The 230,686-nt window shown below is 39.4% G+C and carries 225 protein-coding genes, 10 tRNA genes and 2 pseudogenes (1 of these 237 cut by a window edge); 152 read left to right on the top strand and 85 right to left on the bottom strand.

Going from position 1 to position 230,686, the window contains the following annotated elements; all coding sequences use genetic code 11:
• Positions 1–528: the 5' portion of an imidazole glycerol phosphate synthase subunit HisF gene (gene hisF, locus RFX69_RS10300; protein WP_000880078.1), read on the bottom strand. Its footprint begins 231 nt before the window's first position; the window shows 528 of its 759 coding nt (coding positions 1–528); the start codon lies at positions 526–528; the stop codon falls past the left edge of the window.
• A 112-nt stretch (positions 529–640) separates the two neighbouring features.
• Between hisF and RFX69_RS10295 the strand changes: the two genes are divergently transcribed.
• From RFX69_RS10295 to RFX69_RS10285, 3 genes are read left to right on the top strand one after another with little or no spacing between them, the layout of a single operon-like run.
• On the top strand, positions 641–1,591 hold the full coding sequence (locus RFX69_RS10295; protein ID WP_289332469.1) for a homoserine kinase: 951 nt from the start codon (positions 641–643) through the stop codon (positions 1,589–1,591).
• Between the two features lie 12 nt (positions 1,592–1,603).
• A complete protein-coding gene (locus RFX69_RS10290; RefSeq protein WP_289332468.1) occupies positions 1,604–2,233 on the top strand; it encodes a DUF1294 domain-containing protein in 630 nt (209 codons plus the stop codon).
• Positions 2,234–2,269: 36 nt separating this feature from the next.
• On the top strand, positions 2,270–2,665 hold the full coding sequence (locus RFX69_RS10285) for a membrane protein (RefSeq protein ID WP_001088855.1): 396 nt from the start codon (positions 2,270–2,272) through the stop codon (positions 2,663–2,665).
• A 32-nt stretch (positions 2,666–2,697) separates the two neighbouring features.
• On the opposite strand, the gene RFX69_RS10280 is transcribed toward RFX69_RS10285, so the two are convergent.
• Complete coding sequence (locus tag RFX69_RS10280; RefSeq protein ID WP_261490400.1) at positions 2,698–3,600, bottom strand: DMT family transporter; 903 nt, start codon at positions 3,598–3,600, stop codon at positions 2,698–2,700.
• Between the two features lie 98 nt (positions 3,601–3,698).
• Between RFX69_RS10280 and RFX69_RS10275 the strand changes: the two genes are divergently transcribed.
• Positions 3,699–4,250: a helix-turn-helix domain-containing protein gene (locus RFX69_RS10275; RefSeq protein ID WP_000083600.1), complete on the top strand. Its 552-nt coding sequence runs from the start codon at positions 3,699–3,701 to the stop codon at positions 4,248–4,250.
• A gap of 204 nt (positions 4,251–4,454) precedes the next feature.
• Entirely contained in the window at positions 4,455–6,146 is a 1,692-nt protein-coding gene (locus RFX69_RS10270) for an ABC transporter ATP-binding protein (RefSeq protein WP_096640165.1), read from the top strand.
• Positions 6,147–6,202: 56 nt separating this feature from the next.
• Here RFX69_RS10270 and hisA read toward each other — a convergent pair whose 3' ends face one another.
• The 5 genes from hisA to hisB all read right to left on the bottom strand — a co-directional run bounded on the left by hisA (position 6,203) and on the right by hisB (position 9,669).
• Positions 6,203–6,934: a 1-(5-phosphoribosyl)-5-[(5-phosphoribosylamino)methylideneamino]imidazole-4-carboxamide isomerase gene (hisA, locus tag RFX69_RS10265; protein ID WP_000905538.1), complete on the bottom strand. Its 732-nt coding sequence runs from the start codon at positions 6,932–6,934 to the stop codon at positions 6,203–6,205.
• Between the two features lie 94 nt (positions 6,935–7,028).
• Positions 7,029–7,670, bottom strand: coding sequence for a 3'-5' exonuclease (locus RFX69_RS10260; protein WP_289332467.1), 642 nt, complete (start codon positions 7,668–7,670; stop codon positions 7,029–7,031).
• Between the two features lie 86 nt (positions 7,671–7,756).
• Positions 7,757–8,305: a DUF805 domain-containing protein gene (locus RFX69_RS10255; protein ID WP_001087823.1), complete on the bottom strand. Its 549-nt coding sequence runs from the start codon at positions 8,303–8,305 to the stop codon at positions 7,757–7,759.
• A 153-nt stretch (positions 8,306–8,458) separates the two neighbouring features.
• Entirely contained in the window at positions 8,459–9,076 is a 618-nt protein-coding gene (gene hisH, locus RFX69_RS10250) for an imidazole glycerol phosphate synthase subunit HisH (protein WP_000196732.1), read from the bottom strand.
• Positions 9,076–9,669, bottom strand: a complete 594-nt coding sequence (hisB, locus tag RFX69_RS10245) for an imidazoleglycerol-phosphate dehydratase HisB (RefSeq protein ID WP_000194096.1) — start codon at positions 9,667–9,669, stop codon at positions 9,076–9,078. The genes hisH and hisB overlap by 1 nt, the downstream gene beginning before the upstream one ends.
• Before the next feature lie 102 nt (positions 9,670–9,771).
• Here hisB and RFX69_RS10240 point away from each other — a divergent pair, with 102 nt between their 5' ends.
• The 3 genes from RFX69_RS10240 to RFX69_RS10230 all read left to right on the top strand — a co-directional run bounded on the left by RFX69_RS10240 (position 9,772) and on the right by RFX69_RS10230 (position 10,539).
• Positions 9,772–10,155, top strand: coding sequence for a GNAT family N-acetyltransferase (locus RFX69_RS10240; protein WP_001123235.1), 384 nt, complete (start codon positions 9,772–9,774; stop codon positions 10,153–10,155).
• A gap of 105 nt (positions 10,156–10,260) precedes the next feature.
• A tRNA-Phe gene (locus RFX69_RS10235) sits at positions 10,261–10,336 on the top strand.
• A gap of 127 nt (positions 10,337–10,463) precedes the next feature.
• A tRNA-Phe gene (locus RFX69_RS10230) sits at positions 10,464–10,539 on the top strand.
• Between the two features lie 170 nt (positions 10,540–10,709).
• On the opposite strand, the gene RFX69_RS10225 is transcribed toward RFX69_RS10230, so the two are convergent.
• From RFX69_RS10225 to ompR, 5 genes are all read right to left on the bottom strand, one after another.
• On the bottom strand, positions 10,710–11,141 hold the full coding sequence (locus tag RFX69_RS10225) for a GNAT family acetyltransferase (RefSeq protein ID WP_005130673.1): 432 nt from the start codon (positions 11,139–11,141) through the stop codon (positions 10,710–10,712).
• A 130-nt stretch (positions 11,142–11,271) separates the two neighbouring features.
• Positions 11,272–12,786 (bottom strand): acetyl-CoA hydrolase/transferase family protein, encoded by a 1,515-nt coding sequence (locus RFX69_RS10220; protein ID WP_005130676.1) that lies wholly within the window; start codon positions 12,784–12,786, stop codon positions 11,272–11,274.
• Positions 12,787–12,821: 35 nt separating this feature from the next.
• Positions 12,822–12,950 carry a hypothetical protein gene (locus RFX69_RS10215; protein WP_086374664.1) on the bottom strand — a complete coding sequence of 43 codons (129 nt, stop codon included), beginning with the start codon at positions 12,948–12,950 and terminating at the stop codon, positions 12,822–12,824.
• A gap of 27 nt (positions 12,951–12,977) precedes the next feature.
• Positions 12,978–14,435: an ATP-binding protein gene (locus tag RFX69_RS10210; protein WP_000051217.1), complete on the bottom strand. Its 1,458-nt coding sequence runs from the start codon at positions 14,433–14,435 to the stop codon at positions 12,978–12,980.
• Positions 14,436–14,452: 17 nt separating this feature from the next.
• Complete coding sequence (gene ompR / locus RFX69_RS10205; RefSeq protein ID WP_000060753.1) at positions 14,453–15,217, bottom strand: two-component system response regulator OmpR; 765 nt, start codon at positions 15,215–15,217, stop codon at positions 14,453–14,455.
• A gap of 655 nt (positions 15,218–15,872) precedes the next feature.
• On the opposite strand from ompR, the gene RFX69_RS10200 reads away from it, so the two are divergent.
• The gene (locus tag RFX69_RS10200) at positions 15,873–18,221 is read left to right on the top strand and encodes a Tex family protein (RefSeq protein WP_000131196.1); all 2,349 of its coding nucleotides are present in this window, start codon (positions 15,873–15,875) and stop codon (positions 18,219–18,221) included.
• Positions 18,222–18,523: 302 nt separating this feature from the next.
• Positions 18,524–20,713 (top strand): bifunctional SulP family inorganic anion transporter/carbonic anhydrase, encoded by a 2,190-nt coding sequence (locus RFX69_RS10195; protein ID WP_289332466.1) that lies wholly within the window; start codon positions 18,524–18,526, stop codon positions 20,711–20,713.
• A 67-nt stretch (positions 20,714–20,780) separates the two neighbouring features.
• Here RFX69_RS10195 and RFX69_RS10190 read toward each other — a convergent pair whose 3' ends face one another.
• Together RFX69_RS10190 and RFX69_RS10185 are read right to left on the bottom strand one after the other, a co-directional pair.
• Positions 20,781–21,671 carry an SDR family NAD(P)-dependent oxidoreductase gene (locus RFX69_RS10190; protein ID WP_001035486.1) on the bottom strand — a complete coding sequence of 297 codons (891 nt, stop codon included), beginning with the start codon at positions 21,669–21,671 and terminating at the stop codon, positions 20,781–20,783.
• 273 nt (positions 21,672–21,944) lie between these two features.
• Positions 21,945–23,222, bottom strand: coding sequence for an O-acetylhomoserine aminocarboxypropyltransferase/cysteine synthase family protein (locus tag RFX69_RS10185; protein WP_000221160.1), 1,278 nt, complete (start codon positions 23,220–23,222; stop codon positions 21,945–21,947).
• Between the two features lie 297 nt (positions 23,223–23,519).
• Here RFX69_RS10185 and ettA point away from each other — a divergent pair, with 297 nt between their 5' ends.
• Positions 23,520–25,181 carry an energy-dependent translational throttle protein EttA gene (gene ettA / locus RFX69_RS10180; RefSeq protein WP_000090021.1) on the top strand — a complete coding sequence of 554 codons (1,662 nt, stop codon included), beginning with the start codon at positions 23,520–23,522 and terminating at the stop codon, positions 25,179–25,181.
• 42 nt (positions 25,182–25,223) lie between these two features.
• On the opposite strand, the gene RFX69_RS10175 is transcribed toward ettA, so the two are convergent.
• Together RFX69_RS10175 and RFX69_RS10170 are read right to left on the bottom strand one after the other, a co-directional pair.
• Complete coding sequence (locus RFX69_RS10175; protein WP_001056509.1) at positions 25,224–25,604, bottom strand: tetratricopeptide repeat protein; 381 nt, start codon at positions 25,602–25,604, stop codon at positions 25,224–25,226.
• 342 nt (positions 25,605–25,946) lie between these two features.
• Complete coding sequence (locus RFX69_RS10170; RefSeq protein ID WP_000277241.1) at positions 25,947–26,639, bottom strand: hypothetical protein; 693 nt, start codon at positions 26,637–26,639, stop codon at positions 25,947–25,949.
• 147 nt (positions 26,640–26,786) lie between these two features.
• Here RFX69_RS10170 and RFX69_RS10165 point away from each other — a divergent pair, with 147 nt between their 5' ends.
• The 9 genes from RFX69_RS10165 (at position 26,787) to RFX69_RS10125 (ending at position 35,870) form a co-directional block, all read left to right on the top strand.
• Positions 26,787–27,185, top strand: a complete 399-nt coding sequence (locus RFX69_RS10165) for a cation efflux protein, CzcI-like (RefSeq protein ID WP_002060055.1) — start codon at positions 26,787–26,789, stop codon at positions 27,183–27,185.
• 56 nt (positions 27,186–27,241) lie between these two features.
• Positions 27,242–27,436: a hypothetical protein gene (locus tag RFX69_RS10160; protein WP_000935947.1), complete on the top strand. Its 195-nt coding sequence runs from the start codon at positions 27,242–27,244 to the stop codon at positions 27,434–27,436.
• A complete protein-coding gene (locus RFX69_RS10155; RefSeq protein ID WP_271055999.1) occupies positions 27,427–28,044 on the top strand; it encodes an isoprenylcysteine carboxylmethyltransferase family protein in 618 nt (205 codons plus the stop codon). Before RFX69_RS10160 ends, RFX69_RS10155 begins: the two co-directional genes overlap by 10 nt.
• A 144-nt stretch (positions 28,045–28,188) precedes the next feature.
• Complete coding sequence (locus RFX69_RS10150) at positions 28,189–28,362, top strand: hypothetical protein (protein ID WP_000023573.1); 174 nt, start codon at positions 28,189–28,191, stop codon at positions 28,360–28,362.
• 197 nt (positions 28,363–28,559) lie between these two features.
• Positions 28,560–28,952, top strand: coding sequence for a cation efflux protein, CzcI-like (locus tag RFX69_RS10145; RefSeq protein WP_002017259.1), 393 nt, complete (start codon positions 28,560–28,562; stop codon positions 28,950–28,952).
• 57 nt (positions 28,953–29,009) lie between these two features.
• Entirely contained in the window at positions 29,010–30,419 is a 1,410-nt protein-coding gene (locus RFX69_RS10140; RefSeq protein ID WP_000021709.1) for a TolC family protein, read from the top strand.
• Positions 30,419–31,627: an efflux RND transporter periplasmic adaptor subunit gene (locus RFX69_RS10135; RefSeq protein ID WP_000111949.1), complete on the top strand. Its 1,209-nt coding sequence runs from the start codon at positions 30,419–30,421 to the stop codon at positions 31,625–31,627. The genes RFX69_RS10140 and RFX69_RS10135 overlap by 1 nt, the downstream gene beginning before the upstream one ends.
• Positions 31,617–34,775 carry an efflux RND transporter permease subunit gene (locus RFX69_RS10130; RefSeq protein ID WP_271056000.1) on the top strand — a complete coding sequence of 1,053 codons (3,159 nt, stop codon included), beginning with the start codon at positions 31,617–31,619 and terminating at the stop codon, positions 34,773–34,775. The genes RFX69_RS10135 and RFX69_RS10130 overlap by 11 nt, the downstream gene beginning before the upstream one ends.
• 138 nt (positions 34,776–34,913) lie before the next feature.
• A complete protein-coding gene (locus RFX69_RS10125) occupies positions 34,914–35,870 on the top strand; it encodes a cation diffusion facilitator family transporter (RefSeq protein WP_000508762.1) in 957 nt (318 codons plus the stop codon).
• An 18-nt stretch (positions 35,871–35,888) separates the two neighbouring features.
• Here RFX69_RS10125 and RFX69_RS10120 read toward each other — a convergent pair whose 3' ends face one another.
• On the bottom strand, positions 35,889–36,227 hold the full coding sequence (locus tag RFX69_RS10120; RefSeq protein WP_001200011.1) for a hypothetical protein: 339 nt from the start codon (positions 36,225–36,227) through the stop codon (positions 35,889–35,891).
• 273 nt (positions 36,228–36,500) lie between these two features.
• On the opposite strand from RFX69_RS10120, the gene RFX69_RS10115 reads away from it, so the two are divergent.
• A complete protein-coding gene (locus RFX69_RS10115) occupies positions 36,501–37,448 on the top strand; it encodes a hypothetical protein (RefSeq protein ID WP_000529525.1) in 948 nt (315 codons plus the stop codon).
• A 92-nt stretch (positions 37,449–37,540) separates the two neighbouring features.
• Here the strand turns inward: RFX69_RS10115 and RFX69_RS10110 are convergent.
• The 8 genes from RFX69_RS10110 to RFX69_RS10075 all read right to left on the bottom strand — a co-directional run bounded on the left by RFX69_RS10110 (position 37,541) and on the right by RFX69_RS10075 (position 42,566).
• Positions 37,541–37,616, bottom strand: a tRNA-Glu gene (locus tag RFX69_RS10110).
• Between the two features lie 28 nt (positions 37,617–37,644).
• A tRNA-Glu gene (locus RFX69_RS10105) sits at positions 37,645–37,720 on the bottom strand.
• 134 nt (positions 37,721–37,854) lie between these two features.
• Positions 37,855–38,739 (bottom strand): hypothetical protein, encoded by an 885-nt coding sequence (locus RFX69_RS10100; RefSeq protein ID WP_001986587.1) that lies wholly within the window; start codon positions 38,737–38,739, stop codon positions 37,855–37,857.
• Positions 38,740–38,857: 118 nt separating this feature from the next.
• Positions 38,858–40,276, bottom strand: a complete 1,419-nt coding sequence (locus RFX69_RS10095) for an amino acid permease (protein WP_001183124.1) — start codon at positions 40,274–40,276, stop codon at positions 38,858–38,860.
• Positions 40,277–40,407: 131 nt separating this feature from the next.
• Positions 40,408–40,483: transfer RNA gene (locus RFX69_RS10090), tRNA-Glu, on the bottom strand.
• 25 nt (positions 40,484–40,508) lie between these two features.
• Positions 40,509–40,584 (bottom strand) — tRNA-Ala (locus RFX69_RS10085).
• A gap of 57 nt (positions 40,585–40,641) precedes the next feature.
• Positions 40,642–42,150: a glutamate--tRNA ligase gene (gene gltX, locus RFX69_RS10080; RefSeq protein WP_000868422.1), complete on the bottom strand. Its 1,509-nt coding sequence runs from the start codon at positions 42,148–42,150 to the stop codon at positions 40,642–40,644.
• Between the two features lie 116 nt (positions 42,151–42,266).
• Positions 42,267–42,566: a hypothetical protein gene (locus RFX69_RS10075; RefSeq protein ID WP_000690903.1), complete on the bottom strand. Its 300-nt coding sequence runs from the start codon at positions 42,564–42,566 to the stop codon at positions 42,267–42,269.
• A gap of 395 nt (positions 42,567–42,961) precedes the next feature.
• On the opposite strand from RFX69_RS10075, the gene RFX69_RS10070 reads away from it, so the two are divergent.
• The 9 genes from RFX69_RS10070 to RFX69_RS10030 all read left to right on the top strand — a co-directional run bounded on the left by RFX69_RS10070 (position 42,962) and on the right by RFX69_RS10030 (position 52,536).
• A complete protein-coding gene (locus RFX69_RS10070) occupies positions 42,962–43,963 on the top strand; it encodes a sulfate ABC transporter substrate-binding protein (RefSeq protein ID WP_289332465.1) in 1,002 nt (333 codons plus the stop codon).
• 222 nt (positions 43,964–44,185) lie between these two features.
• Positions 44,186–45,109 carry a 16S rRNA (cytosine(1402)-N(4))-methyltransferase RsmH gene (gene rsmH, locus RFX69_RS10065; protein WP_000018347.1) on the top strand — a complete coding sequence of 308 codons (924 nt, stop codon included), beginning with the start codon at positions 44,186–44,188 and terminating at the stop codon, positions 45,107–45,109.
• Complete coding sequence (ftsL, locus tag RFX69_RS10060) at positions 45,109–45,441, top strand: cell division protein FtsL (RefSeq protein ID WP_289332464.1); 333 nt, start codon at positions 45,109–45,111, stop codon at positions 45,439–45,441. Before rsmH ends, ftsL begins: the two co-directional genes overlap by 1 nt.
• Positions 45,442–45,452: 11 nt before the next feature.
• A complete protein-coding gene (gene ftsI, locus RFX69_RS10055; RefSeq protein ID WP_000227936.1) occupies positions 45,453–47,285 on the top strand; it encodes a penicillin-binding protein PBP3 in 1,833 nt (610 codons plus the stop codon).
• Positions 47,286–47,288: 3 nt separating this feature from the next.
• Complete coding sequence (locus RFX69_RS10050) at positions 47,289–48,788, top strand: UDP-N-acetylmuramoyl-L-alanyl-D-glutamate--2,6-diaminopimelate ligase (protein ID WP_049081702.1); 1,500 nt, start codon at positions 47,289–47,291, stop codon at positions 48,786–48,788.
• A gap of 8 nt (positions 48,789–48,796) precedes the next feature.
• Positions 48,797–50,197: a UDP-N-acetylmuramoyl-tripeptide--D-alanyl-D-alanine ligase gene (gene murF, locus RFX69_RS10045; protein ID WP_033851722.1), complete on the top strand. Its 1,401-nt coding sequence runs from the start codon at positions 48,797–48,799 to the stop codon at positions 50,195–50,197.
• Complete coding sequence (mraY, locus tag RFX69_RS10040; RefSeq protein ID WP_000928089.1) at positions 50,198–51,316, top strand: phospho-N-acetylmuramoyl-pentapeptide-transferase; 1,119 nt, start codon at positions 50,198–50,200, stop codon at positions 51,314–51,316.
• 60 nt (positions 51,317–51,376) lie between these two features.
• A complete protein-coding gene (locus tag RFX69_RS10035) occupies positions 51,377–51,709 on the top strand; it encodes a hypothetical protein (RefSeq protein ID WP_000169598.1) in 333 nt (110 codons plus the stop codon).
• 2 nt (positions 51,710–51,711) lie between these two features.
• Positions 51,712–52,536 carry a putative RNA methyltransferase gene (locus tag RFX69_RS10030; RefSeq protein WP_289332463.1) on the top strand — a complete coding sequence of 275 codons (825 nt, stop codon included), beginning with the start codon at positions 51,712–51,714 and terminating at the stop codon, positions 52,534–52,536.
• 17 nt (positions 52,537–52,553) lie between these two features.
• Here RFX69_RS10030 and ponA read toward each other — a convergent pair whose 3' ends face one another.
• A complete protein-coding gene (ponA, locus tag RFX69_RS10025; RefSeq protein ID WP_000736677.1) occupies positions 52,554–55,109 on the bottom strand; it encodes a penicillin-binding protein PBP1a in 2,556 nt (851 codons plus the stop codon).
• 161 nt (positions 55,110–55,270) lie between these two features.
• Here ponA and RFX69_RS10020 point away from each other — a divergent pair, with 161 nt between their 5' ends.
• The 17 genes from RFX69_RS10020 to RFX69_RS09940 all read left to right on the top strand — a co-directional run bounded on the left by RFX69_RS10020 (position 55,271) and on the right by RFX69_RS09940 (position 76,815).
• Complete coding sequence (locus tag RFX69_RS10020) at positions 55,271–56,329, top strand: pilus assembly protein PilM (protein ID WP_002014066.1); 1,059 nt, start codon at positions 55,271–55,273, stop codon at positions 56,327–56,329.
• Positions 56,329–56,970, top strand: a complete 642-nt coding sequence (locus RFX69_RS10015; protein ID WP_000201227.1) for a PilN domain-containing protein — start codon at positions 56,329–56,331, stop codon at positions 56,968–56,970. The genes RFX69_RS10020 and RFX69_RS10015 overlap by 1 nt, the downstream gene beginning before the upstream one ends.
• Positions 56,967–57,707, top strand: a complete 741-nt coding sequence (locus tag RFX69_RS10010; protein WP_000076101.1) for a type 4a pilus biogenesis protein PilO — start codon at positions 56,967–56,969, stop codon at positions 57,705–57,707. The genes RFX69_RS10015 and RFX69_RS10010 overlap by 4 nt, the downstream gene beginning before the upstream one ends.
• Before the next feature lie 10 nt (positions 57,708–57,717).
• On the top strand, positions 57,718–58,245 hold the full coding sequence (locus RFX69_RS10005) for a pilus assembly protein PilP (protein WP_289332474.1): 528 nt from the start codon (positions 57,718–57,720) through the stop codon (positions 58,243–58,245).
• 62 nt (positions 58,246–58,307) lie between these two features.
• The gene (pilQ, locus tag RFX69_RS10000) at positions 58,308–60,473 is read left to right on the top strand and encodes a type IV pilus secretin PilQ family protein (RefSeq protein ID WP_289332462.1); all 2,166 of its coding nucleotides are present in this window, start codon (positions 58,308–58,310) and stop codon (positions 60,471–60,473) included.
• Between the two features lie 11 nt (positions 60,474–60,484).
• On the top strand, positions 60,485–61,054 hold the full coding sequence (gene aroK / locus RFX69_RS09995; protein ID WP_000643712.1) for a shikimate kinase AroK: 570 nt from the start codon (positions 60,485–60,487) through the stop codon (positions 61,052–61,054).
• A gap of 28 nt (positions 61,055–61,082) precedes the next feature.
• Positions 61,083–62,165: a 3-dehydroquinate synthase gene (aroB, locus tag RFX69_RS09990; RefSeq protein ID WP_001193998.1), complete on the top strand. Its 1,083-nt coding sequence runs from the start codon at positions 61,083–61,085 to the stop codon at positions 62,163–62,165.
• A 15-nt stretch (positions 62,166–62,180) separates the two neighbouring features.
• Positions 62,181–63,056, top strand: a complete 876-nt coding sequence (locus RFX69_RS09985; protein WP_289332461.1) for a hypothetical protein — start codon at positions 62,181–62,183, stop codon at positions 63,054–63,056.
• Positions 63,057–63,516: 460 nt separating this feature from the next.
• Positions 63,517–67,992: a glutamate synthase large subunit gene (gltB, locus tag RFX69_RS09980; protein WP_001139944.1), complete on the top strand. Its 4,476-nt coding sequence runs from the start codon at positions 63,517–63,519 to the stop codon at positions 67,990–67,992.
• A gap of 70 nt (positions 67,993–68,062) precedes the next feature.
• On the top strand, positions 68,063–69,484 hold the full coding sequence (locus RFX69_RS09975; RefSeq protein ID WP_000840834.1) for an FAD-dependent oxidoreductase: 1,422 nt from the start codon (positions 68,063–68,065) through the stop codon (positions 69,482–69,484).
• A 175-nt stretch (positions 69,485–69,659) separates the two neighbouring features.
• Positions 69,660–70,547, top strand: coding sequence for a metal-dependent hydrolase (locus RFX69_RS09970; protein WP_005130727.1), 888 nt, complete (start codon positions 69,660–69,662; stop codon positions 70,545–70,547).
• 130 nt (positions 70,548–70,677) lie between these two features.
• Positions 70,678–71,268 carry a LemA family protein gene (locus tag RFX69_RS09965; RefSeq protein WP_000846931.1) on the top strand — a complete coding sequence of 197 codons (591 nt, stop codon included), beginning with the start codon at positions 70,678–70,680 and terminating at the stop codon, positions 71,266–71,268.
• Between the two features lie 21 nt (positions 71,269–71,289).
• Positions 71,290–72,372, top strand: coding sequence for a YgcG family protein (locus RFX69_RS09960; RefSeq protein WP_001246387.1), 1,083 nt, complete (start codon positions 71,290–71,292; stop codon positions 72,370–72,372).
• Entirely contained in the window at positions 72,366–72,926 is a 561-nt protein-coding gene (locus tag RFX69_RS09955; protein ID WP_032008742.1) for a TPM domain-containing protein, read from the top strand. The genes RFX69_RS09960 and RFX69_RS09955 overlap by 7 nt, the downstream gene beginning before the upstream one ends.
• A 342-nt stretch (positions 72,927–73,268) precedes the next feature.
• Positions 73,269–73,712 carry a pilin gene (locus RFX69_RS09950; protein WP_032008740.1) on the top strand — a complete coding sequence of 148 codons (444 nt, stop codon included), beginning with the start codon at positions 73,269–73,271 and terminating at the stop codon, positions 73,710–73,712.
• A 56-nt stretch (positions 73,713–73,768) separates the two neighbouring features.
• Positions 73,769–75,079 (top strand): O-antigen ligase, encoded by a 1,311-nt coding sequence (locus RFX69_RS09945; RefSeq protein WP_270900984.1) that lies wholly within the window; start codon positions 73,769–73,771, stop codon positions 75,077–75,079.
• A gap of 107 nt (positions 75,080–75,186) precedes the next feature.
• Positions 75,187–76,815 (top strand): PglL family O-oligosaccharyltransferase, encoded by a 1,629-nt coding sequence (locus RFX69_RS09940; protein WP_032008738.1) that lies wholly within the window; start codon positions 75,187–75,189, stop codon positions 76,813–76,815.
• 39 nt (positions 76,816–76,854) lie between these two features.
• Here the strand turns inward: RFX69_RS09940 and bfr are convergent, their stop codons facing one another.
• From bfr to gmk, 7 genes and pseudogenes are all read right to left on the bottom strand, one after another.
• Entirely contained in the window at positions 76,855–77,319 is a 465-nt protein-coding gene (gene bfr, locus RFX69_RS09935; RefSeq protein WP_000678123.1) for a bacterioferritin, read from the bottom strand.
• 244 nt (positions 77,320–77,563) lie between these two features.
• Positions 77,564–77,758, bottom strand: a complete 195-nt coding sequence (locus RFX69_RS09930; protein WP_000289091.1) for a bacterioferritin-associated ferredoxin — start codon at positions 77,756–77,758, stop codon at positions 77,564–77,566.
• Between the two features lie 209 nt (positions 77,759–77,967).
• A complete protein-coding gene (locus RFX69_RS09925) occupies positions 77,968–78,351 on the bottom strand; it encodes a RidA family protein (RefSeq protein ID WP_000090000.1) in 384 nt (127 codons plus the stop codon).
• Positions 78,352–78,471: 120 nt separating this feature from the next.
• Positions 78,472–80,577, bottom strand: coding sequence for a bifunctional (p)ppGpp synthetase/guanosine-3',5'-bis(diphosphate) 3'-pyrophosphohydrolase (locus RFX69_RS09920; protein WP_001117590.1), 2,106 nt, complete (start codon positions 80,575–80,577; stop codon positions 78,472–78,474).
• Positions 80,578–80,616: 39 nt separating this feature from the next.
• Positions 80,617–80,747, bottom strand: a pseudogene (locus tag RFX69_RS09915) (hypothetical protein).
• Positions 80,748–80,785: 38 nt separating this feature from the next.
• Positions 80,786–81,064, bottom strand: coding sequence for a DNA-directed RNA polymerase subunit omega (gene rpoZ, locus RFX69_RS09910; RefSeq protein WP_000135049.1), 279 nt, complete (start codon positions 81,062–81,064; stop codon positions 80,786–80,788).
• A gap of 72 nt (positions 81,065–81,136) precedes the next feature.
• On the bottom strand, positions 81,137–81,766 hold the full coding sequence (gene gmk, locus RFX69_RS09905; protein WP_000015937.1) for a guanylate kinase: 630 nt from the start codon (positions 81,764–81,766) through the stop codon (positions 81,137–81,139).
• 122 nt (positions 81,767–81,888) lie between these two features.
• On the opposite strand from gmk, the gene ispH reads away from it, so the two are divergent.
• The 12 genes from ispH to rplS all read left to right on the top strand — a co-directional run bounded on the left by ispH (position 81,889) and on the right by rplS (position 92,964).
• Positions 81,889–82,839: a 4-hydroxy-3-methylbut-2-enyl diphosphate reductase gene (gene ispH / locus RFX69_RS09900; protein WP_000407064.1), complete on the top strand. Its 951-nt coding sequence runs from the start codon at positions 81,889–81,891 to the stop codon at positions 82,837–82,839.
• A gap of 169 nt (positions 82,840–83,008) precedes the next feature.
• Complete coding sequence (locus tag RFX69_RS09895) at positions 83,009–83,482, top strand: Tfp pilus assembly protein FimT/FimU (RefSeq protein WP_001214065.1); 474 nt, start codon at positions 83,009–83,011, stop codon at positions 83,480–83,482.
• Positions 83,476–84,036 carry a type IV pilus modification protein PilV gene (gene pilV, locus RFX69_RS09890; RefSeq protein ID WP_002194578.1) on the top strand — a complete coding sequence of 187 codons (561 nt, stop codon included), beginning with the start codon at positions 83,476–83,478 and terminating at the stop codon, positions 84,034–84,036. Before RFX69_RS09895 ends, pilV begins: the two co-directional genes overlap by 7 nt.
• Positions 84,037–85,038, top strand: coding sequence for a PilW family protein (locus tag RFX69_RS09885; RefSeq protein ID WP_000079197.1), 1,002 nt, complete (start codon positions 84,037–84,039; stop codon positions 85,036–85,038).
• Positions 85,035–85,853, top strand: a complete 819-nt coding sequence (locus RFX69_RS09880) for a PilX N-terminal domain-containing pilus assembly protein (protein WP_000149374.1) — start codon at positions 85,035–85,037, stop codon at positions 85,851–85,853. The genes RFX69_RS09885 and RFX69_RS09880 overlap by 4 nt, the downstream gene beginning before the upstream one ends.
• An 11-nt stretch (positions 85,854–85,864) precedes the next feature.
• Complete coding sequence (locus RFX69_RS09875; protein WP_272407595.1) at positions 85,865–89,719, top strand: PilC/PilY family type IV pilus protein; 3,855 nt, start codon at positions 85,865–85,867, stop codon at positions 89,717–89,719.
• A gap of 12 nt (positions 89,720–89,731) precedes the next feature.
• Complete coding sequence (locus RFX69_RS09870) at positions 89,732–90,214, top strand: type IV pilin protein (RefSeq protein ID WP_001046418.1); 483 nt, start codon at positions 89,732–89,734, stop codon at positions 90,212–90,214.
• The gene (locus tag RFX69_RS09865) at positions 90,211–90,636 is read left to right on the top strand and encodes a type IV pilin protein (protein ID WP_000788339.1); all 426 of its coding nucleotides are present in this window, start codon (positions 90,211–90,213) and stop codon (positions 90,634–90,636) included. Before RFX69_RS09870 ends, RFX69_RS09865 begins: the two co-directional genes overlap by 4 nt.
• Positions 90,637–90,782: 146 nt before the next feature.
• A complete protein-coding gene (rpsP, locus tag RFX69_RS09860) occupies positions 90,783–91,034 on the top strand; it encodes a 30S ribosomal protein S16 (protein ID WP_000260334.1) in 252 nt (83 codons plus the stop codon).
• Between the two features lie 19 nt (positions 91,035–91,053).
• Complete coding sequence (gene rimM, locus RFX69_RS09855; RefSeq protein WP_000189236.1) at positions 91,054–91,602, top strand: ribosome maturation factor RimM; 549 nt, start codon at positions 91,054–91,056, stop codon at positions 91,600–91,602.
• A gap of 45 nt (positions 91,603–91,647) precedes the next feature.
• Positions 91,648–92,388 carry a tRNA (guanosine(37)-N1)-methyltransferase TrmD gene (trmD, locus tag RFX69_RS09850; protein ID WP_005109350.1) on the top strand — a complete coding sequence of 247 codons (741 nt, stop codon included), beginning with the start codon at positions 91,648–91,650 and terminating at the stop codon, positions 92,386–92,388.
• A gap of 207 nt (positions 92,389–92,595) precedes the next feature.
• On the top strand, positions 92,596–92,964 hold the full coding sequence (gene rplS / locus RFX69_RS09845) for a 50S ribosomal protein L19 (protein ID WP_000014562.1): 369 nt from the start codon (positions 92,596–92,598) through the stop codon (positions 92,962–92,964).
• Positions 92,965–93,015: 51 nt separating this feature from the next.
• Here the strand turns inward: rplS and RFX69_RS09840 are convergent, their stop codons facing one another.
• Positions 93,016–93,957, bottom strand: coding sequence for a triacylglycerol lipase (locus tag RFX69_RS09840; RefSeq protein ID WP_085943440.1), 942 nt, complete (start codon positions 93,955–93,957; stop codon positions 93,016–93,018).
• Positions 93,958–94,071: 114 nt separating this feature from the next.
• A complete protein-coding gene (locus RFX69_RS09835) occupies positions 94,072–95,103 on the bottom strand; it encodes a lipase secretion chaperone (RefSeq protein WP_001189457.1) in 1,032 nt (343 codons plus the stop codon).
• A 153-nt stretch (positions 95,104–95,256) separates the two neighbouring features.
• On the opposite strand from RFX69_RS09835, the gene truB reads away from it, so the two are divergent.
• From truB to RFX69_RS09820, 3 genes are all read left to right on the top strand, one after another.
• Positions 95,257–96,162, top strand: a complete 906-nt coding sequence (gene truB, locus RFX69_RS09830) for a tRNA pseudouridine(55) synthase TruB (RefSeq protein ID WP_272407594.1) — start codon at positions 95,257–95,259, stop codon at positions 96,160–96,162.
• A gap of 19 nt (positions 96,163–96,181) precedes the next feature.
• Positions 96,182–96,958, top strand: coding sequence for a TSUP family transporter (locus RFX69_RS09825; RefSeq protein WP_000525222.1), 777 nt, complete (start codon positions 96,182–96,184; stop codon positions 96,956–96,958).
• Between the two features lie 209 nt (positions 96,959–97,167).
• Positions 97,168–97,611, top strand: coding sequence for a hemerythrin domain-containing protein (locus RFX69_RS09820; RefSeq protein WP_001019905.1), 444 nt, complete (start codon positions 97,168–97,170; stop codon positions 97,609–97,611).
• Between the two features lie 7 nt (positions 97,612–97,618).
• Here the strand turns inward: RFX69_RS09820 and RFX69_RS09815 are convergent, their stop codons facing one another.
• The 3 genes from RFX69_RS09815 to serA form a co-directional block, all read right to left on the bottom strand.
• Positions 97,619–98,479, bottom strand: a complete 861-nt coding sequence (locus tag RFX69_RS09815) for a DMT family transporter (RefSeq protein WP_001180515.1) — start codon at positions 98,477–98,479, stop codon at positions 97,619–97,621.
• Between the two features lie 89 nt (positions 98,480–98,568).
• Positions 98,569–99,453: a DMT family transporter gene (locus RFX69_RS09810; RefSeq protein ID WP_000098159.1), complete on the bottom strand. Its 885-nt coding sequence runs from the start codon at positions 99,451–99,453 to the stop codon at positions 98,569–98,571.
• Between the two features lie 98 nt (positions 99,454–99,551).
• On the bottom strand, positions 99,552–100,784 hold the full coding sequence (gene serA / locus RFX69_RS09805) for a phosphoglycerate dehydrogenase (protein ID WP_000077814.1): 1,233 nt from the start codon (positions 100,782–100,784) through the stop codon (positions 99,552–99,554).
• 379 nt (positions 100,785–101,163) lie between these two features.
• Here serA and RFX69_RS09800 point away from each other — a divergent pair, with 379 nt between their 5' ends.
• Together RFX69_RS09800 and RFX69_RS09795 are read left to right on the top strand one after the other, a co-directional pair.
• A complete protein-coding gene (locus RFX69_RS09800) occupies positions 101,164–102,573 on the top strand; it encodes an FAD-binding oxidoreductase (RefSeq protein WP_000993504.1) in 1,410 nt (469 codons plus the stop codon).
• Between the two features lie 95 nt (positions 102,574–102,668).
• The gene (locus tag RFX69_RS09795) at positions 102,669–103,037 is read left to right on the top strand and encodes a hypothetical protein (protein ID WP_001189305.1); all 369 of its coding nucleotides are present in this window, start codon (positions 102,669–102,671) and stop codon (positions 103,035–103,037) included.
• Positions 103,038–103,081: 44 nt separating this feature from the next.
• Here the strand turns inward: RFX69_RS09795 and RFX69_RS09790 are convergent, their stop codons facing one another.
• Together RFX69_RS09790 and RFX69_RS09785 are read right to left on the bottom strand one after the other, a co-directional pair.
• On the bottom strand, positions 103,082–103,396 hold the full coding sequence (locus tag RFX69_RS09790) for a putative quinol monooxygenase (RefSeq protein WP_000955560.1): 315 nt from the start codon (positions 103,394–103,396) through the stop codon (positions 103,082–103,084).
• 13 nt (positions 103,397–103,409) lie between these two features.
• The gene (locus RFX69_RS09785) at positions 103,410–103,997 is read right to left on the bottom strand and encodes an NAD(P)H-dependent oxidoreductase (protein ID WP_250176287.1); all 588 of its coding nucleotides are present in this window, start codon (positions 103,995–103,997) and stop codon (positions 103,410–103,412) included.
• Between the two features lie 224 nt (positions 103,998–104,221).
• Here RFX69_RS09785 and RFX69_RS09780 point away from each other — a divergent pair, with 224 nt between their 5' ends.
• Positions 104,222–104,587 carry a hypothetical protein gene (locus tag RFX69_RS09780; protein WP_000719494.1) on the top strand — a complete coding sequence of 122 codons (366 nt, stop codon included), beginning with the start codon at positions 104,222–104,224 and terminating at the stop codon, positions 104,585–104,587.
• Positions 104,588–104,956: 369 nt separating this feature from the next.
• A complete protein-coding gene (locus tag RFX69_RS09775) occupies positions 104,957–106,186 on the top strand; it encodes an MFS transporter (RefSeq protein ID WP_000790118.1) in 1,230 nt (409 codons plus the stop codon).
• A gap of 36 nt (positions 106,187–106,222) precedes the next feature.
• Here RFX69_RS09775 and yccS read toward each other — a convergent pair whose 3' ends face one another.
• The 4 genes from yccS to RFX69_RS09755 form a co-directional block, all read right to left on the bottom strand.
• On the bottom strand, positions 106,223–108,373 hold the full coding sequence (gene yccS, locus RFX69_RS09770; RefSeq protein ID WP_250176286.1) for a YccS family putative transporter: 2,151 nt from the start codon (positions 108,371–108,373) through the stop codon (positions 106,223–106,225).
• Positions 108,374–108,565: 192 nt separating this feature from the next.
• Positions 108,566–109,141, bottom strand: coding sequence for a superoxide dismutase family protein (gene sodC, locus RFX69_RS09765; RefSeq protein ID WP_114155208.1), 576 nt, complete (start codon positions 109,139–109,141; stop codon positions 108,566–108,568).
• Between the two features lie 115 nt (positions 109,142–109,256).
• A complete protein-coding gene (locus tag RFX69_RS09760) occupies positions 109,257–110,375 on the bottom strand; it encodes an AI-2E family transporter (RefSeq protein ID WP_000553809.1) in 1,119 nt (372 codons plus the stop codon).
• A 122-nt stretch (positions 110,376–110,497) separates the two neighbouring features.
• Positions 110,498–111,142: a ParA family protein gene (locus RFX69_RS09755; RefSeq protein ID WP_057051761.1), complete on the bottom strand. Its 645-nt coding sequence runs from the start codon at positions 111,140–111,142 to the stop codon at positions 110,498–110,500.
• 158 nt (positions 111,143–111,300) lie between these two features.
• Here RFX69_RS09755 and RFX69_RS09750 point away from each other — a divergent pair, with 158 nt between their 5' ends.
• Both RFX69_RS09750 and RFX69_RS09745 read left to right on the top strand, forming a co-directional pair.
• A complete protein-coding gene (locus tag RFX69_RS09750) occupies positions 111,301–111,768 on the top strand; it encodes a Holliday junction resolvase-like protein (protein ID WP_000118035.1) in 468 nt (155 codons plus the stop codon).
• 139 nt (positions 111,769–111,907) lie between these two features.
• The gene (locus RFX69_RS09745; protein WP_000744752.1) at positions 111,908–112,471 is read left to right on the top strand and encodes a hypothetical protein; all 564 of its coding nucleotides are present in this window, start codon (positions 111,908–111,910) and stop codon (positions 112,469–112,471) included.
• A gap of 49 nt (positions 112,472–112,520) precedes the next feature.
• Here RFX69_RS09745 and RFX69_RS09740 read toward each other — a convergent pair whose 3' ends face one another.
• Positions 112,521–113,054 carry a hypothetical protein gene (locus RFX69_RS09740; RefSeq protein WP_250176285.1) on the bottom strand — a complete coding sequence of 178 codons (534 nt, stop codon included), beginning with the start codon at positions 113,052–113,054 and terminating at the stop codon, positions 112,521–112,523.
• Between the two features lie 15 nt (positions 113,055–113,069).
• Complete coding sequence (locus tag RFX69_RS09735) at positions 113,070–113,864, bottom strand: class I SAM-dependent methyltransferase (protein WP_250176284.1); 795 nt, start codon at positions 113,862–113,864, stop codon at positions 113,070–113,072.
• Between the two features lie 127 nt (positions 113,865–113,991).
• Here RFX69_RS09735 and RFX69_RS09730 point away from each other — a divergent pair, with 127 nt between their 5' ends.
• From RFX69_RS09730 to astE, 8 genes are all read left to right on the top strand, one after another.
• The gene (locus tag RFX69_RS09730) at positions 113,992–115,269 is read left to right on the top strand and encodes a hypothetical protein (protein WP_250176283.1); all 1,278 of its coding nucleotides are present in this window, start codon (positions 113,992–113,994) and stop codon (positions 115,267–115,269) included.
• Between the two features lie 413 nt (positions 115,270–115,682).
• A complete protein-coding gene (locus tag RFX69_RS09725) occupies positions 115,683–117,116 on the top strand; it encodes an amino acid permease (protein WP_001191140.1) in 1,434 nt (477 codons plus the stop codon).
• Positions 117,117–118,151: 1,035 nt separating this feature from the next.
• On the top strand, positions 118,152–119,423 hold the full coding sequence (locus tag RFX69_RS09720) for a Glu/Leu/Phe/Val dehydrogenase (RefSeq protein WP_001281781.1): 1,272 nt from the start codon (positions 118,152–118,154) through the stop codon (positions 119,421–119,423).
• Positions 119,424–119,567: 144 nt separating this feature from the next.
• A complete protein-coding gene (locus tag RFX69_RS09715; RefSeq protein ID WP_000437489.1) occupies positions 119,568–120,782 on the top strand; it encodes an aspartate aminotransferase family protein in 1,215 nt (404 codons plus the stop codon).
• Between the two features lie 18 nt (positions 120,783–120,800).
• Positions 120,801–121,832 (top strand): arginine N-succinyltransferase, encoded by a 1,032-nt coding sequence (astA, locus tag RFX69_RS09710; protein WP_000973732.1) that lies wholly within the window; start codon positions 120,801–120,803, stop codon positions 121,830–121,832.
• Entirely contained in the window at positions 121,832–123,301 is a 1,470-nt protein-coding gene (gene astD, locus RFX69_RS09705) for a succinylglutamate-semialdehyde dehydrogenase (RefSeq protein ID WP_000071645.1), read from the top strand. The genes astA and astD overlap by 1 nt, the downstream gene beginning before the upstream one ends.
• Before the next feature lie 17 nt (positions 123,302–123,318).
• Positions 123,319–124,662: an N-succinylarginine dihydrolase gene (gene astB / locus RFX69_RS09700; protein ID WP_272388299.1), complete on the top strand. Its 1,344-nt coding sequence runs from the start codon at positions 123,319–123,321 to the stop codon at positions 124,660–124,662.
• 12 nt (positions 124,663–124,674) lie between these two features.
• The gene (gene astE, locus RFX69_RS09695; protein ID WP_001150819.1) at positions 124,675–125,649 is read left to right on the top strand and encodes a succinylglutamate desuccinylase; all 975 of its coding nucleotides are present in this window, start codon (positions 124,675–124,677) and stop codon (positions 125,647–125,649) included.
• A gap of 62 nt (positions 125,650–125,711) precedes the next feature.
• Here astE and RFX69_RS09690 read toward each other — a convergent pair whose 3' ends face one another.
• The gene (locus RFX69_RS09690) at positions 125,712–126,473 is read right to left on the bottom strand and encodes a hypothetical protein (protein ID WP_000783286.1); all 762 of its coding nucleotides are present in this window, start codon (positions 126,471–126,473) and stop codon (positions 125,712–125,714) included.
• A gap of 593 nt (positions 126,474–127,066) precedes the next feature.
• On the opposite strand from RFX69_RS09690, the gene RFX69_RS09685 reads away from it, so the two are divergent.
• Both RFX69_RS09685 and RFX69_RS09680 read left to right on the top strand, forming a co-directional pair.
• Complete coding sequence (locus RFX69_RS09685) at positions 127,067–127,375, top strand: hypothetical protein (RefSeq protein ID WP_032028228.1); 309 nt, start codon at positions 127,067–127,069, stop codon at positions 127,373–127,375.
• A gap of 35 nt (positions 127,376–127,410) precedes the next feature.
• Entirely contained in the window at positions 127,411–128,766 is a 1,356-nt protein-coding gene (locus RFX69_RS09680) for a S8 family serine peptidase (protein WP_001190943.1), read from the top strand.
• Between the two features lie 98 nt (positions 128,767–128,864).
• On the opposite strand, the gene RFX69_RS09675 is transcribed toward RFX69_RS09680, so the two are convergent.
• The 3 genes from RFX69_RS09675 to RFX69_RS09665 form a co-directional block, all read right to left on the bottom strand.
• Positions 128,865–129,296 carry a hypothetical protein gene (locus RFX69_RS09675; protein WP_001088069.1) on the bottom strand — a complete coding sequence of 144 codons (432 nt, stop codon included), beginning with the start codon at positions 129,294–129,296 and terminating at the stop codon, positions 128,865–128,867.
• 94 nt (positions 129,297–129,390) lie between these two features.
• Positions 129,391–129,810, bottom strand: coding sequence for a hypothetical protein (locus RFX69_RS09670; RefSeq protein ID WP_000644154.1), 420 nt, complete (start codon positions 129,808–129,810; stop codon positions 129,391–129,393).
• Between the two features lie 148 nt (positions 129,811–129,958).
• The gene (locus RFX69_RS09665; protein ID WP_000355656.1) at positions 129,959–130,825 is read right to left on the bottom strand and encodes a LysR family transcriptional regulator; all 867 of its coding nucleotides are present in this window, start codon (positions 130,823–130,825) and stop codon (positions 129,959–129,961) included.
• 108 nt (positions 130,826–130,933) lie between these two features.
• On the opposite strand from RFX69_RS09665, the gene RFX69_RS09660 reads away from it, so the two are divergent.
• On the top strand, positions 130,934–131,836 hold the full coding sequence (locus tag RFX69_RS09660) for a DMT family transporter (protein WP_272294122.1): 903 nt from the start codon (positions 130,934–130,936) through the stop codon (positions 131,834–131,836).
• A gap of 35 nt (positions 131,837–131,871) precedes the next feature.
• A complete protein-coding gene (locus tag RFX69_RS09655; protein WP_271056313.1) occupies positions 131,872–132,156 on the top strand; it encodes a YciI family protein in 285 nt (94 codons plus the stop codon).
• Positions 132,157–132,208: 52 nt separating this feature from the next.
• Here RFX69_RS09655 and glyS read toward each other — a convergent pair whose 3' ends face one another.
• The 3 genes from glyS to RFX69_RS09640 all read right to left on the bottom strand — a co-directional run bounded on the left by glyS (position 132,209) and on the right by RFX69_RS09640 (position 136,951).
• Positions 132,209–134,278 carry a glycine--tRNA ligase subunit beta gene (gene glyS, locus RFX69_RS09650; RefSeq protein ID WP_272294123.1) on the bottom strand — a complete coding sequence of 690 codons (2,070 nt, stop codon included), beginning with the start codon at positions 134,276–134,278 and terminating at the stop codon, positions 132,209–132,211.
• Entirely contained in the window at positions 134,278–135,255 is a 978-nt protein-coding gene (glyQ, locus tag RFX69_RS09645; protein WP_000085212.1) for a glycine--tRNA ligase subunit alpha, read from the bottom strand. Before glyQ ends, glyS begins: the two co-directional genes overlap by 1 nt.
• Positions 135,256–135,325: 70 nt before the next feature.
• Positions 135,326–136,951, bottom strand: coding sequence for a hypothetical protein (locus tag RFX69_RS09640; RefSeq protein ID WP_130037037.1), 1,626 nt, complete (start codon positions 136,949–136,951; stop codon positions 135,326–135,328).
• Positions 136,952–137,122: 171 nt separating this feature from the next.
• Here RFX69_RS09640 and RFX69_RS09635 point away from each other — a divergent pair, with 171 nt between their 5' ends.
• From RFX69_RS09635 to RFX69_RS09625, 3 genes are all read left to right on the top strand, one after another.
• Positions 137,123–138,385 (top strand): putative DNA modification/repair radical SAM protein, encoded by a 1,263-nt coding sequence (locus RFX69_RS09635; protein ID WP_017815942.1) that lies wholly within the window; start codon positions 137,123–137,125, stop codon positions 138,383–138,385.
• Between the two features lie 2 nt (positions 138,386–138,387).
• Entirely contained in the window at positions 138,388–139,185 is a 798-nt protein-coding gene (locus tag RFX69_RS09630; protein ID WP_017815941.1) for a TIGR03915 family putative DNA repair protein, read from the top strand.
• Between the two features lie 132 nt (positions 139,186–139,317).
• Complete coding sequence (locus RFX69_RS09625; protein ID WP_000111462.1) at positions 139,318–140,418, top strand: HPP family protein; 1,101 nt, start codon at positions 139,318–139,320, stop codon at positions 140,416–140,418.
• A 69-nt stretch (positions 140,419–140,487) separates the two neighbouring features.
• Here the strand turns inward: RFX69_RS09625 and RFX69_RS09620 are convergent, their stop codons facing one another.
• Positions 140,488–140,742 carry a PspC domain-containing protein gene (locus tag RFX69_RS09620; RefSeq protein WP_000013717.1) on the bottom strand — a complete coding sequence of 85 codons (255 nt, stop codon included), beginning with the start codon at positions 140,740–140,742 and terminating at the stop codon, positions 140,488–140,490.
• A gap of 253 nt (positions 140,743–140,995) precedes the next feature.
• Between RFX69_RS09620 and RFX69_RS09615 the strand changes: the two genes are divergently transcribed.
• On the top strand, positions 140,996–141,643 hold the full coding sequence (locus tag RFX69_RS09615; RefSeq protein ID WP_000054175.1) for a hypothetical protein: 648 nt from the start codon (positions 140,996–140,998) through the stop codon (positions 141,641–141,643).
• 71 nt (positions 141,644–141,714) lie between these two features.
• Here RFX69_RS09615 and RFX69_RS09610 read toward each other — a convergent pair whose 3' ends face one another.
• Positions 141,715–143,538, bottom strand: a complete 1,824-nt coding sequence (locus tag RFX69_RS09610) for an acyl-CoA dehydrogenase C-terminal domain-containing protein (protein WP_001112080.1) — start codon at positions 143,536–143,538, stop codon at positions 141,715–141,717.
• Between the two features lie 258 nt (positions 143,539–143,796).
• On the opposite strand from RFX69_RS09610, the gene RFX69_RS09605 reads away from it, so the two are divergent.
• Entirely contained in the window at positions 143,797–146,100 is a 2,304-nt protein-coding gene (locus RFX69_RS09605) for a hypothetical protein (protein ID WP_272294124.1), read from the top strand.
• A 46-nt stretch (positions 146,101–146,146) separates the two neighbouring features.
• Here the strand turns inward: RFX69_RS09605 and aroE are convergent, their stop codons facing one another.
• From aroE to ribA, 3 genes are all read right to left on the bottom strand, one after another.
• Positions 146,147–146,935, bottom strand: coding sequence for a shikimate dehydrogenase (gene aroE / locus RFX69_RS09600; RefSeq protein WP_272294125.1), 789 nt, complete (start codon positions 146,933–146,935; stop codon positions 146,147–146,149).
• 173 nt (positions 146,936–147,108) lie between these two features.
• Positions 147,109–148,059 carry an oxygen-dependent coproporphyrinogen oxidase gene (gene hemF / locus RFX69_RS09595; protein ID WP_001164616.1) on the bottom strand — a complete coding sequence of 317 codons (951 nt, stop codon included), beginning with the start codon at positions 148,057–148,059 and terminating at the stop codon, positions 147,109–147,111.
• A gap of 127 nt (positions 148,060–148,186) precedes the next feature.
• Positions 148,187–148,789, bottom strand: a complete 603-nt coding sequence (gene ribA, locus RFX69_RS09590) for a GTP cyclohydrolase II (RefSeq protein ID WP_078202483.1) — start codon at positions 148,787–148,789, stop codon at positions 148,187–148,189.
• A gap of 303 nt (positions 148,790–149,092) precedes the next feature.
• On the opposite strand from ribA, the gene dxs reads away from it, so the two are divergent.
• The 9 genes from dxs to RFX69_RS09545 all read left to right on the top strand — a co-directional run bounded on the left by dxs (position 149,093) and on the right by RFX69_RS09545 (position 157,850).
• The gene (gene dxs / locus RFX69_RS09585; RefSeq protein ID WP_000967375.1) at positions 149,093–150,997 is read left to right on the top strand and encodes a 1-deoxy-D-xylulose-5-phosphate synthase; all 1,905 of its coding nucleotides are present in this window, start codon (positions 149,093–149,095) and stop codon (positions 150,995–150,997) included.
• Positions 150,998–151,119: 122 nt separating this feature from the next.
• Positions 151,120–151,950: an inositol monophosphatase family protein gene (locus RFX69_RS09580; RefSeq protein WP_000433617.1), complete on the top strand. Its 831-nt coding sequence runs from the start codon at positions 151,120–151,122 to the stop codon at positions 151,948–151,950.
• 410 nt (positions 151,951–152,360) lie between these two features.
• Positions 152,361–154,208: a DEAD/DEAH box helicase gene (locus RFX69_RS09575; RefSeq protein WP_000047395.1), complete on the top strand. Its 1,848-nt coding sequence runs from the start codon at positions 152,361–152,363 to the stop codon at positions 154,206–154,208.
• Between the two features lie 91 nt (positions 154,209–154,299).
• The gene (locus RFX69_RS09570; protein WP_000471151.1) at positions 154,300–154,485 is read left to right on the top strand and encodes a hypothetical protein; all 186 of its coding nucleotides are present in this window, start codon (positions 154,300–154,302) and stop codon (positions 154,483–154,485) included.
• Between the two features lie 126 nt (positions 154,486–154,611).
• Positions 154,612–155,430, top strand: a complete 819-nt coding sequence (locus RFX69_RS09565; RefSeq protein WP_002019647.1) for an ABC transporter ATP-binding protein — start codon at positions 154,612–154,614, stop codon at positions 155,428–155,430.
• The gene (mlaE, locus tag RFX69_RS09560; protein WP_001091949.1) at positions 155,427–156,203 is read left to right on the top strand and encodes a lipid asymmetry maintenance ABC transporter permease subunit MlaE; all 777 of its coding nucleotides are present in this window, start codon (positions 155,427–155,429) and stop codon (positions 156,201–156,203) included. Before RFX69_RS09565 ends, mlaE begins: the two co-directional genes overlap by 4 nt.
• Positions 156,203–156,883, top strand: coding sequence for an outer membrane lipid asymmetry maintenance protein MlaD (locus RFX69_RS09555; RefSeq protein ID WP_000842362.1), 681 nt, complete (start codon positions 156,203–156,205; stop codon positions 156,881–156,883). The genes mlaE and RFX69_RS09555 overlap by 1 nt, the downstream gene beginning before the upstream one ends.
• Positions 156,884–156,909: 26 nt before the next feature.
• Complete coding sequence (locus tag RFX69_RS09550; protein WP_001093907.1) at positions 156,910–157,551, top strand: phospholipid-binding protein MlaC; 642 nt, start codon at positions 156,910–156,912, stop codon at positions 157,549–157,551.
• Between the two features lie 11 nt (positions 157,552–157,562).
• A complete protein-coding gene (locus RFX69_RS09545; RefSeq protein ID WP_000250997.1) occupies positions 157,563–157,850 on the top strand; it encodes a lipid asymmetry maintenance protein MlaB in 288 nt (95 codons plus the stop codon).
• Between the two features lie 68 nt (positions 157,851–157,918).
• Here the strand turns inward: RFX69_RS09545 and RFX69_RS09540 are convergent, their stop codons facing one another.
• Complete coding sequence (locus RFX69_RS09540) at positions 157,919–158,932, bottom strand: CorA family divalent cation transporter (protein WP_000888321.1); 1,014 nt, start codon at positions 158,930–158,932, stop codon at positions 157,919–157,921.
• A 157-nt stretch (positions 158,933–159,089) separates the two neighbouring features.
• Between RFX69_RS09540 and RFX69_RS09535 the strand changes: the two genes are divergently transcribed.
• Complete coding sequence (locus RFX69_RS09535; RefSeq protein ID WP_001084310.1) at positions 159,090–159,671, top strand: TIGR00730 family Rossman fold protein; 582 nt, start codon at positions 159,090–159,092, stop codon at positions 159,669–159,671.
• Positions 159,672–159,685: 14 nt separating this feature from the next.
• The gene (locus tag RFX69_RS09530; protein ID WP_000849705.1) at positions 159,686–160,087 is read left to right on the top strand and encodes an NUDIX domain-containing protein; all 402 of its coding nucleotides are present in this window, start codon (positions 159,686–159,688) and stop codon (positions 160,085–160,087) included.
• A 2-nt stretch (positions 160,088–160,089) separates the two neighbouring features.
• On the opposite strand, the gene RFX69_RS09525 is transcribed toward RFX69_RS09530, so the two are convergent.
• Both RFX69_RS09525 and recG read right to left on the bottom strand, forming a co-directional pair.
• Positions 160,090–160,725, bottom strand: coding sequence for a ComF family protein (locus RFX69_RS09525; RefSeq protein WP_000472270.1), 636 nt, complete (start codon positions 160,723–160,725; stop codon positions 160,090–160,092).
• Positions 160,718–162,763: an ATP-dependent DNA helicase RecG gene (gene recG / locus RFX69_RS09520; RefSeq protein ID WP_000204953.1), complete on the bottom strand. Its 2,046-nt coding sequence runs from the start codon at positions 162,761–162,763 to the stop codon at positions 160,718–160,720. The genes RFX69_RS09525 and recG overlap by 8 nt, the downstream gene beginning before the upstream one ends.
• A 20-nt stretch (positions 162,764–162,783) precedes the next feature.
• Between recG and RFX69_RS09515 the strand changes: the two genes are divergently transcribed.
• Together RFX69_RS09515 and adeT2 are read left to right on the top strand one after the other, a co-directional pair.
• Positions 162,784–163,599, top strand: a complete 816-nt coding sequence (locus RFX69_RS09515; protein ID WP_000547774.1) for an NAD-dependent epimerase/dehydratase family protein — start codon at positions 162,784–162,786, stop codon at positions 163,597–163,599.
• 79 nt (positions 163,600–163,678) lie between these two features.
• Positions 163,679–164,665, top strand: coding sequence for a putative multidrug efflux protein AdeT2 (adeT2, locus tag RFX69_RS09510; protein ID WP_000712907.1), 987 nt, complete (start codon positions 163,679–163,681; stop codon positions 164,663–164,665).
• Between the two features lie 43 nt (positions 164,666–164,708).
• Here adeT2 and plsB read toward each other — a convergent pair whose 3' ends face one another.
• Positions 164,709–167,282: a glycerol-3-phosphate 1-O-acyltransferase PlsB gene (gene plsB, locus RFX69_RS09505; RefSeq protein WP_000045398.1), complete on the bottom strand. Its 2,574-nt coding sequence runs from the start codon at positions 167,280–167,282 to the stop codon at positions 164,709–164,711.
• 275 nt (positions 167,283–167,557) lie between these two features.
• Between plsB and RFX69_RS09500 the strand changes: the two genes are divergently transcribed.
• Positions 167,558–168,430, top strand: coding sequence for an acyl-CoA thioesterase II (locus tag RFX69_RS09500; RefSeq protein ID WP_289333017.1), 873 nt, complete (start codon positions 167,558–167,560; stop codon positions 168,428–168,430).
• Positions 168,431–168,536: 106 nt separating this feature from the next.
• Positions 168,537–169,802 carry a dicarboxylate/amino acid:cation symporter gene (locus tag RFX69_RS09495; RefSeq protein ID WP_002000599.1) on the top strand — a complete coding sequence of 422 codons (1,266 nt, stop codon included), beginning with the start codon at positions 168,537–168,539 and terminating at the stop codon, positions 169,800–169,802.
• A 42-nt stretch (positions 169,803–169,844) separates the two neighbouring features.
• Here RFX69_RS09495 and RFX69_RS09490 read toward each other — a convergent pair whose 3' ends face one another.
• From RFX69_RS09490 to RFX69_RS09465, 6 genes are all read right to left on the bottom strand, one after another.
• Entirely contained in the window at positions 169,845–170,795 is a 951-nt protein-coding gene (locus RFX69_RS09490; RefSeq protein ID WP_016653507.1) for a metal-dependent hydrolase, read from the bottom strand.
• A gap of 123 nt (positions 170,796–170,918) precedes the next feature.
• Complete coding sequence (gene yihA, locus RFX69_RS09485; RefSeq protein ID WP_001254457.1) at positions 170,919–171,695, bottom strand: ribosome biogenesis GTP-binding protein YihA/YsxC; 777 nt, start codon at positions 171,693–171,695, stop codon at positions 170,919–170,921.
• A 108-nt stretch (positions 171,696–171,803) separates the two neighbouring features.
• Positions 171,804–172,241: an Rrf2 family transcriptional regulator gene (locus RFX69_RS09480; protein ID WP_001176605.1), complete on the bottom strand. Its 438-nt coding sequence runs from the start codon at positions 172,239–172,241 to the stop codon at positions 171,804–171,806.
• 85 nt (positions 172,242–172,326) lie between these two features.
• Positions 172,327–173,091, bottom strand: a complete 765-nt coding sequence (locus RFX69_RS09475) for a globin domain-containing protein (protein ID WP_000188888.1) — start codon at positions 173,089–173,091, stop codon at positions 172,327–172,329.
• 145 nt (positions 173,092–173,236) lie between these two features.
• Positions 173,237–174,784: a helicase HerA-like domain-containing protein gene (locus RFX69_RS09470; RefSeq protein ID WP_000537113.1), complete on the bottom strand. Its 1,548-nt coding sequence runs from the start codon at positions 174,782–174,784 to the stop codon at positions 173,237–173,239.
• Positions 174,785–174,827: 43 nt separating this feature from the next.
• The gene (locus tag RFX69_RS09465) at positions 174,828–176,018 is read right to left on the bottom strand and encodes a PLP-dependent transferase (RefSeq protein WP_000716510.1); all 1,191 of its coding nucleotides are present in this window, start codon (positions 176,016–176,018) and stop codon (positions 174,828–174,830) included.
• Between the two features lie 167 nt (positions 176,019–176,185).
• Here RFX69_RS09465 and RFX69_RS09460 point away from each other — a divergent pair, with 167 nt between their 5' ends.
• The 30 genes from RFX69_RS09460 to RFX69_RS09315 all read left to right on the top strand — a co-directional run bounded on the left by RFX69_RS09460 (position 176,186) and on the right by RFX69_RS09315 (position 192,397).
• Positions 176,186–176,914, top strand: a complete 729-nt coding sequence (locus tag RFX69_RS09460) for a type 1 glutamine amidotransferase (protein WP_000835293.1) — start codon at positions 176,186–176,188, stop codon at positions 176,912–176,914.
• 251 nt (positions 176,915–177,165) lie between these two features.
• Positions 177,166–177,477 carry a 30S ribosomal protein S10 gene (rpsJ, locus tag RFX69_RS09455; protein WP_000070912.1) on the top strand — a complete coding sequence of 104 codons (312 nt, stop codon included), beginning with the start codon at positions 177,166–177,168 and terminating at the stop codon, positions 177,475–177,477.
• A 57-nt stretch (positions 177,478–177,534) separates the two neighbouring features.
• Positions 177,535–178,173, top strand: a complete 639-nt coding sequence (gene rplC / locus RFX69_RS09450) for a 50S ribosomal protein L3 (protein ID WP_001982642.1) — start codon at positions 177,535–177,537, stop codon at positions 178,171–178,173.
• An 11-nt stretch (positions 178,174–178,184) separates the two neighbouring features.
• Complete coding sequence (gene rplD, locus RFX69_RS09445) at positions 178,185–178,787, top strand: 50S ribosomal protein L4 (protein WP_001050255.1); 603 nt, start codon at positions 178,185–178,187, stop codon at positions 178,785–178,787.
• Positions 178,784–179,104 (top strand): 50S ribosomal protein L23, encoded by a 321-nt coding sequence (gene rplW / locus RFX69_RS09440; RefSeq protein ID WP_001058538.1) that lies wholly within the window; start codon positions 178,784–178,786, stop codon positions 179,102–179,104. Before rplD ends, rplW begins: the two co-directional genes overlap by 4 nt.
• A gap of 11 nt (positions 179,105–179,115) precedes the next feature.
• Entirely contained in the window at positions 179,116–179,940 is an 825-nt protein-coding gene (rplB, locus tag RFX69_RS09435; RefSeq protein WP_001122317.1) for a 50S ribosomal protein L2, read from the top strand.
• A gap of 13 nt (positions 179,941–179,953) precedes the next feature.
• Positions 179,954–180,229, top strand: coding sequence for a 30S ribosomal protein S19 (gene rpsS / locus RFX69_RS09430; RefSeq protein WP_001138119.1), 276 nt, complete (start codon positions 179,954–179,956; stop codon positions 180,227–180,229).
• A gap of 11 nt (positions 180,230–180,240) precedes the next feature.
• A complete protein-coding gene (rplV, locus tag RFX69_RS09425) occupies positions 180,241–180,570 on the top strand; it encodes a 50S ribosomal protein L22 (protein WP_289333018.1) in 330 nt (109 codons plus the stop codon).
• A gap of 1 nt (position 180,571) precedes the next feature.
• A complete protein-coding gene (gene rpsC / locus RFX69_RS09420) occupies positions 180,572–181,324 on the top strand; it encodes a 30S ribosomal protein S3 (RefSeq protein ID WP_000529922.1) in 753 nt (250 codons plus the stop codon).
• Between the two features lie 3 nt (positions 181,325–181,327).
• The gene (gene rplP / locus RFX69_RS09415; protein ID WP_000941215.1) at positions 181,328–181,741 is read left to right on the top strand and encodes a 50S ribosomal protein L16; all 414 of its coding nucleotides are present in this window, start codon (positions 181,328–181,330) and stop codon (positions 181,739–181,741) included.
• On the top strand, positions 181,741–181,938 hold the full coding sequence (gene rpmC, locus RFX69_RS09410; RefSeq protein ID WP_000849928.1) for a 50S ribosomal protein L29: 198 nt from the start codon (positions 181,741–181,743) through the stop codon (positions 181,936–181,938). Before rplP ends, rpmC begins: the two co-directional genes overlap by 1 nt.
• Complete coding sequence (gene rpsQ, locus RFX69_RS09405) at positions 181,935–182,192, top strand: 30S ribosomal protein S17 (protein ID WP_001291845.1); 258 nt, start codon at positions 181,935–181,937, stop codon at positions 182,190–182,192. Before rpmC ends, rpsQ begins: the two co-directional genes overlap by 4 nt.
• A 92-nt stretch (positions 182,193–182,284) precedes the next feature.
• Complete coding sequence (gene rplN / locus RFX69_RS09400) at positions 182,285–182,653, top strand: 50S ribosomal protein L14 (protein WP_001982634.1); 369 nt, start codon at positions 182,285–182,287, stop codon at positions 182,651–182,653.
• A gap of 9 nt (positions 182,654–182,662) precedes the next feature.
• Positions 182,663–182,980, top strand: a complete 318-nt coding sequence (gene rplX, locus RFX69_RS09395) for a 50S ribosomal protein L24 (protein ID WP_001062685.1) — start codon at positions 182,663–182,665, stop codon at positions 182,978–182,980.
• 15 nt (positions 182,981–182,995) lie between these two features.
• Positions 182,996–183,532 (top strand): 50S ribosomal protein L5, encoded by a 537-nt coding sequence (rplE, locus tag RFX69_RS09390; protein ID WP_000113197.1) that lies wholly within the window; start codon positions 182,996–182,998, stop codon positions 183,530–183,532.
• A 9-nt stretch (positions 183,533–183,541) separates the two neighbouring features.
• A complete protein-coding gene (rpsN, locus tag RFX69_RS09385; protein WP_001074624.1) occupies positions 183,542–183,847 on the top strand; it encodes a 30S ribosomal protein S14 in 306 nt (101 codons plus the stop codon).
• An 11-nt stretch (positions 183,848–183,858) separates the two neighbouring features.
• Positions 183,859–184,254 (top strand): 30S ribosomal protein S8, encoded by a 396-nt coding sequence (rpsH, locus tag RFX69_RS09380; protein WP_000062616.1) that lies wholly within the window; start codon positions 183,859–183,861, stop codon positions 184,252–184,254.
• A 13-nt stretch (positions 184,255–184,267) separates the two neighbouring features.
• The gene (gene rplF / locus RFX69_RS09375) at positions 184,268–184,801 is read left to right on the top strand and encodes a 50S ribosomal protein L6 (RefSeq protein ID WP_000091932.1); all 534 of its coding nucleotides are present in this window, start codon (positions 184,268–184,270) and stop codon (positions 184,799–184,801) included.
• Positions 184,802–184,815: 14 nt separating this feature from the next.
• Positions 184,816–185,166: a 50S ribosomal protein L18 gene (gene rplR / locus RFX69_RS09370; protein WP_001003194.1), complete on the top strand. Its 351-nt coding sequence runs from the start codon at positions 184,816–184,818 to the stop codon at positions 185,164–185,166.
• 2 nt (positions 185,167–185,168) lie between these two features.
• The gene (gene rpsE, locus RFX69_RS09365) at positions 185,169–185,666 is read left to right on the top strand and encodes a 30S ribosomal protein S5 (protein ID WP_001141025.1); all 498 of its coding nucleotides are present in this window, start codon (positions 185,169–185,171) and stop codon (positions 185,664–185,666) included.
• Between the two features lie 6 nt (positions 185,667–185,672).
• The gene (rpmD, locus tag RFX69_RS09360; RefSeq protein WP_000849088.1) at positions 185,673–185,849 is read left to right on the top strand and encodes a 50S ribosomal protein L30; all 177 of its coding nucleotides are present in this window, start codon (positions 185,673–185,675) and stop codon (positions 185,847–185,849) included.
• Positions 185,850–185,852: 3 nt separating this feature from the next.
• Entirely contained in the window at positions 185,853–186,293 is a 441-nt protein-coding gene (rplO, locus tag RFX69_RS09355; protein ID WP_000175340.1) for a 50S ribosomal protein L15, read from the top strand.
• A gap of 45 nt (positions 186,294–186,338) precedes the next feature.
• Positions 186,339–187,658, top strand: a complete 1,320-nt coding sequence (gene secY / locus RFX69_RS09350; protein WP_002000592.1) for a preprotein translocase subunit SecY — start codon at positions 186,339–186,341, stop codon at positions 187,656–187,658.
• A gap of 20 nt (positions 187,659–187,678) precedes the next feature.
• Positions 187,679–187,795: a 50S ribosomal protein L36 gene (gene rpmJ / locus RFX69_RS09345; RefSeq protein ID WP_000867907.1), complete on the top strand. Its 117-nt coding sequence runs from the start codon at positions 187,679–187,681 to the stop codon at positions 187,793–187,795.
• Positions 187,796–187,902: 107 nt separating this feature from the next.
• Complete coding sequence (gene rpsM / locus RFX69_RS09340; RefSeq protein ID WP_000090815.1) at positions 187,903–188,259, top strand: 30S ribosomal protein S13; 357 nt, start codon at positions 187,903–187,905, stop codon at positions 188,257–188,259.
• Between the two features lie 19 nt (positions 188,260–188,278).
• On the top strand, positions 188,279–188,665 hold the full coding sequence (rpsK, locus tag RFX69_RS09335) for a 30S ribosomal protein S11 (RefSeq protein ID WP_001040166.1): 387 nt from the start codon (positions 188,279–188,281) through the stop codon (positions 188,663–188,665).
• 12 nt (positions 188,666–188,677) lie between these two features.
• On the top strand, positions 188,678–189,304 hold the full coding sequence (rpsD, locus tag RFX69_RS09330; protein WP_000135204.1) for a 30S ribosomal protein S4: 627 nt from the start codon (positions 188,678–188,680) through the stop codon (positions 189,302–189,304).
• A 17-nt stretch (positions 189,305–189,321) separates the two neighbouring features.
• On the top strand, positions 189,322–190,329 hold the full coding sequence (locus RFX69_RS09325) for a DNA-directed RNA polymerase subunit alpha (protein ID WP_000198631.1): 1,008 nt from the start codon (positions 189,322–189,324) through the stop codon (positions 190,327–190,329).
• Between the two features lie 18 nt (positions 190,330–190,347).
• Positions 190,348–190,725: a 50S ribosomal protein L17 gene (gene rplQ, locus RFX69_RS09320; protein WP_001216380.1), complete on the top strand. Its 378-nt coding sequence runs from the start codon at positions 190,348–190,350 to the stop codon at positions 190,723–190,725.
• Between the two features lie 181 nt (positions 190,726–190,906).
• On the top strand, positions 190,907–192,397 hold the full coding sequence (locus tag RFX69_RS09315) for an NAD(P)/FAD-dependent oxidoreductase (RefSeq protein WP_000415133.1): 1,491 nt from the start codon (positions 190,907–190,909) through the stop codon (positions 192,395–192,397).
• A gap of 48 nt (positions 192,398–192,445) precedes the next feature.
• Here the strand turns inward: RFX69_RS09315 and RFX69_RS09310 are convergent, their stop codons facing one another.
• Positions 192,446–193,618 carry an acyl-CoA dehydrogenase family protein gene (locus RFX69_RS09310; RefSeq protein ID WP_001190555.1) on the bottom strand — a complete coding sequence of 391 codons (1,173 nt, stop codon included), beginning with the start codon at positions 193,616–193,618 and terminating at the stop codon, positions 192,446–192,448.
• Between the two features lie 187 nt (positions 193,619–193,805).
• Between RFX69_RS09310 and RFX69_RS09305 the strand changes: the two genes are divergently transcribed.
• From RFX69_RS09305 to RFX69_RS09285, 5 genes are all read left to right on the top strand, one after another.
• Complete coding sequence (locus RFX69_RS09305) at positions 193,806–194,063, top strand: succinate dehydrogenase assembly factor 2 (RefSeq protein WP_001288210.1); 258 nt, start codon at positions 193,806–193,808, stop codon at positions 194,061–194,063.
• Positions 194,064–194,069: 6 nt separating this feature from the next.
• Positions 194,070–194,459, top strand: a complete 390-nt coding sequence (locus RFX69_RS09300) for a hypothetical protein (protein ID WP_270901074.1) — start codon at positions 194,070–194,072, stop codon at positions 194,457–194,459.
• 769 nt (positions 194,460–195,228) lie between these two features.
• On the top strand, positions 195,229–196,314 hold the full coding sequence (locus tag RFX69_RS09295) for a hypothetical protein (RefSeq protein ID WP_000049106.1): 1,086 nt from the start codon (positions 195,229–195,231) through the stop codon (positions 196,312–196,314).
• A gap of 77 nt (positions 196,315–196,391) precedes the next feature.
• Complete coding sequence (rrtA, locus tag RFX69_RS09290; protein ID WP_000651536.1) at positions 196,392–196,958, top strand: rhombosortase; 567 nt, start codon at positions 196,392–196,394, stop codon at positions 196,956–196,958.
• A 187-nt stretch (positions 196,959–197,145) separates the two neighbouring features.
• The gene (locus tag RFX69_RS09285; RefSeq protein ID WP_001158905.1) at positions 197,146–199,341 is read left to right on the top strand and encodes a TRAP transporter large permease subunit; all 2,196 of its coding nucleotides are present in this window, start codon (positions 197,146–197,148) and stop codon (positions 199,339–199,341) included.
• A 148-nt stretch (positions 199,342–199,489) separates the two neighbouring features.
• Here RFX69_RS09285 and RFX69_RS09280 read toward each other — a convergent pair whose 3' ends face one another.
• From RFX69_RS09280 to rnr, 4 genes are all read right to left on the bottom strand, one after another.
• Positions 199,490–199,921, bottom strand: coding sequence for a hypothetical protein (locus RFX69_RS09280; protein WP_001130988.1), 432 nt, complete (start codon positions 199,919–199,921; stop codon positions 199,490–199,492).
• 11 nt (positions 199,922–199,932) lie between these two features.
• Positions 199,933–200,142, bottom strand: a complete 210-nt coding sequence (locus tag RFX69_RS09275; RefSeq protein ID WP_000745518.1) for a YheV family putative zinc ribbon protein — start codon at positions 200,140–200,142, stop codon at positions 199,933–199,935.
• Between the two features lie 40 nt (positions 200,143–200,182).
• Positions 200,183–202,237 carry a M3 family metallopeptidase gene (locus RFX69_RS09270; RefSeq protein WP_309169232.1) on the bottom strand — a complete coding sequence of 685 codons (2,055 nt, stop codon included), beginning with the start codon at positions 202,235–202,237 and terminating at the stop codon, positions 200,183–200,185.
• Between the two features lie 133 nt (positions 202,238–202,370).
• A complete protein-coding gene (rnr, locus tag RFX69_RS09265; RefSeq protein ID WP_289333016.1) occupies positions 202,371–204,788 on the bottom strand; it encodes a ribonuclease R in 2,418 nt (805 codons plus the stop codon).
• Positions 204,789–205,049: 261 nt separating this feature from the next.
• Here rnr and RFX69_RS09260 point away from each other — a divergent pair.
• From RFX69_RS09260 to RFX69_RS09245, 4 genes are all read left to right on the top strand, one after another.
• Positions 205,050–205,140, top strand: a tRNA-Ser gene (locus RFX69_RS09260).
• Positions 205,141–205,150: 10 nt separating this feature from the next.
• Positions 205,151–205,227, top strand: a tRNA-Arg gene (locus RFX69_RS09255).
• Between the two features lie 39 nt (positions 205,228–205,266).
• A tRNA-Arg gene (locus tag RFX69_RS09250) sits at positions 205,267–205,343 on the top strand.
• Between the two features lie 107 nt (positions 205,344–205,450).
• On the top strand, positions 205,451–206,044 hold the full coding sequence (locus RFX69_RS09245) for an HAD-IB family hydrolase (protein WP_001046674.1): 594 nt from the start codon (positions 205,451–205,453) through the stop codon (positions 206,042–206,044).
• Positions 206,045–206,103: 59 nt separating this feature from the next.
• On the opposite strand, the gene RFX69_RS09240 is transcribed toward RFX69_RS09245, so the two are convergent.
• Positions 206,104–208,467, bottom strand: a complete 2,364-nt coding sequence (locus RFX69_RS09240; RefSeq protein WP_309169231.1) for a hypothetical protein — start codon at positions 208,465–208,467, stop codon at positions 206,104–206,106.
• Between the two features lie 591 nt (positions 208,468–209,058).
• Here RFX69_RS09240 and RFX69_RS09235 point away from each other — a divergent pair.
• Positions 209,059–209,135 (top strand) — tRNA-Arg (locus RFX69_RS09235).
• A gap of 121 nt (positions 209,136–209,256) precedes the next feature.
• Here the strand turns inward: RFX69_RS09235 and RFX69_RS09230 are convergent.
• Positions 209,257–209,949 carry a nitroreductase family protein gene (locus tag RFX69_RS09230; RefSeq protein ID WP_000007411.1) on the bottom strand — a complete coding sequence of 231 codons (693 nt, stop codon included), beginning with the start codon at positions 209,947–209,949 and terminating at the stop codon, positions 209,257–209,259.
• A gap of 224 nt (positions 209,950–210,173) precedes the next feature.
• Here RFX69_RS09230 and RFX69_RS09225 point away from each other — a divergent pair, with 224 nt between their 5' ends.
• Both RFX69_RS09225 and RFX69_RS09220 read left to right on the top strand, forming a co-directional pair.
• On the top strand, positions 210,174–210,671 hold the full coding sequence (locus tag RFX69_RS09225) for a YcxB family protein (protein WP_000139385.1): 498 nt from the start codon (positions 210,174–210,176) through the stop codon (positions 210,669–210,671).
• Positions 210,672–210,710: 39 nt separating this feature from the next.
• Positions 210,711–211,352, top strand: a complete 642-nt coding sequence (locus RFX69_RS09220; protein ID WP_000857685.1) for a fumarylacetoacetate hydrolase family protein — start codon at positions 210,711–210,713, stop codon at positions 211,350–211,352.
• A 75-nt stretch (positions 211,353–211,427) separates the two neighbouring features.
• Here RFX69_RS09220 and RFX69_RS09215 read toward each other — a convergent pair whose 3' ends face one another.
• Positions 211,428–212,222, bottom strand: a complete 795-nt coding sequence (locus tag RFX69_RS09215) for an AraC family transcriptional regulator (protein WP_000747859.1) — start codon at positions 212,220–212,222, stop codon at positions 211,428–211,430.
• Between the two features lie 105 nt (positions 212,223–212,327).
• Between RFX69_RS09215 and RFX69_RS09210 the strand changes: the two genes are divergently transcribed.
• Positions 212,328–213,242: a DMT family transporter gene (locus tag RFX69_RS09210; RefSeq protein ID WP_284625862.1), complete on the top strand. Its 915-nt coding sequence runs from the start codon at positions 212,328–212,330 to the stop codon at positions 213,240–213,242.
• A 20-nt stretch (positions 213,243–213,262) separates the two neighbouring features.
• On the opposite strand, the gene RFX69_RS09205 is transcribed toward RFX69_RS09210, so the two are convergent.
• Positions 213,263–214,510, bottom strand: a complete 1,248-nt coding sequence (locus tag RFX69_RS09205; protein WP_000893466.1) for a YihY family inner membrane protein — start codon at positions 214,508–214,510, stop codon at positions 213,263–213,265.
• 287 nt (positions 214,511–214,797) lie between these two features.
• On the opposite strand from RFX69_RS09205, the gene wrbA reads away from it, so the two are divergent.
• Positions 214,798–215,391 (top strand): NAD(P)H:quinone oxidoreductase, encoded by a 594-nt coding sequence (gene wrbA / locus RFX69_RS09200; protein WP_271056423.1) that lies wholly within the window; start codon positions 214,798–214,800, stop codon positions 215,389–215,391.
• A gap of 51 nt (positions 215,392–215,442) precedes the next feature.
• Here wrbA and RFX69_RS09195 read toward each other — a convergent pair whose 3' ends face one another.
• The 3 genes from RFX69_RS09195 to RFX69_RS09185 all read right to left on the bottom strand — a co-directional run bounded on the left by RFX69_RS09195 (position 215,443) and on the right by RFX69_RS09185 (position 217,633).
• Positions 215,443–216,018: a xanthine phosphoribosyltransferase gene (locus tag RFX69_RS09195; RefSeq protein ID WP_000543071.1), complete on the bottom strand. Its 576-nt coding sequence runs from the start codon at positions 216,016–216,018 to the stop codon at positions 215,443–215,445.
• Positions 216,019–216,090: 72 nt separating this feature from the next.
• Entirely contained in the window at positions 216,091–216,804 is a 714-nt protein-coding gene (locus RFX69_RS09190) for a DUF3108 domain-containing protein (protein WP_000201548.1), read from the bottom strand.
• A 157-nt stretch (positions 216,805–216,961) separates the two neighbouring features.
• On the bottom strand, positions 216,962–217,633 hold the full coding sequence (locus RFX69_RS09185) for a hypothetical protein (protein WP_001193957.1): 672 nt from the start codon (positions 217,631–217,633) through the stop codon (positions 216,962–216,964).
• A gap of 230 nt (positions 217,634–217,863) precedes the next feature.
• On the opposite strand from RFX69_RS09185, the gene RFX69_RS09180 reads away from it, so the two are divergent.
• Entirely contained in the window at positions 217,864–218,748 is an 885-nt protein-coding gene (locus RFX69_RS09180; RefSeq protein ID WP_000914774.1) for an energy transducer TonB, read from the top strand.
• Between the two features lie 89 nt (positions 218,749–218,837).
• Here the strand turns inward: RFX69_RS09180 and ybeY are convergent, their stop codons facing one another.
• From ybeY to miaB, 3 genes are read right to left on the bottom strand one after another with little or no spacing between them, the layout of a single operon-like run.
• Positions 218,838–219,314 (bottom strand): rRNA maturation RNase YbeY, encoded by a 477-nt coding sequence (gene ybeY / locus RFX69_RS09175; protein ID WP_000703571.1) that lies wholly within the window; start codon positions 219,312–219,314, stop codon positions 218,838–218,840.
• 9 nt (positions 219,315–219,323) lie between these two features.
• Positions 219,324–220,412, bottom strand: coding sequence for a PhoH family protein (locus RFX69_RS09170; RefSeq protein WP_000122983.1), 1,089 nt, complete (start codon positions 220,410–220,412; stop codon positions 219,324–219,326).
• A 37-nt stretch (positions 220,413–220,449) separates the two neighbouring features.
• Positions 220,450–221,901: a tRNA (N6-isopentenyl adenosine(37)-C2)-methylthiotransferase MiaB gene (miaB, locus tag RFX69_RS09165; RefSeq protein WP_000218141.1), complete on the bottom strand. Its 1,452-nt coding sequence runs from the start codon at positions 221,899–221,901 to the stop codon at positions 220,450–220,452.
• A 288-nt stretch (positions 221,902–222,189) separates the two neighbouring features.
• Between miaB and RFX69_RS09160 the strand changes: the two genes are divergently transcribed.
• From RFX69_RS09160 to RFX69_RS09145, 4 genes are all read left to right on the top strand, one after another.
• Positions 222,190–224,133, top strand: coding sequence for a lytic transglycosylase domain-containing protein (locus RFX69_RS09160; protein WP_289333074.1), 1,944 nt, complete (start codon positions 222,190–222,192; stop codon positions 224,131–224,133).
• A 57-nt stretch (positions 224,134–224,190) separates the two neighbouring features.
• Positions 224,191–224,853, top strand: a complete 663-nt coding sequence (locus tag RFX69_RS09155) for a hypothetical protein (protein ID WP_000877281.1) — start codon at positions 224,191–224,193, stop codon at positions 224,851–224,853.
• A 211-nt stretch (positions 224,854–225,064) separates the two neighbouring features.
• Entirely contained in the window at positions 225,065–226,051 is a 987-nt protein-coding gene (locus RFX69_RS09150) for a malate dehydrogenase (protein ID WP_000813006.1), read from the top strand.
• 163 nt (positions 226,052–226,214) lie between these two features.
• A complete protein-coding gene (locus RFX69_RS09145; protein WP_000462898.1) occupies positions 226,215–226,460 on the top strand; it encodes a DUF2789 domain-containing protein in 246 nt (81 codons plus the stop codon).
• Between the two features lie 48 nt (positions 226,461–226,508).
• On the opposite strand, the gene RFX69_RS09140 is transcribed toward RFX69_RS09145, so the two are convergent.
• Positions 226,509–227,036, bottom strand: a complete 528-nt coding sequence (locus RFX69_RS09140) for a hypothetical protein (RefSeq protein ID WP_289333073.1) — start codon at positions 227,034–227,036, stop codon at positions 226,509–226,511.
• Positions 227,037–227,103: 67 nt separating this feature from the next.
• The gene (locus RFX69_RS09135; RefSeq protein ID WP_000556106.1) at positions 227,104–227,709 is read right to left on the bottom strand and encodes a 2OG-Fe(II) oxygenase; all 606 of its coding nucleotides are present in this window, start codon (positions 227,707–227,709) and stop codon (positions 227,104–227,106) included.
• A 117-nt stretch (positions 227,710–227,826) separates the two neighbouring features.
• On the opposite strand from RFX69_RS09135, the gene RFX69_RS09130 reads away from it, so the two are divergent.
• The 3 genes and pseudogenes from RFX69_RS09130 to RFX69_RS09120 form a co-directional block, all read left to right on the top strand.
• Positions 227,827–228,684 (top strand): 23S rRNA (adenine(2030)-N(6))-methyltransferase RlmJ, encoded by an 858-nt coding sequence (locus RFX69_RS09130; RefSeq protein WP_289333072.1) that lies wholly within the window; start codon positions 227,827–227,829, stop codon positions 228,682–228,684.
• Between the two features lie 41 nt (positions 228,685–228,725).
• Positions 228,726–229,559: a CDP-diacylglycerol--serine O-phosphatidyltransferase gene (gene pssA / locus RFX69_RS09125; RefSeq protein ID WP_000180205.1), complete on the top strand. Its 834-nt coding sequence runs from the start codon at positions 228,726–228,728 to the stop codon at positions 229,557–229,559.
• A gap of 18 nt (positions 229,560–229,577) precedes the next feature.
• Positions 229,578–230,686 (top strand): annotated as a pseudogene (locus tag RFX69_RS09120) (DUF6670 family protein); the annotation flags it as partial.

Here is a 230,686-nt window from a genome sequence, read left to right as displayed (position 1 = left end):
GGCATCCATACTGGTAATGAGTAACTCACCCGCACCGTAGTCAGCCATTTTTACAGCCCATTCAATGGCATCAATACCCGTTGGTTTACGGCCACCGTGAGTAAAGATTTCCCATTTATTGTCGCCAGTTTTTTTGGCATCGATCGCAACCACAATACATTGCGCGCCAAAGTGCTGAGAAGCTTCTTGAACAAATTCAGGGTTAAATACGGCAGCCGAGTTAATACTCACTTTGTCTGCACCTGCATTTAATAACGCACGAATATCTTCAACCTTACGTACACCACCACCGACAGTTAATGGCACAAATACAGTCTCGGCCATACGTTCAACAGTACGGTAAGTGGTATCGCGTCCATGATGTGTAGCGGTAATGTCTAAGAAAGTAATTTCGTCTGCACCTTGTTCGTTATAGCGACGTGCCACTTCAACTGGGTCGCCCGCATCACGAATATCGAGGAATTGAACGCCTTTAACTACGCGTCCGTTATCAACGTCTAGGCAAGGAATAATACGTTTAGCAAGCATAGCTTTTTCCAAAAATAATCGCCGTTGGTGAAAGTTCCTACACAGGCGCTACACCTTCATGGAGGGAAGAGGTATTCTATCAAACTTCACAGATGTTTTTTGCAGGTTTTCCATGTCGGTTTATACCCCGTTGAGTTTAGATGAAGTTCGCACCTTTGCTGCACCTTATGGATTAGAGGTGTTGGAGCTGAACCCAATTCAGGGAGGTATTCAAAACACCAATTATTTTCTGGTTGATGTAAACCGCAAACAATATGTACTCACCGTATTTGAAGAGTTAGATGCACAAGGTGCAGGCGAACTTATTCCTGTACTTGAGCAGTTAGGTACTCATGATGTACCCGTTGCCGTGCCATTAAAGCACAGCGGCCAAGCGGTTCACTTTATTGCGGGTAAGCCTGCACAAATTGCACCACGTTTAATGGGACACCATCCCATGCAAACTACAGTAGCCCAAGTTGCTGCAATTGCAGATGCACAGGCGAAGCTACATGTAGCTTTACAAGATTTTCCGCTTGAACGCGAATATCGCCGTGATCATCAATATTGGACAGATGTTGCAGAGCAGCTTAAACCAAATATGACTCAAGATGACCAAACGTTACTTGAGCAGGTTTATCAAGCCTTTAATGCGAAAACAGCGCAGTATTCAAATCGACCGACAGGTTTTATTCACTCAGATTTGTTCCGTGACAATACTTTGTTTGAAGGCGAGCAACTACAAGGTATTTTAGATTTTTACGAGTTAAATCAAGATGAGTTGCTGTTTGATATTGCGATTACCATTAATGATTTTTGTACCGAATATCCAGCAGCGTATTTAAATTCAGACAAAGTCGACGCTTATTTAGAGGCATACCAAAAAGTTCGTGCGCTGACTTCAGATGAACTTGAATGTTTAGATGTATTCTTGGCAATGGCGGCTTGCCGTTTTTGGTCAATGCGTTTGCAAGTTGCTCAAAAAAATAAAGAAGAAGGACGTACCGGCGATGACATCTTGCAAAAAGACCCGCAAGAAATGCGAGCAATGATGCAAGACCGTTTAAGCCATGTAAAAGCATAAAAGGGAATAAAGATGCGAGATCAGGGGCGTTTAGTCGAATGGTTCGACGAAAAGGGTTATGGCTTTATTCAGCCGGAAGATGCTGAAAAAGAGCGAGTCTTTTTGCATATCAAAGATTTTGCACGCCCTGGACCTCGGCCAATTATTGGCTGTGCACTGGAATATCTGGTAATCCTTGATGAAAGAGGCCGTTTTCGTGCTCAGCAGGTCACTTATTTAAAGGCATCTCAAACCCGTAAGGCTTTAAAACCTGCAAAAACACAATCTTCTTTTCAGGCCAGCCCATGGTCTGCTATGCAAATGGGGATTGTGTTTTATTTCGTTTTAATGGGCATTATGAGTTTTATTCATATTTTGCCGGCTTATACCTTATTGTTTGTCTTAATGATGAATGTGTTGAGTTACTGGCTATATTCACAAGATAAAGAAGCAGCACAATTGGGCAATCGCCGTGTTCCTGAGCAGACTTTGCACATTGTCAGTTTCTTAGGGGGCTGGCCAGCTGCGTGGTGGGCACAGCAAAAACTGAGACATAAAACACAAAAACAACCATTTCGTAAGATTTATTTTTGTACCATATTCTTTCATTTACTTTTGATTTTGTGGCTAATTTCTCCTTTAAACGTTTTGCGGGGATCATAAAAGTAAATTGTTTTATTAAACTTGAGAGGTATAAAAATGAATAGTTCTATCGACCAAGATCCAAATCGCACTTTAACACTTATTTTATATGTACTTTATATTGTTGCCATTTTTACAGGCGGCTTACTTGCGATTATTGCTTTAATTATTAACTATGTAAAACGCTCTGATGTGCAAGGTTCAATTTTTGCGAGCCACTTTACATGGCAAATCAGAACATTCTGGTGGTACTTGGCTTGGAATATTATTGCCTTTTTGCCGTTTATTTTCTTGTTCTTTACGGGTGAAAATACCGATCTATTTGCGGGTGTTGCTATTTCATCGACTGTATTCTGTGTGGGTGTTATCGCGGCAGCATGGATCTGGATTGTATATCGTGCCATTCGCGGTTTGATTGCGTTAAATGATAACCGACCGATGTATCAACCTTAATAAATAAAAAAGAGAGCGTTAAGCTCTCTTTTTTATTCTCGAACTCTTTTGTTTTTCTTAATCGGCAGCTTAATTTTTAACTCACTGACTAAAACACCTAACACCACTAAAGCACCCCCAAAAAGGGCAATAACTGGTAAACGCTCACCTGCAATTCGACCAATAATGCCTGCCCAAACAGGTTCTCCTGCATAGATAATTGCAGCACGCGAAGGGTCAACCACACGTTGAGCCCAGTTCATTACAAATTGAATGAGTGCACTTGCTAAGCCTAATGCGACAGCAATGAGTACTAGGGGCCATGAAAATGCTGGAATTGTATGTTCACCTACTATAGGCATAATGGCAAAAGAAAGTAGAGAGGCGACACCAAGTTGAATAATGGTGACGCGACGCAAATTTACCTTTCCAGCAAAGTAGCTAATAAAAATAATTTCTAAGGCAATCGCAAAGGCGCCGAGCACTGTTAAAAGTTGTCCAAAACTTAAGGAAATTTGCTTAAAACCATTACCCGTCAATAAAACAAGGCCAGTAAAAGCAAGAGCTGCTCCCACCCAAGTCATGATATGTGGAGTTTTTCTAAAAATGAACCACATTAAAATAGGAACAAGCGGAACATACAGCGCCGTTAAAAAAGCTGATTCACTACTCGGAATAGTTTGCAGGCCGATTGTCTGCGTGCCATAGCCAGCTGCAATGACAAGGCCAATTACACTGCCAGCGCCTAAGTCTTTTAATGTAACGCCTTTCATGCTCTTTAATGAAATAAGTAATAGCGTTAAGGCAGCTACGGCAAAACGGCAGCCGACAAAAAACATAGGTGATGAAAAATTCAGTGCGTACTGCACAGTAAGAAATGTTCCACCCCAAATGACCGTAATCAAAATGAGAGCTAATTGAGGAACTTTGCTTGAACTCAGATAAGTTGGTGACATACTCAAACTAAAGGGAATTGTGCAATATATTGCACATATTGCGCTATTCTTCTGTTTTGTGCAATATATTGCTCAAATTTTCTTTATTCATCTATTTTATGAGCCAGTCGAGTAGCGTTTTACAACATGTAGGCACAAATATCCGTTCATTAAGAGATGAGCGCAGTTTAAGCCAACAGGACTTGGCTGATCGGGCAGGTGTAAGTAGACGTACCATCGCTGCTCTGGAAACAGGCCAAGTCAACATTAGCTTAGCTAAACTCGATGCGATTGCGGCAGTGTTGGGAGTAGATTTTAGAACAATTGTGAGTGCGCCTGAGCTAAAAGAACATGCCCTAGTAAATGCACTCGCTTGGCAAGGTGAAAAGGAAGAAAGCAAGGCAACTTTTCTTGCTTCAGTTCCTTCCCGTTCTCAAGTTGAACTTTGGACATGGTCTTTGGCTGTTGGGGAGTCTTATGTTGCTGAAGCCGATGCCGAAGGATGGCAAGAACTGATTTATGTGTTAGAAGGCGAATTGACCATACAATTTACAGACAGCTCAAAAACCATTGCTGCTGGTTCATCTTTTATTTTTGCTAGTTCAGTGACTTATACTTATATCAATAGCGGTAGCCAAGTACTTAAATTTATTCGTAATGTGGTGTATTGATTAAAAATTTAATTTTTAAATAAACACCAAATATTTAAAAATAATGCAGTTTATAGAAGCTTATATGACAAATATGTTCGGTTTTAGAAATCTATAAATCTAATTTTAAATAAAAAACACGAATAAAAATAAATAAGGAAGTTATGATATTTCTTGTGTAGAGGAATTATTTTTAACTCGTTTTTATAGAAAAAAGATACAGAAATGAAGTTTTTATTAAGTTCGCAAGATATTCAAAACTATAAATTTATATGGAATATTTCTAAAGAAAACTATGTGAAACAAAAGAGTAGTATGCTTCTCATGTTTTTATTAGTGTTGTTTTCAGCATTTTTTACAACATTATTACCTTACTTGCTGAAAATTATTATCGATTATTCTGCACATGAATATAACTTTCTGCTCGATATTCAGTTTCCATTTAATTTCTTATACCTCATCGTATTTGCCTACGCTATAGCATGGTTAGCGAATGAGTTGTGTAACTGGACCAAAAATATTTTTAGCGCTTATTTGATGGTCGATTTCAAAGGAGCATTAATTTTTGCGGGCTTAAAAAATTATTTAAATCTTAAAAAAGAAGAACAAGATCAAATTGAGGCAGGAGCAGTAATTAGTGATCTTACAAGAGGGAGTTCTGCTTTTGGTGAGGTTAACCTCACATTGCTTCTTCATGTGGGGCCAATTATTTTTCAATTGGTTATGATTTTCGCAGTTTTATTCACGACCATTAGTTTACTTTTTAGTATTAGCTTTTTAGTGGTAGCTATTATTATTTTTCTAGTTTCATTTCATATAAATAAAAAAAGTAGTTCACTATTTGATGCTATGTATCAAAAAAATAATCAGGTAAATAGCCATTTGATACATCAGATCTCGAATTCCTATGAAATTAAAGTAAAAAATGCAGTACCGTTTCAATTATCAAAGTTTAATGAAACATTAAATTTGTATATCACCACAGCCAAAGATAGGAATAAGAAAATAGGACTATTGATGATTTCTCAATTATTCATGATCTTCTTATTCTTACTCATGTTTATGTTGTTTACAGTATTTCTTTCCACTGAAAAGCAATTGACCCCTGGTTCTTTTGTGTTGATAAGTACCTATATTATTCAACTCACCAATCCGTTTCTGGCGGTTTCCCAAAGTTTGATGCGCTTAAATGGAAATTTTGTTGCTCTAGCAAAATATCGGCAGTACTTTAATTTGAATAAAGAGCAATATACACACTCCACTGTTAAAGATACGGAAATTCTCTACCAATTTATAAATGCTAAATTTTCATTAGGAAAAAGAAACGTAGATCATTTTAATTTAACAATATCAACCAATAAAACGTATGTCGTGATTGGACAAACAGGGCTAGGTAAAACTTCTCTGATGAATTATTTAATGGGGGTATATCAGATTCAGTCAGGCCAGCTTTTGTATAAAAATATTGATATTAGTCATAATTTTTCTAAACATATTTTTAATGAAGTGGTCTATGTTGCCCAGCAACCTATAATTTTCCCTTATTCTTTAAGAGAGAATCTAGTCTATAACTCTCAACATATATACGAAGACTCTTATTTACTACAGATGCTTGAGCAGTTTAACTTATCGCATATTTTGAAAAAGCATCAACTCACACTCGATGATGATCTAACTGAAATTTATAAGAATTTTTCAGGAGGAGAAAAACAAAGAATTTGTATTCTTCGAGGTCTTTTAGCTCGTCCACAACTCATCATATTAGATGAACCGACAGCAGCTTTAGATGTAGATACTGCCAAAAATATACTTGAATATATTCAGCAAGTTGTTCCGTCCATAATTATGATTACACATTCACCTTATGCAATGGAGCTTGCAGATGAGGTGATTGATTTAGAAAAATTATTAAACTAAAGATCATCAAAAAATAAAAAAGAGCCTAAAGCGGCTCTTTTTTTACATCTTAAAAATTAAAGACGGTTTTCATCTAACAAAAGCTGAGCTTCACGAAGGTTTAAAGTACCTTCATAAATTGCACGGCCTGTGATCGCGCCTAAAATGCCCGGTTGGCCTTTTAAGTTACGAACGTCATCAAGGTTGGTTACACCACCAGAAGCGATGACTGGTAAACCTGAGTATTGAGCTAAGTTTACAGTTTGCTCAACGTTTACACCTTGCATCATGCCGTCACGTGCAATGTCTGTATAAACAATGCTAGACACACCTGCATCTGCAAAGCGTTTTGCTAAATCAGTTGCTTTCACGTCGGTAACGTTTGCCCAACCGTCAGTTGCAACCATACCATTCATGGCATCAATACCAACAATGATGTGGCCTGCAAAACGTTTACAAGCTTCTTCTACAAATTCAGGCTCTTGAACGGCTTTAGTACCGATAATGACAAACGTCACGCCAGCTTCTAAATAGTGTTCAATCGTTTCTAATGAGCGGATACCGCCACCAATTTGAATTGGTAATTCTGGCTGAGCTTTTGCAATCGCTTCAACAACAGGTTTATGAATAGGCGTACCTGCGAAAGCACCATTCAAATCGACCAAATGCAAACGTCGTGCGCCTTCATTTACCCAATGCTGGGCAGTTGCAACCGGATCGTCAGAGAAAACGGTATCGTCTTCCATACGCCCTTGTTTTAAACGCACACATTTACCATCTTTCAGGTCAATTGCTGGAATGATTAGCATGCTTTCGCTCCTTGCTTCATCATGTTTATGAAATTGTGCACATCTTAGCAAAGTATTGATCAATCGCTAAGCCTTAGAAAAGACTTTTATAACTTTACCCTTGAAGTGCGGTTTGAATCTTTTCAGAAATATGTATTGGTAATACCTTTCGTTTTTTAAGCTCGAGAAATACCAATAGGGCAGCATAGGCGTCAGCAGCTGCATAACTGATTTGTTGTGAAGTAAGCGGTTTTAGCGCCCAATTTGAAGTTCCGACTTTCTTCGACTTGGCAAGATACTGAGCAAGTAATAGTGCTACGGCTTTTTGTACACCCATTTGTTGTTTAAAACCAAAGTGGCTAAAACCTTTAGCAAGGTCAACGCAGCTTTCAAGCTCTATGCCTTTTTTGTGAAAAATATGCTTATCATTTTTAAGGCCAAAGCCGACTTTAATTTGTTTTGGATTAGACAAAATGGGCTTTAAAAATTTTAAAGTCGATGAATTGACATGAAATAAATAGGCTTTGTGTTCTGTAGCCAGCTGAATCAAATGTGGGCCAGTTGATACTTCACCTACCTGAAAAGTAGGTTTAGATTCAGAATCAAATCCTAAAAAGGTCGCTGCTTTTAATTCTTCTTCAATAGTTTTGCATTGCTCGCTATTTTCAATCACCACAATATTTTGATAGTTAAGATTTTCAAAAGGAGGGAGCTGCTGAATAGAAGTTTTATCAAGAAGGGCAGAGGCTTCAGACATATTTAACAGCGTACAAATGAATAGGGCTATTCACTTTATATATGAATAAAGCCTAGAGAACTAGGCTTTATGTACATCTTTAAAAATTATTCAGACTGAGATGGGCTACCAATTACAATACTTTCGCTTTTCTCGACATAACCTTCATAGGTTGGAGCCATAATTACGGCAATAACACCAAAAATTAATGCAAGGGGAATAAGCACAATATAAATCCAGCCTAAAACACGCTCCCAGCTTGGCGTTGGACGCTTAGGTCCATAATCATTAGGACCTTCAGTTCCTTTTGCACAGAATAAATAAATGGCAAGGCCAATATTCACGACCGGTACTAGCATCAGTAAAGAGAGCCACCCTGTATTATTGCGGTCATGCAAACGGCGGATGGTAAATACGAAGTTAATATAAATACCGACTATATAAAGAATTGCTATACAGATTAAGCCAGGTGTAGAAAAGTCTGGGGTACCTTCAGGGTTTGTAAAACCAAAAGTAAACATAATAAGTAGAATGGCGGTAACAAGGACTAGCGTAAATAAGAATGTCCAAGCTGCATAAGAGAGTCGTCCAAAACGACCATTTGCCTTAAACGGTGAATCTTGTTGAAGTGGTTGATTTTCAAAAGGTGAATTCATTGTGTTTATCCTAATCATTTGATTTTATTTAAAAGTATGAATATTCAATATTTTGTTGAATAAAATATCATTCTATAAATGATTGGTTATTATTATAAATAAAAAAACAGATCAGGCTATCTTGACCTGATCTGTTTTAGTTTTTGAATTGAATTAAATATTCCATTCCACAAAGTTTTTCAGTAACTGCAAACCAGCAGTGTGACTTTTCTCTGGGTGGAATTGAGTCGCGAATAAATTATCTTTGTGAATTGCTGTGCAGAAGTTCACGCCATACTCACATGTGGCAGCCACAAGATTTTCATCTTTAGGTTCAACATAGTAGCTGTGTACAAAGTAGAAGCGAGCATCTTGTTCAATGTTGTTCCACATCGGGTGACTTGGGTCCATTTGGTGAACCTGATTCCAACCCATGTGTGGGACTTTTAAACCTTCCATTTGAGGAAAGTGTTTTACTACCCCGTCAAAAATACCTAAGGCATCTACACCGCCGTTTTCTTCTGAGCTTTGTAGTAGTGCCTGCATGCCTACGCAAATTGCAAGAACAGGCTTATTAAAAGCTGCTTTACGTACAACTTCATCAATACCTGCTTCACGCATGCCTTGCATACAGTCACGCATTGCCCCAACACCCGGGAAAACAATTTTGTCGGCTTGTGCAATTAATTTTGGATCATTTGTCACATCGACGGTTGCACCTACATATTCAAGTGCTTTAGCGGCTGAGTGCAGATTACCCATGCCATAATCAAGCAATGCGATACGTGTCATTAGAGGCTACCTTTTGTCGATGCAATCGTGTTTTCAGCACGTGGATCAATTTCACATGCCATACGTAAAGCACGAGCTAGTGCTTTAAATACACTCTCGATTTGATGGTGGCTATTTTTACCTTTCAAGTTATCGATGTGTAAGGTCATAAGCGCATGGTTTACGAAACCTTGGAAAAACTCGGAAAATAAATCTACGTCAAAGGTACCGATGCGCGCGCGAGTAAATGGAATATCCATAAATAAACCCGGACGACCAGACAAATCTACAACCACACGAGATAAAGCTTCGTCTAATGGTGCGTAAAAATGCCCATAACGACGTAAACCTTTTTTATCACCTAAAGCTTGTGCAAAAGCTTGTCCAAGCGTGATACCGCAGTCTTCTACGGTATGGTGATCGTCAATCTCTAAGTCTCCATCACAATGAATATCGATATCAAATAAGCCATGTCGCTTGATTTGATCAATCATATGGTCTAAAAATGGAACTCCGGTGTTTAGTGTGCCTTGACCAGTACCATCGAGATTTAAACGAACTCGAATTTTGGTTTCATTGGTATTTCTAACCACTTCACTGATACGTTGCGTCATGGACACGTTCCTCAAAAAACGTCAAAAATGATTGGATGTTAACGACAATTTCGCTGTGACGAATTCGTGACAGCATCATAGTTTGCTCAGGAGGGTTAATCAATGCCTATTACCGTACATGCTTATAGTTCTCTAGATAATTCAGAGATCCGCGATCAGCTTGAGCGACTGTATGACACAAGTCCGGAGTTTGGTGACGGGCACGATGCGATTGAACAACTTGAACAAGATTTACAACAGTATACCACGCTATACACTGCTGAATTTAACACCAAAATTATAGGTGCAATCTGGTGTTCAGGACAAGGTGAAAGCAAGGTACTTGAATATATAGTTGTACATCCTGCAAATCGTGGACGTGGAGTAGCAGAGCGTCTAGTTGAAGAAGCTTGTCGTATAGAAGAAGCAAAAGGCGTTAAAATTTTTGAGCCAGGTTGTGGTGCAATTCATCGCTGCTTAGCTCATATTGGTAAATTGCATAGCTAAAAACCTATTTTTACGACACTTGTGATTTAAAATTAAACACTTGTTACAAAAAATGCGGAAGTTGCTTGACGTCCTCCTATAAACATTGTTTAATACGCCCACTTCGGCGTGATAGCTCAGTTGGTAGAGCAACGGATTGAAAATCCGTGTGTCCCCAGTTCGATCCTGGGTCTCGCCACCATTATTTGTGTTTTCAATCCCTGATCCCATCAGGGATTTTTTTTTGAGTATAAAAAATACTCATTTAAATCAAAAACTCAGGATAATTGTTGACTATTGTTCTGAGATACGGCTTAATACAGGCCATCGGCGTGATAGCTCAGTTGGTAGAGCAACGGATTGAAAATCCGTGTGTCCCCAGTTCGATCCTGGGTCTCGCCACCATATTCGAAAAAGCCCCATACTTTAAGTATGGGGCTTTTTTCATGTCTATTTATTTGATTCGTGAGTAGAATGACTTCACCTGTGTATAACTCTCATTTTATCCACAAGTAAAGTGAGTTATCCCAAAGTCTGGCTTTATTTCCTAAAGCTCTTCATTTGAAGAGGCGCCTTTAGTCATGAGGGTTATCACTAATAAGGCGTTTTCCTAAACATACTGCTTCTACTTCGTCATAGCCGAGCTGCTCGTAAAAGTTCAGTACATTTAAATTGTCTTTGCGGACGAGTAATTGTAGTTTTGGACAACCGCGGGCGATCAATCGCTTTTCAAGCTGTTGAACAAGCGCTGTGGCTATTCCTAAGCGTTGTTGGTGGGGGTGAACAGCCAGATAATTAATCCAGCCTCTATGGCCGTCGTAGCCGCCCATAAGCGTGCCAATCAGTTGCTCATCCTTAATAGCAACGAGGAATAAATCATCCTGCTGCGAAACTTTCCTGAAAATATCCGTTTCAGGGTTATTCCAAGGGCGAGTTAGGCCACAGCTTTCCCATAAATTGACCACATCATCCAGATCTGCATTTGTAAATTGGCGAATAATGAACATATGGATTTCTACTTTTTGTTTTGATGTATTGAAAAGATAAAATAAAAATTCGAACTTGAGCAGTAGTTTGTGAATAATTTACACAAATAAAAAAGCACCCCCGTAGGAGTGCTTAAATTAAAAGTATGACTTAAGCTGATTTTGCAACCGGTGTTGGTTGAAGCATTTGGCCTGTTTCTTCGAAGTTTGCATGCCAAGACAATGCTTCACGAAGTAAGTGAGGTGTATGTCCGCCTTTAGCACATGCACGATCAAAGTAGTCATTTAATGCATCACGGTAAAGCGGGTGTACGCAGTTGTCGATAATAGCGCGAGCGCGTTCACGAGGTGCTAAACCACGTAAGTCTGCTAAACCTTGCTCTGTCACTAAAATATCAACGTCGTGTTCACTATGATCAACGTGACTCACCATTGGCACGATAGAAGAAATATCGCCGCCTTTAGCAATAGATTTGGTTACAAAGATTGCCAAGTGCGCATTACGAGCGAAGTCACCTGAACCACCAATACCGTTCATCATTTTAGTACCACACACGTGAGTTGAGTTCACGTTACCGTAAATATCAAACTCAAGCGCAGTATTAATACCGATAATACCTAAACGACGTACAAGCTCAGGGTGATTAGAAATTTCTTGTGGACGAAGCACTAATTTGTCTTTGTAAGCTTCGATATTGCCAAAAACTTTTTCACCACATTTTGCTGAAAGCGTAATTGAACTACCAGAAGCAAATTTCATTTTGCCTGCATCAATTAGTTCAAAAGTACAGTCTTGTAGTACTTCTGAGTACATGATGAGGTCTTCAAAATTAGAATCTTTTAAACCTGTTAGTACAGCGTTTGCAATTGAACCGATCCCTGCTTGGAGTGGACCAAGGTTCTTCGGTAAACGACCTTCAGCTACTTCTTTTTCAAAGAATGCGATAAGGTGATTGGCAATGCCTTGAGTCTCATCATCCGGTGGAGTGACTGTCGATGGAGAGTCATTTGTATCGTTAAAGACAATACCAACAATTTTCGAAGGATCGATTTGGATAGCTGTTGTACCAATACGTTCATCCACTTTTGTTAATGGAATTGGCGTACGTGTTGGACGATAAGTTGGAATATAGATATCGTGCAAACCTTCAAAGCTTTCGCTTAAAGAAGTGTTGATTTCAACAATTACTTTTTCGGCAAAAATTGCAAAACTTGCAGAGTTACCAACAGAAGTTGTTGGAATAATGCCACCATCTTCAGTAATCGCAATTGCTTCAATTACCGCAACATCTGGACGTTTAAGTTGCTGGTTACGCATTTGCTCAACAGTTTCTGACAAGTGTTGGTCAATAAACATGACTTCGCCGTTGTTAATTGCGCGGCGTAAAGTGTTATCCACTTGGAATGGCATGCGACGAGATAAAACACCTGCTTCCGTGAGTTGTTTGTCTAAGTCATTACCTAAGCTAGCACCCGTAATTAACGTGATTTTTAACGGATTCTTTTTTGCAAGCTCTACAAGTGCTTGTGGAACAGCTTTAGCTTCACCGGCACGAGTAAAACCACTCATACCAACGGTCATTCCATTTTCGATGAATTGCGCAGCTTGTTCAGCACTGATGACCTTGTCATGAAGAGAAGCTAGGCGAATACGACTTAAAGACATTGGACATCCTCAATATTGTCAAAACATACCGGATTTTAGCTATGAAAAAATGAAAAGTGCATAGGTGTTAGGCTAAGGTCTAATTTTTTAAATAAATGCGGGTATAAATTATTTTTATGATTTTTAATATATTGATTATTATTGGCTTTTTTGAGGTTTAAAATAGCGCTTTAAATGTTCAATTGCTCAAATTAAAAGCGCTCACTTAAAGTTTGTTTGATTTTTTCTAAAGGATTGTGCGTTGTATTTTCTTCAGGGGCGGGTTTTGGAATTGGTAAAGAAATAATAACCTCTAAACCGCCTTGTTCACGATTGTGAATCTGTATTTCACCTTGGTGAATATCGACAATACGTTTAACAATGGCAAGACCCAAACCGCTTCCCTGAATCGTTCTAGCCGAGTTGCCTCTTACAAAAGGCTGCATTAATTCTTCAATTTGATCTTCTGGAATGCCTTCACCATGGTCTGCAACCGTAATTAAAATATGTTCATTTTCAACCTTTGCACTGAGTTCGATCGGTTCAGCACCATAACGCTTTGCGTTATTAATGAGGTTGGCAATAAGTCGTTTTAAAGAGAGGCTGCGTGCAGGAATAATGGGAACATCCTGCATGTTAAAGCGAATATCAAGGGGTTTAAACTGAACCACTAATTCTTGCAAAAGAATATTGATATTGGTGTCTTTTAATTCCTCATCTGAACCATCGCGCATATATGAGATGAACTGATTTAGAATCGCATCCATATCATCTACGTCATAAACCAGACCTTCACGTAGAAATTCATCAGGTAGCATCTCTGCAGTTAAACGAATACGTGTAAGGGGAGTCCTTAAATCATGTGAAATTCCCGCTAGCATGATTCGTCTTTCACGCTCCGTTTGTTCAAGCGTATATACCATACGGTTAAATGCTTGGTTTACTTGGCGAATTTCTAAAGGGCCATGGTTAGTATCTAAATAAGGTGCAGTTCCAGACTTACTGTATTCGTTGGCAGCATTTTGCAAACGACGTAATGGTCGGTTCATTTGTCGAACCAAAATTAAAATAATGATGGCCGAAACTAATGGGACACCCACAACCCAGCCTACCAGTAGCTCGGGGCTATAGTTGGCATAGGTTTTTAAAGGTTCACGAACCCAGTTACCATGCATTTCTGGCGTTTGAATCCAGATACGTGGGCTAGGTTTAAATTGGAAATAGACAGTAACGTCTTTTGCGCCAATTTCATTTGCCAGTTTTTGCTCAACTTGGTTGGTAAAAAACTCGGCAATAATTTTATCGCGTACACTTGGATATTCTTTGGGGTTCGTGACATATTCAATGCCAACCCGATTGCGTAACCATGTGTCGACGTCAACTTCGCTATCGCGATGAAAAATACGAATATTAGGGTTATTTACCAGTTCTAGTTCAACTGCTAGATAGCGCGCATGTTGCTGAATTTCAGGTAAATAGAGGGTTCGCCAAAAAAACCACAATGACATAAATAAGCTAAAGAGTACCACCAGCAGTACCAAAATTGTGGTACGCATGGCCGCAGAACGTGGCTTAATCTTGTCGAGAAAACGTTCCCATCGGGTCCGTTTACGCTCTGAGTACGCAACGTAGTCGGTAAAGGTTTGCGGTGGTATTGGCTCTAAACTCACTCTATTTTATCTCAAGCTTATTCAGCACCATCCGGAACAAACACATAACCTACGCCCCATACAGTTTGAATGTAACGTGCGCGTGCCGGGTTATCTTCAATTAAGCGGCGTAGACGAGACACTTGAACATCAATAGAACGTTCCATTGCACCCCATTCACGGCCACGAGCCAAGTTCATGAGCTTGTCGCGTGTTAAAGGTTCACGTGGATGCTGTACCAAAGCTTTTAATACGGCAAATTCACCTGTAGTCAATGTAACGATTTGTCCTTCACGAGTTAGTGTACGTGTAGATAAATCTAGAGACCATGGACCGAAGCTAACCACTTCAACTTGTTGGCTTGGCGCACCCGGAACTTCACGTACCTGACGACGCAATACTGCGCGAATACGTGCTAAAAGTTCATTTGGGTTAAATGGTTTCGGTAAATAGTCATCTGCGCCGGCTTCAAGACCAGCAATACGGTCAGAGTCACTACCACGTGCAGTTAACATGATAATTGGAGTATCAATATTTGACTGACGTAAACGACGACAAATACTTAAACCATCTTCAACGGGCAACATAAAGTCGAGCACGATAAGTGAAAATAACTCACGTTGTAATAAACGATCCATTTGTGAGGCATCATGGGCAGTTTTTACAACAAAGCCTTTATCTTCCAAAAAACGTTGCAAGAGGGTACGTAAACGCACATCGTCATCGACCACTAAAATGCGCTCGACACGATCCGTTTCGTTATGTACGGTTTCAGGATGTTCAGCAGGTACAACTAAACTCATGATGTACTCCCTTTTAAAGTCATAATTTATATATTATTGGATCGGTTAGGCTTATTGCCAACAAGCCCTCAGTATAATGCCGATGTTCTTGTTAAGACTATGTATCAATTTGCTCAAAATTACAATTTTCGTAGGGGCTTGAAACCAAAAAACAACATCTTATGCCCATAATTTAGCAAAGCCTTAAAGAAAAACTCAAATATTTGGCTATTTACCTCTTTCACATCGATTAAATTCTAATAAATATTTGTTTCAAATAAATTATTTTAAAAATGGGTTTTGGTTCTTAAGTTCTAACTTTTAATTTATTCATTTGTGGTTTAAGTATGAGAACTTAATAATTTATTTGGAAAGATAAGAAAAACTATATTTTGAACGTCCTGGCAATGTATCAATATGTTCTTTTTCTCATAATTTATATTAAAAATTTTCTTTAATTAAAGAAGTATCTATAAATTTCATATTTTTTAAAAGGTAAAAGGCTAGCTTAAAGGCCCAAATGAGTCACAGAAAAAACTTTTTTACGGCCATAAGAATGTGAAAAATTCATAGTCAATACAAAAAAACGTTTTGAATACGCAAACAAGTGTGGATTTTATGGTCTTGGTCTTTATAATCAGTGCTTTTAAACTTTATCCTTGTGGGATCAAACACGATGACTGACTTAGTTCAGCAGTTGGCAAGTGAGCTTGCCGTACGTCCAAACCAAGTAGAAGCTGCCATCCGCTTAATTGATGAAGGTGCCAGTGTTCCATTCATTGCCCGTTACCGTAAAGAAGTAACACAAGGTTTAGATGATACGCAGTTACGCCAATTAGATACTCGTTTAGCGTATTTACGTGATTTATATGAGCGCCGTGAAAAGGTCATTCAGTCATTGCAAGAACAGAATAAATTGAATGATGACTTGTTGGCGCGGGTGAATGCAGCCGAAACAAAAAATGCTTTAGAAGAAATTTATGCGCCGTACCGTCCTAAACGTACGAGCAAATCTTTCAAGGCGAAAGAAGCGGGCCTTGGACCAATTGCCGAAAAAATTATTTCAGAACAAATTGATCCGACAGAAGCATTGGCTGGTTTTAGTCATGAAGACTATCCGGACGTTGAAAGTCAGTTAGACGCAATCCAGCATATTCTGATTGATGACTGGGCACAAAACATTCCTCTTACTACAGAATTAAAAGCGACTTTCGCAAAAACAGCAGTGTTAAAAAGTACTGTTGCATCTGAAGAGAAGAAAGAAGTGGGCAAAAAGTTCCGTGATTACTTTGAATTCTCTGAAGGCCTAAACAAATTACCATCACATCGTTTATTGGCGATGTTACGTGGCCGCCAAGAAAATGTACTCGGTTTAAAAGTTGATGGCGAAGATGATGCACCATTGGCTCGTATTGAAACTGAATACAACCTTGATCAGGTTCAGCCACAAACACGTCAAGATTTTTTAAAACAAACTGCAAAATTATTCTGGTTAGGTAAAGTTCGTCCTCAAATCGAGCATTCATTACTTACAGAAAAACGTCTTGCTGCTGAAGCAGAAGCAATGCAGGTGTTTGCTGAAAATCTTCGTCACTTATTGTTATCAGCGCCAGCTGGTAGCCGTACGACTTTGGGTGTCGACCCTGGTATTCGTACTGGTGTGAAACTAGCTGTGGTAAGCGAAGCTGGTGATGTACTTGCACATAGCACGATTTATCCATTTGCGCCTAAAGAAGATAAAGAAGGCTCAATTGCTGAGCTTGCACGTCTATGTCGTGAATACAATGTCGAGCTTATTGCTATTGGCAATGGTACTGCGAGCCGTGAAACAGAAGCTGTTGTAGCTGAAATGATGGCTGCAAATACAGATCTTAAATTAACTCGCGTAACCGTAAGTGAAGCAGGCGCCTCTGTTTACTCTGCAAGTGAACTTGCTGCGGCGGAACTGCCAGAGCTTGATGTTTCAATCCGTGGTGCAGTTTCTATTGCGCGCCGTTTACAAGACCCGCTTGCTGAGCTTGTTAAAATTGATCCGAAGTCGATTGGCGTAGGTCAATATCAACATGATGTGAACCAAACTGGTTTAGCAAAAACACTTGATGCAGTTGTAGAAGACTGTGTGAACGCTGTTGGGGTAGATGTAAATACTGCTTCACCAGCAATCTTGGCTTATATTGCAGGTTTGAATAAAGCAATTGCACAGCAAATTGTTGAATACCGTAAAGAGCATGGCCGTTTTGACACACGTCAGGCACTTAAAAATGTACCGCGTCTTGGCGAACGTACTTTTGAACAGGCTGCTGGTTTCTTACGTATCCAAAATGGTTCAGAGCCATTAGATGCATCTGCTGTTCACCCTGAAAGTTATGGTCTTGTTGAGAAAATTGTTGCAGCAAAAGCTACAACGGTAAAAGACATTATTGGTAATACCGAAATTATTCGTCAGGTTAAAGCAGAAGAGTTTGTTGATGACAAATTCGGTTTGCCAACTATTCAAGACGTTTTAGCAGAACTTGAAAAACCGGGCCGTGACCCTCGTCCAGAATTCCGCACAGCTAAATTCCGTGAAGACATTACTGAAGTTGCTCAGTTGACTGAAGGTATGCAGCTTGAAGGTGTTGTAACGAATGTGACGAATTTTGGTGCTTTTGTTGATATTGGTGTGCATCAAGATGGTTTGGTTCATATCTCTGAATTAGCCAATGAGTTCGTTTCTGACCCGCATAAAGTGGTAAAACCAGGTCAGATCGTACAAGTGCGTGTTATGCAAGTTGATGTTGAACGTAACCGTGTAAACTTAAGTATGCGTGCAGAAGGTGCGGCACCTGTGAAAGCACAGCGTCCACCACGTCGTGAACAAAATAACGAACAGCGTTCTGAGCGTAAACCACAAGGTAAACGTCCACAACCGCGTAAAGATCAAGTTGAACGTCCGCAGCGTAGTAAGCAAGAAAAACCACAAGAGCAAAAAATTGGTGGTTTTGGTGCATTATTATTACAAGCAGGAATTAAGGGTTCTAAATAAGAGCCTTTAGAGAACTTAAAAAAGCCTCCTAAACGGGAGGCTTTTTTATTGTTTCTAAATCGTCTTCCAAATGGCTAGTGCTATGTTTTATTAAAACATCACGCTCATAAAGATGAGGTGAATCTTAAGATCAACAAAAACGTCGTGAAATCTACAATCAACTATACAACGTTATAGCATAACTCAACTTTAACCCGATTCAGTTGTCAGACAATATCGATAAAGCCTTGAAGTAAGTTCCTCACTTTCAGGCAGTTACATTAAAAATTGATTGTTTTTTTATATTATAAATGGTTGTTTTTATGCCGGCTTTAGAACTGAAAAATAGATTTCACGTAAACGACCTCCTTTCGGGAGTGGTCGTATTTCTCGTGGCCTTACCCTTATGTTTGGGTATTGCCTTAGCCTCAGGTGCTCCAATTATTTCTGGCATTATTGCTGGAATAGTGGGTGGAATTATTGTTGGCCTGCTGAGTGGCTCTCATATCAGCGTTTCTGGCCCAGCAGCAGGGTTGACTGCGGTCATCCTTGTACAACTCGATCAATTAGGCGGCAATTATGCCGCCTTTTTATTGTGTATTGTATTTGCAGGAATTTTACAAATTCTGTTTGGTGTATTTAAGTTGGGTTTCTTTGCTAACTTTATTCCAAACAATGTCATTTTAGGATTATTGGCAGCCATTGGTGCCATTCTGATTGTGACACAGTTACCTTATTTATTTGGGTTGACTGATTTTTCATGGAAAGAAGTTTGGACTGCTACATCGGATACGTTTATCCAAAAATTTGATGCTGGAGCAGCATTGATTGGACTATTGAGCTTATTTTTAATTTTAGCTTGGGACAGTAGCCCACTTAAAAAGTTAGCGTTGCCTTCTGCCTTAATTGCCGTGGTACTCGCAGCAGTTTTTAACTTTGTTTTAATAAGTATCGGTTCTTCATGGGCTGTGCAAAGTAATAATTTGATTCAACTACCAAATATATTGCAAGCACCAGAAGAGGTATTGGTTTTTCCTGACTTTAGCTATTTAGCTGAACCATTAATTTATACCGGAGCCATTACACTTGCGATCGTGGCATCTTTAGAAACATTACTAAATTTAGAAGCAGCAGATAAACTTGATCCTCAAAAGCGTTCATCTCCACCTAATCGTGAGTTATGGGCGCAAGGAGCAGGTAATATTGTGTCGGGTTTAATTGGTGGAATGCCAGTGACCTCAGTGATTGTCCGTAGTTCTGTAAATGCCAATACAGGTGCACGTAGTAAATGCTCAACCATTATTCACGGTGTGTTGTTACTGCTTGCCATTCTATTTTTTGTCTCACTCATGAACATGATTCCTTTGTCTGCACTTGCAGCAATTTTGATCGTGACTGGTTTTAAACTGACTCATCCAAAGTTATTCAAACAGCTTTACCAAAAAGGTTGGAGACAGTTTTTACCATTCATTATTACCTTGGTTGCAATCTTGCTGACAGATTTATTAACCGGAATCTTGGTGGGGCTATTTACCAGTAGTGCATTTATTTTATATGGCAACTTCAATAAAGGCGTTCGTGTTTATAAAGAAAAGCATTTACATGGAATCGTGACGCGTATTGAACTTCCTTCACAAGTGACTTTTCTGAATCGTTCCGCACTCATTTCTGCCTTGGAACATGTTCATAAAGATCAACAGTTGATTATTGATGCCACTCAATGTGATTCGATTGATCCGGATATTTATCAAGTCATTCAAGACTATCAAAATGAGACGGCAGTTAAACGCCAAGTCGACCTTAAGCTTATTGGATTTAAGCAGCACTATGAGGAGGTAGATGATGCAGTACTGGATATCTACATTAGTACGAGAGATCTACAACGTAAACTAAGTCCACAGCAAGTCATTACTTTACTTAAAGAAGGAAATGAACGTTTCGTTAAGAATGAGCGCTTGCAACGTGATATTTATCGCCAAATTCGTGTTACTGCAGATGAAGGCCAGCACCCAATTGCTGCTGTTTTGGGATGTATGGACTCACGTGCTCCAACTGAAATGATTTTTGACGTGGGTATTGGTGATCTATTTAGTTTAAGGATTGCAGGTAATATTGCAGGTCAAAAGGTATTAGGCTCGCTTGAGTTTGCTTGTCAGGCCAAAGGCTCAAAAGTCATTTTAGTTTTAGGCCATACTGACTGTGGTGCAGTGACTAGTGCATGTCAGTTACGCTTACAGCAAAAACAAATCTCCGATGTCAAAGAGATGCCGCATATTCAATATGTGCTTGGTCCGCTCATGCATTCGGTAGAAAGTGTATATGACATTATGCAACCCCGTGAATTAAACAAGACCTTCGTAAATCAGGTAACTGCTATGAATGTTCACTACAATATCCAATATATTATTAATAACAGTAGGGTACTTAAAGACTTACTGGATCGTGGTGAAATAGCGATTGTTGGCGCGATTTACGATGTCAAAACAGGGCATGTCGAGTTTTTAGATGCGTAAATAGAACCAAATAAAAAAGCGCCTTTCATGAGGCGCTTTTTTATTTAAGCTTGCTGAATATTTTAAATTACCAATGCTCACCAGGGAAAATGCGTGCATATGCTTTTTGCACCCAGTTAAGTTTTTCAGCTTTTTTGCCTTTTGCGGCGTCTGAACTTGGAAACAGACGGAAACCAATCGACATAAACATATTGTTAATGCCAGGGGCCACTGAATAGGTCATAGAAGCCAAACGGCCTAGGTTAGTTGCAATACGTTTTGGACGTTTCACAATCGCATAAGCAATTAAATCGGCTGCTTGCTCAGGTGAGAGAGTCGGTACATATTTATAAATCTTGGTTGGCGCAATCATTGGTGTACGCACTAAAGGCATGTAAATTGAAGTAATTGCAATTTTATGTGCATGAACTTCTGCCGATAGACAACGGCTAAATGCATCAAGCGCAGCTTTAGAAGCAACATAAGCCGAGAAGCGGGTTGCATTTGCTAATACACCAATCGAACTAATATTGATAATTTGCCCATCTTTGCGTTGAATCATGTGAGGCAAAATATTGAGTACTAAACGTACAGCGCCAAAGTAGTTTAATTGCATAGTACGTTCAAAGTCGTGGAAACGATCATAAGACTCATGAACAGCACGACGAATAGAGCGACCTGCGTTATTAATTAAAATATCAATATGGTCAACAGAAGCTAAAATCTCTTTAGAAACCTGATCAATCATTTCCATGTCGTTCAGATCACATGGGAAAATTGATGCCTGACCGCCACGGCTTTCAATATCTGCTTTGACTTCTTCTAATGTTTCTTGAGTACGGGCAACCAGTAAAACATGCGCACCAGCGTCAGCAAGTTTATTGGAAATCGTTAAACCGATTCCACTTGAGGCGCCTGTCACTAAGATGACTTTACCTTGTACCTTTTCCTGGAACAGAGCTTCTAATTTTTTATTCACAGCATTTTACCTAAGTAGGGGCAGGGGCTATTTATTCCGGTATGTAATTTTTATTTTTACAACCGTTGGTTCATCCTGATGAACTCCTAAATATTGCCTTATCTTAATAGATGTTTAAAAATTGTCTAGTATGTAAATATATGAAATTTAACAATTTATTTAGAGTAAAAACTCTAAATTATTACCCTAATCCATTAATTATTCTTAATAGTTAAATCACTTAAAAATAAAAAAGCCTCTATATTCCAGAGGCTTGTTAGATGAGTTTAAAATTTATACAGATGAAAGTGCTTGTTCTAAATCGGCAATGAGGTCATCAACATGCTCGATACCAATTGAAAGACGTACCATATCTTCACTTACACCAGCAGCTTTTAGTTCTTGTTCGTTGAGTTGGCGGTGAGTTGTGGTTGCAGGGTGACACGCCAGACTTTTCGCATCACCAATATTCACAAGACGGGTAAATAGCTGGAGGGCATCAATGAAGCGAGTACCGCCTTCACGGCCATCTTGAACCCCAAAAGATAAAATTGCAGAAGGTTTACCTTTTACATATTTTTGCGCAAGTTGGTGTTGTGGATGATCTTTTAAGCCTGCGTAATTGACCCATTTTACTTTCGGATGATTTTGCAAATATTCCGCAATTCTTTGTGCATTTTCAGTATGGCGTTCCATCCGTAAATTAAGCGTTTCTAGACCCTGTAAAATTAAGAAAACACTGAGTGGGCTAATAGCTGCGCCTGTATTACGTAATGGTACAACCCGAGCCCTTGCTATATAGGCAGCTTCACCTAATGCCTCGACATAGTTCACACCATGATAGCTTGGGTCTGGCGTGTTCAATACTTTAAAACGCTCCGGATATTTACCCCAAGGAAACTTACCGCTATCGATAATTGCACCACCAATGCTATTACCATGACCACCAATATATTTCGTAAGCGAATGGATAACGATATCGGCGCCATATTGGAATGGTTTTAATAAAGCAGGAGTAGCGACTGTATTATCAACAACGACAGGTACGCCATATTCGTGGGCGATTTTCGAAATTTCTTCTAGATCGATGATATTTCCGAGCGGATTACCGATTGACTCAACAAAAACAAGTTTAGTTTTATCATCAATTAAGTTACGTAAGCTTTCAGGCTTTTGATAATCAAAAAAGCGAACTTCAATACCTTGTTTTGGTAAGGTGTGGGCAAATAAATTATAAGTTCCACCATATAAAGTTGAGACTGAGGCAATATTATCTCCCGCTTCTGTAATCGTTTGGACAGCATAGGTAATCGCTGCCATTCCAGAAGCCAAGGCTAAAGCACCAATACCGCCTTCTAACGCAGCAAGGCGCTGCTCAAGTACGGCTGTGGTTGGATTCATAATACGGGTATAGATATTGCCTTGAACTTTTAAATCGAAAAGGTCGGCACCGTGTTGTGTGTTATCAAATGCATACGAAGTTGTTTGATAGATAGGGACTGCAACAGCTTTAGTGGTTGCTTCTGGAGTGTAGCCTGCGTGAATGGCTAAGGTTTCATCTTTATAAGTCATGATTACTTCATCTTCGTGAGTTAAATATTGAGCGAGTCTAGCTTAAAATTTATATAGAAAATTGCAGAAATTCTGGTTTGTTATCCAATTTTAGGAATATAGATAGAAAAATATACGCTGAAACGTTGTATAAATCTTATACATAAACATTTTGCAACTTATTGAAAAAGAAAATTGTTTGATAAATCCGTACGATGGAAATCATAACTTCAAGTCATTAGTGTTTTCATCGTATAATACGCGCGATTATTTTGTCGCGTCTTGCGATGTATTGGTTTTTCAATTGAGGAGTCCTGCGTGGCCCAATATATTTATACGATGAACCGAGTGTCTAAGATGGTTCCGCCAAAGCGCGAAATCTTAAAAGACATCTCTTTATCATTTTTCCCGGGTGCCAAAATTGGTGTTCTCGGTTTGAACGGTGCGGGTAAGTCTACCTTGCTTCGTATTATGGCTGGCGTAGATAAAGATTTCTCTGGTGAAGCTCGTGCACAACCTGGAATTAAAATCGGCTATTTAGAGCAAGAACCGCCACTTGATCCGACTAAAGACGTTCGTGGTAACGTTGAAGATGGTGTGCGTGAAGCTTTAGATGCTTTAGAGCGTCTTGATCAGGTATTTGCAGAATATGCAGACCCAGATGCTGATTTTGATGCGCTTGCGAAAGAGCAGGAAAAATTAGAATCAATTATCCATGCTTGGGATGCACATAACCTAAATAACCAGCTTGAAATCGCGGCAGATGCCTTGAACCTTCCAGCTTGGGATGCAGATGTAACTAAGCTTTCTGGTGGTGAACGCCGTCGTGTAGCACTTTGCCGTTTATTGCTCTCTAAACCAGATATGTTGCTTCTTGACGAACCAACGAACCATTTGGATGCAGAGTCTGTATCTTGGTTAGAGCGATTCTTAAAAGATTTCCCTGGCACAATCGTGGCGATTACGCACGACCGTTATTTCTTAGATAACGTTGCCGAGTGGATCTTGGAGCTTGACCGTGGACACGGTATTCCTTACCAAGGTAACTATACTTCTTGGTTGGAGCAAAAAAATGCTCGTTTAGAACAAGAGCAGAAACAAGAAGAATCTTTTGCTAAAGCATTGAAAAAAGAACTTGAATGGGTTCGTCAAAATGCGAAAGGTCAGCAAAAGAAAAACAAAGCGCGTATGGAGCGTTTTGAAGAGCTTAACTCACGCGAATTCCAACAGCGTAATGAGACCTCTGAAATCTATATTCCACCTGGTCCACGTTTAGGTAACAAGGTTGTTGAAGTAGAAAATATCAGCAAGTCATTTGGTGATCGTTTACTTTACGAAAACTTGTCATTTACCGTACCACCAGCAGCAATTGTAGGTATTGTTGGTCCTAACGGTGCCGGTAAAACGACTTTATTCCGTATGATGACAGGTGAGCAAAAACCTGACACCGGTACTGTAACACTTGGTGATTCAGTTAAAGTTGCTTATGTTGGTCAGATTCGTGACACTTTAGATGATAACAAAACGGTTTGGGAAGAAGTTTCTGGCGGTTTAGACATCTTGAAAGTGGGCGATTATGAAATTGCATCACGTGCTTATATTGGTCGTTTTAACTTTAAAGGCCAAGATCAGCAAAAACGCGTAGGTGAATTGTCAGGTGGTGAGCGTAACCGTTTACAACTTGCGAAAATTTTACAGCAAGGTGCAAACGTTATCTTACTGGATGAGCCATCAAACGACTTGGACGTAGAAACTTTACGTGCACTTGAAGATGCAATTTTGGTATTCCCGGGTACAGTCATGGTTGTATCGCATGACCGTTGGTTCCTTGACCGTATTGCGACTCATATCTTGTCATTTGAAGATGAACAACCAGAGTTCTATACAGGTAACTATACCGAGTTTGAAGCTTATCGCCGTGCTAAGCTAGGTGATGACGCTCAGCCTCATCGCAAGAAATACAAAAAAATTAGCGGTTAATTACTGCTAAATTTAAAAACCAGCCTAAGGGCTGGTTTTTTGTTAGAAGGCAAGTTTACTAAAAGCTTCTTGTAAGCAACGTTCAGCATCAGGATGTCCCTGACTTGCTGCTTTGTTTAACCACTTTTCAGCTTCAGTGTAGTTTTTATCTAAACCAAATTGACCATTTAAATAGCCAATACCAAGTTTAAAGGAAGCGTCAGCATTACCTCTTAAAGCTGCACGGAGGTAGCACCACATCGCATTGCGGTCATTTGGGGTAATATCTAACCAATTCTGCATACGTTCATGATCTTGTATGGCTAACTCTTCAAAGCGTAAGCCTTGTTCAATTTCATCCTCAGCTTGTGAATGCATATCGGCTGGTAAGTTTTCAAAGGCAAACAAGTGATTAAGCCCATGCTTGATTGTTTTCATATTCATGACAGTCTCCCCTTGTTCCTCAATTTGATTGAATTGACTCACACTTTTAAGCTAGTCCCTTATATGAAAATCTTATGTTATTTTTTGTAAATCTGATATAGCGCATTTGGATGAAAAATGATGAAGTTTTAGCTTACATAAAAGTTACACGTGTTTTTACGCTTAGCGAAATTTCTATAAAAGTATTGGTATACAAACATGAAAATAGAATTTAAAAAGTTTAAGAACAAATGGTTATTCAAAATAAAAAAATTGAGAAAATTTATAAATATCAAACAAAAGAAATTTTCTTAAACAAAACCAGCCTAAGGGCTGGTTTTGTTTTTAGAATGGTAAGGGTGCTTATTTAGTAAAGTCACCTCGTAAATCTGACAAGATGAGAGAAGGAGCTACCGTCACTATATCAAATGCCATCGCTAAAGGATAAAGCGCCATACGAGTTACACGTTTAAACGGATGTTTCTTGGTTATTTCATCTTTTTGTTGTAAGGCAATTGGATATGGAGTTGGAATCGTTTGTTGGACTTTTAAAGTAGGACTGGTTTGATAAATTTGGCCTTTAAAACGAATAATAGCGTAGGGATATAAAAGCTGTGTTTGGTTCTCCATAACCATAAAATGATTTTTAAACCCTAAATTTTTTAAATTTTCTTTCTGTTGATCAGAGAGTTTTGAAGTGGGAATATTGTATTGAAACTTGAGTTCGCCATGAAAATGCGTAGGATCATCCATTTCGAGTAGCAGAGGAGAGGGAATAATTAAAGTTCTTTGATTTACAGGAATATTTTTAATGATATTTAAAAATTCCGAACTTCCTTCGGTCATTAAATAATTAAAGTCTTGACCTATAAATACGACGCCTTGTTCTTGCTGGTTTTTAACGGCTTGCCCAAGTGCAATAATTTGATCTTTTGCTAAAATGATTTTCTCGGTTTTTGTGGTTTCGTTAGGTAAAGCTTCTGAAAGTAATGTCGTGGCACAAGCACTCAAATTTAAACAGACGACAACGAGTAGGGTAGAAAATAGTTTATACATTGAAGGAACTCAAACAGGAAATTAATTTTTCTAAAGAAAAAACTTTTTTAAAACAGCGATAAATTAACCAAAAATCATTTTGTAATTTTATTACATTGGTATCGCTTGCTATAGTGACTTTGTGCAATTTACTGTCATGGTGTACCGTTGCCACGTTCTACAGTTTTTATGTCCGTCTTGTTTAGTTTGCTTATATTCCAAAGCTTATGGAATGTGGCAGCGGCATTTTGCGTGCATAAAAATCAGGAAAAGGCATTACAACATTTCGGTCATCATGCAGATTTAAATGTATATCAATCTTCAGACCATATGCAGACTGAACATGTTGGTATTGTAGAAAATTCTGAGAATGCTCCATTAAGCTGGCAAGATCATCACGATCATTTACCTTCATGTTTTCATGTAGTGATGACTGAAAATGCACAACAAGCTCAAGAACCTTTTGTGCGTGTACATGAGCTTTCACAAATCTATTACTGGTCTAATTCTTATCAGTCCCCGTATCTTGGCTCTTTAAATCCCCCTCCTGTCTTAACCCTGCTATAGGTGGGGTAGCCGAAAAATAACCCACCAGAAATTTATTTATTTCAAAGGGTTATTTTATGCTTAATTATATGTGCAAACAAAGCGCAGCAATCTTCTATGTAGATTACTCGCTTAAACATTCACGTCTTTATGTTAATGACAAGGCGGGATATAAGGTTCTGTCAAATTTTTCCGGAACACAAAAATATCATTTTAATGAATCGGTTATCTTATCTCTGATGATTCACAGCGATGGAGGTTTATGGAAATGAATATTTTATTTACCCCCCGTGTTAGAACTGTGAGCTCCCGAGTGATTGGGCTGATTTTAGCTATTATTCTTGCTTTAAGTTTTAGTAAATGGCATTTCCAGGCGGCATTTATAGAACATATTTTATGGTTCTTTGGATGGTTTTTTGTGGGCATAGGAGTAATGGGAAGAATATGGTGCAGTTTTTACATTTCCGGATTTAAGAATGCTAAGTTGGTGACAGACGGTCCCTATTCTTTATGTAGAAATCCACTCTATCTGTTTAGTTATCTGGGTGGAGTCGGGATCATGTTGATTACAGAGACGTTTATCTTTCCAATAGTATTCACGCTTTATTTTCTCTGTTACTACCATTTTGTTATACGCCAAGAAGAAGCATTCCTGAGTGAAAAATATGGAACTGCATATTCAGATTATATAAAGACAATTCCACGCTTTTTACCAAGTTTCAAAAATTTTAAAGAGCCTGAGTTCTATCAGGTTTCACCGAAGCATTTCCGTATTTTTTTGACGCAGGTGGTGTGGTTTATCTGGGTTGCGGCCTTAGTCCAACTTTTTGATGAGTTGCGACTGCACGGTGTTCTCCCTTCATTGTTTAGTTGGTTCTAAAAATGAAATGAAAGTATATCCGCATGCTTCTTAGAGACTCAGAAGATTTGTCCTGAATTGATTAACTAAGGTATGCGAAAAATTAATTTTATTTCTGGGATAAGTCCTTAAATAAATTAGGAATATTTAGATCTGGTGATTATTATGTCTATTAAACTAAATACAAAATCGGCTTTGATGGTTTTACTTCTTTCAACAAGTTTGGCTCATGCTGATGGAGGGTTAATATTCCTCGAAAAGAATCTTAAGTCTCAGCAAGAAACAAAAGCTAAAGCTGAAGAAGGTAAGAAGCCTCATTTAACTTGTAAGCATAAATAATTTTTTTTGTAGGAAACTAATTACTTAATAATTAGTTTCCTATGAGTAAAGATAAAGATTCTTAATGATTTATTCTTATCTTTACTCAGGCGAGATTAGAATCGCTTCTATACTGCTACTTATTAGATGTAATTTTATTACATGCCCACGGCCTGCTATAGTGGCTTTGCTCAACTTCTTAGTTTAATGGTGTGCTGTTGCCACGTTCTGCACTTTTCATGTCCGTCTTATTCTGTTTGCTTATATTCCAAAGTTTATGGAATGTGGCAGCGGCATTTTGCGCCCATGAAAATCAGGAAAAGGCATTACATCATTTTGGTCATCATGCAGCGTTGAGTTATGAAGCTTCACAGCATAGCCATACGGAAAAGACAGATATCGCGGGGACTCATAAAGCTCCGTTAAACTTGTCCGATCATCATGACCATTTACCCTCATGTTTTCATGTTGTGATTGTAGAAGCACAAGAAAAAATTGTTTCACCGTTAATACAGTCATCTGAGCCAAAACAACAATATTATTGGTCTAATTCTTATAAGTCCCCTCATATCTCTAAACAAGACCCGCCTCCTGTTTTAACCCTGCTATAGGTGGGGTAGCCGAAAAATAACCCACCAGAAATATTATTTATTTCATAGGGTTATTTTATGTCTATTTTTTTATACAAAAAAAGTTTCGTTAGTCTGAGTACGTCTTGGGTACTTAAATCATTAGTTGTTGCTGTTGCACTTTCAACTGGTGTCGTAACAAACGCAGCCAGTTCAAATCAGAACCTTGCTGAGAATACACAACTACAGCGTGTACAGAATGTTTTAACTTTTGAACAGGTGCTCGATCAGGTTAAGCAGTTTCAGACTCAAACAGGAATTTGGCAAACTCAACAAGATATCGCCGAGAGCAATATCAAACAGAGCCAGCTATGGGAAAATCCGACGGTTTCTGTACAGCAAACGGGTTTTAAATCTGGAAAAGATCAGGAATTAGAACTTGGGATCTCGCAAAAACTAGATATTTTTGGTGTACGTTCCGCAGCAAAAAAACTAGCAAGTGTTCAGCAAAATCAAGTTGAGTTAAATCAGGTTTTATATGAGGCTCAACTGAAGCTGGCGGTAAAATATTTATGGTCACAAGTATCTATTTTAGAGCTTGAACATGAAGTTGCTAAAGCCCAGTTAAGAACGAGTAAGAACCTTTTAGATGCTACCCGCTTACGCTTTCAGGCAGGCAGTATTGCTCAGGTTGATTTAGATCGAACTCTCATGACGCATGTTGAAAATCAGCGTTTATATCAGGAAGTTGAATTATCACTGAGTAGTGCTAAAAGAAAATTGGCTAACTTATGGGGTGAGACAGAAGATAACTTCACGTTACGTCCAGATATAAAAAGTACGTGGCCTTTAAAAAATGAAAGTGATATCGACCAATATTTGAAACAGAATTTGTTAGAACAGTCCCTACGGCTTCAAGCAATACAACAAAATTCTGAAATTAATTATTTAAAGGCAAAAAATCGGCCTACGCCTACTGTAAATATGGGCGTGGTTCGTAGTAAAACCGCAGAAACGAGCAGTACCGAAAATCAGATCCGAGTAGGTATAGCGGTTCCTTTAAACATTTTTAATCGCCAGCAATATGCCCTAAAAGTTGCTCAAAGCAAACTCGATTTAATTGACCAGCAGCAAAGCTTTTATAAAAAGCAAAGCGAGAATTCTATTCGTACTCTACAGTACGAGTTAGCGGGTTTAAAGCAGCAATATAATTTAATGAATGAGCAGCAAATCCCTTTATCAGAGACGGTACAAGAGAAAATGCTGCTTGGCTTTAAAGTCGGTAAATTTGCAATTACCGATGTTCAGCAATCTACCCTTCAATTACAAGAACAACGCTTGAAAAAAGTTCAACTTCTTAAATCTGCTTGGCAAAAAGCAATTGAGGCAGAAAGTTTAGCTCTCGGGATCGATCCAAATATGGTGATGTCTGGAGATGCATTAAATCAAATTAATCAAAATTTATGGCAAGACACCTATCAGTTGCCGACAGTTGGAGGGGCAGAGTAATGTCAGTTAAAAAAATGAAAAACCAATGGCTTATTGCTATTTTGCTGCTGATTGTCTGCCTTGCTTTAAGTGCTTGGTTATTTTTCTCTGGAAAAAAACAGCCTAATACTGAGAAAAGTGAAGAAGCGCATGCAGAGGGTGAAGCTGGTCATGAAGAATCTGAAAAAGAGGAAGGCAGTTTAAACTTAACTTCTAAGCAACTGGTTGAATATGGAGTGAAGTTAGAGCAAGTAGGACGTGGAGAAGTTGAGCAGAATCTCTCGTATCCTGCCAAACTTGTTGTAAATACAGACCAGCAAGCACATGTCTCTTCAACTTTTTCTGCGCGTGTAGATAGTGTAAATGTTGCGTTGGGACAACAAGTTGAAAAGGGTCAGGCGCTTGCGACTTTATTTGTACCTGATTTAGTCGATCAACAAGCTAACTTAAGCATGGCACAAGAAGCACTGACATTAGCCCAGCAAGATTATCAACGTGAAAAACAATTGTGGGAACAAGGGGTTTCAGCACGTCAAGATTACCAGCGCGCTTACAATGCTTATCGGCAGGCGCAGATTCAAGTGCAGGCTGCAAATAGCCGTTTATCTGCATTGGGAGCAAATCGCTCAAGTAAAGGTCGATATGTTTTAACTGCACCTTTAAGTGGTGTAATCAGTAGTAAAGATATTGTCATTGGTGAGCAAATTGGTCCTGAAAAACAGTTATTTGTTATTGATCGCCTAGATCAGTTATGGATTGAATTTGTGCTACCAAGTGCAAATACTAATATTCAGCCTAATCAGGAAATTGAATTTAAATCACTGCAAACGAATAATATTTTTAAAGCACAGGTACAAAGTTTAACTTCAGAAGCAGATACTCAAACTGGTCGTCTACAGGTTCGTGCCAAGGTACTCACACCTTCAAAAGAATTACGCCCTAACTTAATGGTCAATGTGTTACTGAAACAAAATAATGCAGCGACTGTATTACGAGTTAATAAGACAGCGATACAACAGATTGATGGAAAGAATGTCGTCTTTATTGCAAAACAGGAGAAGGACAAAATTCATTTTGCTCCTGTTGCGGTAGAGTTAGGCAATTATTCTTCAGATGCACAATGGGTAGAGGTTAAATCTGGAATTACTGAAAAGCAGCAATATGTGACTCAAGGTAGTTTCTTGCTCAAGTCCGAACTTGAAAAAGGGGAGGCAGAGCATGGACATTAATAAACCTGATTTGCCAAAGGCTGAAGGTTTGTTTGATCGAATTATTCAGTTTTCAATTAACAACGCCATTTGGGTCATGATGTTTGTTATTGCTTGGATTGGTGTCGGAATTTATAGCTATCAAAAACTTTCAATTGATGCTGTGCCTGATATCACCAATGTACAGGTACAAATCAATAGTCAGGCCAATGGTTTTACAGCACCAGAAGTTGAGCAAAGGATTACTTATCCGATTGAAAATGCCATGTCTGGTATTCCAAATCTGGAACAGACTCGTTCAATTTCCAGATATGGTCTTTCTCAGGTCACGATTATCTTTAAAGATGGTACTGACATTTACTGGGCAAGACAGCTGATTAACCAACGTTTACAAGAAGCTAAGAGTGCTTTACCAGATAGCATTGATCCGCAAATGTCTCCAATTTCGACTGGACTCGGTGAGATTTATCAATGGGTGGTAAAAGCAGAGCCAAATGCTAAAAAAGCAGATGGTTCAGCTTATAGCGCGATGGACCTGCGTGAAATTCAAGACTGGATTATTCGGCCCCAGTTACAACGTGTACAAGGGGTAGCCGAGGTTAATAGCATTGGTGGATATAATAAAACCTATGTGGTCTCTCCAGATCTGACACGGTTACAGCAGTTGCAGATTCCACTTACCGACTTACAGGATGCGCTTCAAAATAATAATGAAAACCGTGGTGCCGGATTTATTGAAGAGAACGGCCAGCAACTCACCGTTCGTGTTCCCGGCATGCTGATGTCAATACAAGATATCCAGAATGTTACGGTCGCCACTAAAAACGGTTTACCTATACGGGTTGCCGATGTAGCGTCAGTATCGATTGGTCATGATTTGCGTACAGGTGGTGCTACCTATAATGGACAGGAAACTGTTTTAGGTATCGCCATGATGATGATGGGTGAAAACAGTAAAACTATTGCTAAGGCGATTGACGATAAAGTTCAGGAAATTCAAAGATCACTCCCTCAGGGCGTGGTGATTGAAACAGTCTATGATCGTAGTAGCCTCGTAGATAAAGCGATTAAAACAGTAGCTAAAAATTTGATTGAAGGGGCGATTTTAGTCATCGTTATCCTTTTTATTTTTTTAGGAAACTTTCGCGCCGCTTTAATCACTGCTTGTATTATCCCATTGGCAATGCTTTTTACCTTAACAGGTATGGCGGAACAAAAAATCAGTGCCAACCTGATGAGTCTGGGCGCTTTGGACTTCGGGATCATTGTTGATGGGGCCGTTGTTATTGTTGAAAACTGTATTCGGCGTTTAGCTGAAGCGCAGCATTTAAAAGGTCGTTTATTAACACGTTCAGAGCGTTTCACAGAGGTTTTTCTCGCAGCTAAACAGGCACGACGCCCATTAATCTTTGGTCAGATCATCATTATGGTCGTGTACCTACCAATTTTTGCTTTAGCAGGCGTTGAAGCAAAGATGTTTCATCCTATGGCAATGACCGTTGTCCTAGCATTATTGGGAGCAATTATTTTATCTGTGACCTTTGTTCCGGCAGCAGTAGCTCTGTTTATTACGGGTGAAGTGAAGGAAAAAGAAAGCCGCTGGATGATGACGCTGAAAAAAGGTTATGCAGGCTTACTCGATAAAGCATATGCCTTTCGATATGTTGTTGTCACAGCAGCGGTCAGCATCTTAATTTTGACAAGTGCTATTGCAACAAGAGTGGGGAGTGAGTTCGCCCCTCAACTCAGTGAGGGTGATTTTGCATTACAACTCATGCGTGCACCGAGCACAGGCATAGAAGAGTCGCTTAAGATTCAAGAGAATGTAGAAAAGCAGTTACTGAAAGCTTTCCCTGAAATTAAAGCCATTTTTGCAAGAACAGGAACAGCCGAGGTTGCTACCGATGTCATGCCTCCAAATATTTCCGATGGTATTGTTCTATTAAAACCACATGATCAATGGCCAAACCCTAAAGAAACGATAGATGAATTGCGTACCAGAACGCTGCAATTCGTGAATCAGATTCCTGGTAATAACAGTGAATTCTCGCAACCGATTGAACTACGTTTTAATGAACTCATTTCAGGCGTTCGTAGTGATATCGGGGTGAAAGTTTTTGGGGATGATATGCAAGTCCTCAATCAGGAAGCGGAAAAAATAGCCCAACAGCTACGTAGTATTCCAGGTGCCAGTGAAGTCAAAGTCGAACAGACTGATGGTTTGCCATTACTTAATGTAGATGTTAATCATGCACTAGCTGCTCAATATGGATTATCAGTCAAGTCTATTCAGGATATTGTCGCTGCGAGTATTGGAGGACAGAGTGTAGGGCAAATTTTACAGGGCGATAGACGTTTCGATTTCGTGATTCGCTTACAGGAAAACATGCGTACGCCTCAGCAGCTAGCACAATTACCGATTCGCTTACCAAACGGCGGTCTGATCCAGTTACAAGACGTTGCCAAGGTTGAGAATATTCTGGGCCTTGCTCAAGTGAGCCGTGAAAATGGCAAACGCCGAGTGATTGTGACGGCAAATGTGCGTGATCGTGACCTTGGGTCTTTTGTACAAGAGATGCAAAGCAAACTGGCGCAGCAAAAGCTACCTAGCGGTTATTGGTTAGGCTATGGAGGGCAATTTGAGAATCTTGCTTCTGCCACTGCAAGAATGCAAATCGTTGTGCCGATGGCGCTCATCATGATCTTTGTATTGCTGATGGCGGTATTTAGTAACTTTAAAGACAGTTTACTTGTATTTAGCGGGGTTCCTTTCGCTTTGTCTGGCGGATTAGTGGCTTTGTGGCTGAGAGATATTCCGCTTTCTATGTCTGCTGGAGTCGGGTTTATCGCTTTATCAGGTGTTGCGGTATTGAATGGTTTGGTCATGCTCACATTCATTAAAGAGCTAAGAGCAACCCTAGATGTTCATGCTGCAACTTGGAAAGGTGCTGTACTGCGACTACGCCCTGTATTAATGACGGCATTTGTTGCTTCACTTGGTTTTATTCCAATGGCTTTGGCAACTGGAACTGGTGCAGAGGTACAACGACCTTTGGCAACGGTAGTAATTGGTGGCATTATTTCATCTACGATATTAACTTTGGTTTTATTACCGGTCATTTATCGATGGATGAATGAAGGCAAGACGAAAAGTGTTGAGCATTCATAATGTCATCGATTTGAGATATCTTTTTTGATTACAAAATTTAAGTCGAAAAAGTGTTTGTAAGAGTTAAAGGTAAAGGTAAAGGTGTCTTCATCGTTACTTTTAACTCACCATAAAGATAAATAAAAAGGAGTCCGCAAAATGGGTGGACATCATGGTCATGATCATAGTCATGCTGTAGTGACTGAGGGTAATGCTAAAAAATTAACGATTGCCTTGGCGCTTACCACGACATTCTTAATTGTTGAGGTGATTGCAGGTTTAATCACACAAAGTTTGGCATTGCTCTCTGACGCTGCACATATGTTTACAGATGCAGCTGCTTTAGCAATTGCTTTGGTTGCCATACAGATTTCTAAACGTCCTGCCGATAATAAACGTACTTTCGGTTATCAGCGCTTTGAAATTCTGGCCGCTTTATTTAATGCACTTATGCTTTTTGTGGTGGCAATTTATATTTTATATGAAGCCTATATCCGCTTTTCGCAGCCACCTGAAATTCAAAGTGTAGGTATGCTCATTGTGGCGACCATTGGTTTGGTAATAAACCTCATCTCAATGAAAATTCTTATGTCGAGTGCCAATAACAGCTTAAATGTGAAAGGTGCTTATCTAGAAGTATTGAGTGATGCACTAGGCTCAGTTGGCGTTATTATTGGTGCAATTATTATTTACTTCACTAATTGGTATTGGATTGACACGCTTATTGCGGTACTGATTGGATTTTGGGTATTGCCAAGAACATGGGTTTTACTTAAACAAAGTATTAATATTTTGCTCGAAGGTGTACCCGAAGAAGTCGATATTGAAAAGCTACGTGCAGATTTACTTTCATTAAATGGTGTGGAGAGTATTCACCAACTCAAAGTATGGGCAATTACGTCTAAAAATATCCATTTAACCGTGCACTTATTTGCGCCTGAAGCTGACCGTAATAAGCTCTATCAAGATGCAGTTGAAATGCTTTCTCATGAGCATGGTATTGGTGAAGTGACATTGCAAATTGAAGATGATGCTGAGATCAACTGTCAGCATATTGCTCAACATGCTTCACACGAGCATAACGATAATGACAAGACGCATTCACATCAGCATTAAGCTGATGTGAATATAGTTTTAAATTTCCCACTCATGATTGCAGTCACGACATTTCCAATGTTTTTGTGACTGCATAAATGCTTGCATAGACAATTTAAAATCAGGCAAATCGCGCCAGAACATAAAACCTGCGCCTACAGTAACCACAAATGCAACTACTGTTGCAATTTGAAGAGAGCTGCCTGCACCATTGCCAAAAATCCACATAAAAATACTAATAACAACCAAGAGTAAAAGTACAAAAATGGCAGGAACTAAAATCACTAAGCTTTTAGGCACAACAGGTTTAGCACTATTAACACCTTGGCTCACCGGCATAATTTTAACACTTTGACATTGAGGGCAACGATATTGCATGACAGCTCCACATTAAATTTGAATCTATTCTAACGGAAATGCAAAGAAAGAAAAAAATTTGTAGCTGATTAAAAAGTTGAGGTGAATATCCAATATAAAATACTTTTTTGAAACAAGGATATATAAAAAAACGATGATTTATGCGTACATATAAAAATTAAAATAATGCTGTAGAGCATGCTAATCTAGATAAAAACCAAGTGTGTCCAACACTGGAAATGAGCTGAAATGCTCATCAATAGGATGTGAAAGAAATATAAAAAGGAGAGGGACTTGGGTCAAGAAGATGACAATAAGTCGAAGCCTACAACGACATCAACAGTTTCAGGGAACCCTGACCCTATAAAACTGTCATTCTCACGCCGTTTGCTGCATAAAACATTACAGCATGCGCAAGACGCCGTCGGGTTTGCTAGTGATACTACACGTAATCTTGCTGAAGTTGCTGATGCAGCCTTAGATGCTTTAGATCAAGTGACATCTCATACAAAGCGTGGAGTGGTGGGCATGACCAACCTGGCAGCAGGGACTGTCAGAGATATGGTGTCTGAAACAAGTGAAACTGCAAGACAGGTTGCCTTAATCATGGCACGTACTTTTCTAGGTAAAAGTACCTTGAATTTGTATTTGCCTGAAATGCTATTAAACAGTCAAATTCGTAAACGCATAGATCGTTCGGAAATTGATGATATTAAAGTTCAATGTGGCAATGATCGGTTTCAGGTTGAAATCGATGGGCACTATCACCGTTTCCTATATCGCCTAAGTTTAGATTTTCGAGTATTGGAATGCCGCATTGGACAAGAAAAGTTCTTACGCTTACGCCAAATGGATGAAAGTCTGGATGTGCAAATACGTCATGGTGGAACATTATCGAATTGGGCTGTTCGCCGTATTGGTCGAGTAGGTTTTGAAGTGATTAATATGTTGCCTATTCCATCGCTGATTAATCATTTGATTCGTGATATTCCGGGTATTCAGCGTGATGGTCATCGCATGTGGTTCATTGACCTTGAGCAAGCAGGTTTTATTGATTTCATTAATAACCGCTCATGGATGGTAGAAAAACTTTTAAATTTAACCGACTTTAGTATTCTACCGGGACTTAATATTTTAAGAGAAAGTCGTGAGCTTGTGCAGCAACTGGTAGATCAGTTCGAAATAAAAGGGCTACGTGTTCAATCAGGCCGTTTGGAAGTTCAAGTTGGAATCGCAAATTAAATAAGTGTGACGGGAAGCTGGTTTATGATCAGATTTTTTATTGTCTAGATAAGAAAAAAGCCACTGTCGTTATGCAGTGGCTTTTTAGAATTTGGCGTCCCTACGGGGATTCGAACCCCGGTTACCGCCGTGAAAGGGCGATGTCCTAGGCCTCTAGACGATAGGGACTTATATGAGGCATACATCTGAAAAATATTGGCGTCCCTACGGGGATTCGAACCCCGGTTACCGCCGTGAAAGGGCGATGTCCTAGGCCTCTAGACGATAGGGACGTTTCAGAGGTGGGCGTATATTAGGTCGATTTAATAAAAGTGTCAAATAGTTTTCTGAAGAAATATTAAAAAAATCAGTTAAGCGCTTAAAAATAACTCAAATTGTAGAAAATATATACGTTTATAGATATTTTTTATTGGAAAGGCTCAATAATTGTTTTTACCACAGCATGATGTTGTAAGTAGCCGACAATTTCATGAGGTTGGTTGGCAAAAGTAAAAATCTCTTGATTAATAATGGGGGGAGTAAAATTAAAAGGTGCTTCACTTAATGGAAAAGCGGTTAAAAAGTCATCTTTAGAATAAAAGTTATACCAGTCGCCCTTTAAACATTTAGGACGTTCAATGGGAGTGGGAAGTTTGCTTTGTATGACGCGGAAAGAAAGAGGGGATGCTAAGGTAATAAAGCGCTGTACTGAAAACTGATAAGAAGGATCTGATAATAAATGATAGGCAATCACGGAACCCAAAGAGTGGGCGACTACAATACAATCTTCATCATCATGCATTTGTTTTAAAATTCTTTGATGAACCTCATACATAAAATCAGGATTAGATAAGTACATATAAGTTTCAATCAAGAATTGCTGAATTAAGCTTTCATGTAATTTTGGAAAATTATTTAAAAGAACCACCATTTCCTTAAGAACCCGATCTTTCACCAACTGTGAAGTTAAATATAAACGCTCTGATAAGCTTTGCGCTGGTTGATCGGGTGAAAGAGGGAGGTGGGGTATAAAAGGAGTATGTTCCTTAGGTGTTGATGGCTGATGATGTAAATGGATGGGTAAATGAAAATTAAAAGTTTTTGGAAGTAAAGTATTAAGATCAAGTTGATTGGATAATTGATACTTCGTCATTAAATCGCCATAAAATGGCATATGTATATGTAGATCTCTTAAATTAACTCTACAGTGCAATTGTTTTAAGCCCAGTTTAAATACTTTTAGCCAGTGCTCTTTTAAACGATGTGCTGTGTAATTCTGCTGATTCATCCCATGGATAAATATAATTTTCATTGTATACAAGGAATTGTTTTTTAATATAAATTTAAATCTACAACGGTAGATTATATAAAGCCAGTCTCTAAGCAAAAAAAAGTGTAGCTTTTTGCTACACTTTTTAAATTACAAACACTTAAGCTTTATTTCGATAGAAAATAAAGTAGCTGAGATAGCACAAGGCAGTAAAAATTAAGCAACCTATAAAGCCAGCACGCATTTCAGGATCTGCTGCCATACTTAAACATGTAATAAAGCAGAAAAGAAAACCTAAAATTGGAACGATAGGGAATAACGGTGCTGCATATTTTAAATCGCTAATTGTATGCCCGGAACGGTACCATTGACGACGGAAATTGAACTGGCTTAAACAAATACTCATCCAGACAATAACCATGGTAAAAGCTGCAACACCTAACAAGTTTTTAAAGATGGTTTCAGGAGCAAATTGTTCTGATAATAAGCCTGGAATTGCGCCGAACATCGTTACAACTAAAGCAACAATAGGTGTTCCGCTTTTTGAAAGTGTTGCAAATACACCCGGAAGGAGTTTTTGCTCCGATAAAGACCACATCATACGTGAAGCTGCATATAATCCCGAGTTTGCGGCTGAGAGTAGTGCAGTAATAATAACAAAACGGATGATGTCATCTGCATATGGAATACCGATGTAATTAAATACGGTAACGAAAGGACTATTACTTACGTTGTCACCACCTAAACCAGCAAGTTGGAAAGGAAGTAATGCACTAATTACAATAATGGTGCCTACAAAGAAGATAAGAAGACGCCAGATTGCAGCATTAATCGCTTTAGGGACATTCTGAGCCGGATCTTTAGTTTCGCCAGCAGCTACACCAATTAACTCTGTTCCAGAGAAAGCAAAGTTAACAATGAGCATAGTGGTGAAAATAGGAAGAAAACCGTGTGGGAACCAACCTTGGGCAGTTAAATTACTAAACAATGGAGCAGTTTGAGCGCCGTGGAAAGGAATTAAACCAAAAATTGCTAATAATCCAAGCACAATAAAAGCAATGACGGTAATGACCTTAACCAGCGCTAGCCAGAACTCTGACTCGGCAAATACTCGGGTTGAGCTGATATTTAACCCGAAAATAGTTACTGCAAAAATAAGTGTCCAGATCCACATTGAAATTTGTGGAAACCATTCCTGCATAAGTAGAGCAGCGGCGGTAAACTCGGTTCCTAGCGTTGCTGTCCATGTTAGCCAGTACATCCATGAAATCATGTAGCCTGTACTTGGACTAATGTACTTTCGAGCGTATGCACCGAAAGAACCCGAAACGGGCATATGTACAGCCAGCTCGCCTAAACAGAGCATGACCATGTAAGCAATTGCACCCCCAAGAATATAGGCAATAATTGCGCCAATAGGTCCAGTTTGTGAAATGACTTCCCCTGAACCCAAAAATAAACCAGTACCGATTGCTCCACCTAGCGATAACATGACAAGGTGGCGGGTACTCATGGCTCTTTTTAAAGGTGCAGTACTGTTCTGATGCTGAGCATCTAGTTGTTTGTCAGATGGCTGCATATTACACATTGAGAGAATTTGAGAAAGACGCTATTTTAGATAAAATAGACAAATGTGCAATCAAGAAGCAGTCAAAGAATAGACAGGAAGGTGACGATAGAGTCTTTAAAAGGAATTTTTAAAATAGAAAATGGCGTCCCTACGGGGATTCGAACCCCGGTTACCGCCGTGAAAGGGCGATGTCCTAGGCCTCTAGACGATAGGGACTTGATGAGGCAAACACAAAGGAGCTTGGTGGAGCCAAGCGGGATCGAACCGCTGACCTCTACAATGCCATTGTAGCGCTCTACCAACTGAGCTATGACCCCAGTTTGTGTGAGCGCAATATTAGGGTGAATGCGCTCACACGTCAATAAAAAAATGAATTAAGCTTCGCTAGTTGCTTCATTTTTCGGCAATTTTAAACTTTCATTAAGCTTTTCCCAGTTTTTTACCTCTTTTTTACTCGGTGCACCTACAATTTCTAGCGCATGTCGTAAGCGAGCAAAGGTTAAGTCAGGGCCAAGCGTAACCATTGACTGCATAACTGGTGTTGAACTTGTTGAGCCAGCAATTGCAATAAAGAACGTTGGCATGAAGTCACGTAATTTAATGCCCATCTGATTTGCCAAATCCATTAAAGTTTGACTAACTGTGTCGTTATTCCAAGTAAACTGACTTTCAAGACGCCAAATTGCGAATTGTAAACTTTGACGAACTTGCTCTTGAGTCAATTTTTTACTTTCAAACATTTCAGCCGTAATTTGTGGCATATGGTTAAAGTAGAAACCAGCCCAATTTACAGCTTCAGAAAGTAAATTAATACGTGGTTGAATAGCGGCAGCAATGTCTTCTAAAGTGCTGCGATCACTTTTCCATGTCAATAAACGGTCTAATAGTTGTCCTGGGGTTAACCCTTTAATCCATTGACCATTTAACCAATTGAGTTTTTCAACGTCAAAAATTGGCCCACCTAGTGATACGCGTTGAATATCAAAGTTATCCATCATGTCTTGTAATGTGAAAACTTCTCTTTCATCCGGCATTGACCAACCCATACGGCCTAAATAGTTGAGTAAGGCTTCTGGTAAAACGCCGATATCACGGTAGTAGTTAATTGAGGTCGGGTTTTTACGTTTAGATAACTTCGATTTATCCGGATTACGAAGCAATGGCATATGGCAAAGCGTTGGCATTTCCCAACCAAAGTATTGGTAAAGCAATTGATGCTTCGGTGCAGATGGAAGCCATTCTTCTCCACGCAATACATGAGTGATTTCCATTAAATGGTCATCAACAACGTTAGCTAAATGGTAGGTTGGTAAACCATCTGTTTTAAGAAGCACTTGCATATCGACTTGTGCCCAAGGAATTTCAACTTCCCCACGGAGTAAGTCGTTAAATTTACACACGCCTTCTTCAGGCACTTTCATACGGATAACATGAGGTTCACCCGCTTCAAGACGTCGAGCTACTTCTTCTTGAGACAGCTTTAAACCACGACCATCGTATTTTGGTGTTTCGCCACGAGCTTGCTGCTCGGCACGCATTTGGTCAAGTTCTTCTGCTGTAGCAAAACAATAAAAAGCATGACCTTTTTCAACAAGTTCTAACGCGTATTGCTTATAAATTCCCATGCGCTCTGATTGGCGGTAAGGAGCGTGAGGACCACCTACATCCGGACCTTCAGACCAATTTAAGCCTAACCAGCGTAGAGAGTCTAAAATCATTTTTTCAGATTCTGGCGTAGAGCGAAGCTGGTCTGTATCTTCAATTCTTAAAATAAATTCCCCGCCATGCTGTTTCGCAAAACACATATTAAATAGGGCGATATAGGCAGTACCAACATGTGGGAAACCGGTAGGAGAAGGTGCAATACGAGTACGAACTTTCATAGTTAATGGGTCAAAATAAAAATTGGAACTATTATAACGAAAAAGCCCAGTATTCTGACGTTTTATTTAACGACAGTCTGGGCTGAAATTGAAACGATGAGGGGTCGTTTCAAATATTAAGAAGTGTGTGGCTGGAAGATTGCCTGAACAAAACGTGAAAAACGTTCATGCTGTGCTGCAAGAAAGTTTTGAGTTGGTGTAACACGGATAGTATTAAGTACTTTTAACTCATCATCTGTTGATGGAAGTACAATAGTGTTACGTTTTTGCTGATCTAAAGCTTTTTCAATAAGTGAAGACTGTTTATCTGAAAGACTTTTACTTGGTGTATCTTTCAGTACGGCTGCTGTAGATAGTTGCGATGCAAAACTAAGCACCAAACCCAAGCCTAAAGCTTTTCCATAATGAATTTTCATTTTCTGTTCATCCCCTCAGTACATTTCGTCTATTTTTTGAGTTTAACCAAATGTAAAATTACGGTAACGCTACGATTCAAACATAAATTTTAATAAAAAAGTAGAACTATGTCACACTTTTTACAAAAAATACCTTTATTTTACGCTGGTACCTTTAAATGTAGCCTATGTGTATCCATTACGTCTCATTATTTAACAAATTAATGTGTAGATAAAGTGAAGACTATAAATAAACTATAAGAATAATTACAAAACTTTTCAAAAAGGAGAAGGAAAAATTAGAGTTAACTATATCTTTTAAAGTGATTAGTAAAACATTTATTTATATAACTATTTGATTGAAAACTAAAAAATAAAAATATAGTAGACGTTAAAAGTAAAAGTGGTTTTTATAAATGAAAAGAATAGCAAGAATTGCAGTCGCTACGTATATGGGGTTGGTAGTAAGTGCTGTGCAGGCGGCGACTACATTTTTAAATGTTTCTTATGACCCAACTCGAGAGTTTTATCAGGAATATAATCAGGCATTTGGAAAGTTCTGGAAACAACGTACCGGACAGGACGTGGATTTTAAACAATCCCATGGAGGCTCAGGTAAACAGGCTCGCGCTGTAGCAACTGGTCTTGAGGCAGATGTGGTGACCTTAGCCTTAGCCAATGATATTGATGAAATTGTAAAAGCAGGCTTTATCCAGCCAAACTGGCAAAAAGAATTCCCTAATAATTCTGCACCGTATACCTCTACAGTTGTGTTTTTAGTAAGAAAAGGCAATCCAAAAAATATTCGTGATTGGAATGATTTAACCAAACCTGGTGTCGAAATTATTACGCCTAATCCAAAAACGGGTGGGGCACCGCGTTGGATTTATCTTTCTGCATGGGGATATGCTTTAAAGCAGTCGGGTGGAAATGATGCTAAAGCCAAAGAGCTGGTTAAAAAACTTTATCACAACGTTAAGGTGTTAGATTCGGGAGCACGAGGCTCGCTTACTACATTTGCTGAGCGTGGAATTGGAGATGTTCTACTTTCTTGGGAGAATGAAGCACTATTGGCAACGAAAGGTCTCGATAAAGATAAATATGAAATTGTTTACCCATCAATTTCAATTTTGGCAGAACCATCTGTTGCTATTGTTGACAAAACAGTCGACAAAGACGGTAACCGTACTTTGGCAAAAGGTTATCTCAACTTTTTATACTCACCTTTAGGTCAAGAGTTGGCTGCTAAACACTATTTCCGTCCTCGCAATCCTCAAGTTGCTGCTAGATATGCAGCACAATTCCCAAAAATTAAATTATTTACGATCAATGATGTTTTTGGCGGTTGGGCAAAAGCCCAGAAAACCCATTTTGCCAATGGAGCCATCTTTGATCAGATTTATGATGGAAAGCAGTAGATAAAATATTGGTAGAGTAGAAGTTTAAAAATTAGTTTACTTTTTTATAGTGAAGCAAGTGAGCCTGAAAAGGTGAGCTTGCTTTTTTGTTTTGCTTAAAAAATGAAAAGAAAACGGTTTTCTCTATGAAAAATTAATATTTTCCTACAAAAAGCCGTTTGGTGTTAGCCATAAACAAGGTGATAATGTGCAGTTACATTTTTACGCTATGATTTAACTCCTATGTCGCATATTTCTGTCTTACTTTTTGAGACCGTTGAAAGCTTATTGGCAGATCGCACAACTGGGGTGTATATCGATGCAACCTTTGGACGAGGTGGGCATACGCGCTTATTATTGTCGAAACTCGATGAAAACGCCCGAGTATATGCTTTTGATAAAGACCCTCAAGCTCTGGAAGTTGCGGCTGCTTTAGCACAAGAAGATCCAAGATTTACGATTATTCATGCAAGTTTTGCTGATATTAAGGAAAAAATGCAGGAAATTGGGGTGCAAAGTGTCGATGGAATTATGGCAGACTTAGGTGTGTCCTCTCCTCAACTCGACCAGGCTGAACGCGGCTTTAGCTTTATGCAAGATGGCCCGTTAGATATGCGTATGGATAACTCTAAGGGGTTGACTGCTGCCGAATGGTTACTTGAGGTAGAAGAGGAAGAGTTGGCAAATATCATTTATCAATATGGTGAAGAACGATATAGTCGCCGTATTGCTAGAGCAATTAAACAGGCCGGAAAATTGGATACTACGGCGCAATTGGCTGAAATAGTAAAAACAGCCCATCCAAAATGGGAAAAGCATAAACATCCGGCGACACGTACGTTTCAGGCAATCCGTATTGCTATTAACAAAGAACTAGATGATATTGAAGTATTTTTACCGCAAGCTGTAGACTTGCTTAAGCCAAAAGGGCGTTTGTCTGTGATCAGCTTCCATTCGCTTGAAGATCGGTTGATCAAACAGTTTATTCAAAAAGAATCAACTCTAGCAGAAGATTCTGGTTGGGGGATGCCTCAACAGCAGGTTGATACGAGAAGATTAAAGAAAATTTCACGGGTTCGTGCGAGTGAAGAAGAAGTAAAAGCGAATCCACGTTCACGTAGTGCATGGCTTCGGGTTGCTGAACGCTTGGAACAAAAAGGCGCGTAATGAAAAGTAGTGATGAAATCGAAACCACAGAAAATAAAGTGGTCAAAAAAGCTGTGGTATATGCAGTCATGGTGGCATTGGTTTTTATCAGTGCCATGATGGTGGTATTTCAAGTATTTGAATACCGTCATGATTATAGAGAGTTAAGCTCTTATATGCGTGAACGTGATGACCTCAATGCTGAATGGGGGCGTTTATTGATTGAGCAACAAACATTTGGTGCGACTGCTCAAATTGGTACACGTGCTGTGACACAATTACGAATGTTTTCGCCACCTGCTGCAGAAACGGTGGTAATTTCTTTACCGATGACCTCAGAGCAAAATAAGTAAGGCCTTGCTGTATGGTAGATAAGCGAACAAAGCAAACACGAAAAAAACAGCAGTCTATTTCGGAAAAACCAAGTCTTGCCTTTGATATGTGGCGGTTTTATCTGCTCTGGGCGGTAGTGCTACTGTGTTTTGTGGTATTAATTGCACGTGCATTTTATGTTCAAGTCATTAATAAAGACTTTTTGCAAAATAAGGCCAATGCCAATATTTTGCGTACTGAACGTATAGAGGCTATGCGTGGAGTGATTAGTGATCGCCACGGTGTACCTTTAGCGATTAGTAGTCCAATCATGAAAATTGTGATTGATCCGCGTGATTATTTTGAGACCAAGCATTTATATGATCAAATTACGGCTGAACTAAAACAAGATCCAAACAACCGTAAATTAAAACGCCAATTGCCAGATAAAAATTTAAATCTTGATGAACTTGCCGACGTGGTGGGTGTTGATCGTGCTGATCTTAAAAAACAGATGAATGCGCGTCCGCGTTCTCGCTATCTGGTTTTGAAAAAAGAAGTACCTCCTCAGCAAGCTGACCTCATTATGAAAGGTAATTTCCAAGGGGTGTATGCAGAAAAAACTTATAAACGTTATTACCCGCAACCTCAGCCAAATGCCCAAATTATTGGTTTGACCAATAGTGAAGGTCAAGGTATCGAAGGCTTGGAAATGCAGTTGAATAAGCAACTGTCAGGTGTAGACGGTGAGCAAAAAATTATTCGCGATAAGCGTGGTAACCGTTTAAAAGTTTCTGAGGTAATTCGTGAGGGCGAACCTGGTGAAAATATCACTTTAAGTATCGACTCACGTTTGCAGTACATTATGTACCGTGAATTAACGGCTGCAGGTGTGGCTAACAATGCGCGTTCAGCAACGGCGATTGCAGTTGATGTTAAAACGGGTGAAATTCTGGCAATGACCAGTTGGCCATCTTATAACCCGAATGATAAGAATGGCTTATCAAATAAAGATGCTATGCGTAACCGTGGTGCGATCGATATGTTCGAGCCCGGTTCAACCATGAAACCTTTTACTATTTCTGCAGCTTTAGAAACTGGTCAATATACGCCAAATACGATTGTAAATACCTCTCCTGGCTCAATGCGTTTAGGCTGGCATACTATTCGTGATACCCATAACTATGGGGCTTTGACCGTAAGTGGTGTCATTATTAAGTCTTCAAACGTGGGTTCTGCAAAAATTGCATTATCACTTCCGAAAGAAACTTTGCCGAGCTTCTTTAATCGTGTTGGTTTTGGTAAGCGTTCTGCAGTAAGGTTCCCTGGGGAAAGTTCAGGTCTGGTTTTACCTGTTAATAAATTAAACTCTTCTCAAATCGGGACCATGGCATATGGTTATGGCTTAAACGCGACAATCCTTCAATTGGCTCAAGGTTATGCCATGCTTGCAAATCATGGTGTCAAAATGCCATTAAGCTTGCATAAACTAGATCAGCCACCTAAAGGTGAGCAAGTTTTAAATCCGAAAATTGCCGATCAAGTTTTGTTAATGCTTGAGCAAGTGACTATGCCGGGTGGTACTGCAAAACAAGCCAATATTCCTGGTTATAGGGTAGGTGGTAAAACAGGTACTGCACATAAATTGCGTGCAGATGGTAAAGGATATTCAAATAATGAGTATCGTGCTTTATTTGCGGGTGTTGCACCAATTAGTGATCCACGTTTAGCCGTTATTGTAGTGGTGGAAAACCCACAAGGTCGCTATTACGGTGGTTTGGTTGCCGCTCCAGTTTTTGCTCGTATTATGCAAGAGTCGTTGCGCTTAATGAATGTGCCGCTTGATAAGCCACTTAATACTCCAGAAAATCCTATTCGCAGGTAAGCTATGACTGTTTCTTTTCAAGAAATTCATCCAATCGAAATTGATGCTCAATGGCCTCAACAGCCATTTCACGGCTTTAGTTTAGATAGTCGTAAAGTTGAAACGGGCCAAATTTTTATTGCTTTGACAAGTTATAGCCAGCCTGAAAAAACGCGTACATTTGCTGAAGCGGCTTTAGCAAATGGAGCGTTGGCTGTCATTAGCGAAACCGAATTAGGTGTAGCAAATGAATGGGTATGCCCTGATGTGCGTCAGCGCATGGGAGAGTGGCTAAAACGTTATTTGCAACAGGCTGATGGAGTAAAACCTCTACGGATTATTGCTGTAACAGGCACAAATGGTAAAACAACAATTTCTCGTTTAATTGCTGAGTTAATTAGTTCACAACAGCAGCGCTGTGCAGTGATGGGGACAACAGGGAATGGTATTTTACCTAACTTAACGCCTTCTACGCATACTACTCTCGACGCTCTACAGTTACAAAATGCACTACATGATTATGCTAAACAGGGAGCAACTTTTGCTTCTTTAGAAGCAAGTTCACATGGTCTTGAACAGGGTCGATTAAATGGTTGCGATATTGAAATTGCTGTTTATAGCAACTTAAGTCGTGATCATCTGGATTATCACGGCACTTTAGAAGCTTATGCAGAAGCGAAGGCGCGTTTATTTCAGTTTAATTCGTTAAAAGTCGCTGTTATTAATTTAGATGATGCACATGCTGACTTGATGATTAAGTCTGCCCAAAATAATCCAGCACAACCTAAAATCTTGACTTACTCACTAACTCAAAATACAGCTGATTATTACATTACCGATTTAAGCTATAGCTTGGCGGGCGCAACTTTTAATTTAGTAAGTCAGCAAGGTTCATTTGCGGTAGAAAGCCCATTATTAGGTCATTTCAATGTTGAAAATTTAATTGCCGCACTCATCGCTGCTGAGCAAGCTAGTTTCGATTTACAGGCATTGGTTAATTTTGTTCCTAAACTAATTGGTGCGCCAGGCCGAATGCAAGTTATTCGTGATGATGAGCGATTATTTGTAGTGGATTATGCGCATACACCAGATGCATTGATTCAAGTGCTTAAAACATTAAAGCGTCATGTTTCGAATCAGCTTTGGGCGGTGTTTGGATGTGGTGGTGACCGTGACCGTGGTAAGCGTCCACTCATGACTCAAGCAGCTTTGGATGGCGCAAATCCTGTTATTCTGACTTCAGATAATCCAAGAACAGAAGACCCTGAACAAATTTTTGCTGACATGAAGCAAGGAATCGATTTTTCAGGGCATCGTATGCATGAAATTCATGACCGCCGTGAAGCAATTAAATTTGTTGCAGAGCAAGCTCAAGCTGGTGACATTGTAGTGATTGCCGGCAAAGGACATGAAAATTATCAAGAAATTAATGGTGTGCGTCACTGGTTTGATGATGTGGTTGAAGTGCGTTCCGCGATTGATGCCCAACATCATACGGTAGATGCTGCTTACCCTGCACAATAGGAAAAATTATGCATACTTCAACCACCAGTACCGTGCCTTTGGAACCGTGGACAGCTCAACAATTACAACAGGCAACACAGGGTTACTGGCATAAAGACCAGATCCCTCAAAGTGAAATTAAACGTATTTTGACTGACTCGCGTCATGCAGAAAGTGGGGATGCCTTTTTAGCACTAAAAGGTGAACGTTTCGACGCGCATAATTTTGTCGCGCAAGTGGCTGCAAATGGCTGCCAAGTCGCTATTGTCGAGCGACCTATAGATGCAGAAATTGCTCAGCTTGTAGTTGCCGATACCCGTTTGGCTTTAGGGCAGCTTGGTGCGTATCGTCGTGAACAAAATGCTCAATTGAAAGTAATTGCTTTAACGGGCAGTAGTGGTAAAACCACCACCAAAGAAATGCTAGGAAGTATTTTGTCTCGTTTAGCACCTACATTGATTACCCGAGGCAATTTAAATAATGACCTTGGTGTGCCGATGATGTTGCTTGAGCTTCGAAAGGAGCATCAATATGCGGTGATGGAACTTGGTGCAAATCATCAAGGTGAAATTGATTACACATCAAAAATTGTTCAACCGCATGTTGCTGGCATTTTAAATATTGGAACTGCTCATTTGGGTGAGTTCGGCGGGCGTGATGGCATTTGCCGCGCTAAATCAGAAATCTATCGTCATATTTTACCTCAGGGCGTTGCTATTGTTCCGCAACAAGATGACTTTACCGCTGAGATTCGTGAAGCAGCCAAAAGCCATCAAATCATGAGCTTTGGTGAGGGTGGGGATGTCTTTGCTACAGAGATTGAATTGTTGCCACAATCTGCCAATTTCCAGTTACATACGCCTCAAGATTCAAGTTTTGTAAGACTGCCGTTTGCGGGTGAACACAATGTGCAAAACGCAACTGCAGCAGTAGCATTTGCTTTGGCGTTAGGTGTTAGCTTGGAAGATATCGTAAAAGGTCTAGAGCAAGCACAAGGTGCAAAAGGTCGTTTGAATTTTATTCAAAAAGCGCCTCATTTATTTATTGATGATACTTATAACGCCAATCCAACATCTATGCGTGCTGCGGCACAAGTATTACTTCAGCAAAATGGCATTAAAGTCATGGTGATGGGGGATATTGGGGAGTTAGGTGATAGCAGTTGGCAAGAACATCACGATTTAGGTCGCGATCTTGCTGAGCTTCCTTTAGACCATATTGTTGCAGTTGGGCAGTTTGCCTCAGCAGCTCTCGAAGGCGCAGGTCTTCATTCTACTAAATTGAAAGCATTTCAGACTCAAGCTGAGGCGCTTCCATTTTTAATCAATCTAATCCAAACACATCAACCCCAGTCCATGAGTTTCCTGTTTAAAGGTTCTCGCTTTACTCATATGGAAACGTTGATGGCTGATTTGATGGAGAAACTTTAAATGCTGTTATGGTTGTTTGAACAACTTGCGGGCTATCACAGTTCGTTTCAGGTTGTTCGTTATTTAACATTACGTTCTTTACTCAGTGTATTAACGTCACTGACCATTGGTTTGGTTCTCGGACCAATCATGATTCGTAAATTACAAGCGTTAAAATACGGTCAGGCAGTAAGTTCGTTTGCTCCTGAAAATCATGCTAAGAAGATGGGTACACCGACCATGGGTGGGATTTTAATTCTGCTCTCAATTGGTATTAGTACTTTATTGTGGGCTGATTTATCTAACCCTTATGTTTGGATTGTACTTGGTGTAATGGTTGTGTTCGGTGCGGTTGGCTGGGCAGATGACTGGATTAAAATTCGCTATAAAGATAATGCAGGTCTACCTGCCCGTAAGAAGTTTTTCTGGACTTCTGTCGCATCGCTGGGTGCTGGTATTGCATTATATTTAATTGCTACCCAACAATCTAATGCAGAATACACAGCAAATATGCTGGATTTATTGATTCCTTTCTTTAAGAATCTTTCAATTCCGCTTTCTATTGTTCCTTTAGGTTTAGCATTTATTGTATTTACCTATTTAGTAATTAATGGTGCCTCTAATGCGGTTAACCTAACTGATGGTTTAGATGGTTTAGCCATTATGCCAGTGGTTATGGTAGCGACGGGCTTAGGCGTATTTGCTTATTTATCTGGTGATATTCGTTTTGCCAACTATTTGCATATTCCTTATGTGAAATATACCTCTGAACTTGTGGTGATCTGTTCTGCCATGATTGGTGCAGGTTTGGCATTTCTTTGGTATAACGCACATCCGGCGCAAGTCTTTATGGGTGATGTGGGCGCTTTAGCTCTAGGTGCAATGCTTGGAACCATTGCCGTTATGGTTCGCCAAGAAATTGTATTCGCAATTATGGGCGGTGTTTTCGTTATGGAAGCGGTATCGGTATTCCTGCAAATCGGCTCATTACGAATGCGGAATAAACGCGTATTTTTGATGGCACCTTTGCACCATCACTATGAAAAACAAGGCTGGAAAGAAACCCAAGTAGTCATCCGTTTCTGGATTATTACGATTATGCTGGTTGTTTTAGGCCTAATGACCTTAAAATTGCGCTAGAACTTATTTTGGTGTCAATATAAAGCCAGTTTCTACTGGCTTTTTTTATTGGAGAGGTAAATGACAAAAGTTGCTGGTCTAGACCAATTATCTGTAATTAATCAAAAAGTAGTTGGAGAGGGCGAAGTCTTACCTCAAGTTGTGCTTAAAGATGGAAGTCAGGTGCAAACGGGAACTGTCGCGACGATGCTGCATAATATTGAACTCTATAATGCAGGGCAAAGAGGGCAAATTGAAGAAGAGTTGAAGATCGCAATTCCAACTTTAATTAAAGTGGGCTTATTTGATTTGTTTGAAGTAGATGAATGGATTAAGGGAACAAATGCAGGCCGTACATTTGTTGGAATGCACGCTAAGGCTTATTTACAACAAAAAGAACAAGAGAATAATTAAACGTGACTACGCAAAATTTAATGTGCCCTGTATGTCGTCAACGACTTGAGCTGGTAAGCAAAACATGGCGGTGTGAACAGGGCCATAGCTATGACATTGCAAAGCAAGGTTATGTGAACTTACATGTTGTACAACACAAACATAGTAAAAATCCGGGAGATACTCCTGAGTCTGTAGATGCGCGCCGTGCTTTTTTACAAGGTGGCTATTATCAACCTTTACAGCAAGCAGTAGTTCATTTGCTGAAACAGCTTAAAGCTAAAACGGTACTTGATATTGGCTGTGGCGAGGGCTATTACACCAGCGCAATGCAACAGGTCGTTGAACAGTGTATAGGTGTAGATATTGCAAAAAATGCAGTACAACGCGCAGCAAAGTTAAATGACAAAGTGACATGGGTGGTTGGTACAGGAGCAACTTTACCTGTCATCGATCAAAGCATGGATGTGTGTACGAGCCTTTTTAGCCCGATTCCCCAAACGGAAATTCTGCGCGTTTTAAAAGATGATAGTTATTTAATTGTTGTGACTCCGGCAACCGATCATTTGTATGCGATGCGTGAGGCATTGTTTGAACAGGTTAATCCTCACACACCACAGAAATTTGTTGAACAACTACAAGATTTATTTGAGTTGAAAGAACAGCAAGTTATTGATGCTCCTTTAGTACTTGACCAGCAAGCTTTAAAAAATCTTATTGCTATGACTCCCTATGCTTATAAGGCATCTCCAGAACGTCGTATGCAACTAGAACAGAAAGCACACTTACAAGTGACCGCATCTTTTCAAATTTATCTTTTTCAAAAGCGTAATAAAAAAGCCATCTAACGATGGCTTTTTTATTTTTACTCAATTTGATTAATCAAGTTTTCTAATTCATCTTTTTCACGCTTCGGTGCTGCCCCTTGCGAAGGTTTCATCGCTGGAGGTGTTGTCTTGGAAGGAATCACAATTTCCTCACCAGGTAAGTCATCGAAGTCATTATTGGTGGTTTTAGGTTGCGGTGGTGCAGGACGATAGAGTGGACGTGCTAATGGAGGGGCAGCACGATATGTTTTCTTATCGCCTACTTCAGTTGTGACTTCTTGCTTATCGCGAGAAATAGGTGCCTGAGCATCTTTTTCTAAACGAACCCAAGCAGCTGGTGTACCTTGCAATGCTTGACCCATAAAGTTAATCCAGATTGGTAATGCAGCAATACCACCATACTCACGGCGACCAAGTGTAGTCGGCTGGTCAAAACCAACCCATGTTACAGTTACTAACTTGCCATTAAAACCTGCAAACCATGCATCTTTTGCATCGTTAGTCGTACCTGTTTTACCTCCTAAATCACTACGGCCAATCTTGAGTGCAGCACGACCTGTACCATGCTCAATTACGTCACGTAAGATATTTGCCATATCATAAGCAGAGCTTGATTTTAAAATGCGCTGAGCTTGACGATATTGACTGTTATTTTTGTCCGTCTGTTTAAGGTTAAGTTGTTTGGTTGTCTTTTCTTTCTGCTCTAGCTCTTTATTTGTGACTTCAACAACTTGATCATCTGGAGTAGTTACCTGTGCATCGTCAGTTGTCTCAGGAGCGTTAATACATGGAATACATGCATATTCTGGTTTGGCTTCGTAAATGACTTTACCGTATGCATCTTCAATACGCTGAATAAAATGCGGTTGAACACGGTAACCACCGTTTGCGAATGTTGCATAACCAGTTGCCATTTGAATTGGTAATACTTGAGGCGTACCTAAAGCAATGGTGTAGTTACGTGGAATTTGATCCTCTTGTAAACCAAAATCCATGAATAATTGGCGAGTACGTTCAATTCCTACAGTTTGTAAGAGTCTTACTGAAACCGTATTACGAGACAAATACAAAGCACGGCGTAACGGGATCATGCCTAGGTAGCGACCATCAGAGTTCTTCGGTGTCCACTTGCCAATCGTAATAGGGCTATCATTCACCATACTATAAGGTGTCATGCCACGTTCTAATGCTAAAGCATAGAGGAATGGTTTGATGGTAGAACCTGGCTGGCGCCAGCCTTGTAAAGCACGGTTAAATTTTGATTGATAGAAATTATAACCACCTACAATTGCTTCAATTGAGCCATCGTTTGGGTTAATTGCAATGAGCTGACCTTGAACTTTTGGTACTTGAACTAGTGACCACGCAGTTTTAGCTTCATTTGGACGTAAACGAACAATATCTTTAACTTTAACAATTTGAGATGCACGAGAAGGCGCTGCCCCTACGCTATTTGCATTGCGATAGGGACGGGCCCATGACATGCCGGACCATTGCACGGTTACTGTTGAGCCATCTTGCATTAATGCTTCAAAAGAGCTGCTATTTACCTTGGTGACTTGCGCCGGATAAGTGTTGGCATATGCTCTAAATTCGCTTAATGGCTTATCATGTGCTTCTGCACCACGCCAGCCATGACGACGGTCATAAGCTTCAAGACCGTCCTGCACAGCTTTTTCCGCAATCGCTTGGCGTTTCGCATTAATTGTTGTGTAGACTTTATAACCAGAATCAATTGCTTGTTCACCAAAATGTTTTACAAGCTCTGAGCGGACCATTTCACCTGCGTAGGGGTGAATATTATTTAAGTCACGGTTGGGCATATTCAAATTGATTGGCTCTGCAACGGCCTTTTGATATTCCGCTTGAGAAATATAACCAAGTTGAAGCATTCGGCCTAAAATCCAGTTGCGACGTTCAAGTGCACGCTCAGGGTTAACAACTGGATTATATTTAGATGGTGCTTTAGGCAAGCCGGCAATCATGGCCATTTGGGCAATGCTGAGCTCATTAATGCTTTTGTTGTAGTAAATCTTTGCAGCCGCTGCGATACCGTAAGCGTTTTTACCTAAGAAAATCTTATTTACATAGAGGCTTAAGATGTCTTCTTTAGATAAGTTTTGCTCAATTTTTCGAGCCAAAAAGATTTCTGTTAGTTTGCGTTTTAATGTTCTTTCTGGACTTAAATAATAGTTCTTTGCGACCTGCATCGTGATGGTTGAACCACCAGTTTGTACATCAGAACCCGTAACACTTTCACTCAAAGCACGGCCTAAACCTTTAAAACTAATGCCGCTATGTTCAAAGAAAGAAGAATCTTCTGCTGCTAGAAATGCATGAATAAAATTAGGAGGAATTTGTTTGTATTCAACCGGAATAGAAAGTTTGCCACCGTATTCAGCAATGAGTTGATTGTCGGCTGTATAGACTTGCAATGGTTTTAAAAGCGGTGCTTTTTTTAGTGAACTCATTTCCGGAAGCGTTGGGGCAATATAGAGATACATGCCATAGAATCCCATCGGAAGTGAGACTAAGATAATAATAATGATCAAAAAAATTGGACGCACGAAGCCCAAACTGGATAGCTTTTTCATGATAAGTAAGCTTTAATAAGATCGAATACAAACTAATTGTGGTCAGTATAGCCTTTAGACATGCGGATTGTTAGATGAGATATTGTATCCGTGTAAAAATAAAGACCGAGATTATTGGTTTGTAATTTTTTTTGGGGATAAAAAAATAATAGGACAATAGTGTGCTCAGGTTATATCGTAAACCTAATAAGGGGTTAATGGGTGTCGATATTAGTTCGACTTCTGTTAAGTTGTTAGAGCTCTCTGTCAAGAACGGTAAATATTGGGTAGAAAGCTATGCTTTGATGCCTTTACCCGAAAACAGTGTAGTTGAAAAAAATATCTTAAATCCAGAAGCAGTTGCAGAGGCTTTGGAACGGGCGATGAATTTAGCAAATCCCCAAACCACTCATGCTGCAATTGCTGTTCCGACATCGACGGTTATTCATAAAACTATCGAAATGGATGCAGATATGAGCGATGACGAACGCGAAGTTCAGATTCGTGTAGATGCGGAGCAGTATATACCGTTCCCTTTAGATGAGGTGAGCCTTGATTTTGAGGTTTTGCCGGATCGTCTTGCGAATCCAAATCGTGTAAATGTGCTCTTGGTCGCCACAAGAACAGAAAACGTTGAAACACGCGTTGAAGTGCTTGAATTGGCAGATTTAAATCCTAAATTGGCTGATGTCGAAAGTTATGCGGTTGAGCGCGCTTTTAGCGTGTTTGCTGATAGCTTACCGATGGGTGCAAATACCATAGGGATTTTAGATATCGGCCATACCATGACGACATTATCTGTCATGCAAAATGGCAAGATTATTTATACACGAGAGCAGGTTTTCGGCGGAAAACAACTTACGCTTGAAATTCAAAGTCGTTATGGTTTGTCTTTAGAAGAAGCAAGCAGAGCGAAAAAAGATCGTTCTTTACCAGATGATTATGAAATTGAAGTGCTAGACCCATTTCTAGATGCGGTAGTTCAGCAGGCGGCCCGCTCACTACAATTTTTCTTTTCTTCATCCCAATTTAACGAAATAGACCATATTTTGCTCGCTGGTGGAAATGCAAATATTCCAGGCCTTGCCAAGCTTTTGCAGCAAAAATTAGGTTATCGTGTCACGATTGCCAACCCGTTTTTACAAATGGGCTTTTCTCCTCAAGTCGACGTTCAAAAAATTGAAAATGATGCTTCATCTTTAATGGTGGCATGTGGCTTGGCTTTAAGGAGTTTTGATTAATGGCAACAATTAATTTACTGCCTTGGCGCGAAGAGCTGAGGGAGCAACGAAAAAAACAATTTATAACGTTATGTTTTGGGGTGGTTGTTTTGGGGATTACAACCGTATTTGGGGGATGGTTTTATTTTGACCATAAATTAGATGATCAAGAGCAAGCGAATCAGCTCATTATGAGCACAAATCAGAACCTTGATCAGCAATTAAAAACATTAAACGGCTTACAGGAACAGCGTGATGCCATTATTGAACGCATGAAGTTGATTCAAGGTTTGCAGAGTCAACGTCCAGTAGTGGTAAGACTTGTTGATGAGTTAGTTCGAGTCACACCATCAGCTATGTATTTAACGAAATTTAGCCGAACCGGAGATAAGTTTACGATTGAAGGTAAAGCTGAAAGTCCAAATACAGTAGCCGAACTACTCCGTAATCTTGAAGCATCTCCTTGGTATCGTAATGCTTTTATGAACTCTTTCTTGGCTAATGAAGAGAAAAAAGATAAGGCTGCAAGTTCTCTTCTTCCTAGGGTGGAAGACCACTATGGTAGTTTTGTTGTGACTGTCGATTTGGGGGAAATGGGCGTGACCACAACGGATGATTCTGCTAAGCCATCTACAGGTGAAAGTGTGGGGGCTGCTAAATGAGTCAAGACGAACTTCAAGAATTGTCATTAGAACAATTATCTGCAAAGAAAAAGAAATTTAATCTCGATAAATTCCTTCAGCAATTTAATACGCTGGATATGAACAACTATGGTAGTTGGCCAATATCTGTAAAAATTACGTGTTGGATTTTTATTTTCTTTGCTGTGTTAGCTTTGGGGTATTTCATTGTTATTCAACCGAAATTACAAGCTATTGATAATGCTCAAGCTCAGGAAAGCAATTTATTAAACGAATTTCGTGAAAAAGACTCGAAATTACGTAACCTGCAACAGTATCAGGTGCAACTTCAAGAGATGCAGGCAAATTTCAACCAGCAACTAGAGCAGTTACCAAAAGAAACTGAGATTCCGAGTTTAGTTGAAGATATCAACTTAACAGGAGTGAACTCTGGATTGAAATTTAAAAATATTCGCTTGGAAGATGAAGTAAAGCAGGAAATTTTTATTGAGCAACCAATTGCCATAGAAGCGACCGGGGACTATCACGCATTTGGAGCTTTTGTAAGTAGTATCGCTGCTTTGCCTCGTATTGTAACCATGCACGATTTTACTGTTGATGTATCGCCAGCTAAAGATAACAAGTCTGATATTCCTGTGCTGAACTATTCCATTAAAGCAAAAACATACCGATACGTAGGGGCAACAGATACATCGGAGCAAACAGGCAAAGCTCCAGCAGCATCTGCTTCAACGAACACTACTGTTCAGCCGAAATAGGAGAGTTATGATGAAAATTAAGCAAATTACTCTTTATATTTTGGCGTGTGCTGTGCTTGTTGGTTGTGATTCAAGAATTGATGCAGTAAATCAGGAAATGGCCAATATTCGTAATCAGCCGCCAATCTCTATTGAACCAGCACCGATTTTTACTCCTGTACCACAATTTAATTACGCTGCTCATCAATTAAAAAGCCCATTTATGCCAAGTTCTCTAGCTGCCGAGCTCAAGATTATGGCGGGGAAACGGGTTTATCCGAATTTCTCACGTGCGCCGCAACCACTCGAAAGTTATGCTCTTGAAGCTTTAAATATGAAAGGGAGCATGCGTAATAATCGAGGGCAGATATTGGCCCTGATCCAGACACCGGATCAGCAGATTGAACGGGTACAAGTGGGTAACTATATGGGTATGAATCAGGGCCGTATCACCCATATTAGTCCAACCCAGATTGATCTGGTTGAAATCGTACCGGATGGTCGAGAAGGCTATGTCGAAAGACCGAGAACCTTGGTCTTGATTGGGCCTGCACCCTAAAATTTAGGGAATAACAACGAAAAAATATTTTTAAAGATTATTTAATTGGGGATGGTCAGACAATGAATCACGTATTCCGTCAGTTTTCTATGGGGGCTGTAGCTATTGCGATTATGCAGGCTGCATCTGCACAGGTCAGCATGACCAATATTGTACCAATGCAAATTGCAGGTCAGGGCACAGAAATTAGAGTCATGTTTAATGGCTTGCCACCACAACCACAAGCTTACCAACTTGAAAATCCTTCACGTTTAATACTTGATTTTGATAAGGCACAGCAAGGTTTAAAACAGACTAAAATTAGTGTTGCAACTAATGAGGCAAGTTCTGTAGATGTTACTTCAGATGACCAGCGCTCACGTTTAACTGTAAACCTAAAAGATGCTGGAGCATTTACAACACGAGTCGAAGGCAATACTTTCATTTTAAAAATTAATTCTGCTCAAACAAGTAATAAGCCGCTACCTGTGGTCTCAGCACAACCACAGGGAGTTTCAAATATTGGCTTTCAGCGTGGTAGTCAGGGAGAAGGCCTAGTTGTTGTAGATCTTTTAGGAAGTAATACACCTGTAGATGTTCAGCAGCAGGGTAGTAAAGTCGTTATAAGAACAATAGGTACAAAAATCCCGACACATTTAGCACGTCGCTTAAATGTAAATGATTTTGCAACCCCCGTTTCAAGTATTGATGCTTATAATGATAAAGGGGTTGGTGTAATAACTATCCAGTCTTCTGGTAGCTATGAATATATGGCCTATCAGGCAGAGAATAAGCTCACGATCAGTTTGAAACGTCCCCAAGATAAAAATGTTACCTCTTTATATAAAACGCCAAATTATTCAGGAAATAAACTTTCATTAGACTTCCAAGATATTGAAGTACGCCGTGTGTTGCAATTACTTGCTGATTTTACAGGCATCAATATGGTAGCTGCCGATAGTGTACAAGGTAATATCACACTACGTTTAAAAGATGTACCTTGGGATCAGGCGCTTGATATTATTTTAAAAACTAAAAATCTTGATAAACGCCGTAATGGCAATGTGATTTGGATTGCTCCAGTTGCAGAATTGATTAAAGCGGAAGAAGAAGAAGCGAAAGCTGTTGCACAAAGTGTCAAACTTGCACCCTTACAGACTGAGTATATTCAACTGAAGTATGCTAAAGCTGGCGATATTATGGGTCTCATTACACAAGGCTCAAATAATAGTAATGGCTTACAACATACTTCTGGTGGAGGGACTTCAACTTCAACCAATTTAAATACTGGAGTTGATAGTCTAGGCAATAATGTGGGTAGTTTGCTTAGCCCGCGTGGCACTATTACTCAAGATGACCGAACCAATACTCTTATTATTAATGATACTGCTCAGTCAATTGATCAAATTCGGAAAATGATTGACCTACTTGATGTGCAAGTTAAACAGGTTATGGTTGAAGCACGTATTGTGAGAGCCTCTACGTCATTTACCAAAGAACTTGGTGTGAAGTGGGGCATTCTGTCGCAAGGTATTACCAATAACAACAATTTGCTGGTTGGCGGTAGTGAAACAACTTTATGGAATTTACGTGAACCTAAAAAAGATGAAACTACAGGTGGGTATAAATATACGATTGAGCGCCCAGATAACTTAAACGTGGATTTAGGAGTTTCTAATCCTGCAGGAAGTATTGCTTTTGGCTTGATTAGTATGTCTGACTTTATGTTAGATCTTGAATTGTCTGCTTTACAAGCGGATGGTTATGGTGAGGTTATTTCTACCCCTAAAGTCATGACTGCCGATAAACAAACAGCGAAAGTTGCAACTGGTCAACAAGTTCCATATCAATCTACAACTAACTCTGCAGCAGGTTCAACTGCTACAACATCTTTTAAAGATGCTTTGCTGAGTTTAAATGTGACACCAAGTATTACACCTGATGGTAAGATTCAAATGAAGTTGGATATTTCTAAGGATTCTGTAGCGGGTGCGGCCCCAAATGGAGAGTTGATTTTAAATAAAAATAATATCAACACCAATGTATTGGTAGATAATGGCGAAACTGTCATTTTGGGTGGTGTTTTTGAGCAAACAACTATGAATTCACAAACCAAAGTTCCTTTCTTTGGTGATATTCCTGTTGTTGGGCGTTTATTTAGAAAAGATGTAAAGTCTGATGATAAACAAGAGTTGCTGATTTTCGTTACACCACGAATTGTTAATGACACTTTAGCGAGAAATCATTAATATATTTTTTAATGAAAGCAATTGAAATAGGTGGCGCCTTGCCAAGCAAAGCGTTTGAAACCCTACCAAATATTTATTTGGTAGGGCCCATGGGGGCAGGAAAAACAACCGTTGGACGTCATTTAGCAGAACTATTAGGGCGTGAATTTTTAGATAGTGATCATGAAATTGAGCGCAAGACAGGGGCTACTATTCCCTGGATTTTTGAAAAAGAAGGAGAAGTCGGCTTCCGTACGCGTGAAACTGTCGTTTTAAATGAGCTTACTTCACGTAAGGCATTAGTGCTTGCCACAGGTGGCGGTGCTATTACTCAGGCGCCTAATCGGGAGTTTTTAAAGCAACGTGGAATCGTTGTTTATCTATATACTCCTGTCGAATTACAACTACAAAGAACCTATCGCGATAAAAATAGACCTTTATTACAAGTTGAAAATCCTGAACAAAAATTGCGGGATTTATTAAAGATCAGAGATCCTCTGTATCGTGAAGTTGCACACTATACGATTGAAACGAATCAAGGTGCTGCACGTGATCTTGCCCAAAAGATTTTGCAACTTATTCTATCGAACAAGTTAAAATAGACGAACTGACTAGTGGTTTTATAAATTCATGCAAACTTTACATGTTGAATTAGGCGAACGCCGTTATCCTATTTTCATTGGTAGCCAACTTGACCCGAAACAATTACTAGAGCCTTATATTCATGGTCAACAGGTCATGATTGTGAGTAATGTTACGGTTGCGCCTTTATATTTAAGCCACTATCAGGAAGCTTTGGAAAGTCTAGGTAAAACGGTTGCGACCTGTATTTTACCTGATGGCGAAAAGTATAAAGATATTCAGCACTTAAACTTAATTTTTGATGCATTGCTTGAAGCTGGTTTTAACCGCGATTGTACGGTTTTAGCTTTAGGTGGTGGCGTCATTGGTGATATGGCTGGTTTTGCTTCTGCTTGTTTCCAACGTGGCGTTTACTTTGTACAGGTTCCTACGACCTTACTTTCACAAGTAGATTCAAGTGTTGGTGGAAAAACAGGAATTAATCATCCGCTTGGCAAGAATATGTTAGGTGCTTTTCAGCAACCACAAGTTGTTTTAGCTGACATGGCACAATTGAATACATTGCCAGAACGTGAGCTCTCGGCCGGTTTAGCCGAAGTAATTAAATATGCACTTTTGGGTGATGAAGATTTCCTGGTTTGGCTTGAAGAAAATATGGATGGCCTGGTTGCAAGAGATGCTGACCTTTTAGCAGAGGCTGTTTATCGTTCATGTGCTCATAAAGCCCGCATTGTTGCCAACGATGAGAAAGAGCAAGGTGAACGTGCTTTACTTAACTTAGGTCATACTTTTGGCCATGCGATTGAGTCGTATCTAGGTTATGGAACTTGGTTGCATGGTGAAGCTGTTGCAACTGGAATGGTTATGGCGGCAGATTTATCACAACGTTTGGGCTGGATCTCAAATGAAGATGTGGCACGTACAAAAAAAATCATTCAACGTGCGAATTTGCCGATATCATGTCCACAAATTCCATTGGATGATTTCCTTGGATATATGGCTCATGACAAAAAAGTTCTTAATGGGCAATTACGTTTGGTGTTGTTAAAACAACTTGGGCAAGCTGTAATTACCAAAAACTTTGATGTTGAACTTATGAAACAAGCTATTTTGGCGAATCAACACGGATAACAAATAAGGTAAAGCATGACTGTATCACGTACACTTTGGCAGAATGTTCAACAATATATCTGGTTGGTTGGTGGTATTGTCTGCTTATTCCTTGCTTTTATTTTTTGGGTCATAACTGATAATAAAAAACTGGTTGAGGTTGAAAAGTCGGCTGATTCCGATGCACCCGTACAAATTCAACCAGAGAAAGTTGCAACCACTCCTAACTTAGGTGCTTTAGCTGACGAGGTTCGTCCACTGGATTTAACAACACGAACTGTGGCGTCAGGTGAACATGAGCCTGAGTTTCGTGGTACAAAATTTATTAATGAAAATAAAAAACAATGGACGCTTGAGTTATTCAGAGCTTCTGATGAAGACATCATTAAAAACTTTTTAAAAAGTCGTACTGATCGTAATAAGTTTATTTATTTCCGCTTAAGCGGAGAACAACAAGCAGAACAGTATGTGTTGGCTTACGGAACATTCAAACGTTCAGAAGATGCGGTTCAGCAATTAACACAGATTAATTTGCAGTTACCTGATTCGGTTAAACCTCAGCCACAGCAGTTCTCAAGTTATGCCCCACTGGTAAATGATTTGGGGGCAGATGAGATGAAAGGTGGCAATAATCAGTTATATGAAGTTAGATTGCGTCCAGCGGCTTTGCCTAGAATTGATGAATCTTTATTAATGTTAGCTCCAGCGAGTAGTACCCTAAACACTCAACCAAAACCTGCTAGTACTAACTCGGCTACAAAAACTACTATTGTGCGTCGTGATGCGGCAGGAAATGTGGTTGATGTACAACAATCGAATTCTAATATTGATCAGCCAAATAAACCTGCACAGACACGGGTTAATGAGAATCAACCCAAAAATGCTACAAATGAGGGCACAAGAGGGAACTAAATCACTTTAAGTTGTGCTCTAAAATAGTGCAAATATATGGTGTATTAATATTTTTTGACCAGATGTGGTGCATATTTAGTCATTTTTTAACATGATAACGTGAATAAAATAATTATATTTATAATAAATATAAAGATTTAGGCCTACTTTTCTATTTTGGCACACTTTTTGCTTTATTGTTGTGCTTATTAATGTGCTGCAAACTATTTTAGCCTCTAAGAAGTGAATTCTATGCAGAGTCGTGGGGTCGAACTGCTTTAAAAGAGTGCGAAATAAGTCAAAACATTTTTCTAGCAAAAACCAGTGTACGTAAAAATGGAACAGCGTATATTGGCTTATCCGCCCAAAATTTTTTTTTGCGAAACATTGAGCTAACTATCGTCCATAGGCACTATCGCAAAAAGAAGTTGTTTGTTTGACGCTCGAAAGAGCCTTATTGAAAGAAGGGTACGCTATGCACATGCCATCGCCTAATACTGTAGCTCCCGCTCAAGGTTTATATCAGCCTGATGAGTTTAAGGATAACTGTGGTTTTGGACTGATTGCCCATATGAAGGGTGAATCAAGTCATCATCTAGTAGAAACCGCGATTCACAGTTTAAGTTGCATGACGCACCGTGGTGGTATTGCCGCAGATGGCAAGACGGGAGATGGTTGCGGCTTATTATTGGCGATGCCAAAGCAATTTTTCCGTGATGAAGCAAAAAAACTGAGTGATATTACACTGAGTGAAATTTTTGCTGTGGGTACGGTATTTTTAAATATTGATCCAGCATTAGCACAGCACTCTAAAAATATTTTAACGAAAGAAATTGAGTCAGAAGGTTTACGTGTACTTGCTTGGCGTATCGTTCCAACAAACAACGATGCATTGGGTGAAATCGCGCTTCAATCTTTACCTGCTTTTGAGCAAGTCATTGTGAACTGTCCAATGGGCGTAACTGAGGTTGAATTTAACCGTAAGTTATTCTTGGCGCGTCGCCGTGCGGAACAACAACTCCAAAATGATCCATTATTTTACGTGACTACGCTTTGCTCAACAGTTATTAGCTATAAAGGCTTAATGATGCCTGCGGCGATTGCCGAGTTTTATACAGACTTGGCAGATGAGCGTTTAAAATCACATATCGTGGTATTCCACCAACGTTTCTCTACAAATACATTACCGCGTTGGCCATTAGCTCAGCCATTCCGTTATCTTGCACATAATGGTGAAATCAACACAATTACAGCAAACCGTAACTGGGCATTAGCGCGTACTCCTAAATTTGAAAACCCATTATTACCAGGTTTGACTGAGCTTAACCCGATTGTAAACCGTACAGGTTCGGACTCTTCAAGTTTAGATAATATGCTTGAGATTCTGGTGGGCGGTGGTATGGATTTATTCCGTGCTTTACGTATGCTCGTGCCACCAGCTTGGCAGAACGTTGAAACTTTAGATGCAGACTTGCGTGCATTCTATGAGTTCAACTCTAAACATATGGAAGCTTGGGATGGTCCGGCAGGCCTCGTTATTCAAGATGGTCGTCATGCGATTTGTATGCTTGACCGTAATGGTTTACGTCCAGCGCGTTGGGTTATTACCAAAAATGATTATATTACCTTGGCATCTGAAATTGGTGTTTGGGGCTATGAGCCAGAAGATGTGGTATCAAAAGGTCGTGTAGGTCCTGGTCAAATCTTGGTTGTAGACACCCTTACAGGTAAAGTGCTTGATACTAAAGATGTTAGCAATCACTTGAAAAACATGCGTCCGTACCGTGAGTGGTTACGTGACCATGCGATTCGCTTAAATGCAAACCCGGAACTTGAAGAACAACTTGTTGATAAAGGTTTAACTGGCGATGCATTAAAAGCGGCTCAAAAAATGTTTATGGTGACATTTGAAGAGCGCGATCAGTTATTACGTCCAATCGCTGAGAGCGGCCAGGAAGCTGTTGGTTCTATGGGTGACGATACACCAATGGCTGTATTGTCTCGTCAAGTACGTCATGTGACCGATTACTTCCGTCAACAGTTTGCACAGGTGACAAACCCGCCAATCGACCCATTACGTGAGTCAATTGTTATGTCACTTGAAACCTGTTTGGGCCGTGAGCAGAACGTATTCGAACAAGGTCCTGAGCATGCTGATCGTATCATTATCTCTAGCCCGGTTTTATCAAATTCAAAAATGCAGCAAATTCGTAGCATTGAACGTGCGGGTTATGAGGCGGTTGATATTGATCTGAACTATGCTGAAACCGAAGGTTTACAAGCTGCGATTACTCGTATTTGTGAAGAATCTGCACAAGCTGTTCGTGATGGTAAGACCTTAATTGTTTTAACTGATAAAAACATTCGTCAAGGTTATTTACCTGCAAATGCTGCGCTTGCAACAGGTGCGGTACACCATCACCTTATAAAAACTGGTTTGCGTACTGATGCAAACATTATGGTTGAAACCGGTTTTGCACGTGATCCACATCAATTTGCGGTGTTACTTGGTTTTGGTGCTACTGCCATTTACCCATACCTTGCATATGATGTAATCAATGATTTGATTGCTAAAGGTGAGCTTTTAGGTGATCCAATCCATGCACAGGCAAACTTCCGTAAAGGTATCGAGAAAGGCTTATTAAAAGTTCTTTCAAAAATGGGTATCTCGACAGTAGCTTCTTACCGTGGTGGTCAGTTATTTGAAGCAGTTGGTTTATCTTCTGAAGTTGTAGATCAATGTTTCTTAGGTGTTCCTAGTCGTATCCAAGGTGCAACATTTGTTGATCTTGAAAATGACCAGAAAAAGTTAGCGGCTACAGCTTGGTCTAACCGTAAACCAATTGATCAAGGTGGTTTGCTGAAATTCGTATTTGGTAAAGAATACCACGCGTTTAACCCAGACGTGATTAACTCGCTACATAAGGCAGTTCGTTCTGGCAAATACGAAGACTTTAAAGAATATGCCGAGTTAGTGAATAACCGTCCGATCGCGACTATTCGTGACCTGTTTAAGTTAAAAACAACCAATCCAATTCCGGTTGAGCAAGTTGAATCGGTTGAAGCTATCTTACCTCGTTTCGACTCGGCAGGGATGTCATTAGGCGCGCTTTCTCCAGAAGCCCATGAAGCAATTGCAATTGCCATGAATACTATTGGTGGTCGTTCAAACTCTGGTGAGGGTGGTGAAGATCCTGCGCGTTACGGCACAATTCGTAACTCGAAAATCAAGCAAATTGCATCTGGTCGTTTTGGTGTAACACCTGCTTACTTAACTTCTGCTGAAGTCTTGCAAATTAAAGTTGCTCAAGGTGCAAAACCGGGTGAAGGTGGTCAGTTGCCAGGTGGTAAAGTGAATGGCTTGATTGCACGTTTACGTTACTCTGTTCCGGGTGTGACACTTATTTCACCTCCGCCGCATCATGACATTTACTCAATTGAAGATTTGTCGCAACTGATTTTTGACTTGAAACAAGTTAACCCGAAAGCAATGGTATCTGTGAAGTTAGTATCTGAGCCAGGTGTAGGTACAATTGCTGCAGGTGTTGCTAAAGCATATGCAGACTTTATTACCATTTCAGGTTATGACGGTGGTACTGCTGCGTCTCCGCTTTCATCAATTCACCATGCAGGTTCGCCATGGGAGCTTGGCTTGAGTGAAGCGCATCAGGCACTTCGTGTAAATGACTTGCGTGGCAAAGTACGTGTACAAACTGACGGTGGTTTAAAGACTGGTCTTGATGTTATTAAGGCAGCTATTTTAGGTGCTGAAAGTTTCGGTTTTGGTTCTACACCAATGATCGCATTAGGTTGTAAATACCTACGTATTTGCCACTTAAACAACTGTGCGACTGGTGTTGCAACTCAACAAGATCATTTACGTCAAGAGCACTATATTGGCGAACCACAAATGCTCATTAATTTCTTCCACTTTATTGCGGAAGAAACGCGTGAATGGTTGGCGGCTCTTGGTGTAGCTTCACTTAAAGACTTGATTGGCCGTGTAGATTTACTTGAAGTCTTACCGGGTGAAACAGAGAAACATGCTCATCTTGATTTAAGTGCATTGTTAACTTCTCATCCTGCTGCTGAAGGTAAAGCACAGTATTGTGAAGTAGAAGGTAATGCACCGTTTGACAAGGGCGTATTGGCTGAAAGAATGGTCGAAGAAATGCTTCCTGCAATCGAGTCAAGCGCTGGTGGTCAATTCAATTTTAATGTCGTGAACTGTGACCGTTCAATTGGTGCACGTGTATCGGGTGAGATTGCTCGTCGCTATGGCAACTTGGGTATGGAAGCACATCCGGTTGTAATGAACCTAACAGGTACTGCTGGTCAGTCACTTGGTGTTTGGAATGCTGGTGGTTTGCACATCCGTCTTGAAGGTGATGCAAATGACTATGTAGGTAAAGGTATGGCTGGTGGTCGTATTTCGATCTTCCCACCAAAAGGTTCACCTTTCCAGACACAAAATACAGCAATTATTGGTAATACTTGTTTGTATGGCGCAACTGGCGGTAAGTTATTTGCTGCAGGTACAGCAGGTGAGCGTTTCGCGGTTCGTAACTCTGGTGCGTTTGCTGTTATTGAAGGTGCAGGTGATCACTGCTGTGAATATATGACTGGTGGTGTTGTGACTGTGCTTGGAAAAGTGGGTCATAACTTCGGTGCAGGTATGACAGGCGGTTTTGCTTACGTGCTTGACCTCGATAATGACTTTGTAGATTACTACAACCACGAGTTAATTGACTTAACCCGTATTTCAACAGAATCTATGGAAGATCATAAAGAATTCTTATTGCGTATTATTGACGAGCACATCAAGGAAACAGGTAGTGCTTGGGCTTACAAAATCCGCAACGAGTTTGACTTCTACAGCCGTAAATTCTGGCTTGTAAAACCAAAAGCTGCTAACTTGCAATCGCTTTTGAAAACTACACAAGCTGACCCACAATAATTCCACGACTGCAAAGACATAGGCAGGTGCGGGCAAACAAGGAAATCCGCGCCTACCCACGGAGAGAGACATGGCAGAACGCCTAAATAATGACTTTCAATTTCTGGATGTACCACGTCAAGATCCAGAGAAAAAAGATATTACTGTCCGCAAAGCAGAGTTTGTGGAAATTTATAAACCTTTTACTTCGGAAACTGTAACCAATCAGACGCACCGTTGTTTAGGTTGTGGTAACCCATATTGCGAATGGAAATGTCCTGTACATAACTACATTCCAAACTGGCTAAAACTCATTGCTGAAGGCCAAATTTTCCAGGCTGCTGAGCTTTGCCATCAAACAAATACTTTACCTGAAGTATGTGGTCGTGTATGTCCGCAGGACCGTTTGTGTGAAGGTGCTTGTACCTTAAATGATGGCTTTGGTGCAGTAACCATTGGTAATGCTGAAAAATATATCAATGACACGGCTTTTGCTTTGGGTTGGCGCCCAGATATGTCACATGTGAAGTGGACAGGTAAAAAAGTTGCAATCATTGGTGCGGGCCCAGCAGGCCTAGGCTGTGCCGACATCTTAGCTCGTGGCGGTGTTAAACCGGTGGTATTTGACAAGCGTCCTGAGATTGGTGGCTTACTAACATTTGGTATTCCAGAATTCAAGATGGAAAAAGATGTGATGAAGCGCCGCCGTGAAATTTTCACTGGCATGGGCATTGAATTCCGCTTAAATACTGAAATTGGTAAAGATGTCACGATTGATGAATTACTTGCTGAATATGATGCAGTATTCATGGGGATGGGAACTTATACCTACATGAAAGGTGGTTTCCCTGGTGAAGATCTTGACGGTGTTTATGATGCGCTTGATTTCTTAATCTCTAACGTGAACCGCTGTCAGGGATGGGAAAAGGACCCAAGTGAATACATTAGCATGGATGGTAAGAAAGTTATTGTTCTTGGTGGTGGTGATACCGCAATGGACTGTAATCGTACTTCATTACGTCAAGGTGCCCACGACGTAACATGTGCATACCGCCGTGATGAAAGTAATATGCCGGGTTCTGCACGTGAAGTAAAAAATGCGTATGAAGAAGGCGTAAAGTTCTTATTTAACCGTCAACCAATCGAGATTGTTGGCGAAAATGGTAAGGTAACAGGCGTAAAAGTGGTAACGACACAAATGGGTGAACCAGATAGTCGTGGCCGCCGTAGCCCTGAGCCAATTCCGGGTTCTGAAGAAGTTTTACCTGCTGATGCAGTTTTGCTAGCGTTCGGTTTCCGTCCAAGCCCTGCTGACTGGTTTGGTAGTGTGAATATTAATCTTGATGGTTCTGGTCGTGTTGTTGCACCTGAACAGCAGGAATTTAAATTCCAGACTTCAAACCCAAAAATCTTTGCTGGTGGTGATATGGTACGTGGTTCAGACCTTGTAGTTACAGCAATCTGGGAAGGTCGCCAAGCTGCTGAAGGTATTTTAGATTACCTTGGTGTTTAATCTAAAAAAATCATTATTAAAGTTTTTGATAAAGCCTGCGATATGCAGGCTTTATTTTTTTACCATTAGTCAGTTTGATGCTTTTGGCAAATACAATAAGCTTTTTTGCCCTGTTTAGCCCCTTAGTCGCAAGAGATACTCAAAGCTTCCTTCTTCAATACAATAGGTGTTGAATATGAATATCGCAGGTATGACGGCAGAAAAATCATATTTAAATCGTCGAAAAGCGTTGGGTATTACAGTGCGTCGCCTTGAGTTTAATCCTCAAGCTATCAAACGCTATTATTTTGCAAATTCGCCTTTAATGTCCCATTTTTTAACTGCACTCTCTTCAACATTTCCCGTAGGAGAACAGTTTTTTGTAAATAGCGTGCGTAATGTACGTGACAAAGTTTCCGACCCTCAATTACAGGCACAAATTGCAGCTTTTATTGGGCAAGAAGCAATGCATTCGAAAGCACATGGAGAGTTCAATGAGGCTTGGCGTCGTGATGACTATAATCTGGATCGCTTTCAGAGCTGGTTGAATGAGCGTGACAAGTATTTAAGAACAATTTCTCCTAAGCTGCAGCTAGCACTGACATGTGCATTTGAGCATTTTACGGCTTTGCTGGGAGGATATATTTTACAGCATCCAGAACTTCTAAAAACTTTGGATCAAGATGCGCTAAAGCTTTGGGTTTGGCATGCTATAGAAGAAATTGAGCATCGTTCAGTTGCATTCGATGTCTATCAACAGGTATATGGCGATGACCGTATTCGTCGTTTACTCATGCGGAGTGTCACTACAGGGTTTGCAAGTCTTGCTTTTTATGGCACTACACGGCTATTTTGGCAAGATAAATGGAAGAGCTTACCTAAAATCGGAGGTAACTTATTTGGGCTATATTTGCTTGCTAAAATGCTTATACAGCTAACTCCTGAATATTTTGCTTATTACAAAAAAGACTTCCACCCGAATCAAAAAGATTATGGTCATATGGTCGATTATTGGAAAAGCTATTTGGCCGATGAATATCAAATGACGAGTTTCCAAGAGGAAAAAAATCCAAGACCAAGCTAATAAAAAATCGGATTTAAAAATCCGGTTTTTTTAAATCTATAAAATAAAAGCAACACAATAATGCCAAAATCGTCATACAATCGGGAAAAGTGGTTAAAAATATAAAGAAAAACTTGAGGATAATGTGACGATGAAAACGTTTAAACAACTTGCTATCGCGACAACACTTGCCAGTACCCTATTATTTTCAGGCTGTGGCTATAATACCTTACAGGTTAAAGATGAAGCTGTAACAGCGGCTTGGTCTGAAGTACAAAACCAATATCAACGTCGTGCCGATCTAGTTCCAAATCTGGTAAATGTTGTAAAAGGTTATGCTAAACATGAAGAACAGGTTTTAACAGAAGTCACTCAAGCACGTGCCAATGTTGCAGGCTTGAAGGTTGATAAAGAAGTATTAGAAGACCCAGCATTACTTGAAAAATATCAACAGGCACAAAGCCAGTTAACTGGGGCATTATCTCGACTTATTGCCGTTTCAGAAAATTACCCAGATTTAAAAGCCAATACCCAATTCCAAGAATTGCAAGTTCAGCTTGAGGGAACAGAAAACCGAATTGCTGTTGCCCGTAATCGTTATATTACAACTGTTCAGGACTATAACGCTTATGTTCGTCAGTTCCCACAAGCAGTAACAGCGAAAGTGATTGGCATGCATCCTAAAGCCAATTTCTCTGCAGAAGCATCTGCTCAGCAGGCTCCAAAAGTTTCTTTTGATTAATTTAAATCAAAGGAGTGCCGCATGAGAAATACTATATTGCTTCAGTCTAAGCAAATTAGGGTATTCGTTATTACCTTAATTGTTCTCTGCTGTGGTGTTCTGTTTCAGAATGCGGCTTGGAGTGAGAATAATATTGCCACTGCTACCGATGAAACGGATACGGTAGTGGCAGGCAAAATTATTCAACAGCAGCAAGCTCAAGCATCTAAGCCTCAAATAAATTCTCAGGCAGCTTCGAGTGTCACACCTCAAACGCAAGTTGCAAATGATATGGCTGATGGTGAATCGATTCGCGGTTTACCAACATTAAATCAACCCGTCATTGATCAAGCTAACGTTTTGAGTGAAACCGAAAAACAACAGCTTAGCCAGAAAATCTTAAATCTGTACCAGCAAGGTAAAGCACAAATAGGTATTGTGATTGTACCGACTACAGGTCAAGAAGATATTTTTGATTATGCTTTGCGAGTAGGTGAAAAATGGCAACTCGGTTCGAGTAAACGAGATAATGGCTTACTTATCGCAGTTGCAATTAATGACCATAGAATACAGATTCTAACTGGATACGGTTTAGAAGGAGTATTACCTGATATTGTTGCAAGTCGGATTATTCGAAATCAAATTACACCTTATTTTAAACAAGCCCAATATGCTCAAGGACTAAATGCAGGACTTGATGAAATTGGAAGAATTTTAAATTTAGATCCGGAAGTTGCTCAGCAAGCTGCTCAAGATTTAAAAGAACGCCAACATCAAGCTGCCGAAGAACAACAAGCCAAACAAACAACGCTTACAATGGCTTTATTTATTCTTGTTGCTGGGGTTGTGGGATCATTTATTGTCGGTCGACCACTTAGCGCGTCAACAGCTGGCGTTGCGGCAGCGGTAGCTGGTTTTGTAAATGGTGCTGGCGTAGTAATGAGTTTACTACTAGGTTTTGGTATTTTCTTTTTACTCATAACTTCAATTGCCCAACTGATTTTACAGGCTATTCTGAGTGGAGCTGGTGGCGGCGGACGCGGAGGAGGCTTTGGCGGTGGTGGCGGAGGCTACGGCGGCGGCGGTGGACGTTTTGGCGGTGGAGGTGCTTCAGGCTCATGGTAACAACATCAGAAACAACCCAAATTATTACTCAGCCAAAAATTGAGGAATCTGTAGAGCCCAGTTTAAAACGTTGGTTTAAGCATTTTTGTTATTTACCAGCAAGTAGCAGATATTTTTCCAAACAAGATAAACAAGCTATTGCTGAGGCTGTACAGCAAGCAGAGCATGGACATGTTGGCGAAATACAGGTTGTCATAGAAGGCCATATCCCATGTTCACAAGCGTATAGACAAAATACACGTTTACGAGCCCAGCAATTATTTGCAGAACTGGGTGTTTGGGATACACAGCTCAATAGTGGTGTATTGCTCTATTTAAATTTGTGTGAACGCACAGTGGAAATCATCTTTGATCGTGGGATTAGGAATGCAACCACTGAACAAATATGGCAGCACATATGTAAGTCGATTGTAGAGCAGCTTCAACAAAAGCAATACCAGAAAGCTGTAGTTACAGGAGTTCAGCAAATTGGAGAAGTGATGTCACGCTTTTACGATGAAAACATGCCAGATCAATTAAATGAATTAGGAAATGCACCTATCATTATCAATTAAATGATTGATTCAAAAATTTAACTGTTTTTAGAATTTTTGCTCAAAAGGTGACTGACAAAAAATGTCACCTATTTGTTTATTTTTATAGAGATTTTTATCACATTCGATATTAAAAAAATGAAATAGACAATAAATTAATTTTTATCGGTGATTCAGTCCTACTAAATTCTTGGTGACAATTTTTGTCAGTTAATTACAGCTTAAGTTACTAGAATAAGGCTTAATAAATTATAAGTGTTTGTTTTTTAAAAGATAATAAAAGTTGGCATGGTTGCTGCAATATATTTCATAGCTGAAAAAGCTTATATAAAAACATACATACAATCTTTGGGGAAAAAGGCTATGAATGCACAAAAAGGTTTTACATTAATCGAACTCATGATCGTGGTTGCCATTATTGGTATTTTGGCAGCGATTGCGATCCCTGCTTATCAAAACTATATTGCTAAGTCACAGGTCAATCGTGTTTACGGAGAATTGTCTAGTTTAAAAACCGCTGCTGAACAGTTAATCCTTGATGGAAAATCTAGTACTTCTGCTACAGATTTAGGGTATAACACTTCAAATTTATTGAGTTCGGCTGGCCCTAACGTAAGTGTAAACCCAAACAATGATGGGACTGTTTCTATTGCAGGTACACTTGGTACTTCAGCGACATCATCTGTAAATGGAGCTGTAGTAACCTTATCAAGAACAGCTACTGGGGCTTGGAGTTGTAGAGTAACTGCTTCGACTAATGGCGGTTGGAAGAGCTCATTTGTTCCATCAGGTTGTGCAGCATCTTAATAGTATTGATATAAGAAAAAGAGGTTTCGGCCTCTTTTTTATTAAAGAAAATAAATATGTTAAAGAAAAATATTTTATTTTTTATAGTAGTAACCTATGTTGTTACAGCACTATTGGGATACCAAATTGGCTGGTCTATTTCGCAATATGACGAACTTCGTTTATTGCAGTTTCCTTTAGCGTTATGTGCTTTATTAATATTAATCTTCGCAAAAAAATTAGAATATTCAATCAATACTCAAATTAATTTTTTTATTATTGGAGTACTCATATTAACTCAACAAATAAATTGGGAAATTTTTGAGTTTCAAGAGCTTTGGTCTGCGATAGCATTACTTTTTATATTTTCTGCCTTAACATATGAGTTAAGGAATATAAAAAATATAGAGCATGGTATTGCACTAATTGTAGTTACAGCGATTATTCCATGTTTATTTATTTTGATTTCTATTTTTAATTTTATTATCCATCAACAATGGTTTGATTGGCAGTTTAACTCTGGCACGATTCGGATTTATGATAGTGTTATTGTTCCCTTATTTTTCTTCCTGATTTATCTGAAAAATAAGAAATATCCTTATATCTCTTATTTTTACCCTATAGCAATTTTCTTTTTTGCTTTAGCATGGTTTTTTGATGGGGCTAGGTCTGCTTTACTTGCGGTAATGACAGGATTGCTAGTTCTCTTTATATATTCTAAAGAAAATCGAAAGCTTATTCTGCAAAGCTGTATTTATATTTTTTTAGCTTTTTTTGTTTATAAAATCACTATTTTTTTAGCTGAAAAAAATACAATGACTGTAATACGAACGGGAACATCGCTGCGCGCAGAAATGTGGAAGTTTGTATTTGAACAATGGAAACAGCACCCATTTACTGGGGTTGGTGGTGGCTATTTGTCTAAAATACAGTATGCGTATGGACATCATATACATAATCTATATTTAAGACTTATTTTTGAATGGGGCATTATAGGTCTCATATTCAGTATATGGATGTTGACCCGGTTAATCGGTTTATTTAAAGATAAAACTGTTTCACTAATTTTGAAAATTGGTGTGATCGCCGTTTTAGTTGATGCAATGTTCTCAGGTAGTATGGTGTACCCAGCGTCACAAATTGTCTGTGTATTATTTATAGCTTTTACTTTTTCTCATAGAGAGTTAACTTCTTGTTCCCAATATTCTTTTAGGTCGACAAAAATACTGATTGCTTTATGGGGAGCTTTATTTTTATACATCACAATAATGTATTTAGGACAAGATTTAACTTGTTGGAATTGCGGAAGCTATGGAGGACGAATGGCTCCAAACTTTTGGTTTTATGGTGGTGCGGAGCACTTAGTACCAGCTTCAAAAATTCCTTAACTTGTGAAGTAAACTTTATTAAGGCCTTTTCATATAGACTTCATACATTTTTCTTTAGGGTTCCATGTATAATTTCACCCAGTTCTAATAGTATCAAACCTATCACTATGCAAGTATTCTTTCTGTCCCTCGCAGCAATTTTGTTGGGTTTTGCGTGGTTATCACCATTCCACTATAACCCTTGGGTAATGTTTTCTAGTGAAATGGGTACTTTTGCGGCAGGTTTAAGTGTCTTAGCTGCACTTTTTTATCAAAATATAAAAATTCCGCGGGCACAATTATTACTATTGCCATTTATTTTAGTTCCAGTGGTGCAGTGGGCTTTTGGTCTAGTTTTTGATTTTAGTACAGCTTTGTTAAGTTCACTTTACTTATTAGGCTTCTGGTTTATGGTTGTGGCGGGTTATAACTTGTCACTAGATCAACAAAAGCGAGATCAAATTTTTACAGGCTTTAGCCTATTACTGATTATTGTATCAATTGCGACCAGTTTTATTGCGATATGCCAATGGTTAAATATTGAGTCTCATTTTGTGCATATGTTGCATTTAATTGGTAACCGTCCTTACGGCAACTTTGGTCAACCTAACAATATGGCAACCTTTCTGATTATGGGGCTATTAGGTTGTCTATTTTTATATGAAAAGAATAAAGCAACAGTTTGGTTACTTTTCCCTTCAGCACTCATTATTTTGTTTACAATCGCTTTAAGCCAATCAAGAACGTCTTGGGTCGTTTTTCCATTTTTACTTATCTATTGGATAGTTAAACTATTTGGAAAACAAAAAAGATTTGGTTTTATTCAAGGGTTCTTGTGGTGCGCTGGTTTTTTTGTAATAGCTGGCGTGATTCTGCCATTTGCTACTAGTTTAATTGAAGCATGGTCAAGCACTGATGTAACCCAAGCAAGTAGTTTAGTTGAAAGAGCAAGCTCTGGATATTTACGTTTTAATATCTGGACCCAAATGCTACTTGCTGTACAGCAGCATCCTTGGTTAGGGTATGGTTGGAACCAAACCAGTGTGGCGCAAATGTCAGCCTATGCTCTTTTTCCAACAACTGAGTGGACGACCAGTGCCCATAATGTTTTATTAGATCTCATCATCTGGAACGGTATCCCAATAAGTATAGTCATTATTGCTTACTTTACGTGTTGGTTCCTTTGGCTAAATCAGCAGGCTAAAGAAACTATCTCAATTATTGCAATTATGATGGTGTGTACCGTACTCATTCATGCCATGTTAGAGTTTCCTCAACGCTACGCTTACTTCTTACTTACTTGTGGTTTCTTATTAGGCATAATTCAGGCACAGACACCTGTACTCAAAGGTATTGTACTCAACAAGCAGGTTCTTCGTTTAATTTGGGGAATAAGTTTAATACTTCTGCTAGCAATTTGGCGTGACTATAATGTCTATGTTACAAATAGTAATTTGTTGTTTAAGAATAAACAGCCAAATGCTGAGGTTTTGGGAAGTAATCAGATTTTTGTTTTAACGCAGTTTGAGCAGCGTTTAAAATGGATTGAGATGAAGCCTGAAACTACTTTATCTGATGCTGATTTAGCAGTGTGGAGTAATTTCGTAAAAAATAAAGCAACGCCTTATAACTTGCGTAAATATGCCCAGCTACTTGCTTATAATGGAAAGGTAGAACAGGCCGAGCAACAAATATTTATTTTGCAGCATCTTTATCGACAGCAAATAACTTTGGCAGAGTTGTTAAAAGATAAATAAAAAAATCCCCTTGAGTACAAGGGGATTTTTTATGAGGAATTACATTTGGCTTTGGATATAATTTTCGATACCAACACTGCCAATAAGATCAATTTGAGTATCTAACCAATCCCAATATTCTTCCTCTTTTTCTAAGATTTCTTGTACCAAATCACGCGTTACATAGTCTTGTTCTGTTTCGGCTAAAGCGACCGCTTTCTGAATTGCTTCAATATTTTCTTTTACTTTACGGATGTCGCATTGCAGAACTTCTTCTGTATGTTGACCGATATACAATTTACCTAAGTGTTGAAGATTAGGGAGACCTTCTAAAAATAAGATACGCTCAATAATTTTGTCAGCATGCTTCATTTGGCGAATTGATTCTTTATATTCGGCAGAACCGAGTTGTTCAATTCCCCAATCATTAAACATACGAGAGTGTAAAAAGTATTGATTAATTGCAGTTAAATGATGATACAGCACTTGGTTGAGCTGATTAATGACATCACGATTGCCTTTCATTGTAGCTACTCCAAAACAATTTCTGCCTTAATTCAATTAAGGCAATCTATAAATTCATTTTAGTGAACAATCATGGATATGGCGAGTAATTTATGGAACAGCAAATGAAAATCGCAATCAAAAACAACACAATATTGGTAAATATGAATTTCCTTTCAAAAAAAACCGCTTCAATGAGGAACATTTAACGTTCCGCAAAAAGCGGTGGAGGAGTCAATAAATTTTTGTTAAATATTAATTTTTATTATGCAGCTACAGAAATGCGAGCAGCAATTTCTGCTAATTCTTCACTAATAATAGCACGTGCTTCTGGTGCACAGCGTCCACAGCAAGTACCAAGATCAAGCAAATCGCGAATTTCACGATAGCTTTCAGCGCCATTTTCAATAGCGTCTTTAATATCCTGATCGGTAATGCCACGACACAAGCAAACGTACATGGGAGTGATCCCCAAATATAAATGCGATAATTGATATTATTGATAATTATTATCGTTTGTCAATGAAATTCATTTAAAATCTCATTTATCGTTATTGGGATTTTGGATAAAAAAATACCACCTAAGCGGAAATCTGAGAGTTACTCAGCTTTTTAAGCTGGGGTGGTATCTAATTTTAGAGCTAAATAATTTCTAGTTAATATTTTATCTTACTGATTAATAATAACAATTCCATCCATTTCAACTAAAGCCCCTTTAGGCAGGCTTGCTACACCAAGTGCAGCACGAGCTGGGTATGGTTGAGCAAAATATTCGCCCATAATTTGGTTAACGAGTTGGAAATTAGATAAATCAGTAAGAAAAATATTGAGCTTTGCAATATCTGCAAGTGTGCCGCCTGCAGCTTCACATACTGCTTTAAGGTTATCAAAAACACGGCGGATTTGAGCTTCAATACCGTCTACAAGTTCCATACTGTAAGGATCTAAACCAATTTGCCCTGATAAATATAGTGTGTTACCTACTAAAATGGCTTGAGAATATGTGCCGATGGCAGCAGGGGCATTTTCAGTATGAATGACTTGACGGGACATTTGGTTCTCCTTGATTAAATCTTTTTTCATCATAATCGATGATACGTTTTGACAAAAGTATCATCGATTTAATTGATTAGGTACTTTTAGAAGTTAGATTTTAGTAAAGCAGAACAAATTTTAGCTGACTTTGGAAATTTCCATTTGTGGAGCAGGGGCGTCTAGACGCTCAATACGTGGGAAGCCATAGTGCATTCGTAAATCACGAATTACTTTTGCAATATGTTTACGGTTGTTTACTACAATATTGACGAAAGTACGCTGTTCGTTGGAATGTACCATTTCTACCCCAGCATTATTTTTACGACATTGGTAAATGAGGTCTGATACCTGCTCATCATTCATTGCCATGTAAATCGCAAGGTAAGCAGTAAAGCGTACATCATCTACGTCATCTGCTTTCCATTGAAGCGGCATAATGTTTTCTGGGTGTAAATGTTGTTCATGAAGCAAATTATGACAACGAATACGATGCACAATTAAACCACGTCGCGTTAAATGGCCTTGAATTGGATCGCCTAAAATAGGATTACAACAGTGGGCATATTTAACATCAATGCCTTCAGTTCCTTGAATTAGCCGATCTGAATTTTCTGCTCGAGGATGCTTGTCATTTGCAAACAAATGGTTAGCTACAAGTTGAGGAAGTAAATCTCCAACAGCAATTTGCTCAAATAATGCATCTTTATTATCAATATGACGCCATTGTAAGAGATCTAACCAATCTGCATCTGAAAGGTCGTTAATAGAACGATTAAAGAGTTTCAAAGCTCGTGAAAGTGCTTGGGCACCAACTAAACGTTGCTCTTCAATATCTTGGTCTTTGAGTACGTGCTGTAAAGCACGTCGAGCTTTTTGAGTATTAATGAAGCTCAACCAATCTGGATTTGGCGTTGCTAAAACGTCAGTAATAATCTCAATAACTTGCCCACTAACTAATGGTGTAGAAAGTGGCTTAATTTCACCATCAACTTTTGCACCTACCGCATGGTTGCCTAAGAAAAGACTAGCTGAATAGGCAAAATCAACTACTGTGGCACCTTGTGGTAATTCATGTAACTGGCCGTGTGGTGTGTAAACCCAAATTTTTTCTTGATGCAAATAATCAAGTAAGTCATTAAAAGTCGTTTTAGCACATTCACCATCAATGAGTGTATTTAGGTTCTGCATGGAAGCTTGAATGGCAGAGCGGCAAGTTTGTGGAGCATTTTCGCCGAGTACGACACCGAAACGTGCAGCTTTACGCATCAACTCAGTTTGAATAGTGAGCGATAACGTGGTTTTTTCACCCTTAAGCTTGATCATTAATGACTGATTACCACCTGGTAATGGTCGGCGGATATGATCTTGATATTGGATGACCTGAAAATTTTCTTTTAAGGCTGCTACTAAACGGTCGCAGTCTGCAATGGACTGCAAAACGATTTCAAAGGCATGGCTATGAGTAAGTTCTTGTAAATCCATTTCATTTTTTACGAAATGGCGTAAGAGCTCAATATTATTATTTTTCTTTTTAATTCGACCTTGAATATGATAATTGTGGAGAAGCTCCGCAAGATTTTGTTCCCAGATACTTTGGTATTTACATCGCTCTGGTTTGGTTTGAAGCAACGCATTTTGAACGTTATCAAACATATCTAAATCGAGATTTTGATAACATAAATTTTCAAGGTTATCGGCCATTTCATTCATGCCGACTAATCTTGCCATCGGTACGAAAATATCAAAGGTTTCTTGAGCAATACGAGCACGTTTATCGGGACGTAAGGCGCCCAATGTGGTCATATTGTGGTAGCGATCAGCTAGTTTAATAATAATGACGCGTGGATCTTGCAAAGTAGCTTGTAGAATTTTTCTAAAAGAAGCAGCTTTATTATATTCTTTATCGCTCGACTGGCTTAGTTTGGTTACGCCATCAACAAGCTCTGCAACTGTTTGTCCAAATCGCTCAATAATATCGTCTTTTGTATATTGAGTATCTTCAATGACATCATGTAAAAGTGCAGCCATTAATGTTTCAGGATCCAGGCGCATATTCGCTAAAATACAGCTAACCGCGATAGGATGCAGAATATAAGGTTCTCCGCTTTTACGGGTAATACCAGTGTGTGCCAGATCTCCAAAATCGCAGGCAGCAAGCACTTTTTCGACTTCACTTACCGATAAGTAAGGGTCGATAATTAATTTGAGCTGTTGCTTGGCTTGGCTGACCTCTTCGCCTGGCATAGACCACCCTTTTTCTGTTGCTTAAAAAACTAAATCTATCTACTTCTTAATGAAAAGCATATTGCGGAACTTGTCAATTTTTTCGTTTGAAAAAGTGTATTTTTTTTTCAATGAAAATAATTGCTTTTACCAATATGTTTTAAATATGCATAAGCCAAATAAAAAACCATCGCAAAAAAACGATGGTTTTTTATAGAAACAGGAATAATTAGAAAGAAAAACCTTCTAAATTTAAGCTGTTTGTAGAAAGGGCAAGATCAAGACTAGAAGTTTGGTAATCTTGCTCACGTTGTTTAAGAATTTCTTTCGTTACGTGACCTACAGCGATTTCACGTAAAGCAACAACTGTTGGTTTGTCGTTATCCCATTCTACAGTTGGCTCCATGCCTTGACGTGCCAATTGACGAGCACGTTTACTTGCAACGAGCACAAGCTCAAAACGGTTGTCTACATGATCTAAACAATCTTCAACGGTGACGCGTGCCATAAAAGTTCTCGTTTTGGAATGGTAAATTTGAACAGACTAAATAGTATAAAAGGCTTTCGTTCCAGACTCAAGTTATTCCTGTTTTGGTTGTGGAGTAATCAAGTCTTGAATTAGATTTTGATGTCTTTTTGCCTGTTGAGATAAGACTAAACGATTTGCTGTAATGACGGCTTCAAGCTCATGTAAGGCTTTATTAAAGTCATCATTAATGATGATATAGTCGAAATTTACATAATGCTGCATGTCTTCAACAGCACAGCTTAAGCGGTGTTCAATAACTTCAACAGAGTCTGTACCACGGTTAGATAAACGTTGACGTAAATCGAATTGAGTAGGTGGTAAAATAAAGATCTGTTTAGACTCAGGAAACAGCTTGCGTACTTGCTCTGCACCTTGCCAGTCAATTTCAAGCAAGACATCATGTCCTTGAGCTAACTGTTGTTTTACGGTTGCTTGTGAAGTGCCGTAGTAATTACCAAATACTTCAGCATATTCGATAAATCCACCTTGGTTCACTTGGTCTAAAAATTCATCTTTTGTTGTGAAGTGATAGTGAACACCATCTAACTCACCTGGTCGTTGACCTCGGGTAGTATGCGAAACTGAAACATGTAAATTGCTCACACGGTCAAGTAGGGCTTTCACCAAAGATGTTTTGCCCGTTCCTGATGCAGCAGAAACGACAAACAATAGACCCGACATGATATTTTTCCTGATATGATAAAATATCTTCGCTATTGTAGTGTACCGTGCGTTTAAACTGAATAGTTTTAACTGCAAATATTTACGAGAAGTTCCCCTGTTTTATTAATTTTGAGGCTGTTATGGAAATTGTGTTAGCTAATCCGCGTGGTTTTTGTGCCGGTGTTGATCGAGCCATAGCAATCGTCAATCGGGCTTTGGAATGTTTTAATCCTCCTATCTATGTACGTCATGAAGTTGTACACAATAAATTTGTGGTAGATGACTTACGCCAAAGAGGGGCTGTTTTCGTTGATGAGCTGGACCAAGTGCCAGATGATTCTATTGTAATTTTCAGTGCGCACGGTGTTTCAAAAGCAGTTCAGCAAGAAGCAGAGCGTCGAGGCTTAAAAGTTTTTGATGCGACTTGTCCATTGGTGACTAAAGTACATATTGAAGTAACTAAATATGCTCGCGAAGGGACAGAAGCTATTTTAATTGGTCATGAAGGGCACCCGGAAGTTGAAGGTACGATGGGACAATATGACAAATTAAAAGGTGGCGATATTTATCTGGTTGAAGATGAGGCTGATGTGGCAGCACTCGAGGTTAGACATCCGGAAAAATTAGCATTTGTTACGCAAACGACCTTATCTATTGATGATACAGCAAAAGTAATTGATGCTTTGCGTGCGAAATTCCCGAATATTCAAGGTCCGCGTAAAGATGACATCTGTTATGCAACTCAAAATAGACAAGATGCAGTACGTGACTTAGCTGAAAAATGTGATGTTGTGCTGGTTGTTGGCTCACCTAACTCGTCAAATTCGAATCGTTTACGTGAGCTTGCTGAGCGTATGGGGAAAGCTGCTTATCTAGTAGATAATGCAGATCAACTTGAACAATCATGGTTCAATGATACTTGTAAAATTGGTGTTACAGCAGGAGCTTCAGCCCCAGAAATTTTAATTAAGCAAGTGATTCAACGTTTACAAGATTGGGGAGCTCAGGCGCCTAAAGAATTAGAAGGACGTGAGGAAAATATTACTTTTAGTCTTCCTAAAGAATTACGTATTCATGTGACCCAAGCATAAAATGTGACTTATTTAACATACTGATTTTAAATAGTTAAACAGATAATTGTTAACATGACAGTTATCTGTTTTTTTATACCCTTTGTCTGTTTTGTATTTGTTTTGTAATTTGTAAAAGTAAAATTTAAATAAGAAATAAAAAATTTTAGTTTTATTTGGGGTTCTGGGGATGAGGGGAATTATTCCGCAAGAAGGGTTCACCTTGGTCGAGCTAATGGTGACGATTGCGGTCATGGCTATTATTGCACTGATGGCTGCGCCATCAATGTCAAATTTATTAGAAAGTAAACGTTTGGATGCTAATCAAAGAGACTTAATCAACACTTTATCAGAAGCGAAAAGTCAGGCAATTTTAGGACGTCAGAATGTTTCTGTTAACTTGAACTCAACAGCTTCAAATACACCCACTTCATTAAATTGGCAGACAGCTTCTAATAATACTCTTGAGCTAAAAAATATAGCCGCTGATGGTACGCAAAGTTCTTTAACGACTACCACTTTAGCTTTTAACGCAAATGGAGTAGTGGCAAATATAACTCAAGATACGCTTTTATCTATTTGTAATTCTAGAATAAATAAAAAGAAAGTCATTATTTTGACCAAGCTTGGCACTTTAGTTTTTAAGGCCGAGGAGACTTGTTAATGCATCACTATAAGCAAAAAGCCCAAGCTGGGGTGGGCTTACTCGAAGTTTTGGTTGCCTTAATTTTACTTGCTATTGGAGTTTTAGGTTATGTTGCCTTGCAGCTAAGAGCTATGGATGCCTCTTCAGAAGCATTAAGTAAATCTCAAGCCATTCTAGTGATGAGGGGATTAGCAGAAAATATCCGTACAAATAGTACTCAAGCTAGCCAGTATCCTACATTTGTGCGTAGTTATAGCAACTATACATCTGATACTCCTGCACCCACGTCATGTTTTAACTCTCTATGTACTGCCTCCCAACTTGCTCAATTTGATGCCTATCAAGCAGCTAGAAATGCTAATCAACTGGGTATGAGAATTACGATGTCAAATTGCCCTGGCGTTACAAATACAATGGTGCAACAACGCCAGTGCCTATTTGTCTTTTGGGGTAAAACTGCGCCAGTGATTACTACAAATGGAACAAATACTAGTGTGGATGTTTCAAGTTGTATGAGTAATAACGGTGTTTACGTGAATAATTCAACTTGCTTAATGATGGAGGCATATTAAATGGCTCAATCATTTATTTCTAATAAAGAACAAGGTTTTACCTTGATTGAACTTATAGTCGCCTTAGCTTTAGGCCTAATATTAGTGGCTGCTGCAACACAGCTATTTATTGGAGGGCTTTTATCGAGCCGATTGCAAAAGGCCAATGCTGAAATCCAGGACAGCGGTATTTTTGGTTTGGAATATATGGCACGTGATATACGGCTTCTAAATTATGGAAATGTTGTAAATCCACAATTAACAGATACAACGCCTTGGGGAGGTATTGTATTAACAGGTTCAACAGCAACAAATGCCAACAATATTAATTTTATTCCAAAAGTTGATACAAATACTTATATTCCGGAAGCGTTATTAAGCCGTGGTGCAGGTGATACGGTAAGTACAGTGAATAACCACTGGAAAGGTCTTTCAAATATACAGAATAGTTCAAATGCTGAAGTACAAAGCGATCAACTGACTATTCAATTCATTGCCCCGACTAATATGACTAATTGTGAAGGTGTGAATGTGTTAGCGGGGGACCTAATAGTTCAACGGTATTTTTTACGTGTTGATAATAATGGTAGCTCTCAACAGGATTATGCACTTGCATGTGATGCGAATACCCCTGCGGTTAGTGCTACAGCGCAACCTGATATCGTTAATGGATTAGGAGATGCAGGGCAAATTATACTGCCTCGTATTGACCATTTTCATGTCTTATTAGGTGCGAAAAACGCAGCTGGTAATTTTGCTTATTACACAATTCCTCAGTATCGGGTGGCTGCACAAGCTGCTCGAGATGCGAGTCCAGCTGTGGCTGCTCCAAGAATTCTGTCAATACAAATATCGGTATTAGCCCGTTCTACAAATAATGCTCAAAATAAGGCAATAGACCCTAATCAGTCTTTTCTTATGCTAGATCAGAATGTGCATGCTGCTGATAACAGAACTCGCTTTTTACGACGCGTATATAGCGTGACAATTGCTTTACGCAATGCAATGGGGGAAACAATATGACCCATTTAAATTATAAAAATATTAAAGGTCGATCTAAGGAAACGGGTGCCACACTTATTGTTGTACTTATTATTTTATTGATTGTTATTTCTGTCGGGGTTTTGGCAATAAGAGTAGCGATTGTTTCTCTAAAAGTTGCAACTAATAGCCAAGTTGGCCAATTAAACTTTCAATCTTCAGATACTCCGTTAGAGCTTATTGTACAGATGAACCCAACCACATTGACAAATATTACCAATGTGATTGGAGCAGCACTGAAAGCACATGAAAGTAACCCTGGTGCGGAATATAACTTTTGCTATAAACCAACTTCTACATCTGTAAGTTTTGCTCAAACTCGGGGGGCAAGTTTGCTTCGAGCTGGCAGCGCCAATAATGCTGTGGTTGAAGATGGTGGAGTAGCAGGTTTCTGCGATTTAACAAGTGACTATGGGAGTAATCGTCAAGCGGTAGTTACTCAAGTTGCTGTCAGTATCCCAACCGATGCCATGGCTGATATTCCGGGTTCAAATCTACCTCGGGACATAAATCTTTCCGAAGGAACCCAACTTCCTAAAAGCATGCTATCTACGCAACGTATTCGGGTTATTACAACAGCGTTTTTACCTGCTTATGCCTCGACTTCTTTAGAAACTCTGCAATCTGATTGCTTAAGTACGAGTTCCGCAAAAATTAGTGACAACTTTGATAGTGCATTAACGGATAAGCAAACCCTAGCTGATTGTTTGGCAAACCATAACGTACCTTTTAGTACTCAAGTTCAAGAATTTAACTATACCAATAAGCTGACTGAAATCACGGCACCAGGTTCATAATGGGGAATATCATGAAACTAAAATTGAAGAATTTTAAGCCAAATAATTTATGGTATGCCGTCTGTTCAAGCTCAATAATATTCACATGGCTGATGACAAGCTCTGTGGTGCAGGCAAGTGATTTACAAATTTATGCCTCACCTACAGCAGGTAAAAAAACAATTGTGATGATGTTGGATACATCAGGAAGTATGACCAACAATAGTTATGGTGAAAACCGCTTAGCCATGCTTAAAAATGGTATGAATGCTTTTTTGGCTAGCAATAACCCTGTCTTAAATGATACGCGAGTAGGTTTAGGAAATTTCTCGGCAAATGGCGACAGCCGAAGTGGACAAATCTTGGTGGCTGCTGCTCCTTTAGGAGATGCGAGTACTTTAAATACGGTAGGCTCACAACGTTATAAATTAAAACAAGCTGTTGCTAATTTAACTGCAGGAGGCTCAACACCTTCAGCCCACGCTTATGCTGAAGCGGCTGCTTATTTGATGGGAACAACCACATATTCAGAGACGAATTATGCTATTCGTAAAGATAGTTATATCAAACGTGTAAGAAGATCTGATAATAGAACTGAATATTCATATTGTACTAATTACCGTGATTCGCAAATTGATACAGCCAACCTATGGCAACCTTGTCGTTCAAATAGTTATTGGAGTAGCTGGTCAACAAATAATCCAGGTGTGGATAATGCTACTGCTTATGATACTTCATCTGACTGGACTTATTACTATACTTATTACTACACCACTTTTAATTATGCTGTAGCAAATGCAGATAGCGGTATTCCAAAATCTAAATCAAATGATACAGCTAGCAATCCGAATATTGTTGTAGACCGAAATGCTACTAACTCCAATGCAGTGTATCAGTCACCTTTACCTGCAGTAGCGAATCGCCAGAGTTGTGATGGACAAGGTATTTACTTCTTATCGGATGGCGAACCGAACAATACAACAAATACACGTTCGGCAAGTGTCATGTCGACTGCTTTAGGTAGTACTTTTGGAGCTGATTTTAATTGTTCTGGAGGTTTATCTAACACTACGGCAGACTCTGGTTGGGCTTGTATGGGGGAGTTTGCAAAAAGATTATTTGATAAAACAAAGAACCCTGCCGGAGTTTCTATTCAAACAGCATTTGTCGGTTTTGGTAGTGACTTTTCTAGTTTGAATTCTTCTGATGTAAAAAATGCCTGCCGTTTAAGTTCGAGAACCCAGTCTGACCGAAAAGGAGATGATGCGTGTTCACCGAATCAATCTACAAATGCGGTAGCTGCACCAGGTTATGGGAATGGTGGTTTTTTCCCTACTCAGAGTTCACAAGGCGTAACAGACAGCGTTATCGCATTTATTAATAATTTAGATAAAGTTCCTTTAGAACCCTTAACCACAGGTGCTATCTCAGTTCCATATGATGCATTGAATCCCAAAAATTTACAGGAATATGGTTATTTACGAGCTTTTGAGCCAAATCCAGCTAACACGTACTTAACATGGCGTGGAAATTTAAAGAAATATCATGTTGTTTTATCTGGAGCGAATGCAGGTGCTTTTGAGGCCAATTCTGGCGGATTAGTCTACAATGCAAGTGGGGCTTTTAGGACTGGAACAAAGGATTATTGGAATAGCTCTACTTATACTGACGGAGGCAAAGTCTTTTTAGGTGGTTCATATGCGAATGTGCCTTTACCCATTGCTGGACAACCTGAAACACGTGATGCAGAAGGGAATATCACAAAATATTATTACGCAGTACAAAGTAAAATCCGCAACTTATTTACTGATGTTTCCGCCGTTGCAGCAGATGGTAGCTTAACGAAAATTTCAACTTCTGGAACTAATTTGCTAAAAATTCCAGCTGCTCCACCAGAAGGAACTAATCCTTTTGATACGGTGGCTAATACAGCAAGTTATGTTTTAGGTAAATTTGATCCATCAACTGGACAAAATATTTTAAAAGCTTTTCCTATAAGCTTGAAATTAAAAATATTAAATTATTTAGGTTATTCAACAGATATTAATGCAACAACTCTGCCTTCATCTTTGGTTACATCGAATGAACCTTATTTATCGATGGGGGGAAGTATTCACTCTTTACCGGTTCAACTAACCTACAATGGAACACTAGATGATAATGGGAATTTAACATCTGCCCGAGAACAATCTATCCTCTATGGAACTATGGAAGGCGGATTACATATTGTGGATGCTTCATCTGGTATTGAGCAAATGGTCTTTGTTCCTGCAGATATTTTAAATGATTCAGTTGCTTCCAAAGCTTTAGTTGTTGGTCAAAGTGATGCTTCAGCTCCCGCTCATGGTATGGACGGAGCTTGGGTATCTGATCCAGCCTATAATATTACTACAGTGGGAAGTGGTAGCTCGGCAGTATCAAAAGTAACTGCAAAGCAAATGAATATTTATGGCGGCATGCGCATGGGGGGAAGTAGCTACTACGGACTAGATGTATTAAGCCCTACTTCACCGAAACTGCTTTTTAGAATAGGGGCAGACCAGACTGACTATAGCCGTATGGGGCAAAGCTGGTCTAAACCCGTACTCGCGAACATCCGTTATAACGGTTCTATTAGACGCGTCCTGATTGTTGGCGGTGGTTATGATCAGTGTTATGAAAAACCAAATATTACGTTGACTGACGCTTGCTTTACCAATGGAAAAGCAAAAGGAAACGCTGTCTATATTATTGACGCAAAAACTGGTCAGCGTTTGTGGTGGACAAGTGATACAGGTTCTAATACTGATAACGCCAATATGAAGCATAGTATTGTTAGCCGTATTAGTACTTTAGACCGTGATGCTGATGGCTTAGTCGACCATCTATATTTTGGAGATTTAGGCGGACAAATTTTTCGCGTGGACCTTAATAATAATCAGACAAAAACCAATTCGACCTATAGCAGTTTTGGTGTCAGAGTTGTGCGTTTAGCGAATTTAGCAACAAATGATTCAACTTATGATGGCACAAATGATTATACAGGTGGGAATGCTCCTCGTTTTTATGAGCCTCCAACAGTAACGATCCACGATTATGGAATTCATACTTTTATTACAGTAGGTATTGCATCAGGAGACCGTAGTACACCTTTAGACGTTTACCCACTCACAGGTCGTGAAGGTATGACGCCTGCAAGTGCATTAAGTGGACGTCCTGTAAATAATGTATATGGAATTATTGATAAAGACTTTGTTAAAAAGAACTTAATGTCTTTAACTGATAATCAGCTTGAAACAAAAGATATTACACGGACAGGCTTAAGAAAAAATCCACAAATTCTAAGAACAGGTGAAACAAGAGTAGCTCAAATTTTCTTCCCCACTACAGGAGTAGGTAAAGGTGGTTGGTATCGCTCGCTTTCTAGTACGAGCGATGGTACAGAAAAAGCTAATAATAGTTTTCGTATTAAAGGAGGACTCAAAGCTTTTGAGGAACCAATGGCAATTACGGGTAATTTAATTATTCCAGTTTATGACCCTCAAGGAACGGGAATTGTTGCGGCAGATCCTTGTCTACCTCGTGTTGTGGGAGAAACAGACCGACAAACTTATTGTTTACCATTTGGTGCTTGTCTTAATCCGGATGGAACCATTAATTCAAATAAAGAAAACCCGAGCGGGTTTCAAACAAAAACTGGTAGTAACTGTCCAGCTGGAGTCTCTGAATGTAATACAAATGTCATTGGTGCAGGTATTCGTAATATCACATTTGTTCCAAAAAGAGATGAACCTCCTGTGACTAATAGTTGTGGGAAATTACAGCTGTCTGGAAACGAGAACGGAACAGGTGAGTGGCAATGTACAAGTCATTTACTTCCTGTGCGCTGGTATGAGCGCTATCGCTAGAAGGAACAGCTTATGAATAAGTACTCTATTCTACGGTTCAATCAAGGGGTTACCTTGATTGAGCTTATGGTCGTGATTGTTATCGTTGCTATTTTTGCTTCAATTGCTATCCCTTCATATCAAAGTTATAGCCGTAGAGCTACTGCATCTGCGGCTAAAAGTGAAATTTTGAAATTAGCTGAACAATTGGAACAGCATAAATCAAGAAATTTTACTTATAGGGGGTTTACCACAACCTCTATAACCCTACCTCGCGGGGGATATACGATTCAGATTACTGATGATACGACGACAGGAAATTTATTGACGAATGCTGCTGCAAATGGGCAAACATGGGTCATTAAAGCGACAACTACAGATTCAAGAAACTTTAATTTTATTGCTAAGAATTCAGGTTTGCGTTGTCAAAGTTTAACAGTTACAGCCGTTGATAATGATTGTGGTGGTACGACTACTTGTAATACATGTGAAACGAACAGTGAGGTTTGGCAGTGAAGAATGGTTTTTCTTTAATTGAAATTATGGTTGTGGTAGCAATAGTTGCAATTTTAGCGGCTATAGCCACCCCTTCATATTTACAATATTTGCGTAAAGGACATCGTACTGCTGTTCAATCCGAAATGATGAATATTGCGCAGACTTTAGAGTCTCAAAAAATGGTGAATAACCGTTATCCCTCAAATGCAACTATACAATCAATTTATGGCTCTAATGTGAGTCCTCTTCAGGGCAAAGCTTTATATACTTTAGCTTTTACTACTTTAAACGATTCGACATGGGTGCTTACGGCAACACCAATCGCTAATACTTCACAAGCTGGTGATGGAATTATTTGCTTAAATGATCAAGGGCAAAAATTTTGGGCAAAAGGTGCTACAGATTGTGCACTATCGGCTTCATCAAGTTGGACAGAGTAATTTAAATTCAAAACTGCGGATAACTCAAAATTTAATCTTTCTTTCAGGGTGAAAATCACGTAGAATGTCGCCCTCTATGAAAGGGGTTTGAAGTGTTGCCGATGGTCGGCGCAGGGATAATCCGTAAGAATTATAAGGCTTTTATCATGGTTGTTATTCGTTTAGCACGTGGCGGCGCAAAAAAACGTCCATTCTATCAAATCGTTGTGACTGATAGCCGCAATGCACGTGATGGTCGTTTCATCGAGCGTATCGGTTTCTTTAACCCAACTGCACAAGGTCAAGCAGAAAAACTTCGTTTAGACGCAGACCGTTTTGCTCACTGGGTTTCTCAAGGTGCTCAACCTTCTGAACGTGTTGCTTCTTTGGCTGCTCAAGCTAAAAAAGCTACTGCATAATTATTGTAGTAGGTAGCCCATGACACCAACACAGAATGTTCCCGAAGATCGTATTCAGATTGGACAGTTACGTTCAGCTTATGGATTAAATGGGTGGCTCTGGGTGTATTCCAATACAGAACCCATGAGCAATATGTTTGACTACTTGCCTTGGTACATCGAGACCAAGGCCGGTTGGCAAATCGTTGATGTAAAACGTTGGAAACCACATGGCAAAGGCCTAGTTGTTGCTCTAAAAGGTGTGAGTGATCGCACAGGAGCAGAAAGCTTGGTTGGCGCTAATATCTGGATTGCTAAATCTCAACTGCCGAAAGCAGATGTAGATGAGTACTACTGGTCAGATTTGAAAGGCTTAACAGTGTTAGGTCTTGATGACGACGAACAGGAAGTGAACTTGGGGCAAATTCATGAGTTGTTTGAAACTGGAGCCAATGATGTGATGGTTGTACGCGCTACACCAGACAGCATTGATTCAGAAGAACGCATGATCCCGTGGCATAAAGATGTGGTGCAACGCGTTGATCTTGAAGCTGGTCGCATTTACGTCAATTGGGGCGTAGATTATTAATCCTTTTTATAGGATTAACGCAGCAGGAAAATAGAGGAGTCTGCGGTGTTTTTTGCAGTCATTACGCTTTTTCCTGAAATGTTTGAAGCGATTACAGCCTACGGGATTAGCGGGCGTGCAGCAAAACGTGACATAGTACAAGTCACTTGTATTAATCCACGTGATTTTGCTGAAGGGAATTACCGAAGAGTGGATGAACGTCCATTTGGTGGTGGCCCTGGTATGGTGATGATGGCGGAGCCTTTGGCAAAAGCAATTAACCATGCCAAACAACTTGCTTCGCAAGCAGGATGTGTTCATGTACCTGTGGTGTATATGTCTCCACAAGGCAAAACTTTAAATGAACAGGCAGTACAGCAGTTTGTCGATTATGATGGCTTAATTGTATTGTGTGGGCGTTATGAAGGCGTCGATGAGCGTTTGATCCAGCATTATGTTGATCAGGAATGGTCGATTGGAGATTACGTCTTATCTGGTGGTGAACTACCTGCCATGGTGTTGCTTGATAGTATTATTCGCCGTTTGCCGAATGTAATGTCAGATGAGCAATCAGCGATACAGGATTCTTTTGTAGATGGTCTTTTGGATTGTCCGCAATACACTAAGCCAGACCAGTTTGAAGGTTTAGATGTTCCTGAAATTTTAAAGTCGGGACATCATGCCAATATTGAGAAATGGCGTTTTTTGCAGCGTTATCAACGAACTTTAGAGCGTCGACCTGAGTTGATTGAAAAGGTTACGTTGACTAAGCAGCAAAAAAAATGGCTGTCAGATGAACAAGGGTAAGCACATCCCCTGTGTTTTTCTGAGCAAAAGATGAGAAGCTTTGCTTCGAATTAAAGCATAAGTCTATTTTTTATAGATTTATGTGTACTTAAGGCTCTTTACGGTTGTCGTAAAGGGAAAGTTAAACGGGTTGATATGCGCTTTAGCCTCTATCCCCAGCGGAAACTCAGGCCTCTTCTGACTCCGCACATATTGGAGATTCCCACAATGAGTGGTAAACATCCTTTAGTTCAAGCTATTGAAAATTCACAGTTAAAAACTGACCTTCCTGAATTTGCTCCTGGTGACACAGTAGTTGTTCAAGTTAAAGTAAAAGAAGGTGACCGTGAACGTCTTCAGGCATTTGAAGGTGTTGTAATCGCTAAGAAAAACCGTGGTTTGAACTCTGCGTTCACAGTACGTAAAATTTCTAGCGGTGTTGGTGTTGAGCGTGTATTCCAAACTCACTCACCAGTTGTTGCTAAAATCGAAGTGAAACGTCGTGGTGACGTTCGTCGTGCTAAACTTTACTACCTCCGTGACTTGTCTGGTAAAGCTGCACGTATTCGTGAAAAATTACCAGCTCGTAAAGCGTAAGCTTATAGCGAGTAAAAAATGCGCCTTTTGGCGCATTTTTTGTTTTAAAGCTTATAATCCTTGAAGTTTTAAACGGTTAGCATGTTGACGGTAAACCGATACAGGGTCTGCTGCAAAAATAGAACGTATTCCCATGACCTGATTGACTTCATCTAAATGATTCCAGTTATAGTCGTCACGAATAGTTTTACCAAATTTGGCACTGCATCGAGACACAAGTCCATCATTATCCCCAAATGGGTCAACTACTAGACTACTTCCTGTCAATGCCATGTCAAATGGATCTAATGGGTTCGTCAGCGCTTTATTACCAGAGAATGAATACATATAAATGCCTTTCTCCTGATAAGCACCCTCACCACAAGACGTGGTAGGAACACCCATTGGAAACTGGGCATTAAACTGTGCAGAGCCTTGAGTCGATAAACTGTGGGCACCTGCTAGGGAGTCATGCGGATAACTATTTGGGTCTAGACCTCCTGCCCAAGTAATTGCTGCGGAAAACCAGTTTACTAATGTTGCCAGCCCGGATAGAGGAGTACCCTCAACATTCAGGATGACATCTGCCATTGGCGATCCTTTGTGAGGTGCACCAATAGTAGTAAGCGAAGCGACTTTTTCAGGCATGATCCCAGCGACATAGCGAATTGTTGGTCCCCCGTGGCTATGTCCGATCAAGTTGACTTTAGGCTTTCCGGTGATGGCAATAATTTCTTCTACTTGTTGGGCAAGTTGTTCTCCACGAACTTCAGTTGAGTTAAACGGTGAAACTCTTGTTGCCCAGACATTTCCTCCGTTACGCGCAAGATCAGGAAGAATCTGATACCAGTAGTCCAGACCAAGCGTATCTGTTCCAACTCGGTTAAAACCCGCCATACCATGGTTAAAAACCAATGGATATTTGGTTTGTGCATAAGTCGAATAGACGAATGAGCTTTTGACTTGCTCGGCATTTGTGGCATGGGTTGCTGAAACACTCAGTCCTGAGAGTATTGCAGCACAGAAAAATATTAAGTTCCTTTTCATTTTTTACTCACTATTTTTATTTTGTATGAGAAGCAGCTTCTACTGCTGGATAAGGTTTGGCTCACTTTGAAATAGAAAAGCCTAGTAGTTAAAGGGTAGTTCACCTCCTTGGTCATGGACTGTTTCAAAAGTTCTAAGACGAAGCTGTTCTTGCGATGAGCTAAATTGTTGTTGGCGTAGTTGTTGAATAGCTTGTTTTTTAGCGCTGTCACTCATATTGCTATGCAAGACTTCATCACGTTGATTTAAGTAGCCAGTCACTCGCTGTTGCCACGCATTACGCTGTATATCTAAAGTTTCTAATCGTTGAGTTGCCTCGGCTCCAACAAGTGCTGTACGCATTTGCCGAAGTTCCTCTGCTGAACCATTGCGAGCTTTAATTTGTTTGGTCAGTGTGTGTAAATCATCAAGCTTTGAGAGTTCTTGTAGGTTTTCTTGCCAGTCTTCTGGTAATTGTTCAAAGCGCTCTTTGAGTTTTTTAGCTTTTTCAATTTCGCTTAAAGATGAATCTTCTAAAATCTTCATGCGATCTAATGTGTAGTTCTGATAAATGTCTTCTGTTGAAAATAACCCTTCAATTTCAGAGGCAGAGAAGAAACGTTTTCTTATATCTTGAATTGAACTGAAGATCTTTTGAAAATAATTTTGATCTTGTTGTTTAGATTGAGGCGGTTGAATTTGTGCAAGCTGCTCACGGTATTTTAAATAACGCGTCCACAAATCAATAATCTGTGAGCGGGCTGGTTCTAAATACTGATCTTGTATAAATTTCTCAAAATGAGTTTTAACTTGTTGTAAATTGCTCTCGCCATACTGCGTAATAAAATATTCAAAGCAGTCACGGGTTTGGCTATTCACAACTAAATGCTGTGAACTATTAATTTTTAATTGGCAGTTAACTTGAGTATCTTGCTGACTTTTACTCAAATAAGTATTTTCGTTTAATGGTGAATTTAAAGTAGATTGTGAAGTAGCTACCAACCTAGCTTCATCCTGATTTGGCTGAGGTGAAGTATTTTCCGAGTCTGGGCTTAGCCAATACACACATGCGATGAGGCTCAAAATAAAAAATCCGAGCACACACCACCATATCTTTTTCTGCATCCTTTGCATAAAGATATCTTCCTTAAGTTTTCATTTGTTGTTTTTTTACTCGATCATTAATGTGCCATAAAATAAGTGAAAAGGCACCTAAATATTATGAAAATATCTTGCTGAATTTGCTAACATGTCGGCACTTTTCTCTAGCTTTGTGTTCCAGTAAAAATGACGACAAAAAATCAAAAAATTTCTCGTCGCCATATCAGTGGTGTATTTCTTTTAAATAAACCATTAGGGCTAAGTTCTAACGCTGCTTTGCAAAAAGTGCGTTGGCTTTACCGTGCCCAAAAGGCGGGTCATACTGGTGCATTAGATCCATTAGCAACCGGTTTACTTCCTATTTGTTTAGGAGAGGCCACTAAATTCTCACATTACTTGCTGGACTCGACAAAGCGTTATCAAACTACTGTTCGATTAGGCCAAACTACAACAACAGGCGATGTTGAAGGCGATATTTTACAAGAACGTCCTATCCCGGTTCTTAGCAAAGAGCTTATTGAGCAAACTTTAGAAAAGTTTAGGGGCGATATTCAACAAGTTCCACCGATGTACTCGGCATTAAAAAAAGAAGGTAAGCCACTATATGAGCTGGCCAGAAAGGGTATAGAGATTGAGCGCGAGACACGCCCGGTTACGATTTATGCCTTAGAACTTATTGAATTTAATGAAAATAGTATCACTTTAGATGTAACTTGTTCTAAAGGAACATATATTCGTGTGTTAGGTGAAGATATTGGTGAGGCACTTGGTTGTGGTGGTCATTTAACGATGCTTCACCGTATTCAAACTGGACATTTTGAACTCATCCCAAGTTATACCATTGAATATTTGGAAAGCTTAACGGAAGAGCAAAGAGAAGCTTTGCTACTGCCCGTATATGCTCCAATTGACCATTTCTTAAAAATTCAGGTTCCCGAAGGACGGGAAAAATATTTTTGTAACGGTCTAGAAAGCAATATTGATCATTCTGCAGAAGCAGAAGTGTTGGTTTTTTCGGGTGAACGCTGTTTAGGTTTAGCTGAAATTACCGATAAAAAACGGTTGGTACCTAAACGTATCTTAAATTTGTAGTAGATGTAGAGTATAAAACATGGGCATGGAATGGGATGTTATCCTTAGTTTGATCTTTTTTGCGTTTACTGCGGGAGCAATTGATGCTGCTGTTGGTGGCGGCGGACTCATCCAGATTCCCGGGATCATGAGCACTTTTCCTAACATGTCGACTGCTACGGTGATTGGTACCAATAAAGTCTCATCCATTTTTGGTACGGCATCGGCAGCTTATACATTTGCTAAAAAAGTAAAGTTGCAATGGAAGCTTTTAGCCGTTATTGCCATTTGTGCTTTGATTAGTTCTTTCGCAGGTGCAGCTTGTTTGTCGCTTATCCCTCAATCGGTATTGCGTCCTTTCGTTTTCGTGATGTTGATTGTGATTGCGATTTATACCCTAGTTAAAAAGAACTTCGGACAGGTTCATACCGAGCAAAAAATTACTACGAAAATGCTCGTTTTAGCTGGTATCGGTAGTCTGGCGATTGGCTTTTATGACGGTATTTTCGGACCGGGTACTGGTAGTTTCTTTATCTTTTTCTTCATTCGTTTTTTACAAGTCGATTTTTTACATGCTTCGGCGTTGTCAAAAATCGGTAATTTTATGACTAACTTAGCTGCGCTGAGTTTCCTCATCCCAACTGGGCACGCTATTTTACATATTGGTTTAATGATGGCAGCGGCTAACGTGCTAGGTTCTATTGTTGGGGTGCGTACCGCGCTTAAATACGGTAGTGGTTTTGTACGTATTATCTTTTTAATTTTGGTGAGTATCCTGATTTGCCGTTTGGGATATCAAATGTTTGTTACAGGTTAAATAAGATAAAAGTATGAACTGTTCCTGAGGAGTGGTTCATACTTTTGTGTATCATTTAAAGCTATAAATATAAAAATCATTACAGAAACTTACTAGAAAGAAAACTGTGTAAAAAATAGTCTCATTTTAAGCTACTTAAATAATATAAATTTTGCCGTACGATAAACCTTGAAATAAAAAAGATTTTTTAACTAAAAATGAGGAAGAGAATGAATATTTTCGAAGCATTAAGAGAAAGCCACGAAAATCAACGCAACCTTTCTGAACAATTAATCCAGACACATGGTTTAACCGAAGAACGAAAAGAATTATTTGATGCATTAAAAAACGAACTTTATGCTCACTCAGTTGCCGAAGACCGTTATTTATATATCCCTTTAATGTTTGATGATGTCGGTTTGGATATTACGAGACATGCTTTATCTGAACACCATGAAATGGATGAGTTGGTCGAGCAACTTGAAAAAACGGATATGAGTAGCCCAAGTTGGTTGGCAACCGCTAAACAGTTGAGCGAAAAAGTCCATCACCACTTAAAAGAAGAAGAACATAAATTTTTTCAGCAAGCCGGTAAAATTCTTAAAGATAGTGAAAAAGAAACGCTAGGCAATAAATATTTGAAGGAATATAAAAAGTATAAAAAACAGCAATAAGCTACACCTATGATGCTGTTTTGCTCCTTAAAGTAACCCCAATTGACGCTAGCATTACGCAAGCTAAAGCCACCCATTGCAGCATGCTGATTTCTTCGTGAAGTAATAAGAAACCTGTTAATGCTGCCAATGCTGGCGCTAAACTTGTTAGGGTGCCATAAGTTAATTTATTAAGTTGTTTGAGTGCCATTAGGTCGAGTGCATAGGGAATAGCAGTCGCTAAAACTGCAATAAGTAAGGCTTTACCCCAGTACTGTGTATCAAGTAATGCTGGGCCATTATACCAAATACCAATTGGTAATAAGGCGAGGGCAGATACGGTAATCCCTATGGTTAAGGCATGCATTCCTATATTTTGAGTTACAACTTTTTGACCAAAATAAATATAGAATGCCCAGCAAAGCCCTGCGCCTAAAGCACAGGCTGCACCTACGTAAGAAAAGTGGTGTTGAGTTGGATCTTGCCAAGGTACCATGAGTGCAATACCCAGCATGGCAAAAGCTACCCAGATATATTCGCTCTTTTGTTTGATAGAAACTAGGGCTAGGCCTAATGGACCAATAAATTCTAGACCTACCGCAATCCCTTGGGGTAATTTTCCAAGAGAGGTATAAAATAAGATATTCATTAACCCTAAAGATGCGCAGTACATTAATAAATCACGCCATTTTAAATAAGGTAAACGAGACCAGATTTTCCAAGAACGGAACATAACGGCAACAATCACTGCTGCAAAACATAGTCTTAAAATAGTAACGGTAAGTGGATCTAAAGCTGCGATAAGTTGCTTGGCAAATGAAGCGCTGATTTGATACGAAACCATCGACAAAATCATATAGAGCACAGCAATAATTGGAAGATTTTGCATGGAAGTACCTTAACGCTTCATTTGATATTTAAAAATAAGAGTGATTCATTATAGTCAATACTGGGTTTCAACTCGTAGGTTTTGCAGAATTAACTTACTGTTTTTTCACGTTGTTGTCGGGCTCTTTGGGTGGTTATGGTACAACCCACAGAAGCAGTAATAATAGTGGCGAGTGCCAACCATTGATTCCATAACAGGTATTCACCTAAGAAGATAAAACCGGAAAGTGCAGCAACAGCTGGTTCTAGGCTCATCAATGTTCCAAAACTTAAAGGTGTTAAATTGCGTAGAGCTAACATTTCTAAAGAGAATGGAAGTGCACTGGCTAAAACAGCGAGACCAATAAAATAAAAAAAGTATGGTAATTCTATAACTTGCCCAATCGAGCCTGAGAAAAAAGTAATGGGTAAAAGTATACAAGCACCTACAGTCATGCCCAAACAAACTGTATGGTTACCTGAGATACCAGAAGGCTTTTGCCCTGCAATAATATATAGGGCCCAACAAGCACCCGCGCTCATCGCAAATAGGACTCCGATCCAGTCCAAACTATGTGCTTGGTTAAAAGGAAATAATAAAATGAGGCCAATAATTGCGAAAGTGACCCAGACAAAATCATATTTTTGTTTAGCATGGTAAAGGGCCACACTGAGTGGACCAATAAATTCAAATGCAACCGCAATACCAATGGGTAAACGTTCAAGCGATAAATAGAAAAGAGCATTCATGCCAGCAAGAGCAAAGCCATAGCTCAAAATAGCTTTCCATCGGACCTGACTAAAATTAATTTTCCAGATCTGAAAAATGAAAGCCAAAATAAATGCCCCGATACATAAACGCATTGCAGAAACAGTCAGTACAGGAAAGTTCTGAAACAGGACTTTAGCTAAGGATGCGCTACTTTGGACACTTAACATGGCAAGAATAAGAAAGCCCAAAGCATGAAGCTGGGATTTCTGGCTTGGACTGGACATTTTATTATTTGATCAATTGGTATACTTTTCACATGATAATGTAAATACCTATAAAAAAGCCACAGACAATGCTGTGGCTTTTAAATTTACAGTCTGTATTAGAACAATACGCGTACGCGAATTGTGCCTTCAACTTCATGCAACATATCTAAAGCTTCTTGAGAAGCAGAAGCATCTACGTCCATTACAAGGTAACCGATGTCGCCTTTAGTCATAAGTGACTGACCAGAAATGTTGATGCCTTGTTCAGCAAACAAGTTGTTGATTTTAGACAATACACCCGGTACGTTTTTGTGGATGTGTAGTAAACGGTGTTGACCCGCTGTCAATGGCAACGCGATTTCTGGGAAGTTTACGGCAGAAAGTGTCATACCCTTATCAGAGTAAGCAACAAATTTCTCTGCTACTTCTAAACCGATATTTGCTTGAGCTTCCATTGTTGAACCACCAACGTGAGGAGTCAAGATCACGTTGTCTAAACCACGAAGTGGAGACTGGAATTCTTCACCATTTGCTTTTGGTTCTTTCGGGAATACGTCAACTGCCGCACCTGCAAGGTGACCAGATTTGATTGCATCAGCTAAATCTTCGATTACTACACATGTACCACGTGCAGCATTTAAGAAGATTGCGCCTTCTTTCATTTTTGCAAATTGTTCTTTAGTGAAGAAGTTACGTGTAGACGGAACATCCGGTACATGCAAAGTCACAACATCAGCAGTTGCTAAAAGTTCATCTAAAGAACCAACTTGGCGAGCATTACCCATTGGTAATTTAGTGACTGCATCATAATAAATGACATGCATACCCATACTTTCAGCAAGAACTGAAAGTTGAGAACCGATGGAACCGTAACCTACAATACCTAAAGTTTTGCCACGAGTTTCAAAAGAACCCACAGCAGATTTGTCCCAACCACCACGATGACAAGCCGCTGACTTTTCAGGAACACGGCGAAGAAGAAGAATAGTTTCAGCAAGTACGAGTTCTGCAACCGAACGCGTATTAGAATACGGTGCGTTAAATACAGGAATACCACGTGCCATCGCTGCTTTAAGATCTACTTGGTTTGTTCCGATACAGAAACAGCCTACTGCGATCAATTTATTTGCAGCTTCGAAAACTTCTTCAGTCAATTGGGTACGCGAACGAATACCAATAAAGTGAGCATCTTTAATTGCTTCTTTAAGCGCTTCGCCTTCAAGAGCAGTTTTGCGATAGTCAATGTTGGTATAACCCGCAGCGTTTAAAGTATCGACTGCGTTTTGGTGAACGCCTTCTAACAAAAGGAAACGGATTTTATCTTTAGGTAGTGAAAGATGTTGGCTCATTACGGCTCCGCTACAAAGGCCAAATTTGGTGGCGGTATAATAACATACTGGGCAGCGCTATAGATATTTCGTTTATACCATCGCCTTATGGCAATTTTATCTATGTCTAATCACTTCCATTTATGGCTTGTCGAGCATTACAAAATATGCTTGATCTACGTTTAAGCCCAAATTTTCCTTTAAGGCCTTATAAAAAGTGTTTTATTGGTGTTAAACATGTTTTGTAGTGACAGTATCTCTATTCTGAACTTTATCGCTTGTGCTGTTACATGTAGAATATAGGAGTTCCTTGAACATTATGGCTTTGCTCAGGTGAAAACCTTGAGAAATATGAGGTCATAGTCCCACCACAGTTTACTTCTTGCTAGGTCTGCAAACGATGAATGCTCCAGTCGCTTTAACACCTGAGTTACTCACCCAATTAACAGCAATCGTCGGTGAAAACCGTATTAAAACCGATGCTGATAGTCTCGAAAACTGGGGTAAAGATCATACCAAGCATTTTAATCCGAACCCATCGGTCATCGTTTTTCCATCAACGACTGAACAAGTTCAGGAAGTTGTGAAGCTTGCAAACCAGTTTAATATCGCAATTACACCGTCAGGTGGACGTACAGGACTTTCTGCTGGTGCTGTAGCAACCAATGGTGAAATTGTCATTAGCATGGACAAAATGAACCAGATTCTTGAGTTCTTCCCGGCAGACCGTATGGTTCGTGTACAAGCTGGTGTTGTGACTGAGCAATTGCAAAATTATGCAGAAGAGCAGGGTATGTATTATCCGGTTGACTTTGCATCAGCGGGTTCTAGTCAGATTGGCGGTAATATCGGTACCAACGCTGGTGGTATTAAAGTCATTAAATATGGCATGACGCGTAACTGGGTACTCGGTTTAACTGTAGTGACAGGTAAAGGCGACATTTTACGTTTAAACAAAGGCATGATTAAAAATGCAACTGGATATGCATTACAGCATTTGTTTATTGGTGGTGAAGGTACATTAGGTTTAGTGACTGAAGCAGAAATTAAACTTGAGCGTCAACCACAAAACCTACAAGTTTTAGTTTTAGGTGTTCCTGATTTTGATGCAGTAATGCCTGTGTTACATGCTTTCCAAAAAGATATCGACTTAACTGCATTTGAGTTCTTTGGTGAGCTTGCAATGCAAAAAGTACTCGACCGTGGTCATGTTCAACGTCCATTTGAAACTCAATGTCCATTCTATGTATTGCTTGAGTTTGAAGCGCCATACGAACCGATTATCGACAAAGCAATGGAGATTTTCGAGCACTGTATGGAACAAGGTTGGGTACTTGATGGTGTAATGAGCCAGAGCCTTGATCAAGTAGAGAGCTTGTGGCGTTTACGCGAAGATATTTCTGAATCAATCGCGCCGTTTATTCCATATAAAAACGATATTTCAGTATTAATTACTCACGTACCTGCATTTATTCGTGAAATTGATGCGATTGTTCAAGAAAACTATCCTGACTTTGAAATTTGCTGGTTCGGCCATATCGGCGACGGTAACTTACACTTAAATATTTTAAAACCTGAAAACTTGACCAAAGATGAGTTCTTTGCGAAGTGTCAGGTTGTCAATAAATATGTGTTTGATACCGTTAAAAAATACGATGGTTCAATCTCTGCCGAGCATGGCGTAGGTATGACGAAAAAGCCATATTTGGAATATTCGCGCTCAGCTGAAGAAATCGAATATATGAAAGCTTTGAAAAAAGTATTTGACCCGAAAGGTATTATGAATCCGGGTAAATTATTCGATCTTTAAATTAGATCTATTTTGTAGAACTACATAGTTTCTACAGAGTAACCGACAAAGGCATAGCATCATAAAGCTATGCCTTTTGTTTTTTGGTGATGAAAATGCAACGTTTATTTTTAATTTCTGCACTCTGTGCTGGACTTATGACGGGTTGTGCAACCACAAGTAAATTAATTCCTTTTGTGGGCTCAGAAACCCCAATGCAACAAGTACTTAAAACGCAACCCGAGATTGTAAAAGAGCATAACAATACTTCAGTTCAGCAGGTATTTAACCGAGTAGAATCTCCAACAGTTTCTCGCATTACTGTTATACAAACCGGTTTAATGGATGACTCTGTCTCAGCAATTCGGACGGAATATTTATTTAAATTGGTTGATGAAAAGTGGCAATTGCAAAATAAGCAAAAGAGCTACCAATGTGCAAGAGGAAAAGGTTCTAAAGGTTTCCAGACGCAGCTTTGTTCTTAAGCATAAAAAAGACGATAAATATATCGTCTTTTTTATTTCTTAAATTATACGCCGCTTTCTAAAATTTTAATTTTGACGTCAACTACATCATCTTTGACTGCTTCATGATGCGCTTGCATATGAGGTGTAGCTAAGTGTGCTTCAAGATGAGCTACACTTTCCCATTTTTCTAACATCACAATAATGTCAGGGTCTTTGTTTTGGAAGCTCGCATTTGAAATGTGGTCAACCAAAGGTTCATAACCATGACAACCATCTTCGGCTAAAACAGTTGGAATGATTTTTTGAAATGCATTCAATACGTTTTGGCGGTGTTGTCCACCCGATTGAGTACGAATTTCCGCGATAATAGTAAGCATGGTTTTCTCCGGGTTAGGCTGCTGCAAATAGTGTGTTCAAATGTGCTTTGTATGCTTCCACATAACTATCTACATCAGGCATTTTAATTACATCATTTACAATAAATGTTGGTAGGGTACTCATACCTAAGAACTGATTTGCTTTATGAAATGGTAAATAAACACCATCTACACCCACGCCATGGAAAAACTGATCCGCATCGTCAAATGCTTCCATTGGCGCATTCCAAGTAAGCGACAGCATATATTTTTTGTCCTGAATTAAACCACCTGAACCATATTTTTTTGAAGCATCAGAGCGGCTACGACCATCGTTTGCATAAAGAGAACCATGACCTGTCGTAAATACATCGTCAATATATTTTTTTACGGTCCACGGTGCACCCATCCACCAGCCCGGCATTTGATAAATCACGACATCTGCCCATAAATACTTTTCTACTTCGGCTTCAGCATTGTAGTCACTATCTGCACGAGTGACTTGAACTTCGTGGCCGAGTTCAGTCAGGTGATTCGTCGCTAATGTCGTGAGTGTGTCATTTAATTCACCATTTGAGTGGGCAAATTGTTTGGCACCATTAATGACTAAAATATTGCTCATGGGAGTTACTCTAATTCAATTCTTAAACTTGAGCGATACTTTAGAGAACTTACTCTTAAAGAAAAATGTAGTAATTGGAAAAATATTATTGATTAAAAATCATTAATCTTGGTTTGATACCTCATACTGGTTTCTTCATTTTAATGGCAAATACTTTACAAAGTTGAACGGAAAAAATTGTTTGTAGCCTTTAGCATCAAGGTGAAGTTGTGGTGGAGTTGAGTATGAAAAAGATTGGTTTACTCATGATGTGTAATTTGTTGATTCTGAGTGCTTGTACACCAAATACAAATCCACCCACACCTCAAGCGAACAGTCCGATACAAGCTGTTTTACTCGATCAACCTAATCTTTTAAATAATGCCAGTAATTTAAGTATTTCACAGCAAATGAATGCCTTAGAAGATCCTTCTAATGCTCAAGTCACTATTTTGCAGACAGAGCCGAGTGAAGATGCTGTTTCGAAAACACGTACTGAGTATTTATTAAAAAAAGATGAGACTGTTTGGAAAATCGTGAATAAAAAACAAAGTTATCAATGTACAAAAGGCGAGGAAACAGCAGACTTTCAAGTTAATCCTTGTCCTTAAAGCTGAATTTCTATTGAATATGTGGATAACTTTAGAGTTATTCACAATATAAAAATGAGTTCGTCATCATTAAAATATAGAATTTAAAATTGTTGGAATTGTCCGATTGATGATCAATTTGAAAAGTGATATTGTGTCATCCGGCAATTATGCCAGATGGTAAAAATTACCGAATCTCACGTCATACATTTTTTCTCGTTTTAGACACCTTGTGAATACGGTGTTTCACATTCTAAACATGCACTCTCACGGCATATAACAACTTAACTAAAGATTGACTGACCATACTGTCATCGTCATGGCTACATTATTTATTTCAATATGTAGTTGCTGAGACATAGTGGCCGCTATTTTGAAGTGTACAAACTCATGAAAAATATTCAAACGACAGCGTTGAACCGTACAACGTTGATGTTTCCTTTAGCTTTAGTGCTATTTGAATTTGCGGTTTATATTGGTAATGACCTGATTCAGCCAGCCATGTTGGCAATTACTGAAGATTTCGGTGTAAGTGCAACTTGGGCGCCGTCTTCAATGTCATTTTATTTATTAGGTGGTGCATCTGTTGCATGGTTACTAGGACCTTTATCAGATCGATTAGGCCGTAAAAAAGTACTTTTGTCTGGTGTTTTATTTTTTGCCTTATGCTGTTTTTTAATTTTATTAACGCGACAAATTGAACACTTTCTGACATTACGTTTTTTACAAGGTATTGGGTTAAGCGTAATTTCAGCAGTGGGATATGCCGCAATTCAGGAAAATTTTGCCGAGCGTGATGCGATTAAAGTCATGGCACTTATGGCAAATATCTCATTGCTTGCGCCTTTGCTAGGACCTGTACTTGGAGCTTTCTTAATTGATTATGTTTCATGGCACTGGGGTTTCGTGGCAATTGCTTTACTTGCACTGCTGAGTTGGGTTGGCTTAAAGAAACAAATGCCTAGTCATAAGGTGAGTGTAACCAAACAGCCTTTTAGTTATCTTTTTGATGACTTTAAAAAGGTATTTAGCAATCGGCAGTTCCTTGGGTTAACGTTGGCCTTACCGCTTGTGGGTATGCCGCTTATGCTTTGGATTGCATTATCGCCAATTATTTTGGTCGATGAACTGAAGCTAACGAGTGTGCAATATGGCTTAGCACAGTTCCCGGTATTTTTAGGTTTAATTGTTGGTAACATTGTTTTAATTAAAATTATTGACCGTTTAGCTTTAGGTAAAACTGTCTTAATTGGCTTACCGATTATGCTTACTGGTACGCTAATTTTAATATTAGGTGTTGTCTGGCAAGCCTATTTAATTCCTTGCTTGTTAATAGGTATGACACTCATTTGTTTTGGTGAAGGAATTAGCTTCTCAGTGTTGTACCGTTTTGCACTCATGTCATCTGAAGTGTCAAAAGGAACTGTAGCTGCTGCTGTTTCAATGCTATTGATGACGAGCTTCTTTGCAATGATTGAGCTTGTACGTTACCTCTACACCCAATTTCATTTATGGGCTTTTGTCTTATCTGCTTTTGCATTTATTGCCTTGTGGTTTACTCAACCACGTTTAGCTTTAAAACGAGAAATGCAGGAAAGAGTTGCACAAGACTTACATTAAAAAAATACCGGAATTTATATTCCGGTATTTTTTATTCTATTTAATTTCATGCTCTAAAAGTTTGCCTTTTAAGCTTAAGAGTTCAGGCAAGGTTTCTAATAATAAACTCATCTGTTTTAAGACAAGTGTGTAGTTCTCTGAAAAATGTTCTTGAGTTATTAAACTTTGAATTTGCTTTAAAGTCTGTTCAAGAAAACTAAAGTTAACCGACGCTTGTTCAAATAAACTTTGTTTAAGAATTTGCTGACAATCCAGTAAGAGTTGTAATACCTGTTGATCATCAATTTTTTGTCTTTGGCTGCCTAAGGCGGCGACATAACTCAGCTGGCTGTGGCTATAAACTAAATAACGAAAGGCATAATGAATCAGCTCTGGATTTGGATTGGGCTCAGCACTTAAGCTTGAAATCATATTTGACAGTTCAATTTGCGCGTTATGTGCAGCACGGCGAATTCTACGATATTCAATGTCTTGATTTTTCCCATGCTGATATTGCTCGACAATCACATTGAAGTAATCAAAAGTGGCTTGGCTACTTTTCTTAATATTGTTTGGAATATTACGGAAGTTCCAGTCTGGCCAAATAAAATTAACAGCAAGCCAAGCAATAAAGCAGCCTAATAAGGTGTCGATTAGGCGAGGTAAAATAATGCTGTAACCTGCACCTTTTAAATTGAAAATGAGCAATACCATTAAGGTTGCCATCAGTGTTGCCAGCGCATATTTTTTCTGGCGTAAGTAGAAAAAGCTAACTCCACAAATAATGGTAAGAATGAGTTGACCTTCAATACTAGGAACAAAATATAAAATGGGAATACCCAATAAAACGCCGAGTAAAGTCCCAATCGTTCTAAGCTTTAAACGACTTTTGGTTGCAAAGTAAGTAATTTGGCAAACAAATAAACTGGTGAGCAAAATCCAGTAACCATGTTGGGCAAAAGGTAGGAGGGAAATGGCATAACCCGCGGCAAACACAACCGCAATTCGTATTGCATGTCTAAATAGGGCCGATTGTGGCGTCAGTTGCTGCCGAATTTTTAAAACAAGGTCTGAAAAACCTTGAATATCATCATCTAGTAAATTGAGATGTTCTTGTTTGTTTTGATTCAGCGTTTCATTAAACGGTTGAGCATATTGAAGTTGTTCAAATTGTTCATGCATTCCTTTTAAATTATTAAAAATCAGCTTTAAATTTTTAACTTCAAAATTTTGCGGGTGCTGTTGTATCCAGTCTTTCAAAGAGCTTTCCAAATGGTTTAGGCCAATTTGGCTTTCTTGAGAAGACTGATATTGTTGATTATGCAAAATGCATTGGGCTAAATCATGGCAAGCTTGAGCTTGTAAGCGTAGGTTTTTCTGAAAACGAAAAATGAGATCACTACGGCTAAAATTTTGTTGAATATGCTCGTAGTGTAAATAATTAGAAGTTGCCTGCTCGTGTATATCTCGCGCAAAAAAGTATAAGTTTAACCAATAAATACTTTTATTACTGACTCGTGATGCCTTAAGGCGAGTTAGCAGAGAGCTGCGTATTTGGTTAAGACTTTGCGCAACTTGTGTATTTTGTAGTGATAATTCAAATAAAAGCTGTTCAACATTTTCTTTATTATCTGGGTCGAACAACCGTGCTTTAGCTTGAAGTAAGGCTGAAATTTCTTCAAAAATTTGTGAAAGTTTATCTTGTAAAGGAAGTGTTGGTTTAAGAATAAAAAATAAAATAGAAGTTAGGCCGTACCACAACGCACCATAGACAAAATAAGTAGGCTGTTGGTACCAGTGTGCATATTCTCCTAAACCAAACATACTATAAATTGAGAGTAAAATCGTACCAAAAGAAATGGTAGCGTAGCGTTGCCCTAAAGCTCCCAATAAAATGAAACAAGCACTGGAAATTGAAAGATATAAAATAAATAAAAATTTATAAGGTGCTAAAAAACCAAGAATAGTGCTGACAGTAAAAAAGAGTAGGCAGACATAAAGCAGATTGCGTAAACGAAGACTTAAGCGATCATCAAAATCGGTAAGTGCAGCAGCAATTGCACCTAAAGTCACAGGAACGATCAGCTCGTTATGTCCTAACCAAAGTAAACCTAAAGTTGTACCTGTGAGTACAATTAAAATTTGCAGGCAATAAATTAAAATTGAATTCGCTTTAAAACGATTGAATAGTTGAGTCAGATTATTCACGGCTTTTTTCTAAATGAGAGGGTACGTGACAATTGGTATTTAAATTTTTATTACTTGAAAAATATTATGCGTTTTGTCTAAAAAAGTCAGTTTATTTTTTGAGATTTTATAATAATTAATTAGTCTAAGTTGCTTAATAAAATAGCAAAATTGTGGATATCTTTTTAGATACCCACAATTTAAAAATAGCACTTATTTGATTACGCCACATGCAATTCGCGCTCCGCCACCACCTAGAGGCAGAGGAGAATCTGAATAGTTATCACCACCAGCATGGATCATGATAGCGCGACCTTGAATGTCAGCAAGTTTTAAACGTGGTGCAATAACAGCAGTTGTAGCTACACCAGTATTGTCAACGACTAATGCTGGTAAATCGCCTAAATGCCCGGTAGTTGGCGTACCATGATGTGGGGCTTGGTTAGGGTTATAGTGGCTACCAGCAGCTAAAGCAGCGCCTGGTTTTCCATCTTTAACAGCAGGGGCACAAGATGGATTTTCATGGATGTGGAAACCGCGAGTACCACTTGGTAAATCTGCTAAAGCAGGGGTAATGATTAAGCCCTTATCACTGTCTTGAAAGCTGATCGAACCAAGTTTTTTACCTATACCATTGGCTGTCACTTCATTAACATCCACCACTTTTTTAGTATGCATTGTGGTAAGTGCATGGGCTGTATCAGATACAGTCTTACTTACCGTGCTACAACCGACCGTTAATAAAGCTGTCAGTGCACATACTGCACCAATTTTATTAAATACTGGCATTATAGATATCCTTATAACTATAAATCTGATTTTTTTATTCAAGCAAAGGTGCGTGAACCCTACAAGTTAATTTAAATAGTCACTTTGTATCTTGAAATATTTTTAAATCATTAGCTTAGTTTTTAGATGGTGGTAAATCATCATCTGAATCATAAATCATGGTCGTTTTTGGCATGGGTTCAGGGTCAATTGTCTCGTGAAGCCATTCACGCCAAATTGCTAATAAAACAGCTAAAATAACAGGGCCAATAAATAGACCAACTAAACCAAAACTTGCAATACCACCCAATACACCGAACATAATCAATAAAAACGGAATTTGAGTCGCACCAGAGATTACAAGTGGACGGATCACGTTGTCTGAACTACTTACAATCAACACACCCCATAAGATGACGCCAATAGCTTCCATTGTTTGACCTTGAGAGAACAACCATAGTCCAACGCCTAAGTAGGAAACAGGAGTACCAAACGGAATTAGGGCTAATAAGAACGTTGCAATGGTGAGAACCATTGGGTTAGGTACACCAGCGACGAAATAACTTAATCCAGCAAGTACAGCTTGAGCAATTGCAGTTAAACCCACGCCATACACAACGGCACGTGTAGTTTCTGAAATTGTGTCGAGATAATGATGAATACGTGGCCCAATCACCATTTCCAAGGCTTTACTCACTTGGGTTAAGATCGTGTGGCCATCACGATAAAAGAAGAAAAGACTTAAAATTGCAAAACAAAGTTTGACGATATTTTTACTAATTTCATTTAATAACACACGCCCATAACTTAAATGGCTTTGTACCCAAGCTGCAATATTTTGAATAGTACTATTAGGGTCTGTGTTAATTTCGTTGAGTGTGCGAGATATTTCTTTACCAATAAACGGAAGATTACGAATAAAATCGGGAACGCTTAAATGACCTGAAAAGACTTGACGCTGTAAATCAAAATAAAGGTTTCGGCCTTCATGTTGTAGAATAAAAATAGCACATGTAAATGGCACACCAACAATTAAAATGACTAAGCTAATCATAACTGTAGCATTTAAATTATTTCGGTTTTCACCAAAAAAATGCTGAATTCTTAAATAAATCGGCCAAGTCATGTAGGCAATAATGGCAGCCCAAAGTACAGGTACAATAAAGTACTTCAGGATGTTAAATCCTAAAAAGATCAGGATAAAAAACAGCCCAAACAATAAAACGCGCTGTAAAGTAGGAGCGTATGGATGCACGAACAAAATTCTCTAATTTTTAAAATAGAATAAGGTCATATTAACTGAAAAATGACCTGAGACAAATTTTAGGCAGGCGTGCTCATTTCTGCATCTTGCCCACCTAAAATAAAGAGATGGTTTTAGAACCACTCAGATTTATCTTCAATCAGTTTATTTAAAAGAGGCTGCCACTGGCTTTGAATTGCAATAAAGTTCTTTTGTGGTTTATCAAATACACTTAAACCTTGCATTGCTAAACTGCCATAAGCACTACGCTCTGCAATCCATGCAATAGGTTCATGTTCGATTTTTTCAAAAAATTGCTGAATATCTTTTGAGCTGGTGCTGTTCGGTTTAACTCGGTTTGCAAGTAGTAAAATTTGTACTTTACCTTTACGAATACGCTTAATATCCTGCAAATGCTTGAGAAAACGTCGTGTACTGTCGATATCGAAAAATGAAGGCTGAAGTGGAGTAATAATCGCATGGGCTTCGCTGACTAATTGTTCAGCATGATCACCTGAAAGGGCACCCGGTGCATCAATAATTAAATAGTCTAAATTTTTAGGTGCATCACCAATTGATTTTTCTTGACGCCAGTCGAGGCTTTGAATTACAGCTACGTTTTCTGGACGTTGCTTTAACCATTGTAAGGAAGATTTCTGGTTGTCAGAATCTGCCAATGCTACTTTATATCCTTTTTGTGCCAAAGCTGTTGCCAACGTAATGGCTGTCATGGTTTTTCCGCATCCGCCCTTTTGATTTGCAATAAGTATCGTTTTCATAAATTCAGTTATATTCAGCAGCACACTTGTTCTACATATACCTTAGCATCTTTTTATGTGAAGTAGATGACTGCCTTTGACAAAAGTTTAAGCTACTCCCTAATTTTAGATATGATTGCTTATCTATCGCGATGATGTGTATTTGTTAAGGAAAATTTATGTCCGTATGGCTGGCCATGCTTATTGGTGCTGGTATTGGTATTATTATCACGACGCTCATTTTATCAAATACCCGTAATGGCCGAATCAAGGCTGAATACGAGCAATATATTGCCGAGTTGGAGCTTGAGCATCAACAAGCTCTTGCCCAAGCACAAAAGAGAAGTGTGAATACGAGCCGCGCCGTATTAAAAGGAAAAATGGCAGAACAATTTGCGCCGGTCTTGCCGGAGTTTCAGTATTTGCCAAGTGATGCCAAGTTTATGGGCGACCCGGTTGATTATATTATTTTCGATGGCTATACCGATTTTCGAGATGGAGACGGAACTGCCGATGATATTCAAATTATTTTGCTGGATGTAAAAAGTGGAGGGGCACGTTTAACAAAGGGGCAGCAAGCAATTGCTCAGGCAATTAAGGAAGGGAAAGTTCGTTTTGAAACTTTAAGAATAGATTTTGAAGATTAATAATCTATTTAATTAGGCACAAAAATAGACGAAATTGATCTGTATTGTTACTAAATTCCGATATTTTTTTCATACCTTAGAGCTACCATAAAACGAAGATCTAATGAATTTGATCTAGCAATATTTGAGGTATAAAGCGATGAAAAAACAACGTTTGATGATAGCTTTGCTGGCGACTTTAGGCATGGGTTCAGCACTTGCATCAACCTCGAGTGAATACAATATTGCCAATGGCTTGCTTCCAGTTGAAAAAGATCAATCAATTTCTGTATTACAACCATTTCAGGGAAATTTTAGGATTTTAGGTTCAAAAATTTATCACAATGATGAGCAAGCCAAATTTTCACCGATTGATTATGCGGTAAGTTGGGGTTTATTTGCTCAACCTGAAATCGCGCGACATATTTCAGTGAAACAATATGACCGCTATTTAAACTGGAAAATAGCAAAACTTCCTGTACCAGCTGAGCAAGCAATGCAGATGGTATCGAATATGCACATTATTCCTGCAAACCCTGAAATCGCCCAACAAATTAAGCAAGTTAAGCGTGGTGATTTGGTTTATTTAAAAGGTGATCTGGTTGAAATCAAAGATAAAGATTTGGTTTGGAAGTCATCTTTGACCCCAACTGATACCGGCGATGGTGCATGTGAACTCTTCCGTGTTCAATCCATTCACTGGGTTGAAAAACAAAATATTTAAATTAAAAAAGCCTTCTTTATAAGAAGGCTTTTTATTGCATGTAGTTAAATTAATGCTGCTGTGAGGCTTTCCAGTATTTTAATTGATTTTGTGCTTGTAAATAGTCAGCAAGCTGTTTGACCTGCTCATCTTTACTTGCCTGCTTATCACTAAAGTTCTTTTCTTGGTTTTCCCAATATTGATAGAGTAAGCCCTGAATATAACGACCTTGTTCAGTTTTTAAATCGAGGTCTTTTAGCATGGTCAATGCTGAGCGCACATTATCAAGCGTACGTTTTTGTTCAAATTCTGTGGTGAGCGTACCTGCCTCATGCATTTTTTCTAGCTCAGTTTCCATTTCATCACTCATTTCAGTAAAGCGGTGATCGTAATCTTCTAGTAGTGCAATATCATGAGCGTCATCCGCAGTAGCTGGGAATTTCTTCACTGGTCTTTCATTGAGCTTTTCCATTACCTGATCGGTAGATGAACTTGTATGAGGTTGCTCAGTCTTTGCTGGTTCATCTGCTTTTTTACAAGCCGTCAATAATAGGCTAGAGCTGAGCAAAGACATTAAGATGATATGAGGCGTTTTTTTTAACATAGCTTTCAACCGAACCTATTCTCTATGATTTGACGACGTACTTTTTTGAAAATGATATGCATATGTAATATATGGGAAATCAATCTGATCTTGTGGGCCTAACCCAGTAAAATCATAAACAATTTTTTCAAACTGAGCTTTGAGCTGTAGTTGATCTTTTTCAGTCATTGCTGCAATAAAACTTGTTGAAAGTAACCGCTTACTCACCACTTGTTCGACAGTACCATGCTGCGATTGCGAAAAAGTATTTAAATTGTCAAAAGTAAATAAATTTTGCTCTTCAAAAACCTTTTTCCACCTTTCATTATGGTAACGAGGTGTATCACCTTCAAGCGGTAGTAGAAAATCCGCTAAAGCTTTTACCCAGTCTGTACCTTCATCGCGCTGGTTCCAAACAAGTCCTAAATGTCCTTGAGGTTTTAATACCCGATGGATTTCGGTCAATGTTTCTATGTTGTCAAACCAATGAAAAGATTGGGCACAAATGACAGCATCAATCTGTTGGTCATTTACCGGAATATTGTGGCTAAAGGCTTGTAAAGTTTTAATATCAGGATAGGCTTGCTGAAGCTGTTGTAACATCTCGCCAATTGGCTCTACTGCAGTAATATTGGCATGTGTCTGTTTTAAGTAAGGTAAGAATTTGCCAGTACCCGATCCAAGATCGATAACAGTAGAATTTTCATGGATTTGGAGCCGATCTTGTAGCCAACTTACTATTTCTACGGGATAATTTGGTCTAACTTGCTGATAAAGCTCAGCAGCAGAGCTGAAGCCTTTTTGAGCGGCAGGATGTAAGGATTGTGTCATATTTTGCGCTTTTTAATCTGACTGGCATCTATAAAATAAGATACTCCGCAATCATAAATTGGCAAAACACCTATTTTGTTTCATTTTTGACGATGTATGTGGGAGTAAATTTTCTTTCGGTGTGAGCATGGATAAGCAAATTATTTTTGAAGACGAACACATTAGAGCCATTTTTTTACAAGGCGATTCTAATACATTAGTTCTCTCTTTTGGCGATTTGATTACCCGGGCGAGTGGCTTATCTATCAATGCTGAAAAGTCTCTAATAAAGTACCAATACAGTGTTATTGGGGTGATGCCAAAACAAAAATCATGGTTCCCAAAGGCCAGTATGGTTGAGCTGGCAAAAGTCATTTTGCCTATTATTCAGCGTTTTAAAAATATTGTAGGTTATGGCGGCTCAATGGGCGGCTATGCAGCAATTAAATATTCGAATTTATTAAATATGAATCGAATCATTGCATTTGTACCTCAGTATTCAATTGACCCTGAACAAGTTGAAGACCGACGCTATGCTGAGTTCTTCGATGCTGTCGCGAATAAAGACATGCAAATTCAGCCGCAAGATGTGAATGCAAGTCGTGAATACATTATTGTTTATGATCCTTACTTTTCAATTGATCGCGAACATTACTTAAAAATAAAAGAGATCTTACCAAGTTTACATACAATTCATTTGCCTTTTACAGGACATGAAGCTTTATCTGTATTGGCAAGCTCAAGCCTTTTACATGATTTTATTGAGCATGAATTTGATGAAACGTATTTCTATCAACAAGTTCGTAAAATCAAAAAACAAAGCAAGTTCTATTATCGTAATGTTCTTGCAAATGTGCTGACATACCATGACAGCATGTTATTGAAAATATTGCGTCAAAATGACTTTCAGTTAGATGAACGTTATTTAGACAATCCACTTAAGCAAGCAGTCACTCGTAGTCTTATTAAAACAAAGCAAGCTACAGAGCAAGATTTCCAGAAGCTTGGAATTAAAATTCAGTATAGCCAGCAAGCTGAAAACCATAAAAAGGGTTTGAAAAATCAATTTGAGGCAATACTGGTATTTAATTTGATTAATCTCAAGCTTGAAACCTATGCTGTAGATGTAGTGTTGGCGAACCCATCATATTTGATTCCGATTGTGGCAGAACACACTGGGGTTGTTCAGATTGAGTTAAATAATGAACTTTATTTGTTAGGGATGAATGACCGAAAAATTATTAAATTGTTTAAACAGGGTGATGCACTCACTTCTGATATGAGTCCGTTTGTCATTAAACAATATTCTGATTTCTTTGCGTTAAGCTACAAGCAATTAAATTTAAATTGTGATGAACAAGCTGTATGTGATTACGTTGAAGGTTCCGTTCAGCCATCTCAACAGTTTGTATTGACCAGCTACTAAGTCATTTCCTCGATTAAATAAAGCTCAAATCTTGAGATTTGAGCTTTATTTTTTGCTTAAAAAATATTTTTTTATCAATTTATTTGTATATAAAATTAAAAGTCATTATTTAAATAAATAGTGTGTCTAATTTTTAAATAAAGATAGAGCTAAAAGTAGGCATGGGGAATTAAGTGAAAAATTATTATATTTTAAAAAGTATAGTTTTTAAATTTATATAAATTAAAGAAATGATGTAAGATTAATTAAAATACAATAATTACCCTAATAATTATTAATTGATTGTTTTTAAAATATATTTTATTTGATTGGCAAAAGATTGCTTAAAATAAATTCACTATTCAAAGATAATTGCATATTTATTTTTTTATCCTAAAATGATTTTTTACTAAATTGTCGTTACAGTTTTTTATATGCAATCATTAAATTATCGGAATAATGATGCATCGCAACATGGAAGTTCTGCACCTTTGAAACGAGCAATGAGTACTCGACATTTGGTGATGATCTCCCTTGGCGGTGCCATAGGTACAGGTCTTTTTCTTGGGTCTGGCGACGTAATCTCTCAAGCAGGTCCAATTGGCGCAATTATCTCTTATTTCTTGGGCGGTCTAATTGCCTATACCGTTATGCTGTGTCTCGGTGAGCTAGCGGTTCATGTCCCTGAATCTGGCTCTTTTGGTGAATACGCACGGCGTTATATCGGTCCAGGTACGGGGTATATGATTACTTGGCTGTATTGGCTGACTTGGACTGCAACTTTGGGGACTGAGTTTACCGCTGCGGCCTTGTTGGTTCAGGAGTGGTTTCCATCTACCTCGGTGTGGGCTTGGACTCTTTTCTTTGGCGCCTTGGTTTTCTTTCTTAATGTAAGTTCCACCCGCTTATTTGCAGAGTCTGAATTTTGGCTGGCGCTTGTAAAAGTAATCACCATTATCTGTTTTATTGGTTTGGGGTTGCTGGCGATTTTCGGCTTTATTCCTTATCAGGGGCATGAAACAGCACCATTGTTCAGTAATTTGACTGCTCATGGTTGGTTCCCAAATGGTCTTTTCCCAATTTTTGCCACTATGCTTATCGTTAACTTTGCATTTTCTGGCACAGAATTAATTGGGGTGGCGGCTGGCGAAGCTGAGAATCCAGCAAAAACAGTTCCTAAGGCAATTAATGCGGCTATTTGGCGCTTATTGATTTTCTTTGTTGGTACGATTGTAGTGATTAGTTCACTATTGCCATACCACCTAGCAGGTCTTAGTGCAAATGATGTGAGCAGTAGTCCATTTGTGACTGTATTTAATTACATTGGTATTCCGTATGCAGAGGATATTATCCGTTTCGTAATTATTACGGCTTTACTTTCAGCTGCTAACTCGGGTCTATTTGCTGCATCACGTATGATGTGGTCGCTTTCAGCAAAAAATCAATTACCTAAAATTTTCGCGAAACTCACGCCGTCTGGAACACCTATTATTGCCATTATTGTCACCATGTTTGGTGCTATTCCAGGATTGCTTTCAGAACAATTTGCACCAGAAACAATTTTTAAAAATTTGTTGGGTGTTGCTGCTTTTACAATGGTTGTCGTTTGGATTGCAATTTGTATTTCGCAATTTAACTTCCGTAGACAGTGGTATAAGTCAGGAAAAACAGTAAAAGATCTACGTTTCGCTGCACCACTTTTTCCTCTTACTCCAATTGTAGGCGGGCTATTCTGTATAGTTACTTGTATCAGTATGGTATTTGATCCTTCTATGCAAGTGGGCTTTATCTGCTGCATTATTTTTATCTTGCTATGCTATGTCAGCTATTTCATCTTTTATCGTAAAAAAGATATAGCTCAAAACTAAGTCTTTTGCTTACTTGGTTGTGTTGATTGAAGGTTCCTTATGGGGCCTTTTTTCATGGGCGCAACTTGAGCTTTAAAGTGAATTTTATATATTTTTTTTGAAAATGTTTTTTTTGTTTTAATAATAAAAGCAAATATTGACACATAAATTAACCACTTGTCGGAATATTATTAATAGCTAATTATTATAAGTTTTTAAATAAGTATATGTTTATCATGGTTATTTAATAAAGAGATTGTTTAAATATTTATATATCTTTGTTTTGAATTAGAGAAACTGAATAAATATTATGAAAATTTATAGAAATTTTAAGAATTTTTTGAAATTTTTTGTTAATTAAGTTGTTGTTATTAAATGGTAATTTTTTAATCATTTTTAATTTTAATATTTTTTTAATTCCCATAAAATAAAATTATTATAGTGGAGTGTTTTTTTAGGTTCGGTTACTTTTTTATTATAAAAAATAGAGAAAATTGATTATTTTTTCTCTGCTTGTTTATTTTAAAATGTTCTAAATTAACTTGCTCTGTGCTATATTTACTTAAAGATTTTATGTCTATATGAAGGCTTGATTAACTCGCTTGAGTAGTGATGTGAAACTTGCAGTATTACTGAACAATTTTTATTTAAAAAGACTAATGGAGGGATCTATCGATTAGTCAAAAATAATTTTAGGGACTTATGGTTTTTTTGTTTCATGAACCCTAGTTCTTTTTAACTCCCAAACGGTTATGTCACCTCTTTTGTACTTATTTCCAGTCGACTTATTTGAGTTGGTTGCGGTGGAACTTTTGCTTTTATAAAGACTTTTTATAAACGGCAGATGAGGCAAAAGAATATTGTAAAAGATATCGATATATAAAAGTAAATCGTACTTTTGATATCACAAGATGGAATTTAAAAGGTCTAAAGCTTTAGAAGAGCTGAAGATTTTATAAATAAATCAAAACATTGTTATTGCAAGGTTTTGGTTGCTGAATAATAAAGACTGCAGATTTATCACATCTGAGTCTGTGTAGGTAGATAGGAAAAAAGATGTCAGATCTTTCATACGTAAACGAACATAGCGATGCATGGCAAACTTACTTGGCTCAAATTGACCGTGTAGCGCCATACTTAGAACATTTAGCTGATTATATCGATACATTAAAACGTCCTAAGCGTGCGCTTATTGTGGACGTGCCAATTGTAATGGACGATGGTTCAATCCAGCACTTTGAAGGCTACCGTGTACAACACAACTTGTCTCGTGGTCCTGGTAAAGGTGGTGTTCGTTACCATCCAAATGTTGACTTAAATGAAGTGATGGCATTGTCTGCATGGATGACAATTAAAACTGCTGTTTTGAACTTGCCATTTGGTGGTGCAAAAGGTGGTATCCGTGTTGACCCACGTAAATTATCAAATCGTGAATTAGAGCGTTTAACTCGCCGTTATACGACTGAAATTGGTCACATTATCGGACCTCAAAAAGATATTCCTGCTCCAGACGTTGGTACAAATGCCAATATTATGGGGTGGATGATGGATACCTACTCTACTAGCCAAGGTCACACAGTGACTGGTGTTGTAACTGGTAAACCAGTTCACTTAGGCGGTTCTTTAGGTCGTGTGAAAGCAACTGGTCGCGGTGTATTCGTTACTGGTCGTGAAGTTGCTGCAAAAATCAACTTACCAATTGAAGGCGCGAAAGTTGCTGTTCAAGGTTTTGGTAACGTAGGTAGTGAAGCTGCTTTCTTATTTGTTGAATCAAAAGCAAAAATCACTCACGTTCAAGACCACACTGGCACAATTTTCAATGCTGATGGTATTGATCTTGTTGCGCTACGTGATCACGTAAATGCAAACCAAGGTGTTGGTGGTTTTGCTGGTGCACAAGCAATTGCAGATGAAGATTTCTGGACTGCAGAAGTAGACATCATTATTCCTGCTGCATTAGAAGGCCAAATTACAGTTGAGCGTGCTGAAAAACTTAAAGCTAAGTTGATTTTAGAAGGCGCGAACGGCCCGACTTATCCTAAAGCTGAAGATGTATTGGTTGAGCGTGGCATTGTTGTAGTTCCTGACGTGGTATGTAACGCCGGCGGTGTAACTGTAAGTTACTTCGAATGGGTTCAAGACATGGCGAGCTACTTCTGGAGCGAAGAAGAAATCAACGAGCGTTTAGACAAGTTGATGGTTCAAGCAATGGATGACGTTTGGAATACAGCGAACAAGAATGCTTGTACTTTACGTACAGCAGCTTACATCTTGGCATGTGAGCGTATCTTAAAAGCTCGTAAAGAACGCGGTATTTTCCCAGGCTAATCTGAGGAAACTACCTTTTAGGAAAGGTGGGCCGAGCAAATATAAAGGATGTTATAGGGTTATTTGTTCGGTCCCTTTTTCTAAATGAATTAAATTAAAGACAGTAAGACAGATTAAATAAATTAAATAGATACTGAGGTAAGCATGGAACAGCCAATTTCTGTAACTCGAAGCAACTTTAATGACTGGATGGTTCCAGTATTTGCACCGGCAAATTTCATTCCGGTACGTGGTGAAGGTTCACGTATCTGGGATCAAGAAAATAAAGAATATATCGATTTTGCAGGCGGGATTGCAGTAAATGCATTAGGTCATGCGCATCCAGTGGCAGTCAATGCGTTAACAGAACAAGCAAAAAAACTTTGGCACGTCGGTAATGGTTATACCAATGAACCAGTACTACGCCTTGCTAAACAACTCACCGAAAATACATTTGCCGATAAAGTATTCTTCTGTAACTCAGGTGCTGAAGCGAACGAAGCAGCTTTAAAATTGGCTCGTAAAGTTGGGCTAGACAGTGGTATAGCTGGTAAAAGTGGTATCGTTGCATTTAACAATGCTTTCCATGGCCGTACCTTATTTACCGTTTCAGCAGGTGGTCAGCCAAAATATTCACAAGACTTTGCACCACTTCCAAACGGTATTAGTCATGTTGCTTATAATGATTTAGAAGCGGCTAAAGCAGTCATAAATGAACAAACTTGTGCAGTAATTGTAGAGCCTGTACAAGGTGAGGGCGGGGTAATTCCAGCTGATATCGAGTTTTTAAAAGGTTTACGTGAACTGTGTGATCAGTTTGGTGCATTGCTGATTTTTGATGAAGTACAAACTGGTGTCGGCCGTACAGGTGCACTATATGCCTACATGAACTACGGTGTGATTCCGGATGTACTGACTACTGCAAAAGCCTTGGGCGGTGGTTTCCCGGTCGGTGCAATGTTAACAACTGATAAATTTGCACCGCATTTTTCTGTAGGTACACATGGTACAACTTACGGCGGTAACCCGTTAGCGAGTGCAGTTGCAGGTGCAGTTTTTGAGTTTATTAATACACCAGAAGTACTTGAAGGCGTGAAACACCGTCATCAATATTTCCTTGATGCATTAAATACTTTAAATGGTGAATATCAAGTATTTGATGAAATTCGTGGTCAAGGTTTATTGATTGGCTGTGTACTAAAAGCTGAATATGCAGGTAAAGCGAAAGACATTACCACATGGGCAGGCGAAGAAGGATTACTCGCTTTAATCGCAGGACCTAACGTGGTTCGTTTCACTCCTTCTCTAATTATTCCTGAACAAGATATTGATGAAGGGATTGCTCGTTTAAAAAGAGCTTTGGCAAAGTTGGCTAAATAAAAAAAAGGAAAGCTAGCCATGATGATTGTCCGTCATGCCGAGTTTCGAGACCTTGAAGATATTTATAAATTAGCAGGTAAGTCAGGTGTTGGTCTGACTTCCTTGCCACAAAATATGGATACGCTTTCGGCTCGAATTTCACGTACTCGCAATACTTTAAATGGCAATGTTCATAAGAGTGAACAGGGATATTTGTTTGTTCTGGAAGATACCGAAGCTCAACGTGTTATTGGTGTAAGTGCAATTGAGGTTGCGGTAGGTTTAATTGAACCTTGGTACAACTTTCATGTGGGAACACAAGTACACGCTTCAAAAGCATTAAACGTATATAAGTCATTACCGACTTTATTTTTAAGTAATGACAGAACAGGAAGTAGTGAGCTCTGTACATTATTTTTAGATCCGGAACGCCGTGAAAATCAAAACGGTAAATTTTTATCGAAAATCCGTTTTATGTTTATCGCAGCATTTAAGCAATATTTTGAGAAAAAATTAATTGCGGAAATGCGTGGCTACTCTGATGAAAATGGATGTTCACCTTTTTGGGATGCGATTGGGCACCATTTTTTCAATATGGATTTCTCAACTGCAGACTATTTAAGTGGTATTGGCCAAAAAGTTTTTATTGCCGAGCTGATGCCACGTTTTCCAGTCTATGTTGACCTTTTGCCAAAAGATGCGCAAGAAGTGATTGGAAAAATGCATCCACATACTTTGCCTGCTTATCATGTGCTTGAATCAGAAGGTTTACGTTATCAAGGATATGTCGATATTTTTGATGCGGGTCCAACTATTGAAGCGAATATTGATGAGTTGCGTGCAGTCAAAGAAAGTCAACTCTTAAACGTCAAAATTACTAATGAGGCAACAGTGGGTAAAACACAATACCTTGTTGCTAATGATAATTACCACGACTATCGGGCCATGTTATTGAAACTTGATCTCGTAGATAACACTTTAAATTTAACGCATGAACAAGCTGAAAAACTCGGTGTACAAGAAGGTCACGCTGTTCGTGTGTTATCACTAAATCCTATGGAAGTATCCTGATGTCAAACTCTTTATTTATAAACGGTGTCTGGTTACAAGGCAGCGGTACAACATTTGTAAAAACAAACCCGGTTGATAACCAAACTGTATGGTCAGGCGCTGAAGCTACGGCTAGTGATGTTGAGAAAGCTTGCCAAGCTGCTCGTACAGCATTCCCAGCGTGGGCGCGTTTACCTTTTGCTGAGCGTGTGGCGATTGTAGAAAAGTTTGCAGCTTTGCTTGAAGAAAATAAAAAGCATTTAGCGGAAGTGATTAGCCAAGAAACCAGTAAACCTTTTTGGGAAACATTAACTGAAGTTCAGTCAATGATTGGCAAGGTTGCAATTTCGATTCGTGCTTATCACCAACGTACCGGTGAAAGCTCAACTGAAATGGCAGATGGTGTGGCATCTTTACGTCACCGCCCACATGGCGTACTTGCAGTTTTTGGTCCATATAACTTCCCGGGCCACTTGCCGAACGGACATATTGTTCCTGCGTTACTTGCTGGTAACACAGTTGTATTCAAACCAAGTGAATTAACGCCTTGGACTGCTGAAGAAACTGTAAAACTCTGGCAACAAGCCGGTTTGCCAAATGGTGTAATGAATTTGGTGCAAGGTGGTCGTACCACGGGTGAAGCGCTAGCTGCCTCACATGAAATTGATGGCCTATTATTTACCGGAAGCGCAAACACAGGTTATCACCTACACAAACAAATGGCGGGTGCTCCTGAGAAAATTCTTGCGCTTGAAATGGGCGGCAATAATGCATTGATTATCGATGAAATCGAAAATATGGATGCTGTTGTTAACCTCACTATTCAATCTGCATTTGTTTCGGCAGGGCAGCGTTGTACATGTGCGCGTCGTATCTTGGTAAAAAATGGTGCGCAAGGCGATGCATTTATTCAACGTTTTGTTGAGGTTGCTAAAAACTTAAAAGTTGGTCGTTGGAACGATGAGCAACAACCATTTATGGGCGGCGTAATTTCATCGGCTGCTGCAACAAACATGATGAATGCTCAGCAAAAGTTGCTTGAGCTTGGTGCAAAAAGCTTGTTGCCAATGACACGTCCTCAAGAAGACAGTTCATTACTTACTCCAGGCATTATTGACGTAACAGGTGTGGCGGGTATTCCAGATGAAGAATATTTCGGTCCGCTTACCACTATTCAGCGTTATGACAGTTTTGATGAAGCATTAAAAATTGCCAATGCAACTCGTTTCGGCTTGTCAGTTGGATTAGTTTCTCCAAAACGTGAATTGTTTGATGACTTACTCATTGAAGCACGTGCCGGAATTGTGAACTGGAACAAACCATTAACAGGAGCATCGAGTGCAGCACCATTTGGTGGTGTAGGAGCTTCAGGTAATCACCGTGCAAGTGCATTTTATGCTGCTGACTACTGTGCTTGGCCAATGGCTTCACTCGAAAGTGAAAGCTTGACGTTGCCAGAAAAATTATCTCCAGGGATTGTGTTGCCTTAACACTAGGGAAAGAAAAAATGAAAGGATATGAAGTAAATTTTGATGGTTTAGTGGGACCAACACATCACTATGCGGGTTTGTCTTTTGGTAATGAAGCATCGACCAAAAACCGCAATAATTTGTCTAATCCAAAATTGGCGGCGAAACAAGGCTTATTAAAAATGAAAGCTTTGGCTGATATGGGCATGAAACAAGGTGTACTTGCTCCGCATGAGCGTCCACATGTTCCGATGTTACGCCGTTTAGGTTTTACTGGAGATGACATTAGTGTTGTGTCTCAAGCAATGCGTTATTCACCAGAGCTACTGTCATCTTTAAGCTCAGCTTCTCCAATGTGGACTGCAAATGCTGCGACAGTTTCACCTTCGGCTGATAGCCAAGATGAGCGCGTGCATTTTACTGCGGCTAACCTGAACAATAAATTTCACCGTTCAATTGAAGCTGAAACTACAAGCCAAATTTTACAAGCGATCTTTAAAAATGAACGTCATTTTGTACACCATGAAGCTTTACCGCAAGTGGCTTTGTTCGGTGATGAAGGGGCAGCAAATCACAATCGTTTAGGTGGTGATTATGCTAAACGTGGTGTTCAGGTGTTTGTTTATGGTCAACAACATTTAAATAATGGTTTACCGGGACCAAAACGTTATCCTGCACGTCAGACACGTGAAGCGAGCGAGGCCATTGCACGTTTGCACCGTTTAGATGAAGCACATACCGTTTTTGTTCAGCAAAACCCGGATGTGATTGATCAGGGTGTTTTCCATAATGATGTAATTGCGGTAAGTAACCAGCAGGTTTTATTCCACCATCAACATGCATTTTTAAATCAAGATCAGGCATTTGCCGAAATTCGTCAGAAAATGGCAAGCATCGGTGAAGACTTTATTTCAATTGAAGTGCCTGAAAACCGTGTGACGGTGGACGATGCTGTTGCAACATATTTATTTAATAGTCAGATTTTGACTCGTCCAGATGGCGGAATGACCATCGTTGTGCCAGAAGAGTCTCGTCAAAATGCTGCGGTATGGAGCTATTTGAATGACATGATTCAAATGGGTACACCAATTGATGCAATTCAGGTTTATGACTTGCGTGAAAGTATGCGTAATGGTGGTGGTCCGGCTTGTTTACGTTTACGTGTAGCATTAAATGAAACCGAATTAAATGCCGTAAATCCAAAAGTTCTCATGAATGATCAATTGTTTACAACGCTTAATCAGTGGGTAGATAAACACTATCGTGATCGTTTAGCACAAGAAGATTTGGCAGATCCGCATTTACTTATGGAAAGCCGTATGGCACTTGATGAACTGACTAAAATTTTAGGTTTAGGTTCGGTTTATCCTTTCCAAAAATAATGAGGAGGTGACATGCAAGATTTTCTAGCATTAACCTTACAAGGTGAGCAACCTGCAACGCGCGAGGGAAAACAAGCAAATTTTTCTTGGCGTTGGTTAGGTGAGGGACTTCTTGAATGTACACCACATGCGCAGTACGACAAAGCTGTCGTACTGTCAGCTGGAGTACATGGAAATGAAACGGCACCAATTGAATTGCTATCTCATCTTTGCACCGATTTATTTGCCGGGCGTTTAAAGCTTGCGGTGAGATTATTGCTTGTATTGGGTAATCCCTATGCGATGCGTCAAGGCAAGCGTTATGTACATGACGATGTAAACCGTATGTTCTGTGGTGGGTATAAAAATCTGCCTGTAACTGAAGAATCTAAGCGTGCTGAGGTTTTAGAGCAAACTGTTGCCACCTTCTTTCAGGAAAGTTCGAGTCAGGCAAAACGTTATCATTATGATTTGCACACAGCAATTCGGGCTTCATTATTGCCAACATTTGCTTTATTTCCATATCAAACGCATGGCTATGATGCTGATTTAACAGCAAGTCTTGAAGCAGCTGATTTGGATGCCTTGGTTTATCACAATGCGGTAGGTAAAACGTTTACCCATTTTACGAGTGAGAATTTTAAGGCGGCGAGTGCAACTTTAGAGTTAGGCAAAGCATTGCCATTTGGTCAAAATGACTTGAGTCAATTTGCTTCAATTGATGAAGTCATTCGTAACGTGGTTTCTGAGCAAGCTTTACCAGTGCGTAATAAACCAAAAATTCGTGTGTTTCAGGTATCTGACTCTTTAATAAAAAAAGATAAAGAGTTCCACATGAATTTATCTGCTGAGGCTCCAAACTTTTCAACTTTTACTAAAGGCGAAATCATAGCGACTCAGCCTTCTGGTAACTATGTAGTTGAACAAGATCAGGTCTGGATTTTATTCCCAAACCCGAATGTGAAGATCGGTTTACGTGCAGGCTTGGTTTTAACTGAAACAATCTGAATAGTTAATTTTAGGGAAATAAAAAAGGGCGATGAATCGCCCTTTTTTATTGCTACCTTTAATTAGTTAGTACCGAAAAGACCTTTAATAAAAGATTTCTTTTCGCCTTTTTGTGTAGACGCTTGAGCGCCTGCATTTACGTTTGCATTTGCATTAATACCAGCAACATTAACACCAACGTTTACACCTGTTTGAGCGTTAACTCCATGAGCCGGTTGAGCTGCATTTAATTTTGCTTGAGCATCCGCTTTAGTGTCAGCAACGAATTCTTTTTGCTCAGCTTGATTTTGTGCTACACGAGCTTTAACAGCATCTACACGTGCTTGAGCATCGGCCTGTTTTTCAGCAGTAAATTCTTTTTGGTCAGCTTGTTTTTCTGCTACCTTAGTTTTTACAGCATCAAGATGCGCTTTTGTATCTGCTTTAGCTTCAACTGCTAGGTTTTTAGTGCCAGTTGCAGCCTTAGTCGCTAAATTTTTTGTACCTGTAGCTGCTTCGGTAGCAAAATGTTTAGTACCAGTTACAGCTTCACTTGCTACATGTTTAGTGCCAGTAGCAGCTTTAGAAGAAAGTTCAGTTACTTTACCTGTTGTTTTTTTTGTAGCTTTAACGGTTGTGTCAGCAGCTACGTGACCAGCATGTTTTGCTGTGTTCCCTACAGTATGTGCAGTATTTTTGACTGTATTGGCTACGCCACTAACAAGACCACCTGGTTGTACGTTGACTTGAGCAGATGCACCTGCATTAACGCCCGCACTTTGTGCAAAAATAGAGGCAGAAGCAAGTACACTTGCAGTAACGATAGCTGTTTTCATCATTTTCATTGCGATATCCTTCAAAGAATATACCCTTTTAGTGAGGTATTTCATAAACGCAATCGCATCATAGCTAAGGAAATATGAGCTTGGGAACTCACTTCATCAAAACGTTACAACAGTGTTACATTGAGTAAACAGACTAGGGATAAATTGTGAAGATTAATAAAAATTAATAATAAAGTGAAAAAGAACATTTATTTTTTAGTTATTCTTATTAAGCTGGTCCTATTTTCATCTTACAGCTTTTTAACCTTCATCTCCTAAATTTTTCTATCGTTGTTCATGTGATACATGCCTATATCTCTAAATGTGATGTGTTTCTCATTATTTATTGGAGGAAACGGCATAATAATTGCTTATTATGAGAATAGAGTGCTTTTTTAGCACTTTTTTGAACCTTATTCTGCCAGAAATATAAACGTAAAGGGCAGAACTGTATTTTTGCTTATTCGAGAAAAGATATTTTAGCTTTTCTCATGTTTATACATTTTACGAAATAGAAATTTCACATGAAATGTAACTCAAGAAATGTCTCTTTATTTCGAATAATCAAAAGTAAATATAGATGTCTATAAACAAAAAAACAGAGATCTTAAATGATGAAAATTATAGCTTCCCTACTTGTAATAGTCGGCTTGATCGCCGTTGTTCTTTATTTCAAACCCACAAGCGGTGCATCTGATGTGTTCAATTCTGCTTTACATGAGACGAATTCACCACAACCAGATACTTCATCTTCCCTTTCTAAACTTAAGGAGCCTACTCAACCTAAAAACGTATCTTTAAATTCAAACCACTCTCAATCGGTATCAGCAGATGCCGTTCCTTTCTATAACACAAAAAGTGATCCTTCGATTCAACCGATTGATCCAGAAAAAGATCCAGCAAATGAAATAAAAGCGAAATAAGCAAATTGTTAGTTGAAAAACTACGGAGAAAAATAATGCAAAGTAAAACGTTGTTTCTATTAGGTCTATGTACAATTTTCAGTACAACTGTGTCCGCTCTTCCTTTGGATTCCAAAGGGGCCAAACAGCGGTTAAGTCAGGCAGCAAAACAAAAAGTGTTCCAAGGTAAAATAGATTTAGATGCCTTGGTTAGTAATGATTCAAACGATTTAATTGTCGAATACAATATTCCCTCATCGAGCGTACCTTCCGGTTTAGAACGGCGAAGTTATATTGCTACAAATAAAAAGAATCTTCAGACAAGGTTTAATCGTGCCGGCGGTGTACAAGTACTTCGGGATTACAATAACCTGCCTTTGGCTTTTTATCGGATTAGTAACCGTGAGGCTTTAGTATCTTTATTAAATGATCCGAACGTTAAAGCAGTTTATCCAAACCGTATTAACCGTACTACAACTACTGAAAGTTTGCCTTTGATTAATCAACCACAAGCCAATACCAATGGTTTTACGGGGGAGGGATCTAGTGTTGCTGTGCTGGATACAGGGGTAAATTATCTACATTCAGATTTCGGATGTACCGCTGTGAATACTCCATCAAGTACTTGCCGTGTGGTTTATTCTTTTGATAGTGCACCAGATGATGGCACTTTGGATGATGATGGGCATGGTAGTAACGTTTCCGCTATTGTGTCGAAAGTCGCTACTAAAACTAAAATTATTGGTATTGATGTATTTAGAAAGGTCAGATCGCAAGGTAAGTGGGTAAGCACCGCATATGATAGTGATATTCTCGCGGGGATTAACTGGGCTGTAAACAATGCACAAACCTATAATATTAAAGCGGTGAATTTGAGCCTTGGTGTGCCGGGAGTCAAATATACCTCTGAGTGTAGCGATAGCAGTTATGGAACAGCATTTGCCAATGCGAGAGCTGCTGGCGTGGTTCCGGTTGTAGCCTCTGGTAATGATGCCTTCCCTGACGGAATTTCATCTCCTGCTTGTGTGGCAGGGGCAGTAAGGGTAGGTGCTGTTTATGATAGTAATATTGGTGGTGTGTCATGGGGTAACCCCGTGAAATGTTCTGACCCAACTACAGCAGCAGATAAGGTAGCCTGCTTTAGTAATGGGGGAAGCCTTGTGACCTTATTGGCGCCGGGTGCAATGATTACCGCAGGTGGCTATACCATGGGTGGTACCTCTCAAGCGACACCACATGTGGCAGGCGCGATTGCTCTATTGAGAGCGAATAGTGTGAGTCCAACAGAAAGTATCGATCAAACCATTAGCCGGTTAAAAGCTACGGGTAAACCTATTACTGACTCAAGAACGGGCTTGGTTTTCCCACGGATTGATTTACTGGCGGCAACCAATGGTTTAACCGTTAACTAAATAGCATATTTATAATTTTTTATTAGGTCCAAAAAATTTAAATGGCTATGGCTCGTTGCAAAAGATAACTTCTGCAACGAGTTTTTTTATGAAAAGCTTTAATCACACTTTGCTAAGTTGTCTTTACTAAAATTACTTTGAAGTTTTTTGAAATTATTTTGAATTTCGGGATCTTGGATATTAAAAGTGGTAGAGCTTTTGGTTGTCGAATTGGTCGCTTGACTTAATATGCCAGAAGAGTCTGGATATTGCTCTGTAAATGATTGAGCTGAAATCAGGCCTTTATTATTAAAAATCCAATGTTCAGTTACTTGTCCACCACCTAAATAACCCGTAAATTCAATCATACAAGCTTGCTTATCGTGTTTAATGAGCTTGGCTACATTGCCTGTAGTGGTTGGATAAGCTTCGATATTGGTATCTTGTTCTAAAACTTGTGCCTGAGGATAAGAAGAAAGAGGTGCGGTAGTTGCACATGCTGTTAATGCTAAGCAGCACAGGGTAGAAAAGAGAAGTTTTTGACTGTTCATAAGGCAGGTTCCTAGCTCTTTGTAGTGGATGTATGTCTTTTTTAAAGTGTGTTTCTTTGGAAGCACGATATGATCGCGCTACTCTGATTTAATTTTAATTGGCAGTCGTACTAGATTTACTTAGCTCACCTTGTTCGATTGGAATATTTTCACCGTTTCTACTGCTGGTGATATTTTGCTTAGCTTGTTCTATTTTCTGTTCAGTAAATACTTTGGCTGTATCCGCTTTTTGTTGAACAACTTCTGCTTTTTCAGCGGTAAATTCTTTCGTATCTTTCCATTTTTCACTAATTTTATTTGAGGTTTTTTCAGAGGCGCCTTGAATAGAATCTCCTAAGTTTTGTATGCCTTTTCCTGTTTTATATAACAGTACGCGGCCTAAGCTTGGATTATCACCATAAGGCATTGTCTTAGAAGTTGCTTCATTCACTTGTTGAGGTTGAGGTGTTTCAGCAAAGAGAGATGATGAAACCAAGATAGAGCTTGTAATACATAAAATTTTTATGGCTTTCATTTTGGATTAATCTCCCCAATGACTATCAAAATATGGATAGCTGATCTTACTGTTAAAAATAAATCTTGTGCAGACATGAGATAAAACCCATACGATTTGATTACGAGAAATCATCATTTGAAGGGAATAGCATCATTACCCAAATGCTTTATAAACAAAACTCCGACTTTATCAATTCTATAAACATGTCTCTCGCTTTATGGTTACTCACATTTTTATGCCAGAAAAAATGATTTTGCATAAAGGCAAGGTATTCAAATTTATAACTTTGAATATGCGCTAAATTTTTATATTGTTCATAAATACTCTTAGGCACTAACGCCACGCCAGAACCCGCACTGACACAACCAATAATGGTGGCGTAACTGGTAATACTGGTGATAGGGAGAGAGATATTCTTCAGTTTAAGCCATTCTTCAAGAGCTGCACGGTAAGGACAGCCTTCAGTCCACATGAAAATTTCTTTACCAATCAAATCTTCTTGGCAATGAATTTCTCCTAAAGAATGAGATGCAATTAAGACCATGTCTTCTTGATAAATACTGAGTTTATTTAACATAGGAAACTCAATATTGCCTGCAACAATTGCACCATCAAGTTTGTGCTGAGAAATATCGACTAGTAGCTGTTTCCATGTGCCAGTAATAATTTGAATGGAAACCTCTGGATAACGTTGATGATATTTTGCAAGTAAGTTGGGCAGGCGAGTTGTAGCAGAAGATTCAATAGCTCCAATTTTGAGCGGGCCAGAGGGCGGTGCATCTGGATGAATACTTCGTTTCGCTTCATCGCATAGCGCTAAAATTTTATGGCAATAATCGAGAAAGATTTCTCCTGATGGGGTGAGTTTTAAGCTTTTTCCTTCGCGATAAAACAGCGGTGCGCCTAGTTCTTCTTCAAGTTGCTTAATGCGTGTAGTGATATTGGAGGGTACGCAATGTAGTTGTAGTGATGCTTTAGCCATGGTTCCGCATTCAACCACGGTTTGGAACATTTTTAACTGGGTAATATCCATGTTTAATCATTCACTTTTAATGAATATTTGACTCAATATAAGTTAATTTTATTCAACTATCTATGCGCATATGATGAAAGAGTTCCATTTCATTAGTGCAGATTTAACATGGCAATTTCTCTTGCTGCCGAAACCCAGCCTCCAGCATTTAAGCTCTACTTATGTATTGCTGTAACCGTTTTTTGTTGGGGCTATTCGCCTATTGGTGTACATAGTGCTTTGCATTTATATACACCGCAGCATATAGCCTTGCTTCGCTTTTTAATTGCTTCATTTTTTTTATTACTTCTGGTCATAAAAAAAGGCATTCAGCCTTTAAAGTGGAAAGATGCTCCTGCGCTAGGTGTATTAGGATTTTTCTCTGTAACGCTGCATCATTTGCTGATAAATACAGGGCAGCAATATGTAACTGCGGTCGCTTCTAGTATTTTGAGTCAATCTATTCCGCTATTCACTTTTATTATTTCAGCTTTGGTTTTTAAAGAGCATATTCGGTTCAAACAGTGGTTGTGTATTTTGCTAGGGCTTAGTGGTGCCGTGTTAGTGGTCAGTGGAGATCATGGTTTTGGTATACCGAGCCCTTATAGTTTGTTGATTGTTTTAGCTGCAATCGCTTGGGGGCTTTATTTTAATTTATATAAAAAATTTGCCTTAAATTATGATGCCTTGAGCATGATGTGCTACATCATTTGGTTCGGGACCCTTCCTTTACTATTTTATAGTGCTCATTTACCTAGTGAAATTTTACATGCCACTTGGCAAGCCAATATGTCGGTTGTCTTATTGGGTATTTTTCCAAGTGCGATGGCTTATGTACTTTGGGGCTATGTACTTAAAAATATGCCGTTAACGATTGCATCGAATTTTTTATATTGCTCACCTATTGTCGCCATGAGTTTGGCCGTTGTTTTCTTAAATGAGAAACCATCAATGATGGTGCTGCTGGGAGGAGTAATTATTGTGGGAAGTTTAGTGTGGATGAATTGGGGGAATCGGCGTACTATTGAATAAGCTATGTCATGCGCTACTTGCTTTAAGAGAATGAGATGATTGTTGTTACCCTCAACTATAAAAAACCATTGACCGAAGTTGACGCTGTACTCAAAGAACATATTGCATTTTTAGATCATTACTATGAGCAAAAGAAATTTCTGGCATCAGGTCGCCGGGAAAATAGAGTAGGTGGGGTAATTTTAGTTCTAAGCTCTTCGATTCAAGAAGCTGAAGAAATCATGAAAAATGATCCGTTTTATATTCATGACGTGGCTGATTATGATTTTATGTGGTTTGAACCCTCAAAAAGTTTAGAAGAAATTAAAGAATTTGTTTAACGTAAAAAATAAAGGGATCTATAAAAGATCCCTTTATTTAGTCATAAGCTAATTAGCTTTGCAACACACTCACATCAGCAACAGCAGTAAACAAGTTACGTAACTGAGCTAATAAACGTAAACGGTTTGCTTTTAGGTCAGCATCGTCTGCCATAACCATTACAGCATCAAAGAATGCATCAATCGGCGCGCGAAGTGCTGCAAGCTTAGAAAGGGCAGCAGTATAGTCCTTTGCTGCAAGTAATGGTTCAACCACAGGTGTCACTGCTTGAAGCTCAGCAAATAATGCTTTTTCAGCATCTTCAACCAAGTTTGCTTCAACTACAGAACCTTCTGGTGCTGCTTCTTTTGCAAGAATGTTAGCAACACGTTTGTTTGCAGCCGCAAGCGCAGCAGCTTCAGGTAATGTACGGAAGTGGTTAACTGCATTTACACGCTTGTCAAAATCAAGTGGAGATTTTGGTGCAAGAGCTTGAACTGCTTGAAGGACGTCAACAGCAACGCCTTGGTCTTCATACTTAGCACGGTAACGACCTTCCAAGAATGCAACTGCGTCAGCACGAGTTTTGTCATGGTCTTTAACGATATCGCCATAACCTTGAAGCGCAAGATTCACTAACTCTTCAATCGTTACATCTAATTCGTTTTCAATGATTAAACGTAAGATACCGATTGCTGAACGACGAAGTGCAAACGGGTCTTTAGAACCTGTAGGCGCTTGTCCAATACCGAAAATACCAACAAGCGTATCTAAACGGTCAGCAAGGGCAATGGTTGTACCTGTTTTGGTTTTAGGTAAAACATCACCAGCAAATTTTGGTAAATATTGCTCACCTAAAGCTTCTGAAACTTCAGTGTTTTCGCCTTCAATACGCGCGTAGTAAGTACCCGCAATACCTTGAAGTTCTGGGAATTCACCAACAAGCTCAGAGGTTAAGTCGCATTTAGCAAGTAATGCAGCTTTTTCAGCATCAGCTGGGTTTGCACCAGTGATTGAAGATAATGCAACAGCAAGTTTTGCAATACGTGTTGATTTGTCCCAAAGCGTACCAAGCTGAGCTTGGAATACCATGTTTGCTAATTTTTCTTTACGAGATGCAAGCGGTTGCTTTTGATCTTGTAAGAAGAAGAATTCAGCGTCTGACAAACGAGGGCGAACAACTTTTTCGTTACCTTCAATAATTTGAGTCGGGTCTTTAGACTCAATGTTTGAAACAGTAATGAAGTAAGGTTGTAATTTACCTTCCGCATTGATCAAACAGAAATACTTCTGGTTGTCTTGCATGGTAGTAATAAGAGCTTCTTGAGGAACAGCTAAGTAGCGCTCTTCAAAAGTTGCACGTAAAGCTACAGGCCATTCAACCAGACTTGTTACTTCATCAAGTAAGTCAGCTGGAACAATCGCAGTTGCATTCACTTCATCAGCTAACTTTTTCACTTGTTCTTGAATGGTTGCCTGACGCTTTTCAAAGTTCGCTACAACATATGCTTTTTCTAACGCAGCTAAATAGTCATTTGCATGCGCTAAGGTCACAGCTTCAGGTGCATGGAAACGGTGACCATAAGTCACATTACCAGCTTTGTGATCTTGAATAGTCGCCTCAATAACTTGGTCATCTTTGAGTAAGACAACCCATTTCACTGGACGTACAAATTCGGTACGGCTTGCAGCAGAACGCATGCGCTTAGCAATTGGTAAATTGTCTAATGCAGTTTGTAAAATCTGTGGAAGTAAAGCATCAAGGCTTTGACCTTTCACATCTTTTAAATAGCAAACTTTTTCAACTTTACCTGCTTGGAATGTAGAAAGCTGATCAACAGTAATGCCTTGACCGCGCATAAAGCCTTCAAGTGCTTTAGTCGGTTTGCCTTCTGCATCGTAAGCTGCTTGAACAGCAGGGCCGTCAAAACGTTTTTGTGTATCCGCTTGCGCAGCATCTACATCTACAATTTTAAGCGCTAAACGACGTGGAGCGGCATAAGCTTCAACAGATGCGAAGTCTAAACCTGCTTCATTTAAGCCTTTTACAGTTTCTGCTTGTAGTGCATCACGTAACGTTTTTAAGCTTTTTGGTGGAAGCTCTTCACAGCCAAGTTCGAATAAAACAGTATGTTTGCTCATTAGTTTTTCTCCGCCTTTGCTGCTTCACTTTCAGCTTGTGCTTTTAGCTGTGCCAATACTTCATCACGTAAGTGTGGTTCTGCCATTGGGAAGCCAAGCTCTGCACGTGCTTGTACATAACTTTGTGCAATAGCGCGCGCCAAAGTACGTACACGTAAAATATAACGTTGACGCTCAGTTACAGAAATTGCGCCACGTGCATCAAGCAAGTTAAAGGTATGAGACGCTTTAACGACTTGCTCATAAGCTGGAAGTGGAAGTTTAGCTTCCATTAAACGGTTAGCTTCTGACTCGTAGAAATCAAATAGTTCAAATAGTTTGTCAACTGGAGCGTATTCAAAGTTATAAGTCGATTGCTCAACTTCATTTTGATGGAATACGTCGCCGTAAGTTACCGTGCCGAATTGGCCTTTGGTCCAAACAAGGTCATAAACCGAGTCAACGCCCTGTAGGTACATCGCAAGACGTTCTAAACCGTAAGTGATTTCGCCTGTTACTGGGTAACATTCAACACCACCAACTTGTTGGAAGTAAGTGAACTGAGTTACTTCCATACCGTTAAGCCAAACTTCCCAACCTAAGCCCCAAGCCCCAAGAGTTGGAGATTCCCAGTTGTCTTCTACGAAACGGATATCGTGAGTAAGCGTATCAATCCCGATTGCTTTTAAAGAATCGAGATAAAGCTGTTGGATATTGTCTGGGTTTGGTTTAAGTACTACTTGGAACTGATAGTAGTGTTGCAAACGGTTCGGGTTTTCACCGTAGCGGCCATCTTTTGGACGACGTGAAGGTTGAACGTATGCCGCGTTCCAAGTCTCTGGCCCTAAAGCACGTAAGAATGTTGCGGTGTGGAATGTTCCAGCGCCCATTTCCATGTCGTAAGGTTGTAGTACGACGCAGCCTTGTTCGGCCCAATAGTTTTGTAGGGCAAGAATTAAACCCTGAAATGTATCAATGTGCGAGATGGCGCGACTCATGTAGCATCCACGAATTTATGAGAAAAATTGCCCCTAAGTATAAGGATTTTGTGGGGGAGTGGCAAAGGCTTTAGCTATCCTTAGTTCTCATATTTTCTTTATTTGGTACTTTATGAAATATAGTTTTATACCACATACAGAAAAGATCATTTTGGATGAGCGCTGGTATATATTCTTCTTGGAATATCAGAGGTTTATGTCTTTTTACTATTTCAAGTGTTTTAGGTTCGTTAAAGTAGTTAACAAGTTTATCGATTTTTTCTAAAAGTATATAGCATTCTACAGAATACATTACATGTTCAGCATAATCATTACTTGATCTAAAGTTCTGAATGGATTGATTTAAAAGCTCTTTTTTTCTTGGATTATCATTCTTAAGTAATTTAGCTAGTTCTAATTGATAAATCCCGCAGTAATGAAAATTTCCACCAAAAGATGGATCTTGCTTAATACCTTTCTGCGATATTTGTAAGGCCTTTTCATACGCAAGGATTTTTTCATTACTAGATTTACTATCGAAACTTTTATTTAAAGGACAATATGCACTTGCCCACCAGAAAAAGAATTCACCCGTTAAACTTTCTTTTAAAATTGGGAATAGTTCTTCACAAATAGAAACTAATCTTTCATTAGAATAATTTGGATCACCAGAAGAAGAATGGAATTCTTCATTACTAATATAATCTGTAACTATCTCAGCAATTTTAAATTTATTAATAGTAACGTCACTTTTCAAAACAGTTATATAGTTTCTTACTTTAGATAATAGTTGATGTCCTTTCAGCTTTGATGTATTGAAATTAATTTCTTTAGTATAAAGCTCTAATTCAGTATAGGGCTGTTCAATAAAATCTAAACTACATTGTAAATTTTCAGCGATTTCCATAAATGTTTCATCTGCATCACATCTATAGATTACTTTTATTTCTTCATCTTTTTCTAAGAAATTATGACTACCTTTTTGTATTACTTGTTCGCCATATTCTAGCCAATATAACCAATTATTATAGGGACGCAATTCATTTAATGCATGCATTAGAGGGTCATTTTCACCACTATAACCAGCAACAACCCAAGTTTTATTACAACCTGTCGAACGTACAATCTGCGTTAAAGTTTCTTTATGCGCTTCAAGTTGATCTGTAGTATTCCGTTGAACAAATCCAACATGTTGGCCATTTAAATAGACAATGCTTGGGTCGTGCAAAAGTTCAGCATTTACTTTACCCATTGCTCCTAAGTCATAAATTGCGGGAAATGGATACATACCAACCATGTAACAAGCATGGATTAAAAGAGGATCAAAATTTACAGTTAATATACGACTGAAATATCCCTGTTTTAATAATTCAGCAATTGCGATATGCGCAAAATTTAGCTTAGCTTTTTCAATATTTTTTTCATTATTTCCTTCAATAAACCACTTAAACAGCTCTTTACGTTTAACATTAGAAAGCTTAGTCATAATGTCATTATATTGAAGTTTACTTAAATCTTTTTGAGCAAATTCTTGTTCTTCTTCAGTAAAGTAATTAGGAAAGTTCTCAATCGCAATTTTCATCAATTTTTGTGCAGGAGGAATTCCAGCAGATACAGAAATACCAGCGCCTACTAATAAAATTGCACCGCCCTCACTCTTTGCATCTTCAAGTGAAGCAGCAAGATGCTTAAGGAGTTCTTCTTTGTTTTGTTCCATTGCTCGGTATTTAATCTTTTGAATTTTTAGTAATTATATCTGATTTAATAAACAGAACTAGCTTGAGCAGAATTAAAACGTCACTTCATGACGCCGAGCGTATTTCACTGGATTAAATTTAAGAATGCGAAATGATATTTTTTAAACGATGCCAAAAATGAGTCGTTTGATATGTCTGATCGCATTCGAGAAAAACTACAAATTCTTGCTGATGCTGCTAAATATGATGTGTCTTGTTCATCAAGTGGCAGTGATCGTAAAAACAAAAATAAAGGTCTGGGGGATGCCAGTCATTCGGGTATTTGCCATAGCTATACCGAAGATGGCCGCTGTGTATCTCTCTTAAAAATTCTATTTAGCAATGTCTGTATTTTTGACTGCGCCTATTGTGTTTCACGCCGTTCTAATGACGTCCAGCGTGCGGCATTTACGGTGCAAGAGGTTGTAGACTTAACCATTAATTTTTACCGCCGTAATTATATTGAAGGTTTATTTTTAAGCTCAGGCATTTTTAAATCGGCCGATCACACGATGGAGCGTATGCTTCAAGTCGTGAAAAAGTTACGTCTTGAAGAAAACTTTAATGGTTATATTCACCTAAAAACAATTCCGGGTGCATCGCCTGAACTGATCCATGAAGCAGGTTTATATGCTGACCGGATGAGTATTAATTTAGAGATGCCGACTGAGATTGGGTTAAAAACTTTTGCGCCAGAAAAATCACATCAGGAAGTACAAAAAGATTTAGGTTTGGTTCGTGACCGGCTCATTCAATTGAAAGATGAGCGACAAATTATTAAGCACGTGCCGAAATATGTACCAGCAGGGCAGACCACGCAAATGGTTGTTGGCGCTCATCAAGAGTCAGACCAAGATGTTTTGTTTATGGCTGACAAACACTATAAAGAATTTAAACTCAAACGTGTCTATTTTTCGGGTTATATCCCAATTAATACTGAAAATAATTACTTGCCCGCAGTTGGCTCTGCACCGCCATTATTGAGGGAAAACCGACTCTATCAAAGTGACTGGCTGATGCGTTTTTACGGTTTTGAAGTCAATGAAATCGTCAATGAAAAACACCCTAATTTAGACCTTGATGTAGACCCAAAATTAAGCTGGGCCTTAAGGCATCCTGAACAGTTTCCGGTAGATTTAAACCGTGCCGATTACCAGATGATTTTACGTGTACCGGGCATTGGTGTGAAATCAGCCAAGAAAATTGTGCAGGCTCGTCGTTTTGGAAAAATCCATATTGATTTACTTAAAAAACTCGGTGTGGCCTATCAACGAGCAAAATTCTTTATTCGCTGTGAAGACAGTCCAAAATTCCAAAAAGAACTATCTTCAAGTTTTATTCGGCAGCAGATTTTAATGCAAGGCTCGTCGAAATATGTGCAGCAGCTTTCGCCACAATTAAGCCTTGGGTTATAGCCATGTTTAATGAGGAAGTCGCTTACTATTTTGATGGTTCAATGGTTGGGCTGCTGAGCTGTGTATTTCGTGCATTTCAATTTAAAGAATTACAGGTCAGGCTCTGTTTGAATGATGCAGCTCAACATGGATTATTTGCCGATAAAATTGAGGTTGTAAATAACGGGCAACATGCTGAACGTGTTTGGGCTGCGCTACAAAAAAAGCTTTCATCTTCTTCGTTAAAACAATTTTATTTTGCTTATTTATCCGAATCTTTAGATGCCTATCAGCATTTATTTAATTACTGTATTTATGTGTTTAGTAGCCATGTTTCTATAGAAAAAGATTATTCACATCCCAGCGTTTTAGCGATTACACAGTGGACGAAAAAAGTCGGACGAGAAAAGCATCGGATGGAGGCTTTTATTCGTTTTAAGAAAACCAAAGATGAGCTTTTTTTAAGTCTGGTTCGTCCTGATTTTAATGTTTTACCGCTTATTCAGCCGCATTTTAAACGGCGTTATCAAGATCAGCGTTGGCTCATTTATGATGAGCAACGCAAGTTTGGACTGTATTATGATTTACGGGAAATACATGAAGTTTCACTCGAAGCCTCTGACGTTGACCGTAATTTAAAAAATGGAATGAGCCAAAGTTTTCAGCTTGAGCTAGATGAGCAGGAAGTTTTATATGATCAGCTTTGGAAGGATTATTTTAAAAGCGTTAATATTACGGAACGCCAAAATATTAAGCTTCATGTGCAATATTTGCCAAAAAGATACTGGCGCTATTTAAATGAAAAGTTAATTGAATATTAAAACATTAAAATAGTAAGAGCACATTCAACAGGTTTTCTGATAATTGAAAGATATAATTTAAATGCACTTTATGTGGCTTTGGGCGTATACTTTTGCCCGTTATAAATAACGGCATATCCCCTAAGGTGTACTGTGAGTGTTATACAGCCAGAATGGTTACAGATTTTAAAACCGAATTTTAAGGTTTTACCCCTAAAAGAAAGGTTGCTTTGTGGCGTTGGAGCGCTATGTGGTTTAGCAATTTCCTCGTTAATTAGCTGGTATGTTTTAGGCGGAATTAATGCTTGGTACATTGCACCAATGGGGGCCTCATCTGTTCTCTTATTTGCTGTACCTACCAGTCCATTGGCTCAGCCTTGGAATGTTATTGTCGGTAATACATTAGCCGGAATTATTGGGGTCGCCTGTGCACAGTGGATTCCGGATTTAACCACGGCTTTTAGCGTGGCTGTGGGTTTTGCCATATTTTTGATGATGACTACCGACTCCTTGCATCCACCTAGTGGAGCAGTTGCGATTACGGCTGTGTTGGGCGGCGCTGCCATTCATAAATTAGGCTTTTATTTCGTTTTTTATCCGGTTCTGCTCAACTCATTACTTCTACTCGGTTTTGCTGTATTTTTTAATCGATTGATTGGGCGACATTATCCGGTTACTGCACATTTAAATGAGCGTAGTAAAGATCCAACGCCCACTCAAAAAGTATCAATTCAGCCAAAAGATATTGAGTATGCATTAGAACATCATACTGAACTGTTAGATATCAGCCAGTACGACTTAGAAAAAATCATTTTAGAAGCGCAAGAACATGCCAATGAACGTATGGTGAACCAATATACCTGTCAGGATATTATGAGCCGTGATGTGATTAAATTGCATGAAAATGATGATATTCATCAGGCATTAGATAAATTTAAACAAGAAAATCTCATGAGTTTGCCTGTAGTTAATGCAGACAACCATTTAGTGGGTACTTTGGCGCTATATGAAGTTGTGGAATGGTTTAAAGGGGCAACAGATCCAAGAAACTCATGGCAGCATTACGTAAGACAAATTATGAGTCGTCGAGTAGTTACTGTACTGCCAACTCAGCCGATTCAAGACCTTGTACCTTACTTTGTTGAGAAGTCTTTTAACTATATTCCAGTGGTTGAGGAACGAAAACTGATTGGAATCATTAGCCGTGCAGATATGATTGCGGCTTTACAACAGCAGTTAAATCGTAAATTGTAATTTTAAATATAAAAAAAGCTACGGTTGATTAGGGGATGCAACCGTAGCGACCAAAATAAACTAAGTTATTTAATGTATTTGTTCTTCTCGTACAGTGCGAACAGGTTGTTGATAACCTTGCACTTGTTCTGGCTGTTTTTTAGGAATAACCAACCATAAAACTAAGTACACTAAAATCCCTGGAAAAGCCGCGCTCATTATCGAAACTAACACGAAAATAATGCGTAATAAATTTGCATTCCAACCAAATCGTTCAGCAATACCGCCCATTACACCGGCGATCATGCTTTGTCGGTTCGAGCGATATAAACCAGAATTGGCCATCTAAGTCTCCTCAAATATATAAGTTACAAGGAATCATTTATTCACTTGGTTAATAAGAATATGGAGCCAATCCGAATGAATTAAAGGTTCACAAAACTAAAAATGGTTAAAATATGTAAATGGTTTAAATCAATGAAAGCAACATCTACTAAAATGCACTGTTTCGGGGCTGAAAGTGTTTGTAGCAGCGATGATATCGTTCCTGAACAATAAGGTTGAACTGTAGCATTGCTGTTGTATGTGAATGATGTATATGTCTTTGAAGTGGTCTGGTCTTTTAATAAAACATTTGGGTGTGGCAGCCATCTTGTGTATGGGGTTAAGTGCCTGCGATGTAAATCATGCCGACTCTAAAGATCACTCCGCGGTAGCAACGACTTCTAGACATGAAGATAGTTTGATTAAAAGCACCACGAAGGTTAAAACTTTAGATGATGCAGCGGGGCGAACTTTCTTGCCTGAGGGCGTTCCAGATCAAACCTCAAAACTATCCGAAGCAGACCAACAATATGCAGGCCGTTATCACACTCGTATTTCATGTGAAGATAATTTTGCCGATTGTGAAACAGGCGAGGCAGAATATATTTTAAATTTATTACCTGATGGAACTGCGTATTGGAATGTTGTTCATTTTGGTCGTGTTGGTAGTAAAGATGGCTCAAAAAGCGCAGTCATCAATCAATTATGTCCTTCCTTGAAATGGAAGGTCGAACCTGCCGCTCATGAGTTAACGATTCAATGTCCTTTATCAGATGTTAACTTCTATTTTGATATTGATGCAAAACAAAGATTGGTCGTAAATTTAGAAAAATTATTTTATAGCGATTTTGGTAAAAACCGTGAGTTTTTGGAACAAAATTATTTTGTTCCTACAAAAGCTTATGTACTTGATAAAGAGTAAAGCCAATTTTAGCAAAGTAAAAAAGAGCGCAATATCAATTGCGCTCTTTTGATTTTACAGTCTATACATCATTAGTAGTCGAAACTAAAGTGTTCCGCTGGTAATGAAGTCAGCGTACGAGAAGTCGTTACCATTGACTCTGCATGACCTTGAGCACGTGGTAATAAACGGTCAAAGTAGAAATCTGCAACTTTAATTTTTGCTTTATAGAACTCAGGAGTTTCTTGGCCATTACCTGCTTCTAATTTTTCAGAAGCGACAACTGCTTGTTGTGCCCAGAAATAAGCCATCATCACATAGCCTGAGAACATCAAGAAATCTACAGAAGCAGAAGATACGATGTCACGATCTTTACGTGCAGCAAGCATGATACGAACAGTTAAAGTGTTCCACTGAGCACAAAGCTTTGTTAAGTCCCAAGCAAAACGACGTAAGTATTTATTACGAGCATGTGCAGCACAGAACTTTAAGATTTCAGCAGTGTATTCACGAACTACTTTACCTTTTGAGCTTAACAACACTTTACGGCCAATCAAATCAAGTGCTTGAACACCAGTTGTTCCTTCATACAAAGTAGAAATACGGGCATCACGTACGATTTGCTCCATACCCCATTCTTTGATGTAACCATGGCCGCCGTACACTTGCATACCGTGGTTAGCAGCTTCTAGGCCAAGCTCGGTCAAGAAACCTTTTAAAATTGGTGTATAGAAACCAAGTTTATCGTCATAATCTTCAAATGCAGCTTGGTCACCGCGTGTCAAAGCATCTGTCATTTTGTCAGCAAGCTGTGCTGCGTAGTAGATCATTGAACGACCACCTTCAGCGATTGCTTTTTGAGTTAACAACATGCGGCGTACGTCAGCATGGTGAATGATTGCATCAGCAACTTTATCTGGATCTTTTTTACCAGAAAGGGCACGCATAGACATACGTTCTTTGGCATATGGTAGAGCGCCTTGGAAAGATAACTCTGCATGGGCAATACCTTGAACCGCAGTACCAATACGCGCTGTGTTCATAAAGGTAAACATGGCATGTAAGCCTTTGTTTACTTCACCAATGAGGTAACCTGTTGCATTATCAAAGTTCAATACAGCAGTTGCAGAAGCGCGGATACCCATTTTGTGTTCGATTGAACCACAGCTTACAGTATTACGTTCACCTACGCCGCCATCCGCAGTTGGGATAAATTTAGGGACGATAAATAATGAAATACCACGAGTACCTGCTGGTGCATCTGGAAGACGTGCAAGCACAATATGAATAATGTTTTCTGTTAAATCATGCTCACCGGCAGAAATAAAGATTTTTGTACCAGAAATCTTATAAGTGCCGTCAGCTTGTGGTTCAGCTTTGGTTTTTACCTGACCTAAGTCTGTACCACATTGAGGTTCGGTTAAGCACATTGTGCCGCTCCATGTACCTTCAACAAGTTTCGGCATATACGTTTGTTTTTGCTCATCTGTACCGAATTGCAAAATAGTATTCATACAGCCTGAGCTTAAACCTGGATACATGGTAAATGACCAGTTCGCAGTACCCATCATCTCTGATTTAATCAGGTTTAAAGACATTGGTAGGCCTTGACCACCAAATTCTTCAGGATAAGAAAGACCTTGCCAGCCACCCATTACAAACTGGTCATAAGCTTCTTTAAAACCTTTTGGCGTTTTAACTTCGCCGTTGTCAAAATGGCAACCTTCTTCATCGCCAGATTGGTTAAGTGGAGACAGTACATTTTCACAATAATCTGCTGCACCTTCAAGAATCATATCTACTGTATCAGGATCTGCACTTTCACCATTTGATAAAGTTTTGTAGTGAGCAGGATAGTCTAGTACTTCATTCATTAAGAAGCGGATATCGTGTAGCGGAGCTTTATATGCTGGCATGGCTTTAATCCTAATTTTGAATCATTGTGGGATTATCTGAATCGATGATTTGATTATTCACTCGCATGATAAAAATACAATGTTAATCGAACCCGAAAGGAATGTCAGAAAAGCGAATTTTGTCGAAAATAAATACACCTAAAATTATAATTTCTGCTAAAGTCGGGACTTATACTTTTATGTGAAAAAACAACTAATTTTTTTTATTTTTAGCAAGTTTTGTTAAAAAGATAAAGCGATAAGGTTTTAAAAAAGGTTATGCATTTAAAATATCTCAGTTTATGTTTATTTAGTTTGGGCTTGACGGCATGTGCACAACACGGCGTGCGTCCACAGGTGGCATCTGCGAGTTTAGAGCAAAAAGCCATTCAAAGTGTTAATGCGATGTATGAATACCCAAGTTATGATTATCACGGAAACTTTAAAATTACCGTTGATCCTTCACAAATAAAGCAAAATGTAAAAGCTGAGAATACTGCTAAGCTAGACGCTGAATTACAAAAGAAAGTTGATCAATATTTACGTGAACAAAAAGTTGCCTTAAGTAAAGCACAGAAACAAACCTTATATGCGGCGATTGCAAACGAACAAGGTGATTTGGGACTGACTTCCTCAGCACGTTCTGAAAAAATTAATACCGTATTATTTAATTTGTTAAATGATCTTCAGTTTAGTTATGACGGCTCGATACATTATCGTCAAAAAATGGGTTCATTTAATTTAACTGCTAGATATGAAAAACCGACACTTTTAGTTCAGGCAAAATTGCCAATGGTGCTTGATCTTGAGAATTATAAGTTTTACATAAATTATTTTGGTTTGATGCCATATTTGGTCAATAAAGATAACCAAAATAATTTAGCTTATGTTGATTTCTCAAAATATAAAGCCTTCTTTAAAAATGTCGATAAGAAGAAATTTATTGAATACCTTAAAGCTTCAAGTGCTGTTTCATATCGATTAGCTGAACCGCAAAACTTACAACGTGTATCGTTGACTGAGGCTGATCGTAAAGCAGGGGCGGTTGAAAGAATTCGTTTAAAGACGACGGTTGAGCAACTACTTTTAGAAGTAGATTTGTTTGGGCAAGTTAATGAAAAATATCTTCAAAAAAGTGTTTTAGGTCTTGATGAGGAAAAACTTGCTGAAACGCTTGCCGCAGAGATTGCTGCTTCTGATGCGAAAAAAGGCACTGCAGGTAAAGAAGAACAAAAGGTTTCTTCTGATGACGCCGCTGCTGTTAGCCAACAGTTGTACTCCCTTGTTAATGCTCATTTAGGTAATACCTCTACTTCTGAAGATGAGGAAGTAGAGTCTGCTTCTAGTGAAGAGGCGAGTGATGTAGCTGTAGCAGAGACTGAACAAACTTCAGAAAATGAAGAAGTAGTTGCACTGACGGAAGATCAATGTATTGAATTAAAATCACTTAAAAACCCGGTCGCTTTAGGGGATATTAATTATTGCCAAATCTACGGTATTGATGTCCTGGATCAGAGCGATACAAGTATTCAAAAAGCGCAAATCAAGTCTCGTCAGGACGCTTTAAAGCAAACTTTTGAAGCTTATAACCAAAACCAGTTTATTAATGATGAAGCCTTCAAGGCTCTTTGGTTAAAACATAAGGATGAAATTGAACAAGCTTTACCGAAGCAAAGAAACCCAATCACAATTGATGTGGCTTTAGATGACAAAGGCCGTGCAGTCAATATGGATTACGATGTTGATTATACGCCAGCTGAGTTTAAGCACCGCTTCAATATTAAAGCAGATATGCAAATTCTGAATTATGGGAAAGCGACTTCAATTGATCAGCAGCAGCTTAAACAAGCTAAATCTGTGGCTGAAGCAAGTAAAGGTTCTATGCTGGAAAACTTTATTAAAGGTTTTAGTGAAAAGCTTGGGCAAAGTGATGTTTCAGAGCACCCTGTGGGCACACATAGTGATGTACAAGATTTAGATGCAAATCTGGCTGTACTTGCAGATAAAACCTATGATGCAACGCATGCTTATGACAAAACTTATAAAGCAGTATTTATTGCCAAATTGACTGCCGAAAAACCGTCATATATTAAGTATTACTCAGTTCAACAACTCCAAGAAATTGCTGAGGTTTATGCTTACTGGTTCTCTGATGAAGATACATATAATCCTCAAGGAAAAGCCTTAGAGCGTATTACCGCTTTACAGAAAAAACATCATCTTGAACAAGATGATCAGTTTGACCACGAGTTAGGACGTGCTGTAGATCATATTGTATTAACGACTATACAAGGTAAAACAGGGCGTGAAGCTTGGCAAAAGCTACAGAAGCAATATAAACAGCCAGCCCAACTTTTCTCAAAACAGTATCAGTTAGAGTTTGAAAAACAAAATGGTGTTTCTGCTGAAGAAAAGCATCTGTTATCAGAAACGGCTGATATTTTAGGGAATGTTTATGTGGCTGCTCGTAAAAAACAGCTTTCGGAAAAAACAATTCAGAACTTAAAACCTGAACATAATGAATTTATCGATTATGAAATTTTCCGTGAGGTTTATAAGCAAATGGTTGCCGCTAGAAAATAATAAGTAAGATAAAAAAGAACCTACATATGTAGGTTCTTTTTTTGGTTTATAGAAAATCTTTTAATTGTGGTCGTACATTATTCCAGATAGAGAAGGCTTCTATAGCTTGGCCTACTAACATGCCAAAACCTTCCGCATAAGGCACATTACGCTGTTTCGCTTGATCAAGGAAACTAGAAGGTTTGCCATAAGCCATTTCATAGGCATATTTAAATTTTAATTTTTCAGGTAGTTGTAAAGCATCGCCTGAAAGACTTGCCGAAGTTGCATTAATCACAATATCAAAATCGCCTTCTAAATCATTTAGGGAAATTGCTTGTAATTGGGCTTGTGGAACTGCTGTTTTTAAGTCATCTACAAGTTGTTCTGCACGAGCTAAAGTTCGGTTTGCAATGACGATTTTTTGGGTACCAGCCTGTACAAGGGGATAAATAACACCACGCGTTGCGCCGCCAGCTCCTAAAATTAAAATAGTTGTATTTTCAAGATTCCATTCCAAAGCTTGAATTGCGGCAACTAAGCCTTGGCCGTCTGTATTGTCACCATGCAATTTGCCATTTTCCATCCATAACGTATTTACAGCTTTAGCAATTTGAGCACGCTCGGTTAACACATCACATAAAGCAAAAGCTTGCTCTTTAAAAGGAACAGTAACGTTCATACCACTGCCGCCTTCTGCAAAAAAACTTCGCATGCTCGATTCAAAACCGTCAAGAGGAGCAAGCCGTTTTTGATAGTTTAGATCAACACCTGTTTTTTCAGCGAAAGCATGATGCAATTCAGGAGAGCGTGATTGTTCGATCGGATTGCCAATTACTGCAAACTGTTTGGTCATTGTTATATCCAAAATTTTAAAATGGCATGAAGCAGATAGAGTCTGCACTGAATATTCAGCAGGCCTCACTATAAGTCAAAATAGCACAAGAAAAAATATTTGAATGAAGGCAAATGGAAATCAAAAAAGGAGATTCTTTAGGGTGGAAGCCAAAGAATCCCCAAAACAAAAAATTAGGCGACTTTTTCTTCTAAACCTAACCAATCACGAGGTTTTAAATAGTAGTCAGTTAAACGCTTCTCTGGAGAGTCTTCATCCCATTCAGGGCGATAAGACCATGCAGCTAGATTAGGTAAGCTAACTAAAATCGACTCAATACGGCCACCTGTTTGTAATCCAAACAACGTACCGCGGTCATACACCAAGTTATATTCGACATATCTGCCACGGCGATAAAGCTGAAATTCGCGTTGAGCTTCGGTATAAGGCTGTTCACGGTGTTTTTCGAAAATTGGCAAGATCGCATTTAAATAACCATTACCTACTGCTTGAATATATTTAAAGCAGGTTTCGAAATCCCAGCAATTTAAATCATCAAAGAATAAACCACCCACACCACGTTGTTCATCGCGATGCTTTAAATAGAAATAGTCATCGCACCATTTTTTATGTTCAGCATAAACATTGTCACCAAAAGGCTTACACAGGTCATAAGCGGCTTGGTGCCAATTTAAAACATCTTGGTCATCTGGATAAAATGGCGTTAAGTCAAAACCTCCACCAAACCACCAAATCGGATCTTGACCTTCACGCTCTGCAACGAATAAGCGGACATTCGCATGCGAGGTTGGAATATTCGGGTTTTTAGGGTGAATGACTAAAGACACACCTAGCGCTTGAGCTTTTGCCCCTGCAATTTGAGGGTGACGTTCTGTTGCAGAAGCAGGCAGTTTACTAATGTTGATATGTGAAAACATCACGCCGCCTTTTTCAATCACTGTACCATTTTGCAGTACACGTGAACGGCCGCCACCGCCTTCAGGGCGCTCCCAATCATCAATGATAAATTCTGCTGTCCCACCACCAGCTTTTTCTTGTTGTTCTAAACCGGCACAAATACGGGCTTGTAAATCGAGGAGAAATTCGCGGACACGTTGAATATCTGTTGAAGTCGGATGTTGCATAATGACCCTCAAAGATGATCGAAATAGATTAGATACATCAAAACATAAATCCATAAAAAAAGTAAGGGATTTTTTCTAATTCCTGAAAAAATCCCTTAAATATAATTTTTAAATTTTGGACTCGAAATCAAAAATCATCTTTTTGGTAAAGGTGATCCATTCTTTCCCGTTTGGTTTTTAAATATTGTTCATTAAAAGGGTTGCGGCCGACAGTTAAAGGTACACGGTCTATGACATTAATACCTTGATCTTTGAGTGCCTGAATTTTCAAAGGATTATTGGTAATTAATTTAACTTCTTTCACTTTTAAGTGGTCGAGCATAATACTGCACATATCGTAACGACGTGCATCGGCGGGTAAATTCAGTAGTAAATTGGCATCTACTGTATCGTGCCCCTGATCTTGCAGAGCATAAGCACGAATTTTATTGGTTAAACCAATACCGCGTCCTTCTTGGCGTAAGTATAAAATTACACCTTGTCCTGCTTCATTGATGAGTTTCTGAGTGGCTTGTAGTTGTGGGCCACAGTCACATTTCAATGATGCAAACGCATCACCCGTTAAGCATTCAGAATGTACGCGAACCAAAACAGGACCCGTTGGCGGATTTTCTAACCCTTTGGAAAGTGCCACATGTTCTTCACCTGTTACGGGATCTTGAAACACAGAAATATTGAATTCACCAAAAGCGGTCGGGAGTTTTGATGTTGCAATGAACTCTATAGGCACAGATTAACTCATCTTTTAACCGAAAACGGTTTAAAGTATAGCGTAATGCTGGGAGATTGGTCGAATTGTCATAATCATTTTGCACACTAAGGTTTTCTTTTTTGTATAAAGAAGACGATAATAGTTGATAAATAGTCAGATTATTCAGGATAATCTGCCAACCATACCCATACTGTATGAGAGACTGCTTTGCATGATCTCGTTCGCAAATGTGGCTGATTGAAGGTGACTTCATTCGATTGTATGATCGACCCATTTTGACCCAGCTTAGGATTTGCCAGGCTTATAAAGGCTTTGCCACATATGTTGTATACCGAAATTCCAACTCAACGCCCTGTTACGCCATTGTTAGATGCGATTGATCATCCTCAACAATTACGTCAGCTCGAGCATAGCCAATTACTACAAGTGGCTGATGAGTTGCGTCAATATATTTTATATGCAGCAGGCCAGAGTGGTGGCCATTTCGGTGCTAACCTCGGCGTGGTTGAGCTGACGGTAGCGCTGCATTATTGCTTTAATACACCAAATGACCGTTTAGTTTGGGATGTGGGACACCAAGCATACCCACATAAAATCCTGACTGGACGCCGTGAACAAATTACGACCATTCGCGCTAAAAATGGATTGGCTGCTTTCCCAGCCAGAGAAGAGTCTGTTTTTGATACCTTTGGGGTAGGGCATTCTTCAACTGCTATTTCAGCTGGTTTGGGTATGTCTTTGGCACGTCGCTATCAGAAAGACCCATGTGAAGTCGTTTGTATTGTGGGTGATGGTGCAATGACTGCGGGCATGGCATTTGAAGCAATGAATGATGCTGTTGCTCATGATGCAGATTTAATTGTTGTACTCAATGACAACGATATGTCGATTTCTTGCAGTACAGGTGGCTTTGCCAAACATTTAGCTGCAATTTGGGAAAAAGGTCATTTAGTTAATGTCAATGAACATGGTGAAGCTTATATCCAGCCACATCCAAAATGGACATATAACTCTCGATTACACCAATCGGCAACCGACGCGGCAGATAATTTATTTAAAGCAATTGGTTTTGATTATTTCGGGCCTTTTGATGGACACGATGTCACTCAGTTGGTTCAGGTGTTCAATGCGCTCAAAAAACGCAAAGGTCCACGTTTAGTTCACGTTTATACCAAGAAAGGTAAAGGCTTTGCTCCTGCTGAAGCAGACCCTATTACTTACCATGCGATTGGCAAAATTAATGCTGCTTCGGGCGGGAAAACACCACCAAAATACTCTGATGTGTTTGGTGAGTGGTTATGTGATGAAGCTGCACAAGATGAGCGTTTGCTTGCGATCACGCCTGCAATGTGTGAAGGCTCGGGCATGGTTAAATTTGCGAAGCAATTTCCTCAGCGTTTCTTCGATGTCGCGATTGCAGAGCAGCATGCTGTAACACTTGCAGCAGGAATGGCATGCGAAGGGCTAAAACCTGTTGTCGCCATTTATTCAACATTCCTGCAGCGTGGTTACGATCAGCTTATTCATGATGTCGCATTGCAAAATCTTGACGTGACTTTTGGTATTGACCGTGCAGGCTTGGTTGGTGAAGATGGTCCAACGCATGCAGGTGCATATGACTATGCCTATATGCGTACTGTGCCTAATATGGTGATCATGGCACCGAAAGATGAAAATGAATGCCGTCAAATGCTTCATACGGCCTATGCCTATAATGGCCCGGCTGCGGTACGCTATCCACGTGGTGCAGGTGTGGGCGTCGAAATCCAAAAAGAGATGACTGTTCTTGAATTGGGTAAAGCTGAAATTGTTGCAGAAATTAAAGCAAACAGTGATGAGCAGATTACGGTTTTAGCATTTGGTAGTCGTGTCATGGTTGCTCTGGAAGCAGCTGAGCAATTTGCGCAAAAACATGACGTCAGTGTGTGTGTTGTAAATATGCGCTTCGTAAAACCGCTTGATGAACAAATGATTCGAGACTTGGCTGAGCATACTCATTTATTCGTGACAGTTGAAGAACACGCGATTATGGGTGGTGCGGGTAGTGCAGTGAATGAGTTTATGGCTCAAGAACAAATTGTTAAACCTATCATTAATTTAGGTCTACCAGACTCGTTCTTGCATCAGGCGACACATAATCAAATGCTACAAGATTGTGGTTTAGATGCTAAGGGTATTTTGAACTCGATTGAGCGAGCATGGCTTAAGGTAAATCAGGTGGTTTAATACCTCAATAAAATTTTTCGAAACATTTTTTCCCAAAAAGCGTATTCATTTGCTAAAATGGATACGCTTTTATGCATTATTCTTTGTCAAAATCTTCAAATTTGTATTGTAGTGGGTGTTCAATGGAACCTATGGTGGTGATGGCTGCGCGTGCGGCTCAAACAGTTGGTCAAGAGCTTTTAAAAGCGCATCAAAATCGTCATAAGCTCGATTTGCAAGTTGAAGAGAAAGGCATTGATGGTCCTGTAACACGTGTAGATCGTTATTTAGAACAATTGACGATTGATACATTACGTAAAAGTTATAAAAACCATAGCTTCTTAGGTGAAGAGTTCGGTTTGCAAGAGGGCAAAGGCCACGATGCAGACTGGTGCTGGGTGATCGACCCTCTTGATGGCACGCAAAACTTTATTAATGGTTTCCCTCATTTCTGTATTTCTATTGCTGTTCAGCACAAAGGTGTTACTCAGCACGGCGTAATTTACGATCCGGTACGTGACGAATTGTTCTCTGCAAGTCGTGGTCGTGGTGCAGTGATGAACCAGCGTCGTATTCGCGTAAATGTAAAAGATAGTCTAGAAAACACATTCTTGGCAGTAGGTCACCCTTACCGTGCTAAACGTGCTGGTGAAATTGTGTCTTATGCAGAACAGCACTTTGCTTCATTATTAGCTGTGACTCAAGCGGGTGCTCAAATCCGCCGTGGTGGTTCAGCTGCTCTCGACTTAGCTTATGTTGCTGCTGGTCGTTTCGATGGTTTCTTTGAACTTGGTTTAAAGCCATGGGATATCGCTGCTGGTGAGCTTATTATCAAGGAAGCTGGTGGTGTTGTGGTTGACGCACGTGGTGGTAATGATTCACTTGAAAATGGTCAAGTGATTGCATGCTCACTGAAAATGTTAAAGCCATTAATGCAAACTGTAGTTCCTGCTTGGGACAAAGCTGCAAAATAATTTAAAAAAATTATTTCTGAGTAAGACCCTCTTTTTATAGAGGGTTTTACTTTTTAATGGTCGGTAAAATACAAATAACAGTAGAAATACCGAGAAAGTTGATTAAAACACATGACTTTTAAATTCTTTCTGCTATAATCCGCCCACGCACTTAAATTTCCGTTCATTACCTGAACATTCTGTTCTATTCATTGTAAGCGCACGCTGTCCATAGAGAGGACCATTTCTTGCGCCCCAATCGCTCAGCGATTCTTCAGGTTGCGGCCGTAATCAAGCGTGCGTTTAGTCCACATCGTCGTTACTCGGATTGCTGCTGAATAATAAGATTCAGCTAATATTTGCTTTGCCGCTTTTGCCGATGTCTATTTGTATTTATTAAAAATGGAGCACCCTTTGGGGTGGAACTCTCTATGAGCAAAACTTTTGCCGAATTTTCTTTGCACGAAACCTTACAACAAGCTCTTGAAGGTTTAGGTTTTACTAACCCAACTCCTGTGCAAGAACAATCTATTCCTGCTGCTTTAGAAGGTAAAGACCTTCTTGTTTCTAGCCAGACTGGTTCTGGTAAAACTGCTGCATTCTTATTACCGACATTACATAATTTGGCAGGTCAAGATACTTTCGTTCCGTTCAAAGAACGTATGAAAGCAGTGACTCAGCCTAGCATTTTAGTTTTATGCCCAACACGTGAATTGGCTCAACAAGTTAGCCAAGACGCAATTGCTTTTGTACGTCACATGAAAGGTGTTCGTATTGCTGCAATTATGGGTGGTATGCCTTTTGGTAAACAAATTCAACAGCTTAAAGGTGCTCAAGTTGTAGTTGCGACTCCAGGTCGTTTATTAGACTTAGTTAACCGTCGTCAATTAAAGCTAGACAAAGTTGATGCTTTAATCGTGGACGAAGCTGACCGTATGTTAGACCTTGGTTTCTCTGAAGACTTAGAAGCGATCAGTGACTTGGCTGCGAATCGTGGTCAAACGTTAATGTTCTCTGCAACTTTTGCTGACCGTATTATTCGTCTTGCTGAGCGCATGATGAATGAACCTGAGCGTATTGCAATTGAAACTGGTCACAGCACCAATACTGACATCACCCAAACTTTACACTGGACAGATGGTTTCGAACACAAGAAGAAACTTCTGACTCACTGGTTGGCTGATGAAACGCTTGACCAAGCTGTTGTATTCGCGAGCACACAAGAAGATACAGATATGTTGGCTGAAGAACTTGCAGAAGCAGGTCATTCAGTTGTTGCACTTCACGGTGCAATGCCGCAAACAGTTCGTAACCGTCGTTTACGTAGTATCCGTGAAGGCCGTGCGAAAATCTTAGTTGCTACTGACGTTGCTGCACGTGGTCTTGACGTTCCAACAATTTCACACGTTATTAACTTCGGCTTACCAATGAAGCATGAAGATTATGTACACCGTATTGGTCGTACAGGTCGTGCTGGTCGTACAGGTCAAGCGATTACTTTAGCGACTTATCGTGAACGCGGTAAAATCCGTGCGCTTGAAGATTACTTAGAAGCTCGTTTAAATGTTTCTGAAATTGAAGGTTTAGAGCCATCTCCACCTCCAGCTCGTCCACGTCGTGAAGGCGGTCGTGGTGGTAACGGTGGCCGTGATGGTCGTCGTGGTGGCGGTTTCGGCGGTGGTCGTCGTTTCGAAGGTGAAGGTAACTTCAAACGTCGTGAAGGTGGTCGTGATGATCGTCCACGTCGTAGCTTTGATGATAAGCCTCGTGGTGAGCGTCCTGCTTTCGGTGGCGAAGATCGTCCACGTCGCGAGTTCAACTCAGATCGTCCACGTCGTGAAGGTGGTTTTGAAGACCGTCCAAAACGTAGCTTCGGTGGTGAAGACCGTCCACGTCGCGAGTTCAACTCAGACCGTCCACGTCGTGAAGGTGGTTTTGAAGACCGTCCAAAACGTAGCTTCGGTGGTGAAGATCGTCCGCGTCGCGAGTTCAACTCAGATCGTCCACGCCGTGAAGGTGGTTTTAACGATAAGCCTCGTTTTGATTCAAATGATGACAATCGTGGTAACCGCGTAGACTATAAACCACGTCGTGAAAACGGTTTTGGTGACCGTCCACAACGTAGCTTTGGTGGTGAAGATCGTCCACGTCGTGAAGGTGGTTTTGGTGATCGTCCAAAACGTAGCTTTGGTGGTGAAGACCGTCCACGTCGCGCAGTTCGCGAAGAACACTTTAATCAAGAATCTCGTGGTGAGCGCCGTCGTAAATTCGACCGTTAATCTTTAAGAGATTTAAAAAAAGGCCAGTTTACATACTGGCCTTTTTTATTTTTTAGTTTTGTTATAAAATAACAAAGTGTGAAACAGTTCAATGTTTATTGTAATAATGCGTAAAAGTAAGCGAAAAGAGTCGCCTTTGGCATGGTTGAGTAAATTCTTATTTCAACGTGGTTTGCCATATCTTTTTATTGCACTTGCTTTGTGCAATGGAATTTACTTTGCCTATGCTTTATTAACTGGCCATTTCGTAGACCAGTTTCAAGTTCTCGATCAATAAATTTCTTTTCAAAATCTAGCTCATATTCCTATATTAGCTTGTTTTGCTTTTGTCAAAATTACAACAAGATTCCCAAAATTCAGTGTTATAGTATGCGGGCATAAAAGTGCAGGAATGATTGCCATTATGAATAATAAAACTCCTCTCTCGACTCAATCACTGATTGAAGTGAAAAACTTGAGTTTTAACCGAGGGGAACGCGTCATTTATGACAATATTAGTTTAAATATACGTCGAGGCCAGATCACGGCCATTATGGGACCATCTGGTACAGGTAAAACGACTTTATTACGCTTGATTGGTGGGCAGCTTGTTCCCGATCAGGGCGAAGTTTTGCTTGATGGCAAAGATATTGCTCAAATGTCACGCCAGGAATTATTTGCAGCACGTGCGCGTATGGGAATGCTGTTCCAGAGTGGAGCTTTATTTACCGATATGTCGGTTTATGAAAATGTCGCTTTTCCAATTCGTGCGCATACTAAGCTTTCTGAAAATCTCATTGCAGAACTGGTCGCTTTAAAACTTGAATCGGTGGGCTTGCGTGGAACAGAACAGCTTATGCCTACTGAGTTGTCAGGTGGTATGAACCGACGGGTCGCTTTAGCTCGTGCAATTGCGCTTGATCCCGATTTAATTATGTATGACGAACCTTTTGCGGGGCAAGACCCGATTGTGAAGGGTGTTTTAACACGTCTCATTCGTTCATTGCGAGAAGCTTTAGATCTAACTACGATTATTGTTTCGCATGATGTTCCTGAAACCCTCTCTATTGCTGACTACATTTATGTTGTAGCGGAAGGGAAGATTCAAGGGGAAGGAACGCCAGAAGAATTACAAGCTTATGCTTCTCCATTTGTAAAACAGTTCTTAACCGGCTCGGCAGAAGGTCCGGTTGAATACCAGTTTAGCCACCAAGCTTATTTAGATAACGAGGTTCGTCCATGAATACGATAGCCTGGTTAGGTAGACTCGTTATTGAGCGGATTCGAGGGATTGGTGTTGCGGCACTGATGCTCTTACAGATTATTTTTTCATTACCTTCAGCGGGCGGTTTCGGACGTTTCGTCTATCAAATGCATCGTGTAGGGGTAATGTCTTTACTCATTATCACGGTATCAGGCTTATTTATTGGTCTGGTACTCGGATTGCAAGGCTACTCAATATTAGTCAATGTTGGTAGTGAATCAATGCTAGGCACAATGGTGTCTTTAACTTTACTGCGTGAGCTTGCACCGGTCGTTGCAGCTTTGCTCTTCGCTGGACGAGCAGGTTCTGCATTGACTGCTGAAATTGGTTCGATGAAACAAAGTGAACAGCTTGCCAGTATGGAAATGATTGGTGTTGATCCTTTAAAGCAAATCGTATCACCACGTCTTTGGGCTGGTATAGTCAGTTTGCCAATGTTAACCGTTATTTTTGCTGCGATTGGTATTGTGGGCGGTAAATTGGTTGGAGTTGACTTTCTTGGCGTTGATGAAGGCTCCTTTTGGAGTGGTATGCAAAATAATGTTCAATTTGGCCACGATGTCGTAAATGGCATTATTAAGAGCATTGTATTTGCTTTGCTGTGTACATGGATTGCTGTTTTCCAAGGGTATGCATGTGATCCGACACCTGAAGGCATTGCAACGGCAATGACCCGCACGGTTGTATATTCTTCATTATGTGTTTTAGGTTTTGATTTCGTGTTGACTGCGGTCATGTTCGGAGGGATTTAATGAAATCACGTACTAGTGAGCTGGCCGTAGGTATCTTTGTCATTATCTTCGGTATTGCTTTATTCTTTTTAGCAATGAAAGTGAGTGGTTTAGTGGGCACGAACTTGAGCGATGGCTACACCATGAAAGCTCAGTTTGATAACGTTAATGGTTTAAAGCCTCGTGCTAAAGTGACGATGAGCGGTGTAACAATTGGCCGCGTTGATTCAATCACGCTTGATCCGGTTACACGTTTGGCTACGGTTACTTTTGATCTTGATGGAAAACTGACAAGCTTTAATGCTGAACAGTTAAAAGAAGTTCAAAAAAATGCTTTAGACGAATTACGTTACAGTTCTGATTATACGCAAGCGACTCCAGCGCAACAAAAAACAATGGAACAGCAACTGATCAGTAACATGAACTCCATCACAAGTATTGATGAAGATGCTTATATAATGGTTGCAACCAATGGTTTATTGGGTGAGAAATATTTAAAAATCGTACCGGGTGGTGGTCTAAACTACCTTAAACGTGGCGATACTATTTCTAATACCCAAGGAACGATGGATCTAGAAGATCTTATTAGTAAATTTATTACTGGTGGTGGCGCAGGTAAGGTTGCCGCTGGTTCATCCTCAGCAGAAGAAAAAGCTCCTGCAAGTACTGACAGCAGTGCACAGCCGTCATTTGTTGAGTAAGAGATTATTTGAAGGAGTGGTTCCAGGTGAATACGTTGTTTAAACAAACCCTTACAGCAAGTATTTTGTCTACTATGATTGCTGGTACAGCTTTTGCTGCACCTTCAGAAGCACCACCTGACTTTATTAAGCGTGTTGCTGATGGCTTGATTTCTCGTTTAAAAGCCGATCATGCTAAATTGCAAAATAACCCAGCATTAGTAAAAACAATTGTACGCCAAAACTTAGACCCGTATGTTGATTCACAAGCGTTTACTCGTATTGTGATGGGTACTTATGCAACAAACCAATATAGTACTGCTGCACAGCGTGCTCAGTTTGAAACGAACTTCCGTAATACATTAATTGAGAATTACGGTAGTGCATTTGCTAAGTATACAAACCAAACTTACACGATGCGTCCATACAAGGCGACAGCTGGTAAAAACCCTGTTGTGACTTTAGATTTTAATCACAATGGTGAAAAAATTCCTGTGTCGTTCCAGTTGGCAGACAAAGGTTCGCAATGGAAAATCCGTAACATCAATGTTTCTGGTATTGATTTAGGATTGCAGTTCCGTAACCAATTTGCTGCAACTGTGAAACGTAATGGCGGTGATTTGAATAAAGCAATTGCTACGTTCCAACCTGATGCAGATGCTGCTGTTAATCAGAATAAACAAAAATAAGTAGGTGAAGAGTGGTTCAGTATCTTAACCAAGAGTTAGTTGTTTCAGGCAAAATTGATTTTGAAAATGCTGAACAACAATACCAAGCTGGATTGGCAATTATTAAAAAGCAAACAAGCTTTCCTTTAATTGTTGATTTAAAGCAGCTTGAGCATGGTAATACGTTAGCCTTGGCTGTTTTAGTGCAATGGCTACGTCAAACTCCACAAAAGTCTGGATTACATTTTAAAAATGTACCGGAGAAGATGCTGAAAATCATTCAAGCCTGCCATTTGCAAGAAGACCTACATTTGGTTTGATGAGCAAAGATAAAAAAGCACCTAAATTTAGGTGCTTTTTTATATACAAAATTTGCTGGGTAATCTCTTTAAATCCATTTTTTCCAGCGGAAATAAATGATAGGCCCAATAAAGAAACCAATAATAATTAGTAAAACGATAATAAAGCTGGTTGTACCGTGTGCGAAAGGAAGTACATCAGTGTTCATACCATAGATACTGGCGATTAACATAGGTGGTGCCAACATACTTGGTAATATCGAGAATCGACGGATCGTATCGTTTTGTTCAGTGTTAATAAATCCTGACGTTGTATCAAGCAAGAATCGTACTTTTTGAAATAAGAAAGCGTCATGTTCGACAAGCGAGCGAACATCCTCACTAAGTTCTCGAATATCTGCATCGTAGATATGACTGCCTAAAGCACGTGGACGAGACAAAAACGTTAAAACACGGCGCAAATCAATTAAACAGAGCTGTGCTTTTCCAAGCATGTCTTCTTGTTGTGCCAAGCGGGTAATCATGTCATCAAGATCTAAAATCTGTTCACGTTGATGGTTATTGAGAACCTCGGTTGAGTATTTTTCTAGATCCTTGTGGATATCTTCCAAGATATCCGCAAGCTCATCTAGCTTTGCTTCAAGTAAGCCCAATAAAATCCATGTTGGATCTTTATAATCCATTTCGTAGTCATTACGACGAGCTCGAGCACGAAAAGCACGAAAGGCAACTAACTTTTCACCACGTAAAGTAAATAAGCGGTCTTTATGTAAGATGAATGCAACAGTCTGCACCATGGCAAGCATATGGGAAGAATCTTCGGCATCCCCATCAACCTGATAATTTTTATTTTTCGTTAAAAAATAGGTGCTGATATGCAAAATACCGTCATCATCACGGTAGAATCGAGCAGAAGATGAAATGTCTTCTAACGACTTTAGTGTAGGTAAGTTCTGATTGTAAGCATCTAAGACCCATTGTTGTTCTTCTTGAGAGGGTGCAATAAGATCAAGCCATACTAATTCGGGATGTAGATCAAATCCACCATTGATGGTGGCATCTTCCAGACTTCCGCGTTCTGTGGCATAAAAGGCTTCAAGCATGTGTCTTTTTTCCTTACGCAGTCTGATGGAAATTGATGGGTGTATTTTAGACAAGGATTTGCCGAAAAACACTTGCCAATACGCTATTTTGCAAAAAAAAACTCTGTCGATAGTCTAGTTTGTCAGCATGACAGTTCAATAAAACGGTTTTTATACTATGAATTCAATTTGTATTTTCTGTGGTTCATCTCTTGGTTCAAACCCAATCTTTCAACAAATTGCTCAATTAACCGGTGAAGCTATTGCTAAACAAGGTAAAACACTCGTTTATGGCGGTGGCCGTTCTGGTTTAATGGGTGTTGTTGCTGATAGTGCTTTGCAAGCCGGCGGGCAGGTCATTGGGGTAATTCCTCGTGCTTTAGTTGATCGCGAGTTAGCTCATCCTGGACTGACAAAATTATATGTCGTCGAAAATATGCATGAGCGTAAAACCAAAATGGCAGATCTGTCGGACGGTTTTATTGCTTTACCAGGTGGGGCAGGTACATTGGAAGAAATCTTTGAACAATGGACATGGGCACAATTAGGTATTCATCAAAAGCCGTGTGCTTTTCTAAATGTAGCTGGCTTTTATGAAGATTTGCTTAAAATGATTCAAGGAACTGTAGATAACGGATTTAGCCAAGCACGGTTTGTTGATAAATTGATTGCCTCAGACAAAATTGAAGATATTCTTCAACAATTTGAGCAATATCAGGCTCCTGCTCCGAAATGGACAAATGCCGACGTTCAACCATAAATGAGGTTAAATAGGTGAAAACAATTACGGTTGCCGCTGCGGTGATCTTAAATGAACAAAATGAATTATTGCTTGTTAGAAAGCGTAATACACAAGCTTTTATGCAGGTAGGCGGTAAACTGGAGCCGAATGAGGCTCCGGAAACTGCTATACAGCGTGAAATCTTGGAAGAAATAGGCAGCCCGTGTGTAATAGAACAATTTATAGGGCGTTTTGAGACAGCAGCTGCCAATGAACCGGATCATACGCTTATTAGCCATTTATATTTGGTTCGATTAAAACAATCTCCACAAATTGCAGCTGAAATTGCTGAAATGAAGTGGGTGAAATTTAATGATTCCGAGACAAAACTCGCACCATTAACCAAAGAAATTGTAATTCCGTGGTGTGAGCAGAACTTATCTATAACTCTATAATTTTAATATGATGTAGATGAAGCAGCAGCTAGGCAACTGGCATGAATAGATGTACACCCTAGCTGTTTTAGCGCCTGACATAAAGCGTGAATTGAACTTCCTGTTGTGATTACATCATCAATAATCAGTACACGACGATAACGCCGTTTTTCTTGAGTGAGCGCAACAAATTGCTGTTCAATATTTTCAAATCTTTCGAGTCGAGATAATCCCTTTTGAGAATGCTCATTTAAGCGTTGTACAGGCTGCCAAACTGGTATTTTTAATTGCTTACTCAAAAGATTGGCGAGTAATAAGGATTGATTAAAACCACGTTCAGTTAAACGTTGTTTGGAAATAGGCATGGGTACAATCGCTTGTACCTTAGGAAATTTTAATTGCTGTAAAACTTCAGCGAGTAAGGTTTGGTAATGTAATTTTTGTTCATATTTAAACTGCTGAATAATCCGGTTAATTGGATAGGCGTAGTGACAGGCCACAAGAACAGACTGATCATTGCGCTGAATGGTTTGCTTAAGCCACGGTAGCTGTTCCCAGCATTCTTTACAAAGAGAATATTTTTCTCGTGTTCCTATTTCGCAAAGTAGGCAAGGGGACAGCAACTGAAAAAGATACTGTGGGTTTAAAAACTTAAACATATGCGTATCGAGGAGCTTCGGGAAGCCAGCGCTTCAATAAGGCATCAGCTTGCTCAGGGTAATCTTTTAGAACTTGTTGTGCAACGTAGTGTGCTTGACTCAATAAATGATCATCTCGCTCTAAACGTGCGACACGGAAACCCATATCACCTGTTTGTTTTGTTCCTAATAACTCACCCGGGCCTCTTAGCTCAAGATCTTTTTCAGCAATAACAAAGCCATCATTACTTTCTCTTAAAATTGAAAGTCTTTCTTGCCCATTTTGTGAAAGTGGTGGTTTATAGAGAAGAACACAAAAACTGGCTTTTGCACCTCGTCCTACACGCCCTCGTAATTGGTGTAGCTGTGAAAGCCCTAATCGTTCAGCATTCTCAATGACCATAATCGAAGCGTTAGGTACATCTACCCCAACCTCAATAACAGTTGTGGCAATTAGCAGCTGTAGTTCATTGTTTTTAAATGCTTGCATGACAGCCTGTTTTTCATCGGCTTTCATTTTGCCATGAACCAAACCAATATTAAGTTCAGGAAAGCGCTCTTTCATTTCTTGATAAGTGGCTTCGGCGGCTTGAGCATCTAAAGTTTCGGACTGTTCAACCAGAGTACATACCCAGTAGGCTTGTTTACCTTCTCGGCAGTTTGAAGCAATTCGATGCAGTACTTCTTCACGACGATCTAGCGGAATCGTGACGGTCTGAATTGGAGTTCGGCCTGGCGGTAATTCATCAATAATTGATGTATCTAAATCGCCATAAGCACTCATTGCCAGTGTTCTAGGAATTGGCGTTGCAGTCATGACCAGTTGATGTGGGGTGAGCTGTTCGGCGCCTTTATTGCGTAAGGCTAATCGTTGATCGACCCCGAATCGGTGCTGTTCATCAATAATCACGAGTCCTAGTTTTGCAAATTCAACGTTATCTTGAAATAAGGCATGAGTACCCACAATTAGTTCAGCATGGCCTTCTTTAATTTGTTGCTCAGCGTGTGCCCGCGCTTTCCCTTTTTGTTTACCCGACAACCAAGCTACCGTAATACCTAAAGGTTCAAACCAGCGTTTAAAATTTAAATAATGCTGCTCTGCTAAAATTTCGGTGGGTGCCATTAACGCAACTTGCCAATCTGCTTCTAATGCATGACATGCTGCAACCGCTGCAACTAAAGTTTTTCCAGCCCCTACATCACCTTGTACCAAACGCAGCATAGGTTGATGTTGTTTTAAGTCGTTTAAAATTTCTTTTGATACACGTTTTTGTGCGTTGGTCATTTGAAAAGGTAAAGCTTCTAGTAGCTTTTTTGCAAGCACTTTACTACTCGGAAAAGCAGGTGAAGCAATTTGGCGAATATAAGCACGTCGAGTGAGAAGACTAATTTGATGTGCGACCAGCTCTTCAAAAATAAGACGTTGCTGCGCAGGATGAGAGCCTTGAGCCAGTTGGATCATATTGGCATCAACTGGCGGCTCGTGAATGTAATGTAAAGCTTCTTTGAGTGCATACCCATTTGTATATTGTTTAGGGAGTAACTCGGGTAAGGCATCACTATGATGCTTCAACGCTTGTTTAACATATTCGCGTAATTTAGCTTGTGTTAGTCCATCGGTACTTGGATAAATTGCTGTGAGTTGCGTTTTTGGAAGGGGAGTATGTTCATTAATAAGTTGAATTTCTGGATGATAAAGCTCAAGCCCTCGTGCACCTACGCGAACTTCACCAAAAATACGTAAACGGTTACCAGGTTTTATTTTGTCGGTTAAATTTTTATAAATATGATAAAAGCGTAAAGTCACCTTACCAAATTCATCTTGTATTAATGCGGCCATAGATTTACGTTTACCTGGAGGGAAATCAACAGATTTGACTTCACCCTCGAGTAAATAACTACGACCAACCACCAATTGATTCATAGGAATAATGGTACTGCGATCTTCATAATCACGGGGCAGATGAAACAGCAAATCATCTGTGGTAAAAATATTTAGTTTTTCGAGTAGGGCTGCTGAAGCCGATCCAACGCCTTGTAACTGATGGACTGAAGTCATGTCCCCTCAACGAGTTCTCTATGCATATATTATTTATCGGTTATGGTAAAACATCTCAGCGTGTTGCTAAACAACTATTTGAGAAAGGACATCAAATTACCACAATTAGCCGTAGTGAAAAGACAGATCCTTATGGGACACATCTCGTACAGGATATTTTTACGCTCGATTTAAGCGAAATTGCACCTGTAGATGTAGTGTATATTTTACTTTCTCCAGACGATAGTACTGTTGAAGGTTATCAGCATACTTATGTGGATAGTATTGAACCTATTCGTCAGGCTTTAAAATCGCATCCGGTTAAAAGATTAATTGTGGTGTCATCTACGCGGGTATATGGTGAAAATTCTGGTGAAACAATTGATGACCATAGTGAGATTCACCCAAACGATGCCCAAGGGCATATCTTGCACAATATGGAATTGCTATGGCAAAAGTATTTTCCGTCACAGTGCGTGATTGTGCGTCCTACAGGGATTTATGGGGCTTCTATTGATCGTCTAAAACGAATGGCTGAGCACACGCAAACCTATCCAAATATTCACTATAGTAACCGTATTCATATTGATGATTTAGCAAGGTTTTTGGCGTTTTTAGCTGATTTTGAAAAACCCCATAAAAGCTACCTTGTTGCTAATAATGCACCTGTACCTTTGCATGAAGTCTTACTGTGGTTTCAAAGTCAGTTAGATTTACCGCTACTTACCTTAGATTCAGCTCATGTGTCAGGCAAAAAAATTTATGCGAAACATTTGTTTGAGACGGGTTTTCAACTTGAGCATCCAATTTGCTTTAATGACTATTTATTATGTTTAAATGCTCATGGTACAAATTAAAATTTAGACTAAACTTTAAATAACAACAGAAATACCTGATGAGGCAGTTAAATTGCCGATAAAGATAAAAAGGTTAAAAGTGAAAAAATTTTGTTTAGCTCTCTTTTTGAGTGTAACGTCAGTTACGAGTTGGGCTGGGGATCAGGTGTGGTGTGCATATGATCCAGCGGGTACCCAAGGGGATATTACGCGCCGACTAAATGACATTCGTCTATATGCTCAGCAATATCAGGTCAAATTCAAAGTCGTTAGTTATCAAAAAGAGCAGCAAGCTATTCAAGCCTTTGATGAAGGTAAATGCTCAGGCTTAGCTGCCAGTAACTTTAATACTTATCAGTATAATCATTTTATGGGCAGTACCTCAGGTATTGGTCTTATACCCAATAACCGGACTGCACGAAATCTATTGCAGCTTTTAAATCATCCTACAATTGAGAAAAGATTAATTAATAAAGACTATGAAGCAGTCGGTATGATTCCGGTTGGAACTGCAAATATGGTCATGAAAACCAAAAAAATATCAAAAGTGGCACAGCTTAGAGGTCAACGAATTGGAGTTCTGGCCAATAACCCGCCACAACAAGCTTTGGTGAGAAGTGTAGGTGCGCAGCCGGTATATGTTGATTTATCGAATGCGATTGCGCAGTTTCAACAAAATAAAATCGATATTATGCCAGCGCCTGTTTATGGTCTTTTGCCTTATAACCTACAGAAAGATTTTGGGCCAGATACTCAGGTGATTAATTTTCCTTTGGCGTATTTCGGGGTAAATATAATTATTAAACCGCAAGCTTATCCAGCCAACTTTGGACGAAAAATTCGGGCTTGGTTTGTCCAAAATAGTCAATTATTAACAAATCGAGCTATACAATGGGAAAACCATTTACCAGCCTATTATTGGGTTGACGTTTCTTTTTACGAAAAGCAGAGCTATGACATTATGGTGGCAAAAATACGCAATCAATATGTTCGCTCCGGTTATTACGATGCCTACTTTGTGGAGCTAATGAAACGCTTACGTTGTATTGATGATCCGCGTTACTTTGAATGTCCAATGAGTAGATAAAATAAAAGGCAACTTAAGTTGCCTTTTATTTTATATGAAGATTCTAAGCTTTTTTACGTTTTAAACGGCGTTTAGCTTGCTGAGAAGCCATTGCTTCAAGAGCTTCTTTTAACTCTTCATCAGTAAAGGTCGTGATGTGTTGCAACATTTGTAATGTCACTTCATCAAGCACCAACTGTGCGCCTGCTGCCATTTGACGGAAATTATCGTCAAACTCGATTTGGCCTTGGTCATTCGTTCGAATGTAGTTTTGTTGAGTTAAAACTTTGATAAAGCTTTGGAACAATGCTTTGTCAAAGAATTCAGGAGAGTTAAATTCATAAAGAACTGATAAACGTTGTCCTAATAAATGACTTAATTCTTCAACTTGTTTTGCTGAAATATTGCCTGAACCACGCTGAGTGATTAAAGCTAAAGTCATATAATAACGTTCAAGGCTTTGTTTAACAGGTGTTGCTAATACAACAAGCTGGTTATGCTCTTCAGTATTCGGTGCAGAGCTAATTAAATTGCCTTCGTCATCTTGTTGAATAAGATTTGATTGAACCAATGCATCTGCATATTGCTCAATCTGTTCTTTAAGTTCGCTACTTTTCCATTTAAGGAATAGTTCAGCTTTTAAGAATGGATAAAGCGTATAGATGACATTGCTTAAATCAGCACGGCTAATTTTCCCGTTATGTTCAACAAGAGATGCAATCAATGAAGGTAAAACGAATGCATGCAAAATGTTATTACGGAAATAGGTGAGGAGAACTGCTTGGTTATCTTCAATCGCAATAATGTCACCAAGGGCATGCTGTACGCGCTTAATCAATTTAAGCTTTAAGCCATAAGCAATAATTTCCTTACCAGATAGCGGCGTTACTTCTGTGCGCTGATCGTAAGGGAAATTTGATGCTAAATTGCGGTAAGCTTCAAGCTGCTTAATACAGATTTCTTCATCAAGCGTATGCTTTGGTGTTGCAAGCAAAATAATTGAAAGTAAAGAAACCGGGTTAATCACTACCGCACGGTTAATATTTTCTAAAATCGCATTTGCAGAACTGTTTACTGCTTCTGAAACAGCAGGTGGCACTGGGTCATCGTTCTTTTCAATATAAACGTTCTCAGCATTATGCTGCTTAAGCAAGTCATCTAGAAAAACAGGTTCACCGAAGTTAACGTGTACTTTACCGAAAATACGTTCAATTTTTCGGAGTGTTTTTAAAATACCAAAAATAGACTCGGCTTCTTTTGGCTTACCTTGCATTTCGCCTACATAGGTGGAACCTTCCATAAGGCGCTCATAACCAATGTAAGTTGGCACAAATACAATCGGCTTGGCACGGCCACGTAAATGACTATGGACTGTCATTGCGAGCATGCCGGTTTTCGGTGGTAATAAGCGGCCTGTGCGCGAACGTCCACCTTCAATAAAGTATTCAAGTGGTGTATTGCGAGAAAGAATACTATATAAATATTCTTTAAATACAGAAGTATAAAGACCATTACCACGGAAAGAGCGGCGAATAAAGAAGGCACCACCACCACGTAAAAGCTGACCAACGAAAGGTAAGTTTAGGTTGTCGCCCGCAGCAATATACGGAACCATCAAGCCACGTTTATAAATCACATAAGATAGTAGTAAGTAGTCAATGTGGCTACGGTGACATGGTGTGTAAACAATTTCATAGTCTTTTGCAAGCTCTCGGACAGTACTGAAGTTATGAACTTCTACGCCGTCATAAAGCTGAGTCCATAGACGTGTTAACGCCAAATCTGCAAAACGTACTGCTGAGTGAGAATAATCAGATACGATTTCATTCACATAACCAATCGCACGACGCTCTGCTTCAAGCATGCTGATTTTACCGCGAATACTTTCGCGTCGAATGGCTTCTTGAACATCACGAGACTTTAATACCGACTGCATGACATTGCGGCGGTCTGATAAGTCAGGGCCTAAAACAACTTCACGTTGGCGATCAAGGTAGTCATTTAAAGTGCTAACAATATAAGTTGCTGGCGAAAGGTTCGGATAATGCTTCTGAGCATATTCAATGAGGTCACGTAAAGACTGTGGTTCATGGAATTCCAAATAAGATTGGCGACCATGCAAACCAATATTCACAAGCTGTTTAACTGTACTTGGTGTTGCCCATGTATCTGAGAATAACAACTTAAACCAAGAGTCTTCTTTATCTGGAGAACGACCCCATAAAACGGTTACCGGAACCAGTTCTATGTCGAGTTCAGGATTTGCTTGTAAAACTTCGATCAGTTTAATTAAACGTGGCGGAAAAGCATGAGGAGGGGGATTCAGTAGGTTATTTTCATCATTGTGTTGTAAAAATAAAACTGAAGCTTTTTCCTGATGAGTACCGATGACTAATGGATCTAGCGCTGGTTTTAAATTTAAGCGACGAGTTTCTCCATCCACCACTAAAGCATTACTGCGAGAATGATTTTGCAAGACATAGCACACTACTTTTTGGCGCTCGGTCTTCGCTTCTGTTTCTGTTGTTGCTGATACTGGTTCAGTAGGAACTTCCCCAAGAACATGTGGTGTTACCACGAGGTCAAGTAGTTTACTCGAAAGCCGACGATACATTTGACCAAACCCACTCTTGGACATAAGAACTCCTACTTCTTAAAGACAAATCCCGGCACCAAAGGCAGAGGGTAAATATTTTGCGGTATTTATTAAAAAAAACAATATGCTATTTTCTGATAAATTATAATTCTTTTGGCATTTTTTATCGTTAAAAATCGTATTTTTAGCTGTTTTAAAGGCAATGTTTGTCAGAAGTTGACTGATTGTTCCATGTACAAATAGTTTTTTATGGCACAATAGATTCTACACATCTGTCCTTTAATACCAATTTTGCCTGCAATATGAAGGTATCTCTCATGAATGCGTTAACCCAAGAACTGGTTGAGCTGCTCACTTTAGAAAAGCTTGAAGAAAATATTTACCGTGGAATTAGCCGTAATTTGGTCGGTAAACGTGTTTTTGGAGGTCAGGTTCTCGGTCAAGCATTACGTGCTGCTTCTTACACAACTGATCGTCCTGCGCATTCTCTGCATGCCTACTTTTTATATGGTGGTGATATTAATGCTCCAATCATCTATGAAGTAGACCGTTTGCGTGATGGCAAAAGCTTTGTCAGCCGTCAAGTTCGGGCAATTCAGCATGGACGAGTTATTTTCTCGGCAATGGTGTCTTTTGCTAACCCTGAAGAAGGCTTGAACTATCAGCATCCAGAACCAGATTACCCAGCTCCTGAAGCGCTAAAATCGGAAAGTGAGTTGAAAGAAGGTATCCTGAATTTTGTACCGGAAAATGTTCGTGCAAGTTTTATGCGTGAGCGTCATGTTGAAATCCGTCCGATTGATCCAGTCAATCCATTTCAACCACAACCGGAAGCGCCTTTTAATGCGCACTATATCCGTACCCATGACCGTATTCCAAAACAGCTGGATGACATTTCATTGCATCAAGCAATTGTAGCGTTTTACTCAGACTTTACTTTGATGACAACAGCTTTAAGACCACATGGCTTAAGTTATATTTCTCCAAGTTTGCAATGTGCCAGTATTGATCATGCGATTTATTTCCATCGCCCACTTCGTGCTGATGAATGGATGCTCTATGACATGGAAGCTACAGTCAGTGCGGCTTCTCGCGGTTTAAACTTTGGCCGTATGTGGCAAAATGGCCAACTCGTATGTAGTACGGTGCAAGAGGGTTTGATGCGTTTACTGGAAATTGAAACTCAATAAATAACAATGAGCCATCTGAAAAGATGGCTTTTTTATTTTTAATTGAAACGATGTGACAAAAAATTGCTCGAATGAAAAGCAAGCTCATGTCATATTTACAAAAGGATTGCCTACTGAAAAAAATAATGTTGATATGAACTTAAATACACAAATTCTGATTGCTGCCATTTTAGGTTTAGCCTTTGGCTTCCTACTTACCATGTATCCGGACACTGCTTTTGTAAAGCACAGTTTATATGGATTAGGCATATTAAGTAGTGTTTTTATTGGGCTACTTAAAATGTTGTTGGTGCCATTAATTTTTAGCTCCATTGTGGTTGGAGTTTCAAATTTGCAGGCAGGTGGACAATTAGGCCCAGTTTGGAAAATCACATTCTTGTGTTGTATCACCACCACCACCTTGGCCTTAATTTTAGGTATTAGCTGTGCTCATTTGTTTGAGGTCGGGCGAGGTGTAGATATTTCAATTTTTCAGGCATCTATGCAAAGCTATCAAACACCAGATAGTTTAAACCCGGCAACTTTCTTCACTAATTTTATTCAAAATACTTTAATTAACCCATTTAAAGCTTTTAGTGACGGGAATGTTTTAGCTGTCGTCGTGTTTGCTCTATTTGTGGGTGTTGCTTTAGTTCATGGTGGCGAACGTTTTAAAAGTATTCGGGTATTGAGTCATCAGTTTTTTGAAATGATGATGATGTTAGTAGGTTGGGTAATGAAATTGGCGCCGTTAGGTATTTTTGCCTTACTCGCTAAATTAATGGCCACCGAAGACATTTCAGTATTAAGCCGATTGGCGGAGTTTGCTGCTGTGGTAACAGGTACTACTATTTTTCATGGCGCTGTTGTTCTACCGCTACTGCTTTGGATTTTTGGTCGTATGAGTCCTTGGACTTTCTTCAAAGGCACACGTACAGCTTTAATTACCGCATTTGCAACGAGCTCTAGCTCTGCCACTATGCCGCTGAGTATGAAATGCGCACAGGAAAACTTAGGTGTTCGTCCTCAAACTGCAGGTTTTGTGATTCCATTGGGTACACAGCTCAACATGGATGGTACAGCTTTATATGAAGCTGCTGCCGCGCTCTTTGTGGCAAATCTAGTTGGACTAGACTTAAACCTGACACAACAAATTGTAGTGTGCCTAACCGCAATGATCGCATCACTTGGAGCGCCAGGAATTCCAAGTGCGGGTATGGTTACCATGATTATGGTATTACAGTCTGTGGGTTTACCTGCCGAAGCAATTGCGATTTTACTTCCAATCGATCGTTTACTCGATACGGTAAGAACGGTTGTAAATGTGCAAGGTGATATGATGATTAGTGTGGTAGTAGATCGATATACCAAAGATAAAGATATCAGTATCTAATCTCTAAATAAAAAAGCAGGATTTATATCCTGCTTTTTTATTTTAAGCTGCTTGTAATTCAGCTCTTTTGGCTGCTGGCGACTGCGATAAATAACTTACCGCATCTTCAGTGCTGCCTTCTTTAACTGGATCATACCACGGCATGAGGTAGTCAATTTGCTGAGCAATAAGCCAGATTGGGTTTGGTAAAACCTGATTATCTTTTCGGCTAATTTTATACCATTCTAGAGCAACCCAAGCTGGGAAAAATCTAGATTTGGCAGCATCAGCAAAACGTGGATCTTGCTTCATAATATGTGCAGCGCCGTCTACCCATAGCCCTAACACAAGCACAATCACTGCAAGACTTAAATAATAGCGCGGGATATAACCACCTCCTAAATGGCGATATAAATCGAAAGCAACCGTGCGGTGTTCAATTTCTTCTGAACCATGCCATTTTACCAAGTCTACCATTTCTGGATCTGCGCCTAACTCTTCCCAGCGTTTGTTATAAAGCGCATATTTACCTAGGACACATGTCATGTGCTCTACTGTCGCGATAACACCTAAACGGAATAAATCCCATTGCTCTTGCAAGAATTGCGGAACTTCTTTGTCAAAAGGCTTATCTGCCAAAGCAGTAGTAAATAGATAATTCATAATGTCCAGATTTCTCTGGATATCAATATTGCGTGCACTTAAATATTCTTTATTGGCAGAAGTGTGTGCGTTTGCATGCATTGCTTCTTGGCGAATAAATGCTTGTACATCCTGTTTAAGTTTTTCATCAGTAATACGAGGTAAAACCTTGTTATAGAGCCGGCAAAACCAGAACTCTCCAGCAGGCAAGATATTGTTAATTTCATTAATAAAATAACTTGCAAATGGTTGGTTTGGAATCCAGTCTACAGGGGTATCTTTCCAGTCAAATTTTACCTTGCGTGGAAGAATTTTATAATCAATAGAAGAACCTAAAGCCTTATTCTTCAAAAAAGATAGCAATTTCATCATTTAGTCCTGATTTTTAACTCGATGAAGTTATGATGAGTATAAAAAAAGCCCCTACATTTGTGTTTAGCAATAGGGGCCAATTGAATATAAATTTAATGAAGAAATTGTATCTGTTTTGACGATTTACTCTTCTGCATCCTCATCGCTCGCTTCTGGGATTGTATCAACGTCAAATTCTGGCTGTTGTTCAAGCGTAAAGTGCAATCGTCCAGCCATCACACTTGCTAGCTCTTCTAAACCTAGTTTGTTTAATGAAGAAAAAAGCTGAATCGAGAAATCAAGCTTCATTTTTTTCAGTTGTTGTTTAACTTCAAGCAATACTTTGTTCGCTGGGCCGCGGTTCAGTTTGTCTGCTTTGGTTAAAAGAATATGAACAAATAAATGGCGTGAATAAGCCCACTCTAGCATCATCATGTCAAAGTGCTGTAAAGGGTGGCGAATATCCATGAGTAAAACCAAACCTTGTAAGCTTTTACGATGGATTAGATAGTTTTCTAATTCTTTTTGCCATACACGTTTCATATCTTCTGGTACGGCTGCATAACCATAACCAGGAAGGTCAACTAAGCGTTGATCTGGATTACCTAGGCTGAAAAAGTTAATCATTTGCGTGCGCCCAGGTTTTTTGGAGGCACGTGCAAGCTGTTTCTGGTTTGTTAATGCATTAATTGCGCTAGATTTTCCTGCATTTGAACGTCCGGCAAACGCAATCTCGTAGCCGCTATCTTCAACACATAGTGCCAATTTAGGAGCACTCATTAAAAATTCAGCTTGGCGTAACCAGTTTAGAGATTGCACAGCATAGGCTGTAATCGCTGGATCCGGTTTCTTTTCATAACTGATCTTTTGCTTGGGTGCGAGTCTGGCTTTGGTGTCTTTCGATTTTTCACTACGACGCATAAAAAATAACTTTTTAAATGAGAGGGCTCGCGCCTAGTATAAAGGAGCTTGGTTATTCTTGCTAATTTTCAGTAAGCTTGCTTAAAAAGATAAATAGAATAACGGGTACTAGATTTGCAAAAAGGCGATAGGGGAGTGATCTGAAGCGGATTTTGGCTGTTGTAAAACTTCACCTAACGTATATTGATCTAAACTTTGATAAAAGCTTTCCAAAGCTTGATCAAGAATACCTTTCAAACCGCAATGGGAGCGTAAAACACAAGGTGGTGTATTGCATTCAACAATTTGGTGGTCACCTTGTAAAATTCGGACAATTGTTCCAAGTTTTAAATCTAAAGCTTTTGGATTTAATCGAATTCCACCACCTTTGCCGCGAATGGTAATAATCCACTCTTGTTTACCCATAAAATGGACAACCTTCACAAGATGATTTTGCGAAACATATAAATCTTGAGCGATTTCTGCAATCGTGTACGGCGCATCACTTGGACGAGCGACATACATTAATATTCGCAAAGCATAATCGGTAAATTTATTAAGTTGCATGATCACCAAAAACTAAAGGTTAGGAGGTTGATCATCTTAGCCTGAAAGTCTAAAGAATAAAACTTTCAGGCTAGAGCTTTTTAAGTTACAGCGTTAAAGGAGCTGAAACTTGTACTTGATCACCAACTCTATAGTGCTCAAGCAAAATGTTTGAAACAGAGAACTCTGTATGGTCTTCTTCTGGTTGAACATCAAAATGATAAGTATTGTCCTCTTGAGCCTCTGTGAACTTAAATGCTTTTGGTTGTTCAAGCTGTTGGTTAGGTACTTGAACTTTTACAGAAATAAAAGCATTTGCTGGGCTGGTGAGTACATCTTCATGATCAGTTGCCTTTAAAGTAAAGCGTTTGCCAGACTCAAGTGGGTCAATTTGCGTAATTTCAAATGAACGCCAGCCAGCCCATCCACCTTTCAAGCTTTCAAGTTGTTCATATTTTTGTTTTTCAACACCAATTAAGATATCTGCCAACTGTAAGTAAGCTTGTTTCCACGCTTCAATGAGTTCTGATTCAAATGGAACATTTAAAACTTCACTAATTGAATGAAGCAAGTTGTCGCCCACAATTGCATATTGATCTGGCTGAATATCTAAACTGACATGCTTAGTGGTAATGCGTTCAACCGCTTTGGCAAGCACCGTAGGATTCTCAATATTTTCAGCATACGCGAGTACAGCTGCTGCAAGAGCACGAGGTTGGCGCAGGCTGGTCTGATCATCAAGATTAAAAACATTTTTTAGTTCTGGGTTGTTATTCAACATACGCTTATAAAAGTATGTAGTTAGAGTAACACCATGTTCACGCAATACAGGTACAGTAGATTTAACGAGTTCAATTTGTTGTGGAGTCATGGCTAGACCTTAATTATCTGGCTATATAAGATGTATTTAAAATACATCTTTAAAATGGTTGTAGCAATAGCTTTTTAATAAAAACCTTAAAAAATTTAAGGGATATAAAATCCCTTAAATTAATATACTGATTTAAAAATAAATTTTATTTTCCAAATAATGAGCCGAGTAGTCCCCGTACTAACTTTTGGCCAGTACTACCACCTAAGCTGCGAGCAGCACTTTTTGCAAAAGTTCCGACAATATCTTGAGTAAGTTTAGCTCTTTCACGCGCCGCACGTTCCTCTTCTTTTTGCTGTTCACGTGCTAGACGCTCTTGTTCTTTGGCTTGTTGCTTCGCTAAAGTTTCCTGTTCTTTCGCTTGCTGTTTTGCGAGTTCTGCATCTTGTTTTTGCTGTTCCCGTTCAGCCACTTTATTTTGGAGCATTTCATAGGCACTATCACGATCTACAGCTTGTTCATAAACCCCGGCAATAATACTTTGCGAGATTAAGGTCTGACGCTCTTCTGGAGTGATAGGTGTAAAAGAAGAGTAAGGAGGCATAACCCATCCACGCTCTACAATTTGAGGTGTACCTTGCTCATCTAGGCAACTAATCAGTGCTTCACCTACACCGAGCTCGGTAATTGCTTCATCTACTTTAAAATCGGGATTAGAGCGGAATGTATCTGCTGCTGTTTTTACTGCTTTTTGATCTTTAGGAGTAAAGGCACGTAAAGCATGTTGTACACGGTTGCCGAGTTGCCCTAAAACACTTTCTGGTAAGTCGAGCGGGTTTTGGGTAATAAAATAAATTCCCACACCTTTAGAACGAATTAAACGTACAACCTGTTCAATTTTTTCTTGTAAAGCTTGACTGGCATTGTCGAATAACAGGTGAGCTTCATCAAAGAAAAACACGAGTTTAGGTTTATCCATATCACCAACTTCTGGAAGCTGTTCAAATAATTCTGAAAGCATCCATAATAGGAAAGTAGCATATAGCTTAGGTGTATTCATGAGCTTGTCAGCCGCAAGAATATTGATATAACCATGCCCATTTGCGTCGGTTTGTATAAAGTCCAGAATATTTAAAGCTGGCTCTCCAAAAAACTGCTCTCCACCTTGGTCGGCAAGAGCAAGAAGATTGCGTTGAATAGCGCCTAAGCTGGCTGGAGATAGGTTGCCATATTCGGCTTTAAACTCAGCTGCATGTTCACTTACAAAAGTGATCATGGCTTTTAAATCTTTAAAGTCGACCAGAAGTAACCCTTGGTCGTCTGCGATACGGAATACGGCAGATAAAACACCTTCTTGGGTGTCATTTAAGTTGAGTATACGTGCTAATAAAATTGGCCCAATTTCAGAAATAGTGGTTCGAATAGGGTGGCCTTGCTGGCCAAATAAATCCCAGAAAACAACTGGATTGGCTGCAAATGGAACACTGTCGATCTGTAAAAGCTTTAAGCGTTCATTAAATTTATCCGAAGCTTCACCAGCTTTTGCGAGACTTGAAACATCACCTTTTGCGTCGGCAAGAAAGACGGGAACGCCGATTCGAGAAAAACTCTCTGCGAGCACCTTTAGGGTGACTGTTTTACCTGTACCGGTCGCACCTGCAATCAGGCCGTGCCGGTTGGCAAATTGGGAAAGTAAAACAATTTCTTTTGATGTGTCGTTAATATTTTTTGCAATAACAATCGGTGTACCCATATATTTTTATCCCTTAGTGTGAGCCACTATTGATGTTGTCGTTTTACATTTGTTTCAGAGCATTTTCGATATCTTGAATTAAATCTTGTGGATCTTCTAGCCCTATACAGAAGCGAACCAATAAACCTTGTTGTAAATGTGTATTTTCAAGTTTTCTCATCATTTTTAAATCATAAAGCATGACGAGACTCACCGGTCCTCCCCAACTAAAACCAAGTTTGAATAGCTTAAGAGCATCACAAAAACGGCGTACTGCTGAAATATCATAATCAGATTTGAACACAACACTCACTAAGCCTGCACTTCTACCTGTTGAGCAAATTTCTTGCCAGTATTGATGACCAGGTGCAGCTTTATCGCTTGGATGTAGAACTTGTGCAAACTGAGATTGTTCTTTTAACCATGTCAGTAGGGTTTTAGCATTATTCGATTGTTGCTCATACCTTAATGACATATGCGCAAGACTACGTTGAATTTGGGCGGTATCATCACCAGATACCGAAATCCCTAAAATGGCATGCATTCGGAACAAACGGTGATGTAACTTCTCATCACGAGTTACCACACTTCCCATTAAAATATCGCCACCACCACTTGGATATTTGGTAAGCGCATGAATGGTTAAATCCACTGATAAATGCTCATCGGAAAAATCAAAAGCATTAAAGGCGAGGCCAGCTCCCCAAGTATTATCGAGTGCAGTTAAAACGCCATGCGCTTTTGCTTTTTTTACTAGTGCTTTGAGATCTGGAAATTCAAGAGTGACAGAACCTGCTGCTTCTAACCATAGCAACTTGGTTTTATCAGAAGGCTGGAAACTTGAGACATCAATCGGGTTATAAACTTGAACATTAATTCCATATTGATCTTTTAAGTAGTTTAGGTGTTCCAGATTCGGACCATATATGTTGTCTGGCACCCAAACTTCATCACCTGTTGCTAACACAGCAGAATTTACGAGATTAATCGCAGATAACCCGCTTGGAGCAAGTAGGCAGTATAAACCACCCTCAATTTGAGCAATATTGTCGCCTAGTGTAAATGTCGTAGGTGTACCGTGGGTGCCATAACTATAGTCATAAGGATCGGTCCAATGACGGTCAAAAAGGTGCGAAGTTGATTTAAAAATAATAGTTGATGCACGAAATAAGGGAGGTTGCACGGTTTCAATAAATTGAGGTGCTTTTCGTGGTGCATGAATGAGTTGGGTTTGGAAATTGTTATGCTTTTTCATGGGGCGCTATACTTTACATAATGAGATTAGATTAAGAGAAAACTTACTTAACTGCTAGATTTTTGATTATTTCTAAGATGTTTCGTTACTAGTGTAACATTCACTAAAACTTGGCTTTATTTTTGCAAAGATCAAACCAACATTCTAACAACAATAGGTTTAAGCGCATGAAGTCGCATTTACGTGTTCACTATTTTCAACATATTGCTGGCGAAGGTTTTGGAAGCTGCTATTCATTCTTAAAAGCACACCATGCAACGATAACAGCTACAGAGTTTTTTGCACTTCCAGTTGATCTCCCTTTGGAAATAGAAGCATTGCCACACATTGAAGATGTGGATTTGCTACTTATTATGGGGGGAACCATGAGTGTAAATGATGAGGCAAATTATCCATGGTTAAAAATAGAAAAAAGATGGATACGTCGTTATTTGGCGGCGGGAAAGCCTGCGATAGGACTTTGTCTCGGAGGGCAACTTATTGCCAATGCACTAGGAGCCGCCGTTAGTAGAAACCGTTATCAAGAATTGGGATGGTCGACCGTACAAAGGGTGCCGAATTTACCTAAAGAAAGCTTTTTATTACCAGAAAAAATAAATGTAATGCAGTGGCATAGTGAAACTTTTGAGATTCCTAAAGGTGCGATTCATTTAGCAGAGAACTCAGTTTGTCGTAACCAGATGTACCAAATTGGTTCAAATGTTCTTGGTTTTCAATTTCATCCAGAAATGACACCGAAGGTATTAAATCTTCTTTTAGAGAACGAACAAGAGCTTTCTATTTTTAAAGGTGAGTATGTCCAATCTTTAGATGAACTACATCATTGCGACATCCAAAAGTTTGAACAAGGCAATCAACTTTTAAACAGGGCAATAGAGTTCGTGGTCAATCAATAAAAATATAGAGTTGATGAGAAAAAGGATGAATTGAGCAGAAAATAGAAAAAGAGAATTGCATAAGACTTAAACAATCGTTATAATGAGCGACCCTCAAGAAGAGGGCATTTACTGCGAAGAAAGTAGTAAATGTGCATTACAGTCGTGGCATCGATCACGACCTTGGTGATTATCACTGCCTTTGACACTTACCAGATAGGTGAGATGCGTCAAAGGTGATTCTTTATATATTTGGCTTGGAGTTTACTGGTATGTCTAACCAGAGAATTCGTATCCGTCTTAAGTCTTTTGATCATCGTCTGATTGATCAATCTGCTCAAGAGATCGTAGAAACCGCTAAGCGTACCGGCGCACAAGTGTGTGGTCCAATTCCGATGCCTACTCGCATCGAACGCTTCAACGTTCTTACTTCACCGCACGTTAACAAAGATGCGCGTGACCAGTACGAAATCCGCACCTACAAACGTTTGATCGACATCGTTCAACCTACAGATAAAACTGTTGATGCATTGATGAAGTTAGATCTTGCAGCTGGTGTTGATGTTCAGATCGCTTTGGGTTAAGGCTTTCGGTTAATTAACGATTAGTTAATTAGGCCGCTTTTTTAGAGGTTTATGCACATGGCTATTGGTTTAGTCGGTCGCAAATGTGGTATGACTCGCATCTTTACAGATGCTGGTGTTTCTGTACCTGTTACAGTCATCGAAGTCGATCCAAACCGCATTACGCAAATCAAAACACTTGAAACTGATGGTTATCAAGCTGTTCAAGTAACTACTGGTGAACGTCGCGAGTCTCGCGTAACTAACGCTCAAAAAGGTCACTTCGCTAAAGCGGGTGTTGCTGCTGGTCGTTTAGTTAAAGAGTTTCGTGTTACTGAAGCTGAGCTTGAAGGCCGTGAAGTTGGCGGTACTATTGGCGTTGATTTGTTCACAGTTGGTCAAATTGTTGACGTAACTGGTCAATCAAAAGGTAAAGGTTTCCAAGGTGGTGTTAAACGTTGGAATTTCCGTACCCAAGATGCTACTCACGGTAACTCTGTTTCTCACCGTGTTTTAGGTTCTACAGGTCAAAACCAAACTCCTGGACGCGTGTTCAAAGGCAAAAAAATGGCTGGTCACTTAGGTGATGAACGCGTAACAGTACAAGGTCTTGAAATCGTATCTGTTGACACTGAACGTTCAGTTTTGGTTGTTAAGGGTGCAATTCCTGGTGCAACTGGCGGTGACGTTATTGTACGTCCTACCATCAAGGCCTGAGGGGAAATACCGTGAATTTAAAAACTGTTTCCGGCTCTGCTGTTGAATTGTCTGAAGTAGCTTTCGGACGTGAATTTAACGAAGCTCTTGTACACCAAGTTGTTACTGCTTACTTAGCAGGTGGTCGTCAAGGTACTCGTGCTCACAAATCACGTGCAGACGTTTCTGGCGGTGGTAAAAAACCATTCCGTCAAAAAGGTACTGGTCGCGCTCGTGCGGGTTCTATTCGTAGCCCAATCTGGGTTGGTGGTGGTAAAACTTTTGCTGCTCGTCCACAAGATTGGTCTCAAAAAGTAAACCGTAAAATGTATCGCGGTGCAATGCAATGTATCTTAGCTGAACTTGTTCGCCAAGATCGCCTTGTTTTAGTTGAAGAGTTCGCTGTTGCTGCTCCAAAAACTAAAGAATTGCTTGCAAAACTTAACGATTTAAATGCAGCTCGTGCTTTGATCGTTACAGATGCTGTAGATGAGAACTTATATCTTGCAGCGCGCAACCTTCCACACGTTGATGTGGTAGATGCAACTGCAATCGATCCTGTAAGCTTGATCGCGTTTGATAAAGTTGTGATGTCTGTAGCTGCTGCTAAGAAAATTGAGGTAGAACTCGGATGAACAACGAACGTATCTATCAAGTCCTAAAAGGACCAGTCTTCTCAGAAAAGGCACAAGTTTTAGGTGATACTGCTGGTGTTCAAGTATTTAAAGTAGATATCAACGCTACTAAACTTGAAATCAAAAAAGCAGTTGAAAAACTTTTTGGTGTAGAAGTTGTTAAAGTTAACACAACTATTACTAAAGGTAAGACTAAGCGCTTTGGTCGTACATTAGGACGTCGTTCTGATGTTAAAAAAGCATACGTCACCCTGAAAGCCGGCCAAGATGTTGAAATGGCTGACTTGGGCGATACCGCTGAAAGCGCAGCGGAATAAGGACGAAAATTATGCCGATTCAAAAATGTAAGCCAACGTCTCCAGGACGTCGCTTTGTAGAGAAAGTGGTTCATGACCATCTTCACAAAGGCGCGCCTTATGCACCGTTGGTAGAAGCAAAGAAACGTACTGGTGGTCGTAATAACAACGGTCACATTACTACTCGTCACGTTGGTGGTGGTCATAAGCAACATTACCGTATCGTTGACTTCAAACGTAACAAAGATGGCGTACCTGCTGTTGTAGAACGTATTGAATACGATCCAAACCGTACAGCGCATATTGCATTATTGAAATATGCTGACGGTGAGCGTCGTTATATCATTGCGCCTAAAGGCTTGCGTGCTGGTGATAAAGTACAATCTGGTAACGATGCTCCAATTCGTCCAGGTAACTGTTTACCACTTCGTAACATGCCAATCGGTTCTACACTTCATAACGTTGAACTTAAAATCGGTAAAGGTGCTCAATTAGCACGTTCTGCTGGTGCTTCTGTTCAATTGTTGGGTCGTGATGGTTCTTACGCAATCATTCGTCTTCGTTCAGGCGAAATGCGTAAAGTACACGTTGAATGCCGCGCTGTAATTGGTGAAGTTTCTAACCAAGAAAACAACCTTCGCTCATTAGGTAAAGCTGGTGCTGCACGCTGGCGTGGTGTTCGTCCTACCGTACGTGGTATGGCGATGAACCCGATTGATCACCCACACGGTGGTGGTGAAGGGCGTAACAAAGGTATTCAACCTGTAAGCCCATGGGGTCAAAAAGCTAAAGGGTACAAGACACGTACCAACAAGCGTACGACTAAGATGATTATTCGCGACCGTCGCGTCAAGTAAAGGAATCTGACTAATGCCTCGTTCTCTGAAAAAAGGCCCATTCGTCGATGCGCACTTGTTCGCTAAGGTTGAAGCGGCTGTTGCTAGTAACTCTCGCAAGCCGATCAAAACTTGGTCTCGTCGTTCGATGATCCTTCCAGACTTTGTTGGTTTAACAATTTCTGTTCACAATGGCCGTAACCACGTTCCAGTAATTGTTACTGAGCATATGGTTGGTCATAAACTCGGTGAATTCGCGCCAACTCGTACCTATCGTGGTCACGGTGTTGACAAGAAGTCTAAACGTTAATAGGTGTCATGATGGAAGTAACTGCTAAATTACGCGGTGCCGCTATCTCGGCACAAAAAGCACGTTTGGTTGCGGACTTAATCCGTGGCAAGTCTGTTGCACATGCTTTAAACATCTTGAACTTCAGCAACAAAAAAGCTGCAGTTTTAATTAAAAAAGCATTGGAATCTGCAATTGCAAACGCTGAACACAATAACAGTTTAGATGTTGACGACCTTAAAGTTTCTACGATTTACGTTGACGAAGGCATGAGCCTTAAACGTATTATGCCACGTGCTAAAGGCCGTGCAGATCGTATTACTAAGCGTACTTGTCACATCACCGTTAAGGTAGGGGTTTGATATGGGTCAGAAGGTTCATCCAATCGGTATCCGCCTAGGTGTTGTGAAACGTCATAACGCTAACTGGTATGCGAATCCGAAACAATACGCTGAATACTTGCTTAAAGATCTTCAAGTTCGTGAGTTTTTAACTAAAAAACTTAAGAATGCGATGGTTAGCAATATTCTTATCGAACGTCCATCAGGTGCTGCTAAAGTAACAATTAGCACAGCTCGTCCTGGTATCGTAATCGGTAAAAAAGGCGAAGACATTGAAAAATTACAGCGCGAACTTACCAACATCATGGGTGTTCCAGCGCAAGTAAGCATCAACGAAATTGATCGCCCAGACTTGGACGCGCGTTTAGTTGCTGAAGCAATCGCTTCTCAATTAGAAAAACGTGTAATGTTCCGTCGTGCTATGAAGCGTGCGGTTCAAAACACTATGCGTGCTGGTGCTAAAGGTATCAAAGTTGAAGTTTCTGGCCGTTTAGGTGGTGCAGAGATCGCTCGTACAGAATGGTATCGTGAAGGTCGTGTACCTTTGCACACTCTTCGTGCGGACATCGACTATGCAACTATGCGTGCTGAAACTACTTACGGTACGATTGGTGTTAAAGTTTGGATTTTCCGTGGTGAGATTTTAGGTGGCATGAAACAAGTCATGAACCCTGCTCCTGCTGAAGAACGTCCAGCTAAACGCGGTCGTGGTCGTGGTGAAGGTCAAGAGCGTCGTGGTCGTCGCGGTGACCGTGCTGCTGACAAGGGAGAATAATCCATGTTGCAACCTAAACGTACCAAATTCCGTAAAGTGCACAAAGGCCGTAACACTGGTCTAGCACATCGTGGTAGTACAGTATCATTTGGTTCGATTGCAATTAAAGCAACTGAGCGTGGTCGTATGACTGCACGTCAGATTGAAGCTGCACGTCGTACCATTAGCCGTCGTATTAAACGTGGTGGTAAAATCTTCATTCGCGTATTCCCGGACAAACCAATTACCGAAAAACCATTAGAAGTTCGTATGGGTAACGGTAAAGGTAACGTGGAATATTGGGTTTGTGAGATCAAACCAGGTAAGATCCTGTACGAAATTGAAGGTGTGAACGAAGACTTGGCACGTGAAGCTTTTGCTTTAGCTGCTGCTAAACTTCCGTTTAAAACCACTATCGTGACTCGGACGGTAATGTAATGAAAACTAAAGATCTACGTGAAAAATCGGTAGAAGAGTTGAAAGCTTTGCTTGATGAGCAACAGCTTAACCAATTCCGTCTTCGTATGGCGAAAGCAACTGGTCAGTTGGGTAAATCGCACGAAGTGCAAGTTGCTCGTAAGACAATTGCTCGTATTAAGACACTCCTTACCGAAAAACAGGGGAACGGACAATGAGTGAAAAAACAGTCCGCACGTTAACCGGCAAAGTAGTAAGCGACAAAATGGACAAATCTATTGTTGTCCTTATCGAACGCCGCGTTCAACACCCGTTGTATGGCAAATCAATTCGCCGTTCAACTAAGTTACACGCTCATGATGAGAACAACGTTGCTAAAATTGGCGATGTTGTAACCATTAAAGAAAGCCGCCCAATTTCTAAAACTAAAGCTTGGACTTTAGTGGAAGTAGTTGAAGCAGCTGCTGAGTAATTCGACGTTCTTGTTGCATCATCGGTCAATTTCGAGTACTCTTTGAGCCTTTCGAAATTGTGACCGGTGATGCTCGGTTTTGGAGTAGGGCAATGATTCAAACCGAAACTATGCTCGACGTAGCAGACAACAGTGGTGCTCGCCGCGTACAATGTATTAAAGTACTTGGTGGTTCACATCGTCGTTATGCTTCTGTTGGCGACATTATTAAAGTTACTGTAAAAGAAGCTATTCCACGCGCACGTGTTAAAAAAGGTGACGTGATGAATGCAGTTGTAGTTCGTACTAAGTTCGGCATTCGTCGTCCAGATGGTTCTGTGATCCGTTTTGATGATAACGCTGCAGTTATTTTGAACAACAACAAAGCTCCGATTGCGACTCGTATCTTCGGACCAGTGACTCGTGAACTTCGTACTGAACAGTTCATGAAAATCATTTCATTGGCTCCTGAAGTTCTATAAGAGGCAATCATGGCTAAGATTAAAAAAGGCGATCAGGTTATCGTGATCGCAGGTAAAGAAAAAGGCAAACAGGGTACTGTTTTGTCTGTTTCTGAAGACCGCGTTAAGGTTGAAGGCCTTAACTTAGTGAAGAAGCATCAAAAGCCGAATCGTGTAACTGGCGCTGAAGGCGGTATCGTTACTCAAGAAGCTTCGCTTCATATCTCAAACGTGGCAATTTTAAATGCTACAACCCAGAAGGCTGACCGTGTTGGTTACCAAGTGATTGATGGCGTGAAAACTCGCGTTTACAAATCAACTGGTGAATCAGTGGCGGTAGCGAAGTAATAGGTTGAAAAGGCAATGGCCAGACTTAAAGCACGTTACAACGACGAACTTAAAGCGAAGTTACAAGAAGAACTTAGCATTAAGAATGTGATGGAAATTCCTCGCATCACAAAAATCACTCTTAACATGGGTGTAGGCGCAGCAGCTACTGATAAGAAATTATTAGACGGCGCTGTAGCTGACATGCAATTAATTGCTGGTCAAAAACCAGTAGTTACTCTTGCACGTAAATCTATCGCTGGTTTCAAAATCCGTGATGGTTGGCCAATTGGTTGTAAAGTTACTTTACGTGGCGACCAAATGTACGAATTCTTGGACCGTTTGATCTCTATCGCAATCCCTCGTATCCGTGACTTCCGTGGTTTCTCAGCGAAATCTTTCGACGGTCGTGGTAACTACTCAATGGGTTTGAAAGAGCAAATCGTTTTCCCTGAAATCGATTTCGACAAGATTGATCGTATTCGTGGTATGGATATTACTATTACTACGACTGCTCGCACCGATGACGAAGGCCGTGCGCTTATGCGTGCATTCGGCTTCCCGTTCAAATAAGAGGTCGATATGGCTAAGAAAGGTATGATTAATCGCGAATTGAAACGCGAAAAAACTGTTGCTAAATACGCTGCAAAACGTGCTGAATTAAAAGCTACTATTGCAAATGTAAATGCGAGCGACGAAGAACGTTTCGAAGCGATGTTAAAGTTACAAGCATTGCCACGTAATGCATCTCCGGTACGTCTTCGTAACCGTTGTGGTTTAACTGGTCGTCCTCATGGTTACTTCCGTAAGTTCGGTTTAAGCCGTAACAAATTACGTGACACAGTAATGCAAGGTGATGTACCAGGCGTTGTTAAGGCAAGCTGGTAAGGAGCGACTAAATGAGTATGCAAGATACCGTTGCCGACATGCTAACACGTGTTCGTAACGCACAAATGGCTAAGAAACAAACTGTTTCTATGCCGTCTTCTAAGTTGAAAGTTGCTATTGCAAACGTACTTCAACAAGAAGGCTATATTTCAAACGTAGAAGTTGCTCAAGAAGAGACAAAATCTACTTTGACTATTACTTTAAAATATTTCGAAGGCAAGCCAGTTATCGAAATGGTTAAGCGCGTAAGCCGTCCAGGCCTTCGCCAATACCGTGGTAAAGATAAACTTCCAAGCGTTAAGCAAGGTTTAGGTATTGCAATTGTTTCTACAAGCAAAGGCATCATGACTGATCGCGCTGCACGTGCTGCGGGCATCGGTGGTGAAGTTATTGCTTTTGTTTCTTAATAGGTGATTCCTCATGTCTCGTGTGGCTAAAGCCCCAGTAACTGTACCAAATGGTGTAACAGTTACTCAGAACGGCCGGCAGGTCGAAGTGAAAGGCAGCAAAGGTACATTGTCTTTCAACCTGCATGCGCTGGTCGAGCTAAAACAGGAAGAAGGTAAACTTCAACTTGCTCCAGCTAAAGAATCGAAAGATGCTTGGATGCAAGCTGGTACTGCTCGCGCTGTATTGAACAACCTTGTTAAAGGTGTTAGCGAAGGCTTCGAACGTAAGTTGCAGCTAGTTGGTGTTGGTTATAAAGCTGCGGTTAAAGGTACAGTTGTAAACCTTAACCTTGGTTACTCACACCCAATTGACTACGCTTTACCTGAAGGTGTAACAGCGGAAACTCCAACTGCTACTGAAATCATTTTGAAATCAGCAAACAAGCAGTTGTTAGGTCAAGTAGCGGCAGAAATCCGTGCATATCGTTCTCCTGAACCATATAAAGGTAAAGGTGTTCGTTATTCGGATGAAGTCATTCTTCGTAAAGAAGCTAAGAAGAAATAAGGCGCGAGGTTCTTATGAACGAAAAGAAACAATCCCGTTTGCGTCGTGCGAAAAGCACACGCTTGCACATCCGTGCATTGGGTGCGACTCGTTTGTGTGTAAACCGCACTCCGCGTCACATCTATGCTCAAGTTATTTCAGCAGATGGTGGCAAAGTTTTAGCGCAAGCTTCAACTTTAGATGCATCTTTACGTAGTGGTACTACTGGTAATATTGAAGCTGCGACGAAAGTTGGTGCTTTAATCGCAGAACGTGCTAAAGCAGCTGGCGTTACTAAAGTTGCATTTGACCGTTCTGGTTTTAAATATCATGGTCGTATCAAAGCCTTGGCTGATGCTGCTCGTGAAGGCGGCTTGGAGTTCTAATCATGGCAAAAGTTGAACAAAACGAAGGTCTCGTTGAAAAGCTGGTTGCCGTTGATCGTGTAGCCAAGGTTGTTAAGGGTGGTCGTATCTTCTCTTTCACAGCATTAACTGTTGTGGGCGATGGTAATGGTCGCGTAGGTTTTGGTCGTGGTAAAGCTCGTGAAGTTCCAGCTGCTATTTCTAAAGCACTTGAAGCTGCACGTCGTAACATGATCACTGTAGACCTTGCTGGTACTACTTTACAACACCCTGTGAATGCTCGTCATGGTGCAAGCCGTGTATACATGCAACCTGCTTCAGAAGGTACTGGCGTAATCGCTGGTGGTGCAATGCGTGCCGTTCTTGAAGCTGCAGGTGTACATAACGTACTTGCTAAATGTTATGGTTCTACTAACGCTGCTAACGTAGTAAACGCAACTTTTAAAGGTTTGCGTGATATGACTTCTCCTGAGAAAGTCGCTGCGAAACGTGGTAAATCAGTAGAAGAAATTCAAGGGTAATCAATCATGAAAACGATTAAAGTTACCCAGACTAAATCTTCTTCACATCGCTTGAAAAATCACAAGCTTTGCTTACAAGGTTTAGGTCTGCGTCGTATTGGTCATACTGTAGAAGTGCAAGATACGCCTTCTAACCGTGGTATGATCAACAAAGTCTACTATATGGTTAGTGTAGAGGAATAAGCCATGACTCTGCGTTTAAATGAGCTTGCACCTGCAGAAGGTGCAAAACGTGAACACCGTCGTTTAGGCCGTGGTATCGGTTCTGGCGTTGGTAAGACTGGTGGTCGTGGTATCAAAGGTCAAAAATCACGTAAAAGTGGTGGCGTTCGTCCAGGTTTCGAAGGCGGTCAAACAGCGATTTATCGTCGTTTACCTAAATTCGGTTTCACTAGCCAAATCGCTTTAAAAACTGCTGAAGTACGTTTGTCTGAGTTAAGTAAAGTGGAAGGCGACATCGTTAGCCTTGAAACTTTAAAAGCTGCGAATGTTGTTCGTCGCGATCAAATTCGCGCTCGTATCGTGCTTTCTGGTGAAATCACTCGTGCATTCACTGTTCAAGGTGTTGCATTGACTAAAGGCGCTAAAGCTGCAATTGAAGCAGCTGGCGGCAAAGTCGAGGAGTAATCTCGAGTGTCTATGTCTCCTAGTTCTTCAGGTCATGTCAACATGATGAAAGGTCAGCCATTTCACGTGAAATATCGTGAAATTATTCGCCGGATGAGTTTTCTAATCGGTGCATTGCTGGTCTTTCGACTAGGAGCGCATATTCCAGTACCAGGCATTAATAATGCTGCGTTAGAAAATTTATTTCATGCAAACCAAGGAACTATTCTTGGGCTATTCAATATGTTTTCTGGCGGTGCTTTAGAGCGAATGTCGATTCTTGCTTTGGGAATCATGCCGTATATTTCTGCATCAATTATTGTGCAGTTAATGTCTACAGTGATTCCTTCTCTCGAAGCCTTGAAAAAGGAAGGGGAGCAAGGTAAACGTAAAATTAATCAATATACGCGTCAGGGTACATTATTACTTGCAGTGGTTCAGGCAGTGGGTATGTGTGCAGGTCTTATTGGACAGGGTATTACTCTATCTAGTGGTCTTGCTTTTTATATACCTGCAGTTACATCACTTGTCGCAGGAACTATGTTCTTAATGTGGCTAGGTGAACAGATCACTGAAAGAGGTATCGGTAATGGTATCTCAATGATTATTTTTGCAGGTATTGTTGCTGGTTTGCCTAAATTAATTATGCAATCAGTATCATCTGTCGATAATGGTCAAACAAGTTTAATTGGTCTTGTTATCTTTGGTCTTTTGTCTCTTGGTGTATTGGCAGCGATTGTGTTTATTGAAAAAGCACAGCGTCGTATTCCAGTAAACTATGCACAGAAGCAGCAAGGGCGTCGTATATTTACAGCTCAGCAAACACATCTACCGTTGAAAATTAATATGGCTGGTGTGATTCCTGCGATTTTTGCGAGCTCTTTACTCTTGTTCCCGGCTAGTTTGGGGCAATGGGTAGGAAGTGCAGATCCGAATGCTGGTTTAATTAAACGTAGTTTACAAGATTTAGCTTTAGTATTGTCGCCTGGACAGCCTTTGTATTTGGTGCTCTTTGGTGCGTTAATTATCTTTTTCTGTTACTTTTATACGGCTTTAGTATTTAGCCCTAAGGAAGTATCAGAAAATCTAAAACGCAGCGGAGCTTATGTGCCTGGTATTCGCCCAGGTGAGCAAACTGCTCGTTACTTAGATCATATTCTTAATCGTTTGACGTTTATTGGTGCGATTTATATTACAGTCATTTGTTTGATGCCAATGATTCTACAAAGTTCTTTTGGTATTCCATTCTATTTGGGTGGTACCTCATTACTCATTGTAGTCGTTGTTGTTATGGACTTTATGGCTCAGCTACAAGCGCATTTAACTTCTCATCAATATGACAATCAAACATTAATGAGAAAAACGACTGCTCATCCTAAGGGATAAGCGCACTTAGAGGTTTCATCATGAAAGTACAAGCTTCTGTAAAGAAAATTTGTGGTAGCTGTAAAGTTATCCGTCGTAATGGGGTTATTCGCGTGATTTGTAGCGCAGAACCTCGTCATAAGCAGCGTCAAGGTTAATCTAATCAAGACCTGTTGATTTCAGTAGGCGAATTGGGTTAATATCCGCCCCTCAAGATTTTTGTGGGGCGGTTGATTATCTCTACTGCCTTTTTGGAGAAAAGTGAATGGCTCGTATTGCCGGTGTAAACATTCCGGATAACAAGCATGCTGTTATCTCCCTCACTTACATCTTTGGTATCGGTCGCCACACTGCTAAGAACATCTTAGCTGCAGTTGGTATTACTGAGACTACTAAGATCCGTGAGTTGGACGATGCACAGCTTGATGCGATTCGTGCAGAAGTTGCTAAGGTTCCTACCGAAGGTGACTTACGTCGCGAAATTTCCATGAACATTAAACGTTTAATGGATTTAGGTTGCTATCGTGGCCTTCGTCATCGTCGCAGCTTGCCTGTCCGTGGTCAACGCACCAAAACTAACGCACGTACCCGTAAAGGTCCGCGCAAACCGATTAAAAAGTAAGATTTCTGGAAGCTAAAAGATGGCTAAAGATACTCGCACACGCAAGAAGGTCACTCGTACCGTCTCTGAAGGTGTTGCACACATTCACGCGTCTTTTAATAACACCATTGTTACGATTACCGATCGTCAAGGTAATGCATTGGCTTGGGCCACCTCAGGTGGACAAGGCTTCCGTGGTTCACGTAAATCAACTCCGTTTGCTGCTCAGGTAGCTGCTGAAGTTGCTGGTAAAGCAGCTTTAGATTACGGTTTGAAAAACCTTGACGTCCTTGTAAAAGGTCCTGGTCCAGGTCGTGAGTCTGCGGTTCGTGCATTAGGCGCAGTGGGTTATAAGATTAACAGCATTACCGATGTGACTCCAATTCCTCACAACGGTTGCCGTCCACCTAAAAAACGTCGCGTGTAAGGAGAAACATTCATGGCTCGTTATATTGGTCCAAAATGCAAACTCTCTCGCCGCGAAGGGACAGACCTGCAACTTAAATCTGGCGTTAAACCATTTGACGTCAAAACTAAAAAAGCTAACAAAGCACCTGGTCAACATGGTCAGGCTCGCGGTGGTAAGCAATCTGAGTATTCACTACAATTACGTGAAAAACAAAAAGTCCGTCGTATTTACGGTGTGTTAGAGCGTCAATTTAGTAACTACTATAAAGAAGCAGCTCGTGTTAAAGGCGCAACTGGTGAGAACTTGTTGAAATTGCTTGAAAGCCGTCTTGATAACGTTGTTTATCGCATGGGTTTTGGTTCTACACGTGCAGAAGCTCGTCAGTTAGTAAGTCACCGTAGCATTACTTTGAATGGTCGTCGTGTAAACATCGCATCTATTCAAGTTAAAGCTGGTGATGTAATTGCGGTTCACGAAGGTGCTAAACAACAATTGCGTATTAAAAACGCGATTGAATTGGCTGCTCAACGTGGTATTCCAGCTTGGATCGAAGTTGATCACTCTAAGCTTGAAGGTACGTTTAAAGCTGCACCAGATCGTTCTGATTTACCTGCTGAAATCAACGAAAGCTTGATTGTAGAATTGTATTCTAAATAATCCTTGAGGTAGCAATAATGACGCGTACTGCAAACGAGTTTCTAACTCCGCAAGCGATCAAGGTCGAAGCGGTAAGCGGGACCTCGGCAAAAGTGATTCTGGAACCTTTAGAGCGTGGTTTTGGCCATACTCTAGGTAATGCTTTACGTCGCATTCTATTGTCTTCTTTGCCAGGCGCTGCTGTGGTTGAAGTAGAGATAGAAGGTGTCGAGCACGAGTACAGTACTTTAGAAGGCTTGCAGCAGGACATCGTCGAGCTCTTGCTGAACCTAAAAGGATTGTCTATTAAGCTGTTCGATCAAAATGAAGCTTATTTAACATTAGAAAAACAAGGTCCTGGTGACATTACTGCTGCCGACCTTCGTTTACCTCATAATGTTGAAGTGGTTAACCCAGAACATTTAATTGGTACTTTGAGTGCTACAGGCTCATTAAAAATGCGCTTGAAAGTTTCTCAAGGTCGTGGTTATGAAACATCTGACTCTCGTTTCCCTGAAGGCGAAACACGTCCTGTAGGTCGTTTACAGTTAGATGCTTCTTATAGCCCAATTAAGCGTGTTTCTTACACCGTAGAAAATGCGCGTGTAGAACAACGTACCGATTTAGATAAACTGGTAATCGATCTTGAGACCAACGGTACGGTTGATCCTGAAGAAGCAATCCGCAAAGCGGCAACAATCTTGCAACAACAAATTGCAATTTTTGTTGATCTTCAGAAAGACCAAACTCCTGTTGCTCAAGAACCTCGTGAAGAAGTTGACCCAATCTTGCTTCGCCCAGTAGATGATCTAGAGCTTACTGTTCGTTCTGCTAACTGTTTGAAAGCAGAAAATATTTACTACATTGGTGATCTTGTTCAACGTACTGAAGTTGAGTTGTTAAAAACTCCTAACCTTGGTAAAAAATCGTTAACAGAGATCAAAGATGTTTTGGCATCGAAAGGTTTACAACTCGGTATGCGTCTTGAGAACTGGCCACCAGCTAGTCTTCGTATGGACGACCGTTTTGCCTATCGTAGCCGTTAATTAAGTAGGACTATCACCATGCGTCATCGTAATAGTGGTGTGAAATTAGGCCGTACAAGCAGCCATCGTAAAGCGATGTTCCAAAACTTGGCTAATTCTTTATTTGAACATGAGTTGATCAAAACAACTTTGCCTAAAGCTAAAGAATTACGTCGTGTTGCTGAGCCTTTAATCACTCTAGCAAAAAACGATACTGTAGCAAATCGTCGTTTAGCATTTGCTCGTACTCGTAATGCTGCAACTGTTGGTAAATTATTTACCGTACTCGGCCCTCGTTACAAAGAACGTAACGGCGGTTATCTACGTGTTCTTAAAGCGGGCTTCCGTGCTGGTGATGCAGCACCGATGGCTTACGTTGAGCTTGTAGATCGTGAAGTGAACACTTCAGCTGAATAATTGATATTATTCAAAAAAGACCGGCTTTATGCCGGTCTTTTTTATTTTCCAAAAAACATAAAATTAAAAATTTGTCCCCAAGTGACATAAAAAAACGGATAAACGGTCAAACTTGACATTGTGTATTGTCAAAATTGTGATTTAATAAAGTCATATTCTCAACAATGGGTATAAAAATAAAATGGAAAAGCAAGTTGATGTATTAATCATTGGTGCAGGCATATCAGGAATAGGAGTTGCTGCCCATTTATCTAAAAACTCTCCACAACGTCAGTTTGAAATTTTGGAGCGTCGTGAATCGTTTGGTGGAACTTGGGATCTTTTCCGCTATCCTGGTATCCGTTCTGATTCAGATATGTCTACTTTTGGTTTTAACTTTAAACCATGGCGCAAAGCCAATGTTCTCGCTGATGGTGCCTCTATTAAAGGATATCTAGGGGAAGTGATTGATGAGTTTAAGTTAAAAGAAAAAATTCATTTTGGCCATCGTGTCCTTTCTGCGAATTATGATTCTGCCTCGAAAAAGTGGCATGTTATTGTCGAGGACAATAAGAAAAAACAGCAGACTTGGGTTGCTAACTTCGTTGTAGGTTGTACTGGTTATTATAATTATGACCAAGGTTACGCGCCGACTTTCCCAAATCAAGAAGCTTTCAAAGGTCAACTCATTCATCCACAACATTGGCCGGAAAATTTGGATTATAAGGGTAAAAAAGTAGTAATTATTGGTAGTGGAGCTACAGCAATTACACTGGTGCCTGCAATGTCAAAAGGTGGAGCAGGTCATGTAACGATGTTGCAACGTTCACCAACTTATATTGCTTCTGTTCCGTCTATTGATTTCATCTATGAAAAAACTCGTAGATTTATGTCTGAAGAAGCAGCCTATAAATTTACGCGTGCTCGTAATATTGGTATGCAACGAGCAATTTATGCATTGTCTCAAAAGCATCCTAAAACAGTCCGTCGTTTACTCTTAAAAGCAATTGAAATGCAACTTAAGGGTAAAGTTGATATGAAACATTTTACACCTTCATATAACCCTTGGGATCAGCGTCTTTGCGTAGTTCCTGATGGTGATTTATTCAAAATTCTTCGTGAAGGTAAGGCGAGTGTTGAGACTGATCAAATTGAAAAATTTACTGAGACTGGTATTCAATTAAAATCAGGCAAGCATCTTGATGCCGATATTATCGTATCTGCAACAGGTTTGCAGGTTCAAATCATGGGCGGTGTGCAGGCAACTATTGATGGGGAGCCAGTTAAATCATCTGAACACATGCTTTATAACGGCGTGATGCTCAGCGATGTACCAAACATGGCGATGATTATTGGCTATGTAAATGCTTCATGGACATTAAAAGTTGATATTGCAGCGGATTATATCTGCCGTTTATTAAACTACATGGATAAGAATAATTATGATGAAGTCATTCCATCTGGTGATAAGAGTGTGATGGAAGAGGACACAGTCATGGGTAGCTTATCATCTGGTTATATTAGTCGTGCTGCCGACGTGATTCCTAAACAAGGCAAACAAGCACCATGGCAGGTAACCAATAATTATCTTGAAGACCGAAAATCATTAAAAAATGCAAAATTTGATGATGGTGTTCTACGTTTTCATAAGCATTCAGAAGTTACCACACGTAAACCAAAATTAGTGTCTTGATATTCGAAAATAAAAAGGAGGCTATAAGCCTCCTTTTTATAGTAAAGATTAAAGAGTTCTAGAGATTAATTCTTTCATAATTTCATTGGTGCCTGCATAAATACGGTTTGCTCGGTGGTCGATATAAGCGCGTGCAATTGGATATTCCATCATATAGCCATAACCACCATGTAATTGAAGACATTCATCTACAACTTTTGAAAACATATCTGAAATTTTATATTTTGCAGCCGCTGCAGCTTCAACACTCAATTTTTCATCGAGTTGTAATTCCATACAACGATCTAAATAGGTACGGCAGAAATCTATCTCTGTTCTAAGTTCAGCAAGTTTAAAACGAGTATTTTGGAATGCTCCAATTGGTTTGCCGAATGCTTTACGATCTTTTGTATATTGAACAGTATGTGCAAATGCCGCTTCTGCCCCAGCTTGGCAGATAATAGCAACCAGCATACGCTCCCACGCTAATTCTTTCATGAGCATGATAAAGCCCATACCTTCCATACCTAAAAGATTTTCTTTAGGAACACGAACGTTATCAAAGAAGAGTTCACAGGTATCTTGGCCTTTCATACCAATTTTGTTAAGTGGTTTGCCTTTAGTAAAACCAGCACGGTCAGCTTCGACAATAATGAGTGATAAATTGGCAGATCCTTTATCGCTATTCCCCGTTTTACAAACGACAATCGCCATATCGCATAAATAGCCATTGGTAATAAATATTTTTGAACCATTAATGACATATTCATCGCCATCAAGAACGGCTGTTGTACGAACCGCTTGCAAGTCTGAACCTGTTCCCGGCTCGGTCATGGCAATTGCGGTAACCGTCTCACCAGTAGCCATTTTAGGGAGCCATTTCTGTTTTTGCTCTTCATTACCGAAGTTATTAATATAGTTGGCTACAATGTCGGAATGCAGTGAGAAACCTGTACTTGAGTCCATCGCATAGGCTTGTTCTTCAATAAGAATCATACTGTATAGGCGATCGACACCTGAACCACCATATTGTTCTGGCATGGTGGTACAGAGTAAACCTAATGAACCAGCTTTATTCCAAAGATCTCGGTCAACATGTTGTTGTTTTTCATATTTTTCAATATTAGGTACAACTTCTTTCTCATAGAATTTACGTACCGTTTCCCGAAAAGCTTCATGTTCTTCATTAAATAAATGGCGAGGTAACATATTTGGAATGGGACGAATAGCACCAGATTGCATTGTATTTCTTCCTTGGTTTGGGCTTGATGTTATGAGCTAAACATAAGGGAAGCGGCTAGACCTAACAATGTGATGAATGCTCATTTATGGCGGTGAAGTGATAAGTTTGGTCAATTTGATATTTTTAGCGAACTTTCTCATGTGATCAGGTAAACTAAGCGCACTATCAACGCAGATGGGGAAATAAATGTCTGAAGAAATGACCTTGGAAGAACGTAAAGTAATCTATCGCGCACGTCGTGGTTTAAAGGAAATTGATGTCTATTTTGACCCTTATGTGAAAAATTATTATTTAAAGGCAGACCCGGCAGAAAAAGCGTTATTTGCTGAGTTGGTAGAACAGGAAGATCCTGATTTACTCGATTGGTTTATGGAAGTATCAGAACCACCACGTACCGAATTACGTGACTTTATCTATAAATTAAAACACTATGTTCATGGTTAATTTATTTTGATCAACCATTTGAATTTTAAGCTGAAATATAGTCTTTTTTCGATTATATTTCAGCTTTTTATTGGCTTAAGCTTAGCAATTCTATTTTATCAATTAATGCCGTTACTATGGTGGTTAGTTGTAATCAGCTTACTATTTATCAGCTTTATTTTCTTTTTAAAGCGTCCGCAGCTTGCAAAAATTGCCTATTTAGATAAAAAACTATGGTCGCTTGCTTATCACTCACAGAACACCATTTCTCGCGTCAAAATTTTAAAAATAATTGATTATCAGATTTTCATAGTGATCTACTTTGAAGGTCATAAAACACTAACTTCTATCATTTGGTTTGATCAAATGTCATTAGCAGAGTGGAAAAAGCTTAAAACTTTAGAAAAACTCTATTAATTGTTAGACAATTCTACATTTGTATATTTATTTAAAATTATTATTAATCAATATCTTATACTTTATTTCTTTTTGGGAAATTGAAATTGTCTAGTTAAAATACAGAAAAAACAGCAAGAAAGTTAATTGTCGGACAATTTCTCAATATGGTTACTATTCTATCGGTTAAAGTACAAACACCAACGTAAAGTGTGTCGGAGGTCTCAAATGGAGATGCCAACATGGTCGTTCTTGGTCATTGCCATAATTATGGCGGTGGTGATAGGAAGAGCAGGAACTTTACTCAGGGAACATCTTAACCGAGTTAATCTTAGCAAAGTTAAGAGACAGAGGATGCAAAGGTCATCGATCAGTCAATAATCTAATTGGTTAATCGATTAATTTCATCAAGTGTCCAGTTTTTAACTGGGTGCGAACGTAGTAAGGAGGTCTCTCATGGAGATTTCAATGTGGATGTTTCTGTTGATTGCAGTAATTATGGCTGTAGTAGTAGGAAGAGCAGGAACTTTACTTAAGGATTATCTAGAACAACAATAATATAAGCCGTTAAAAGCTTATCCCAGTTAATAAGTAGCATGTGCTGAACCGTCGCAATGCTACTTTTTTTTGCCTAAAATTTTTGTTTCCCTGAAAAACTGTCAATTTTATCTGCTGTGAAGTGTGTCAAAGTATAAGCGCTACAATTAGAGTAATTACTCTTTTATTCAAGATATGCATCTGCTAATGTACATCTGAAAAGGAAAAAACAAATTACATCGAGGACAGGAAGATGTCTAAAGTCCAAAAAATATGCCAAGGTTTGGCGGTAAGTTTTCTTGCAGCTTCAGTTTTATCAGGTTGTTCATACGTCGTGAAAAGCGGAGCAAATGTTGCTTTAGGTTTTACGGAAAAGCACGTCGTTCCACCTATTTTGGCAATGCAAGATGCTGAAATGGTTTGTAATACTGGTAGTGCCTTAACTCCTGCAATCATGTCGACTAAAGGTATGGGTGCAGATCCTACTCGTGTTGCTGTCTTAATGTATGCTGCTTCAGGTGTATGCGCGGAAAACCAAGCATTAGAACAGGAATTACGTTATTTGCGTGCTTCAAAAGCAGGGCAGGTAACAGAAGCTCAAGATGCACGTATTGCACAGAAGCGTTGGGCTGCAATTGCTGCTGAGCGACAATACGCAGGCTATAAGCTCTTTGCTGATCGTTGGGAATCTAAATATAAATATCATTTAGGCGATTCTTGTCCAACAATGCGTAGTGATATTGACCAAACTGTATATTTACTTGGGATGATTAGTGGTCTTCAAGCTGTGACCAACGATATTAACTCTGGCGGTTCTGTCAATGTACCGAAAGATATTGCTGCTATTGTAGAGCGCGGTATGGTCTGCCTTGATAACCAAAAATTCTGGGGCGCACCAAATGCAACCCGTGCAGTGATCTGGACTTTATTACCAGGCGCTAATGAAGGGAAGCCTGATCCATATGAGACTTTAAAACAGTCCGTGCAAATTGGTGAACAAAAAGGTGTGCGTTTATCTCATGCATTATATGCCGTAGCTGCTCAAGCGAGTGGTGACGATGCCAAAATCCGTGATGCATTAAAAACTTATGCCGCATCTCAAGCAGATGACAAACCTGTCAATCCGAACTTTAAATTAATCGATAGTATGGCTGGTTTAATTGTGCGCGGTATTTCTGACCGTTACTGGACTGAGCATACTGGTGTTCGTACCGGTGATGACGGTATGTCTCATTTCTGGGATGAGAAAAACGAAGGTTCAGCTGAATTGGATGAGTTGTTTGATGGTGGAGCTGCATCGGAAGCCCCAGCTGACACGAAAACTGCACCTGCACAGTAAATAGATCTGAAGGAACTCACTCTTTACGGTTACTGACTCTAGTAATCGTAAGGAGGCTGGTTTAAAAGGAGTGTGCTATGAAAGATCATGTACTCAATAAAAAAGTGCTTTTGGTCGCAGGGTGCATTTCTGTTTCTGCATGTTTACAGGTGTTTCCGGATTATTTTATCTATTGGCGTGAAAGCTTACTCGGCGAGTTCTGGCGTTTATGGACAGCACACTGGGTACATGTCGGATGGATTCACTTTCTTTTAAATATGATGGCATTTGCATGTTTGCCTTTCATATTTCCCCATACCAAAGTGTGGCACATTTTAAGTCTTCTTTTTCTTTTACCACCTTTTATTAGCTTGGTGTTCTATTTTTATTTGCCCAATATCGATGCATATGCTGGCCTTTCCGGGGTACTCCATGGGTTATATACCGCAGTTGCTTTGGTTTACTTGCAATACCGTAAAGAAAGGAATTTTGCATTTCTGGTCTTAGGTTTAATTGTTGCAAAGTTGATTTGGGAAAATACATTTGGGCAAACAGGAACAGCCCAGCTCATTGGTAGTCCAGTTTTAACTGAAGCTCATCTATATGGGGCGATTGGTGGTGCAATCTTTGGAGGATGCTATTGGCTCATACAAAGATTCAAATAGAAAGATTGACAATACAAACTGTTAAAAAAGTGATTTTAGTCATTCTTTATTGATAAAGTTTGATGCAAATTTGATCGTTGAATAAAGGGATTGGTAGAAGGGGGATGGACGATACCCCTGACCAAGGAAATTGCATGACTCAAAGCCTTTGTTATGAGGGATTTGAGAGAACAAAATTGGAATATTTATGCAAGAATATCAAGAAAAAAGATCTGGATTAGGTCTGCTGGGTTATATCTGGAATGAATGGATCTCAACATTCATTATCCTCATTTTACTATTGATGACGCTCATAATTGGTACCGGGGAAATGATCCACGGTCAATTATTACGTATCGGGGAACGTCTTTATGGTGACCCTGCTACAGGCATGCAATATTCATTCTTGCGTGCTGAGCCTGAAAAGCCGACTTGTGATCGACATCCGAATATTGATGCTCAAGTAAAAGAGCAGATGAAAGCAAATGCATCTGATGATTTTGCGAGCTTCTTTGGTGCTGCATCGGAAAGTGATGTCCGTGCATCCTTACTGGCAGCACAGCAGCAATGTGAAGAAAAATATCAGGCTTATGACAAAACTATTAAATATATCGAAGCAAACCCGGGAGTACGTACTTATCGTGCGATCGAAACAGGTTTCTTTGGTATTTTTAAATTCGGTACAGAGAACCGTGCCATTTTACTGGTCTTTATGGTACTGATTTCAGCGATTACTGCATCATTGAAATATCACCATATTGGCTTGCGTAATCCAGCAACAAAAATAGATTACAAAGTGTATTCGCTGTTTATGTTGATTGGTAATGCGCTACTGAGCTTCTCGGTCATTAGTCAGTATCGTTCAGTCATTAATTCCGGAGTAACACCTACTTATGAAACAGTAACGATTTACTGGATATGGATGATTCTGTTTGTTGTTCTGACCTTAATTAGTCTGTATCAACTATTTGTTTCACCTCCACCAAAACGTGAAGGCGGTAATATAGGTTTAGCCTTACTTTCTGTACCTTTATATGCCTATATGGCACTAATTACAGGTATTGTATTTACGTTCTTTATGGATTATCCAATGGGGCAAGGGATTTACCTTGGTTTATTGGTTGAGTTCTCGGGTATCTTCTTAAATCTTGCCTTATTTATTTGGGCGGGTATGTTACTCACGCAAACCCGTGTTATGGACTTGTTCTTAAATGTACTTCGTCCATGGAACTTGGCGCCAGAAACCTTAACTTGGTTAATTCTGATTGCTGCTGCTGTACCGACTGCTTATACCGGTGCTTCGGGGATTTTCGTTATCGCGGCTGGTGCGATTATTTATAAGGAAGTTTGGAACGCAGGCGCTCGCCGTCAATATGCATTAGCTGTATCTGCAATGTCCGGCTCCCTAGGGGTGGTTGTACGTCCATGTCTATTGGTCGTTCTAATTGCGATGTTGGATAGTCGTCATGTTACATCTGACGAATTATTCGGACATGGTATTTATGTCTTCTGGCTAACAGCATTTATTTTCTTGGGTGTATCTCTTTTATTGGCCGAAGAAAAGTTCCGTGTGAACTCGCCAAAAGTGGCACTACCAGGTATGGCACGAGCTTTTGTACCGGTTATTCCATATATCCTAATTACTGTAGTTGTCCTTGCATTTTATAAATATGCATTAGATACAGGAATGAATGAATTTACTGCACCAGTGATTCTGCCACTCGTGCTTATTGCGATGATTCTGTACGATAAAATGGTTATGCCTAAAGAGGCACCAGCTTTAAATATTCATGAGGCGATTGTTCGTGAGCATGAAAAGAAATCACCGTTCTTACAGACTCATGATCCGCATAGTTCACAGTTCCGTCTTGGTTTTGGTGGTGCATTACGTTTTGCGACATCAGAAACAGTGGGACATATCGGTGCCTTAATTATTTTGATGGCATTGTCTGCAAGTGTAGGTGGTTTAATTGAACGCTCTGAAGTGGTCGAATTATTACCAACTCATTTAGGCAGTATCTATATATCACTGGCATGTATTGCACTGTTACTTGCAATTATTGGTATGTGTACAGATCCATTTGGTGCCGTAATTTTAGTGGCAGCAACAATTGCTCCTGTAGCTTACGAAAATGGTATTCATCCAATTCACTTCTGGATGATTGTATTGGTCGCATTCGAATTTGGTTATGTAACGCCGCCAGTTGCCTTGAACCATCTATTAACGCGGTTATCCGTTGGTGATGATGAGGTGAATGCTGCCGATGCAGAAGCGAAAGAGAAGTACACAAGTTTCTACTACCGATATGAACGTTGGTTATTACCAATTATTGTCTTGTTCTCATCATTGGTATTGGTAACTTATGCACCACTAATACTGAAACTATTTGGTTGGTACAAGTAATTTAAATATATAAGCCGAGCAAAAACACTCTCTTTAAGAGGGTGTTTTTTTATGTGGTAGTTATTTTGAGCATATAAATTTTTAGTAAATAAAAAAGCTAGCTCAGAGTGAACTAGCTTTTTGCATCATATCTAGAGTTAAACAAATACTATTGTTGTTTAACTTGGGCCTCAAGAAGCTTCACTTGCTCTTCTTTTAGCTTAATAAGTTGATCTGCATCAGCATGTTGAGCTTTTAGTGTTGCTTCCTGATCTTGCAATTGATGATGAATGTCATTGAGTTTAGATACTTCTTCTTTAGCTAAAGATTCTTGAGCAGGGATTGGTTGTTTGAGCACGTCCTCATTCACAAGTTGCTGTGAGTTAGCGGTTTGTGTTTGAACCACAGGTTCCGAGCTTTCAGAGGGTTTTGTAGTTTTTTCAGGAGCTGGTACCGAGGCTGGTTGTGGATCAACCATTGGCGCTGATGTTTCAGTTTTTTTGAAAAACCATTGTGCTGCGAAAAAAAGCACGACGAGAATGCTTAAGCCCCCAATTAAAATCCACAATAGTTTTGAGTTTTGTTTTCTTTGTAGTGGCATGTCTAAGACCTTTAGTCAGAACGACGAGGCTTGAACTGTATTACCCCAATTTCATCAGGTATAGCGGGCGTTTCAGGCTCATCAATATGAGTCGGACGATTTTCACTATAACCGCATTCGATACATTCAATCCATTCGTCTTCAGCGGTGGTTAGCATGACAATCCGATCTATGGCTTCACATTTTGGACATTTAGCCCCAGCAATGAAACGTTTCTTCATCTTTATCACCCTAACCACACGATCAATTTAGGCCCATAGTTTAAGCGGTTTTGTTATCGTTCGTCCAACCTTGATGACGTAACAATGCATCAATTTTTGGCTCACGACCGCGGAAATTCACAAATGCTTCAAGAGCAGTATCTTTCCCACCCACCGCTAAAATTGCCTGACGGAATTCTTTACCCGTTTGAGTATTGAAAATACCTTCATTTTCAAAACGGTCAAAGGCATCACTTGCTAAAACTTCTGCCCATTTGTAAGAGTAGTAACCTGCTGCGTAGCCGCCTGCAAAAATATGACTAAAGCTATGCTGGAAACGGTTGTAGTCGACGGTTGGAACTACTGCATATTGTTTGCGAATATCATTTAAGGTCTGCTGAATTTGCTCACTATTCAACGCAGGAGTTTTGGTGTGAATAGTTAAGTCAAATAAGGCAAATTCAAGCTGACGTAAAGTTTGCATACCAGACTGGAAGAAACGTGCATTTAATAAAGCATCAAGTAACTCTTGAGGTAAAGTCTGCTTGCTCTCAATATGCTCACTTAAAACATCAAGACTTTCTTTATCCCATGACCAGAATTCCATAAACTGACTTGGTAACTCGACTGCATCCCAAGCAACGCCATGAGTACCTGCAACTGAGATATTATCTACTTCAGTAAGCATATGGTGTAAGCCATGACCAAACTCGTGGAATAAGGTAATGACTTCATCATGGGTGAGTAAGGCTGGTTGGTTACCTACAGGTGGAGTGAAGTTACACACCATATAGCAAATTGGTTTTTGTAAACCATGAACAGTTTGCATACGTGAGCGGAAACCACTCATCCATGCTCCACCACGTTTACCTGTACGCGCATATAAATCAAAGAAGAAGCCGCCAATGACTTCACCTTGGTCTTCTAACTCAAAATAACGTGCATCTGGATGCCAAACCGGAGCTTCACGTTCAACAATGTTAATACCATATAAACGCTGTACGATCTGGAATAATCCCTGAATCACTTTTGGTGCAGGGAAGTAAGGTTTTAAAGCTTCCTGTGATAAATTGAACTGTTGTTGTTTAAGCTTTTCAGAATAGTAAGTGGTATCCCAAGGTTTAAGCTCATCAATACCATCTTGTTTGGCAATAGCTTGGAGTTCGGCAACTTCCTGAAGTGCAGGGGTACGTGCATGCTCAGCTAAATCGACTAAAAAGTCGTGAACTGTTTTGACATCAGGCGCCATTTTGCTGGCAAGAGAATATTCAGCATAGTTATTAAAACCGAGTAGTTTTGCCATCTCTTGGCGAAGACTCAGGATTTCTTCCATAATTTTGCTGTTGTCAAATTCTGTTTGCTCAGACTGATCTGATGCACGTGTGACATAAGCTTTATAAAGCTCTTCTCGCAAGGCACGATCATCGGCATAGGTCATGATGGCAAAATAAGCTGGGAAATCTAAAGTTGCGACCGCTTGATCAAGCTCACGCTGTTTGCCGTACTGTTTTAATAACTCAACATTACTTTCCGGAAGACCTTTTAATTGGTCTTCTGTCAGTGGTTTAAAATAAGCCTGTGTCGCATCAAGTACATGGTTTGAGAAGTCAGAAGAAAGCTGTGAAAGACGTGCAGAAATTTCAGCGTAACGTTTTTTCTCTTCACCCTCTAAAGCGACACCAGAAAGTTTAAAATCACGTAAAGCGAGACGGATGGCACTTTGTTGCGCAGGGCTTAGCGTTGAATAGCTCTGACTATCATGAATGAGTTGATAGGTCTGATATAACGCCGTGTGTTGTCCAAGCTGAGTGTAATATTCACTTAAAGCGGGTAATAGTGATTGATAGACTTCCCTGGTTTCAGCATTGTTCATCACAGCATTTAAATGTGACAACACTCCCCATGATTCACTGAGGTTATTTTCAAGTGCATCAATTTGTTCAAGTACGGCAAGTTGCTGGTCTGTCTCGGATGGTGCAGCCGTAAGGGTGTTTAAAAACTCTTGTCCTGCTTGGATCGCCTGTTGAATATCTTGTTTTAAATTATCTAATGTAATTTGATCAAAGCGGGGAGTAGGTAGAGTCGCTTGCTGTAAAGCCATTGCTAATAGCCACATTATTTTTTAAACATAGTATTAGATGTAGGTATTGTTAGGCAGGAAATCAAGCTTAATTTAAAAAATAAACGTTTTAAAAACATTAAGCCCCCATTTTGGGAGCTTAATCATAATTAATGCAAATACCTATGAATTAGTCAGCCTTAGACTTGGCGTTTGACTTTTTCTTTTTAGGTTTCGCTTTTTTCTTTACTTTTTCTGGTTTGGCCTCTGCTTTTGTAGAGGTTTTCTTACCAGACTTTTTACTATATGAGCTTGGTTTACCTTTTTCCTTCTTTTTACGGACAGGTTTTTCACCATCAGTTGATACAGACGGTTTACCAAAAACTTCTTCTGTTGCTTGGGTGCTTGTTTTGGTTGTGCGTGGAGCACGACTACGAACTACACGTCCAGCATGAGTAACTTGTTTAATGAGTTGGAAATCGATTTTACGCTCTTCTAGATTTACACCAGCAACTTGAATTTTAACTTCGTCGCCTAAACCGAAGACTTGACCACGATTTTGTCCAATGAGGTTTTGACTAGCTTGATCGTAAATAAAGAAATCATCGCCAAGTTGGCTAATGTGAATCATGCCATCAACATAAAGATCTTTAAGAGTAACAAATAGGCCAAATTCAGTTACTGCACTCACAATACCAATGAACTCATCACCTAAATGTTGTTGCATATAGTGGCATTTCAACCAAGTCGTTACGCTGCGGGATGCTTCATCGGCACGGCGTTCTGTTTGAGAGAAATGTTCACCTGCATCATCTAAAGCTGCACCGGAAAGTGGGTAAGGCTTTTGTTTTAGGTGAGCTTTAATTGCACGATGTAACAATAAGTCCGGGTAGCGGCGAATTGGTGAAGTGAAATGTGTATAAGCTTCATAAGCTAAACCATAGTGACCTGCATTTTTGGCACCATAGTAAGCTTGCATCATTGAGCGTAATAACACGGCGTGAATACTTGGCGCATCAATACGGTCTTTAGTTGCCTCAATAACTTTTTGATAGTCTGCCTGAGTTGGTTGGTCAGGGAAAGGTAAACCCAATAGTTTTACAAAATCTTTTACTTTTTGAATACGTGAGAATTCAGGTGCCTCATGTACACGATACAACATCGGAATATCATGTTCTAAGGCATATTCTGCTGCTGCTACATTGGCAAGCAACATACACTCTTCAATAAGCTTATGAGCATCATTACGTGTACGAGGTAAAATTTCTTTAATTCCACCTAACTCGTCAAAGGTCATATAAGTTTCAATGGTTTCAAACTCCATTGCATGACGATCAACACGTAAGTTTTTCAAAATCTGGTAAAGCTGGAAAAGTGTATTTAGCGATTTATGAATATCACGATCTTTTGGAATTGCATCAGTTGCACCTTCAAAATATTGTCCTACTTTTGTATAGGTCAAACGTGCTTTTGAATGCATGACTGCCGGATAAAATTCATAACCTGTAACACGACCCGTACGAGAAAGTTTTAGGTCACAGACCATGCATAGACGATCTACGTGTGGGTTAAGTGAGCACAATCCATTTGATAATGCTTCTGGTAGCATTGGTAAAACAAAATGTGGGAAATAAACCGAAGTGCCGCGCTCTTCAGCTTCTTCATTTAATGCCGAATCTAAACGTACATAATGGCTCACATCGGCAATTGCAACGACAACTCGGTAACCACCACCAGGACGTTTTTCCGCATATACTGCATCATCGAAATCTCGCGCATCTTCACCATCGATTGTGACAAGTGCCAAGTCTCTTAAATCAACTCGACCTTCGCGATCTTGTTCAGCAGGTTCTTTGAAACTTTCAGCTTCTTTTATAACTTCATCTGGAAATTCGTAAGGCAAACCAAACTCTAAAATGGTTTGCGGAATAATAATTTCAGTATCGGCTTTATCTGCCATAGACTGAATAATATGTGCCGTTGCAAATTCTTCCCGGGTTGGGTAAGTGTCTATAGCAACACGAAGCATATCGCCGACATTTGCTTTAGCATGTTCAACCAACTCTTTTTCTAGTGGGATAGGTTGGTGCTGATTTGGATTGTTGGGCTGAATAAAATATTCGCCGTCATGTACCGACAATTTACCAATTAATTGTTTTACACGATGCTGTATAACTTCGGTAATGAAACCCCACGGTTTACCTTTGCGATCTACCGATGTCTGCCGAACACGGACCCGATCACCATTAAAGACTAAACGTAACTCACGCTCAGGTAATAATAAATCATCTTGACCATCAATATGTGCTGTACCCAAACCTTTACTATTAATATAGACAGTTGCTTCATAGGTAGGTTGGTCTGCCACCAACTGAAACTTAAAACCATCCTTCATAAGTTGGCCATCACGAACCATAGCACTTAAGCGATGACTTAAGGCTTCAATACTTTTCTGATCTTGAATATGAAAATGGTCAACAAGTTCTGCATGAGATTGCGGTGTTTGCAATTGTTCCAACGTATCTAAAATAAGAGTACGGCTTGGAATAGGATTGTCATAACGTTCAGCTTCGGCTTTTGCTTCGGGGTCAACCCAGTTTTTTGTCATGTCGTTTGGTTTCATGCTTGGCAGATAGGTTTAGCATAAGACATGCAGACCAGAACTGCACGTTCAGGTTTGCAATAATGTGTTATGCACTACTGTGTTGAAATAAAGAAATAATATCTATCTTAACAAGCGTTTGATTGAAAAAGGCGAAAAGAATACGAAAATTGTTTAAAAAATATTTAATTGAACGAAAAAACAAGAAAATTTCAGTATCATGACTTGAACAATGTAGTTTTAGTTTGTATTATGGCGGCTCGTTCCGGTGAGGTGGATGAGTGGCTGAAATCACTTCCCTGCTAAGGAAGCATACCTATTACTGGTATCGAGGGTTCGAATCCCTCTCTCACCGCCATTTACTTAATGCGCTCATAGCTCAGCTGGATAGAGCACTTGGCTACGAACTAAGGGGTCGGGAGTTCGAATCTCTCTGAGCGCACCAAGTAAAATCGAACGAATCGCTGAAAAGCACACAAGTTACGCGCTCATAGCTCAGCTGGATAGAGCACTTGGCTACGAACTAAGGGGTCGGGAGTTCGAATCTCTCTGAGCGCACCAACTTGAAGAATTAACCGCTTTTATAGCGGTTTTTTTGTATCTGCTATTTATTAATTTTTAAAAATCTAAATTTTATAACTTTTTAATTATATTAGAGATAACGATAAATGAATCTGGCTTTATTCGATTTTGATGGCACGATCACCCATAATGATACCTTCAGTTTATTCCTTAAATTTTCTTTGAGTAAAAAAACTCAAATATTAGGTGGCATCCGTCTTGCACCTTATATAGCGGGTTATAAGCTTGGGTGGGTAACGGATAAAACGATCCGTACTAAGCTCTGCCAAGTGGGATATATCGGCTATGATGCAGCTTCTTTGATATACAAAGGACAAGAGTTTGCTAAAAAAGTAATTCCTTCCTGTATTCGTGAAAATGCTTTAGAACGCATTCTCTGGCATAAACAACAGGGAGATCAGGTTGTTGTTGTATCTGCTTCATTAAGTGTTTACTTGGAAAGTTGGTGTAAATCTTTAGATCTGGATGTTATCTGTAATCAACTTGAAATAGATAATGGTATTTTGACAGGTTGTTTTATTGATGGTGATTGTGGTTATTTAGAAAAAGTAAATAGAATAAAAAATAAATATGACTTAACTCAATATTCTATAATCTATGCTTATGGTGATACACCTAATGATTATGCAATGTTGGAGTTAGCTCATAGAAAATATTATAAATGGCAAGAGATTAATTAATATTTAAAAATATATTAAAAAAGAAAGCCACTTATATAAAGTGGCTTTCTTTGTAATTATTAAACAGTATTGAATGAGTTTTCTAGGAAGTTATCAGTAAGTAATGATGTCGGTACGATCGTATGCGTTGTATTTGTTACGCTAGATACTGTAGAAGTTACACCACCGAGTAAGCTACCACCAGTTAATCCGCCTAGCAAATTAGAAATAACATCTAAACTGCCTTCACCAGTAACACCACCCGTTAAGCTTCCAACGATATCCGTTACGATACCGATAGGGTTGTCTGTACCGCCAGTAACACCACCAGTTAAACCGCCGAGCAGATCAGTGACTACGCCAAGCGGACTGTCGCCACCTACGCTACCAGTTAAACCACCGAGAAGGTCAGTGACTACACCAAGCGGACTGTCGCCGCCTACGCTACCAGTTAAACCACCAAGTAAATCAGTTACTAAACCTAGTGGGCTATCTCCGCCAGTTACGCCACCAATAGTTCCTGTTACTCCGCCAATGATTTCAGTTACTAAACCAGTTGCAGTTGTACCATTTGTAATAAGCGTATCGAGAATACCGGTAGCCGCTTCAGTAGCGCCTTGAATATCACCACCGACTAAATCAGAAACAGCTTCAAGAGCACCGTTGACCGTGTCACGAGACGTTTCGAAAGTTAATGTGCCAAGGTCTGCAATTTCAGAAACTGGATGCTCAGCTTGAGGTAATACACCAATAATAGTGTCGGCTACTGTATCAATACCAGTATTAATAATTTCAGTTTTCAGGCTTTCAACGCCTTGAAGAATATCGATGCCGCCTTGAACAACATCAATAACTGGAGAAATAGGAGATGTACCGCCACCAATAATGCCACCGGTTACGCCGCCGATAATGTCAGTTACTACACCAAGCGGATTGTCACCACCGATACCGCCAGTAACACCACCAATAATATCAGTTACTACACCAAGAGGGTTATCACCGCCGATACCGCCAGTAACACCACCGATAATGTCAGTTACTACGCCAAGAGGATTATCACCACCGATACCACCAGTAACACCACCAATAATATCAGTTACTACACCAAGCGGATTGTCACCACCGATACCACCAGTTACGCCGCCGATAGTACCTGTTACGCCACCAAGAATATCAGTAACAATTCCAGTCGCTGTTGAACCATTCTGAATAAGTGTTCCTAGAATACCGGTTGCATTTTCAGTAGCACCTTGAATATCGCCACCGACTAAATCAGAAACAACTTCAAGAGCACCATTGACCGTGTCACGAGACGTTTCGAAAGTTAATGTGCCAAGGTCTGCAATTTCAGAAACTGGATGCTCAGCTTGAGGTAATACACCAATAATAGTGTCGGCTACTGTATCAATACCCGTGTTAATAATTTCAGTTTTTAGGCTTTCAACGCCTTGAAGAATATCGATGCCGCCTTGAACAACATCGATTACTGGAGAAATAGGAGATGTACCGCCACCAATAATGCCACCGGTTACGCCGCCGATAATATCAGTTACTACGCCAAGAGGGTTATCACCACCAACACCGCCAGTTACACCGCCAATAATATCCGTAATCACTTCAAGTGGGTTGCCATCAACACCGCCAGTAACACCACCGATAATATCTGTAATCACTTCAAGTGGGTTGCCATCAACACCACCAGTTACGCCACCAATAACATCAGTAACACTTCCAACCACACCAGTGACAATACCTGTAGCAGTTGTGCCATTTGTAATAAGCGTATCGAGAATACCGGTCGCTGATTCAGTAGCGCCTTGAATATCACCACCGACTAAATCAGAAACAACTTCAAGAGCACCATTGACTGTGTCACGAGAAGTTTCAAAAGTTAATGTGCCAAGGTCTGCAATTTCAGAAACTGGATGCTCAGCTTGAGGTAATACACCAATAACTGCATCAGCTACAGTTTCAATGCCTGTATTAATAATTTCAGTTTTTAAGCTTTCAACGCCTTGAAGAATATCAATGCCGCCTTGAACAACATCGATTACTGGAGAGATTGGAGAAGTTCCGCCGACAACACCACCCGTTACTCCGCCGATAATGTCAGTAACAACTTCAAGAGGGTTACCTGTAACGCCACCCGTTACGCCGCCAATAATATTGGTTACAGTATCAATTGGGCTTGTAGACCCTACAGTACCTGTTACGGTACCAACTACATTAGAAACTAAGTCTGTGGTTGTATGTGAAACTGTATCAGTTACAGTTGAAATCACATTAGAAAGTAAGCCTGTTGTTGAAACATTAGCAATGTTGATATCAGAAACATTTACATTAACAGAGGAACCTGTGTTTACTACAGGAGTTATCGATAGAATATTACCCAGGTCCTGAGTAACTTTTGATATTGAAGAGACGAGATTTTTCAGTAAGAACATGGTGGTCTATTTCCTGTGTATTTATGTATTTTTAAGTAAGTATTTATATATTGCGTTACGCAATTATTGAGATATGTATCGCAATAATTAAAAATTAGTATTGTGTAGATCTCAAAAAGTGTCAATGCATATTTCTACTCAAATAAATTGATACTTATAATATTTTGACAATTAGTTATTCTTTAGATTTAGACATAAAAATAATAATTTTTTTTATAATATATTCTTTATAGATGAATACATTTTTTCTTTATTTTTTTATTATTTTTTATGAATATTAAAGCTAACTAATTTTATTTATAAAAAGACTTTTGCATAAGTAGAAATATTTTATTTATATAATCCTGACTAAAAAACTAGACTTTTGTTTCTGCCAATTTGGCCAAAATGCCCAAATTAGATACGAGAAATAGAGAACTTTAATTGAAAAAAAATATTTCAAATACATTTTATAGGCAATCATCTCGACTTTTTTGAAGCTAATCTACTTAAATAATTCATTATGGCTAAGAACTAGACGCTTGATGACAAAAAGATGAAAAATGTCTTTCTAAAATGAAAAAACTGCGTATAATGCCCTCCATCAAGTACGCGCTCATAGCTCAGCTGGATAGAGCACTTGGCTACGAACTAAGGGGTCGGGAGTTCGAATCTCTCTGAGCGCACCACTTGAAGAATTAACCGCTAGATATAGCGGTTTTTTTGTGCCTATTTTTTATATTTTTTTAATAAAGAAAGCTGGTACTTGTGATAACCAGCTTTAAAAAAATCTAAATTCGAAGCTATTTATTAGCCGAATGTTTTGAAGCGGCTTTCATCATCAATAAAAGCTTTTTCGCCTGCTGCGCCTTCAATAGAACCAAAAACTAGCTGAGCTCTTAGTTTCCATTCTGCTGGGATATTAAATGAGGTATTAATTTTCTCATCAATAATTGGATTGTAGTGTTGCAATGAAGCACCAATATTTTGTTCAGCTAATACATTCCAAACTGCAAATTGAGCAATTGCTGTTGAATGTTCTGACCAGATCGGAAAATTATCAGCATAAAGTTCAAATTGCTCTTGTAAGCTTTTAATAATGCTCTGGTCTTCATAAAACAGAACTGTACCTGCGCCTGCTGCAAAGCTTTGAATTTTTTGTTCTGTTCCAGATACCGCTTCAGCTGGGATAATGGTTTTTAAAACTTCTAGAACTGTATTCCAGAATTTATGATGTGATTGTCCAAATAAGATCACAGCGCGAGATGATTGAGAGTTAAAAGCTGAAGGGCTGTGTCTTATTGCTTCTTGAATTAACTTTTCAATCTCATCATTTGATTGGCTTAAGTTATTGCCAATTGCATAAATAGAGCGGCGGTTTTTAATGAGTTCTATAAAAGAGGTTTCATTTGAAGGCTCTAGCTCTTGAGCAGCTTTCAAAGCCACATCTTCTTGAGCTGTTGTTTTTTGTTTGAAGCCAAATAGTTTTGCAAAGAAAGACATGACGAATTCCACGAAAAGAGACAATAGAAGCATTCTATAAATTTAAAAATATGAAATAAGCCTTATAAATATGAATCTACGTTCTATATATGAAACGCATAAGTAGCTTGTACTAATAAAAGCTTTACAGTTAAAGCAAAAATAAAAAATCACTTTTGATTCATTTTAAAGCGTAGATGAATATGCTCTAATAGTTTCGATTTATTCAATATTGATACATTGTGATGACCGAGCAAAAAAGCGCTTTATCTTTACGTTATTATTTAAATTTAGAAGAGTCTCAAGACGGATTTGGCTTGGTGACATTCGGAAAGAAGCAATTCACACGGTTTTTGACACCTGTTATTAGTATTGCAATTATTATTTGGGGCTTATATTTAGGCTTTTCAGGTGTTGGCCGTTACTATGTTGCTTTAGGCGTTTTCTTCTTAGTTATGCAAGGTCTAATGCGCTACTGGCTTTTACCTATGATGTTTAAACGTCAATTTGTACGTTATCAATTTGGTAAGAGCGAGCAAGGAATCGATTTATATCAAGATTATTTTGAGCTCTATGCTGCTGGGCGTAAACAAGCTGTACAGTATAGTGAAGTGCAGACTTTTGCTAAAGGCAAGCTGACTTATATGCTTGAGCTTAAAAATAAAACGGTCATCATTGTACCGAAACGTGCATTTGCTCAGGCTTCAGATCAAACTATATTTGAAAATACATTTAAGAAATAAGTTATTGGAATTATTAGTCGCAACAATAAAGGAAGCTTCATGAAAACACGTCCTTCAAAAATCGTTTGTGTGGGCAGAAGTTATGCTGATCATGTAAAAGAACTGAACAATGCAATGCCAGGACGTCCGGTGTTATTTATCAAACCACCAAGTAGTTTGATTGGTTTAGATGAAGGTATTTCATGGAATCCTGCGTGGGGTAGTTGTCATTTCGAATGCGAATTTGTTTTACGCATTGATCAGCCACTAAAAGGAGAAACTGATCCGCAAAAAGTATTGCAAGCCATTGGTGCAGTGACTTTAGGATTGGATTTAACATTACGTGACTTGCAAAATGAGTTAAAAGATAAAGGCCAACCTTGGGAAAGAGCAAAGGCTTTTGATGGCTCGTGTGTGCTTGCGGACTGGGTAGATGTGAGTGAAATCACGAACTGGGAAGAGACTAGATTTACTTTCCATATTAATGATGAATTACGTCAAGATGGTAATACTGCTTTGCTCATGTTTAATATTGCTTATCTTTTAGTAGATATTAATCAGGTGTTCTCACTTGAGCCAGGCGATGTCATTATGACGGGTACACCCGCAGGTGTAGGGCCATTAAATGCTGGCGATCAGCTAAAAATGACTTTGAAAGGGGCTACTCAAGATTTTGTTTGGGAAACTTTTGTTAAAGCATAATTTTATTTAAGTTATTAAACTTTAAACCCTATTATTAAACGGATAATAGGGTTTTTTATTATACTCAAAATTAATTTATTGATAGAGCTTTCGGAACTGGTCTGGGGTAAAACCCATCCAACGTTTAAACATATAAATAAATGCCGATGCGCTGGCATAGCCCAAATCAAAAGCGATACTTTCTATGGTTTTTCCTTGATTAAGCATAGTCATTGCTTTCATTACTTTTAATCGTTGCCTCCATTCATGTAAAGACATTCCCAGCTCTTTTTGACTGTAACGTGCCAATGTTCTTTCAGTCATATTTATTCGTTCAGCTAATTCTTGCAAGGTGCTGTTATCGGCAGGGCATTGATGTAAATCATTTAGAATTTTTGCTAAAGCTGGATGATCTGTTGTAGGTAAATAACTACCCACTAATTCAGCCTGCATCAGTTGATCTAATAAAACTTGGAGTAGGCGTATATATTCGACTTGGGTTTCATCGTGTGGGTTTTGCCTCAAGTGATCGAGTAAAGCAGGTACAAGTGGGGACGTTAATAAGATACCAGCTTTCTGCGGTAACTTTTGGCACAGACTTTCATGAACATATAAAGTTGCATGAGTCACTTCGTTGCGGTTAATACCACTGTGTTTGGTATAAGGAGGAAGCCAAATACCATAAGGTGGCGGGGTTAAATAATTAATTTGATCAATATTAACTTCGAGTACACCACTAAACGCATAAATAAACTCACCCCATGCATGCGCATGTTGAGGATAAACTGTTTCTGCGGGTGCATTACGAACACGGAACCAAAGCAAATCAGGAATTGCGTTATGAGCCGGAATTTCCTGAAAATCCTGCACACGTTGAGCTGATTTTTTCATCTTTGAAAATTGCCTGAAATTACTTATGTCTTGTCTGTTTTTCACTATATCATCTAAATAAGACAGTTCTATAGTCAGATTTTTCGCTATAAATAAAGGTGCTAAATGGAAGAGCGCAAAAATCTGGATACCAGAGCTTCGGCTTTAATGGTGCTTTTATGTATGGTCCTAGGGCTGCAACAGGTAGTTCTGAAAATAGCAGCACCAGATATTTCGCCGATTATGCAAATCGCTTTACGTTCCGGCTTATCTGCTATTTTGGTTTTACCTTTATTGTGGCGAGATCATTCGATTCATCTATTTTCTTATAGACAATGCAAAGCTGGCGCTCTTATTGCTTTATTTTTTTCATTAGAATTTTATTTCGTCACCCAAGCCTTAAAGTTTACCTCTACCTCTCATACAGTAGTTTTACTGTATACCGCTCCAATTTTTGTTGCATTAGGGCTTCATTGGAAATTTCCTACTGAACGTCTGAATCGAGCGCAATGGGGTGGCATTGCTCTGGCTTTTATGGGGATCATTCTTACATTTTACCCAACAACCACAGCTACAAATGCGCCAGCTCTAGCACAAGTTTTGTTAGGCGATTTATATGCACTTATGGCTGGGCTTGCATGGGCACTCAGTACAATTATTGTTCGTTTATCTCCTTTAGCTCAAGCACCGGCAACTCAAACATTGTTTTATCAACTGTTTGGTTGTTTTGTTCTACTCTTATTAATTGCTTTTTTAACAAATCAAACAACAATTCATTTCACCACTTTAACGATCTTAAGCTTAAGCTTTCAAACTTTAATCGTATCTTTTGCAAGTTTACTATTATGGTTTTGGTTATTAAGGAATTATCTTGCATCACAATTAGGGATATTTTCTTTTTTAACCCCGTTATTTGGTGTGTTATTTAGTATTTTATTATTAGAGGAAAAACTAGAAATTAAATTTATTTTTGGAAGTATTTTAGTGTTGTCAGGAATTGTCATCATGAGCCTAAAGCAGGGCAAAGCTAACAGCAGCTAAGCCCTGACTTTAGTTGAGTATTATTTCTCTTCAAAAATTGTTGAAAGTGGAATAGAGAGCTTTGCAGCTAAATAATCATTAGACTCTACTAAAGCTGGGCCAATTTTTTCCATCCATTCGTCATCATCATGCACATTTGATACATCCTGACGTAAAGGTAATGGATAAGGCAGTGCAGTGAAGAAGCTCCAAAAGTCGACTTGAGATAAATTGCGGACCAAAACATATTCATCTTTATCGGTACGTTTAACCAGATTTTGCTCTTCTAGTAAGAGAACATAAGCAGGCCAACGGCCAACTTCACCACGACCTAAAATTTCTAATGCTTCTTTATCACTTACGCTTTCACCAAGTTTTTGCTTTTTATAGAACAATTCCAAGATATCGAGCAGCATTAAAACCGGATGTCTTTTTTGCTCTTTGCCTGAATGAAAAGCGGTAAGAGCAAAACTCACCTCGACACCAAGCAATACAATATTCCAAGATAAGAAGACCCATAATAGGAAAATAGGTACTGCTGCAAACGCACCATATATGATTTCATAACTGGTGAAATTTGACATAACAAAGCTAAATAAATTTTTGAGTGTCTCAAATAATGCAGCACTTAAGCATGCAGCAATTGCTGCTGCATATAGGGGAACTGTGCGGTTGGGAATAGTCCAATATAAAATAAAAAAACCTAAAATTGTGAGAACAAAAGAAATAAGCCAGAGTAAAAATGCGCCATCAAGTTGATAACCTGTGAAGTTATTGCTCAATAAATTCATGGAAGCAACAGTTGATGAAATAACAAATGCACTGCCTAAAATAATTGGACCAAGCGAAATAATGGTCCAGTAACGCATAAAGCCTACAATACCGCTACGGGTTTCTTTTACTCGCCATATTCGGTTAAAAACGGTTTCAATTGAAGTAAGCATTAAAACTGTTGTGACAAAGAGGAATAGCACACCAATTACAGTTAAATTACTGGACTTTTCGGTAAAAGCATTAAGAGCTTTATCAAAAGCAATCGTACTTTTAGGTAAAAAATTACTGTAGATTAAGTGCTGTAACTGTTGTCTGGCAGGTTCCAATGCCTTAATTGAAGAAATAATAACTAAAAATACCGTTAACATAGGTACAACGGCAAAAAGAGTCGTATAGGTGAGGGAGCCGGCTTGTTCACGGCAACGATCCGCTTCAAAACGCTTAATTACGAATAAAATAAATTGAAACCAGGTCTTGTTATAAAAAGGAAGCTTCTTCAAAAAACGTTCTAACATGCGTCATCTATCCCGATTTTTTTAATCATGATGTGGGTGATTGATATTCACCAGTGTATTCGGTTGAGAACACTATCGTTGATGTGGGTAAACTTTAACCTAAAGAATAAAAAAGTATTCTGAAAGTTCTGTATGTATCATCGTAACAAAAGGTAGTAAAAAGCTTTTACCGATATTTGTTACTGTGCCCTTAAAAATCAATCACCTCTAGAATTTCATAAAATTGGCTACGCCAAAAAAACAAAAAATACCGTATAGTGTTCTTTTTAACAAAATTCGTGAAACCGATGCAACCTTACATTCTTGTGCTTTATTACAGTAAATATGGTTCAACTAAAGAAATGGCGCACCTTATTGCGAATGGTGTTGAATCGGCAGGTATGAATGTAAAAATTCGCACAGTACCTAATATTGCAACAGTGATAACAGAAGCTGAGCCAAGCATTCCTGAAGAAGGTGATATTTATTGTACTTTAGAGGAACTGGCCAATTGTGCAGGCTTAGCGCTAGGGTCTCCAACTCGCTTTGGTAATATGGCAAGCGAAATGAAATATTTTTGGGATCAGACTACAAGCCTTTGGTTAAATGGTGCTTTACATAATAAGCCAGCATGCATTTTTACTTCTTCTGGTTCAATGCATGGTGGGCAAGAAAGTACGTTATTAACGATGTTACCTCCATTATTTCATCACGGTATGATGATTTTAGGATTACCAAACTCTATTCCAGCTTTGTCGAATACTAAAACAGGTGGGACTCCCTATGGCGCAAGCCACGTGAGTGGTCCAAGACATGACCAAAGTTTAAGCCAAGATGAAAAAATTTTATGTGAAGCACAAGGGAAGCGCTTAGGCGAAATCGTAAAAAAACTTCATTCTTAAATTTATGGCAATAAAAAAGAGCGGGTTTCCGCTCTTTTTTTTTAAACTATTTTATTCTTTTACAAAAGTTACTGTGCCATCAGCAAGTGATTGAACGCGCGCTAGTGACTCAACGCGGTAACCTTTTTCAAGTAATAAATCACGGCCTGGTTGGAATGATTTTTCAATCACAATACCCACACCTACAACTTCTGCATTTGCTTGATGAATTAAGTCAATCAAACCAAGCGCAGCTTGACCATTTGCTAAGAAGTCATCAATTACTAAGGCTTTGTCGCTTGAGTTGATGTGCTTATTTGAAATGGCAATGGTACTTTCTGTCTGTTTAGTGAAACTAAACACTTTAGCGCGGTATAAATCGTCTTTTAAAGTAAGCGATTGATATTTGCGAGCAAAAATCACAGGTACACCAAGTTCTAAACCTGCCATGATTGCTGGCGCAATACCTGAAGCTTCAATGGTAATAATCTTGGTAATCCCTGCATCTTTAAAGCGAGCGGCAAATTCTTTACCAATCTGCTGCATGAGTACAGGGTCAATTTGGTGATTTAAGAAAGCGTCGACTTTCAACACTTGATCAGATAGAACGATACCTTCTGTTAAGATTTTCTGTTCTAGTGCGTGCACGGGAGAATCCTCTAGACGGATGCTTTTTAAAGCAAATGCGTATTTTAAAAAGCATCCGAAAAAATGCAAGCTTTAATTCGTTTTACCTGTATAACTTGTTAATAACAAACCATAAGATGTTTTGCCATCAATATGACTTACCTTGACTGGAAGGTAGTCTAATTTCGGTGCTAGCCAGAAAATTGTGCTGCGCTCAGGTTTCTTATGTTGTAAAACAACTTTTACGGTATCGAATGTGCCATAAGAGGTTTTAATTTTCTCGTTGCCTTGTTTAACAAAACGACGATTTTCAACTTCTTTTGCATCGGCTAGTGGGTAAGACGATTTAAGTGAACCATTTTTTAAATCTTCACGAATCTGTAATTCTGCATTTAGCTCATCAAGTACACCTGCCTGCCAAGCGAATGAGCGCGCTTTATCGTCTTTTTTCGTGCTAATAGTCTTATTCCCAGGATTAAAATTAATACTCATTGTGTTGTTATGAATCAAAATTTTACTGGTACGACTAAAGCTTTGTGAACCAATTTTACCGTTTGCAAAACTAAATTTACTTGTTTCACTTGCAGAAGCGATTCCACCTGCTTTTGCTGTGAATTGATAAGTCCAATTATTGCCTTGTTGACTCAATGCACGTGTCGCTGAACCCATACCTTTATTATTGTAGGTAAACTGATAATTTGCCTGAAATGGGCTCATGGCAAGTGCATGGCTAGAGAAACTTGCAATAAGCAAAGTTGTCGAAATACCAGTTGCGATGCTGAATGATTTCAGAAATTTTGTTGCCATAAGTAAATATCCTTGTACAGACTGATAGGTCAGTGCTGATGCATCTATGACTTTTGCATATTATGCCTGTTGATCATGGAGAAAAAATCAGGATTTATGCTAAATATGTAATCTCTTTGTGTTTTTTAACAGTGAATTTCTTTAGTTCATACCGTTGTTATACATCTTTTTGCTGTATTGGCGTAATTTCAGTGTCTTCAAGTTCATCCTCAGAGTCATCATCTTGATCACGGAAAAGTAAAGCAGCCAGATTAACATTACCAAAAACAACTAATTCTGCTTCACGTACTCGTGCATAGTTGATATGAACCTTGCCTAAAGTTTCAATAATACTGGCCTTTTTAGCAAACCAACGGTTAAGGTCTAAGAAGATCAGGTCATCTTTTTCTTGGGCTACATCAAATCGCTCTAGAATCATGCCTAATGGATCTTTTTTTAGAATTTTGTGATAGTAAAAAATAGCCGCTTTTACAGCAATTTTTTGCCAGAAATTTTTATATTTAGCTTCTACAATTTGCGTGTTACTAATTTGCTCAAAAACAATAAGTTGTTGTTCTTTATTAAATTCCATCTGGATAAGTTTTAAGTCGACCGACAAAGTGGTCTCTAAACCTTTAACATGCATTGTGGCATAGAGTCTTAACCAGTCATGATAAAGATCTGCATGTAGATCATCTAAAAACTCGACATTATTAGTCACGTAGCGTTCTAAGGTCGCATTTAGAAAAGTTTGCGATAATGTAAAATCTCTTTCTTCCTCAATGAAGGCTTCAGCTTTTCGGTAGACTTTATGAAGACGTTTGACTAATGAGGAAAATAGCGTTTGCATAAAAGAACTTCCAGAAGATGATTTACTAAAGAATCAACACAATCTTTATTATGATAAAAAACAGGTTTTGATATTGCAGTGTAACAAATTTAATTGATACATTTTGACAAAATGAAAATGGATAAATATCAATATTTGAAGTGAATCACACTTTTATCCATATTTGAATATCAGTTTATGTTTTATTCGGTAATACCGTGGGGAAAAGGCATCTATATGCTTTTAAGATTATGTTGAAAAAAAGAAGTCTATCCATAGAGCCTTTTTATTATTGGTGGCAAGACCGAGTCTTTATCGCTGCAATAATATTAGCAATCTTACTGCATATTTTTGTGTTGCTCATCCATTTTGCGATGCCTGCGCCGTCAGAACAATCGACTAAAGAAATTGCAATATCGATTCGTCCTACTGAAGATGTAATCAAGCATGCAGACTTTTTAGCTCAAGCCGATCAACAAGGTTCAGGGGCTTTTCGGGAAGCTCATCGGATGTCGAGTAACTCTCCAGCGCCTATGCCAAGTGATGCTTCAACAGGAGAAGCTCAGCTAGAAACTTTAGAAAAAGTGCAGCAACAAAGAGAACTTAAATTTGAAGAAAAAGTACTCATGACTGTATTGAGTTGGCAGAAACAAGCAGAGGAGAGCCAAAGAAAAAAAGCACTTGAACAATTACAAAGTCAGTTTCAGGCAAAAGCTGCCATGGTAGCGAGCCTTGAAGCTCAGTATTTACAACGTCAGCAAGATTTTAGTCGCCAACAAAAAATAAAAACAGTAGATGGTATTCAAGCCAAAAAAGATGCGTCGGCAGCTTATCTAGATAAATTTCGTGAAAAAGTAGAGCTTTATGGCAACCGTTATTATCCAGAAGAAGCGAAACAGCAACAGTTAAAAGGTGAAGTTCGCCTTATGGTAATTTTGAATGCTCAAGGGGGAATTCGTGCAATTCGTTTGCTTGAAAGCTCAGGCCATCCAGTTCTAGATGAAGCAGCAAAGGCATCGGTACGGCGTGGAGCGCCGTTTGGCCGTTTTGATGCAAATATGAAAGATATTTCGGAACTTCGTATTATTCGTACATGGCGTTTTGATCCAGCTGAAGCTGAATTTGAAGTTCATTAATGAAAAAATGTGGATAACTTTTAGGATATCCACATTTTTAAAATGTATTAAGAAGCTGACTGCGTTCTTAATCGTATGAGGGAATTTGATTATTCCTGATATGGGTTGGCAATATTGAGTTTAGCTAAGATTTCGATCTCTAAACCTTCCATTTCTTCAGCATCCTCATCACTTGTTTCATGGTCATAACCAAGTAAATGTAGAACCCCATGAACTAAAAGATGCGCAAAATGATTTTGTGCGGTTTTCTTTTGTTCCAAAGCCTCTTGTAATACCACTGGAATACAAATTACTAAATCACCCAACGGTAATGCGTCGAGCATTGGTAAAACTTCTTCAGGAATATCACTTGGAAAAGACAGAACGTTAGTTGGTTTATCTTTCTCTCGATATTGCAAGTTAAGTTGATGGCTTTCTTCCAAATCAACACATGCGATACCAATTTCGCAATCTTCTTTATAGCCAACGTGGCGTAAAGTTGTCTCAATAATTTTTTTGAGTTGAGCCCGTTTGAGCTCTAACTCAGGAGATTGAAAGTCTTGTTGTAAACTTAAACTGATTTTCAAAATGAATCCTTAAGCATCCTGATGTTGCAAGTCTGCTGCTGTATCGTTTTCAGCAATTAATGCTTCTTGGCGTGCTTTACGTTCGGCACGTGCTTCAGCATTAAGACGCTGTTGTTCACCATCCCAACCCTCATAAGCTTCAACAATTTTTTGAACAAGTTGATGGCGTACTACATCGCGGGAATGGAAACGGGTAATATGAATTTCTTTAATGTTCTCAAGTACGCGAAGGGCGTGAGCCAAACCAGATTGTTGGCCTCGAGGTAAATCTACTTGGGTAATGTCACCTGTAATTACTGCACGAGAGCCAAAACCTAAACGGGTCAAGAACATTTTCATTTGTTCTGGTGTAGTGTTTTGAGCTTCATCCAAAATCACAAATGAATGGTTAAGAGTACGACCACGCATATAAGCAAGTGGTGCAACTTCAATCACTTGACGTTCGATTAACTTGGCGACTTTTTCGAAGCCCAGCATTTCGTAGAGGGCATCGTAAAGAGGACGTAGATATGGGTCGATTTTCTGGGTTAAATCACCAGGTAAGAAACCGAGCTTTTCTCCTGCCTCTACCGCAGGGCGGACAAGTAAAATGCGCTGGATTTCATTACGTTCTAACATGTCCACTGCGGCAGCAACTGCTAAATAAGTTTTACCTGTACCAGCAGGGCCTACACCAAAAGAAATATCGCTTTGTAAAATACGTTGTACATAGCGTTTTTGATTGGCACCACGTGGATTAATGCGACCTTTTCGAGTCTGGAAATAGACATCCATGGGCGCATCATGCTCATCCATTTCTTCGCCAACTAGTTCAAAGTTTCGTTCAGTTTGCGAAGATTGAATCAAGAGGTGTAACAGGTCAGCACTGATTTGTTGGGACGCCTCTGTTTCTTCGTAGAGTCGTTGCAATAACGCTTCGGCTCTCCCAACAGCATCTATCTCACCATCTATGTAAAAAACATCTCCACGATGAGTAATTTTGACATCTAAACGCTGTTCAATTTGCTTAAGGTGCCCATTATAGGCACCCAAGATGCTCTTTAAACGTTCCATTGAAATTTCAGGAAATGTTACGGTACGTCGAATCGCTGCAGTCAAGAGAAAACCTTTCAGTAGACTTTAGAATACCTCTACATTACGCCACGTCAGGCTCAAGATTCAAGAGTTCACCGTAAACTAAATTTAAAGTTTTAATTTCAGTAATCTCAATCTCTGCAAAACGACCAACCCACGATGCATCGCCTACAAAAGTCACTAAACGTGTATTGTCTGCTGTACCTACTAAAATATTAGGGTCTTGATCAGATACTTTTTCAATAAGTACACGTTCAATTTTGCCAAGCATTGCGTCAGTTTTTTCAATACTAGATTGCTTAATGACTTGTTGAACTTGTGCTAAACGTTCTTTTTTAACGTGTTCAGGGGTTGTATCTGGTAAGTCAGAGGCTGGTGTACCTGGGCGTTTTGAGTAAACAAAGCTATAAGAATGATCAAAGTCTAAGTCTTTGATAAATTGCAATGTCTCTGCAAAATTTTCATCCGTTTCACCAGGGAAACCAATGATAAAATCGCTCGATAAATGCATATCAGGGCGTATTTTGCGTAACTTGGCAATCTTATCGATGTATACATCAATCGTGTGATTTCGCTTCATTGCTTTGAGTACATCGTTAGATCCACTTTGTACTGGCAAATGTAAGTGTGAAACCATTTGAGGTAAATCTTCATAACACTGAATAAGTTCATCAGAGAACTCAAGTGGATGTGAAGTTGTATAACGTAAACGGCCAATACCTGGAATTTCTGCAACGAGTCGTAACAATTCAGGGAAGGTACAAATGCCACCTTCGAATGTTTCGCCACGATATCCGTTCACATTTTGACCAAGCAAGCTGATTTCACGGACACCTTTTTCAGCAAGGCCTGCGATTTCTGCAAGAACATCATCAAGTGGACGTGAAACTTCTTCACCACGAGTGTATGGAACAACACAGAAAGAGCAGTATTTAGAGCAACCTTCCATAATAGAAACGAATGCTTTAAAACCTTCTACGCGTGGTTCAGGTAAGAAGTCGAATTTTTCAATATCAGGGAATGAAATATCAACGAGCTTAATTTTTTCTTTTTTCGGCTTTTCCACTTGTGCGTGATGTTGATCAAGCATTTGCGGTAAACGGTGTAAGGTTTGTGGACCAAAAATCATGTCGACATAAGGTGCACGTTTTTGAATATTGTCACCTTCTTGAGAAGCAACACATCCACCCACGCCAATAACAAGATCAGGATTTTGTTCTTTTAATTTGCGCCAACGACCTAATTCACTAAATACTTTCTCTTGTGCTTTTTCACGAATAGAGCAAGTATTCATGAGCAGAATGTCTGCTTCATTAGGGTTATTCGTTAACACATAACCATGAGAATCCCCCAAAAGGTCTGCCATACGGTGACTGTCATACTCATTCATCTGACACCCTTGAGTTTCAATATATAGTTTCTTTATTGAAACATCAGTGGTGTGCGTTGGCTGGGTAACAGTGTTTTCTGAGGCAGCTTTGGCACCATTGGGAATGAAGGTTTGAACCGTCATGCAGGCTCCTAACAGATCGATCTAGTTAAATAATAAAATGACCCAAAACGGGTCAAACCAATCATTATAGCAGTATTTTGAGCAGAACAGATAACAATAAACTCCCATAAGCTACACATGATTTATGGAGACAAATGACATGAATTTTAATGATGTTGAATCAGATAGTTACATAACACAACAAAAGAAAGCATGAAGAATAATTAAACTATGCCTAAAGGTGGATAGTCAGGATTTAACGCATTTATGAGACCAGGTAAAAAGAGCTCATCAAACAAGAGTCGTGTGATGAAAAATAAATATGCACATCGTAGCTGGTTAGGAGCTGTGTGTTTACTTGGTTGTTCATTATCTTATGCCGCAGAAGAACAATTTAACGATGCACTAAATGCCGCCAATAGTGGTAATACTGCATTGTTAGATCAATATCAGCTTGCAATGCAAAATGATGTGTTGGGCTACTATCCTGAATATTGGAAATTAAACACGAATTTAGGCTTTCAATCTCCGACATCAATTGTAAGCTTCGCACAGCGCTATCCACAGTCTGCTATGGCAGAAAAGCTGGCCGCGGATTATGTCGAAGAAAAAGTTAAACAAGCTGACTTTGCATCTGCACAACCAATCTTGCCTTATGTTTCGAATCCTGACCAAGCCGAAAATTGTGCTTTAGCGCAGGTGAGAGCTAAAAGTGGTGATGCCTTAGTTTTTGCTGAATATAAAGATGTATGGTTAGCCACTGAATCGCAACCAGAATCATGTATTGGACTTGGCCGTATGATGCTGTCTAGTCCATTAATGAGTACACAAGACAAGCAGCAGCGCCTGTGGGTACAGTTACGTGCAGGTTTATCTGGACAGGCGCTTGCTACAGCACAGACTTTGGGTTTGAATTTGTCTTTGGCTCAGCTCAATCAGATTCAGGCGAATCCACTGAATTACTTGTGGTCAGCACCAAAAACCAATGACGTAGATTACGCCTATTTAATTTTTGCACTAGGCCGTTTAGCAAATAATGATTTAGGAAATGCTTTTGCAAATGTACAGCGAGTAGCGCAAGGCACTCCAGAGAGCGTGCAAAAGTATCTCTATCGAACCGTAGCCTATATTGGTGGAACTACGGTAATGAAAAACAACTTTAACCGTGAAGTCCTTCAATATTTTGACGCAAGTTATGGCTATCCGTTAAGTCCTGAAGAAGCTGAAATTTATGCACGACAAGCTATTCGTTTTAGTGCATGGGAAAGTTTAATTCGTGCAATTGATAGTATGTCAGTTTCACAAAAACAAGAAGATCGCTGGCAATATTGGTTAGCGCGTGCGACAGAGCAACGTGGCGATAGTAATTCTAAAAACACGGCACAACGTATTTATAAAAAATTAGCTGAAAGTGGGGATGATTATCACAACCTTCTTGCAAAAGACCGTTTAGGCGTACGATATAATCATCAGCCGTATAATGATGAGCCAATTGCAAGTGATTTACGCCGTCTAGATCAAAATATTCACTTTAATCGTGCATTTACTTTAAGACGGATTAATGCCAACCCAACCTATACTAACCGAGAGTGGAACTGGGCTGTTCGTCAAGCATATCTTCAGCATGATGATGGATTACTATTAGCGGCGGCAAAACGTGCTCATGATATGGGATGGTATGACCGCGCGATTTATGCGGCAGATCGTACAACGAATAAACATAATGATACGTATCGTTATGTGACCCCGCATAAGACCAATGTCGTAAGCCATAGTTACAATGCTGGAATTGATCCTGCTTGGGCTTATGGTTTAATGCGTCAAGAAAGCCGATTTGTTACCTCGGCACGCTCTCATGTAGGTGCTGGTGGACTTATGCAAATTATGCCGGATACGGCAAAGTTGATTGCTCGCCAGATGGGAGAAACATATAATCCGGCAGCGTTAAGTGAAATGAACACCAATATTCGTTATGGGACATTTTATTTATCGATGATTCAAGGGCAATTAAGTAATAACCCTGTTTTAGCAACGGCAGGTTATAATGCTGGGCCGAATCGGGCAAGACGTTGGCAACCTGATTACCAACCGATTGAGGCTGATCAATATACAGAAACCATTCCATTGCTTGAGACCAGAGATTATGTCAAGCATGTCATGACGAATGCGACGCATTATGGAGTGATATTAGGTCAAGGTGCTCAATCATTAATACAACGTATGAAAGTCATTCCAACGCGATCATCACCTTAGTTTTAGATGATGAATGATGGAACATTCTTTTAATTGGCATAACCAAGTTTTAATTAAATGAAATATAGAGACCTAGGACTTCAATCAATATCGCAACTTGCATGGTGGATCATCTGTGCAAGCGTTGGTTTGTTGAGTTCTGTTTTACATGCGGAACCTGTTAACGTGCAAGGTTATGTTATGCATGTACAGATGACGCCTGCTGTTTGTGCGCTAGATCCTTCTAAACAAAAGCAGCGTAAATGTCTTGAAGGATATTCGCTTACGATTACTGGTTTAATGCCTGAAACCACTAGAACTGACTGTTCAACACAAAGCTCAGCTACACTGTCACCACTGCAAGCTAAGGTGGTCGCTCGGGTGATGCCAGACAATAATGCTCGTGTGCAACTCTGGAGAAGTGTGGGTGGCTGTGTGCCTATGAATGCAAGTCAATATTTCCGTACGATTATTAACTTTGCTGAACGTTTAAAAATACCTGCTAATCTAACCAGCTCTACTAATGTGGAAATGCAACAATCTACATTACGTCAACAATTTACCAAGCTTAATCCGAGCTTACCTCAAAATGGTATTCGCTTCACTTGTCAGCTATCACGCTCTGATGTCGTACTAACAGAAGTTAAAGTTTGTTACACGGTAAATGGTCAATATAAGCAATGCTCAAATCACGTTGTCTCTAATTGCCCAAGCGAAATTACCATTAAAGGCAGTTATTAAGAGCAATAACCATTTCATAAAAAAATGCTGACCATACATTGAATCTATTTGTAAAGGTTAATTTGTATTTTCTATCAGACTTTTGGTGAAAATGAGTCGCTTTTACATGCATCTGCCACTTCTTTAGAGTACAATCTTTGCCGTTTATGATGATTTGGTTAAGTAGAATCGCTACTTAACCCGATTAAGGACACTCATTGGAGACAATTACATGAAGCAACCCGTTCGTGTTGCCGTGACTGGCGCTGCAGGTCAAATTGGTTACAGCTTATTATTCCGTATCGCAAGCGGTGAAATGCTAGGTAAAGATCAACCTGTTATTTTACAATTGCTTGAAGTTCCAGTTGAAAAAGCACAACAAGCGCTTAAAGGCGTAATGATGGAACTTGATGACTGTGCTTTCCCTTTATTGGCTGGCATGATCGGGACTGATGATCCTAAAGTTGCATTTAAAGATGCTGACTATGCGTTATTGGTAGGTTCTCGTCCACGTGGTCCTGGTATGGAACGTGCTGACTTGTTAAAAGTTAACGGCGAAATCTTCATTGGCCAAGGTCAAGCATTAAACGAAGTTGCTAGCCGTGACGTTAAAGTATTAGTTGTAGGTAACCCTGCAAATACGAATGCTTACATCGCGATGAAATCTGCTCCAGATCTTCCAGCGAAAAACTTCACAGCAATGTTGCGTCTTGACCACAACCGTGCGTTGACTCAAGTTGCTCAAAAAGCTGGTGTTGCTGTAGCTGACATCGAAAAATTAACAGTTTGGGGTAACCACTCTCCAACGATGTATGCTGACTACCGTTTTGCAACTGCAAATGGTGAAAGCTTAAAAGACAAGATCAACGATCCAGCTTGGAACAAAGACGTATTCCTTCCAACTGTTGGTAAACGTGGTGCTGCGATTATCGAAGCACGTGGTTTGTCTTCTGCTGCTTCTGCTGCTAACGCTGCAATCGACCATATGCGTGATTGGGCACTTGGTACAAACGGCAAGTGGGTAACTATGGGTGTTCCTTCTGACGGTTCTTATGGTATTCCAGAAGGCGTTATGTTCGGTTTCCCTGTAACAACTGAAAACGGTGAATACAAAATCGTTCAAGGTTTAGAAATCGATGAATTCAGCCGTGAGCGTATCAACTTCACTCTAAACGAGCTTGAAGAAGAACGTGCAGCAATTGCTGACATGGTAAAATAATTCATCAGTTTGATGAGTTGGAAAGCACTCTCTTGTAGGGTGCTTTTTTTATATGTGAAATTTAATAAGAACACACAAAAAACAACAAGAAAATATAGGCATAGATATGCAACTCACATCTATTGTTGTTAGATTATTGAAAAGAAGCCATGGGAGAATAACAATGTTTGAACAACAACCGACATTACAACTTTTATTTGAGCAATTGGGTTTAGATTCTGATGAAGCAAGTATTGAAAATTTTATCAGAACGCATCAATTGCCGGCTGAACAGAAGTTACATGAGGCCTCTTTCTGGTCCCAAGGCCAAAGTGATTTTTTAAAAAGTCATTGGGAAAAAGATGATGAGTGGATTGTAGTTATTGATGAGCTGAATGAGCAATTACATGAAGATAGTGTAAAAAAATAACAAATGAAAAAGGCCTGTTATAGTTAACAGGCCTTTTTCATTAATAAGTTAGTGAGTTCTTAACTTAATTAAATTTTTATACCATGGTTCATGACGTACCGGATTGAATATATGATGTTCATGAAGCAACTCAAGATCACATTGGGCAGTTGATAAATATTTTGTGAGCCAATGACGAGTTAGTGCAGACTCTTGCTGTGCTGCTGACGCATAAGCCAAGAAGAAATATATATCGCCATGTTGATGATGAGCTAGAGGTTTCAAAATTTGCTGAGCAATCAGCGCAAAGCGTTTTTCCTTATTTAACTCAAAATAAAGCATATAAGCTTTAGCTAAATGCAGCGATAGGTTTAAATACAAACTCATTGGCATTTCTTCATATTCCATACGAGCTTGTTCCAGCAAAACAATGGCTTCTTGCAAGAAGTGAATTTGTTCTTGGCGAACACGGCTTAACGTAACGAGCTGCATACGTAATTCTGCACGCTCCAAAGCAAGCTCGGGCGTATTCTCAGTTAAATAGAGTTGGTCCGTTTCACCAATTCTGGACACAATCGCTTTTGTTTCAATAGACATACGCCTTCGCCTTTTTAATCAATATCTTTTATATCGGGTCCGTTTAAGAAATTTAAAGAGCTTTCTTTTAAACCCAAATTGAGTTTCCGCTACGAAGCCAAGCAGTAATAGAGAGGCGCTGCTGTTTAGAAACTAAAACCTCATGAAGCAAATTGCTCTGGAATATAACTAAGCGATTAGGCTCTGGTGTAATAATGTGCCAAATATTATTTTTATCTTGTAAGCGTAATTGGCCACCCCAGTCATCTTGCCATTGAGGGTGTAAATAATAGACGGTAGACATAATACGATCATTTTTTTGCTGAGGATTATCTCGATGTAATGCGTAGAATTCACCTGGGTTATAACAGGCAAAATGTGCTTCTACTTCTTTAATCCCTAAAAAGAAAGCTTGATTTAGATGTTGGCAAAATGAAGTTAATGTTTCTACATGCTGCTCAGCCACAGGAAGAGATTCGTTAATCCATAAAATATGATCGCTTCGGATCGTACTCACCACACCATTTTGAATACCCGCTTCTCGAAACTCATCAAAGTGATGGCTACACTCTTTGGCAACTTGAGTATGATATTCAGCAGAATAAGCTTGGTTCACAATTGCGAAACCATGAGCATTTAAGTCATCTAAAATCTGGTCCAGATTCCAGCAGTCAGGAAGCGGTTGAGAGTGCATATAACCTCATATCGATCGTAAGAAAATCAAGCAGCCTTATTTTAGATGATCACAACCTTACGAAAGAATATTTTTTTCATGTTAAACTAATCGTTGAATTGAGGAATTAAAGTCAACATGAATTACCGTCACCATTTCCATGCGGGCAACTTTGCAGATGTTATGAAGCATGTGCTTTTGCTACAGCTTCTCAACCGTTTAAATGCTAAAGATAAACCTTATCGTTATATCGATACGCATGGAGGTGCAGGAAAATATGATCTATCTCAGGCACCTGCACAAAAGTCAGGAGAATTCCTAACAGGTATTCATCGTCTTGTACAGCTTTCTGACATGGAAAAGCGCCAAGCTCCTGAAGCCATCCAGCAATACCTAAAACTTGTAGAAGAATTACGAGCTCAAGAAGGTAAGGGAAGTTATCCGGGCTCTCCGTGGTTTGCTTTACAAGGTATGCGTGAAATTGATAAGGCTACAATATTTGAAATGCAGCGTGATGTATTTCAACAATTACGCCATAACATTCATGATAAACGTGCAGGTTTGCATGAGCGTGATGCATATGAAGGCTTGCTTGCCGTAATTCCACCAAAGGAAAAGCGCGGTTTAGTGATGATTGATCCGCCTTACGAATTAGAGCGTAAGGATTTCCCGCAATTGGTTGAACTTTTACAAAGCGCTTATAAAAAATGGCCAACAGGTGTCTTCGCGGTTTGGTATCCAATTAAAGATCGCGCAATGATTGAACGTTTTGAAAAGAAAATGTTTAAAACTGGAATTCGCCGTCAATTAATCTGTGAAATTTGTGTTTGGCCAGATGACACACCTGTAGGTTTGAATGGTTGTGGATTATTAGTAATTAACCCACCTTGGCAGTTCTCCGAACAAGCAGATCAAGCCCTACAATGGTTATTCTCTCACTTACGTATGCAAGAAACAGGTGGTCATGCCGCTGTACGCTGGTTAGTGGGTGAGTAATAATTAATCTAAATCAATGCACATGTTTGGAATAGAAAATAATGACAAATGCGCCTAAACCAGAGCAAGATTTAACACATAATGAACATTCTTTTGATGGGATTACGTTCGAAGTGGTTGAAGAAGAAGATAATCCGGAAGGACAAAAAGTGAAGCGCAGAGGTATTTACCTTTGGCCTAACTTAATCACGACAGCCGCTTTGTTGTCTGGTTTCTATTCCATTATTGCAAGTATGAATGGCGAATTTGCTCAAGCGATTTATGCCATTTTTCTTGCAGCATTATTTGATGGGTTAGATGGACGCGTTGCCAGAGCTATTGGTGCCCAAAGTGCTTTTGGTGAGCAATATGACTCTTTATCAGATTTGTTGGCATTTGGTGTAGCACCAGCAATGCTAATGTATAGCTGGAGTCTACATGACTTAGGCCGTATCGGTTTGGCATGCTGTTTTGTTTATACCGCTTGTGCCGCGTTCCGTTTAGCCCGATTTAATGTTCAGATCGGAGTGGTTGATAAGCGCTATTTTATTGGTATTGCTAGCCCACTCGCCGCGATTATCATTATTTCACTCGTATGGGTAGCTCGTGATTATCCATTCATTTTTGATTTACGCGATATTGCTATTCAAACCATTAACGCGGTCATCATGGTGGTTGTAGGACTACTTATGATTTCTAATATTAAATATTATTCATTTAAGCAAATGGATCGTAAGCGTGTTCCTTTTGTAGTTATGTTGCCAGTAGTACTGATTTTTGCAGCAATCACTTATAATATTCCAATGGGTATTTTGATTGTATCAATCATCTATGCTCTATCAGGTTTTGTTACCACACTTTTAGCTAAAAAAAATAACGAGACCATCAAAACATAAAATTAGATGAGGTTCGGTATGCCTAAGTTGATAAGTGAAAAAAATCAATTACAGCAACTGAGCCTCAACTCAAATGGGGGAGTTGTCTATCAGCCCGCTAGAGGTTTTTTTAAAGTTGTCTATCAAGGTTTAATTCTTCCTAACCTGCCTGCACCACTTCGTTACTTTAATTACATTAGTCTAATCGGTCAGCCTAGAATCCCTCTTTGCTATAATGCAAATGGTATTGTGACTTCTGCAGTTGATACAGCAACCGTACTGGTTAGCAATAGCTTACATAGTGTAGGGCACTTAAAAACTTATTCCATTCGACGCCAATGTCAGCTTAATCCTAGTCGGTATCAATTCGATAAAACTGATCTTATTGAGTGGCAAATCCCAAGAGTTCAGCTTAGACGAATCGATTCTGAAATGAGTTGTGATTTAATCGTCCAAACTCCTTCCGATATTTCGAATTCATCAGCATTGCAGTGGGGAATATCTGACTATTGGTCTATTTTGTGCCACTGTGAAGGTGAGATTTTATATAAAGGACAGAAATATGAGGTCAATGGATTAGGCCGTTTTAAACATGCTCGGGCCTTACATTTACCTTTTTTATCTTTATGTTTTTATACCTGCCAAATTATTAATTTGAATGAAACAACTCAAGTTACACTTTCTCAAATAAGAAATCAGTGGAATATCATTCTATTTTCACGTTTAGATATTCAAGAACTAGGAAAGCAGCCCGTCACGTTTACCGAAGATGTTAATTTCCACATCCACCGGGTTTATCCAAAAGTTGAAACACCGCATGGGCGAGAAATGTATTTACCACGAGAGTTTTCTTGGCAATGTAAAAAAAATGGAAAAGTTATTTTTGAACTCTATGGTGAAAGTCGTGGTGATTACAAATTTGGGTTAGCTGCTGGATACATAGGAAGTTTTCGTTATCAATTAAGTTGGAATGATCAATGTCTTCAAGGAGAAGGTGGATATTGTGAATACATTGATTGTCGGCCTTTAAGAGGGCAAGAAAAGAATCAAAACGAAAAAATGCTCGATAAATTGCTGCTTTTACAGCCGTGTTTATATAAAAAATGAATATTTTTATCATTTTTGGGTAAAAAACGACCGCTTGACAT

The sequence above is a fragment of the Acinetobacter sp. 148 genome (assembly GCF_031196675.1).
In the GTDB taxonomy this organism is placed as follows: Bacteria; Pseudomonadota; Gammaproteobacteria; order Pseudomonadales; family Moraxellaceae; genus Acinetobacter; species Acinetobacter baumannii.
Note: the sequence above shows the minus strand (reverse complement) of the source record. Positions and strands in the feature narration are given on the sequence as shown.

Coding starts and splice junctions, on each gene's coding strand:
- RFX69_RS10295 (WP_289332469.1), top strand. CDS start 641: ATGTCGGTTTATACCCCGTTGAGTTTAGATGAAGTTCGCACCTTTGCT.
- RFX69_RS10290 (WP_289332468.1), top strand. CDS start 1,604: ATGCGAGATCAGGGGCGTTTAGTCGAATGGTTCGACGAAAAGGGTTAT.
- RFX69_RS10285 (WP_001088855.1), top strand. CDS start 2,270: ATGAATAGTTCTATCGACCAAGATCCAAATCGCACTTTAACACTTATT.
- RFX69_RS10280 (WP_261490400.1), bottom strand. CDS start 3,600: ATGTCACCAACTTATCTGAGTTCAAGCAAAGTTCCTCAATTAGCTCTC.
- RFX69_RS10275 (WP_000083600.1), top strand. CDS start 3,699: ATGAGCCAGTCGAGTAGCGTTTTACAACATGTAGGCACAAATATCCGT.
- RFX69_RS10270 (WP_096640165.1), top strand. CDS start 4,455: ATGAAGTTTTTATTAAGTTCGCAAGATATTCAAAACTATAAATTTATA.
- hisA (WP_000905538.1), bottom strand. CDS start 6,934: ATGCTAATCATTCCAGCAATTGACCTGAAAGATGGTAAATGTGTGCGT.
- RFX69_RS10260 (WP_289332467.1), bottom strand. CDS start 7,670: ATGTCTGAAGCCTCTGCCCTTCTTGATAAAACTTCTATTCAGCAGCTC.
- RFX69_RS10255 (WP_001087823.1), bottom strand. CDS start 8,305: ATGAATTCACCTTTTGAAAATCAACCACTTCAACAAGATTCACCGTTT.
- hisH (WP_000196732.1), bottom strand. CDS start 9,076: ATGACACGTATCGCATTGCTTGATTATGGCATGGGTAATCTGCACTCA.
- hisB (WP_000194096.1), bottom strand. CDS start 9,669: ATGACGCAACGTATCAGTGAAGTGGTTAGAAATACCAATGAAACCAAA.
- RFX69_RS10240 (WP_001123235.1), top strand. CDS start 9,772: ATGCCTATTACCGTACATGCTTATAGTTCTCTAGATAATTCAGAGATC.
- RFX69_RS10225 (WP_005130673.1), bottom strand. CDS start 11,141: ATGTTCATTATTCGCCAATTTACAAATGCAGATCTGGATGATGTGGTC.
- RFX69_RS10220 (WP_005130676.1), bottom strand. CDS start 12,786: ATGTCTTTAAGTCGTATTCGCCTAGCTTCTCTTCATGACAAGGTCATC.
- ompR (WP_000060753.1), bottom strand. CDS start 15,217: ATGAGTTTAGTTGTACCTGCTGAACATCCTGAAACCGTACATAACGAA.
- RFX69_RS10200 (WP_000131196.1), top strand. CDS start 15,873: ATGACTGACTTAGTTCAGCAGTTGGCAAGTGAGCTTGCCGTACGTCCA.
- RFX69_RS10195 (WP_289332466.1), top strand. CDS start 18,524: ATGCCGGCTTTAGAACTGAAAAATAGATTTCACGTAAACGACCTCCTT.
- RFX69_RS10185 (WP_000221160.1), bottom strand. CDS start 23,222: ATGACTTATAAAGATGAAACCTTAGCCATTCACGCAGGCTACACTCCA.
- RFX69_RS10175 (WP_001056509.1), bottom strand. CDS start 25,604: ATGAATATGAAAACAATCAAGCATGGGCTTAATCACTTGTTTGCCTTT.
- RFX69_RS10170 (WP_000277241.1), bottom strand. CDS start 26,639: ATGTATAAACTATTTTCTACCCTACTCGTTGTCGTCTGTTTAAATTTG.
- RFX69_RS10160 (WP_000935947.1), top strand. CDS start 27,242: ATGCTTAATTATATGTGCAAACAAAGCGCAGCAATCTTCTATGTAGAT.
- RFX69_RS10155 (WP_271055999.1), top strand. CDS start 27,427: ATGGAAATGAATATTTTATTTACCCCCCGTGTTAGAACTGTGAGCTCC.
- RFX69_RS10150 (WP_000023573.1), top strand. CDS start 28,189: ATGTCTATTAAACTAAATACAAAATCGGCTTTGATGGTTTTACTTCTT.
- RFX69_RS10140 (WP_000021709.1), top strand. CDS start 29,010: ATGTCTATTTTTTTATACAAAAAAAGTTTCGTTAGTCTGAGTACGTCT.
- RFX69_RS10135 (WP_000111949.1), top strand. CDS start 30,419: ATGTCAGTTAAAAAAATGAAAAACCAATGGCTTATTGCTATTTTGCTG.
- RFX69_RS10130 (WP_271056000.1), top strand. CDS start 31,617: ATGGACATTAATAAACCTGATTTGCCAAAGGCTGAAGGTTTGTTTGAT.
- RFX69_RS10125 (WP_000508762.1), top strand. CDS start 34,914: ATGGGTGGACATCATGGTCATGATCATAGTCATGCTGTAGTGACTGAG.
- RFX69_RS10120 (WP_001200011.1), bottom strand. CDS start 36,227: ATGCAATATCGTTGCCCTCAATGTCAAAGTGTTAAAATTATGCCGGTG.
- RFX69_RS10100 (WP_001986587.1), bottom strand. CDS start 38,739: ATGAAAATTATATTTATCCATGGGATGAATCAGCAGAATTACACAGCA.
- RFX69_RS10095 (WP_001183124.1), bottom strand. CDS start 40,276: ATGCAGCCATCTGACAAACAACTAGATGCTCAGCATCAGAACAGTACT.
- gltX (WP_000868422.1), bottom strand. CDS start 42,150: ATGAAAGTTCGTACTCGTATTGCACCTTCTCCTACCGGTTTCCCACAT.
- RFX69_RS10075 (WP_000690903.1), bottom strand. CDS start 42,566: ATGAAAATTCATTATGGAAAAGCTTTAGGCTTGGGTTTGGTGCTTAGT.
- RFX69_RS10070 (WP_289332465.1), top strand. CDS start 42,962: ATGAAAAGAATAGCAAGAATTGCAGTCGCTACGTATATGGGGTTGGTA.
- rsmH (WP_000018347.1), top strand. CDS start 44,186: ATGTCGCATATTTCTGTCTTACTTTTTGAGACCGTTGAAAGCTTATTG.
- ftsL (WP_289332464.1), top strand. CDS start 45,109: ATGAAAAGTAGTGATGAAATCGAAACCACAGAAAATAAAGTGGTCAAA.
- ftsI (WP_000227936.1), top strand. CDS start 45,453: ATGGTAGATAAGCGAACAAAGCAAACACGAAAAAAACAGCAGTCTATT.
- RFX69_RS10050 (WP_049081702.1), top strand. CDS start 47,289: ATGACTGTTTCTTTTCAAGAAATTCATCCAATCGAAATTGATGCTCAA.
- murF (WP_033851722.1), top strand. CDS start 48,797: ATGCATACTTCAACCACCAGTACCGTGCCTTTGGAACCGTGGACAGCT.
- mraY (WP_000928089.1), top strand. CDS start 50,198: ATGCTGTTATGGTTGTTTGAACAACTTGCGGGCTATCACAGTTCGTTT.
- RFX69_RS10035 (WP_000169598.1), top strand. CDS start 51,377: ATGACAAAAGTTGCTGGTCTAGACCAATTATCTGTAATTAATCAAAAA.
- ponA (WP_000736677.1), bottom strand. CDS start 55,109: ATGAAAAAGCTATCCAGTTTGGGCTTCGTGCGTCCAATTTTTTTGATC.
- RFX69_RS10015 (WP_000201227.1), top strand. CDS start 56,329: ATGGCAACAATTAATTTACTGCCTTGGCGCGAAGAGCTGAGGGAGCAA.
- RFX69_RS10010 (WP_000076101.1), top strand. CDS start 56,967: ATGAGTCAAGACGAACTTCAAGAATTGTCATTAGAACAATTATCTGCA.
- RFX69_RS10005 (WP_289332474.1), top strand. CDS start 57,718: ATGAAAATTAAGCAAATTACTCTTTATATTTTGGCGTGTGCTGTGCTT.
- pilQ (WP_289332462.1), top strand. CDS start 58,308: ATGAATCACGTATTCCGTCAGTTTTCTATGGGGGCTGTAGCTATTGCG.
- aroK (WP_000643712.1), top strand. CDS start 60,485: ATGAAAGCAATTGAAATAGGTGGCGCCTTGCCAAGCAAAGCGTTTGAA.
- aroB (WP_001193998.1), top strand. CDS start 61,083: ATGCAAACTTTACATGTTGAATTAGGCGAACGCCGTTATCCTATTTTC.
- RFX69_RS09985 (WP_289332461.1), top strand. CDS start 62,181: ATGACTGTATCACGTACACTTTGGCAGAATGTTCAACAATATATCTGG.
- gltB (WP_001139944.1), top strand. CDS start 63,517: ATGCCATCGCCTAATACTGTAGCTCCCGCTCAAGGTTTATATCAGCCT.
- RFX69_RS09975 (WP_000840834.1), top strand. CDS start 68,063: ATGGCAGAACGCCTAAATAATGACTTTCAATTTCTGGATGTACCACGT.
- RFX69_RS09970 (WP_005130727.1), top strand. CDS start 69,660: ATGAATATCGCAGGTATGACGGCAGAAAAATCATATTTAAATCGTCGA.
- RFX69_RS09965 (WP_000846931.1), top strand. CDS start 70,678: ATGAAAACGTTTAAACAACTTGCTATCGCGACAACACTTGCCAGTACC.
- RFX69_RS09960 (WP_001246387.1), top strand. CDS start 71,290: ATGAGAAATACTATATTGCTTCAGTCTAAGCAAATTAGGGTATTCGTT.
- RFX69_RS09955 (WP_032008742.1), top strand. CDS start 72,366: ATGGTAACAACATCAGAAACAACCCAAATTATTACTCAGCCAAAAATT.
- RFX69_RS09950 (WP_032008740.1), top strand. CDS start 73,269: ATGAATGCACAAAAAGGTTTTACATTAATCGAACTCATGATCGTGGTT.
- RFX69_RS09945 (WP_270900984.1), top strand. CDS start 73,769: ATGTTAAAGAAAAATATTTTATTTTTTATAGTAGTAACCTATGTTGTT.
- RFX69_RS09940 (WP_032008738.1), top strand. CDS start 75,187: ATGCAAGTATTCTTTCTGTCCCTCGCAGCAATTTTGTTGGGTTTTGCG.
- bfr (WP_000678123.1), bottom strand. CDS start 77,319: ATGAAAGGCAATCGTGATGTCATTAATCAGCTCAACCAAGTGCTGTAT.
- RFX69_RS09930 (WP_000289091.1), bottom strand. CDS start 77,758: ATGTACGTTTGCTTGTGTCGTGGCATTACCGATCAGGATATTAAAGAC.
- RFX69_RS09925 (WP_000090000.1), bottom strand. CDS start 78,351: ATGTCCCGTCAAGTCATTCATACTGAAAATGCCCCTGCTGCCATCGGC.
- RFX69_RS09920 (WP_001117590.1), bottom strand. CDS start 80,577: ATGCCAGGCGAAGAGGTCAGCCAAGCCAAGCAACAGCTCAAATTAATT.
- rpoZ (WP_000135049.1), bottom strand. CDS start 81,064: ATGGCACGCGTCACCGTTGAAGATTGTTTAGATCATGTAGACAACCGT.
- gmk (WP_000015937.1), bottom strand. CDS start 81,766: ATGTCGGGTCTATTGTTTGTCGTTTCTGCTGCATCAGGAACGGGCAAA.
- ispH (WP_000407064.1), top strand. CDS start 81,889: ATGGAAATTGTGTTAGCTAATCCGCGTGGTTTTTGTGCCGGTGTTGAT.
- RFX69_RS09895 (WP_001214065.1), top strand. CDS start 83,009: ATGAGGGGAATTATTCCGCAAGAAGGGTTCACCTTGGTCGAGCTAATG.
- RFX69_RS09885 (WP_000079197.1), top strand. CDS start 84,037: ATGGCTCAATCATTTATTTCTAATAAAGAACAAGGTTTTACCTTGATT.
- RFX69_RS09880 (WP_000149374.1), top strand. CDS start 85,035: ATGACCCATTTAAATTATAAAAATATTAAAGGTCGATCTAAGGAAACG.
- RFX69_RS09875 (WP_272407595.1), top strand. CDS start 85,865: ATGAAACTAAAATTGAAGAATTTTAAGCCAAATAATTTATGGTATGCC.
- RFX69_RS09870 (WP_001046418.1), top strand. CDS start 89,732: ATGAATAAGTACTCTATTCTACGGTTCAATCAAGGGGTTACCTTGATT.
- rpsP (WP_000260334.1), top strand. CDS start 90,783: ATGGTTGTTATTCGTTTAGCACGTGGCGGCGCAAAAAAACGTCCATTC.
- rimM (WP_000189236.1), top strand. CDS start 91,054: ATGACACCAACACAGAATGTTCCCGAAGATCGTATTCAGATTGGACAG.
- rplS (WP_000014562.1), top strand. CDS start 92,596: ATGAGTGGTAAACATCCTTTAGTTCAAGCTATTGAAAATTCACAGTTA.
- RFX69_RS09835 (WP_001189457.1), bottom strand. CDS start 95,103: ATGCAAAGGATGCAGAAAAAGATATGGTGGTGTGTGCTCGGATTTTTT.
- truB (WP_272407594.1), top strand. CDS start 95,257: ATGACGACAAAAAATCAAAAAATTTCTCGTCGCCATATCAGTGGTGTA.
- RFX69_RS09825 (WP_000525222.1), top strand. CDS start 96,182: ATGGGCATGGAATGGGATGTTATCCTTAGTTTGATCTTTTTTGCGTTT.
- RFX69_RS09820 (WP_001019905.1), top strand. CDS start 97,168: ATGAATATTTTCGAAGCATTAAGAGAAAGCCACGAAAATCAACGCAAC.
- RFX69_RS09815 (WP_001180515.1), bottom strand. CDS start 98,479: ATGCAAAATCTTCCAATTATTGCTGTGCTCTATATGATTTTGTCGATG.
- RFX69_RS09810 (WP_000098159.1), bottom strand. CDS start 99,453: ATGTCCAGTCCAAGCCAGAAATCCCAGCTTCATGCTTTGGGCTTTCTT.
- serA (WP_000077814.1), bottom strand. CDS start 100,784: ATGAGCCAACATCTTTCACTACCTAAAGATAAAATCCGTTTCCTTTTG.
- RFX69_RS09800 (WP_000993504.1), top strand. CDS start 101,164: ATGAATGCTCCAGTCGCTTTAACACCTGAGTTACTCACCCAATTAACA.
- RFX69_RS09795 (WP_001189305.1), top strand. CDS start 102,669: ATGCAACGTTTATTTTTAATTTCTGCACTCTGTGCTGGACTTATGACG.
- RFX69_RS09790 (WP_000955560.1), bottom strand. CDS start 103,396: ATGCTTACTATTATCGCGGAAATTCGTACTCAATCGGGTGGACAACAC.
- RFX69_RS09785 (WP_250176287.1), bottom strand. CDS start 103,997: ATGAGCAATATTTTAGTCATTAATGGTGCCAAACAATTTGCCCACTCA.
- RFX69_RS09780 (WP_000719494.1), top strand. CDS start 104,222: ATGAAAAAGATTGGTTTACTCATGATGTGTAATTTGTTGATTCTGAGT.
- RFX69_RS09775 (WP_000790118.1), top strand. CDS start 104,957: ATGAAAAATATTCAAACGACAGCGTTGAACCGTACAACGTTGATGTTT.
- sodC (WP_114155208.1), bottom strand. CDS start 109,141: ATGCCAGTATTTAATAAAATTGGTGCAGTATGTGCACTGACAGCTTTA.
- RFX69_RS09755 (WP_057051761.1), bottom strand. CDS start 111,142: ATGAAAACGATACTTATTGCAAATCAAAAGGGCGGATGCGGAAAAACC.
- RFX69_RS09750 (WP_000118035.1), top strand. CDS start 111,301: ATGTCCGTATGGCTGGCCATGCTTATTGGTGCTGGTATTGGTATTATT.
- RFX69_RS09745 (WP_000744752.1), top strand. CDS start 111,908: ATGAAAAAACAACGTTTGATGATAGCTTTGCTGGCGACTTTAGGCATG.
- RFX69_RS09740 (WP_250176285.1), bottom strand. CDS start 113,054: ATGTTAAAAAAAACGCCTCATATCATCTTAATGTCTTTGCTCAGCTCT.
- RFX69_RS09735 (WP_250176284.1), bottom strand. CDS start 113,864: ATGACACAATCCTTACATCCTGCCGCTCAAAAAGGCTTCAGCTCTGCT.
- RFX69_RS09730 (WP_250176283.1), top strand. CDS start 113,992: ATGGATAAGCAAATTATTTTTGAAGACGAACACATTAGAGCCATTTTT.
- RFX69_RS09725 (WP_001191140.1), top strand. CDS start 115,683: ATGCAATCATTAAATTATCGGAATAATGATGCATCGCAACATGGAAGT.
- RFX69_RS09720 (WP_001281781.1), top strand. CDS start 118,152: ATGTCAGATCTTTCATACGTAAACGAACATAGCGATGCATGGCAAACT.
- RFX69_RS09715 (WP_000437489.1), top strand. CDS start 119,568: ATGGAACAGCCAATTTCTGTAACTCGAAGCAACTTTAATGACTGGATG.
- astA (WP_000973732.1), top strand. CDS start 120,801: ATGATGATTGTCCGTCATGCCGAGTTTCGAGACCTTGAAGATATTTAT.
- astD (WP_000071645.1), top strand. CDS start 121,832: ATGTCAAACTCTTTATTTATAAACGGTGTCTGGTTACAAGGCAGCGGT.
- astB (WP_272388299.1), top strand. CDS start 123,319: ATGAAAGGATATGAAGTAAATTTTGATGGTTTAGTGGGACCAACACAT.
- astE (WP_001150819.1), top strand. CDS start 124,675: ATGCAAGATTTTCTAGCATTAACCTTACAAGGTGAGCAACCTGCAACG.
- RFX69_RS09690 (WP_000783286.1), bottom strand. CDS start 126,473: ATGAAAATGATGAAAACAGCTATCGTTACTGCAAGTGTACTTGCTTCT.
- RFX69_RS09685 (WP_032028228.1), top strand. CDS start 127,067: ATGAAAATTATAGCTTCCCTACTTGTAATAGTCGGCTTGATCGCCGTT.
- RFX69_RS09680 (WP_001190943.1), top strand. CDS start 127,411: ATGCAAAGTAAAACGTTGTTTCTATTAGGTCTATGTACAATTTTCAGT.
- RFX69_RS09675 (WP_001088069.1), bottom strand. CDS start 129,296: ATGAACAGTCAAAAACTTCTCTTTTCTACCCTGTGCTGCTTAGCATTA.
- RFX69_RS09670 (WP_000644154.1), bottom strand. CDS start 129,810: ATGAAAGCCATAAAAATTTTATGTATTACAAGCTCTATCTTGGTTTCA.
- RFX69_RS09665 (WP_000355656.1), bottom strand. CDS start 130,825: ATGGATATTACCCAGTTAAAAATGTTCCAAACCGTGGTTGAATGCGGA.
- RFX69_RS09660 (WP_272294122.1), top strand. CDS start 130,934: ATGGCAATTTCTCTTGCTGCCGAAACCCAGCCTCCAGCATTTAAGCTC.
- RFX69_RS09655 (WP_271056313.1), top strand. CDS start 131,872: ATGATTGTTGTTACCCTCAACTATAAAAAACCATTGACCGAAGTTGAC.
- glyS (WP_272294123.1), bottom strand. CDS start 134,278: ATGAGCAAACATACTGTTTTATTCGAACTTGGCTGTGAAGAGCTTCCA.
- glyQ (WP_000085212.1), bottom strand. CDS start 135,255: ATGAGTCGCGCCATCTCGCACATTGATACATTTCAGGGTTTAATTCTT.
- RFX69_RS09640 (WP_130037037.1), bottom strand. CDS start 136,951: ATGGAACAAAACAAAGAAGAACTCCTTAAGCATCTTGCTGCTTCACTT.
- RFX69_RS09635 (WP_017815942.1), top strand. CDS start 137,123: ATGTCTGATCGCATTCGAGAAAAACTACAAATTCTTGCTGATGCTGCT.
- RFX69_RS09630 (WP_017815941.1), top strand. CDS start 138,388: ATGTTTAATGAGGAAGTCGCTTACTATTTTGATGGTTCAATGGTTGGG.
- RFX69_RS09620 (WP_000013717.1), bottom strand. CDS start 140,742: ATGGCCAATTCTGGTTTATATCGCTCGAACCGACAAAGCATGATCGCC.
- RFX69_RS09615 (WP_000054175.1), top strand. CDS start 140,996: ATGTCTTTGAAGTGGTCTGGTCTTTTAATAAAACATTTGGGTGTGGCA.
- RFX69_RS09610 (WP_001112080.1), bottom strand. CDS start 143,538: ATGCCAGCATATAAAGCTCCGCTACACGATATCCGCTTCTTAATGAAT.
- RFX69_RS09605 (WP_272294124.1), top strand. CDS start 143,797: ATGCATTTAAAATATCTCAGTTTATGTTTATTTAGTTTGGGCTTGACG.
- aroE (WP_272294125.1), bottom strand. CDS start 146,935: ATGACCAAACAGTTTGCAGTAATTGGCAATCCGATCGAACAATCACGC.
- hemF (WP_001164616.1), bottom strand. CDS start 148,059: ATGCAACATCCGACTTCAACAGATATTCAACGTGTCCGCGAATTTCTC.
- dxs (WP_000967375.1), top strand. CDS start 149,093: ATGTTGTATACCGAAATTCCAACTCAACGCCCTGTTACGCCATTGTTA.
- RFX69_RS09580 (WP_000433617.1), top strand. CDS start 151,120: ATGGAACCTATGGTGGTGATGGCTGCGCGTGCGGCTCAAACAGTTGGT.
- RFX69_RS09575 (WP_000047395.1), top strand. CDS start 152,361: ATGAGCAAAACTTTTGCCGAATTTTCTTTGCACGAAACCTTACAACAA.
- RFX69_RS09570 (WP_000471151.1), top strand. CDS start 154,300: ATGTTTATTGTAATAATGCGTAAAAGTAAGCGAAAAGAGTCGCCTTTG.
- RFX69_RS09565 (WP_002019647.1), top strand. CDS start 154,612: ATGAATAATAAAACTCCTCTCTCGACTCAATCACTGATTGAAGTGAAA.
- mlaE (WP_001091949.1), top strand. CDS start 155,427: ATGAATACGATAGCCTGGTTAGGTAGACTCGTTATTGAGCGGATTCGA.
- RFX69_RS09555 (WP_000842362.1), top strand. CDS start 156,203: ATGAAATCACGTACTAGTGAGCTGGCCGTAGGTATCTTTGTCATTATC.
- RFX69_RS09540 (WP_000888321.1), bottom strand. CDS start 158,932: ATGCTTGAAGCCTTTTATGCCACAGAACGCGGAAGTCTGGAAGATGCC.
- RFX69_RS09535 (WP_001084310.1), top strand. CDS start 159,090: ATGAATTCAATTTGTATTTTCTGTGGTTCATCTCTTGGTTCAAACCCA.
- RFX69_RS09525 (WP_000472270.1), bottom strand. CDS start 160,725: ATGTTTAAGTTTTTAAACCCACAGTATCTTTTTCAGTTGCTGTCCCCT.
- recG (WP_000204953.1), bottom strand. CDS start 162,763: ATGACTTCAGTCCATCAGTTACAAGGCGTTGGATCGGCTTCAGCAGCC.
- RFX69_RS09515 (WP_000547774.1), top strand. CDS start 162,784: ATGCATATATTATTTATCGGTTATGGTAAAACATCTCAGCGTGTTGCT.
- plsB (WP_000045398.1), bottom strand. CDS start 167,282: ATGTCCAAGAGTGGGTTTGGTCAAATGTATCGTCGGCTTTCGAGTAAA.
- RFX69_RS09500 (WP_289333017.1), top strand. CDS start 167,558: ATGAATGCGTTAACCCAAGAACTGGTTGAGCTGCTCACTTTAGAAAAG.
- RFX69_RS09490 (WP_016653507.1), bottom strand. CDS start 170,795: ATGATGAAATTGCTATCTTTTTTGAAGAATAAGGCTTTAGGTTCTTCT.
- yihA (WP_001254457.1), bottom strand. CDS start 171,695: ATGCGTCGTAGTGAAAAATCGAAAGACACCAAAGCCAGACTCGCACCC.
- RFX69_RS09480 (WP_001176605.1), bottom strand. CDS start 172,241: ATGCAACTTAATAAATTTACCGATTATGCTTTGCGAATATTAATGTAT.
- RFX69_RS09475 (WP_000188888.1), bottom strand. CDS start 173,091: ATGACTCCACAACAAATTGAACTCGTTAAATCTACTGTACCTGTATTG.
- RFX69_RS09470 (WP_000537113.1), bottom strand. CDS start 174,784: ATGGGTACACCGATTGTTATTGCAAAAAATATTAACGACACATCAAAA.
- RFX69_RS09465 (WP_000716510.1), bottom strand. CDS start 176,018: ATGAAAAAGCATAACAATTTCCAAACCCAACTCATTCATGCACCACGA.
- RFX69_RS09460 (WP_000835293.1), top strand. CDS start 176,186: ATGAAGTCGCATTTACGTGTTCACTATTTTCAACATATTGCTGGCGAA.
- rpsJ (WP_000070912.1), top strand. CDS start 177,166: ATGTCTAACCAGAGAATTCGTATCCGTCTTAAGTCTTTTGATCATCGT.
- rplC (WP_001982642.1), top strand. CDS start 177,535: ATGGCTATTGGTTTAGTCGGTCGCAAATGTGGTATGACTCGCATCTTT.
- rplW (WP_001058538.1), top strand. CDS start 178,784: ATGAACAACGAACGTATCTATCAAGTCCTAAAAGGACCAGTCTTCTCA.
- rplB (WP_001122317.1), top strand. CDS start 179,116: ATGCCGATTCAAAAATGTAAGCCAACGTCTCCAGGACGTCGCTTTGTA.
- rpsS (WP_001138119.1), top strand. CDS start 179,954: ATGCCTCGTTCTCTGAAAAAAGGCCCATTCGTCGATGCGCACTTGTTC.
- rplV (WP_289333018.1), top strand. CDS start 180,241: ATGGAAGTAACTGCTAAATTACGCGGTGCCGCTATCTCGGCACAAAAA.
- rpsC (WP_000529922.1), top strand. CDS start 180,572: ATGGGTCAGAAGGTTCATCCAATCGGTATCCGCCTAGGTGTTGTGAAA.
- rplP (WP_000941215.1), top strand. CDS start 181,328: ATGTTGCAACCTAAACGTACCAAATTCCGTAAAGTGCACAAAGGCCGT.
- rpmC (WP_000849928.1), top strand. CDS start 181,741: ATGAAAACTAAAGATCTACGTGAAAAATCGGTAGAAGAGTTGAAAGCT.
- rpsQ (WP_001291845.1), top strand. CDS start 181,935: ATGAGTGAAAAAACAGTCCGCACGTTAACCGGCAAAGTAGTAAGCGAC.
- rplN (WP_001982634.1), top strand. CDS start 182,285: ATGATTCAAACCGAAACTATGCTCGACGTAGCAGACAACAGTGGTGCT.
- rplX (WP_001062685.1), top strand. CDS start 182,663: ATGGCTAAGATTAAAAAAGGCGATCAGGTTATCGTGATCGCAGGTAAA.
- rplE (WP_000113197.1), top strand. CDS start 182,996: ATGGCCAGACTTAAAGCACGTTACAACGACGAACTTAAAGCGAAGTTA.
- rpsN (WP_001074624.1), top strand. CDS start 183,542: ATGGCTAAGAAAGGTATGATTAATCGCGAATTGAAACGCGAAAAAACT.
- rpsH (WP_000062616.1), top strand. CDS start 183,859: ATGAGTATGCAAGATACCGTTGCCGACATGCTAACACGTGTTCGTAAC.
- rplF (WP_000091932.1), top strand. CDS start 184,268: ATGTCTCGTGTGGCTAAAGCCCCAGTAACTGTACCAAATGGTGTAACA.
- rplR (WP_001003194.1), top strand. CDS start 184,816: ATGAACGAAAAGAAACAATCCCGTTTGCGTCGTGCGAAAAGCACACGC.
- rpsE (WP_001141025.1), top strand. CDS start 185,169: ATGGCAAAAGTTGAACAAAACGAAGGTCTCGTTGAAAAGCTGGTTGCC.
- rpmD (WP_000849088.1), top strand. CDS start 185,673: ATGAAAACGATTAAAGTTACCCAGACTAAATCTTCTTCACATCGCTTG.
- rplO (WP_000175340.1), top strand. CDS start 185,853: ATGACTCTGCGTTTAAATGAGCTTGCACCTGCAGAAGGTGCAAAACGT.
- secY (WP_002000592.1), top strand. CDS start 186,339: ATGAAAGGTCAGCCATTTCACGTGAAATATCGTGAAATTATTCGCCGG.
- rpmJ (WP_000867907.1), top strand. CDS start 187,679: ATGAAAGTACAAGCTTCTGTAAAGAAAATTTGTGGTAGCTGTAAAGTT.
- rpsM (WP_000090815.1), top strand. CDS start 187,903: ATGGCTCGTATTGCCGGTGTAAACATTCCGGATAACAAGCATGCTGTT.
- rpsK (WP_001040166.1), top strand. CDS start 188,279: ATGGCTAAAGATACTCGCACACGCAAGAAGGTCACTCGTACCGTCTCT.
- rpsD (WP_000135204.1), top strand. CDS start 188,678: ATGGCTCGTTATATTGGTCCAAAATGCAAACTCTCTCGCCGCGAAGGG.
- RFX69_RS09325 (WP_000198631.1), top strand. CDS start 189,322: ATGACGCGTACTGCAAACGAGTTTCTAACTCCGCAAGCGATCAAGGTC.
- rplQ (WP_001216380.1), top strand. CDS start 190,348: ATGCGTCATCGTAATAGTGGTGTGAAATTAGGCCGTACAAGCAGCCAT.
- RFX69_RS09315 (WP_000415133.1), top strand. CDS start 190,907: ATGGAAAAGCAAGTTGATGTATTAATCATTGGTGCAGGCATATCAGGA.
- RFX69_RS09310 (WP_001190555.1), bottom strand. CDS start 193,618: ATGCAATCTGGTGCTATTCGTCCCATTCCAAATATGTTACCTCGCCAT.
- RFX69_RS09305 (WP_001288210.1), top strand. CDS start 193,806: ATGTCTGAAGAAATGACCTTGGAAGAACGTAAAGTAATCTATCGCGCA.
- RFX69_RS09295 (WP_000049106.1), top strand. CDS start 195,229: ATGTCTAAAGTCCAAAAAATATGCCAAGGTTTGGCGGTAAGTTTTCTT.
- rrtA (WP_000651536.1), top strand. CDS start 196,392: ATGAAAGATCATGTACTCAATAAAAAAGTGCTTTTGGTCGCAGGGTGC.
- RFX69_RS09285 (WP_001158905.1), top strand. CDS start 197,146: ATGCAAGAATATCAAGAAAAAAGATCTGGATTAGGTCTGCTGGGTTAT.
- RFX69_RS09280 (WP_001130988.1), bottom strand. CDS start 199,921: ATGCCACTACAAAGAAAACAAAACTCAAAACTATTGTGGATTTTAATT.
- RFX69_RS09275 (WP_000745518.1), bottom strand. CDS start 200,142: ATGAAGAAACGTTTCATTGCTGGGGCTAAATGTCCAAAATGTGAAGCC.
- RFX69_RS09270 (WP_309169232.1), bottom strand. CDS start 202,237: ATGTGGCTATTAGCAATGGCTTTACAGCAAGCGACTCTACCTACTCCC.
- rnr (WP_289333016.1), bottom strand. CDS start 204,788: ATGACAAAAAACTGGGTTGACCCCGAAGCAAAAGCCGAAGCTGAACGT.
- RFX69_RS09245 (WP_001046674.1), top strand. CDS start 205,451: ATGAATCTGGCTTTATTCGATTTTGATGGCACGATCACCCATAATGAT.
- RFX69_RS09240 (WP_309169231.1), bottom strand. CDS start 208,467: ATGTTCTTACTGAAAAATCTCGTCTCTTCAATATCAAAAGTTACTCAG.
- RFX69_RS09230 (WP_000007411.1), bottom strand. CDS start 209,949: ATGTCTTTCTTTGCAAAACTATTTGGCTTCAAACAAAAAACAACAGCT.
- RFX69_RS09225 (WP_000139385.1), top strand. CDS start 210,174: ATGACCGAGCAAAAAAGCGCTTTATCTTTACGTTATTATTTAAATTTA.
- RFX69_RS09220 (WP_000857685.1), top strand. CDS start 210,711: ATGAAAACACGTCCTTCAAAAATCGTTTGTGTGGGCAGAAGTTATGCT.
- RFX69_RS09215 (WP_000747859.1), bottom strand. CDS start 212,222: ATGAAAAAATCAGCTCAACGTGTGCAGGATTTTCAGGAAATTCCGGCT.
- RFX69_RS09210 (WP_284625862.1), top strand. CDS start 212,328: ATGGAAGAGCGCAAAAATCTGGATACCAGAGCTTCGGCTTTAATGGTG.
- RFX69_RS09205 (WP_000893466.1), bottom strand. CDS start 214,510: ATGTTAGAACGTTTTTTGAAGAAGCTTCCTTTTTATAACAAGACCTGG.
- wrbA (WP_271056423.1), top strand. CDS start 214,798: ATGCAACCTTACATTCTTGTGCTTTATTACAGTAAATATGGTTCAACT.
- RFX69_RS09190 (WP_000201548.1), bottom strand. CDS start 216,804: ATGGCAACAAAATTTCTGAAATCATTCAGCATCGCAACTGGTATTTCG.
- RFX69_RS09185 (WP_001193957.1), bottom strand. CDS start 217,633: ATGCAAACGCTATTTTCCTCATTAGTCAAACGTCTTCATAAAGTCTAC.
- RFX69_RS09180 (WP_000914774.1), top strand. CDS start 217,864: ATGTTGAAAAAAAGAAGTCTATCCATAGAGCCTTTTTATTATTGGTGG.
- miaB (WP_000218141.1), bottom strand. CDS start 221,901: ATGACGGTTCAAACCTTCATTCCCAATGGTGCCAAAGCTGCCTCAGAA.
- RFX69_RS09160 (WP_289333074.1), top strand. CDS start 222,190: ATGAAAAATAAATATGCACATCGTAGCTGGTTAGGAGCTGTGTGTTTA.
- RFX69_RS09155 (WP_000877281.1), top strand. CDS start 224,191: ATGAAATATAGAGACCTAGGACTTCAATCAATATCGCAACTTGCATGG.
- RFX69_RS09150 (WP_000813006.1), top strand. CDS start 225,065: ATGAAGCAACCCGTTCGTGTTGCCGTGACTGGCGCTGCAGGTCAAATT.
- RFX69_RS09145 (WP_000462898.1), top strand. CDS start 226,215: ATGTTTGAACAACAACCGACATTACAACTTTTATTTGAGCAATTGGGT.
- RFX69_RS09140 (WP_289333073.1), bottom strand. CDS start 227,036: ATGTCTATTGAAACAAAAGCGATTGTGTCCAGAATTGGTGAAACGGAC.
- RFX69_RS09135 (WP_000556106.1), bottom strand. CDS start 227,709: ATGCACTCTCAACCGCTTCCTGACTGCTGGAATCTGGACCAGATTTTA.
- RFX69_RS09130 (WP_289333072.1), top strand. CDS start 227,827: ATGAATTACCGTCACCATTTCCATGCGGGCAACTTTGCAGATGTTATG.
- pssA (WP_000180205.1), top strand. CDS start 228,726: ATGACAAATGCGCCTAAACCAGAGCAAGATTTAACACATAATGAACAT.